203 protein-coding genes, 1 tRNA gene and 1 riboswitch (2 of these 205 cut by a window edge) are annotated in these 229,336 nt (G+C 65.1%); of the genes, 105 read left to right on the plus strand and 99 right to left on the minus strand.

Features of this window, described 5'->3' with window-relative positions:
• From HL666_RS14490 to HL666_RS14510, 5 genes are all read right to left on the minus strand, one after another.
• Positions 1 to 695, minus strand: the 5' portion of a protein-coding gene (locus HL666_RS14490) for an ABC transporter ATP-binding protein (RefSeq protein ID WP_172110464.1). 28 nt of this gene lie to the left of the window's left edge; only the first 695 of its 723 coding nucleotides appear in the window; its start codon is at positions 693 to 695; its stop codon lies beyond the left edge, outside the window.
• A complete protein-coding gene (locus HL666_RS14495; protein WP_172110463.1) occupies positions 692 to 1,456 on the minus strand; it encodes an ABC transporter ATP-binding protein in 765 nt (254 codons plus the stop codon). Before HL666_RS14495 ends, HL666_RS14490 begins: the two co-directional genes overlap by 4 nt.
• 63 nt (positions 1,457 to 1,519) lie before the next feature.
• Entirely contained in the window at positions 1,520 to 2,713 is a 1,194-nt protein-coding gene (locus HL666_RS14500; protein WP_172182077.1) for a substrate-binding domain-containing protein, read from the minus strand.
• 141 nt (positions 2,714 to 2,854) lie between these two features.
• The gene (locus HL666_RS14505; protein WP_172182078.1) at positions 2,855 to 4,633 is read right to left on the minus strand and encodes a putative bifunctional diguanylate cyclase/phosphodiesterase; all 1,779 of its coding nucleotides are present in this window, start codon (positions 4,631 to 4,633) and stop codon (positions 2,855 to 2,857) included.
• Between the two features lie 191 nt (positions 4,634 to 4,824).
• Positions 4,825 to 5,787, minus strand: a complete 963-nt coding sequence (locus tag HL666_RS14510; RefSeq protein ID WP_172182079.1) for a sensor histidine kinase — start codon at positions 5,785 to 5,787, stop codon at positions 4,825 to 4,827.
• Between the two features lie 199 nt (positions 5,788 to 5,986).
• Between HL666_RS14510 and HL666_RS14515 the strand changes: the two genes are divergently transcribed.
• A complete protein-coding gene (locus HL666_RS14515; RefSeq protein WP_172182081.1) occupies positions 5,987 to 6,829 on the plus strand; it encodes an SDR family NAD(P)-dependent oxidoreductase in 843 nt (280 codons plus the stop codon).
• Positions 6,830 to 7,052: 223 nt separating this feature from the next.
• Here HL666_RS14515 and HL666_RS14520 read toward each other — a convergent pair whose 3' ends face one another.
• From HL666_RS14520 to HL666_RS14530, 3 genes are all read right to left on the minus strand, one after another.
• Positions 7,053 to 8,429 (minus strand): cytochrome P450, encoded by a 1,377-nt coding sequence (locus HL666_RS14520; protein ID WP_172110458.1) that lies wholly within the window; start codon positions 8,427 to 8,429, stop codon positions 7,053 to 7,055.
• 413 nt (positions 8,430 to 8,842) lie between these two features.
• Complete coding sequence (locus tag HL666_RS14525) at positions 8,843 to 9,001, minus strand: hypothetical protein (RefSeq protein ID WP_011923716.1); 159 nt, start codon at positions 8,999 to 9,001, stop codon at positions 8,843 to 8,845.
• Positions 9,002 to 9,212: 211 nt separating this feature from the next.
• On the minus strand, positions 9,213 to 10,019 hold the full coding sequence (locus tag HL666_RS14530) for an outer membrane protein (protein WP_210261904.1): 807 nt from the start codon (positions 10,017 to 10,019) through the stop codon (positions 9,213 to 9,215).
• A 322-nt stretch (positions 10,020 to 10,341) separates the two neighbouring features.
• On the opposite strand from HL666_RS14530, the gene HL666_RS14535 reads away from it, so the two are divergent.
• The gene (locus HL666_RS14535) at positions 10,342 to 10,752 is read left to right on the plus strand and encodes a response regulator (RefSeq protein WP_172132441.1); all 411 of its coding nucleotides are present in this window, start codon (positions 10,342 to 10,344) and stop codon (positions 10,750 to 10,752) included.
• Positions 10,753 to 11,147: 395 nt separating this feature from the next.
• On the opposite strand, the gene HL666_RS14540 is transcribed toward HL666_RS14535, so the two are convergent.
• Complete coding sequence (locus tag HL666_RS14540; RefSeq protein WP_172132440.1) at positions 11,148 to 12,389, minus strand: LLM class flavin-dependent oxidoreductase; 1,242 nt, start codon at positions 12,387 to 12,389, stop codon at positions 11,148 to 11,150.
• A 460-nt stretch (positions 12,390 to 12,849) separates the two neighbouring features.
• On the opposite strand from HL666_RS14540, the gene HL666_RS14545 reads away from it, so the two are divergent.
• On the plus strand, positions 12,850 to 14,322 hold the full coding sequence (locus HL666_RS14545; RefSeq protein ID WP_172182082.1) for an extracellular catalytic domain type 1 short-chain-length polyhydroxyalkanoate depolymerase: 1,473 nt from the start codon (positions 12,850 to 12,852) through the stop codon (positions 14,320 to 14,322).
• A gap of 14 nt (positions 14,323 to 14,336) precedes the next feature.
• Here HL666_RS14545 and HL666_RS14550 read toward each other — a convergent pair whose 3' ends face one another.
• The 5 genes from HL666_RS14550 to HL666_RS14570 all read right to left on the minus strand — a co-directional run bounded on the left by HL666_RS14550 (position 14,337) and on the right by HL666_RS14570 (position 21,351).
• Positions 14,337 to 16,439 carry a S9 family peptidase gene (locus HL666_RS14550; RefSeq protein ID WP_172110453.1) on the minus strand — a complete coding sequence of 701 codons (2,103 nt, stop codon included), beginning with the start codon at positions 16,437 to 16,439 and terminating at the stop codon, positions 14,337 to 14,339.
• A gap of 8 nt (positions 16,440 to 16,447) precedes the next feature.
• Positions 16,448 to 17,635, minus strand: a complete 1,188-nt coding sequence (locus tag HL666_RS14555) for a pyridoxal-phosphate-dependent aminotransferase family protein (RefSeq protein ID WP_172182084.1) — start codon at positions 17,633 to 17,635, stop codon at positions 16,448 to 16,450.
• A 156-nt stretch (positions 17,636 to 17,791) separates the two neighbouring features.
• Positions 17,792 to 18,514, minus strand: a complete 723-nt coding sequence (locus HL666_RS14560) for a thermonuclease family protein (RefSeq protein ID WP_172182086.1) — start codon at positions 18,512 to 18,514, stop codon at positions 17,792 to 17,794.
• A 201-nt stretch (positions 18,515 to 18,715) separates the two neighbouring features.
• Positions 18,716 to 19,585: a hypothetical protein gene (locus tag HL666_RS14565; RefSeq protein ID WP_172182087.1), complete on the minus strand. Its 870-nt coding sequence runs from the start codon at positions 19,583 to 19,585 to the stop codon at positions 18,716 to 18,718.
• Positions 19,586 to 19,629: 44 nt separating this feature from the next.
• Positions 19,630 to 21,351 (minus strand): hypothetical protein, encoded by a 1,722-nt coding sequence (locus HL666_RS14570; protein ID WP_172182306.1) that lies wholly within the window; start codon positions 21,349 to 21,351, stop codon positions 19,630 to 19,632.
• A gap of 430 nt (positions 21,352 to 21,781) precedes the next feature.
• Between HL666_RS14570 and HL666_RS14575 the strand changes: the two genes are divergently transcribed.
• On the plus strand, positions 21,782 to 22,645 hold the full coding sequence (locus tag HL666_RS14575) for a caspase family protein (RefSeq protein ID WP_172110449.1): 864 nt from the start codon (positions 21,782 to 21,784) through the stop codon (positions 22,643 to 22,645).
• A 305-nt stretch (positions 22,646 to 22,950) separates the two neighbouring features.
• On the opposite strand, the gene HL666_RS14580 is transcribed toward HL666_RS14575, so the two are convergent.
• Complete coding sequence (locus tag HL666_RS14580) at positions 22,951 to 23,805, minus strand: efflux RND transporter periplasmic adaptor subunit (protein WP_246739910.1); 855 nt, start codon at positions 23,803 to 23,805, stop codon at positions 22,951 to 22,953.
• A 235-nt stretch (positions 23,806 to 24,040) separates the two neighbouring features.
• Between HL666_RS14580 and HL666_RS14585 the strand changes: the two genes are divergently transcribed.
• On the plus strand, positions 24,041 to 25,054 hold the full coding sequence (locus HL666_RS14585; protein WP_172182089.1) for a L,D-transpeptidase: 1,014 nt from the start codon (positions 24,041 to 24,043) through the stop codon (positions 25,052 to 25,054).
• A 1,251-nt stretch (positions 25,055 to 26,305) separates the two neighbouring features.
• Here HL666_RS14585 and HL666_RS14590 read toward each other — a convergent pair.
• Positions 26,306 to 27,112: an N-acyl homoserine lactonase family protein gene (locus HL666_RS14590; RefSeq protein WP_172182090.1), complete on the minus strand. Its 807-nt coding sequence runs from the start codon at positions 27,110 to 27,112 to the stop codon at positions 26,306 to 26,308.
• A 351-nt stretch (positions 27,113 to 27,463) separates the two neighbouring features.
• On the opposite strand from HL666_RS14590, the gene HL666_RS14595 reads away from it, so the two are divergent.
• The 4 genes from HL666_RS14595 to HL666_RS14610 all read left to right on the plus strand — a co-directional run bounded on the left by HL666_RS14595 (position 27,464) and on the right by HL666_RS14610 (position 34,066).
• On the plus strand, positions 27,464 to 29,008 hold the full coding sequence (locus HL666_RS14595) for a caspase family protein (RefSeq protein ID WP_172182308.1): 1,545 nt from the start codon (positions 27,464 to 27,466) through the stop codon (positions 29,006 to 29,008).
• Between the two features lie 144 nt (positions 29,009 to 29,152).
• Entirely contained in the window at positions 29,153 to 29,827 is a 675-nt protein-coding gene (locus tag HL666_RS14600; RefSeq protein ID WP_172110446.1) for an OmpA family protein, read from the plus strand.
• A gap of 169 nt (positions 29,828 to 29,996) precedes the next feature.
• Positions 29,997 to 30,923 carry an efflux RND transporter periplasmic adaptor subunit gene (locus HL666_RS14605; protein ID WP_172182092.1) on the plus strand — a complete coding sequence of 309 codons (927 nt, stop codon included), beginning with the start codon at positions 29,997 to 29,999 and terminating at the stop codon, positions 30,921 to 30,923.
• The gene (locus HL666_RS14610; RefSeq protein ID WP_172182093.1) at positions 30,923 to 34,066 is read left to right on the plus strand and encodes an efflux RND transporter permease subunit; all 3,144 of its coding nucleotides are present in this window, start codon (positions 30,923 to 30,925) and stop codon (positions 34,064 to 34,066) included. The genes HL666_RS14605 and HL666_RS14610 overlap by 1 nt, the downstream gene beginning before the upstream one ends.
• A 15-nt stretch (positions 34,067 to 34,081) precedes the next feature.
• On the opposite strand, the gene HL666_RS14615 is transcribed toward HL666_RS14610, so the two are convergent.
• Both HL666_RS14615 and HL666_RS14620 read right to left on the minus strand, forming a co-directional pair.
• The gene (locus tag HL666_RS14615) at positions 34,082 to 35,713 is read right to left on the minus strand and encodes a glycosyltransferase family 39 protein (protein ID WP_172182095.1); all 1,632 of its coding nucleotides are present in this window, start codon (positions 35,711 to 35,713) and stop codon (positions 34,082 to 34,084) included.
• A 359-nt stretch (positions 35,714 to 36,072) separates the two neighbouring features.
• The gene (locus HL666_RS14620) at positions 36,073 to 36,747 is read right to left on the minus strand and encodes a Crp/Fnr family transcriptional regulator (RefSeq protein ID WP_172110442.1); all 675 of its coding nucleotides are present in this window, start codon (positions 36,745 to 36,747) and stop codon (positions 36,073 to 36,075) included.
• 213 nt (positions 36,748 to 36,960) lie between these two features.
• Here HL666_RS14620 and HL666_RS14625 point away from each other — a divergent pair, with 213 nt between their 5' ends.
• Together HL666_RS14625 and HL666_RS14630 are read left to right on the plus strand one after the other, a co-directional pair.
• Positions 36,961 to 39,051: an AsmA family protein gene (locus HL666_RS14625; RefSeq protein ID WP_172182096.1), complete on the plus strand. Its 2,091-nt coding sequence runs from the start codon at positions 36,961 to 36,963 to the stop codon at positions 39,049 to 39,051.
• A 247-nt stretch (positions 39,052 to 39,298) separates the two neighbouring features.
• Positions 39,299 to 41,755: an adenylate/guanylate cyclase domain-containing protein gene (locus tag HL666_RS14630; protein ID WP_172182098.1), complete on the plus strand. Its 2,457-nt coding sequence runs from the start codon at positions 39,299 to 39,301 to the stop codon at positions 41,753 to 41,755.
• Positions 41,756 to 41,864: 109 nt separating this feature from the next.
• On the opposite strand, the gene HL666_RS14635 is transcribed toward HL666_RS14630, so the two are convergent.
• Positions 41,865 to 42,419: a MarR family winged helix-turn-helix transcriptional regulator gene (locus HL666_RS14635; protein WP_172110439.1), complete on the minus strand. Its 555-nt coding sequence runs from the start codon at positions 42,417 to 42,419 to the stop codon at positions 41,865 to 41,867.
• A 150-nt stretch (positions 42,420 to 42,569) separates the two neighbouring features.
• On the opposite strand from HL666_RS14635, the gene HL666_RS14640 reads away from it, so the two are divergent.
• The 5 genes from HL666_RS14640 to fahA all read left to right on the plus strand — a co-directional run bounded on the left by HL666_RS14640 (position 42,570) and on the right by fahA (position 48,240).
• Positions 42,570 to 44,201, plus strand: coding sequence for an FAD-dependent oxidoreductase (locus HL666_RS14640; protein WP_172182100.1), 1,632 nt, complete (start codon positions 42,570 to 42,572; stop codon positions 44,199 to 44,201).
• An 11-nt stretch (positions 44,202 to 44,212) separates the two neighbouring features.
• On the plus strand, positions 44,213 to 44,440 hold the full coding sequence (locus HL666_RS14645; RefSeq protein WP_172182102.1) for a DUF2783 domain-containing protein: 228 nt from the start codon (positions 44,213 to 44,215) through the stop codon (positions 44,438 to 44,440).
• Between the two features lie 23 nt (positions 44,441 to 44,463).
• Positions 44,464 to 45,420: an MBL fold metallo-hydrolase gene (locus tag HL666_RS14650; protein ID WP_172110436.1), complete on the plus strand. Its 957-nt coding sequence runs from the start codon at positions 44,464 to 44,466 to the stop codon at positions 45,418 to 45,420.
• A complete protein-coding gene (gene hmgA / locus HL666_RS14655; RefSeq protein ID WP_172110435.1) occupies positions 45,420 to 46,766 on the plus strand; it encodes a homogentisate 1,2-dioxygenase in 1,347 nt (448 codons plus the stop codon). The genes HL666_RS14650 and hmgA overlap by 1 nt, the downstream gene beginning before the upstream one ends.
• Before the next feature lie 199 nt (positions 46,767 to 46,965).
• Entirely contained in the window at positions 46,966 to 48,240 is a 1,275-nt protein-coding gene (gene fahA, locus HL666_RS14660) for a fumarylacetoacetase (RefSeq protein WP_172182104.1), read from the plus strand.
• Between the two features lie 177 nt (positions 48,241 to 48,417).
• Here fahA and HL666_RS14665 read toward each other — a convergent pair whose 3' ends face one another.
• Together HL666_RS14665 and HL666_RS14670 are read right to left on the minus strand one after the other, a co-directional pair.
• The gene (locus HL666_RS14665) at positions 48,418 to 48,729 is read right to left on the minus strand and encodes a DUF1272 domain-containing protein (protein WP_172182106.1); all 312 of its coding nucleotides are present in this window, start codon (positions 48,727 to 48,729) and stop codon (positions 48,418 to 48,420) included.
• Positions 48,730 to 48,818: 89 nt separating this feature from the next.
• The gene (locus HL666_RS14670; RefSeq protein ID WP_172110432.1) at positions 48,819 to 49,298 is read right to left on the minus strand and encodes an Lrp/AsnC family transcriptional regulator; all 480 of its coding nucleotides are present in this window, start codon (positions 49,296 to 49,298) and stop codon (positions 48,819 to 48,821) included.
• A 122-nt stretch (positions 49,299 to 49,420) separates the two neighbouring features.
• Between HL666_RS14670 and hppD the strand changes: the two genes are divergently transcribed.
• Entirely contained in the window at positions 49,421 to 50,539 is a 1,119-nt protein-coding gene (gene hppD / locus HL666_RS14675; RefSeq protein ID WP_172182108.1) for a 4-hydroxyphenylpyruvate dioxygenase, read from the plus strand.
• 18 nt (positions 50,540 to 50,557) lie between these two features.
• Here hppD and HL666_RS14680 read toward each other — a convergent pair whose 3' ends face one another.
• From HL666_RS14680 to HL666_RS14695, 4 genes are all read right to left on the minus strand, one after another.
• The gene (locus tag HL666_RS14680; RefSeq protein WP_172182110.1) at positions 50,558 to 51,670 is read right to left on the minus strand and encodes a CaiB/BaiF CoA transferase family protein; all 1,113 of its coding nucleotides are present in this window, start codon (positions 51,668 to 51,670) and stop codon (positions 50,558 to 50,560) included.
• Positions 51,671 to 51,847: 177 nt separating this feature from the next.
• A complete protein-coding gene (locus HL666_RS14685) occupies positions 51,848 to 52,648 on the minus strand; it encodes an FAD binding domain-containing protein (protein ID WP_172182112.1) in 801 nt (266 codons plus the stop codon).
• A 68-nt stretch (positions 52,649 to 52,716) separates the two neighbouring features.
• Positions 52,717 to 55,056, minus strand: coding sequence for a xanthine dehydrogenase family protein molybdopterin-binding subunit (locus HL666_RS14690; RefSeq protein WP_172110428.1), 2,340 nt, complete (start codon positions 55,054 to 55,056; stop codon positions 52,717 to 52,719).
• A 104-nt stretch (positions 55,057 to 55,160) separates the two neighbouring features.
• A complete protein-coding gene (locus tag HL666_RS14695) occupies positions 55,161 to 55,646 on the minus strand; it encodes a (2Fe-2S)-binding protein (RefSeq protein ID WP_172132422.1) in 486 nt (161 codons plus the stop codon).
• A gap of 286 nt (positions 55,647 to 55,932) precedes the next feature.
• Here HL666_RS14695 and HL666_RS14700 point away from each other — a divergent pair, with 286 nt between their 5' ends.
• From HL666_RS14700 to HL666_RS14715, 4 genes are all read left to right on the plus strand, one after another.
• On the plus strand, positions 55,933 to 57,972 hold the full coding sequence (locus HL666_RS14700; protein ID WP_172110426.1) for a methyl-accepting chemotaxis protein: 2,040 nt from the start codon (positions 55,933 to 55,935) through the stop codon (positions 57,970 to 57,972).
• Between the two features lie 403 nt (positions 57,973 to 58,375).
• Positions 58,376 to 59,881 (plus strand): MFS transporter, encoded by a 1,506-nt coding sequence (locus tag HL666_RS14705; RefSeq protein ID WP_172110425.1) that lies wholly within the window; start codon positions 58,376 to 58,378, stop codon positions 59,879 to 59,881.
• 3 nt (positions 59,882 to 59,884) lie between these two features.
• Positions 59,885 to 60,709: a trehalose-phosphatase gene (otsB, locus tag HL666_RS14710; protein WP_376698596.1), complete on the plus strand. Its 825-nt coding sequence runs from the start codon at positions 59,885 to 59,887 to the stop codon at positions 60,707 to 60,709.
• A gap of 210 nt (positions 60,710 to 60,919) precedes the next feature.
• A complete protein-coding gene (locus HL666_RS14715) occupies positions 60,920 to 62,383 on the plus strand; it encodes an alpha,alpha-trehalose-phosphate synthase (UDP-forming) (protein WP_172110424.1) in 1,464 nt (487 codons plus the stop codon).
• A 40-nt stretch (positions 62,384 to 62,423) separates the two neighbouring features.
• On the opposite strand, the gene HL666_RS14720 is transcribed toward HL666_RS14715, so the two are convergent.
• Positions 62,424 to 62,762, minus strand: a complete 339-nt coding sequence (locus tag HL666_RS14720) for a hypothetical protein (protein WP_172110423.1) — start codon at positions 62,760 to 62,762, stop codon at positions 62,424 to 62,426.
• Positions 62,763 to 62,986: 224 nt separating this feature from the next.
• Here HL666_RS14720 and HL666_RS14725 point away from each other — a divergent pair.
• Together HL666_RS14725 and HL666_RS14730 are read left to right on the plus strand one after the other, a co-directional pair.
• Positions 62,987 to 63,076, plus strand: a tRNA-Ser gene (locus HL666_RS14725).
• Positions 63,077 to 63,237: 161 nt separating this feature from the next.
• The gene (locus HL666_RS14730; RefSeq protein WP_172182114.1) at positions 63,238 to 64,473 is read left to right on the plus strand and encodes a tyrosine-type recombinase/integrase; all 1,236 of its coding nucleotides are present in this window, start codon (positions 63,238 to 63,240) and stop codon (positions 64,471 to 64,473) included.
• Positions 64,474 to 64,766: 293 nt separating this feature from the next.
• Here the strand turns inward: HL666_RS14730 and HL666_RS14735 are convergent, their stop codons facing one another.
• Positions 64,767 to 65,270 (minus strand): hypothetical protein, encoded by a 504-nt coding sequence (locus HL666_RS14735; RefSeq protein ID WP_172182116.1) that lies wholly within the window; start codon positions 65,268 to 65,270, stop codon positions 64,767 to 64,769.
• 231 nt (positions 65,271 to 65,501) lie between these two features.
• Here HL666_RS14735 and HL666_RS14740 point away from each other — a divergent pair, with 231 nt between their 5' ends.
• Together HL666_RS14740 and HL666_RS14745 are read left to right on the plus strand one after the other, a co-directional pair.
• Entirely contained in the window at positions 65,502 to 65,738 is a 237-nt protein-coding gene (locus tag HL666_RS14740; protein WP_172182118.1) for a helix-turn-helix domain-containing protein, read from the plus strand.
• A gap of 439 nt (positions 65,739 to 66,177) precedes the next feature.
• Positions 66,178 to 66,360 (plus strand): hypothetical protein, encoded by a 183-nt coding sequence (locus HL666_RS14745; RefSeq protein WP_172182120.1) that lies wholly within the window; start codon positions 66,178 to 66,180, stop codon positions 66,358 to 66,360.
• Positions 66,361 to 66,426: 66 nt separating this feature from the next.
• Here the strand turns inward: HL666_RS14745 and HL666_RS14750 are convergent, their stop codons facing one another.
• Positions 66,427 to 66,708: a hypothetical protein gene (locus HL666_RS14750; RefSeq protein WP_172182122.1), complete on the minus strand. Its 282-nt coding sequence runs from the start codon at positions 66,706 to 66,708 to the stop codon at positions 66,427 to 66,429.
• A 123-nt stretch (positions 66,709 to 66,831) separates the two neighbouring features.
• On the opposite strand from HL666_RS14750, the gene HL666_RS14755 reads away from it, so the two are divergent.
• Positions 66,832 to 67,263 (plus strand): hypothetical protein, encoded by a 432-nt coding sequence (locus HL666_RS14755; protein ID WP_172182124.1) that lies wholly within the window; start codon positions 66,832 to 66,834, stop codon positions 67,261 to 67,263.
• An 11-nt stretch (positions 67,264 to 67,274) separates the two neighbouring features.
• Entirely contained in the window at positions 67,275 to 68,042 is a 768-nt protein-coding gene (locus HL666_RS14760; RefSeq protein WP_172182126.1) for a hypothetical protein, read from the plus strand.
• Positions 68,043 to 68,061: 19 nt separating this feature from the next.
• On the opposite strand, the gene HL666_RS14765 is transcribed toward HL666_RS14760, so the two are convergent.
• Together HL666_RS14765 and HL666_RS14770 are read right to left on the minus strand one after the other, a co-directional pair.
• Entirely contained in the window at positions 68,062 to 68,691 is a 630-nt protein-coding gene (locus HL666_RS14765; RefSeq protein WP_172182128.1) for a hypothetical protein, read from the minus strand.
• Entirely contained in the window at positions 68,691 to 69,023 is a 333-nt protein-coding gene (locus HL666_RS14770) for a hypothetical protein (RefSeq protein WP_172182130.1), read from the minus strand. Before HL666_RS14770 ends, HL666_RS14765 begins: the two co-directional genes overlap by 1 nt.
• 97 nt (positions 69,024 to 69,120) lie before the next feature.
• Here HL666_RS14770 and HL666_RS14775 point away from each other — a divergent pair, with 97 nt between their 5' ends.
• From HL666_RS14775 to HL666_RS14815, 9 genes are all read left to right on the plus strand, one after another.
• A complete protein-coding gene (locus HL666_RS14775) occupies positions 69,121 to 69,330 on the plus strand; it encodes a hypothetical protein (RefSeq protein WP_172182132.1) in 210 nt (69 codons plus the stop codon).
• A 37-nt stretch (positions 69,331 to 69,367) separates the two neighbouring features.
• Positions 69,368 to 69,586: a hypothetical protein gene (locus HL666_RS14780; protein WP_172182134.1), complete on the plus strand. Its 219-nt coding sequence runs from the start codon at positions 69,368 to 69,370 to the stop codon at positions 69,584 to 69,586.
• Positions 69,587 to 69,597: 11 nt separating this feature from the next.
• Positions 69,598 to 69,990 carry a hypothetical protein gene (locus HL666_RS14785; RefSeq protein ID WP_172182136.1) on the plus strand — a complete coding sequence of 131 codons (393 nt, stop codon included), beginning with the start codon at positions 69,598 to 69,600 and terminating at the stop codon, positions 69,988 to 69,990.
• A gap of 3 nt (positions 69,991 to 69,993) precedes the next feature.
• On the plus strand, positions 69,994 to 70,341 hold the full coding sequence (locus HL666_RS14790; RefSeq protein WP_172182138.1) for a hypothetical protein: 348 nt from the start codon (positions 69,994 to 69,996) through the stop codon (positions 70,339 to 70,341).
• A 9-nt stretch (positions 70,342 to 70,350) separates the two neighbouring features.
• The gene (locus HL666_RS14795) at positions 70,351 to 70,569 is read left to right on the plus strand and encodes a hypothetical protein (RefSeq protein WP_172182140.1); all 219 of its coding nucleotides are present in this window, start codon (positions 70,351 to 70,353) and stop codon (positions 70,567 to 70,569) included.
• A 73-nt stretch (positions 70,570 to 70,642) separates the two neighbouring features.
• Entirely contained in the window at positions 70,643 to 71,368 is a 726-nt protein-coding gene (locus HL666_RS14800; protein WP_172182142.1) for a hypothetical protein, read from the plus strand.
• 184 nt (positions 71,369 to 71,552) lie between these two features.
• Positions 71,553 to 71,741 carry a hypothetical protein gene (locus HL666_RS14805; RefSeq protein ID WP_172182144.1) on the plus strand — a complete coding sequence of 63 codons (189 nt, stop codon included), beginning with the start codon at positions 71,553 to 71,555 and terminating at the stop codon, positions 71,739 to 71,741.
• Positions 71,725 to 72,102 carry a hypothetical protein gene (locus HL666_RS14810; protein ID WP_172182146.1) on the plus strand — a complete coding sequence of 126 codons (378 nt, stop codon included), beginning with the start codon at positions 71,725 to 71,727 and terminating at the stop codon, positions 72,100 to 72,102. The genes HL666_RS14805 and HL666_RS14810 overlap by 17 nt, the downstream gene beginning before the upstream one ends.
• Positions 72,103 to 72,798: 696 nt before the next feature.
• Entirely contained in the window at positions 72,799 to 73,887 is a 1,089-nt protein-coding gene (locus HL666_RS14815) for a hypothetical protein (protein ID WP_172182148.1), read from the plus strand.
• 207 nt (positions 73,888 to 74,094) lie between these two features.
• Here HL666_RS14815 and HL666_RS14820 read toward each other — a convergent pair whose 3' ends face one another.
• The 4 genes from HL666_RS14820 to HL666_RS14835 form a co-directional block, all read right to left on the minus strand.
• Positions 74,095 to 74,754: an SOS response-associated peptidase gene (locus HL666_RS14820; RefSeq protein ID WP_172182150.1), complete on the minus strand. Its 660-nt coding sequence runs from the start codon at positions 74,752 to 74,754 to the stop codon at positions 74,095 to 74,097.
• A 4-nt stretch (positions 74,755 to 74,758) separates the two neighbouring features.
• Positions 74,759 to 75,529 carry a hypothetical protein gene (locus HL666_RS14825; protein WP_172182152.1) on the minus strand — a complete coding sequence of 257 codons (771 nt, stop codon included), beginning with the start codon at positions 75,527 to 75,529 and terminating at the stop codon, positions 74,759 to 74,761.
• A 202-nt stretch (positions 75,530 to 75,731) separates the two neighbouring features.
• The gene (locus HL666_RS14830) at positions 75,732 to 76,376 is read right to left on the minus strand and encodes a hypothetical protein (RefSeq protein ID WP_172182154.1); all 645 of its coding nucleotides are present in this window, start codon (positions 76,374 to 76,376) and stop codon (positions 75,732 to 75,734) included.
• Between the two features lie 10 nt (positions 76,377 to 76,386).
• On the minus strand, positions 76,387 to 76,800 hold the full coding sequence (locus HL666_RS14835; RefSeq protein WP_172182156.1) for a hypothetical protein: 414 nt from the start codon (positions 76,798 to 76,800) through the stop codon (positions 76,387 to 76,389).
• A 518-nt stretch (positions 76,801 to 77,318) separates the two neighbouring features.
• Between HL666_RS14835 and HL666_RS33985 the strand changes: the two genes are divergently transcribed.
• Entirely contained in the window at positions 77,319 to 77,615 is a 297-nt protein-coding gene (locus HL666_RS33985; RefSeq protein ID WP_210261908.1) for a hypothetical protein, read from the plus strand.
• Between the two features lie 420 nt (positions 77,616 to 78,035).
• Here the strand turns inward: HL666_RS33985 and HL666_RS34200 are convergent, their stop codons facing one another.
• Positions 78,036 to 78,614, minus strand: a complete 579-nt coding sequence (locus tag HL666_RS34200; protein WP_246741545.1) for a hypothetical protein — start codon at positions 78,612 to 78,614, stop codon at positions 78,036 to 78,038.
• A 133-nt stretch (positions 78,615 to 78,747) separates the two neighbouring features.
• Here HL666_RS34200 and HL666_RS14845 point away from each other — a divergent pair, with 133 nt between their 5' ends.
• Entirely contained in the window at positions 78,748 to 78,996 is a 249-nt protein-coding gene (locus HL666_RS14845) for a DNA -binding domain-containing protein (RefSeq protein ID WP_172182158.1), read from the plus strand.
• A 477-nt stretch (positions 78,997 to 79,473) separates the two neighbouring features.
• On the opposite strand, the gene HL666_RS14850 is transcribed toward HL666_RS14845, so the two are convergent.
• Together HL666_RS14850 and traA are read right to left on the minus strand one after the other, a co-directional pair.
• Positions 79,474 to 79,677: a helix-turn-helix transcriptional regulator gene (locus HL666_RS14850; RefSeq protein ID WP_172182160.1), complete on the minus strand. Its 204-nt coding sequence runs from the start codon at positions 79,675 to 79,677 to the stop codon at positions 79,474 to 79,476.
• A 127-nt stretch (positions 79,678 to 79,804) separates the two neighbouring features.
• Positions 79,805 to 82,816, minus strand: a complete 3,012-nt coding sequence (gene traA / locus HL666_RS14855; RefSeq protein ID WP_172182162.1) for a Ti-type conjugative transfer relaxase TraA — start codon at positions 82,814 to 82,816, stop codon at positions 79,805 to 79,807.
• A gap of 170 nt (positions 82,817 to 82,986) precedes the next feature.
• Here traA and HL666_RS14860 point away from each other — a divergent pair, with 170 nt between their 5' ends.
• A complete protein-coding gene (locus HL666_RS14860; protein WP_172110600.1) occupies positions 82,987 to 83,313 on the plus strand; it encodes a conjugal transfer protein TraD in 327 nt (108 codons plus the stop codon).
• Position 83,314: 1 nt separating this feature from the next.
• Complete coding sequence (locus HL666_RS14865; RefSeq protein ID WP_172110413.1) at positions 83,315 to 83,551, plus strand: conjugal transfer protein TraD; 237 nt, start codon at positions 83,315 to 83,317, stop codon at positions 83,549 to 83,551.
• Positions 83,552 to 83,947: 396 nt separating this feature from the next.
• On the opposite strand, the gene HL666_RS14870 is transcribed toward HL666_RS14865, so the two are convergent.
• Both HL666_RS14870 and HL666_RS14875 read right to left on the minus strand, forming a co-directional pair.
• Entirely contained in the window at positions 83,948 to 85,234 is a 1,287-nt protein-coding gene (locus HL666_RS14870; protein WP_172182164.1) for a DUF4238 domain-containing protein, read from the minus strand.
• Positions 85,235 to 85,249: 15 nt separating this feature from the next.
• Complete coding sequence (locus HL666_RS14875; protein ID WP_246741546.1) at positions 85,250 to 86,968, minus strand: competence protein CoiA family protein; 1,719 nt, start codon at positions 86,966 to 86,968, stop codon at positions 85,250 to 85,252.
• A gap of 1,320 nt (positions 86,969 to 88,288) precedes the next feature.
• Between HL666_RS14875 and HL666_RS34415 the strand changes: the two genes are divergently transcribed.
• Entirely contained in the window at positions 88,289 to 88,519 is a 231-nt protein-coding gene (locus HL666_RS34415) for an HGGxSTG domain-containing protein (RefSeq protein WP_283814792.1), read from the plus strand.
• Here HL666_RS34415 and HL666_RS14880 read toward each other — a convergent pair.
• Positions 88,512 to 89,240, minus strand: coding sequence for a hypothetical protein (locus HL666_RS14880; RefSeq protein ID WP_172182168.1), 729 nt, complete (start codon positions 89,238 to 89,240; stop codon positions 88,512 to 88,514). The two genes, HL666_RS34415 and HL666_RS14880, sit on opposite strands and share 8 nt — an antisense overlap.
• 19 nt (positions 89,241 to 89,259) lie before the next feature.
• Here HL666_RS14880 and HL666_RS14885 point away from each other — a divergent pair, with 19 nt between their 5' ends.
• The gene (locus HL666_RS14885) at positions 89,260 to 89,487 is read left to right on the plus strand and encodes a hypothetical protein (protein WP_172110409.1); all 228 of its coding nucleotides are present in this window, start codon (positions 89,260 to 89,262) and stop codon (positions 89,485 to 89,487) included.
• A gap of 10 nt (positions 89,488 to 89,497) precedes the next feature.
• Here the strand turns inward: HL666_RS14885 and HL666_RS14890 are convergent, their stop codons facing one another.
• The gene (locus HL666_RS14890) at positions 89,498 to 89,671 is read right to left on the minus strand and encodes a YegP family protein (RefSeq protein WP_172110408.1); all 174 of its coding nucleotides are present in this window, start codon (positions 89,669 to 89,671) and stop codon (positions 89,498 to 89,500) included.
• On the opposite strand from HL666_RS14890, the gene HL666_RS14895 reads away from it, so the two are divergent.
• The gene (locus HL666_RS14895; protein WP_246741547.1) at positions 89,670 to 89,897 is read left to right on the plus strand and encodes a hypothetical protein; all 228 of its coding nucleotides are present in this window, start codon (positions 89,670 to 89,672) and stop codon (positions 89,895 to 89,897) included. The genes HL666_RS14890 and HL666_RS14895 overlap by 2 nt on opposite strands.
• A 273-nt stretch (positions 89,898 to 90,170) precedes the next feature.
• On the opposite strand, the gene HL666_RS14900 is transcribed toward HL666_RS14895, so the two are convergent.
• Positions 90,171 to 90,590: a hypothetical protein gene (locus HL666_RS14900; protein ID WP_172182170.1), complete on the minus strand. Its 420-nt coding sequence runs from the start codon at positions 90,588 to 90,590 to the stop codon at positions 90,171 to 90,173.
• 846 nt (positions 90,591 to 91,436) lie between these two features.
• Between HL666_RS14900 and HL666_RS14905 the strand changes: the two genes are divergently transcribed.
• The 3 genes from HL666_RS14905 (at position 91,437) to HL666_RS14915 (ending at position 96,304) form a co-directional block, all read left to right on the plus strand.
• A complete protein-coding gene (locus HL666_RS14905) occupies positions 91,437 to 92,210 on the plus strand; it encodes an EAL domain-containing protein (RefSeq protein WP_172110406.1) in 774 nt (257 codons plus the stop codon).
• Between the two features lie 352 nt (positions 92,211 to 92,562).
• On the plus strand, positions 92,563 to 93,768 hold the full coding sequence (locus HL666_RS14910; RefSeq protein ID WP_172182172.1) for an MFS transporter: 1,206 nt from the start codon (positions 92,563 to 92,565) through the stop codon (positions 93,766 to 93,768).
• 838 nt (positions 93,769 to 94,606) lie between these two features.
• Positions 94,607 to 96,304 (plus strand): methyl-accepting chemotaxis protein, encoded by a 1,698-nt coding sequence (locus HL666_RS14915; protein ID WP_172110404.1) that lies wholly within the window; start codon positions 94,607 to 94,609, stop codon positions 96,302 to 96,304.
• Between the two features lie 24 nt (positions 96,305 to 96,328).
• On the opposite strand, the gene HL666_RS14920 is transcribed toward HL666_RS14915, so the two are convergent.
• From HL666_RS14920 to HL666_RS14940, 5 genes are all read right to left on the minus strand, one after another.
• A complete protein-coding gene (locus HL666_RS14920) occupies positions 96,329 to 96,790 on the minus strand; it encodes an NUDIX hydrolase (protein WP_172132417.1) in 462 nt (153 codons plus the stop codon).
• Between the two features lie 4 nt (positions 96,791 to 96,794).
• Positions 96,795 to 98,036: a DUF763 domain-containing protein gene (locus HL666_RS14925; RefSeq protein WP_172182174.1), complete on the minus strand. Its 1,242-nt coding sequence runs from the start codon at positions 98,034 to 98,036 to the stop codon at positions 96,795 to 96,797.
• Between the two features lie 89 nt (positions 98,037 to 98,125).
• Positions 98,126 to 99,106 (minus strand): homoserine O-succinyltransferase MetA, encoded by a 981-nt coding sequence (gene metA / locus HL666_RS14930; protein WP_172182176.1) that lies wholly within the window; start codon positions 99,104 to 99,106, stop codon positions 98,126 to 98,128.
• Between the two features lie 12 nt (positions 99,107 to 99,118).
• A complete protein-coding gene (locus HL666_RS14935; RefSeq protein WP_172132414.1) occupies positions 99,119 to 100,423 on the minus strand; it encodes an O-acetylhomoserine aminocarboxypropyltransferase/cysteine synthase family protein in 1,305 nt (434 codons plus the stop codon).
• A 150-nt stretch (positions 100,424 to 100,573) separates the two neighbouring features.
• Positions 100,574 to 101,533, minus strand: a complete 960-nt coding sequence (locus HL666_RS14940; protein WP_172132413.1) for an alpha/beta hydrolase — start codon at positions 101,531 to 101,533, stop codon at positions 100,574 to 100,576.
• A 141-nt stretch (positions 101,534 to 101,674) separates the two neighbouring features.
• On the opposite strand from HL666_RS14940, the gene HL666_RS14945 reads away from it, so the two are divergent.
• Positions 101,675 to 102,565, plus strand: coding sequence for a branched-chain amino acid aminotransferase (locus HL666_RS14945; RefSeq protein WP_172110398.1), 891 nt, complete (start codon positions 101,675 to 101,677; stop codon positions 102,563 to 102,565).
• Position 102,566: 1 nt separating this feature from the next.
• Here the strand turns inward: HL666_RS14945 and HL666_RS14950 are convergent, their stop codons facing one another.
• The 3 genes from HL666_RS14950 to HL666_RS14960 are packed head-to-tail and all read right to left on the minus strand — an operon-like array spanning position 102,567 to position 105,716.
• Entirely contained in the window at positions 102,567 to 103,451 is an 885-nt protein-coding gene (locus HL666_RS14950) for an acyl-CoA acyltransferase (protein WP_172182178.1), read from the minus strand.
• Positions 103,452 to 103,487: 36 nt separating this feature from the next.
• Positions 103,488 to 104,450 (minus strand): amino acid--[acyl-carrier-protein] ligase, encoded by a 963-nt coding sequence (locus tag HL666_RS14955; RefSeq protein WP_172110396.1) that lies wholly within the window; start codon positions 104,448 to 104,450, stop codon positions 103,488 to 103,490.
• Between the two features lie 39 nt (positions 104,451 to 104,489).
• Positions 104,490 to 105,716: an acyl-CoA dehydrogenase family protein gene (locus tag HL666_RS14960; RefSeq protein WP_172182180.1), complete on the minus strand. Its 1,227-nt coding sequence runs from the start codon at positions 105,714 to 105,716 to the stop codon at positions 104,490 to 104,492.
• Between the two features lie 347 nt (positions 105,717 to 106,063).
• Between HL666_RS14960 and HL666_RS14965 the strand changes: the two genes are divergently transcribed.
• The 3 genes from HL666_RS14965 (at position 106,064) to mtnA (ending at position 108,422) form a co-directional block, all read left to right on the plus strand.
• Entirely contained in the window at positions 106,064 to 106,336 is a 273-nt protein-coding gene (locus HL666_RS14965) for a phosphopantetheine-binding protein (RefSeq protein WP_172110394.1), read from the plus strand.
• A 90-nt stretch (positions 106,337 to 106,426) separates the two neighbouring features.
• Positions 106,427 to 107,302, plus strand: coding sequence for an S-methyl-5'-thioadenosine phosphorylase (locus tag HL666_RS14970; RefSeq protein WP_172134304.1), 876 nt, complete (start codon positions 106,427 to 106,429; stop codon positions 107,300 to 107,302).
• Positions 107,303 to 107,315: 13 nt separating this feature from the next.
• Entirely contained in the window at positions 107,316 to 108,422 is a 1,107-nt protein-coding gene (gene mtnA / locus HL666_RS14975) for an S-methyl-5-thioribose-1-phosphate isomerase (RefSeq protein ID WP_172182182.1), read from the plus strand.
• Between the two features lie 29 nt (positions 108,423 to 108,451).
• On the opposite strand, the gene HL666_RS14980 is transcribed toward mtnA, so the two are convergent.
• Positions 108,452 to 109,087, minus strand: coding sequence for an HAD-IA family hydrolase (locus HL666_RS14980; protein WP_172110391.1), 636 nt, complete (start codon positions 109,085 to 109,087; stop codon positions 108,452 to 108,454).
• Between the two features lie 92 nt (positions 109,088 to 109,179).
• On the opposite strand from HL666_RS14980, the gene HL666_RS14985 reads away from it, so the two are divergent.
• Together HL666_RS14985 and HL666_RS14990 are read left to right on the plus strand one after the other, a co-directional pair.
• A complete protein-coding gene (locus HL666_RS14985) occupies positions 109,180 to 109,962 on the plus strand; it encodes a S1 family peptidase (RefSeq protein WP_172110390.1) in 783 nt (260 codons plus the stop codon).
• A 107-nt stretch (positions 109,963 to 110,069) separates the two neighbouring features.
• On the plus strand, positions 110,070 to 111,572 hold the full coding sequence (locus tag HL666_RS14990; RefSeq protein WP_172110389.1) for a flavin-containing monooxygenase: 1,503 nt from the start codon (positions 110,070 to 110,072) through the stop codon (positions 111,570 to 111,572).
• Positions 111,573 to 111,795: 223 nt separating this feature from the next.
• Here HL666_RS14990 and HL666_RS14995 read toward each other — a convergent pair whose 3' ends face one another.
• Both HL666_RS14995 and HL666_RS15000 read right to left on the minus strand, forming a co-directional pair.
• Positions 111,796 to 112,713: a response regulator transcription factor gene (locus tag HL666_RS14995; protein WP_172110388.1), complete on the minus strand. Its 918-nt coding sequence runs from the start codon at positions 112,711 to 112,713 to the stop codon at positions 111,796 to 111,798.
• Positions 112,703 to 116,077 carry a hybrid sensor histidine kinase/response regulator gene (locus tag HL666_RS15000; protein ID WP_172110387.1) on the minus strand — a complete coding sequence of 1,125 codons (3,375 nt, stop codon included), beginning with the start codon at positions 116,075 to 116,077 and terminating at the stop codon, positions 112,703 to 112,705. Before HL666_RS15000 ends, HL666_RS14995 begins: the two co-directional genes overlap by 11 nt.
• A 185-nt stretch (positions 116,078 to 116,262) precedes the next feature.
• On the opposite strand from HL666_RS15000, the gene urtA reads away from it, so the two are divergent.
• The 7 genes from urtA (at position 116,263) to HL666_RS15035 (ending at position 123,224) form a co-directional block, all read left to right on the plus strand.
• On the plus strand, positions 116,263 to 117,525 hold the full coding sequence (gene urtA, locus HL666_RS15005; protein WP_172182184.1) for an urea ABC transporter substrate-binding protein: 1,263 nt from the start codon (positions 116,263 to 116,265) through the stop codon (positions 117,523 to 117,525).
• A gap of 255 nt (positions 117,526 to 117,780) precedes the next feature.
• The gene (gene urtB / locus HL666_RS15010; protein ID WP_172182186.1) at positions 117,781 to 118,707 is read left to right on the plus strand and encodes an urea ABC transporter permease subunit UrtB; all 927 of its coding nucleotides are present in this window, start codon (positions 117,781 to 117,783) and stop codon (positions 118,705 to 118,707) included.
• A gap of 34 nt (positions 118,708 to 118,741) precedes the next feature.
• On the plus strand, positions 118,742 to 119,878 hold the full coding sequence (gene urtC / locus HL666_RS15015) for an urea ABC transporter permease subunit UrtC (protein ID WP_172110384.1): 1,137 nt from the start codon (positions 118,742 to 118,744) through the stop codon (positions 119,876 to 119,878).
• 10 nt (positions 119,879 to 119,888) lie between these two features.
• Entirely contained in the window at positions 119,889 to 120,644 is a 756-nt protein-coding gene (urtD, locus tag HL666_RS15020) for an urea ABC transporter ATP-binding protein UrtD (protein ID WP_172134297.1), read from the plus strand.
• A 183-nt stretch (positions 120,645 to 120,827) separates the two neighbouring features.
• Complete coding sequence (gene urtE, locus HL666_RS15025) at positions 120,828 to 121,517, plus strand: urea ABC transporter ATP-binding subunit UrtE (protein ID WP_172110383.1); 690 nt, start codon at positions 120,828 to 120,830, stop codon at positions 121,515 to 121,517.
• A 36-nt stretch (positions 121,518 to 121,553) separates the two neighbouring features.
• Positions 121,554 to 122,783, plus strand: coding sequence for a formamidase (fmdA, locus tag HL666_RS15030; protein WP_035648524.1), 1,230 nt, complete (start codon positions 121,554 to 121,556; stop codon positions 122,781 to 122,783).
• A 99-nt stretch (positions 122,784 to 122,882) separates the two neighbouring features.
• A complete protein-coding gene (locus HL666_RS15035) occupies positions 122,883 to 123,224 on the plus strand; it encodes an FmdB family zinc ribbon protein (RefSeq protein ID WP_172110382.1) in 342 nt (113 codons plus the stop codon).
• Positions 123,225 to 123,250: 26 nt separating this feature from the next.
• Here the strand turns inward: HL666_RS15035 and HL666_RS15040 are convergent, their stop codons facing one another.
• From HL666_RS15040 to HL666_RS15055, 4 genes are all read right to left on the minus strand, one after another.
• Positions 123,251 to 124,072 (minus strand): MlaD family protein, encoded by an 822-nt coding sequence (locus HL666_RS15040; protein WP_172110381.1) that lies wholly within the window; start codon positions 124,070 to 124,072, stop codon positions 123,251 to 123,253.
• 57 nt (positions 124,073 to 124,129) lie between these two features.
• Complete coding sequence (locus HL666_RS15045; protein WP_172182188.1) at positions 124,130 to 124,846, minus strand: DUF1614 domain-containing protein; 717 nt, start codon at positions 124,844 to 124,846, stop codon at positions 124,130 to 124,132.
• Between the two features lie 120 nt (positions 124,847 to 124,966).
• Positions 124,967 to 125,533 (minus strand): class GN sortase, encoded by a 567-nt coding sequence (locus HL666_RS15050; protein ID WP_172182190.1) that lies wholly within the window; start codon positions 125,531 to 125,533, stop codon positions 124,967 to 124,969.
• A 109-nt stretch (positions 125,534 to 125,642) separates the two neighbouring features.
• Entirely contained in the window at positions 125,643 to 127,913 is a 2,271-nt protein-coding gene (locus HL666_RS15055; protein ID WP_172182192.1) for a marine proteobacterial sortase target protein, read from the minus strand.
• A 200-nt stretch (positions 127,914 to 128,113) separates the two neighbouring features.
• On the opposite strand from HL666_RS15055, the gene HL666_RS15060 reads away from it, so the two are divergent.
• On the plus strand, positions 128,114 to 128,890 hold the full coding sequence (locus HL666_RS15060) for a helix-turn-helix domain-containing protein (RefSeq protein ID WP_172110377.1): 777 nt from the start codon (positions 128,114 to 128,116) through the stop codon (positions 128,888 to 128,890).
• A gap of 1,153 nt (positions 128,891 to 130,043) precedes the next feature.
• On the opposite strand, the gene HL666_RS15065 is transcribed toward HL666_RS15060, so the two are convergent.
• Both HL666_RS15065 and HL666_RS15070 read right to left on the minus strand, forming a co-directional pair.
• Entirely contained in the window at positions 130,044 to 131,276 is a 1,233-nt protein-coding gene (locus tag HL666_RS15065; protein WP_172182194.1) for an ABC transporter substrate-binding protein, read from the minus strand.
• A 73-nt stretch (positions 131,277 to 131,349) separates the two neighbouring features.
• Positions 131,350 to 132,900: an acyl-CoA synthetase gene (locus HL666_RS15070; RefSeq protein ID WP_172182195.1), complete on the minus strand. Its 1,551-nt coding sequence runs from the start codon at positions 132,898 to 132,900 to the stop codon at positions 131,350 to 131,352.
• Between the two features lie 273 nt (positions 132,901 to 133,173).
• Between HL666_RS15070 and HL666_RS15075 the strand changes: the two genes are divergently transcribed.
• The 4 genes from HL666_RS15075 to HL666_RS15090 all read left to right on the plus strand — a co-directional run bounded on the left by HL666_RS15075 (position 133,174) and on the right by HL666_RS15090 (position 137,313).
• Positions 133,174 to 134,313, plus strand: a complete 1,140-nt coding sequence (locus tag HL666_RS15075) for an acyl-CoA dehydrogenase family protein (protein ID WP_172182196.1) — start codon at positions 133,174 to 133,176, stop codon at positions 134,311 to 134,313.
• Positions 134,314 to 134,529: 216 nt separating this feature from the next.
• A complete protein-coding gene (locus HL666_RS15080) occupies positions 134,530 to 135,699 on the plus strand; it encodes an acyl-CoA dehydrogenase family protein (protein ID WP_172134291.1) in 1,170 nt (389 codons plus the stop codon).
• Entirely contained in the window at positions 135,699 to 136,355 is a 657-nt protein-coding gene (locus tag HL666_RS15085) for a glutathione S-transferase family protein (RefSeq protein ID WP_172110372.1), read from the plus strand. The genes HL666_RS15080 and HL666_RS15085 overlap by 1 nt, the downstream gene beginning before the upstream one ends.
• A gap of 166 nt (positions 136,356 to 136,521) precedes the next feature.
• Positions 136,522 to 137,313, plus strand: coding sequence for a helix-turn-helix domain-containing protein (locus HL666_RS15090; RefSeq protein ID WP_172182314.1), 792 nt, complete (start codon positions 136,522 to 136,524; stop codon positions 137,311 to 137,313).
• Here HL666_RS15090 and HL666_RS15095 read toward each other — a convergent pair.
• On the minus strand, positions 137,283 to 139,865 hold the full coding sequence (locus HL666_RS15095) for a cation-translocating P-type ATPase (RefSeq protein WP_172182198.1): 2,583 nt from the start codon (positions 139,863 to 139,865) through the stop codon (positions 137,283 to 137,285). The genes HL666_RS15090 and HL666_RS15095 overlap by 31 nt on opposite strands.
• A gap of 191 nt (positions 139,866 to 140,056) precedes the next feature.
• Here HL666_RS15095 and HL666_RS15100 point away from each other — a divergent pair, with 191 nt between their 5' ends.
• From HL666_RS15100 to HL666_RS15115, 4 genes are all read left to right on the plus strand, one after another.
• Positions 140,057 to 140,923 (plus strand): beta-keto acid cleavage family enzyme, encoded by an 867-nt coding sequence (locus tag HL666_RS15100; RefSeq protein WP_172182199.1) that lies wholly within the window; start codon positions 140,057 to 140,059, stop codon positions 140,921 to 140,923.
• Between the two features lie 119 nt (positions 140,924 to 141,042).
• Positions 141,043 to 142,641 carry an AMP-binding protein gene (locus HL666_RS15105; protein WP_172182200.1) on the plus strand — a complete coding sequence of 533 codons (1,599 nt, stop codon included), beginning with the start codon at positions 141,043 to 141,045 and terminating at the stop codon, positions 142,639 to 142,641.
• Positions 142,642 to 142,779: 138 nt separating this feature from the next.
• The gene (locus HL666_RS15110) at positions 142,780 to 144,396 is read left to right on the plus strand and encodes an acyl-CoA carboxylase subunit beta (RefSeq protein ID WP_172182202.1); all 1,617 of its coding nucleotides are present in this window, start codon (positions 142,780 to 142,782) and stop codon (positions 144,394 to 144,396) included.
• A gap of 17 nt (positions 144,397 to 144,413) precedes the next feature.
• On the plus strand, positions 144,414 to 146,381 hold the full coding sequence (locus HL666_RS15115) for an acetyl/propionyl/methylcrotonyl-CoA carboxylase subunit alpha (RefSeq protein WP_172110598.1): 1,968 nt from the start codon (positions 144,414 to 144,416) through the stop codon (positions 146,379 to 146,381).
• 119 nt (positions 146,382 to 146,500) lie between these two features.
• On the opposite strand, the gene HL666_RS15120 is transcribed toward HL666_RS15115, so the two are convergent.
• The 5 genes from HL666_RS15120 to HL666_RS15140 all read right to left on the minus strand — a co-directional run bounded on the left by HL666_RS15120 (position 146,501) and on the right by HL666_RS15140 (position 151,251).
• Positions 146,501 to 146,863, minus strand: a complete 363-nt coding sequence (locus HL666_RS15120; protein WP_172110367.1) for a response regulator — start codon at positions 146,861 to 146,863, stop codon at positions 146,501 to 146,503.
• Positions 146,850 to 148,232, minus strand: a complete 1,383-nt coding sequence (locus HL666_RS15125; RefSeq protein ID WP_172110366.1) for a sensor histidine kinase — start codon at positions 148,230 to 148,232, stop codon at positions 146,850 to 146,852. The genes HL666_RS15120 and HL666_RS15125 overlap by 14 nt, the downstream gene beginning before the upstream one ends.
• Positions 148,233 to 148,517: 285 nt before the next feature.
• Positions 148,518 to 148,823: a c-type cytochrome gene (locus HL666_RS15130; RefSeq protein ID WP_172182203.1), complete on the minus strand. Its 306-nt coding sequence runs from the start codon at positions 148,821 to 148,823 to the stop codon at positions 148,518 to 148,520.
• A gap of 12 nt (positions 148,824 to 148,835) precedes the next feature.
• Positions 148,836 to 149,585 (minus strand): CBS domain-containing protein, encoded by a 750-nt coding sequence (locus HL666_RS15135; protein ID WP_172182205.1) that lies wholly within the window; start codon positions 149,583 to 149,585, stop codon positions 148,836 to 148,838.
• A gap of 103 nt (positions 149,586 to 149,688) precedes the next feature.
• Entirely contained in the window at positions 149,689 to 151,251 is a 1,563-nt protein-coding gene (locus HL666_RS15140; protein WP_172182207.1) for an AMP-binding protein, read from the minus strand.
• A gap of 319 nt (positions 151,252 to 151,570) precedes the next feature.
• Between HL666_RS15140 and HL666_RS15145 the strand changes: the two genes are divergently transcribed.
• Positions 151,571 to 152,758: an ABC transporter substrate-binding protein gene (locus HL666_RS15145; RefSeq protein ID WP_172110362.1), complete on the plus strand. Its 1,188-nt coding sequence runs from the start codon at positions 151,571 to 151,573 to the stop codon at positions 152,756 to 152,758.
• A gap of 60 nt (positions 152,759 to 152,818) precedes the next feature.
• Here HL666_RS15145 and HL666_RS15150 read toward each other — a convergent pair whose 3' ends face one another.
• Genes HL666_RS15150 through HL666_RS15165 form a run of 4 tightly spaced genes read right to left on the minus strand, consistent with a single transcriptional unit; the run spans position 152,819 to position 157,428 of the window.
• Complete coding sequence (locus HL666_RS15150) at positions 152,819 to 153,211, minus strand: MAPEG family protein (protein WP_172182208.1); 393 nt, start codon at positions 153,209 to 153,211, stop codon at positions 152,819 to 152,821.
• Positions 153,212 to 153,237: 26 nt separating this feature from the next.
• Complete coding sequence (locus HL666_RS15155; protein ID WP_172182210.1) at positions 153,238 to 154,320, minus strand: lipocalin-like domain-containing protein; 1,083 nt, start codon at positions 154,318 to 154,320, stop codon at positions 153,238 to 153,240.
• Positions 154,310 to 156,772 carry an FtsX-like permease family protein gene (locus tag HL666_RS15160; protein WP_172182211.1) on the minus strand — a complete coding sequence of 821 codons (2,463 nt, stop codon included), beginning with the start codon at positions 156,770 to 156,772 and terminating at the stop codon, positions 154,310 to 154,312. The genes HL666_RS15155 and HL666_RS15160 overlap by 11 nt, the downstream gene beginning before the upstream one ends.
• Entirely contained in the window at positions 156,769 to 157,428 is a 660-nt protein-coding gene (locus tag HL666_RS15165) for an ABC transporter ATP-binding protein (protein ID WP_172182212.1), read from the minus strand. Before HL666_RS15165 ends, HL666_RS15160 begins: the two co-directional genes overlap by 4 nt.
• A 258-nt stretch (positions 157,429 to 157,686) precedes the next feature.
• Between HL666_RS15165 and HL666_RS15170 the strand changes: the two genes are divergently transcribed.
• A complete protein-coding gene (locus HL666_RS15170) occupies positions 157,687 to 158,997 on the plus strand; it encodes an MFS transporter (protein ID WP_172182214.1) in 1,311 nt (436 codons plus the stop codon).
• A gap of 241 nt (positions 158,998 to 159,238) precedes the next feature.
• Here HL666_RS15170 and HL666_RS15175 read toward each other — a convergent pair whose 3' ends face one another.
• From HL666_RS15175 to soxX, 8 genes are all read right to left on the minus strand, one after another.
• A complete protein-coding gene (locus tag HL666_RS15175; protein ID WP_172182215.1) occupies positions 159,239 to 160,957 on the minus strand; it encodes an N-acyl-D-amino-acid deacylase family protein in 1,719 nt (572 codons plus the stop codon).
• 357 nt (positions 160,958 to 161,314) lie between these two features.
• On the minus strand, positions 161,315 to 162,538 hold the full coding sequence (locus HL666_RS15180; protein ID WP_172182217.1) for an MFS transporter: 1,224 nt from the start codon (positions 162,536 to 162,538) through the stop codon (positions 161,315 to 161,317).
• Between the two features lie 349 nt (positions 162,539 to 162,887).
• Positions 162,888 to 164,636, minus strand: a complete 1,749-nt coding sequence (gene soxB, locus HL666_RS15185) for a thiosulfohydrolase SoxB (RefSeq protein WP_172182218.1) — start codon at positions 164,634 to 164,636, stop codon at positions 162,888 to 162,890.
• Between the two features lie 109 nt (positions 164,637 to 164,745).
• Positions 164,746 to 165,075: a hypothetical protein gene (locus HL666_RS15190; RefSeq protein ID WP_246739104.1), complete on the minus strand. Its 330-nt coding sequence runs from the start codon at positions 165,073 to 165,075 to the stop codon at positions 164,746 to 164,748.
• A complete protein-coding gene (gene soxA, locus HL666_RS15195) occupies positions 165,072 to 165,917 on the minus strand; it encodes a sulfur oxidation c-type cytochrome SoxA (RefSeq protein WP_172182219.1) in 846 nt (281 codons plus the stop codon). Before soxA ends, HL666_RS15190 begins: the two co-directional genes overlap by 4 nt.
• Complete coding sequence (gene soxZ / locus HL666_RS15200) at positions 165,914 to 166,225, minus strand: thiosulfate oxidation carrier complex protein SoxZ (RefSeq protein WP_172134275.1); 312 nt, start codon at positions 166,223 to 166,225, stop codon at positions 165,914 to 165,916. Before soxZ ends, soxA begins: the two co-directional genes overlap by 4 nt.
• A gap of 15 nt (positions 166,226 to 166,240) precedes the next feature.
• Positions 166,241 to 166,735, minus strand: a complete 495-nt coding sequence (soxY, locus tag HL666_RS15205) for a thiosulfate oxidation carrier protein SoxY (protein WP_172182221.1) — start codon at positions 166,733 to 166,735, stop codon at positions 166,241 to 166,243.
• A 19-nt stretch (positions 166,736 to 166,754) separates the two neighbouring features.
• The gene (gene soxX, locus HL666_RS15210) at positions 166,755 to 167,084 is read right to left on the minus strand and encodes a sulfur oxidation c-type cytochrome SoxX (RefSeq protein ID WP_172110350.1); all 330 of its coding nucleotides are present in this window, start codon (positions 167,082 to 167,084) and stop codon (positions 166,755 to 166,757) included.
• Positions 167,085 to 167,237: 153 nt separating this feature from the next.
• On the opposite strand from soxX, the gene HL666_RS15215 reads away from it, so the two are divergent.
• Complete coding sequence (locus tag HL666_RS15215) at positions 167,238 to 167,915, plus strand: DUF938 domain-containing protein (protein WP_172182316.1); 678 nt, start codon at positions 167,238 to 167,240, stop codon at positions 167,913 to 167,915.
• Between the two features lie 124 nt (positions 167,916 to 168,039).
• On the opposite strand, the gene HL666_RS15220 is transcribed toward HL666_RS15215, so the two are convergent.
• Positions 168,040 to 170,106, minus strand: coding sequence for a prolyl oligopeptidase family serine peptidase (locus HL666_RS15220; RefSeq protein ID WP_172182222.1), 2,067 nt, complete (start codon positions 170,104 to 170,106; stop codon positions 168,040 to 168,042).
• 196 nt (positions 170,107 to 170,302) lie between these two features.
• Between HL666_RS15220 and HL666_RS15225 the strand changes: the two genes are divergently transcribed.
• Positions 170,303 to 171,532, plus strand: coding sequence for an MFS transporter (locus tag HL666_RS15225; RefSeq protein ID WP_172110348.1), 1,230 nt, complete (start codon positions 170,303 to 170,305; stop codon positions 171,530 to 171,532).
• Between the two features lie 235 nt (positions 171,533 to 171,767).
• On the opposite strand, the gene HL666_RS15230 is transcribed toward HL666_RS15225, so the two are convergent.
• A complete protein-coding gene (locus HL666_RS15230; protein ID WP_172110347.1) occupies positions 171,768 to 172,313 on the minus strand; it encodes a carboxymuconolactone decarboxylase family protein in 546 nt (181 codons plus the stop codon).
• Positions 172,314 to 172,467: 154 nt separating this feature from the next.
• Between HL666_RS15230 and HL666_RS15235 the strand changes: the two genes are divergently transcribed.
• On the plus strand, positions 172,468 to 173,652 hold the full coding sequence (locus HL666_RS15235; protein ID WP_172182224.1) for an acyl-CoA dehydrogenase family protein: 1,185 nt from the start codon (positions 172,468 to 172,470) through the stop codon (positions 173,650 to 173,652).
• Between the two features lie 147 nt (positions 173,653 to 173,799).
• Complete coding sequence (locus HL666_RS15240) at positions 173,800 to 174,939, plus strand: acyl-CoA dehydrogenase family protein (RefSeq protein WP_172182226.1); 1,140 nt, start codon at positions 173,800 to 173,802, stop codon at positions 174,937 to 174,939.
• 369 nt (positions 174,940 to 175,308) lie between these two features.
• On the opposite strand, the gene HL666_RS15245 is transcribed toward HL666_RS15240, so the two are convergent.
• From HL666_RS15245 to HL666_RS15290, 10 genes are all read right to left on the minus strand, one after another.
• A complete protein-coding gene (locus tag HL666_RS15245) occupies positions 175,309 to 175,821 on the minus strand; it encodes a fasciclin domain-containing protein (protein ID WP_210261909.1) in 513 nt (170 codons plus the stop codon).
• A 998-nt stretch (positions 175,822 to 176,819) separates the two neighbouring features.
• On the minus strand, positions 176,820 to 177,857 hold the full coding sequence (locus HL666_RS15250) for an amino acid ABC transporter substrate-binding protein (RefSeq protein ID WP_172110344.1): 1,038 nt from the start codon (positions 177,855 to 177,857) through the stop codon (positions 176,820 to 176,822).
• A 66-nt stretch (positions 177,858 to 177,923) separates the two neighbouring features.
• A complete protein-coding gene (locus tag HL666_RS15255) occupies positions 177,924 to 178,517 on the minus strand; it encodes a L,D-transpeptidase (protein WP_172110343.1) in 594 nt (197 codons plus the stop codon).
• Positions 178,518 to 178,626: 109 nt separating this feature from the next.
• A complete protein-coding gene (locus tag HL666_RS15260) occupies positions 178,627 to 178,752 on the minus strand; it encodes a DUF2474 family protein (protein ID WP_172110342.1) in 126 nt (41 codons plus the stop codon).
• Complete coding sequence (cydB, locus tag HL666_RS15265; RefSeq protein WP_172182227.1) at positions 178,752 to 179,762, minus strand: cytochrome d ubiquinol oxidase subunit II; 1,011 nt, start codon at positions 179,760 to 179,762, stop codon at positions 178,752 to 178,754. The genes HL666_RS15260 and cydB overlap by 1 nt, the downstream gene beginning before the upstream one ends.
• Complete coding sequence (locus HL666_RS15270) at positions 179,759 to 181,162, minus strand: cytochrome ubiquinol oxidase subunit I (RefSeq protein ID WP_172110340.1); 1,404 nt, start codon at positions 181,160 to 181,162, stop codon at positions 179,759 to 179,761. Before HL666_RS15270 ends, cydB begins: the two co-directional genes overlap by 4 nt.
• Positions 181,163 to 181,511: 349 nt before the next feature.
• Positions 181,512 to 182,123 carry a sigma-70 family RNA polymerase sigma factor gene (locus HL666_RS15275; protein ID WP_015663786.1) on the minus strand — a complete coding sequence of 204 codons (612 nt, stop codon included), beginning with the start codon at positions 182,121 to 182,123 and terminating at the stop codon, positions 181,512 to 181,514.
• A gap of 240 nt (positions 182,124 to 182,363) precedes the next feature.
• Complete coding sequence (locus HL666_RS15280) at positions 182,364 to 183,110, minus strand: response regulator (protein ID WP_172110339.1); 747 nt, start codon at positions 183,108 to 183,110, stop codon at positions 182,364 to 182,366.
• Positions 183,107 to 184,852 (minus strand): ATP-binding response regulator, encoded by a 1,746-nt coding sequence (locus tag HL666_RS15285; protein WP_172182229.1) that lies wholly within the window; start codon positions 184,850 to 184,852, stop codon positions 183,107 to 183,109. The genes HL666_RS15280 and HL666_RS15285 overlap by 4 nt, the downstream gene beginning before the upstream one ends.
• Positions 184,822 to 186,813 (minus strand): sensor histidine kinase, encoded by a 1,992-nt coding sequence (locus tag HL666_RS15290; RefSeq protein ID WP_172182318.1) that lies wholly within the window; start codon positions 186,811 to 186,813, stop codon positions 184,822 to 184,824. The genes HL666_RS15285 and HL666_RS15290 overlap by 31 nt, the downstream gene beginning before the upstream one ends.
• 524 nt (positions 186,814 to 187,337) lie before the next feature.
• Between HL666_RS15290 and ugpB the strand changes: the two genes are divergently transcribed.
• Positions 187,338 to 188,663 (plus strand): sn-glycerol-3-phosphate ABC transporter substrate-binding protein UgpB, encoded by a 1,326-nt coding sequence (ugpB, locus tag HL666_RS15295; RefSeq protein ID WP_172110337.1) that lies wholly within the window; start codon positions 187,338 to 187,340, stop codon positions 188,661 to 188,663.
• Positions 188,663 to 189,616, plus strand: coding sequence for a phosphotransferase family protein (locus tag HL666_RS15300; protein WP_172182230.1), 954 nt, complete (start codon positions 188,663 to 188,665; stop codon positions 189,614 to 189,616). Before ugpB ends, HL666_RS15300 begins: the two co-directional genes overlap by 1 nt.
• 10 nt (positions 189,617 to 189,626) lie before the next feature.
• On the opposite strand, the gene HL666_RS15305 is transcribed toward HL666_RS15300, so the two are convergent.
• From HL666_RS15305 to HL666_RS15315, 3 genes are read right to left on the minus strand one after another with little or no spacing between them, the layout of a single operon-like run.
• Positions 189,627 to 190,103, minus strand: a complete 477-nt coding sequence (locus HL666_RS15305; protein ID WP_246740049.1) for a hypothetical protein — start codon at positions 190,101 to 190,103, stop codon at positions 189,627 to 189,629.
• A gap of 18 nt (positions 190,104 to 190,121) precedes the next feature.
• A complete protein-coding gene (locus tag HL666_RS15310; protein WP_246741548.1) occupies positions 190,122 to 190,607 on the minus strand; it encodes a hypothetical protein in 486 nt (161 codons plus the stop codon).
• Positions 190,608 to 190,626: 19 nt separating this feature from the next.
• Complete coding sequence (locus HL666_RS15315) at positions 190,627 to 191,166, minus strand: hypothetical protein (protein WP_172110335.1); 540 nt, start codon at positions 191,164 to 191,166, stop codon at positions 190,627 to 190,629.
• Between the two features lie 127 nt (positions 191,167 to 191,293).
• On the opposite strand from HL666_RS15315, the gene HL666_RS15320 reads away from it, so the two are divergent.
• From HL666_RS15320 to HL666_RS15360, 9 genes are all read left to right on the plus strand, one after another.
• Positions 191,294 to 192,715 (plus strand): caspase family protein, encoded by a 1,422-nt coding sequence (locus HL666_RS15320; protein ID WP_172182232.1) that lies wholly within the window; start codon positions 191,294 to 191,296, stop codon positions 192,713 to 192,715.
• 193 nt (positions 192,716 to 192,908) lie between these two features.
• A complete protein-coding gene (locus HL666_RS15325; RefSeq protein WP_172110333.1) occupies positions 192,909 to 194,531 on the plus strand; it encodes an ABC transporter substrate-binding protein in 1,623 nt (540 codons plus the stop codon).
• A 196-nt stretch (positions 194,532 to 194,727) separates the two neighbouring features.
• Complete coding sequence (locus HL666_RS15330) at positions 194,728 to 195,741, plus strand: ABC transporter permease (RefSeq protein ID WP_172110332.1); 1,014 nt, start codon at positions 194,728 to 194,730, stop codon at positions 195,739 to 195,741.
• Positions 195,738 to 196,637 (plus strand): ABC transporter permease, encoded by a 900-nt coding sequence (locus HL666_RS15335; RefSeq protein WP_172134262.1) that lies wholly within the window; start codon positions 195,738 to 195,740, stop codon positions 196,635 to 196,637. The genes HL666_RS15330 and HL666_RS15335 overlap by 4 nt, the downstream gene beginning before the upstream one ends.
• Positions 196,638 to 196,649: 12 nt before the next feature.
• Positions 196,650 to 198,464, plus strand: coding sequence for a dipeptide ABC transporter ATP-binding protein (locus HL666_RS15340; protein ID WP_172182234.1), 1,815 nt, complete (start codon positions 196,650 to 196,652; stop codon positions 198,462 to 198,464).
• Positions 198,465 to 198,477: 13 nt separating this feature from the next.
• A complete protein-coding gene (locus HL666_RS15345; protein WP_172182236.1) occupies positions 198,478 to 198,669 on the plus strand; it encodes a DUF4089 domain-containing protein in 192 nt (63 codons plus the stop codon).
• 7 nt (positions 198,670 to 198,676) lie between these two features.
• The gene (locus HL666_RS15350) at positions 198,677 to 200,077 is read left to right on the plus strand and encodes an AtzE family amidohydrolase (RefSeq protein WP_172182238.1); all 1,401 of its coding nucleotides are present in this window, start codon (positions 198,677 to 198,679) and stop codon (positions 200,075 to 200,077) included.
• Positions 200,058 to 200,450 carry an oxalurate catabolism protein HpxZ gene (gene hpxZ, locus HL666_RS15355; RefSeq protein ID WP_172110327.1) on the plus strand — a complete coding sequence of 131 codons (393 nt, stop codon included), beginning with the start codon at positions 200,058 to 200,060 and terminating at the stop codon, positions 200,448 to 200,450. Before HL666_RS15350 ends, hpxZ begins: the two co-directional genes overlap by 20 nt.
• 3 nt (positions 200,451 to 200,453) lie before the next feature.
• Entirely contained in the window at positions 200,454 to 201,185 is a 732-nt protein-coding gene (locus tag HL666_RS15360; RefSeq protein ID WP_172110326.1) for a GntR family transcriptional regulator, read from the plus strand.
• A 51-nt stretch (positions 201,186 to 201,236) separates the two neighbouring features.
• Here HL666_RS15360 and atzF read toward each other — a convergent pair whose 3' ends face one another.
• The 3 genes from atzF to HL666_RS15375 form a co-directional block, all read right to left on the minus strand.
• Positions 201,237 to 203,027, minus strand: coding sequence for an allophanate hydrolase (gene atzF, locus HL666_RS15365; RefSeq protein ID WP_172182240.1), 1,791 nt, complete (start codon positions 203,025 to 203,027; stop codon positions 201,237 to 201,239).
• Between the two features lie 249 nt (positions 203,028 to 203,276).
• Positions 203,277 to 203,819 (minus strand): DUF805 domain-containing protein, encoded by a 543-nt coding sequence (locus HL666_RS15370; RefSeq protein WP_311975760.1) that lies wholly within the window; start codon positions 203,817 to 203,819, stop codon positions 203,277 to 203,279.
• 347 nt (positions 203,820 to 204,166) lie between these two features.
• Positions 204,167 to 204,673 carry a MarR family winged helix-turn-helix transcriptional regulator gene (locus HL666_RS15375; RefSeq protein WP_172182242.1) on the minus strand — a complete coding sequence of 169 codons (507 nt, stop codon included), beginning with the start codon at positions 204,671 to 204,673 and terminating at the stop codon, positions 204,167 to 204,169.
• A 77-nt stretch (positions 204,674 to 204,750) separates the two neighbouring features.
• Between HL666_RS15375 and HL666_RS15380 the strand changes: the two genes are divergently transcribed.
• From HL666_RS15380 to HL666_RS15420, 9 genes are all read left to right on the plus strand, one after another.
• Complete coding sequence (locus HL666_RS15380; protein WP_172182244.1) at positions 204,751 to 205,974, plus strand: cytochrome P450; 1,224 nt, start codon at positions 204,751 to 204,753, stop codon at positions 205,972 to 205,974.
• Between the two features lie 22 nt (positions 205,975 to 205,996).
• The gene (locus HL666_RS15385; RefSeq protein WP_172110590.1) at positions 205,997 to 206,320 is read left to right on the plus strand and encodes a 2Fe-2S iron-sulfur cluster-binding protein; all 324 of its coding nucleotides are present in this window, start codon (positions 205,997 to 205,999) and stop codon (positions 206,318 to 206,320) included.
• A gap of 52 nt (positions 206,321 to 206,372) precedes the next feature.
• Entirely contained in the window at positions 206,373 to 207,593 is a 1,221-nt protein-coding gene (locus HL666_RS15390; RefSeq protein WP_172182246.1) for an ABC transporter substrate-binding protein, read from the plus strand.
• Between the two features lie 421 nt (positions 207,594 to 208,014).
• The gene (locus HL666_RS15395) at positions 208,015 to 209,184 is read left to right on the plus strand and encodes an ABC transporter substrate-binding protein (RefSeq protein WP_172110321.1); all 1,170 of its coding nucleotides are present in this window, start codon (positions 208,015 to 208,017) and stop codon (positions 209,182 to 209,184) included.
• A 146-nt stretch (positions 209,185 to 209,330) separates the two neighbouring features.
• Positions 209,331 to 210,248 carry a branched-chain amino acid ABC transporter permease gene (locus HL666_RS15400; protein WP_172110320.1) on the plus strand — a complete coding sequence of 306 codons (918 nt, stop codon included), beginning with the start codon at positions 209,331 to 209,333 and terminating at the stop codon, positions 210,246 to 210,248.
• Complete coding sequence (locus tag HL666_RS15405) at positions 210,245 to 211,192, plus strand: branched-chain amino acid ABC transporter permease (protein ID WP_172110319.1); 948 nt, start codon at positions 210,245 to 210,247, stop codon at positions 211,190 to 211,192. Before HL666_RS15400 ends, HL666_RS15405 begins: the two co-directional genes overlap by 4 nt.
• Positions 211,185 to 211,955: an ABC transporter ATP-binding protein gene (locus HL666_RS15410; RefSeq protein WP_172182248.1), complete on the plus strand. Its 771-nt coding sequence runs from the start codon at positions 211,185 to 211,187 to the stop codon at positions 211,953 to 211,955. The genes HL666_RS15405 and HL666_RS15410 overlap by 8 nt, the downstream gene beginning before the upstream one ends.
• Positions 211,956 to 211,971: 16 nt before the next feature.
• Positions 211,972 to 212,676 (plus strand): ABC transporter ATP-binding protein, encoded by a 705-nt coding sequence (locus HL666_RS15415; RefSeq protein ID WP_172110589.1) that lies wholly within the window; start codon positions 211,972 to 211,974, stop codon positions 212,674 to 212,676.
• A gap of 229 nt (positions 212,677 to 212,905) precedes the next feature.
• Positions 212,906 to 213,016 (plus strand): transporter, encoded by a 111-nt coding sequence (locus HL666_RS15420; protein ID WP_246739100.1) that lies wholly within the window; start codon positions 212,906 to 212,908, stop codon positions 213,014 to 213,016.
• A gap of 33 nt (positions 213,017 to 213,049) precedes the next feature.
• On the opposite strand, the gene HL666_RS15425 is transcribed toward HL666_RS15420, so the two are convergent.
• Entirely contained in the window at positions 213,050 to 213,418 is a 369-nt protein-coding gene (locus tag HL666_RS15425; protein WP_172110317.1) for a hypothetical protein, read from the minus strand.
• Between the two features lie 220 nt (positions 213,419 to 213,638).
• A riboswitch (guanidine-I (ykkC/yxkD leader) is annotated at positions 213,639 to 213,740 on the plus strand.
• A 75-nt stretch (positions 213,741 to 213,815) separates the two neighbouring features.
• Here HL666_RS15425 and HL666_RS15430 point away from each other — a divergent pair.
• The 6 genes from HL666_RS15430 to HL666_RS15455 all read left to right on the plus strand — a co-directional run bounded on the left by HL666_RS15430 (position 213,816) and on the right by HL666_RS15455 (position 218,956).
• Positions 213,816 to 214,886: a putative urea ABC transporter substrate-binding protein gene (locus HL666_RS15430; protein ID WP_172110316.1), complete on the plus strand. Its 1,071-nt coding sequence runs from the start codon at positions 213,816 to 213,818 to the stop codon at positions 214,884 to 214,886.
• Between the two features lie 205 nt (positions 214,887 to 215,091).
• The gene (locus HL666_RS15435) at positions 215,092 to 215,913 is read left to right on the plus strand and encodes an ABC transporter permease (RefSeq protein ID WP_172182250.1); all 822 of its coding nucleotides are present in this window, start codon (positions 215,092 to 215,094) and stop codon (positions 215,911 to 215,913) included.
• Positions 215,913 to 216,686, plus strand: coding sequence for an ABC transporter ATP-binding protein (locus HL666_RS15440; RefSeq protein WP_172182252.1), 774 nt, complete (start codon positions 215,913 to 215,915; stop codon positions 216,684 to 216,686). The genes HL666_RS15435 and HL666_RS15440 overlap by 1 nt, the downstream gene beginning before the upstream one ends.
• A 30-nt stretch (positions 216,687 to 216,716) precedes the next feature.
• Positions 216,717 to 217,922 carry an agmatinase family protein gene (locus HL666_RS15445; RefSeq protein WP_172182254.1) on the plus strand — a complete coding sequence of 402 codons (1,206 nt, stop codon included), beginning with the start codon at positions 216,717 to 216,719 and terminating at the stop codon, positions 217,920 to 217,922.
• 134 nt (positions 217,923 to 218,056) lie between these two features.
• Positions 218,057 to 218,434 carry a hypothetical protein gene (locus tag HL666_RS15450; protein ID WP_172182322.1) on the plus strand — a complete coding sequence of 126 codons (378 nt, stop codon included), beginning with the start codon at positions 218,057 to 218,059 and terminating at the stop codon, positions 218,432 to 218,434.
• 105 nt (positions 218,435 to 218,539) lie between these two features.
• Positions 218,540 to 218,956, plus strand: a complete 417-nt coding sequence (locus HL666_RS15455; protein ID WP_172182256.1) for a DUF4231 domain-containing protein — start codon at positions 218,540 to 218,542, stop codon at positions 218,954 to 218,956.
• Position 218,957: 1 nt separating this feature from the next.
• Here the strand turns inward: HL666_RS15455 and HL666_RS15460 are convergent, their stop codons facing one another.
• Positions 218,958 to 219,875 (minus strand): helix-turn-helix transcriptional regulator, encoded by a 918-nt coding sequence (locus tag HL666_RS15460; protein ID WP_172182258.1) that lies wholly within the window; start codon positions 219,873 to 219,875, stop codon positions 218,958 to 218,960.
• 128 nt (positions 219,876 to 220,003) lie between these two features.
• On the opposite strand from HL666_RS15460, the gene HL666_RS15465 reads away from it, so the two are divergent.
• From HL666_RS15465 to boxB, 4 genes are all read left to right on the plus strand, one after another.
• Positions 220,004 to 221,524, plus strand: coding sequence for a benzoate-CoA ligase family protein (locus tag HL666_RS15465; RefSeq protein WP_172110586.1), 1,521 nt, complete (start codon positions 220,004 to 220,006; stop codon positions 221,522 to 221,524).
• A 139-nt stretch (positions 221,525 to 221,663) separates the two neighbouring features.
• Complete coding sequence (locus HL666_RS15470) at positions 221,664 to 222,461, plus strand: alpha/beta fold hydrolase (RefSeq protein WP_172110310.1); 798 nt, start codon at positions 221,664 to 221,666, stop codon at positions 222,459 to 222,461.
• Between the two features lie 103 nt (positions 222,462 to 222,564).
• A complete protein-coding gene (gene boxC, locus HL666_RS15475) occupies positions 222,565 to 224,253 on the plus strand; it encodes a 2,3-epoxybenzoyl-CoA dihydrolase (RefSeq protein WP_172182260.1) in 1,689 nt (562 codons plus the stop codon).
• 76 nt (positions 224,254 to 224,329) lie between these two features.
• Positions 224,330 to 225,781 (plus strand): benzoyl-CoA 2,3-epoxidase subunit BoxB, encoded by a 1,452-nt coding sequence (boxB, locus tag HL666_RS15480; protein ID WP_172182262.1) that lies wholly within the window; start codon positions 224,330 to 224,332, stop codon positions 225,779 to 225,781.
• Positions 225,782 to 225,973: 192 nt separating this feature from the next.
• Here the strand turns inward: boxB and HL666_RS15485 are convergent, their stop codons facing one another.
• Together HL666_RS15485 and HL666_RS15490 are read right to left on the minus strand one after the other, a co-directional pair.
• Positions 225,974 to 226,783 (minus strand): SDR family oxidoreductase, encoded by an 810-nt coding sequence (locus HL666_RS15485; RefSeq protein WP_172182264.1) that lies wholly within the window; start codon positions 226,781 to 226,783, stop codon positions 225,974 to 225,976.
• A gap of 116 nt (positions 226,784 to 226,899) precedes the next feature.
• Complete coding sequence (locus tag HL666_RS15490; RefSeq protein ID WP_172134250.1) at positions 226,900 to 227,958, minus strand: polysaccharide deacetylase family protein; 1,059 nt, start codon at positions 227,956 to 227,958, stop codon at positions 226,900 to 226,902.
• A 164-nt stretch (positions 227,959 to 228,122) separates the two neighbouring features.
• Here HL666_RS15490 and HL666_RS15495 point away from each other — a divergent pair, with 164 nt between their 5' ends.
• A protein-coding gene (locus tag HL666_RS15495; RefSeq protein ID WP_172182266.1) for an OmpA family protein crosses the window boundary here: on the plus strand, positions 228,123 to 229,336 show its 5' portion. 181 nt of this gene lie beyond the right edge of the window; only the first 1,214 of its 1,395 coding nucleotides appear in the window; its start codon is at positions 228,123 to 228,125; the stop codon falls past the right edge of the window.

Genomic DNA, 229,336 nt, shown 5'->3' on the forward strand with positions numbered 1-229,336 from the left:
AGCAGGCGCTCCTGCAGCGGCACGTCGGCCGCGAGTGCGGCCATCTCGCCGCGATGGACGATGGTGCCGTTGTCCATCACCAGCACGTGGTCGCCGAGCTCGCGCGCGGCGTGGAAGTTCTGCTCGACCAGCAGGATCGTGGCGCCACGGCGCTTGATCTCCTTCAGGCACTCGATCAGCGACATCACGATCGCCGGCGCAAGCCCCTTGGTCGGCTCGTCGATCAGGAGCAGCTTGCGCGGCTCGACGATGGCGCGCGCGATCGACAGCATCTGCTTCTGGCCGCCGGACAGGCTGCCGGCCCGCGACAGCCAGAACTTCTTCAGCGCCGGGAAGAAGCCGAAGATCCAGGCGAGCTGGGCATCGTCCAGCGGGCCGTTGCGTGCCGCCAGCACGAGATTCTCCTTGACCGTGAGGTCGGAGAACACCGCCATGCTTTCGGGCACGTAGCCGACGCCGCGCTGGGCGATGTCGGGCGTCGCGAGCTTCTCGATCGGCTCGCCGGCGAGCGTGATGCTGCCGTTCTTCGGCTGCCACAGCCCCATGATGGTGCGCAAGGTCGTGGTCTTGCCGGCGCCGTTGCGCCCGAGCAGCATCGTGGTCCGGCCCTCCGGAACCTCGAAGTCGACGCCCTGCAGGATGTGATAGCGCCCGATATAGGTTTCGACGCCCGTGAGCTTCAGCAATGCGCTCATGCCGCGCTCCGCGGCGTGACGCCGAGATAGGCTTCCTGCACGATCGGCGAGGCGATCACCTCGGCAGGCTTGCCATCCGCGACGAGTTGCCCGTTGTGCAGGACGATGATGCGGTCGGCGAGCGACCGGACCACGTCCATCTTGTGCTCGACGAGCAGGATGATCTTGGTCTTGTCCTGCTTGAGCCTACCGATGAGGTCGAGCACGACCGGCACCTCGTCGATGCTCATGCCGGCGGTCGGCTCATCGAACATGAACACCTTCGGCTCGAGCGCCATCATCAGTGCGACCTCGAGCTTGCGCTGGTCGCCATGGGACAGCGTCGTGGCGCTGATCTCGCGGCGACTGCCGAGCGCAACCTGATCGAGGATCGCATCCGCGCGGGCAATCAGATCGCGTCGCGCCATCCACGGGCGGAGCAGATCGTAATGTACGCCGCTACGCGCCTGGACGGCGAGGCGTACATTCTCCTCGACGCTCAAGTTGGGAAACAGGTTGGTGAGCTGGAACGCGCGGCCCAATCCTGCGCGCGTGCGCAGCGGCGCCGAGAGGTTGGTGATGTCACGGCCATCGAACGAAATGGTGCCGGAGGAGGCGGAGAGCTGGCCGGAGATCAGGTTGAAGTAGGTGGTCTTTCCGGCGCCGTTGGGGCCGACGATTGCGGTCAGCTCACCGGGGCGGAAGCTGCAGCTGACGCTGTTGACTGCGACATGGCCGCCGAAGCGGATGGTGAGGTCGCGGGTTTCGAGGGTGAGGGTCATTGTCGCCAGCGTGGCTTCCAAAGTGGACGTGCCCGGCGCGAAGGCCGGGCACGGATTTCACCGTCAGCGCTTGTTGCGGATCGGGACGCTCATCTCGTCGATCTTGATCTCGCGCACCGGCTCGTTGACGGCCCAGGCGAGGTTCGGATCGACCTTGACGCGGAAGTGATACATGCTTTGCAGCGCCTGGTGATCCTCTTTCCGGAAGATCATCTTGCCCTTCGGCGTATCGAACTCCATGCCCTCCATCGCCGCGATCAGCTTCTCGGTGTCGGTCGACTTCGCCTTGGTGACGGCGGTGACGACGGCCATCGCGGCCGAGAAGCCGCCGGCGGTGAAGAAGTCCGGCGGCGCGTTGAAGCGCTTCTGATGCTCGGCCACCAGCCAGTCGTTCACGGGATTCTTGGGAATGTCATAGTAGTAGTAGGTGGCGCCCTCCATGCCGGGCAGCCGCTTGTAGGCCGCGAGCGCCGGCAGGATGTTGCCACCAGTCGACAGCTCGATGCCGTAGCGCTTCGGATCCATGTCCTGCAGTTTGGTGAGCGGGTCGCCGGCGCCGGCCCAGATCACCCAGATGATCTTCTTGCCCGGCTTGTCCTTCAGCGCATCGAACAGGCGCTGGCCGACGGCGGTGAAGTCGGTGGTGTTGGTGGGCACATATTCCTCGGCGCCGAGCGTGGCGCCGGTCTTGGCCAGTGCTTCCTTGAACGCGGCCACGCCGTCACGGCCGAAGGCGTAGTCCTGAGCCAGCGTAGCGACCGTGACGCCCGGCTTGCCGATCGCGACGGCGTTGGAGATCGCGTCCTGCGAGGAATTGCGGCCGGTGCGGAAGATGTAGCGATTCCACTTCTCGCCGGTGATCTGGTCGGCGACCGCCGGCTCGACGATCAGGATCTTCTTGTTCTCCTCGGCGACCGGCAGGTCGGCGAGCGCCGCGGCCGAGGACGTGGTGCCGATCGCGATGTCGGCGCCGTCATCCTGATACGCCTCGGACAGCGCGGCCTTCGACAGATCGGGCTTGCCCTGGTCGTCCTTGGTGATGATGACGATCTTGCGACCGTCGATCATGTTGGTGCCCTTGGTGGCATATTCGAAGCCAAGGCGCAGGCCGGCTTCGGTCTGCTTGGCGTAGGCCTCGAGCGGGCCGGTCTTGCCGTAGATGAGAGCGATTTTCAGATCGTCGGCCTGGGCGGCGGTGGCCAGCAGGGTTGCAGTCAGTGATGAAACAATGGCTTTGCAAATATGTGACGTTCTCACGAGCCTTCCTCCCAGCTACGGCGGCTGTTGTCTGCAACTGATAGTGTGCAGCCTGAGCCTGGGTCAAGGCGCTTTCGAAGGCAGCGCGGAATCGCACATACTTTGTGCCGGTCCAGGTGCCTCCCCTTGCTCTGTCAGCAATCAGCGCCGATAGCGGCTGCTGCGGGCGTAAGCCTGGCGATTTTCCTGCACAGGGCGACTGGCGAGGCTCATGCGCGCTTCGCTTGCAAGGGGGGTGGCAGGTTTCAATTCCTCGAGAAAGATCGGACGCGAGAAGTAGTAGCCCTGCGCATAGCGGATCTTGGTCGCGGCCTGCAGATAAGCGAGCTCCTCGAACGACTCGATGCCCTCCGCGATCACGGTCATGCCGAGGGCTTCGCTGAGGGATTCGATCGCGCGCAGGATGCCCTGGCTGCGCGGCCGCTTATGGATGTCGGTGATGAAGGAGCGGTCGATCTTGATCTCGTCGGCGGTGATGTCGGCGAGCGCCGACAGCGACGAATAGCCGATGCCGAAATCGTCGATGGAGATGCCGACGCCGATCTCGCGCAGCAGCGGCACGATCTCGTCCTGGAAATGGCTGCGGGTCACGAACGCATCCTCGGTGACCTCGATCATGAAGCGCTTGGGAAAGCCGGTCGCCGCGATGGCTCGCGCGAAGGGCTGCATGAAGTCCGGGTTCGACGCCTGCTTGGCCGCGACGTTGATGCTGATCGTCGCCTCGGGTCCGAATGTGTCGTTGATCAGGTCGATCGACTTGACGATCTCGTCCAGCACGAGATGGGCGAGCTCGTCGATGAGGCCGAGCTCGACGGCGAGGTTGATGAAGGAGCCGGGGGCCTGGATCACGCCTTCATTGTCGCGCAGGCGCACCAGCGCCTCGATGCCCTTGATCTCCTCGGTGCGGATGTCGACCTTGGCCTGGAAAGCGCAGCAGAAGCGCTTCTCGAGGATGGCGAGCCGCAGCGATTGCTCCACCTTCATGCGGGCGAGCGCCTCGTGCTCCATTGCGCTCGAGAAGAAGGCCAACGTGCCTTTGTCGCTGTTCTTGACGCGATACATCGCCAGATCGGCGTTCTGACGCAGGACGTCGTAGTTGGCGCCGTGCTCGGGAAACAGGCTGACGCCGACCGACGCGGAGGCGAACACCTCCGCACCGTCGATGAAGAACGGCGCGCTCAGGCGGTCCAGCAGAGTCTGGAGGAACTCCGCGACCTCCTCGGCGCGCTCGATCGGATTGAGCAGCAGCAGGAACTCGTCGCCGCTGATGCGCGACAGCAGGTCCGACTCGCGCAGGTCGCGGCTGATGCGCTTGGCGAATTCGACCAGCAGCGCGTCGCCGGTGGCGTGACCGTAATAGTCGTTGATGTATTTGAAGTTGTCGAGGTCGAGAAAGGCGAGCGCGAAGCGTCCGTCGACGCGGCCGCGGCGGACCAGATGGTCGGCGCGATGCTCGACCACGCGTCGCATTGGCAGGCCGGTCAGCTCATCATAGTAAGCGGCGCGGAACAGCTGATCCTCGAACTCCTTCTGCTCGGTGATGTCGGCCGAGCTCGAGATCAGCACGTTCTGATCGCCGATGCGGAGCGGCCGATGCGCCGTGAGCAGCGTCTGCGCGCCGCGCTCGCCGGCGACCTTTTCCTCGGCGACCACGGTACGACCCCGGCCGATGATCTCGCGGCAGGCCGAACGCCTGCCGTCGAGATGCGGCGCCGAGACGCCGTCGGCGCTGTTGGCGGCGGCGCCAAGCTGGACGGCGGCGGTATCGTTAACGAGGAGAAAGCGGCCGTGCTCGTCCTGAACCGTGACGCCCGACGGCAGCTGGCTGAGGATGCTGCGCAGGAAGCGCAGCTCGGCCTCGGTCGCGTCCAGCCCGCTGGGTGCATCGGGGGAAAAGTTGAAACGGTCGCTGTTATACATGCGCCGATTGTGCGAAGTTCCCGCTTCATTTTAGTTAAGCGCTACGTAGAAACACGGAACGCCTGAGCCAAGTCCCGGAAAAAACTCCGCTTTGTGCCGCAGCGTCATTAATGGATCCTCAATTTCACTCCGCGGACCGGCTGCGCGCATGCTGCGAAAGTCGTAGGCCGGATTGGCCGCCTGCGGGCATCTCAGCTCGGCGGGACGCGGCACTGCATGGTGCAATGAATACCCGTCGCCAGGAAGGTGGTCTCGGTCTTGCCGTCGAACGACGACAAGGCGGCCTTGAGCAGCTTGGTGCCGAAGCCGGGCTTGCCGACGTGGTTGATCGGCGGGCCCTCGGCCTCGTCCCAGGTCAGCTTGAGCCGGTCGTCCTGCATCGTCCACGACACCTGCAGGAAGCCGCGCGGCGAGGCGAAGGCGCCGTATTTGCCGGCATTGGTGGCGAGCTCGTGAAAGATCAGCGCAAGGCTGACCGCTAGTTTGGCAGGCAAAAACAACGGATCGCCGTTGAGCTCGAAGCGGACATGGCCATACGGCCCGAGCTCCGACATCAGGAGGTCCTTCAGGTCGCAGCCCTGAGCATCCGCCCGCGCGATCAGGTCGTCGGCGGTCGCCAGCGCACGGATGCGCTGGTCGATCCGGCCCCAGACCTGCGGCTGGTCGTGCAGCACCTGATGCAGCACGGCGTGAATGGTCGAGGTCTTGTTCTTGAGCCGGTGATGCAGCTCGTCGACCAGCAGCTTGCGATACTGCTCCTCCTCGGTCAGGCGCCGCGCAATCTCGCGCTGCTTGGCGGCGAGGCTGCGATAGTGGTTGACGCCCCAGATCACCAGCGCGGCAACGGTCAGGTACATCGCCATCAGGGCCAGCCGCGCCCCGTCGGCCGGGCCGCCGCCAAAGTCCAGCATGAGGCCAAGCCCCGCGCCGATGATCGCGGTGGCGAGGCCGACGCCCGATCCGCCCATGGCGGTCGCAAAGAATACCGCGGGCATGTAGGGCGTGAAGAACACGTCCGGCCGCAAATGCGCCATGCCGTAGCGGACCGCGGTGGCCGCGATCAGGCACACCGCTGCAAATAGGCAGCTCCATGTCAGCGATGGCTGCTGTTCGCCCCGCCAGACCCGCTTGATGTCGTCGATGAGTCGCGTCATGGACTTTCATGAGCCTCAAACGCGCAACGAAATTAAGGCCGACGTGGCGGTAATTTGTCCAGGCGATGGAGAGAGCTTTGCTTGTGTTGTAATTCCGGACACAAGATGATGGTTCCGTGACGGGAACGACCGTTCCCGGTTGCGGGATGGGATCTGCAAGCAATCAACATCTGCAAGCAATCAACAAGAGGAACACGGGATGGGACGACTGGATGGCAAGGTGGCGGTGATCACTGGCGCGACCAGTGGCATCGGCTTGCGCACCGCGGAGATCTTCGTCGCCGAAGGCGCGAAGGTGATCGCCGCGGGACGTCGCAGCGCCGAGGGTGAGGCGCTGGCAAGCCGGCTTGGTGCCAACTGCATTTTCCGCCAGACGGATGTCGCCGTCGACGCGCAGATGCGCGCGCTGATCGATGTCGCCGTCGAGCGCTTCGGCCGGCTCGACTGCCTGTTCAACAATGCCGGTGGTCCGGCGCAGACCGGCGGCATCGAAGGCCTCGATGCGGAACGCTTCGACCAGGCCATGGCGGTGCTGGTGCGCAGCGTGATGTTGGGAATGAAATACGCCGCGCCCCACATGAAGAAGCAGGGCGCCGGCAGCATCATCAACAACGGCTCGATCGCCGGCCGGCTCGCCGGCTTCTCCACCTCGCTGGTCTACAGCACGGCGAAGGCCGCGGTGATCCATCTCACCAAATGCGTGGCGATGGAGCTCGGCGAATCCGGGGTGCGCGTCAACTCGATCTCGCCGGGCCTGATCGCCACCGGGATCTTCGGCAAGGCGCTGGGCCTGTCGACCGAGGCCGCCGAGAAGACGCCCGAGACGATCCGCAACGCCTATGCGACCGCCCAGCCGATCCCGCGCGCCGGCCTGCCCGACGACATCGCTCATGCCGCGGTGTTTCTCGCCAGCGACGAGTCCAGCTTCATCAACGGCCACGACCTCGTCATCGACGGCGCCATCACTGGCGGCCGCAACTGGAGCCAGCAGCAGCAGGGCTACGCCGCCATGCGCAAGCTGCTGGGAGATGCGGTGGAGTAGGGCGCTGCCGCTTCGAGCATCGTCTGCTTGTTGACTGTAACGTCGCTCTCTCCACACCGTCATGGCCGGGCCTGTCCCGGCCATCCACGTCGTTCGGCATCCTGAGAAAGACGTGGATGCCCGGGCCAAGCCCGGGCATGACGAGTAACTAATTGACGGTCGTCGGCGTGGCGATGATCTGTCAGCCGCCTCATGTGGCCTCGCCGACCGCGCGACTTCCGGGTCACACCGCCTTCAACTGCACCTTCAGCCCGTCGCGCGGCTTCGGGATCGGCCAGACCTGCCAGTTCGGCTGATAGCCCGGCGCAAACGAGACCTCGATGTTCGACAGGAAATGCCGCGCGAAGCACTTCACCTGCATGTAGGCGAAGTGCAGGCCGAGGCACATGTGGGCGCCGCCGCCGAACGGCACCCAGGCGAAGCGGTGACGGCCGCGCTGCGCCTCGTCGGTGAAGCGCATCGGGTCGAACCGCTCCGGCTCCGGCCAGATTTCGGGCATGTGGTGGGTGTACATCGGGTTGATGCCGACCCCGGTGCCGGCGGGGATGGCAAACCCCTTGAAGGTGAAATCCCGGACCGGGCGGCGCGGCAGCGACGGCACCGGCGGCATCAGCCGCAACGTCTCCTGAAACGCCATCTCGGTCAGCTTCATCTTCTCCAGATGCTCCGAGCTCATCGGATCGCCATGGGCAAGGCCGAGGCTTGCGACCTCTTCGCGCAGCTGCTGCTGCCACTGCGGATGTGCGGCGAGCTGGGCGATGAAGGAGGTCAGCGACGAGGTCAGCGTGTCGTGTGCCGCCATCATCAGGAAGCTCATGTGATCGACGATGTCCTGCGTCGACAGCAGCGCGCCCTGGTCGTCGGTCGCGCGGCACAGATGCGAGAACAGATCGTCGCCGTCGCTCCGAGCGCGGCGCAGCGGGATCTGCTCCGAGAAATACGCGACGATACGCCGGCGGCCCTTGACGCCGCGCGCCATCTGCGTGCCGGGCAGCGGCTTTCGGATCGGCGCGACGGAGGCGGCGACCATGTCGACGAAGGCGCGGTTGATGGCATCGACCTCCGGTCCGATCTCCGTGCCCAGGAAGGACGTCGCGGCGAGGTCGAGCGTGAGCTGCTTGATCGCGGGATAGAACAGCATCTCGCCGGGGGACTGCTTCCACTGCGCGATGCGCGCGGCGATGCCGCGGTCGAGGCCGGCGAGATAGGACTTCATCGGCCCGGCCTTGAAGGCCACCGACAGCGCCTTGCGGTGCATGCGGTGCTCGTCGAAATCGAGCAGCATCAGGCCGCGCGGGAACAGCAGGTTGAGGATGTGGCCCCAGCCATGCGCTGATGAGAACAGCTTGGCCTGGTCGAACAGCACCAGCTCATTGGCTTCGGGGCCGAGCAGCACGACGTTGACGTTGCCGAACATGTGGGTGCGGTAGACCGGGCCATACTTCCTGGCGTTGCGCTCGACGTGACCCTTGGGGTCGGCGAGGGTCTCGAACGTCTTGCCGATGATTGGCCAGCCTTCGTCGCCCGGAATATGCGTCAGCGAGTTTCGCCGCGGCGATGTCAGGCGGAACGAGGGCGTGGCCACACTTTGCATCGACATGAGGGGGCTCCGGAAGCTGATCGGCAGCGGGGCGCGGCGACGCGCCGGCGCATCATTCAAGGGCGGTTGCGGCCGTCATGCAATACGCTGCGTTATTTCGTCTCGGTGTCCTTGTGCTGCATCGCACGCGTTCGCGATCTCGCGGCGCGGTCCTGCGTCCGAGGGATGGAACATGCCGCCCTCTTCCACAAAGCGGGCACGGGGAGGCTCGTTAGCCACCGTCATCAGCGGGATCATCATCACCCGCGATTTGGCGCCAGCGGTGGCGATTCCATTCCCGTTGTTGTCGGGGGCGAGCGACGCCGCGATGTCGGCGATCGATCGAAGCGGGGGTCAGCGGGTGATCTTTCGAGGCCGGCAAGTCTCGCCGCCGCCAGACGCCGCCATGCCTTCCGACGCGGACACCAGGACCATCAGCCGGCCGACTTGTTGATCTTCTTCACCTTGGCGTCGGTGGCTTCGATCGAGGCCGCGAGCTCCAGGATCGCTTTTGCCAGGAGGTCGGCAGCCTCCTTGGGGTCCTGCGACCGCTCGGCGCGCAACGCGTAGTTTTTGGCGGAGGAGAGTGACATTGGCGACCTTTCCACGGAAAAGCCCGCCGGGTCGAGACGGCGGGCTGCTGACGCACCACACAGCGAGCGTCCCTTGCAGGCCCTGCTCGATCTGAGGTCAGCCTAGCAGCCCAGAGTTAAGAAAAATCGGGGGGATGCCCGAACCTCGATGCCTGCCGCGCGGCCGCCAGCCGCCGTGCCTATGATAACTCGCCTCAGGACCAGCTGGGTCTCAGAACTTGTAGGCGAGGCCGACCGTTGCCGTGTGCGTTCGCGTCGTGACATGCGCAGTGAAGCGATCGTCGAAGCCGACGCCCACGCCGCCGGCGACGAAGAACGGCTGGGTCCAGGTGCCGAAATCGGCATAGCGATAGTCGGCACGCAGCAGCCAGTGGCCGCCGATCATGTGCTCGATGCCGCCGCCGGCGGTCCAGCCGACGCGGGTGGAGGCGAAGGTTTCGTTGTGCGGATTGCCGAAGCAGAAGCTATTGCCGGGAACGACGGCGCAGCTGGCGTTGAGCTCAACGCGCTGCCACGCGACGCCGCCGCTGCCATAGAGCAGCGTCGATGGCGTGACCAGATAGCCGAGCCGGGCGCGCACGCTGCCATCCCACGTGTCCTTCACCGAGCCGGCGGGAAGGCCGACCAGGGGACCGCCGAAGAACAGTCCGGTCGTTCCCGGCAAGGGACTGGCCGACTTCTTGTTGTCGGCCCAACCGAAGTCGCCTTCGATGCCTGCGATCCATGACGGAGCGAACTGCCAGTTGACGCCGAGGTAGCCGCCGATCCGGGCCGCCGCGCTGTCCATGGCCCCGCTTGTGCCTGCCGTCGGCACGAACACGCCGGGACCGAAGTTCGGGGAGACGTCGCTGGTTCGCCAATCATGATCGGCCCAGCGGGCGCCGACCGACACGCCGGCATAGAGTCCGGTCCAGGTCGGTGCGGCCACCGGTGCGGGCGCCTTGACGGGGAGGTCGGCCGCCAGCGCCGAGCCCGCAAGCAGGACGCCCGCCAGCGCAGACCCGATTCCCTTGATCATTGATTTTGCCATGCTCTGCCCAGCGCGTGACACCGATTCGACACAATCGGCACCATCGCCGGTTGCATTGAGCGCGGCAATTGCATCGCCCTGGGTCGGGCTAAAAAGTTCATGCTGTTGCCGAGACGACACTGCGGTATCGCGGGAGCCGGTTTCAACCGCCTCCATGTCCGCAGCCAGCCTGGCCGAGCCACGGATTCGAGCGAGGTTTGCTTGTTACGGCCGTAGATCTACGGACCCAAATCTTTACCTCGCGGCCATTGGCCGCGCCTAGGAACGCCCGGACCGGGACGTCTGGCCAACAGGCAGCGAGGGCAATGGCATGAGCAATCAGTTGCTGGTGATCGAGGATGCCGAGGTGCATCTGTCGATTCTGCGCAAGATCGCCGCGCAGTGCGGCTATGAGGCGACCTGCGTGAGCTCGGTCGAGGCCGCCGCCGAGGTGTTGCGCGAGAGGACGTTCGACTGCATCACGCTGGACCTGTCGCTCGGCGACCGCTGCGGCGCGGACGTCCTGCTGCTGCTCAACGAGCTGAAATCGCGCACGCCGGTGATTTTCATCAGCGGCGCCGAGGACGGCACCCGCGAGGAGCACGTCCGGCTCGCCACCGTGCTCGGGCTGGTCGTCTATCCGCAATTCCAGAAGCCCGTCGACCTGCCGGCGCTGCGTGAGACGCTGAAGCAGATCGCGACACTCGCTGATTGCGAGAGGCTGGTCGCCGCGGTGAGGTGAGGCGGTCGTAGGGCGGATTAGCGCAGCGTAAGCCGCCGTCAGGGTACGGCGTAGTGACCATCCTGCTTAGCATATACCATGCTCGATCGTGATACCGACGACGACCTGATGAAGTCTCTCGTGAGGGTTGGCGGATTACGCTGCGCCAATACTACTGCGTCAGAAAAGGGCTTTGCTCCCTCCACGTGTCGTTCCGGGGCGCCCGAAGGGCGAGCCCGGAACCCATACCCACAGGCAATAGTATAAGGCAGGCTGGTTGTAGGCACTTTGCCGCCAACCATCTGTCTGTGGCTATGGATTCCGGGCTCGCCCTTCGGGCGCCCCGGAATGACGACGGATAGCGGGCAGTGTTTCCGACGCAGTAGTACTAATCCGCCCTGCGCACCGATGTTGATTCACCCCCGCTGCTTCGCTGCCGCCTGCTGCAGGTCCGGCGCGTTGACCGCCGGAATCGCCACGCGGCCCGGGCCGGTCTGCGACAGGGCGGCGGCCGCCTTGTCGTTGTCCATGATCTTGGCCATCACGGCTTGCCCTGCGCGCTCGAAGATGGCGCGATTCTCGATGACGAATGTCTGCGAGCGGCGCAGGCCGTCGATGTAGCCGTTGATCTCTGGCACGACGTAGCGCGCGACCATGTCCCAGCTGCGCCGCGTGTTCTCCGGATTGGCCCAGTCGTGCACGAAGCCGATGATGTGGCCGACGCCGCCGGACACCTGCATCAGGTTCTTGATCGTCCTGACGAGATCGTCGGGCGTGCCGATCGTCGATGCCGCGCCTTCGACAAAGGCGGTCTTGTCGACGGCCTCATCGGGCGAGGAGAACGGCTTCAGGCCCGGCCGCATCAGGGTCCCGACGGTGTACTCGTTGTGCCAGCGCATCAGCCCGGGGCCGGCCTCGCGGCGCGCCTGCTCGCGCGTCTCGGCGATGTGCCACGACAGAAGCACGCGCCAATTGGCGCGGCTCACCGTGGTGCCGTGTGTCTTCGCCGCGTCTTCGGCGAACTCCCATTGCTGCGGCAGCGCCATCAGGCCCTGCGTCGACATCGAGCCGAGCGAGATGATGCCGATGCCGTATTTACCTGCGAGCGTCATGCCCGACGGCGAGATCTGCGACGCCACGACGAACGGCATCTCCTCCTGCAACGGCAGGATCTGCAGGGCCGCGTCGTTCATCGTGAACCAGTCGCTCTTCGCGGTCACGCGCTCGCCGTTGAACAGCCGTCGGATGACGCCGATCGCCTCGTCTTGGCGATCGCGCTGCGTCATCGGATCGATGCCGAGCGTGTGGGCATCGGAGGCGAGCGCGCCAGGGCCCGAACCGAAGATCGCGCGGCCGCCGGTCATGTGATCGAGCTGCACCATCCGCTGCGCGACGTTGAAGGGATGATGATAGGGCAGCGAGATCACGCCGGTGCCGAGCCGGATGCGCTTGGTGCGCTCGCCGGCGGCGGCGAGAAACATCTCGGGCGAGGCGATCGTCTCCCATCCGCTCGAATGATGCTCGCCGCACCAGAACTCGTCATAGCCGAGCTCGTCGAGCTGCGACACGAGATCGAGGTCGCGGCGGAATTGCAGCATCGGATGCTCGCCGATCGGATGATGCGGAGCGAGGAACGCGCCGAATTTGAGCCGCGCCATGTGTTTTTCTCCCGAATGGAATGTCGTTGTTGCTTGTGAGGCAGGCTAGTCGGCGCATCGTTGGCAGGCAATCATCTTGCTGCTCATACGAGAGCCGTGCATGCCTGCCATTTGTTGTTTACTGATCGGCGATCTCTCCGCACACTCCGACGCGAGATTGCGATTCGCGACGGACCGACAAGTGATGGCGCTTACTTGTGGCCACCGCTTGAAAGCAGTTGCGGGATCGTCCGCGTTCATCCTGTCCGCGATTTCGGCCGTGCCTGGTTCGCGTTTCGGTGATTGCAGCGTGAAGCGCCGCGGCGGCGTGGCATTTTGATCGCAGCAAGACCGAAATTCGCAATCAAATTGCTGACGTCCGCGTTCGCGCGGGCTTTTTCTTTTGCGCTGCAGCAACCATCTGGGTGATGGTGGGTTTGATCCGCGCCGACGTGAAGATGTGACTGCCAAGGAGCTGCCGTTGTCCCTCGCTGAAAATGTTGAGTATTTGCGACGGCTGCGCGAGCTGAATGGCATCACCGGATTCGGCGATCTTCATCGCCAGCTGCGGCCCGCGCCGGAATGCCCGCTGGTCGAGGTCGAGGGCTTCGGCAGCAATCCCGGCAAGCTGAAGATGTTCGCCTATGTGCCGGCGCAGCGGCAACCGCTGTTGCCGCTCGTCGTCGTGCTGCATGGCTGCGGGCAGGGTGCGGCCGAGTATGATCTCGGTGCCGGCTGGTCGACGCTCGCCAAGCATTTCGGCTTTGCGCTGTTGTTTCCGGAGCAGCAGCGCATCAACAATCCGCAGCGCTGCTTCAACTGGTTTCAATCCGAGGATATCACGCGTGGCCAAGGCGAGGTCGCCTCGATCCGCGAGATGATCGCGCGCATGGTCGCCGATTGCGCCATCGACGAGCGGCGCATCTTCGTCACGGGCCTCTCGGCGGGCGGCGCGATGACCATGGCGATGCTGTCGGCGCATCCGGAGCTGTTCGCCGCCGGCGCCGTCATCGCCGGGCTGCCGTTCGGCGCCGCGCGCAACATGCGCGATGCGATCCTGCAGATGCGGATGCCGCCGGCGCGGCCCGCCGGCGAGCTCGGCGATCTCGTCCGCCGTGCCTCTCAGCATCGCGGCAGATGGCCGAAGCTCTCGGTGTGGCACGGCACCGCCGACTACACCGTGCATCCGGACAATGCCGGCGAGATCGTCAAGCAATGGCTCGACCTGCATCATCTGCCGCTGGCGCCGATGGCCGCGGGAGAGGTCAACGGTTATCCGCATGAGCAATGGTGGAATGCCGACGGTGAGACGGTCGTCGAATCCTTCACGATCACCAACATGGCGCATGGCACACCGATCGGCGTCGCCGCCAACGACAAGCGCTATGGCAAAGCGGGGCCGTTCCTGCTCGAGGCCGGCATCTCCTCGTCCTATCTGATCGCAAAGTTCTTCGGCGTCACCGACTGGATTCGTCAGCCGAAGCCGGCGGTGACCTCGCCGAGCACGAAGCTCATTCCAGAGGTGTCGCCGATCTCGGCGCTGCCGACCTTGACGAAGATGCTGCGCCGTCCGGAGGTGTCGCCGGCCGTCGTCGAGCCGGCCGAGGCCAAGGCCCCAGCGGCCAAGGCATCGCCGTCTCGCGCCCCGGTGCGAGCCAAGCGGACGCGGCCAGCTGTCGCCGGAGCCGCAAGGCCGAAACCCGAGCCGCAGGCCGCGGCGCCGATGGTCCCGGTGGTCAAGGCCGCGACGCCGGCGGAGGCGCCGGTCGAGGTGAAGCCCTCCGTGGCGAAGCCGGTCGTGGGGAAGGCCGTCGACATGACGCCGGCGGATGCTTGGCCTCCGTCCGATCCGAAGCCGGACGCTGTCGTCCCGCCACCCCAGCCGAAGCGCCGACGGGTCATCGACGTCGCCGCCGTGATCGACCGCGCGCTGCAGGCCGCCGGACTGAAGTAGCGCGGAGTCGCGCCTCAGCCTGTCGCCTCGCCGGCCAGGCCCACCGCCCACAGCGCAAAGGCGTAGACGATCGCGATTTCGTCGAGCCGGTTGAAGCGCCCGGAGGCGCCGCCGTGACCCGCGCCCATGTTGGTGCGCAGCATCACCGGACCGCCTGACGTCATCGTCGCGCGCAGCCGCGCGATCCATTTCGCCGGCTCCCAATAGGTGACGCGCGGGTCGGTGAGGCCGGCCATCGCGAGGATCGCAGGATAGGGCTTGGCGGCGACGTTGTCGTAGGGCGAGTAGGACAGGATGGTGCGGAAGTCTTTCTCGCTCTCGATCGGGTTGCCCCATTCGGGCCATTCCGGCGGCGTCAGCGGCAGGGTGTCGTCGAGCATCGTATTCAGCACGTCGACGAACGGCACCTCGGCGACGATGCCGGCGAACAGCTCGCCCGAGCGGTTGGCCACCGCGCCCATCAGCATGCCCCCGGCGCTGCCGCCATGGCCGACGATGCGCTTGGCGCTGGTGTAGTTCGCCGCGATCAGCGCGCGGGCGCTTGCCGCGAAATCGTCGAAGCTGTTGGTCTTCTTCTCGCGCTTGCCGTCCAGGTACCAGCCCCAGCCCTTGTCGGTGCCGCCGCGGATATGCGCGATGGCATAGACAAAGCCGCGATCGACCAGCGACAGCCGGTTGGCGCTGAACGATGCCGGCATCGCATGGCCGTATGAGCCGTAGCCATAGAGCAGCAGCGGCGCGGAGCCGTCGGCCTTGAAGTCACGCCGGTGCAGCAGCGATACCGGCACCTCGGCGCCGTCATCCGCTTTCGCCATGATGCGCGTGGTGACGTAGTCGGCCGGATTATGACCTGACGGAATCTCCTGGCGCTTGCGCAAGGTTTTCGCGCGCGTCACCATGTCATAGTCATAGACCTCGGACGGTGTCGTCATCGACGAATAGGCAAAGCGCAGATTGGTCGTGTCGAATTCATACGACCCCATCGCATCGAGCGAATAGGCGCCCTCGTCGAAGGCAATCGCATGCTCCTGGCCCGATGTGAGATCGCGGATCACGATCGACGGCAGTGCGTTGGCGCGCTCCAGCCGCACCAGATGGCCGGCATAGAGGTCGTGGTCGAGCACATAGATGCCGGCGCGATGCGGGATGAGATCGCGCCAGTTGGCGCGCTCAGGCGAGGCGAGGGGTGCCGTGACGATCTTGAAGTCGATGGCGCCATCGACATTGGTGAGGATGTAGAGCTCGTCGCCGCGATCGGCGATCGAATATTGCACGCCGGTCTCGCGCGTCGCGACCAGGCGCGGCGGTGCCTCGGGCGCATCGAGATCGATCAGCCGCTGCTCGGAGGTCTCGTGATCGCCGCCGGCGATGACGCAGAACCGGCCGGAGGTCGATTCGTGCACATGCGTGAACCAGCCGGTGTCCTTTTCCTCATACACCAGCACGTCATCGGCCTGCTTGGTGCCGAGCCTGTGGCGCCACACCTGCATCGGGCGGTGATTGTCGTCGAGCTTGACGTAGAAGAAGCTCTTGCAGTCGCGCGACCACACCACGCCGCCGTCGGTCTCCTCGACGAGGTCGGCGAGGTCATTGCCGCCATCCCAGTCGCGGACGCGGATGGTGAAATATTCCGAGCCCTTGGTGTCGGCGCTCCACGCCACGAGCTTGTGGTCGTGCGAATGCCGGCTGCCGCCGAACTTGAAGTAGTCGTGGCCGCGCGCCAGCGCATCGCCGTCGAGCCCGATCGTCTCGGCGCCGCCGTGGCGCGGCGTCCGGCAGAACAGCTCGTGCTGGCCACCTTCGCGGTATTTGCGGAAGTAGGCATAGGGGCCGTCAGGCGACGGCACAGAGGAATCATCCTCCTTGATGCGGCCGCGCATCTCCGCGACGATTTTCTTCTGCAGCGGCGCAGTATGGCCGAGCACGTCCTCGGCATAGGCGTTCTCCGCCTCCAGATAGGCGCGGATATCCGCATCCAGCAGCGACGGATCGTGTAGCACCTCCTGCCAGCGCGCATCCTTCAGCCAGGCATAATCGTCCTGCACGGTGATGCCGTGACGGGTGAAGGTGTGAGGGCGGCGTGGCGCCGCCGGCGCCTTGGTGCTGCGATCGGTCATATCGTCCTTTACGGGGTCACGCTCTCGCCGAGCCATTGGATCGCGGCATCGAGGCCGCCGCGGCCGTGCGGAATCTTCAACGCCACCAGCGCCATTTCGATCACGCCGAGCGTGCCCAGCACCATCGGGGCGTTGACATGCCCCATATGGGCGATGCGGAACGCCTTGCCGCTGAGATCGCCGATGCCGGTGCCGAGCACGACGCCGCACTGCTCCTTGCAGTAATTCTGCAGCACGGCCGGATCATAGCCGCCGCCGATCAGCACGGTGGTCACGGTGTTGGAGCGCTCCGTGGGCTCTTCGATGTTGAGGCCGATCACCTGGCCCTCGCTCCATTTCGCCACCGCGCGGCGCACGGCCTCGCCGAGCAGCTGGTGGCGGCGGAACGCGTGCGGCAGCCCTTCGGCGAACAGCATGTCCATCGCCTGGCGTAGCGCGAACAGCAGATGCACCGGCGCGGTGCCGCCATATTTGCGGTAGTGCTCGGTACCCTCGCGCTCGCTCCAGTCCCAATACGGCGTGCGCATGTCGGCGCGCTTGTGCGCCTCGAGCGCGCGCGCATTGGCGGCGACGAAGCCGAGGCCGGGCGGCGTCATCAGGCCCTTCTGCGAGCCGGACATCGCGACGTCGATGCCCCAGGCGTCCATTTCGAACGGCATGCAGCCGAGCGAAGCGACCGTGTCGACCATGTAGAGCGCCGGATGGCCCGACGCCTTGACGGCGCGGCCGATCGCCTCGACGTCGTTGACGACGCCCGAGGCCGTGTCGATCTGCGCCACCACGATCGCCTTGATGGTGTGCTCCTTGTCGGCGCGCAGCCGCGCCTCGACCTCGGCCGGACGTACCGCGCGGCGCCAGTCGCCGCGGAGCACCTCGACCTCGGCGCCCATCGCTTTCGCCGCATGGCCCCAGCCAATCGCGAAGCGGCCGCTTTCGAGCACCAGCACCTTGTCGCCGCGCGCCAGCACGTTGGAGAGCACGGCCTCCCAGGCGCCGTGGCCGTTGGCGATGTAGATGTAGGTCTTGCCCTTGGTGGCGAAGAGACGGCCGAGATCGGACATGATGCCGTCGGTCAGTTCCACCATCTGCTTGGAGTAGATGTCGAGCGCCGGGCGGTGCATCGCCTGCAGCACCTCGTCGGGCATCGTGGTAGGTCCCGGGATGGCCAGAAACTCCCGGCCCGCGCGAACGGTCATTGCAATTGTCCTTGGCGATGTGGTCTTGCGATTGGTGTTGGGGTGATGGCGGGCCCTCGCACGCGATCGGGCCGGGGCCTTTTTTACGCGGCGCTGCCGCATAAGAAAAGCCGGAGAAGCCGGGGGGCTGGCATGCCCCGGCCGGCGTGTCCCGTCCTAGCGCCGGGTCTCGCGGCAGCCGGCGGCCTCGGCGTCCTCGACCGAGCAGAACCAGCGTGTGCCCTTGGCGACCCGCATCTTGATCTGGGCGTACCAGCGGCTCTGCGGCGTGTGATAGATGCACTCGCCGGCGCCGTTCACATTGCCCTTGATGGTGCAGTCCGGGGACGGCGCCACCGGGCCCGAGGCCGAGGCGAGCAGGATGGCGCGCGCACCCTCGGGCGGCTTGGTGGCGCCGAGAATGGCGGTCTTCTTGTTGCGCACCCGCCAGTCCCACGGGGCGATGAACGCGCCCTGCCACATGCCGGCCTTGGCGGCACGCGCCTCGGCCTCGTCGGGCTCGTAGTCGCGCGACAGGGTGCGATAGGCCAGCGCCCAGCCGCTGCGCACCAGCCATTTCTGGATGTCCTCGCCGTCGACGTTGCAGCGCGCCACCTGGCGGCCGCGGCGGTCGATCGAACGCGGATGACAAGTCCAGCTCCTGCCGTCGGCATGCTTGATCAGCTCGTCGCGCGCCGCCACGCCACAGGTCCAGCGCTCGCCGTTCTTGTTGAGGCACAACTGGTCGACCGACGGCGCGTCGATGCCGCCGAGCCGGACCCGCGTCGTGCCGATCACGACAGTATCGGCCTCGCGGATCTTGGCGGTGCCGGTGATGTCGGCGGCGGAGGCAAGGGTGGGCAGCAGCAGCAGCGCGAGCAGGGCGGATTTCATCGGCATGAACGGGTGCGGGTCGTCCTTGAGATGGGCAACGCCACCGATTGTGCGGCGGATCGTCCCGGGCTTCCAGCGCCGTGATGGCCTGAGCCGCTCAACTTCGCGCGATGAGGAGGGCAACAGCGCCTATTGGAGTCGAGCTTTCGCGGTGGGATTGGTGCGCCCTCCCCCCATTATCCGGGACTTGACTTGCGGGGAGTGGCGCTACTGTTGCGCGCGCTGCTTCCAATCTGGGCCGCAGTCCTCGTCGGCGCAGTTGTGGCGTTCACAAAAAGCCCCTTTTACGCGGATTGGCTGGCCGATTGGGAAGTTTGTGAAATCAATTGGGGGCACCAGTGCAGTAAAACAGTATTCCGTAAGATGCGGAGCTCCGAAAATATCTTGGTATTTGATGACCCCTATCCCGCCGACATGAGTTTGGCGCTTTTGAAGCGGCGTCAGATTCGTAGGCCCCAATATTAAAAGCCCAGTAGCAGTTTCAGATTTGGGGCCTATCAACCCGGTACCGAAGGGCAATTTGTAGGGATCTCTGCTTTCAAAAGTTTCGGCCGATACTGGTGCCGGACCCCAAACGAAATCGAACGAAGACCGCATATGTCTTGTCGGTGTGTTTCCGACGTTCTCAAGGACCGTGCTGATGACCCAGCGCGGGCTCTCGTTAGGATCATCAACCTTGGCGCCATAAGTGACGAATTGCATGCTATTGGCAAAGACAAAGGCGCTGGTCTGGGCACTATATCCCTCTCTGTTGAGCCGGTTGCTTTCGATCATCGCACCCCATTGGAAATAGGCGACTCCAACACCCACCGTAGCAGCGATGCCGCCAATAGCCGCGACGAAGGAAAACGCTCCGACCGCGTAATCAAGCCAATGTTTCTTGCCGCTCTCGGGCTTGCCTGCTTCTCGCTCGGCTTCTGGATGATGTATTGGCGTGCGCGATGGAGTAGCCTGCGATGCTGGTTGTACGGCGCCGCTCTCTGTATTTTTGGATACGCCCCCCGCGTTATTGGAGGCATTTGGTTGCTGATTGCTTTTCATTCTCCGACGTTGTCTCTTGCCCGTGCGCTTATTCATTCTGAGAGCGCCTCCGTTTCCTTCGGTCCTGCTTGCGGGCGCAATCACCGGCACCGTCTTGCAAGGGCGAGGCCCATCAGCACGAAGGCGGAGGTCACTTCGGGGCCGCCGACCAGGATGCGGGTTGGGGTCTTCATCTTGTTCCACTCATAGGCGCGGTACGGGTGCCGCCGGCCGCCTTCGCCGAACGCCGTCACGATGCAATGCACCGCCGGCGCGAAGCTTGCTTCATTGCCGCCGAGATGGCCGAGCGCGATCAGCGCCAGCGCGGCGTCGAACGGGTTCATCTCGCGGCCGACCAACTCGTCCTCGACATAGGCGAGAACACGCAGCCGGATCAGCTCGAACGCGCCGCCGGGATCGATCGCCTGCCGCGCCGCCTGCGGCAGCGCCATGAAGGCGTGATAGCAGCGGCCGAAATAGGCGCAGTACAGCTCCGGCAGATAATAGATGTGCGCGCGCGGATCGGCGAAGGCGCCGCTCAGGACCAGCCGCTGCTGGAAGCCCACGATCCGCCTGATGAAGGCGAGTCGCGCCTCGGTCTCCAGGATCTGCCAGCGCGTCAGATTCCGGAACGACACTTCGAGCACGTCGAGATTCAAGGTCGGATCGAGGTCGTTGCCGTAGGGCCGCTCGCCGGCCATGCTGTCGATCCAGGTGGCGACGCCGCCCTCGTAGTCGATGTTGTCGTTGATCGGCACCGTCACCCGCGGCTCGTTGCCGCCGGCGCGCACCTGATAGCCGGCATAGAAATCGACCAGCGGCTGGTCGAGGATCGGATCGTTGGAGCCGGCCTGGGTCGCCGCCGAGAACGAGCACGCCGTGGTGTCGCAATCCGGCACGTAGACGCCGAAGCCGAGGTCCTGCTTGATCTGGGTGAAGAAGCGCGAGAACCGCGGATGCGGCGGCGGCGCCAGCGCGGTGACGACATGATAGCTCTTGCCGTCGGCGCCGCGCACCTCCTCGCGGCTGGTCTCGAGGCAGAAGTCGACCATGGCGGCGATGGCGGCACGCGCCGCGCCGGTCTGCTCGGACGAGGCAAGGCCGGTCTCCAGATAGCTCAGCAGCGCCTCCGTGAAGAACGCATCGTAATAGGCCGAGCGGTGCCGGATCTGCACCGGCTCCCACATCGGCTCGGCGATGCCGCGCCACGGCGGATTGATCACGGCCGCTGCCGGCGAGCGGGCGATGAACACGCGGGCGAGGTTGAACATCAAGGTCGAGTTCTTGTAGCCGCGGGCGTCGAGGCCCTGCAGCGCCATCAGGACCTCGCGTCCCCTGATGTCGGGATCGCCGATCAGGTTGAAGGCGGCGTAGGTCGGGATGAAGCCGTTACGGCCATAGGAGCCGAGCAGATCGGCGCCACAGGCGCGGATCACGCGGTCGATCTCGGCTGCGGGCGGCATCGCCACGGCTCCGGTCCGGCGCGGCGGGGCCGGGTGCTGCAACGTGATGCCGTCGACCAGCTCGGCGATCGGGCCGCCCACGCTCTCCCAGTCCGGCGTCGGATTGTCGCGGGCGAGAACCAGCGCCTGGCGCAGCGCATTGAGCCGCGCGGGATCGTTCAGCTCGGGCAGCCCGGCGCGGCGCAGCAACGTGCGCAGCGCGGGGTTGCCGAGCGCGGTCCGGTAGAATTTCGACAGATGCGGGTCGCCGCCGCTGCCGGGCTGGCGCAGGATGGGATCGCAGACCTCGTACAGCGAGGGACCATCCTTCCGGGCCGTGAGCGTGCGACAGGCGGCTCCGGCGAAATATTGCAAACTCAACGTCGGGACTCGCGGGTTGTCGGGGGCGGGACGGTCGGCATGCACGGCAACGGCGCCCGGCCAACGGCTCGTCACGCGCATACATGGTTCAAACTGACACGCTGGACGGTCAAAGACAACGTGAGCGGGGTCACTGCGGAGGCTGGGGATTTGACCGCAATGTGGCTCTCCGGCGGTCCGCCTGGGGCCGTTTGGAGATCGGCGTCATGGTTAAATTCGCCTTAATTTCCAAGTGCTTGAAAAGTCAATGGTGTTCCGATGTTGCCTGATCGGCGGGTTCGGGTTAAGCCTTTCTTCGTTGCGGTGCCGCAATTTGCGCGCAAAGTGACGACACATCGTCTCGCAACCCCTCAAACCTCAGAGGCGCCAGCGCGACCAAAGGGTGCGACCCTTTGGAACGACTGGATCGGCTCGGACCAGGATTGACGTGATGACCGCAAGGCAGCCTTCTCTCTCTCGCCGGTCGGCCGTGATCGCCGCGGCGCTGCTGTGCACGGTGTCGCTCGCGCTCGGCGCGCATGCTGCCCTGAACAAGCGGTCGATCGACGGCGGCAAGGCGGACGCCGTCGAGCAGGGCGCCATGTCGGCCGGCACCGGCGCGCGTCTCGCGCTGGTCATCGGCAATGGTCACTACCCCGACGCCAACGCCCCGCTCGCCCAGCCGATCAACGATGCCCGCGCCCTCACCGGCGCGCTGCGCCGCGACGGTTTCGACGTCGACATCGTCGAGGATGCGCGCAAGGACGACATCAGCCGCGCGATCGAGCGCCTCAAGTCCAGGATCAAGCCGGATTCGGTGGTGATGCTGTTCTTCGGCGGCTTTGCCATCCAGTCGGGCCGCGAGAGCTACATGATTCCGGTCGACGCCAAGATCTGGCGGGAATCCGACGTGCGCCGCGAGGGCACCAGCGTCGAGCGCGTGCTCGATGCCGTGCGCGAGCAGGGCGCGCGCGCCAAGCTGGTCGTGATCGATGCCTCGCGCCGCAATCCCTATGAGCGCCGCTTCCGTTCCTATTCGCACGGCCTCGCGCCGATCACGGCGCCCGCGAACGCGCTGATCCTGTCGTCGGCGACGCCGGGCCAGGTGCTGGACGATCCGAAGGATCAGGCCAACAGCGTGCTGGTGTCGGAGCTGCTCAACCAGCTTGGCAAGAGCCCGAGCGCCGAGGCCGTCTTCAACAAGACCCGCAACGCCATCGCGCGCAGCTCCGACGGCGAGCAGGTGCCGTCGGTGTCGTCCTCGCTGGTCGAGGACATCCGCCTCAGCACGGACGTCGCCAACGCCGGCAGCTGAGGCCGCTCCCTCCAAGATGCTTCGCCATATCGGGTCTTCACCCTCCCCTGGAGGGGCAGGGCTATCGCATTCGAAGATCGCAATGATGCGTTCGTCTCTCTCCACGTCGTCATGGCCGGGCTTGTCCCGGCCATCCACGTCGTCCGGCTGCTGAGAACGGCGTGGATGCCCGGGACAAGCCCGGGCATGACGGATTAACCAACTGCCAGGATTGGTCGTCGCGAGAGACCAGTGTCTCCATATGCGACTGCCCTGCCCTCCAGGGGAGGGTGAACAGCGCGTTTGCCGCGCGGCTGTTTCGTCCCTCAATTGCTCGCCATCACCGGGCGCACCGGGTCGCCTTCGCGCAGCAAGGCGCCGGCGCGGGTGACGACGATTTCACCCTCGGCGAGGCCGTCCTTGATCTCGACCTGGCCGCCGGCCATCAGGCCGATCTCGACCCGCTTGGTCTCGATGCGCTGGGCGCGGACCACCTGCACGACGGTGCCGTCGGAATCGTAGAGGATCGCCGTCAGCGGCACCGCGACGCCGCAGCTCTGGCCGATCTTGATCACCGCGCGGCCGAACGCGTTCACCAGCAGTTTCGCATTGCCGGTGATGCCGATGAAGGCCTGGCCGAGCTGGCTGTTCGGCTCCACGGTCGGCGCGACGCGGCGGATCCTGCCGTCGACCTCGCCGGCGCCGACGATACGGATCCTGGCCGTCTGGTTGACCGCGAGCTTGGCGAGCTGGGCTGATGGCACCAGGCCGACGAGGTCGTATTCGTTGCGCGCCAGGATCGAGAACAGCGCCTCCCCGCGGCCCGAGGCGAGGGCGCCGATGGTGGCGCTGGACGACAGGACGGTGCCGGCAACCGGCGCCTGGATCGTGATCGTGCCGCCCTCGGGCGGCGTCAGCCGCGCCAGGGCCTGCCCGGCGGTGACGGTGTTGCCGGCATCGACCATCACCTCCGCCACCTTCAGCCCCGGGCGATCGGGTCTCACCGCGGTCTCGTCGCGGGCCAGCACCATGCCCGACACTTCGACCGTGTTGTCGAAGCAGGCCTTGGTGGCCTTGAGCACGCTGACCGCGGCGCCCTTCGGCGCGCCATCCTCGGCCGCCGCGGCCGCCTGAATCAGGGCCAGCAGGCCGACCGCTGCGAGCAGCGGCGTCCGGCGCATCGTGGCGGCAATTGCGGCATGTCCCATGCGAAACCGATCCTCGCGTACCCACATCATCGAACGGCTGTCGCCGGGGATAGCAGACGCGCCGCCGCCGGGCCAGCCGACCCGCGTCCCCAATAGTCGCGCCAGGAGGCCGGGACGTTCAGCCGGCGCCCCGATCGCGCCGAACTTCCCGGTCATCGCCACGTTGACGCTGCCGAACGTCAGCCGTCTGTCACCTGGGATCACGATCATGCTTCGGCTCTGGTTACCGCTTCTGCTCTGCGCCGCCCTCGTCACATCAGCGGTCTCCGCCGAGCTCACCGCCGACTCCGTCAACGGCGCCGAGCTGCGCAAGCGGCCGCCGGCCGAGGAGAAGATGGACCCGGTGGCGATCCGCGCCCAGGTGCTGCTCGACCGTGCCCATGTGTCGCCGGGCGAGATCGACGGCCGGTTCGGCGATAATGCGCGCAAGGCGCTGGCGGCGTTCGCCAAGGCCAAGGGGCTCGCCGGCGATAAGGGTGTTACGGGCGACAAGGGCCGCGCCGGCGATGCGAAGCTGACGCCCGAGCTGTGGGATGCGCTGCTGCGCGGCGATCCGGCGCCCGCCATCGTCAGCTACACCATCACCCGCGACGATGTGAAAGGGCCGTTCCTGAAGAAGCTGCCGCAGAAGATGGAGGACATGAAGGACCTGCCGGCAATCGGCTACACCTCGCCGCGCGAGGCCCTGGCCGAGAAATTTCACATGAGCGAGACGCTGCTCGCGGCGTTGAATCCAAAGGGCACCTTCGACAAGGAAGGCAGCGAGATCGTCGTCGCCAACGTGATCAGGCCGGACGAGAAGCTGCCGGAGATCACCAGGCTCGACATCGACAAGGATGCCGGTCACGTGCAGGCCTTCGCCAGGGACGGCAAGCTGGTCGCAGTGTTTCCCGCCACCGTCGGCAGCGAGGAGAAGCCGACGCCGGAGGGCACCTTCAAGGTCACCTCGCGCGATGCCGATCCCAACTACCGCTACAATCCCGACTACGCATTCGAGGGCGTCAAGGCGCGCAAGCCGTTCACCATCAAGCCCGGCCCGAACAGTCCGGTCGGCGCCTATTGGATCGGCCTCTCGGTCGGCAACGGCTACGGCATCCACGGCACCGCCGAGCCCTCCAAGGTCGGCAAGTCGGAATCCCACGGCTGCGTCCGCCTGACCAACTGGGACGTGCGCTTCCTCGGCGAGCACCTCGCGAAGAAGGTGTCGGTGGAGCTGCGGTGAGCGCAGCGAATGTTGCTGCGATGTCCACCGGTCTTCAATGAAGCCGAACCGCTTCAATGGAGCCAAGCCGCTTCGCCAACCTCCGCCGTCGTCCCGGCCTCGAGCCGGGACCCATCACCCCAGTGAGGAGTTTGAGGCAGGTACGTCGTTAGAGCCCGCTCACCACACCCGCCGCGGAGTATGGCCCCCGGTCGGCGCCACGCCGCGCTTTCGCACATCGTGGCCTGTCCGGGACGCCGGTGGTGGGTGAACTACTAACAGTGCCGCATACAGCGCAGTGCTCGTGACTGTGCCCTCGCCCCTTGGGGGAGAGGGCATGCACGTAGGACCGACAAACTCACTTGGGTGAGGGGCGTCTCTCCACAAGTGTCGTTCGCGGAGAGATACCCCTCACCCAACCGCGTGCGCGGACCGGCCGGAGATGCCCTCTCCCGCAAGGGGCGAGGGCGCTGCATTTGGCGGCGCGCTTGCTGCTCGCATTCGGTTTGTAGGGTGGGCAAAGGCGCACCGGCTCGCTCTTGAACGCCTTGGTCAGGGTCGCCGCTTCCAGCCGCTCGGCGAGTGCGCCCCGCCGCGCCGGGCGCTCGTCCTGGCCGGCGAGAAAGTCGAAATTGCTGGACGCCCCCATCGCGGCTCAATGAACTCGTCAGAAAAGCATCCGCAATCCTTGGTCGCATCCGGCGAATTTGTCTAGCGAATTCAAGCTGATTTGGGTTGTCCAGATCTTCGGCAAAAAAGAAATCTCTTGTGTCGTCGGGCAAATCAGGCGGACATTTGCGCCCGTCCCGCCTCATTGAAGAGGGGCGCCTCGCGAACGTCACGATGCGTTGGGGTGGGATGCGATGGCCACGGCGTGGCGCAGCGTGCTCAGAGCATGCCGACGTACGCCAGGCCGTGGACGGTGAAGTCGCAGGGTCCTGGCCTCCCGACGCTGAGGTCCGCGCAATGCGCGTGATGCGCGCGTTGTCGCTACGGTGGCAAACCAGCCGGTCACCGGGGAGACTGCGTATAATCCGTAAAGCCGTCGTGCAGGGAGGGCCGGGTCATCCGGCTGACCTGTGGTTCTGCCGCGTGCTTGTTTGCTGCACGCGGACCGCAGGCCTCAGCCGAGGCCTGGCCTTCCCTGCGCCCTCTGCCATGAAGAGGGTCTCACGACGATCACAGCTCGGACGCGAAACGCGCCGCGAGACCGCGGACCTGCAGCCGCGTGGGCTGTTTGACAATCACATCAGACGAACAGGTTCTTCGCCCCTATGTCGCGAACGACCGCGACGGCGCCACGTGCAGCGCATAGGCATCGGCCGCTTCGTTGACGCGCGGATACAGCTCGGTCACCAGCGGATCGTGGCCCGGAATGAAGCGGTCGGGATGTCCGGCGAGGCGCTCGATGGTCTCCCAGCCCTGCGCCATGTCGCCGACATTGTAGACGATCGGAAACGGGCTGCGGCGCTGCAGATTGGCGTAGTAATGCGCGGCGTCCGAGGCGAGCACGACGGGGCCGCGCGCGGTGTCGACGCGGACCACCTGCAGCCCGTCGGAATGGCCGCCGACGCGGTGCACGGTGACGCCGGGCGCGACATCGCCGTCGCCGTTGTGGAAGGTGACGCGGTCGCCATAGACGTGCCGCACCATGGTGGTGACGTGCTCGACCGTGAACGGGTAGCGCAGCATGCCCAGGCACATGCAGCGGCCCGTGGCATAGGCCATCTCGCGCTCCTGCAGATGGAAGCGCGCATTGGGAAAGCGGTCGAGATTGCCGGCGTGGTCGTAATGCAGATGTGTGACGATGATGTCGCGGATGTCGGCGGCATCGACGCCGAAGGAAGCGAGCGCATCGACCGGGTCGCGGGTCAGGGTGCGGTGGCGGATCTCGGCCTCCGCGGCGTTGAAGCCGGTGTCGACCAGGATGTCGCGGCCGCCGGTGCGAATCAGCCAGACGAAATAGTCGAGGTCCTGCGCCGTGGTGTCGTGCGGATCGGGCTGCAGGAAGTTCATGTGCAAGGTGCGCGGCGACATCGTCGCATAGCGCAGCGCATAGATCTCGGTGGCGTTCCCCATCAGGCCTTCTCGTTCTCGTTGTTGGGCGCGTCGGTGATCGCGCCTGCCGGCATCGAGCCACCGCCGACGCCGAAGGTCAATTGCCGTGGACGTCGAACCGGACCGCGGTCGGCCGAGACAAAGCGTGAGGCATCTCACATTGCATGACGCCGGTATCGCGGCATGGTCGGGCGGTGTCGTGGAAGCGCAGGCTCGCAAGAGCCCTTGCATCGGCGGCTGTCGCACTCGACGATTCCTCAATCGCTGCAAGCGGTTGACGTGTCGTCACGGCGATTTGATAATGCCTGACGCGTGGGATAAGGTCGCCGCGGCGCAAGCTGGACGGCGCCTGTTTGCTGGACCGCCATCGTGATGACGCTTCGCCTGCTGTTGCTGCTCGGTTTGATGTTCTCGATCATGTGGTCCGGACCCGCTGATGCGGCCGGCGATCGCTTCGCTCTCGTGATCGGCAACGCGAAATATCCGGATGCCGAAGCGCCGTTGAAGGAACCGCTCAACGATGCGCGCGATCTCACCGACGAGCTGAAGCGCGACGGCTTCGCCGTCGAGACGCTCGAGAACGCCACGGGCGATGCGATGCGCCGCGGGCTCGAGCGGCTCTATGGCAAGATCAAGCCGGGCTCGGTGGCGCTGGTGTTCTTCTCCGGCTTCGGCATCCAGTCGAGCCGCACCAGCTACATGATCCCGATCGACGCGCAGATCTGGCAGGAGGCCGATGTGCGGCGCGACGGCATCAGCCTCGAGCAGGTGCTGCAGGAGATCAACAGCCGCGGCGCCGGCGTGAAGATCGCGCTGCTCGATGCCTCCCGGCGCAATCCCTATGAGCGCCGGTTCCGCACGGCGTCGGCCGGCCTCGCGCCGGTGATCGCGCCGAGCGGTACCTTGGTGATGTACTCGGCCGCGCTGTCGTCCGTGGTGTCGGATACCGGCCGCGACCGCAGCCTGTTCGTGCAGGAGCTGCTGAAGGAGATCCGCGTTCCCGACCTCACCGCCGAGGAGACGCTGAACCGGACCCGCGTCGGCGTGACGCGGGCCTCGCGCAGCGAGCAGGTGCCGTGGATCTCGTCGTCGCTGGCGGAGGACTTCTCCTTCGTACCGGGAGCGGGCGGTGCCCGCCCCGCCCCGCCGGTCGAGAGCAGCGCGGCGCCCGCGCCGGTTCCGACGCCTGCGCCGACGCCGACCCAGGTGGTCGTGGCGCCACCCGTGCCGGCCCCGCTGCCGCCGGTTCCGCCGGTGCCGCAGCCTGCACCGGTTCAGAAGGTGGACACGCCGCCCCCGGCCCCGGTCGCGCCGGCTCCGCCTGCGCCGACACCGGCGCCCCTGCCGCCGGTCGCGAACGTCGCCCCCGCGGCTCCGGTCGCTCCCGCAGCCCCGGCTGCTCCCGCGCAAGATCCGTTCGCCGAGGACCCGACCATCAAGAGCCTGACCGCCAAGATCGCCGCCAATCCCGAGGACGCCAGCGCGCTGTACCGTCGCGGTCAGGTCTATGCCAGCAAGGGCGCCTATGCGCAGGCGATCCGCGATTTCGACGATACGATCCGGATCAATCCGAAGGACGTCGAGGCGCTCAACAACCGCTGCTGGGCCCGCACCGTCGTCGGCGAGCTGCAGGCCGCGCTGCGCGACTGCAACGAGGCGCTGCGGCTGCGGCCGAATTTCGTCGACGCGCTCGACAGCCGCGGCCTCGTCAATCTCAAGAGCGGCGCGGCCAAGAACGCGATCGCCGATTTCGATGCGGCGCTGAAGATCAATCCGCGGCTGACCTCGTCCTTGTACGGACGGGGTCTGGCCAAGCAGCGCAACGGCGCCGCGCAGGAGGGCGCGCTCGACATCGCCAACGCCAAGGCGATGGACCCCAACATCGCCCGCGAGTTCGAAGGCTACGGCGTGCGCTGAATTTTTGCGCGCGCCGACCGGCCGTCTCGAACCATGCGGCGCGCCGGACCGACATATCGAGCGAACAGCCGACATCGTGAGCGGGGCGTTCGCGATGAGGTGGGACATGAGTTCGCGTGAGTCGCGCGCGAGGAGGGATTGGCAATGACCGCACCGAAAACGAACCTGAGCAAAGCCGCCAGCCTGGCCGGTCTTCTGGTCGCCACGATGGTGAGCGCGGCTGCCGCGTTGAGCGTCACGCCGGCCTTCGCCGCCGAGGACGTGACGGAAGACCAGATCGTCCGCGCACTGGCCGGACCGAAGAAGCCGTTGACCCGCGGGCTGTCGATGTCGCCGCCGTCGGAGGCCGCGCCTGCCGTCACGCCGGAGCAGGACAAGTTCCTGCAGAGCATTCGCGGCCGCTCGACCCGCTCGCTGTCGATCGCCGAGCGCGAGGAGATCGCCGCCGTCGCCAAGACCAAGCCGAACATCGATCTCGAGATCACCTTCGACTACAATTCCGCCAACATCAGCCAGAAGTCGATGCCCTCGGTGCAGGCGCTCGGCCGGGCGCTGACCAGCCCCGACCTGAAGGGATCGACTTTCGTGGTCGCCGGTCACACCGATGCCGCCGGCGCCGACGGCTACAATCAGGATCTGTCGGAGCGTCGCGCCGATGCGATCAAGCGCTATCTGGTCGAGAAGTTCGGCATCGCCGGCGCCGACCTCGTCACCGTCGGCTACGGCAAGAGCAAGCTGAAGGATCCGAGCCGGCCGCTGGCCGAGGTGAACCGCCGCGTCCAGGTCGTCAACATGCAGAGCAAGACGGCGGCCAAGTAGCGCGTCTGCATAACGCCGTCGGGGGCCGCGTGGCAGCACATCGAGGTGACCGGATGCGTCTCGCAGCGTTGCGGGGCGCATCGTCTCGTCGGGCCGGCCTGCTCCACGCCGGCCGCAACAGCAGCCCCACCGTGAAACCGCATCTCGTGCCGACCGGATCTGCTCTGCGATGAAGCTGCCCAAATCCCTCAAGACCGCGGCCAGCGTGGTCGTCTTCGTGGCCCTGGTCGCGGGCTATTATTGGTACGAGCATCGTCCGCATCCCGCCGCCGAGGAGCCGCGGATGCAGGCCCAGGTGCTCGTCACCAAGGCCGGCAAGGCCTGCTTCTCCGATCTCGTGCGCGTCACCGGCTTCGTCGTGCCCCGCCGCGAGGCGGTGGCCGGCGCCGACCAGGAGGGATCGCGCGTCACGGACGTTCTCGTGAAGGAAGGCGACACGGTCACTGAGAATCAGGAACTCGCGCGCCTGACGCCGCCTCCGCCGCAACCGGGGGCGCCGGCCGCTGCGGCCGGCCGGCCCCTGTCGCTACGCGCGCCGGCCGCGGGACTCGTCACCGAGGTGCGCACGATTGCCGGGGCGCCGGCTTCGCCCCAGGCCGGGCCGATGTTCCGCATCGCCGTCAACAACGAGCTGGAGCTCGACGCCGAAGTGCCGAGCATTCATCTCCTGAAGCTCAGCGCCGGCGCGCCGGTGCGCATCACCCGCGACAATCTCCCCGACATCATCGGCCGCCTGCGCGTGGTGGCGCCGCAGGTCGACCGGACCACCCAGCTCGGCCATGTCCGCATCACGCTGACCAGCAATCCCTCGCTGAAGCCCGGAATGTTCGCGCGCGCCAACATCGACGCGCGGCGGTCCTGCGGCGTCGCCGTTCCCAACACGGCCATCGATCATCTCACCATCCAGGTCGTGAAGGGCGATACGATCGAGACCCGCAGGGTCCGTGTCGGCCTCGTCTCCGACACCTCGACCGAGATTCTCGAAGGTCTGACCGAGGGAGAGATCGTGGTGGCCGACGCCGGCAGCTCGCTGCATGACGGCGACCAGATCAAGACCATGTTCGCCGAAGACATCGATCGCACGCGGGTACGCTGATGGCACTGAATATCTCGGCATGGTCGATCCGGAACCCGCTGCCCTCGATCCTCTTCTCGATCATCCTGCTGGTGCTGGGATGGATGAGCTTCACCAAGCTCGCGGTCACCCGGCTGCCGAACGCCGACATCCCGGTGATCTCGGTCGCGGTCGCGCAGTTCGGCGCCGCGCCGTCGGAGCTTGAATCGCAGGTCACCAAGATCATCGAGGACGGCGTCTCCGGCGTCGAAGGCGCCCGCCACATCCAGTCGCTGATCACCGACGGCTTGTCGGTCACGACCATCACCTTCGCGCTGGAAACCAACACCGACCGGGCCATCAACGACGTCAAGGACGCCGTGACGCGGGTGCGCTCCGACCTGCCGCAGAACGTCACCGAGCCCCTGATCTCGCGCGTCGACAAGATCGGCCTGCCGATCGTCACCTACGCCGCGATCTCGCCGGGCAAGACGCCGGAGCAGCTCTCGTTCTTCGTCGACGACGTGGTGAAACGCGAGCTGCAGGGCGTGCGCGGCGTCAGCCAGGTCGAGCGCATCGGCGGTGTCGAGCGCGAGATCCTGGTGTCGCTCGATCCCGACCGGCTGCAGGCCATGGGCCTGACCGCGGTCAATGTCAGCCAGAGCCTGCGCGGCACCAATGTCGACGTCGCCGGCGGCCGCGCCGAGATCGGCAAGAACGACCAGGCCATCCGCACGCTCGCCGGCGCCAAGACGCTGAACGAGCTGTCGAACACGATGATCCCGCTGTTCGGCGGCGGCGAGGTCCGCTTGGCGGATCTCGGCACCGTCACCGACACCATCGCGGACCGTCGCACCTTCGCGCGCTTCAACGGCGAGCCGGTGGTGGCGCTGGGCATCAAGCGCGCCAAGGGCGCCAGCGACGTGGTGGTTGCCGCGGCGGTGCAGAAGCGCATCGACCAGGTCAAGGCGGCGCATCCCGATGTCGATCTCCGGCTGATCGATACCTCCGTCGAGTTCACCAAGGGCAACTACGATGCCGCGATCTCGACCCTGTTCGAGGGCGCGATCCTCGCCGTCATCATCGTGCTGCTGTTCTTGCGGGACTTCCGGGCCACCGTCATTGCGGCGATCTCGCTGCCGCTGTCGATCTTCCCGGCGTTCTGGGCGATGGACATCCTCGGCTTCTCGCTGAACATGGTCTCGTTCCTGGCGATCACGCTGTCGACCGGCATCCTCGTCGATGACGCCATCGTCGAGATCGAGAACATCGTGCGCCACATGCGGATGGGCAAGTCGCCCTATCGCGCGGCGCTCGACGCCGCCGACGAGATCGGGCTGGCGGTTATCGCGATCAGCCTGACGATCATCGCGATCTTCGCGCCGGCCAGCTTCATGTCCGGCATCGCCGGGCAGTTCTTCAAGCAGTTCGGCATCACCGTCTCGGTCCAGGTGTTCTTCTCGCTGCTGGCGGCGCGTTTCGTCACGCCGATGCTGGCGGCCTATTTCCTCAAGCACCACGACCATGACGATCCGCCGCCGGGCTTCATCCTGCGTGCCTATCAGCGCATCGTGACGTGGTCGGTGAAGCGCTATTTCGTCACGGTCCTCCTGGGCATCGGCATCTTCGCAGCCTCGATCTGGAGCACGACGCTGCTGTCGCAAGGATTCCTGCCGGCGCAGGACGCGGCGCGATCGCTGCTCGCGATCGAGCTGCCGCCCGGCGCGCAGCTCGCCTATACCGAGAAGGTGACCGAGGACATCGTGGCGCGGCTGCGCAAGCGGCCCGAGGTACGCAGCGTCTTCGTGGACGGTGGCCGGCTGCAGGGCGCCATGGAGGTGCGCCGCGCCGGTATGATCGTCAACTACACGCCGAAGACCGAGCGCAAGATCACCCAGAAGGAGCTCGAGCTCGAGATCACCAAGGATCTCGAGACCATCCCCGACATTCGCTTCTGGTTCACCGACGAGAACGGCCTGCGCCCGATCAAGCTGGTGCTGACGGGATCGGACCCCAAGCTGGTCGACAACGTCGCGAGCGAGCTCGCCTCGCAGATGAAGCGGATTCCGATCATCTCCAATGTGGTCTCGGACACCTCGCTCGACCGGCCGGAATTGCGGGTGCAGCCGCGCGCCGATCTTGCCGCGCGCCTCGGCGTGTCGACCGAAAGCCTGTCGCAGACGATCCGCGTCGCCACCATCGGCGACGTCGGCCCTGCGCTGGCGAAATATGACGTGGGCGGCCGCCTCGTTCCGATCCGGGTGCAGCTGGAGGATGCGGCGCGCAGCGACGTGAAGATCCTCGAGCAGCTCCGCGTGCCGCTCGGCCAATATGGCGAGAAGGGCGGCGTGCCGCTGGCGGTCGTCGCCGACATCAAGCTCGACCAGGGGCCGACCAGCATCAGCCGCTACGACCGCGGCCGGCAGGCCACGGTCTCCGCCGATCTCGTCGGACTGGCGGCGCTCGGCGACGCGACCAAGCTGATCGACGAGCTGCCGGTCAGAAAGACGATGCCGGCGAGCGTCAAGCTGATTCCGTCTGACGATGCCGAGAGCTTGAACGAGCTGGCCTCCGGCTTCATCACGGCGATCACGGCGGGCCTGATGATCGTCTATGCGGTGCTGGTGCTCCTGTTCGGCACCTTCCTGCAGCCGATCACGATCCTGTTCTCGCTGCCGCTGTCGATCGGCGGCGCGATCGGCGCGCTGATGCTGACCGGCAAGCAGCTCACGATCCCCGTCTATATCGGCATGATGATGCTGATGGGCATCGTCACGAAGAACGCGATCATGCTGGTCGAGTTCGCCGTCGAGGCGATCCATGCCGGCACTAGGCGCGACGAAGCGATCATCGATGCCGGCATGAAGCGGGCGCGTCCGATCGTGATGACCACGATCGCGATGGTCGCCGGCATGATGCCGAGCGCGCTCGCGGTCGGCGCGGGCGGCGAATTCCGCTCGCCGATGGCGCTCGCGGTGATCGGCGGCCTGGTGTTCTCGACCGTGTTGTCGCTGCTGTTCGTGCCGGCGATGTTCCTGGTGATGGACGACGTCGGCGCATTGTTCGCGCGTCTCGGCCGCAAGCTCATCGTGTCCGACGGCACCGAGGAGGCGCCGTCCGATCACGCGCCGGACGCCGGGCATCAGCACAAGCCGCCGCCGGCCATCACTCCGGCGGCGGAATGAGTTGGGGAGCCGGAGTCAGTTCGCCGTCCGCGGCAGGCGCCGGCGCGCGCTGAGATCGTGGGGACCTTGCGGAGGCGCCGTCGACGGCGCTGTCGCCGGCGGCACGATCAGTGCGACGAAGCCCTGGCTCGCGCCCTGCCAGCCGAACAGGTTGGTGCGGAGCGTGAAGCCGGCCTGCACCGAATGCTTGGCTCGCGCCGCCACTGCGCTCATTCCGGAGATGCAGGAGATGTCGGTGTCGTAGCACAGCGCGGCCCAGCCCCGTGCGGTCAGCGCTTCGCCCGGGAGCTGCAGCTCATGCGGATGCACGAGGCTCAACTCATAGCGAGGATGATCAGTGCCGTAGAAGGCCGCGGCGAAGGCCAGCCCGTCATCGCCCCCCACCGCGGGCAGCCCGGTGCTCGCCGCGGTCCGCCAGAGGCGATCGAGCTCGGCGACCGCGGGCACATAGAAGTTGCGGCCCTCGCTCAGCGGAACGTAGTTCCGATACAGCGCGTGCAGCGGCGCAACGACGGTGGCGGCGATGGCGGCGATGCCGATGGCGATTGCGGCAAGGTTGGCCGTCAGATCGCGGGGAGCCTGATAGCTGGCGCCGCAGACGATGACGATCACGAGCAGGAAGACGCCTTGCAGGCCCCACAGCGGCGGCATGTCGGTGCGGAAGATCACCGAGATCAGGGCGGGGAAGACCACGCTGCCGAGCCCGATCATCGCCAGCAGCCGGAGCCCGGAGCCGAGGCTGAGCGCATCGTTCAGCACCCGGCCCAAGCGAGGCCGTGTCATCGCGAGCCAGATCAGGCCGGGGATGCCGGCGATGCCCGCCATGGCCAGTAGGAAGCCGCTGCCCTCGAGCAGCGCGGCGGCGCTGGTCTTGCCGACATGATGCGCGATCGCATGCGAGAACGGCTGCGCACCGGTGGCGGCAAGCCAGACCAGATGCGGCGCCAGCGCGGCGAGGCCGGAAAACGCGGCGACCCAGGGCGCCGCCGAGCTGAAATAGGACCGCCGGTCTTGGTGGCATAGCGCGGCCACGACAAAGCCGGCGATCAGGAAGATCGAGTAGTATTTGCCGAGCATGGCGAGCGCGGCGGCCAGCCCGGCCGCGATGGCCCAGCCTGCCGCCCGCGTCTCGAACGACCGCAGGAAGCACAAGGTCGCCAACGGCCAGCTCGACAGCAGCACGGCATTGGCGTTGAAGCGCTGCGCATGGAATTGATAGATCGGCAGCAGCATCAGCAGCAGCAGCACGACGAGGCGCTTGTCGCCACGCGCGAAGCGCCGGGTAATCAGATCGACGGCCCACAATCCGAGCGCCGCGTTCGTCAGCGCCAGCAGGTTGAAGGACCAGTTCGTCAGCGGAAACACCAGCGTCCAGGCCCGCGCGGCCCAACCCATCAGCGGCGGATGCTTGGTCGAGCCCCACGCGAAGCTGCGCCCGAGCGACCAGGTCTCGATCACGTCCTGGTGGAGATCGCCGCCGACATAGGCGATGGAGAAATAGATCATCCAGGCCGCGACGAATCCCACGATCAGTGCGGGCACCGCCCAGCCATCCTCGACGGCGTCGATCCAGAGATTGAGCGCTCTGCGCCAGCGGGCAACCGAACCGTTCGCCTCGATCGCAATCGCCGGCAACGCAAGACTCATGACCGCACTTCCAACTCACCTGGTCCGACGCAACAACGCTTGCCGACGCGCTGATGCGCGCAGCTCAATGGAGCTCTCCGCCAGCGGATCGACCCCCGTCAAAATTGTTAAAAAGGGTTCATGTCGCAAATTGTGAGGTGCGGTGGCCCAATTGCGATCATGTTTGGCCAGGGGCGATACGAAACGATGCACGGCGGACGGTTCCCGCCATCGGCCCGGCCTGGAACGGACAGAATTGGTGCGTTCCCCCCGATGTCTGCGACGCGTCGGATGCGAAGAGGATCAGCCGATCATGATCCGGCTGATCCTCACGTGGCTGATCACGGTGGGCTTCGTGGATGGAGCGATGTGCTCCACCCTCATTCGTTGCGGGCGATCGTGTTGAGCTTGGTCAGATCGTGCAGCAGGATGCGGCCGCGTTGCAGGTCCAGGATGTTGTCCTTGCGCCAGGCCTGCAGCTGACGGTTGACGCTCTCGCGCGCCGCGCCGACGAAGACACCGAGTTGCTCCTGGGAGATATGAACCTCCGAGCCGAAATCCTCCGCCAGGGCGCAAAGCCGGCGCGCCAGCCGCACCGGCAGCGGCTGCAGGACGGACTCCTCCATGCGCTCGCTCTGCCAGCGGATGCGCTGGCACAGCAGCTGAATGATCCTGATCGCCACCTTCGGCTCGCGCTCCAGGAAGCTGAGGAAATCCTCGCGCCGGAGCACGAACAATTCGGTCGCTTCGCCGGCCGTGGCGTCGGCCGTGCGCTCCTGGCCGTCGAGAACCGCGACCTCGCCGAACAGATCGCCGGCCCCCATGAAGTTGAGGGTCAGCCGGCTGCCGTCGGTGGCGCCGGTCTCGATCCGGATCTGGCCGCGCCGCACCCCGAACAGGGCATTGCCTGGATCGCCCTTCTGGAACAAGACCTCGCCGGAGGAGAGATGCTGGGTATGACAGAGGTTCGAGATCCGCTGCAGCTCGTCGGCACCAAGGTCTGCGAACATCGGATTCATCTTGAGAATGACCGCAAATTCGGCCTGCTTGCTCATCACTATACCTTCGGCATTGGGTTTATCGCCTCAGTTACAGAATCCGCCCGGGCGGAAGTGTGTCATAAGTCACATAAGGGCGCAGGGGCTTGCGCCTAGTTTGGTCGCTCACGGGGCGGTTCTCGTTCTGAGAAAAATTCGAATTGAACCCGGTCGGCGTTGCCGCATGCTAACCGGTGGAGACCGCTCGCGCGTCGCGCTTGGGACATCGACATGAAAGCATTCAAAATCGCAGGCGGTTTGGTTGGCGTCGTCATCGTCGTGCTCGCCCTGGCGCTTGCCTTTGGACTTCCGGCGAGCTTCCTCACGGTCGCCATCCAGGACCGCGTCGAACGCGACACCGGCTACCGCTTGAGCATTGCCGGCTCCGCCCGCGTCAGCCTGTGGCCATCGTTGCATGCCACGCTGACCGACGTCACCCTGCAGGATCCCAAGGAGCGGGACGGCAACAATCGGCTGACGATCGGCAAGCTGCAGGCCGACATGGCGTTGTCGAGCCTGTGGTCCGGCCGGGCCGATATTGGCGAGGTCGTCATCGACAAGCCCACGCTGTACCTGCCGTTGCTGCGCGAACGGTTGCGCGACAACGCGCCGCGGAACCGTACGGCGGCGAAGCCGGACGCCGCACCTTCGGTCCAGGTCGAACGCGTTACGGTCAAGGACGGTGCCGTCATCCTCTCCAACGCCCGGGATCGTGTCGAGAACCGTATCGAGGGCATTGGTGCCACCGCCTCGCTGAGCGATGACGGCAAGATCAGGATTGCGGGTGCGGCGCGTGCCGGCGACCGTCCGGTGACGTTCGAGGTCACGTCGGCGGCGCCTTCCATGCCGATCGATCGGCAGACCTTGCCGGTCGAGTTCAAGATCGGAATAGAGAGCGCTTTCCGCGGTGTTCTCGCCGGCCGTGCCGATGTCCGCCTGAATGGTTCATTGGTCATGATCAACGGCCTCAGCGGCGCGCTCGGCGACGGTGATTTCAACGGCTGGGCCTCGGTCGATCTCGCCAGCAAGCCACTGGTGAAGGTCGACCTCGACGTGCGCCGCCTCGACATCGCAGGCCCGGCAGCATCTCGCGGCACGGCTGGGTGGAGCACCGCCGCGATCGACCTGCGCGGGCTGAACTACGTCGATGCCCGCGTGAAGCTGTCCGCGACGGACATCGGCATCGCCGGCGCGCGGCTCGGGCCGTTGGACGCGGAAGCGTCGCTGGCCGGCGGGGTGCTGAAGGCAACCGTCACCAATCTCGGCCTCTACACCGGCCAGGCCAGCGGCGAGGTCGTGATCGACGCATCCACGGGCAATCCGGCCTACGCGATGCATTGCGATCTCGTCGGCGTCAGGGCCCTCCCGCTGCTGCAAAACGTCGCTGATTTCGACAAGCTCGACGCGCGGATGCAGGGCAAGCTGGCGCTGCGCTCGAACGGCGCCAGCCAGCAGGCAATCATGAGCAATCTGAGCGGCTCGACGTTCCTGCTGTTCCAGGACGGCGCGATCCGCGGCATCAACGTCGCGCAGATGATCCGCTCGTTGACGACCAATCCGCTGTCGGGCTGGCAGGATGCCAAGGAGCTCACCACCGATCTCACGCAGCTTTCGGCCTCCTTCCAGATCGAGCGTGGCCAGGCGGCGACGGGGGATCTCAACCTGGTCGGACCGCTGGTGAAGGTCACCGGCGCAGGCACGATCGATCTCGGAAATCGCGCGCTGGCGATGCGCGTCGAGCCGAAGCTCGTGATGACGACGGAAGGGCAGGGCCGCGCCTCGGATCCGGTCGGTCTCGGCATTCCCGTGGTCATCGACGGCCCCTGGAGCCAGCCGCGCTTCTATCCCGACATGGCCGGCATCCTCGACAATCCCGACGCCGCCTATGCCAAGCTGAAGCAGATGGGGCAGGGGCTGTTCGGCAAGGACGGCGCCGGGCTCGACAATCTGATCAACGGCATCGGCGGCCTGATCGGCAACTCCACGTCCGGCGGCACGGTCCCCAATGCCGCGCCCTCGACCCCGAACGCGCAGGCGCCGGCAAATGGGCAGTCCGGTCTGCTCGGAGGCGAGCTTGGCGCCGCCATCGGCAATCTGATCCAGCAGGGATTACAGCAGGGCACTCAGCCGCCGGTGAGAAGCCGCGGCCGGACGCTCAATCCGACCGAAGGCGCAGCTCCGCTATTGCAGGCGCCCGTCAGCCCGCCGCCGACCGAACCCGGTTCGGGTGCCGCGGCCGCCGGAAGCCCGCCCGATACACTGGATGGCGCGCAGGACAGCCAGCCGATGAACGACGTCTTGAAGCGCATCTTCAATAGGTAAGATTAAACCATCGCGCGGCGAGCGGTCCGCTCCTCTGCATGGAGGACGCGACGGCGATGAACATGGATACCATAGGGGCTGCATCGGAAGCCGTCCTGCCTCTCATTCTGTGCTAAACGCATCCCGGCGACGGACCAGCTCGGCCCACGGGCGGTCCCGTCTTTGATGTGTCGCTGTCGCGATGATGGGCAGCGGACGCGCCGATCCGGGGTTTCAACCTCGGCCATGCCGCGCGCGAGGGGTCCGGATGAACGGGGTCGAGAACAGAGGCTGGTCGCTGCGGCAGGGCCTGTTCGCCAAATATGTCGTGTCGCTGGTCGGGCTCGTCGTGTTCGTGCTGGCCGTGAACGGCGCGACCGAAACCTGGATCAGCTACCAGTCGACCAAGGCGAGCCTGACCGCCGCGATGGCCGAGAAGGCCGATGTGAGCGCCCGGCGCATCGACCAGGCGGTTTCGGATCTGCAGCGCCAGATCAGCTGGGTGACGCGGGCCAGCGCCAATACGCTCGAGCTGCGCCGCGCCGATTACGTGCAGCTGCTGAGCCAGGCGCCGGCGGTGCGGCAGCTCTATCAGCTCGACGGCCAGGGCCGCGAGCAGCTCCGGGTCTCGCGCACCTCGATCTCGTTCTCCTCGGGCAATGATCTGTCGCGCGATCTGCGCTTCACCGACACCGTCACTCATGGCAGCCACTTCTCGACCGTGACCTTCAAGGGCGCGCAGCCGACGATGTCGATCTCGGTCGCGCATTCCGGCTTCAATGCGGGCGTGACCGTGGCCGACATCGATCTCGACTTTCTCGACGACTTCATGACCGAGGCGCAGGTCGGCAAGGTCGGGATCGCCTATGTCGTCGACCCCAAGGGCCAGGTGCTGGCGAGCTCGGCGAAGGGGCCAGCCGTCGGCCAGGACCTCGCCAAGCTGCCGCAGGTCGCGGCGATGCTCGCGCCCGATGGCCAGGCGCTGGCCGCCGGCACCGATAGCGAGGGGCACGCCGTGCTGTCGGCGGTCGCGACGCTGCCCAAGCTCGGCTGGGTCGTCTTCTTCGAGCAGTCGACCGCGCATGCGCTTGCCCCGATCCGCGATCAGCTGTTGCGCGGCGCGCTCCTGATCGCGCTCGGTCTCGCGGTTGCGATTCTCGCCGGCTCGCTGCTGGCGCGCCGCATGCTCGTTCCGATCACCGCGTTGCGCGCCGGCGCGCGCAAGCTTGGCGCCGGTGACTTCGCCCAGCGCATCGAGGTCAAGACGCATGACGAGCTGGAGGAGCTGGCCGATCAGTTCAACAGCATGGCCGGCCAGCTCGCGCAATCCTATGCCGTGCTGGAGGCGAAGGTCGAGGAGCGCACGCGCGATCTCGCGCAGTCGATCAACGAGCTGAAGGTGCTGGAGGAGGTCGGACGCGCGGTCTCGTCCTCGCTCGATCTCAATGCCGTGCTGCCGACGGTGGCGGCGCGGGCGCTCGAGATCACCCACGCGGACGCCGTCCTGATCTATTCCTACGAGGCTCCGATCCGCCGCTTCAGGCTGGTCGAAGCCAAGGGTGTGGAGCGCGCGCCGGACGCCGCATACAACATGCTCGACGAGGAAACGAGCCTGCTGGCCGATTCCGTTCGCAGCGGCGAGCCGATCGCGATCGCCGAGCTCGCTGCCGCGCCGGATCACCCGCTGCGCGACGTCGCCGTGGCGGCCGGCTTCCACGCCGTGCTGTTCACGCCCCTGGTCGATCAGCAGGGCGTGCTCGGCGCACTCGTGGTGCTCCGGCGCGCGGCAGGCGCGTTTCCGGCGAGCCTGATCGGTCTGATGCGCACCTTTGCCCACCAGGCGGTGCTGGCGATGCGCAATGCGCGGCTGTTCACCGAGGTCGATCAGAAGGGCCGCGAGCTGGCGCTGGCGCATGACACCGTGCAGCAGCAGGCGGCCAAGCTCACCGAGCAGACCGAGCAGCTGCGCGAATGGAACAGATCGCTGGAGGATCGCGTCGAGAAGCAGCTCGGCGAGATCGAGCGCATCCGCCGGCTCGAGCGCTTCCTTGCTCCGCAAGTGGCGCAGATCATCGCGTCGTCGGACGGGCACGATGCGCTGCTGGAGAGCCACCGCCGCGAGGTCACCGTCGTGTTCTGCGATTTGCGCGGTTTCACGTCGTTTACCGAGACGACCGAACCCGAAGAGGCGATGAACGTGCTGCGCGAATATCACGCCGCGCTGGGCAAGCTGATCTTCAAATATGAGGGCACGCTAGACCGCTACGCCGGCGACGGCGTGATGATCCTGTTCAATGCACCGATCCCGTTCGACGATCACACCACCCGCGCCGTGAAGATGGCGCTGGAGATGCGTGACGAGATCGGCCATTTGACGGAGCGCTGGAAGAATCGCGGCCACAGCCTGGGATTCGGCGTCGGCATCGCGCTCGGCTATGCCACGCTCGGCCAGGTCGGCTTCGAGCACCGGCTGGAATACGCCGCGATCGGCAGCGTCACCAATCTCGCCTCGCGGCTGTGCGACGAGGCCAAGGCAGGGCAGGTGATCGTGTCACGCCGGGTGTATGGCGTGGTCGAGGCGTCGGTCGATGCCCGGCCGATCGACGACCTGCATCTGAAGGGCTTCAACCATCCTGTGCTGGCGATGGAGATCCTGCGCTGGCGCGGCGAGGGCAGTGAAGGGCTCGACGTTCCGGAAGAGCGGCGGCGTTCGTCTGCGACCTGATCCGTAGGATAGGCAAGGGCGACTGCACTATGTCCTTTGTCGACTCGACGAAGAACGGCGGGCACGCGCCCGCCTGTGGCGGCGCTTTGCCCGCCCAGCACCTTCGCAACTAATAGGCCTGCTTGGCGTCGGCTTCCTCGCTGGTCTGGATCAGATCGAGGCTCGCCTCGATCTTGCCGATCAGCCGGTCGAAGGTCTTGCGCTCGTCGGCGGACAAACAGGCCATGATCTCGCGCTCGCGCTGCTGCAGGCGGGGGATAAGCTCCTCATAGAGCGTCTTGCCCTTTCGCGTGAGGCGCAGCCGGAATTCGCGGCGGTCGTCGGCGTTCTCGACCCGCTCGATCAGTCGCCGCTCCAGCAGAGACGTCACGGCGCGGCTGATCGTCGACTTGTGCGTGCGCGTGCACGCTGCGACATATTGCGCGCTGCACGCCTCGCGGCGGAAGCCCAGCGTCGCCAGCACGCGCCATTCCGGAATGTCGAGCCCGTGACGCTCGCGGTATTCGCTGGCGAGCGCTGCGCTGACCTCGGCGGCGAGGCGATTCAGCCGGAACGGCGCAAACTTGAACAGGTCGAGCCGCTCGTCGTCATGCGGCGCTGCGGCATTTCGACCCTCGACGGCCTTTGCCTGCCGCCGGGACGTCGCTGCTGGTGGATCGGCCACGATCGCGCTCCGATTTTTGAGTTGACGCGGCCGAGGCCGTCAGCTTTAGAATAGTTGCAGGTGAGACTATCTGGCAAGTCGGCTGGAAGTCTGACCCGAGGAAATGTCGGTCGCTTCGACAATTCAAGAAAACCACAAGGCGAGCAAGCCATGGTGCAGGCCAATCCGGGGCAGGGCGCGAGCCAGGCGAAGGTTCAGTTCGGCTATCATCGGCACGGAGACCAGGACCGGATCGCGCCGGCCGAGCATCCGGTCGTCGTCGTGGGCGCCGGTCCCGTGGGCCTGTCGTTTGCCATCGATCTCGCGCAGCGCGGCCATGCGGTCGTGGTGCTCGATGACGCCGACCGGATCGGCGAGGGCTCGCGGGCAATCTGCTTCTCCAAGCGCTCGCTGGATTACTGGGACAGGCTCGGCGTCGGCGACCGCATGGTCGACAAGGGCGTGGTGTGGAATGTCGGCCGCATCTTCCACGGGCCGTCCGAGCTGTATCAGTTCAATCTGCTGCCCGAGCCGGGGCACAAGCGACCGGCCTTCATCAACCTGCAGCAGTTCTACGCGGAGGCCTATCTGGTCGATCGCGTCACCCAATTGCCCGACATATCGCTGCGCTGGCGCAACAAGGTGATTGCGCTTGAACAGCGCAATGACCGGGCCGTTCTGACCATTGAGACGCCTGATGGTCCCTATCTTCTTTCCGCGCAATATGTGATTGCCTGCGACGGCGCGCGCTCGTCGCTGCGGCAGATGGTCGGCGCCGGCTTTTCCGGCAAGGTGTTCGAGGATCAGTTCCTGATCGCCGACGTCAAGATGACGGCAAAGTTTCCGACCGAGCGCTGGTTCTGGTTCGATCCGCCATTCCATGCCGGACGTTCGGCGCTGCTGCATCGCCAGCCTGACGACGTCTGGCGCATCGATCTGCAGCTGACGCCGGACTGCGATCCCCAGGTCGAGCGGAAGCCGGAAAATGTGCGCCCGCGCATCGCACGCATGCTCGGCCACGACGAGTTCGAGTTCGAATGGATCTCGCTCTACAAGTTCCAGTGCCGGCGCATGGAGCGCTTCATCCATGGCCGTGTGATCTTCGCCGGCGATTCGGCGCATCAGGTGTCGCCGTTCGGCGCCCGTGGCGCCAATTCCGGGCTGGAGGACGCCGAGAACCTGTCGTGGAAGCTCGACCGCGTGCTGCGCGGCACATCGCCGTCCGGTCTGCTCGAGACCTATCATATCGAGCGCAGCGCCGCGGCCGATGAGAACATCCGGGAGTCGACGCGCTCCACCGATTTCATGGCCCCGGTCAGCGCGCAGGAGGCGCGGCTGCGCAAGGCGGTGTTGTCGCTCGCCAAGGAGACCGAGTTCGGCAAGCGCATGGTCAATGGCGGCCGGCTGTCGGTGCCGTCGATCTATGAGACCCCGCTGTCGACGGCCGATACGGACACGTGGCGGGGCGGTCCATGTCCGGGCACCTCGATGCTCGATGCACCGCTGAAGGCCGCCGACGGACGGCACCTTCATCTCACTGACGCGTTCAATGCCCAAGGCCGGCGATTCACCCTGCTGTCGTTTGCCAATGGCGAGGCGATCGACGCACCTGACGATGTCAGTGTCATCAGTATCGGCGGCGACGGCTTTGCGGATGCAGAGGCCTTTGCCGGCAAACGCTATGACGCCGAGCCGGGCACCTCCTATCTGCTTCGCCCTGACGGTTACGTCGCCGCCCGCTTCAGGCATTCAAAGCGCGCCGACATCGCGGCCGCCGTAGCGCGCGCATCCGGCCGGAATTGAGGAAGCTGACGATGGCCCTCTCCACCGCCTCGAACTTCGCCAAGCCCGACGACGCCTTCCGCGCCGTCGTCGAGGCGCATCGCGGCCTCTCGGAAAAGGAAAGCGCCGATCTCGATGCGGCACTGGTCCTGATCCTCGCCAATCACATCGGCGACATCACCGTGTTGCGCGAGGCGATCACGCTCGCCAAGCGGCGCATGATCGACACCAGCCAGCAACAGCAACAACAGCAGCAATAGCTGCCGACACGAGGAATGAACTGATGGCGAAGGGTTTCGCGTCCACCACCGATATGGCCGAGAAGAAGGTCACCTTCTCCGAGATCGGCCCGGATCTCTATGCGTTCACGGCGGAGGGCGATCCGAACTCGGCCGTGATCGTCGGCGACGACGGCTGCATCGTGTTCGATGCCCAGGCGACGCCGGCAATGGCCAACAAGGTGATCGAGCGTGTCAAGACCGTCACCGACAAGCCGATCAAATATGTCGTGCTGTCGCATTATCACGCCGTGCGCGTGCTCGGCGCCTCGGCCTATCACGCGCAGGGCATCGTCGCTTCGCAGGAGACGCACCGGCTGATCGTCGAGCGCGGCCAGCAGGACTGGGATTCGGAATATGGCCGCTTCCCGCGGCTGTTCCAGGACGCGCAGAGCATTCCCGGCCTGACCTGGCCCACGCTGACCTTCGAGGGCGAGATGACGATCCATCTCGGCAAGCGCGAGGTGCAGCTGATCCAGCTTGGCGCCGGCCACACCTCGGGCGACATCGTCGCCTGGGTGCCGGATGCCGAGGTGATGTTCTCCGGCGATCTGATCGAATATCACTCGGCCTGCTATTGCGGCGACGCCTATTTGCGCGAATGGCCGTCGACCCTGAACGAGATCCGCGACTTCAATCCGAAGGCGATCGCGCCCGGCCGCGGCGACGCGCTGAAGGGCGAGTCCACCGTGCGCGAGGCGATCGCGATGACCCGCGACTTCGTCTCCTCGCTGTATGGCGCGGCCGAGATCTCGGTCGCCAAGGGGCGCAGCCTCAAGGAATCGATGGCGGCGACGCGCGAGGTCATGGACCCGAAATTCTCGAGCTTCGCCATCTACGAGCACTGCCTGCCGTTCAACGTGTCGCGCGCCTATGACGAAGCCAGCGGCATCGACGATCCCGTGATCTGGACCGCCGAGCGCGACCGCGAGATGTGGGCCCGCCTGCAAGGAGAGGGATGATGAACATCAACACATCGCCTGACCAGCTTCACCGCGCCTCGGGCCAGGTCACGCCGGGCTATATGTCCGGTTTCGGCAATTCGTTCGAGACCGAGGCGCTGCCCGGCGCGCTGCCGATCGGCCGCAACTCACCGCAGCGCTGCGCCTACGGCCTCTATGCCGAGCAGCTGTCCGGCTCGCCGTTCACGGCGCCGCGCGGCTCCAACGAGCGCTCCTGGCTGTATCGCATCCGTCCCTCGGTGAAACACTCGGGACGTTTCGCGAAGGTCGATGCCGGGCTGTGGCGCACGGCGCCCTGCCATGAGCAGGAGATCACGGTGCAGCAGCTGCGCTGGGATCCGACACCGATGCCCTCGGGCGAGGTGACGTTCCTGCAGGGCGTGCAGACGATGACGACCGCGGGGGACGCTGCGACCCAGGCCGGCATGGCAACGCATGTCTACGTCATCACCAAATCGATGGTCGACCAGCACTTCTACGATGCCGATGGCGAGCTGATGTTCGTGCTGCAGCACGGCCGCCTGCTGTTCGTCACCGAGTTCGGCCGCATCGACGCCGAGCCCGGCGAGATCGTCGTGATCCCGCGCGGCGTCAAGTTCCGCGTGGAGATTCCGGCGGGGCCGGCACGCGGCTATCTCTGCGAGAATTATGGCGGCGCTTTCACCTTGCCGGAGCGCGGCCCGATCGGCGCCAACTGCCTCGCCAATGCCCGCGACTTCCTGACGCCGGTGGCGTCCTACGAGGACAAGGACACGCCGACCGAGCTCTACGTCAAATGGGGCGGCGCGCTGTTCAAGACCGAGCTGAAGCACTCGCCGATCGACGTCGTCGCCTGGCACGGCAACTACGCGCCGTACAAGTACGATTTGCGCACCTTCTCGCCGGTCGGCGCCATCGGCTTCGATCATCCCGACCCGTCGATCTTCACCGTGCTGACCTCGCCGTCGGAGACGGCGGGCACCGCCAACATCGACTTCGTGATCTTCCCGGAGCGCTGGATGGTGGCCGACAACACCTTCCGCCCGCCATGGTATCACATGAACATCATGTCGGAGTTCATGGGCCTGATCTACGGCGTCTACGATGCGAAGCCGCAGGGCTTCGTGCCCGGCGGCATGAGCCTGCACAACTGCATGCTGCCGCACGGGCCGGATCGCGAGGCGTTCGACCACGCCAGCAATGGCGAGCTGAAGCCGGTCAAGCTGACGGGCACGATGGCCTTCATGTTCGAGACCCGCTTTCCGCAACGGATCACGAAGCATGCCGCGGAGTCCGGGACATTGCAGCCGGACTATGCCGATTGCTGGAATGGACTCGAGAAGCGCTTCGATCCGAACCGTCCGTAGATGCAACTCTCGCCGTCATTCCGGGGCGCCGCGCAGCGGCGAGCCCGGAATCCATAACCACGATCGGTCGTGTAGATGGAAAGCTGAGCCACAACCAACTCGCCTCACACATCGTCCTGTGGCTATGGATTCCGGGCTCGGCCCTGCGGGCCGCCCCGGAATGACAGCGGGAGGCGTGGCACGAATTCAGGAACACAACGTGAAGCACCCCAACGATCCCTCGCTCCGCTCCTTCATTCCGGTCGATCCGGCGTCCGACTTTCCGATCCAGAACCTGCCCTACGGCGTGTTCTCCGCAGGGGACTCACCGAAGCCCCGCGTCGGCGTCGCGATCGGCGACTTCGTGCTCGACCTCGCCGTGCTGGAGGACGAAGGACTGCTCGATCTGTCGCCGGCCTATGAGGTGTTCGCGCAGCCCTCGCTCAACGCCTTCATGGCGCTAGGTTCTGCCGTGTGGTCGAAGACCCGCGCGGCGATCAGCGCGCTGCTGCGCGATGACAATCCGCGCTTGCGCGACGACAAGCCGCTGCGCAGCCGGGCGCTGCTGCCGCGCCAAGACGTCACGCTGCACCTGCCGTTCCATGTCGCCGGCTATACCGACTTCTATTCCTCCAAGGAGCACGCCACCAATGTCGGCGTGATGTTCCGCGGCAAGGACAACGCCTTGCAGCCGAACTGGCTGCACATGCCGATCGGCTACAACGGCCGCGCCTCGACGGTGGTCGTGTCGGGCACGAAGGTGCGCCGGCCGCGCGGCCAGCTCAAGCCGCCGAGCGCCGAGGTGCCCAGCTTCGGGCCGTGCAAGCGGCTCGACTTCGAGCTGGAGATGGGCGTCGTCATCGGCCAGTCCTCACAGCTCGGCGAGATGCTGAGCGAGGCGCAGGCGGAGGCGATGATCTTCGGCTTCGTGCTGCTCAACGACTGGAGCGCGCGCGACATCCAGCAATGGGAATACGTCCCGCTCGGCCCGTTCCAGGCCAAGGCGTTCGCGACCTCGATCAGCCCGTGGGTCGTCACGCGGGAGGCGCTGGAGCCGTTCCGCGTCGCCGGCCCGGCGCAGGATCCGATGCCGCTGCCCTATCTGCAGCAGAAGGCCGCGCAGAACTACGACCTTGGGCTCGATGTGGCCCTGCGTCCGTCGGGCAGCAACAGCGCCGAGAACATCTGCCGGACCAACTTCAAATACATGTACTGGTCGAGCGTGCAGCAGCTGATGCACCATGCCTCGAGCGGCTGCGCCATGAGTGTCGGCGATCTTCTCGGCAGCGGCACCATCTCCGGCCCCGACAAGCACCAGCGCGGCAGTCTGCTCGAGATCAGCTGGAACGGCACCGAGCCGATCGAACTCGCCGGCGGCGCGAAGCGCACGTTCCTGGAAGACGGCGACTCGCTCGTCATGCGCGGATGGTGCCAAGGCCAGGGCTATCGTGTCGGCTTCGGCGAAGTGGAAGGCACTGTTGTCGCGGCCGAATAGCCACCCCGCCCACCGCCGTCATTCCGGGGCGCGCGCAGCGCGAGCCCGGAATCCATACTCACAGGCGGACCTGTCGTGCGAGCTGCTCGTGGCTATGCTTTCCATCGACACGTCGAGTCGTGATTATGGATTCCGGGCTCGGCCCTGCGGGCCGCCCCGGAATGACGAGGAGAGAGGTCAACGGTTCTCCGGTGCGACGTCCTTGACGCCAGCCACAAACACGGCGACGTCTTCGGTCGCGTACTTGAGATGCACGCGCTTGTCGGACGGCACCTGCTTCACCGTGCACACGCCCGGCCGCCACTCACGCGCCGGCCGGATCGGCCGTGGCGCAAAGCTGCCGCCGCAATTCGGGCAGACGTTGAACAGCTTCGTCTCCACGCAGTCGGCGCAGAAGGTGCACTCATAGGAGCAGATGCGCGCGTCGGTCGCCGACGGCGGCAGGTCCTTGTCGCAATACTCGCAGTTCGGCCGAAGCTGCAGCGCCATGGTCGTCTCGCAATGCTCTGAACCCGGCGATTGTTCCAGAAGGGATGCCGGAGGTGAATGCCGAAGTTCCCTCGATTTGCGCCATGCGGTCAGCCTGACGACAGCGATCCCAGCGGCAGCTTCGCGCTCTCCTTGAGCCGGTCGAGCACGATCGAGGAGCGCACATGGGCAACGCTCTGATGCGGCATCAGCACGTTGTTGACGATGTCGGATAGACTCTTGAGGTCGCGCAGCACGACCTTGAGCAGGTAGTCGGAGTCGCCCGTCAGCGCATAGGCGTCCTGGATGTCGTCGACGCGATTGACCAGCGCACGGAACCTCTCGGCGTTGTCGGGCGAATGCGTCGCCAGCGTGATCTGGATGAAGGCGATCAGCTCGAAGCCGAGCGCCTGGCTGGCGAGCTGGGCGCGGTAGCCGGCGATGACGCCGTCTTCCTCCAGCCGCATCCGCCGCCGCGAGCATTGCGAGGCGGACAGCCCGGCGAGATCGGCCAGCTCCTGGTTGGTCAGCCGGCCGTCGTCCTGGAGCGCGGCCAGGATCTTGATATCGAAGCTGTCGACCGAAATCATGCGCCATGTCCTTCGAGCATGCACGGATCGTGCATATCCAGGCGAAAATGACAATGGTTTGCACGCTCCATGCGCGAAATCCGGGCGATAATCTCCGGATCAAGCTGAAGGAGCTGCCGCCCATGGGTCCGTTTCCGCACGATGCGCCGCCTGCCACCATCTCCGCCGACAACCCGATGGGCACGGATGGCTTTGAGTTCGTTGAATATGCCCATCCCGACGCGGGCGAGCTGCATGCGCTGTTCAAGCTGATGGGCTTCGCACCGGTCGCGCGCCACAAGACCAAGGCGATCACGCTGTATCGCCAGGGCGACATCAACTATCTGGTCAACGAGGAGCCCGGCAGCCACGGCCACGATTTCGTCGCCGCGCACGGCCCGTGTGCGCCGTCGATGGCGTTCCGCGTGGTCGATGCGAAGAAGGCCTATGCCCGGGCAATCGCCCTCGGCGCCGAGCCCGCCGATCTGCCGGCGGCCCAGAAGACGCTCGACGTGCCCGCGCTCAAGGGCATCGGCGGCAGCCTGCTGTACCTGGTCGATCGCTACGGCGCCAAGGGTTCGGCCTATGATCTCGAGTTCGAGTGGACCGGCGCGCGCGACCCGCGTCCGGCGGGCTCGGGCCTCTATTACATCGATCACCTGACCCACAATGTGCATCGCGGCCGCATGAACGTGTGGGCGGGCTTCTATGAGAAGCTGTTCAACTTCCGCCAGATCCGCTTCTTCGACATCGAGGGCCGCGCCTCCGGCCTGTTTTCGCGCGCGCTGACCAGCCCGGATGGCAAGATCCGGATTCCGATCAACGAGGACGCCGGCGATTCCGGGCAGATCGAGGAATATCTGCAGACCTACCGCGGCGAGGGCATCCAGCACATCGCCTGCGGAGCCCGCGACATCTACGCCACCGTCGAGGGCCTGCGCGCGTCAGGCCTGCCGTTCATGCCGTCACCGCCGGAGACCTATTTCGAGCGCATCGACGCGCGCCTGCCCAAGCACGGCGAGGACGTCGCGCGGCTCAAGCGCAACGGCATCCTGATCGACGGCGAGGGCGTCGTTGCGGGCGGTCACACCAAGGTGCTGCTGCAGATCTTCTCCGCAAACGCAATCGGCCCGATCTTCTTCGAGTTCATCCAGCGCAAGGGCGACGACGGCTTCGGCGAAGGCAACTTCAAGGCGCTGTTCGAATCGATCGAGGAAGACCAGATCCGCCGCGGCGTCCTGAAGGTCGAGGCGGCGGAGTAGGGCGGTTCGATCGAGAACCTACCGCCCCGCCTTCCAGGTATTCACCAGCGCCCCGATCTCCGCGACCTCCGGCTCGCGGATGGTCGACGGCGTCCGCGAGAACCGCGGCGCTGGGGCGGGCTGCGTCACGCCGTGGCGCTCCACGAACACGCCGCGGGCGGCCATGTGGGCGTGCTTCGGCGCCTCCGACATCGTCAGCACCGGCGCGAAGCAGATGTCGGTGCCTTCCATGATCGCGCACCACTCCTCGCGCGTCTTGCTCTTGAACACCGCGACCAGCTTCTCCTTCAGCGCCGGCCAGGCGCGCGGGTCCATCTGCGCCTCGAAGGCCGGATCGGAGAGGTCGGCGTGCTGGCGCAGCAGCGCGTAGAACTGCGGCTCGATCGAGCCGATCGAGATGAAGTTGCCGCAGGCGCATTCATAGACGCCGTAGAAATGTGCGCCGCCGTCGAGGAAGTTGCGCTCGCGTCCCTCGGTCCAGCGGCCCATTGCGGTGAGATCGAAGAACATCGCGAGCAGCGACGCGGCGCCGTCGCACATCGCGGTGTCCACCACCTGACCCTTGCCGGACTTCGACGCTTCCAGCAGCGCGGCGAGCACGCCGACGACGAGATAGAGCGCACCGCCGCCGAAATCGCCGACCAGGTTGAGCGGCGGCACCGGCCGCTCCTTCGGCCCGATCGCGGCGAGCGCGCCGGTGATCGAGATGTAGTTGATGTCGTGACCGGCCGCGTGCGCGAGCGGGCCTTCCTGGCCCCAGCCGGTCATGCGGCCGTAGACCAGCTTCGGATTGCGCGCGAGCACGACATCGGGGCCAAGGCCGAGCCGCTCCATCACGCCGGGACGGAAGCCTTCGATCAGCGCGTCAGCGCCGGCGAGCAGCTCGAGCACTTCGGCAATGACCGCCTTGTCCTTGAGATCGAGCTCGATCACCTTGCGGCCGCGGCCGGCGACCGACTTCATGGTCTTGCGCGCGCCGACGCGATCCAGCGTCACCACTTCCGCGCCCATGTCCGCGAGCAGCATGCAGGCGAACGGTCCCGGCCCGATGCCGGCGAACTCGACGATGCGGAAGCCTGCGAGCGGGCCGGTGGCGCGGGTCTGGTTGTGAGGAGCGGTCTTGTCGAGCACGTCGTTGTGTCCTTGGCTTCGCGCGTCTTGTCGCTTTGCGTTTCCTGATCCGCAATTGTCCCGCGTGCCTCGAGGCAACGCAAGCGCGCCGTATGCCGCAAAGCAAAACGGCGCGCATTGCTGCGCGCCGCGTGGAATTTGACGTGCCGTTGCGCGGAATGATCCGCGTCGCGCACGCTAGCCTGCGGCTTGCACCGCACGCTGCGCCATCACCTTCACCAGATTGGCGCGGTAGTCGGCCGAGCCGTGGATGTCGCTGAGCAGGCCGCTCGCGGAGACGCTGACGCCGTCGAGCGCGGACGCCGACCAGTTGGACTTCAGCGCCGCCTCGATCGCGGAGACCCGCATCACGCCGCTCTGCGAGGCGCCGGTGGCGGCTACGCGCACATCGCCGCCCTTGGTCTTGGTGACGAACACGCCGGTCAGCGCGAAACGCGACGCTGGGTGGCGCATCTTGGCGTAGCCGGCCTTCTCCGGCACCGGGAACGACACTTCGGTGATGATCTCGCCGTCCTCCAGCGCCGTGGTGAACAGGCCCTTGAAGAAATCCTCCGCCGCGATCGACCGCTTGTTGGTCTTCACGGTGGCGCCGAGCGAGATCAGTGCCGCCGGGAAATCCGCCGCCGGGTCGTTGTTGGCGATCGAGCCGCCGATCGTGCCACGGGCGCGCACCGCGGGATCGCCGAGCACCGAGGTGAGATGAGCGATCGCGGGGACCGCCTTCTTCACATCGGCATTGGTCATGATGTCGTAATAGGTCGTCGCCGCCTTGATGACGAGCGTGTCGCCCGAGAGCTGCACGCCGATCAGGTCCTTGATCTTGCCGATGTCGATGACATCGGACGGGCTGGCGAGGCGCTGCTTCATCACCGGGATCAGGGTGTGACCACCGGCGAGGAACTTGGCATCGCTGCCCTTGGAGAACAGCGCCGCGGCTTCGTCGACCGAGGAGGCGCGATGATAGGTCGTCTCATACATGGGAAGCTCCCTGAATTTTTTATCGAGATCATTCCGGGGCCGCGCCTGCGCGCGCCCCGGAGCGATGATCAACCGTGGATCGCGTGCCAGACGCGGTCCGGCGTCGCCGGCATTTCCAGCTTGTTGTTGCCGATCGCATCCGTGATCGCGTTGATCACGGCGGCGGACGCACCGATCGCGCCGGCCTCGCCGCAGCCCTTCACGCCGAGCGGATTGCCCGGGCACAGGGTCGTGGTGTGGCTGAGCTTGAACGACGGCACGTCATCGGCGCGCGGCATCGCGTAGTCCATGAAGGACGCCGTGACCGGCTGGCCGTTGCTGTCGTAGATCGCGTGCTCGAGCAAGGCTTGGCCGATACCCTGGACGAGACCGCCATGGACCTGGCCTTCGACGATCATCGGGTTGATCAGCCGGCCGAAATCGTCGGCCGCGACGAAGTTGACGAACGACGTCTTGCCGGTGGCCTCGTCGACCTCGAGCTCGCAGATATAGGTGCCGGCCGGGAAGGTGAAGTTGGTCGGATCGTAGAAGGCGCTCTCCTTCAATCCGGGCTCCATGCCGTCAGGCAGATTGTGCGCGGTGTAGGCGGCGAGCGCGACCATCGGCAGGGCGATCGACTTGTCGGTGCCGGTCACCTTGAACTCGCCGTTCTCGATGACGATGTCGCCCTCGGACGCCTCGAGCGCATGCGCCGCGATCTTCTTGGCCTTGGCCTCGACCTTCTCCATCGCCTTCAGGATCGCAGTCAGACCAACGGCCGCCGACCGCGAGCCGTAGGTGCCCATCCCGAACTGCACCTTGTCGGTGTCGCCATGGACGATCGAGACCTGGCTGATCGGCACGCCGAGGCGTTCCGCGATCAGCTGGCAGAAGGTGGTCTCGTGGCCCTGGCCGTGGCTGTGCGATCCCGTGAGCACCTCGATCGTGCCGACCGGATTGACGCGGATCTCAGCCGATTCCCACAGGCCGACGCCGGCGCCGAGGCTGCCGACCGCCTTCGACGGCGCGATGCCGCAGGCCTCGATGTAGCAGGACAGGCCGATGCCGCGCAGCTTGCCCTGCGCCTTGGCCGCGGCCTTGCGGGCCGGGAAGCCGGCATAGTCGATCGCCTTCATCGCCGCGTCGAGCGAGGCGTTGAAGTCGCCGGTGTCGTAGGCCATGATCACAGGGGTCTGGTGCGGGAACTGGGTGATGAAGTTCTTCCGCCGCAGCTCGGCCGGGTCCATCTTGAATTGCCGTGCGGCGGTCTCGACCAGCCGCTCCAGCAAATAGCTCGCCTCGGGACGTCCGGCGCCTCTGTAGGCGTCGACCGGCGTGGTGTTGGTGTAGACGCCCATCACCTCGGCATAGATCGCCGGGATGTTGTACTGGCCAGACAGCAGCGTGGCGTACAGATAGGTCGGCACCGACGACGAGAACAGCGACATGTAGGCGCCGAAATTGGCGTGGGTCTTGACCCGCAGACCGAGCATCTTGTGGTCGGCGTCGAACGCCATCTCGGCCTTGGAGATGTGGTCGCGGCCATGGGCGTCGGTCAGGAACGCCTCGGTGCGGTCGCCGGTCCACTTCACCGGACGGCCGACCTTCTTGGAGGCCCACAGCGCCACCATCTCTTCCGGATAGATGAAGATCTTGGAGCCGAAGCCGCCGCCGACGTCCGGCGCGATCACGCGCAGCTTGTGCTCGGGCGCGATGTTGTAGAACGCCGACAGCACGAGGCGGGCGACGTGCGGGTTCTGGGACGTCGTATAGAGCGTGAAATGCTCCTCGGCGGCGTCGTAGTCGGCGATCGCCGCGCGCGGCTCCATCGCGTTGGGCGCCAGGCGGTTGTTGGTCAGCTCGAGGCTGACGACGTGAGCGGCCTTGGAGAAGGCAGCGCCGACCGCGGCCTCATCGCCGATATGCCAGTCATAGACGACGTTGCCGGGTGCCTCGGGGTGAAGCTGCGGTGCGCCGGGCTTCAGCGCGGAGGGCATGTCGGCGACAGCCGGCAGCTCCTCGTATTCGACGACGACGGCCTCGGCCGCGTCGCGCGCGAGATTCTTGCTGTCGGCGATGACGACCGCGACGGCCTGGCCGACGAAGCGAACGGTCTCCGGCGCCATCGCCGGCCATGCACCCATCTTCATCGGCGAGCCGTCCTTGGAGGTGATGGCCCAGCCGCAGATCAGGTTGCCGACCTTGTCGTCGACGATCTGCTTGCCGGTCAGCACCGCGACCACGCCGGGCATCGCCTCGGCGGCGGAGGAGTCGATGCTCTTGACCTTGGCGTGGGCGTGCGGGCTGCGGATGAAATGGGCATAGGTCATGCCCACCATCTTGATGTCGTCGACGTAACGGCCCTTGCCGGTGATGAAACGCTTGTCCTCCTTGCGGACGACGCTTGCGCCAATGCCTTCCATACCCATGCGAATCTCTCCCCTACCGGAGTTTGTTGTCCCGCCGCGGCCATCGCGCGCAGCGGTCGTGGTCTCGGTATTGCTTGAAAGACGTCGAAAGCCGACGGCAGCCCTTATTCGGCGGCCTGGGCGACCTTCATCCGGCCCGCGGCGTCGAGCACGGCCTTGACGATGTTGTGATAGCCGGTGCAGCGGCAGATGTTGCCTTCCAGCTCCTCACGCACCGTGGCCTCGTCGAGCTCGCCTCCGTGGCGGTGCACAATATCGATGGCCGACATGATCATGCCCGGGGTGCAATAGCCGCATTGCAGGCCGTGATTGTCGCGGAAGGCGGCCTGCATCGGGTGCAGCTCGTCGCCCCTGGCGATGCCTTCGATGGTGGTGACGTTGGCGCCGGCGGCCTGGCCGGCCAGCACGGTGCAGGACTTCACGGCCCGGCCGTCGATATGGACGACGCAGGCGCCGCATTGGCTGGTGTCACAGCCGACATGGGTGCCGGTGAGGTTGAGATGATCCCGCAACAGGTGCACCAGCAGGGTGCGATCCTCGACCTCAGCCGAGACCGCTTTGCCGTTCACTGTCAATTTGACTGTCGACACGAGTAACCTCCCGATGAATTGTTCTTATTCTGATTAGAAACAGCGCCCTCAGGACTTTGCAACTCGAATTTTCATCGGCGCTGTCATTGCGACGTCTTGCGCAGCCCTCCGGCGATTCGGTCGCATCTGTGTGGTGGCCGCCCGCAGGCCGGAGGCAGGGCAGTATGCCGATGCTGCTCATTTACTGACCCTTAGCCATTGTGACGTAGTTTTGATCACGCTGGGGTGCTCTGCATCCACGCGGGATGGCTCTGGCCATATTAAGAATGGACTCTCGGGGGTGGGAATGTCTGCGCATTTGGCGCCGCAGTCGCGGCGTGGCAATTTTCTGACCCTGCGCTTTCGCGCCAAGATATTTCTCGGCTTTGCGGTCGTGCTGGCGATCTCCGCCGCCAGCATCGGCTTCGCCTATGTCGGGTTCGAGCAGGTCGCGGCGGCCGTCGCATCCTATCGGGCAAGCGTCGCCGAGGCCGATGTGGCCAGAACGATCGACCGCGAGCTCATCTCCTATCAGGCCCTCGCGCGCTATTTTGCGCTGACCGGAAAGCCCGAGGACGAGGCGGCGGCCACGGCAGCCCAACAATCATTGCAGGCCGCGATCGACAAGTCGATGGCGGCGACCAGCACGGCGGAGCGCCGGGCGCAGCTCGGCAAGCTGCAGACGCAGTTTCAGACCTTCGCCAAGATCTTCTCCGACATCGTCGGCCTGACCCGCGACAACGCCAAGCTGGCGACCGATCAGATCGGGATCGTCGGCAACAAGATCCGCTTCAAATTCGATGATCTTGCCGATACGGCCGCGCTGGCGGGCCTGCCCACCGTGCAGACCACAGCCAAGGACCTGACCGGGCAATATCTGACCGCCTCCGCCCTGGTCGGCACCTTCCTGGCCAAGCCGGATCAGAAGACGGCCGACGGCGCCATTGCCAGGACACGCTTCCTGGAAACGTCGCTGGTCACGATCTATGCCAATGACGAGAAGATCACGCAGCGCGTCACCGAGCTCGGCGAGCTCATCAAGCAATACCGCGCCGCCTTCATCAAGTTCTCGGACAATTCCAAGGCCCTGGCGAAGCTGGTGCAGGACATGGGCGGCGCGGCCACCGAGATCCTCGCACTCTCCAACGGGCTGAGGTCCGGACTCGCGGCCGACCAGCAGCGCATCGAGGCGTCAACCAACAACACCATCACGGAGATCGAACGGCTGATCGCGATCCTGGCGGTCGGCGGCCTGGCGCTCGGTGCGGCGCTGGCCCTGATGCTCGGCAACGGCATTTCCAAGCCGATGATCACGATGTGCAAGGCGATGCGCGAGCTCGCCTCCGGCAATTTCGACGTTAGGCTGCCCGGCCTCGGGCGTGTCGACGAGATCGGCGAGATGGCGTCCGCGGTCGAGGAGTTCAAGCTTCAGGCTGTGGCGAAGGCCGAGCGCGACGCGGCAACGCAGGACGCCCAGAACAAGGCCGCCGGCGCCGCCCGCCGGGCGGAGCTGATCCGCTTCGCCAACGAATTCGAGACGGCGGTCGGCTCGATCGTCTCCAACGTCTCGACCTCGGCCGCGCAGTTGGAGCACGCCGCCTCGACCCTGACCCGCACCGCCGAGACGACGCAGTCGCTGGCGGGCCGCGTCAGCGGCACCTCTGATCAGGCGACCGGCCGGATTCATTCGGTGGCCAGCGCGACCGACGAACTGTCCGCCTCGGTCAACGAGATCGGCCGGCAGGTGCGCGAGTCCAGCCGAATTGCCGAATCCGCGGTGATGCAGGCCGAGGAGACCGACGGCCGCATCGGCAAGCTGTCGCGCGCGGCGCAGGAGATCGGCGACGTCGTCAAGCTGATCACCGCGATCGCCGAGCAGACCAACCTGCTCGCGCTCAACGCCACCATCGAGGCGGCGCGCGCCGGCGACGCCGGCCGCGGCTTCGCCGTCGTGGCCTCCGAGGTGAAGTCGCTGGCCGAGCAGACCGCCAAGGCGACCGACGACATCTCCAACCACATCTCCGGCATGCAGGCCGCGACCCAGGAATCGGTTGCCGCGATCAAGCAGATCGGCGGCACCATCCGCCAGATCTCCACCATCGCCTCCTCGATCGCCACCGCCGTCGAGCAGCAGGGCGGAGCGACCCAGGAGATTGCCAGGAACGTGCAGAGCGTCGCGGCCGGCACGCAGGCCGCGGCCACCGACATCAGCCAGGTCAATCGCGGTGCGACTCAGACCGGCGAAGCCTCGGAGGAGGTGCTGCGCTCGGCGCAGTCGCTGTCCTCGGAGAGCGCGCGCCTACGCGAGGAGCTCAACCGATTCATGGCGAATATTCGCGCGGCGTAGGGGCGCTGGACTGGGATTCTCGGCAGTGCATGTGCACGGCTGCCCCAAGCTGGCCGCCCAATTCTCCGGGGTCATCCCCGCGAACTTGGCGGATCCATACGCCGCGGCGGCCATGTGCCGGGTGGTATCAATCGCCCGCCCGCATCCTGCATCACGCGGTATGGATCCCGGGTCGCGCTCGCTTCGCTCGCTCGTCCGGGACGACAGTTGAGGAGAACGCGGCATAGAGCCCTGGGATTGGTGCCCTCGGACCCGCGGTGGCGCTCAGAGTTCCCGCAGCCGGCAAGGGGAACCTCGCCCCCGGCGAGACGTTGGGTCGCAGCGGCAGGAGATAGCTGCCGCATTTGCTCCACCCTCTCCGGTCAAGCATGCGGTGCGACCCGCGCCGTCGCAGTGTGATCCCATGGCACCCCGACAGGCCTCCGCACCCGATCTCCGCCTCGTCACCCCAGCGCCGCAACCCGGCGGCGCCGCGCCGGGCCGCGAGCGCATCATCGAAACCAATATCCCGGCACGTCTCGACGACCTGCGCTGGAGCCCGTTCCACACCCGGGTCGTGCTGGCGCTCGGCATCACCTGGGTGCTCGACGGGCTCGAGGTCACGCTCGCCGGCGCACTGTCGGGGGCGCTCAAGCAGAGCCCGGCGCTGCACTTCTCCAATCTCGACATCGGTCTCGCCAACAGCGCCTATCTCGCCGGCGCCGTCATCGGGGCGCTCGGCTTCGGCTGGCTGACCGATCGCATCGGGCGCCGCAAATTGTTCTTCATCACGCTGGCGCTCTATCTGTCCGCCACCGCTGCGACCGCCTTGTCGTGGAATGTCGCGACCTACGCGCTGTTTCGCTTCCTGACCGGCGCCGGCATCGGCGGCGAGTACACCGCGATCAACTCGACGATCCAGGAGCTGGTGCCGGCCCGCTACCGCGGCTGGACCGACCTCATGATCAACGGCAGCTTCTGGCTGGGTGCCGCGCTTGGCGCGGTCGGCGCCATCGTGCTGCTCGATCCGGCCTTCGCCGGCCCTGATGTCGGCTGGCGGCTGGCCTACGGCATCGGCGCCTGCCTCGGCCTGCTCGTGCTGATCATGCGGATGTGGATCCCGGAAAGCCCACGCTGGCTGATGATCCATGGCCATCCCGAGCAGGCGCATGACATCGTCGCCGCGATCGAGCGCGACGTCACCGGCCACGACCGCGAGGAGCGCGCTAAATCCCTGCCGAAGATGCGTTTGCGGATGCGCGATCACACGCCGCTGCGCGAGGTCGCGCACACGCTGTTCTCGGTCTACCGCCAGCGCTCGCTCGTCGGGCTGACGCTGATGATCGCGCAGGCCTTCTTCTATAATGCGATCTTCTTCACCTTCGCGCTGGTGCTGACCGACTTCTACGGCATCAAGTCCGATCACGTCGGCTGGTATATCCTCCCCTTTGCGGCCGGTAACGTGCTCGGCCCGCTGCTGCTCGGCCGTCTGTTCGACACGCTCGGCCGGCGTGCCATGATCACCTTCACCTATGGCATCTCCGGACTGCTGCTGGCGCTCACCGGCTATCTGTTCTCGATCGGCGTGTTGAGCGCGCAGACGCAGACCGCCGCCTGGATGGTGATCTTCTTCTTCGCATCGCCCGCGGCAAGTGCCGCCTATCTCACGGTGTCGGAGAATTTTCCCCTCGAGGTGCGGGCGCTCGCGATTGCGCTGTTCTACGCGATCGGCACCGGGATCGGCGGCGTCGCCGGCCCCGCCTTGTTCGGCGCGCTGCTTGATTCGGGCGCGCGCGGCGCCGTGTTTGCCGGCTATCTGTTCGGCGCGGCGCTGATGGGGGTGGCGGCGCTGGTCGCCTGGCGATATGCGATCGCCGCGGAGCGCAAATCGCTCGAGCAGGTCGCGCGCCCGCTTGCCGTGATGGAGTAGTTGATGATGTCCGAGAATACCGACCTCACCGTGCCTGCCACGTCCGAGCCGCCCGAGATCGTCCCGGCGCCTGCGAGCCTGGTGCCGCATCTGCACGAGGTCGCGATCCTGCTCGACATCGACGGCACCCTGCTCGATCTCGCGCCGACGCCGCGCGAGGTGTGGGTGCCGCCGGGGCTGGCCGAGACGTTGAACCTCCTGCTGCAGCGAACCTCCGGCGCACTGGCGCTGGTCTCCGGCCGCTCGCTCAACGACATCGATCTGATCTTTGCGCCCGAGGTCTATCCCGCCGTTGGAGGCCATGGCGCGGAGATGCGCCTCGCCGGCGGCAGTGAGGCCGATGCCGTCAAGGCGCCGCCTCTGGACAAGGAACTCAAGCGCCGGCTGGCTGCGATCGCCAGGCTCAGCCCCGGAATTCTGCTCGAGGACAAGGGCTATTCGCTGGCGCTGCATTATCGTCTCGCGCCGCAGGCGGAGAAGGTGATCTACGAGGAGGTGTCGCGCATTCGCGCCGAGCTGCCCGGTGCGCCGATCGAGGTGCTGCCCGGCAAATGCGTCTGCGAGATCAAGCATGCCGGGTTCACCAAGGCGAGCGGCGTGCGCGAATTGATGCGGCACGCGCCATTCGCCGGACGCAGGCCGTTCTTCATCGGTGACGATGTCACCGATGAAACCGTGTTTGCAATCATGCCCGATTTCGCCGGCCTGTCGTTCTCGGTCGGCCGCCGCGCGCTCGGCGTCGACGGACATTTCGACGCGCCGGACGACGTGCGCGCCTTTCTCGCCCAGCTCGCAGGGAGTGGAACTAATTCCATCGCGTCGCGGTGACCGCCAGGCGCGTTGTTAGTTCCTCAAGGAGTTCCACATGCATGGCGTTCGCGTCTGCATGCATCGTCATTGATTAGAAATGTTCTGACTTGCTCCCCGCTGTGATTACACCGCGGGCTTGCCTGAATTTGGTTTCAATTGGTTGAAAGGGTGGCCTGGAACCATATTGATGAACGGTTGTTAACCGACATGACCAACAGGAGGGGAGCTGTGAACCTCGTCGTGGTTTCGAATCGGGTGGCCCGTGGCAAAGCCAACGAGCCAATGACCGGCGGACTTGCGGCAGCTCTGCTGCCCGTTGTTGAAAATTCTGGGGCAGTGTGGGTCGGTTCCTCGGGTCGTGTGCGCGATGGTGCGCAGATGGAACCGATTGCGCAGGTCGAGCAGCTCGGCCAGGGCGCGCTGGCGCTGCTGGATCTGCCGGCGGCGCATTATGCCGGCTACTACGAAGGTTTCGCCAATTCGGCGCTGTGGCCGGCGCTCCACTCCCGTAGCGATCTGATCCGCGTCTCGCAGGAAGACTATCATTCCTATCGTGAGGTCAATTCGTTCGTCGCGCGCGCGCTGCTGCGGTTCCAGAAGCCAGACACGCTGTTCTGGATTCAGGATTATCACTTCCTGTCGCTCGGTGCGGAGCTGCGCGCACTCGGAGTGAAGAGCCGGATCGGCTTCTTCCTGCACACGCCCTGGCCGGCACGCAGCGTCATCGACAGCGTGCCGAATCACCGTGAGCTCGTCACCGCGATGCTCGCCTATGACCTCATCGGTTTTCAGACCGAGGACGATCGCGACAATTTCACCGCCTGCATCCGCGCCGATCTCGGCGTGCTCGTGCGCGATGGGGTGGTCAGGTCGCGGCACGGCCACACGCGGCTGGCGGTGTTTCCGATCGGCATCGATGCCGACAAGTTCGCTGCATCCGCCGCCAAGGCGGCGTCGCATCCCGACGTGTCGCGGCTGCGCCGCAGCCTGCATGGCGAGAAGCTGGCGATCGGCGTCGACCGGCTCGATTATTCGAAGGGGCTCGTCAACCGCATCAACGCGTTCGATCGGATGTGGACGATGCATCCGGCCCTGCTGCGCGCCGTGTCGCTGCTGCAGATCGCGACGCCGTCCCGCGAATCGATCGAGGCCTATGGCAATCTGCAGAGCGAGGTCGCGCGCCTCGTCAGCGAGGTCAATGGCCGCCATGGCGAGGTCGACTGGACGCCGATCCGCTATCTCAACAAGGGCTATGGCCAGGGCGTGCTGGCCGGCCTCTATCGCAGCGCGCAGGTCGGTGTCGTCACACCGCTGCATGACGGCATGAATCTCGTCGCCAAGGAATATGTCGCCGCCCAGAGTCCGGTCGATCCCGGCGTGCTCGTGCTGTCGAAGTTCGCCGGCGCTGCCAACGAGCTCGATGCCGCGCTGCTGGTCAATCCGCACGACATCGACGGCATGGCCCGCACCATTGCGATGGCGCTCGCGATGCCGCTCAACGAGCGCCGGATGCGCTACGAGATTCTGATGACCAAGCTGCGCCGCCATTCGATTCAGCAATGGTTCGCGGACTTTATCGAGTCATTGCAGGACAGCGAGGCCGCGGAGTCGGTCGAGATCGGACCTCTGCCGGAGGCGCCGGCGAGCTTTCTCACGAGCCGCCTCGCATCGTCGAGCGCCCGTTACCACTAGCACGGTCGCAGCAATGAGGGCGCTCCTGCGCCCCAGGCCGTCAATGGCAGTACGCGACGCCCTCCAGGACGGCGCAGCGCAGCTTGTTCGGTGAGCTCGGATTGTCCATCGGCACCATGCCGCTGCCCTGGCCGACGAACACACCCGGCCCGACCACCACCGAGGCCTTGTTGCCCACGATCACCGACGGATGCGGCTTCAGGCTGGACTTGGTCCCGTCCGGCCACAGGATCGCGTCGCCCTGCCAGATCCCCTTGCGGCCGTCGTCGCAGGTCACGTCGACGCCCTGCTTGGTGCATTGATCGGCATGCGCGTCTCCGGCTGCGGCAACACTGAGCACCGCGGTCAGCAGGACGGCGAGACGGGGGAGTGACGGCATGGCGGCGGATCCATTTTGGCGGTGCAGCGCTGCGGACGGCAAATCAGTGGTCGTGGCATCGCGCGGGTCGGTTCACCAGCCCGCGCCTGCAGCCCAAACGCCCCCCGAATCGGTCCCCCGCCGCAGCAGATTGGTGATTTTCATCAGTGATTTGGAGGAAATTTGGCCCGAAAGGTCCCTCCCGGCTTGCAAAACGCCTCCGACCCCGCCAAGAGAGGGCCGCCGGAGAGATGGCCGAGTGGCTTAAGGCGCACGCTTGGAAAGCGTGTGTGCGGGAAACCGTACCGTGGGTTCGAATCCCACTCTCTCCGCCAGCCCAGTGTTCGCATCTGTTCGCTGTCGTCCGCCAACCCCCTGAAAAATAGCCGCAATTTTAGCGTTTGATGCCCTCAAGCGTCCGCGCGAGTTCGCCCCAGAACGTGGGTAAACGCGTTTAGGATGTGGGTAGCATCGTGGGTAAGGCTGCGAGGCAGAGATGGCGCATCTGGTGGGCCGCCTGACGGCACTGAAGGTAATCAAAGTCAAGAAGCCTGGCATGTACGCAGATGGCGCCGGCCTCTATCTGCAGGTCACGGGCGACGGCCAAAGCACCCCTGCCAAGTCCTGGATCTTCCGCTTCACCCTTCGCGGCCGCTCCCGCGAAATGGGCCTCGGTTCATTCTCGATCTTTGGGCTGGCCGAAGCGCGGGCAAAGGCAGCTGAATATCGACGGCAGGTCTACGAAGGTATCGATCCGATCGAGGCGCGCCGAGCGCACCGCGCTCAGGCCGCTCTGGAGGCCGCCGCCGCGCTGACCTTCAAGGAATGCACCAAGCAGTATCTGGCGGCCCACAGCGCCGGCTGGCGCAACGCCAAGCACGCGGCGCAATGGAGCTCGACGCTGAAGACGTATGCCGAGCCGGTGATCGGTTCGCTCTCGGTGCACAGCATCGACACCGCGCTGGTGATGAAAATCATCGAGCCGTTGTGGTCGAAGAAGCCGGAAACCGCCTCGCGGCTGCGTGGTCGAATCGAAGCTGTGCTTGATTGGGCGACCGTGCGGGGCTTTCGCCAGGGTGAGAATCCAGCTCGGTGGCGGGGCCATCTCGACAAGCTGCTGCCGGCACGTGCCAAGGTGCGCATGGTCAAGCACCACGCGGCGTTGCCCTATGATGAGCTACCCGCATTCATGACCGCCTTGGGCGCGCAAGAGGGCGTCGCAGCGCGCGCACTCGAGTTTTTGATCCTCACCGCCGCCCGCACCGGCGAGGTGATTGGTGCGCGACCAGAAGAAATCAAGGACAAGGTCTGGACGGTGCCGGCCGGGCGCATGAAGGCCTCGAAGGAGCACCGCGTTCCGTTGTCGGAAGCTGCGCTCGCCATCATCGATACGGTGCGGGAGGTGCAGGGTCGGGCATATCTGTTTCCGGGTGGCAAGCGCGACAGGCCGCTCAGCAATATGGCCATGCTGGCCTTGCTGGATCGTATGGGACGGATGGACCTAACTGCGCACGGTTTCCGCTCGACCTTCCGGGATTGGGCCGCCGAGTCCACGAATTATCCAAATGAAGTGGTCGAGATGGCGCTCGCCCACACGATTGGTAGCAAGGTTGAGGCCGCTTACCGCCGAGGCGACCTGTTCGAGAAGCGGAAATCGCTGATGTCCGATTGGGCAACGTTCTGTGCGTCGAGCGGAGGCGCGGATCAAAAGATCATTTCGATGCGCGCCTGAAATGCCCGCTCGCATACTTGGCTGCGCATTCGCCCTCGACGGCCTCCCGAGAAGGTGCTCGCAGGGCAAATCTCTAGTGTTAGTAGTCCAATACGCTAGGCCAACGCTGGCCGGCACATTGCGCATAGCGACCCGATGAAGCTCGCCATCGGGAGCCCGAACAAGTACTCAGCATGAGAACCTACATCCGCCGATATCGCATTCACGGGGATCAGTTTAGTGGATGCTTACGGTCTTGATCGTTGCTGATGCGCGTAGATTACGGGCGACGGATCGCTTTCGCGCGACTGAGGTCACAAGTTTGGAGTTCGCTGACATGCAAGAGAGGCGCCGTCCGCGTCGTTCGGAAACGGCAACCGCACGTCGGCTATTTTGCAAATCGCTTCAATCAGGAGCCGAACCACTCGGGTATCCCATTCCATTTGCTCAATAGGCGCGTCCCAATGTTCTGACACAACGTGCGCTGCATGGCGAGCTTTTATGCCCAGGCCTACGATCGTCCGCGCCGGCGTAGCCATGATTGCCAGCTCGATGGGCGCCAGACGAGCCAGCACCGATTCGATTTTCTGCGTTTGGCTGGCGTCGTCCGAGCGGACGTTCTCTGCATCTGGGGGCTCTCGCTCATCAACGCGATGGGACTCTAACGCAGAAATCTCCGACAACAGCGTGATAAAGGTCGTGTCTAATTGGACAAGCGCAAAATCGGGATCAAGCTGCCCAGCTGCAGGCGTCCGATCCAGTGAAAGCTCATTCCGAGCATTCGACTCTTCCGCTCTCAGAGAGGTAGTGGGATTCATCGCCTCGCCCTTACGGTACGTTGTCCATTTGCCCCTCGACACTCATTCCAGGGGAAATTGCATGTATTGGTCATGGTGTGCGCCAGCGCCCGGGCCTGCAGCCACGCTGCATGAGACGGAGCGGCATTCCCATTGAAGCCCCCGCGAAGCGAATAGCGTGGCCCGTAGAATACCGAATTTATCGGTATCTGAAAAGTCGTTTTATGTCTCTGGCCCCCTCGTGAGGCCGAGATGCCGAAAACGGTCACATCACCCCTGCAGAAGAAGCTTGCCGCCATGCTGGTCGAGCACAGGAAGGCTGCAGGGTTGAGACAGGTCGACCTGGCTGAAAAGATGGGTGTCTACCAGTCCTGGGTCACCCACATGGAATCTGGTCAACGCCGGATTGATGTCGTCGAGCTTATTGAGCTGGGGAAGATCCTGGGGTTCGACCCGGTCGACGTGGTTAGGAAGTTGAGTCGTAAGTAGACCTTGCGATTCAAGTCGCGCTTCGAGAAAAGGGCCCGTAGCGTCGCCTTCACGCGCACATCACGAGGGACTGCGCCGGGCGTAGGGGACCGCCTGGAGCGGGCGTGACCTATCAAGCAACAGGATCGCGTGGCTCGGAACGGGATCACGTCGGAGGTCGGGATAGTCGATGCGCGGGGAGTGAACGCGCTGGGACTCGAACCCAGGACTCCGTGATTGAAATCATGACGTTCTCATTCCTTCGGGAAACGGGACACCGGACGACCGATCGATGCCGATGGTGTTGCCGCCGCGCCACGGCAGGCCGCCCAACCCCGCCGCCCCGCCCCCCGGGGGAGGGGAGAGGGACCCATGGGGGTACCCCCTGGGTGGAAAACACCTCCTGGTGAAAATCTGTTCCCCCCTCTCCGCCGCCACACCGTGTCCGGGGACCCACCTCATGATCAAGCTGCTGACGTTTTCGTACCTGCTACCGACATGGTCGTTGATGGAGCTGCACATCCTTACAGTCGGACTTTTGCGTATTATTGCGCGTTGGCTGGGTCGCGTCGGGCTGTTTTTGGAGTCTGCAGCTGTCTACGAGGCTGTCATACGCCTCATGGACAAGAGTCCGTTCCGATAGCCACCACACCCGTATCCAGGGGGACCCGTTTTTGGGACTCCGCGTCCGCGCAGATGGGACCCGTTTTCAGGTGTTCGGAGTCCCAGCTTGGGTGTCGACAGCGGCATCGTCTGTCTTGCGGGCCATGAGCGATGCGGGCATGTTGGCTGCCGATGCAACGCCGAGCGAGCGAATGACGAGCGCGAGCGCCCACACCATGGGCCAGTGCGAGGGTCCGGAGCGCTGAGGGCAGAGCATCATTTCTGAGGCATAGTTCGGGGCCGCCGGGTTGATCAACTCGGCGGCCTTTGTCTCTTCAACCGTAAACGCGCCCCGTGTTGTTATTGTTGCTGTCGCTACTCTGGCCATGCAACGCTGCCTCGTTTCGACCGCACAGAATCGCTGCACTATTAACGGTCGTCCCATCGCATGCCGCTGCAACGGGGTAGAATTGTTGCCACCGATGTTCTTGTCGACGGGGAAGGGCGGAGCATGACGCTCAATGACGCTCAGGAATGGGCCAAGCTCGCGCCGCTCGTCACCGCGCTCGTTGCGGTGGTTGCCGTTGCGATCGCGTGGCGGCAATTTCATCTCAACCGGCAGAACCAACGTGAGACTACGGCGAATGCAACATTTCGCGAGTTCTTGAAGCTGTGTGTCCAGTATCCCGATCTGGCTGACGGGAAGCCCTCTATCAACAAGGAGAAGTACGAATGGTTTGTCGCCCACTTTCTTTGGGCCGCCGAGGAGTTGCTGGAATTCGACCGAGATGAATGGGAAAAGAACCTTAAGCTGCACCTGTCGTATCACTCCGAATTTCTGCGGACCGACCTGCGATTCCGAGAAGAAGACCTTCCAACATACAGTTCTGACCTGCGGCAATTCATCAGGAATGGTATCGAGAATTTTGATAAACCCTTTTGAGGAGGGACGCGATGAATCAGAAGCGCGGCAAGCGCAACGGGCGCATCTCGGAGACCAACACAAGACCTGCTCCGGCGCGCCTCGATGCGGGCAAGGGCGATCGTCGGACGAATGACGCCCTTCCACTCGACGGACGCATCATCCAGCCTGACCGAAAGCACTGGCTCGATTATATAACCGCTCTGCTAGGGTTCATTGCTGCGATAACTGGCTTCGGCGCAGCGGGATTTTCGGGTTGGCAAGCCTGGATTGCGTACCAGGGCACGATCGTTGCGAACCGAGCTTTTGTTCTATCAAACTCGTTCCAATATATCACATATCAAGAGCCAACAGAGTCGAACCGCATATGGATAGCGTCTCCGCTTATCGAGAACTCCGGAAATACACAGACCCGAAGGATGACGACATTCACTCAAGGATATGTCGGTCTGCCCGGTGGCTTCCCGTGGGACGACTCAACGAAACAGCAGCCAAGAGCAAACAGATTAATAGGACCAAAAGGGAGCTCTGTGGCGCAGACGGTAGGGGCTACCCCAGAGTCATTCAACCAGATGCAGTCTGGCCCGAAGCTGGGCGCTGCAGGTATTATTAGATATCAAGACATATTTGGCGGGTGGCATCTCACCGAGTACTGCTATTTTGCCCGACCCATGACCCATTTTGACTTCAAGGCGTTCCCGTCGAACCAACCAGTGAGAGCCGAAGGGCAGCTTTGCGATCAGCATAATTGTGCAGACGAAGAATGCGGCCCAGATTGGCTAAAGCGTGCCATGGAGTAGCTGGGTTATCCGGTTGCGCCTATGCAACGTGGGAGATGCCGATCTTACCCTGACCTCGATTGCCGCGACATCCGTGTTTCGGAAGCAACTCGATCACATCAATCTCAGTGCGGAACGCCGCCTGGAGCGCAACGCGAGCAAGAACGAAGACGTCGTTGGACCATTCCTCGCGCATGGCGAGGGCGGCGCGCCGGATCATCTCGCCAGGAATGCCGATCGGAGCCCCCTTGGCCTTCCACGCCGCGCGCGGCCTCTGGACGGTGTTCCGTAGCTTTGGCGATGGGCATTGCAAGCTCCTCTGCCAACCGCTGACGATCCCATGGGGCGTCGTGAATCGGCAGCGCTTGGCGTCGGGCAGGGCGTCCCGCCATGCCGCGATCGCCTCGGCGTTGTCGGCCATCTGCACCGACCAGAACTGATCCATGCGGCTGATGTCGCCGAGGCCATGCTCGGCAAGCCACCCGTTCATGCGGAGGCTGTATGCCGTCCCCTTCGGCGAATTGACCTTAGCCAAGGTCATCGCCTCGCGGCGTCCGATGCGACAGGCGCAGCCGACTGCGCACCAGTCCTGAAAGGACAGCTTCTCGCCTTCACGGATACGGGCCAGAGCCTTGCGTCCCTCGGAGATGACGTTGTCGTCGCCAACCATCACCCGATGCCCGCTTGCAGAGCGGTGGCCGTCACCACCCCTGCAGTCGACGTGTTGTTGATCCGCCATGCCGCGATCGGCTGCGTGATCACGCCGGCCTGGTTCATGGAGCTAGTGACGATAGCGCTCACTGCAGACGCGCTGAAGACGGTCGGTCCGGCAGACGATGGATAGACATTTGTCGGATCGTCGAAGGTGACCTGCAGTGTGTATTGGCTGGAGAGACCGGAAACGAGAATGCCGAAGCCAATGTTGATTGGCGTCGTGTGCCAGTTGACGAGCCTCCAGGGCGAGATGTTGCCCGACGCAGCCGTGACGTAATTTGGCATCATGTTGGCGCTCCGTTGTATAACTAACAACTTTCTGTTTGTAACGGAACATTCTCATAAACTGAACGCGTCAATGCCGTTTGCCTAGAAGGCTTCTGTTATGGCCAACCTCGAACGATACGCCGCTCAGATCGCTGCTGCTGAGGACGATGTCCGCAAAGCAATGGAGGACTACCGGCGCGGCGGCACCCCCAACAAGCTGAACAAGGCCAACGATCGGCTCGCGGATGCGTTGGCCGATTTCCGCGATTGCAGCGGTGGCGCTGTGCCGCGTCAATGGCGCGACACTGTACGGACGCGGCCGGCATGAGCGCTGGCTCGCTGGATGCAAGTGACAGGATGCTGTAATGGCAAAACAACCGCGCTTTCCGATCAAGTTGGAGTTCTGGACCACGCCAGAGCAATTCGACGCGCTGCAGGTGCTCGCCGAGGCATCGTTGATGGACAGATCGGACCATCTGCGGCAGGCGCTCAACGTGCATCTGATGCAGCATGGTGCGCTCGCAGCGCTGCGACAGCCGCATTCCAACGGCGCCAGTCGCGGCGCATCTGCAGACCCAATCTGATGGAGGACCCCATGGCGTACAGTTACGAAGACATCATGACCGCGCAGGCCGAGCGCATCGCAGCCGAACGGGCCGAGCTGAATGCCGAGCTTGAAGCCGGTCGCATGAACGAGGACCCCAGTAGGGTGAACTACGCTGCGCACCGCATCCTGGAATTGGACGCGCAGGAGGTATCGCTCATGCAGCGCGCCAACACGCACTACACGCAGACGCAGGCGGCGGCCCGGAAGCAGAACCCGTATGGCCTGAGCGACGAAGAAATGCAGGTCGCCGGCAACTTCAGCCAGAACCCTAACCTGTCGCGCGATCAGAAGATCGAAATGTATGCGCGCCAGAAATCGAAGTACCAGCAGATGCGCCGCGACGGCAGCTACCGCGACGATCAGGGCACGGTCCGGAGGTGAGCCATGGTTCTGACCTTGAAGAGTAGCCGAGTTGCAGAGGTCTACATCGTCGAGCTTGAGGCCGATGGCGCCAAGCGGATTGCCCGCGCCACGCAGATGAACAACAACCCGAAACAGTGGTCAGCGCAGATCGAGCACCCCGCAGGAACGCGGCCATGTTCGAACATCTATGGCACGCGCGGCGATGTCGCCGTTGCCCTCGCCGAATATCTCAACCGCACGCGTAGCTCATATCTGCAGGAGGCCGCGCGCGGTCATCGGCCAGAGCAACAGATGCGCGATGCCAACGTCCGGGTCGACGAGTTTGGGCAACCGATGGAAGTCACGACCTTCCAGACCCGCAGCCGATAGGAGAGACCGATGTCACGACTGGAAAGGCTCCGCGAATACAAACGGCAGGCTGGCCCGTCCGGCGAGAGCCGGGACCGGTCGACGCTGGACTATTGGGCCAACCGCGCGAGCGAGAATTCGTACCATCGCGGTCAGAAGAAGCCCAAGGCAGGCGGACCCGGCCGGACCGACAAGAACCATGTCGGCGAGGACGACTACATGCCGGACGTCCACCGCGTCAGCACCTGACCTCAAGCCCCTCGGTGACCAGATGGTGACCCGTCGGAAGTATCGTAAGCCACTGGCTTTCAAGGACGGTGGCGTGGTGCCGGTCGTCGACCATGTGCCGCCGCCAGGTACACCGTCCGAACCATCGGCAGATGCTGCGACCGATGGCTTACCGGAAGACCCAATCAAGCAAGCGCTAGAGGCGCAGCGCCGCGCCGAGGAGCTGGCGAAACAGCCGCCGCCGCGCCTGCCGACTATCGAGGAGCAGATTGACCGCATCGCCGGCATCTCCGAGTTCAAGCGCGAGACGTTGAAGCAGTACCCGAGGCTCATGGACCCGTCCATCGCGCCGCTGGCATCTCGGCATTACGCGGCGGCCTTGGCGGACGGCGTCGCCGATGACACGGAGCAGATGAAGCGGCGCATTGTCGGGGGTGTCACAGCCGACCTTGAGTTGATCGAGCGGACCCGAACAGGGGCTATGCGGACCGATGCGGCATCCGCCACCGTCCCGGCCCAGCAAGTTCAAATCGAGGCCTCCCCGACATCGGCGGCACCGCTGCCGCGACGCCCCGGTCCGGCTCCGGCTCGCCGTGTGCCTGTCTCGGCGCCGGTCTCGCGCGGCGTCCCCACTGGATCGGGAAGGCAGGAGAGCGGTCCGATCACGTTGACCGCCGAGGAGCGGGCCATTGCTCGGAATTCCTTCGGTGCGGTCAGCGGGCTGCACATGTCGGATGACGACAAAGAGCGCCTCTATGCCTCGAATAAACGGCGCTACTTGGCGATGCTAGCGTCCGGCCAATATGGGGGGCAGGGGTGACATACAGCGATGATCCGGCCGTTCATGCCGCCGTTGACCTTTGGATGCATGACCGTATGCCCCATCCCTGGTGTCCGTCCGGCGTCGAGGCACCGCGTCCGTTGACTCGCGCCGATGTCGTTGCCGCGGTTCTGGATCGGTTCGGCCCCGATGCTGCCGGGTCAATCCGGGTCAGGGTGCACTGATGTCGATCCCGACCCGCCAAGATTATGCCTTGCGCGATGTCGAGAACCTTGCCGCGAATGTCGTCGTCCGGCTTACGACCATGCGCTACGCCCCCAAGAACACCAACCGCGACGTGGCAGGGCTCCGCGAGGTGTTGCAGCAGTATGTCAACGCAGTGATGGCGCTCGCCCATGAAGCCGAAGGATAAGGCGCACTACATCCCGATGGGCGTGGCCGAGAAGAAGAGCCGCTTGGAGCGGTTCGCCGATCTCAATCGGTGGGTGACGGCACGCGGAGGTTGGATCGTGTCGCTGCCGGGGGCCGACCCGGTCGTCGTTGAATGCCTGCCCGAAATGTCCCTGGCCAGCGAGCTGAGAGACGCAGGATACGAGTTGACACCGGCCGGAGAGGGCGAGCGCATCATTCCGAGCCGGATCGTCCAGAAGCTCGCGATGAGGTCGGACGGCACTTACGAGCAACTGGCGGCCGGCTCGACCCGCCCCGTAGCGCTGACGGCGATCCACTCGGGCATAACGGCCGTGCTGCGGTATTCGTTTTCGGTGCGTTGAGGAAATTCGCTCCGCCTGCTCCGAGAACGGCAATGGTTCGCGGAGGGCGATTGACCGCTCGATTAGAATGTACCAAAGCAACCCTACAACCTTTTTTTGAGTCTCTATTTCAGACCATGCGAGGTGGCGCTGGTGACTGCCCAATCGCCAGACAGCATATTCCTAAACATTGTCGGCCCCGCCATATCCAGCGGGGTGGTTGCTGCGCTTTTTTGGCTATCCGGAGAATCAGGCCAGCTGTCTCCAGTTCTGACTGCTGTGCTCACTGCTTTCGGCGGATTAAGCGGTCTCGTGTTCTCGTTGATGTACAAAAGGTATCTTGGGGTTCTCGCCGCCGGTGGCGCTCGAAAGGGGAGTCCGGCACGCGCGGCTTACGACCGGCTTCGTGATAGTCTTTCTGGGGGGAATGTTGCAGCACGCATCTACAGCAGGGGCCTGAGCACATTCCTTGATGGAATCGAGCGGCTCCTCGGTGATGCTAACATGGCGGATCGAACGTTGTTTCCCCGCGCCTTCGGATTGAAGACACCGTCTCCGCTATGGACCGCGCCTGCGTTCGATTGTTGCTTGCTGCTGGCTCTAGTCTATCCCGTTGCGACTATCCTACTAATCTGGACGATCTCTGGCCATGTCGGGTCTGCTGGGAACGCATTGGGTCTCCAGGAGGGCATCTCTTGGTGGCGACGACTCGCTGGGGTGCTCCTGATCATTGTTAGCTCTGTACCCCTGTCGCGGGCTTACCGTTCCGAAAATTGGTTCAAGACTTTGGTTTTTCTAGCTGTTGGCGTGGTTCTCGCCGGCTACGGCGCTAGAGTCACTGGCGCTAGTCTTGTGTTTATGGGTATCGCTCTCGCCTTCGCTAGCGTTTACGCTAGCTTGAGTGGTGGCGTTTCAAGTGGTGCCCGCACTCTGGCTGCCGTGGTCTCTGTAATTGCGACGTTCGCCGCAATTCAGACCAGCGCGCTCATCGAGACGCTTGCTGGCGTTTTCGTTCTCGCAAGTGTTTTCAAGTTCCTTAGCGACGTCGCGCTTGCGAAACTGCGGTACGGGCTATTTCTAGCGGTCTTTGTCGCCACCATGATCGTTTTGTGCATCAGTTTCCCCTTAGCTGTAGCATCAGGTCCAGATTGGAAGGACGTAGGCGCCCTTTTGCTATTCATCGTTTTGCTGACGCTCATAAACGCCCCCTTTGATTGGGCATCGCTGGGTCTAACAAGGGCTCTGCTTCGCCGTGGTCAAGAATGTGGAGGCTGGTTTCCGTACGCTTTTGCCTTATTGGACGCCGCGCTGGCCGCATTCATCATTGCGCTTTTGGCGGTGGCCATGGTGATCGGAGTCCAGGCTTTCGAAACGGTCGCGGTTCATAGCGGCGGCAAACCGATTCTACCTCTGAGAGAGTTTTTCGATGGCCTTGTCGTCCGTCCAAGCGATCCGGAGCATTGGTGGCTCTACGCCCTGCTTATTTCCTCAATGATCCCGAGCTTCGCAAACTTGGCGATCGGCGGCATTGCGTTTGTGCGAGGCGTTCCTGGACTGCCTTCGGTTTTGCTACGATTTCTGCCCGACGGCAAAGCAGTCCCGACTTTTGATCGCGCCTGGATCGCGCTAGTCCTCACCGCTCAGGCCTTCCTCGGTGTGAGTCTTGGCGTGGCCGCTCAGGGGGTCCTTGCTGTAGGCGTTATCGGATATGTGCTTCCGTGGTTCGGCTTTCGCATCCTTGAGTTTGCCCGTCAGATTGCTGAGTTCAACCTGCCAGAGCGGATATGGTCGCTACTGATCGGCTGAACACAACGGGTTTAGAGCTGTCCCTGAGGGGCGCCTTTGTGGCGCCGCTGGCAGGGTCGTTTTTGCCACGTTCCGGTCTTTCCTGGCTTAGATGCCTTTGAGTGTCGATGATCTTGCGCTCCAACCACCCGGCGTGTTCGCGCAACTCTGAGGTCAATTCGTCTCGTCATTGTCTCCCCCCGGTGCGCAGCCTTGGTGACCCCGAGTTCAGAGAGCAGGGTCTTCTTTGTCGCCCCCGCGTGTCACGATTTTCAGCGCATCGTCCGGCAAGGGTCGCTGCAGCGCCTTGGCCTCCTCCCACGGCGCGCGCAACCAGACCTCGCGCTCCTCGGCCGAGGTCAGGATCACCGGCATAGCCTTCGGATGGATCGGCGCGACAACGGCGTTGGGCTCGGTCGTCAAGAACCCATAGACCAGATGCGGGCCGGGGACCGGCTTGGACTTGGTGCCGCGATCGCCCTCGAACTCGGTCCAGATGCCAGCAAAGCAGGTGAGGGGCCGATCGTCGGACATGGCGAACCAGACAATGTCCTTCTTCTTAGTCTCCGGATTCGGCTCCGGCGCGTATTCGGCGAAGCTGTTGAACGGCACCAGACAGCGGTTCTCCGGCTTCAGCCAGCCTCGCCAATGCGGGGACGATGTATTGCGGATGTTGGTGACCGGCGGCCCGCTGGTTCGCAGCGGCGGCGGCATGCCCCATCGCATCAGGACCATCTCCCGATCATCGCCGTTGCCGCGCACGACCGGTGCCGGATAGTCCGGGAACAGGCCAGGCATGGGTGGCAGGTTGCCCTCATAGCGCCGCACGATCCGGAACAACTCGGCGATTGCTGCTTGGTTGGTGGTGATGCTGTAGAGATTGCACATCGAGCTAGATCACGGGAAGTTTGCTTACGACATCCTCAGCGAAGAGATGGCATGCAAACGCCACCTCTTGAAACTCCGTGGCATCGAGTTCAATTTTGTCGTTGATTTGATAGATGCGCTCTCGATTTACACGTCTGAGTGAGATCGCAGCGCCGCCTTCGCCTGCAACGAAACCTGGGCCGACTTCAACTTCGTTTCCATCGACAATTGTGAAGGCCTGCAATCGAGGTAGCGTCAAGGACAGTTGTCCATTAGCATCGGCGTCTTTTGAGCTAACGATGCCATGGCGATGCTCCAAGCAGTTGCGCACGGCTACGAGAGACAATATCTCCTTCTCGAATGACATAGCTGATGTGAGTTGGCTTTGGACGGCAGTGATCAGTTGGGGGAAGTTTGCATTGTTCGCTCGGCGCTTTATTTCGCCGATGCGCTTCTCCAACTCATCCGCCGTAGTCCTGCCCGGCAACTCTTTCAGGCCGTATGAGAATAGATATGCTTCTTCTAGCGTCTGTCTCAATCCACGGACCAGCTCTCCGATTCCCTTCGCTACAATCCACGTCCTGAATGCGTTGCGCCGCTGCTCGGCTGTATATGCCGCGGTAAGTCGATAGTTCATGAAATTCTGCGGAGGCGCCGGGGATTGAGAGAGGTCCGCTGTTTCCAGCGAGCTCAAGAAGAGCGACACGGCTTCGTTGCTTTCAGCAGCCGCCAACTGAGCAGCCGATTTGACCGCATTGGGGTTAAGCGTTACTTGGACCGTCGGAACGTCGCTCATCACTGAATCCATGCTCGGACAACAAAACCAATATAAGCGTTCGCGCTGCGACGACGCTGACGTCAGATCAGCCTGCTGAAATCCGGCTTTCACGCAACGATGTTCGAATGTCCTCGGCTGGGGACGGTATGAAATAGCGCGGCCGTTGCGGCTCGATTAGTCGGGATCGGATACAATTGAACTTGGGACTTGCAAAGTTTGGCTATTTAGTATTGACGATCCCCTCAACATCTGCAAGTGCGGCCAACTCGTCTAGCCAGGGCATTGCAGTGTAGTACACGTCGCTGAGAGCGCTCAGTTGAATGAGTAGCCCAGTGCGGCAGACGGCCGTGCAAAGAGAGTTGATCTCGTCTCGACTGTATCTTCCTGCAGTCATCTCGGAGGTCAACTGCTGCCAAAAATCGTTCGGCGCACCAATCCCAGCAGCGGTAATCTTCCGCCTGATGGCGATAGCTTTACCAATGAGCATCAGCTCGTCGCGCGTCAGCTGTTCAAGAATGTTGGCCCATTTTCGGAATTTGTCGGGGTCTAACGCCTTGTTCCTTTTCAATCCCGCGATCACCTGAGCAAGAAGTCTGAGATTCTCCTTTGCCGCTCCATCGGCGACAGCCTTTGCGAACCGATAGGTGATCTCAATCATAGGATCGACATCGCTCTCAGCGAAATTGATCGGCTCAGACGAGCCTTTGCTGAGTTCCTCAATCAATATCTTGGCTGCCTCCGCTCTCCTTTGCTCTAGGTACCGATCACCAAGCTTACCCAGAACGCTGCCCCCGGGTACTTGTGCCAAGCTCAGGAGGTCACTGACGATTGCTGTGCCCCAAGGAGCCATTTCCTTTCCGCTCATATCGTTCTCCTCATCGCTCTCCAGGCCACCAGACCGAAGCCGGATGTGCCGCCGAAATCCTGCTCTCGCGCAACGCGACCAGCGCGCTCCGCTTGTATGGATGGCCGCGCAGCTGCGAGCAGTCTTTGCAGCGCATGTACCGCTCCAGCTCGTGTATCGGCGTAGTCTTCGGACGCCGGACGATGTCGAGCGCGACGGTCTGGTTGGTGTCGCAGCCGAGGCATCGGACCTCAAGATAGCCGAAGCCTGCGTTCAAGGCGTCGCCAAGGGTAGGGGATGGCTGCGCCGGTCCGCCAGCCTCAAGCATGAGCTTGTTCCAGGCGATGCAGGCGAGGCGGTCCGCCTTCTGGCGCGCGCGAACGGCTTGCTCCGCTGCAATGCGAATGGCCGTCCCGTAGAGGCGTTCGCGCGATTTGGTACTCATCGCTCATGATCGCGCCGATCGCAGTTTTCTGGAAGCCGCTAGGTCTTGCGGTGGAAAACGGCCGAACCACAATTGCGGCAGAGCTGCCTTGATCTCCCGCCCAAGTTGAGGTTGAGTGCCGCCGGGGAGGCGGGGTAATGCGATACTTGCTGTTGGTTCTTCTGGCCGGGCCATTGCTGACCGGCTGCTTTAGGTCGTCCGAAGAGATAAGGGCCGAACTCGCGGCCAAGGACGACCAAGAATGCAGGAGCTACGGTGCTCAGCCGGGCTCGCCGGCTTATGTTCAATGCCGTGCAACCCGAGCGTCGGCTCATGAGACGGCCGACGCCGTATTGGCTGCAGCACCTCCACCACCGCAAGCGGCCGCTGCGACATCGACTGCATCAGTGCCAGCGCTCGCGCCGCTGCCGCCTCCGCCTCAGCGCTGCACAACGACGCATTTGGGCGTGGGCCAATACCGGACGAACTGCATGTAGGCAACTCGCGAGCGCGAGGCAGGGATCACTCGGGAGGCGACAATGTGGGTGCAGACCGCCTGCGAAGCTCTGTCCAAAGGGCTCGTTTTAGAGCTGCGCTACGACGGGTTCTCTCGTTGCGTTGAAGTGCACGCAGTGGGTTTCACTCGCGACGGAAACGCCGTGATGCGGGTTTGGCAAACCAGTGGCGGGAGCACCAGCAACGAGCCGTTTGGTTGGAAGCTCCTTCGGCTCGACGAAGCCACTGGGGCTATCGTGAGCACGGTCAAATCTGCTGCACCTCGCAACGGGTATGTCAGGAACGACAAGGTTATGCAGAGGATTGCCTGTCAACTATGAGGCGCGCGACCGGACCGCGGCAATATGCCGAGTGGTCTCCAAGATGAGCGGTTGCTCGCGCGTCTCCTTCTCGACGAGGAGCTCAGTACCGTGGCGTGCGGTGGCCGACTGCGCCGGTATAGGGATTGTAGTTGCCGCTGGTGCCGTAGTTGTCGCGCTGCGTGTTGTTCGGATTGGTCGCGACGTATGGAGCGACGTAGGTGCCGTTACTCCGCGTGTATCCAGAAGAGCTGTGAGTGCTAGGGTTTGAGCCTGTCCCATAGCCGTAAGACTGAGCATGAACTGCGCCAGCGGACAGAGTCGTCAAGGCGAACACCAAAGCGAGCTTTAACATAGATTATCTCCCATTAGTTTCATTAATGATGAGAGACAACCATGGCAGTCGTCGAGCAGCAACCTCAGTGCGATACCGATTCATGCTCACTGACTGGCCCGAGTCGCTTGGCGACGATAAGCATCAATCATCTCGGGTGTGACATCTGCGGGATAGCAAAGGGGCGAAGCGCCGCCGGGCCTTGAATGAGCGCTGCGTGCGCCGCACGCTCTGCCGTTTCTCATCAGATCGTCCGGACAAGCGCACGGGTGGCCTGTGGCGTAGTACTGCTCTCGGCTCGCCTTGATGAGGATCGCGACGATGGCGGCGGTCGTAAGCGCGGTTTCCACCTTGCGTTTGGTATCGGCTGCGGTCGGCTTCTCTGGCGGCGCGAGCTTGGCCTGCGTTGGAGCGGGCTGGCGATCGCTTTCCGGTTTGGTTGGCGGCGCCAGAGTGGTCGGTGCCTGACCAACTCGGCGATCGGGCGCCGTTGTGACGGTGGGCGGGCTCATCGGTTCGGCCGTGACCGGTGCAAACGCTACCGGGTTGGTCGGGGCGATTTGCGCGGCTGGGGCGGGGACAGGTGCAGGAGTCGACGTGTCGTTGCCGGGCGCGCCTTGCCGCCCAACCGAATACGATACCAGGGCGGTCAGCCCCAGCAGAACAATGACGGCCCCCGCTTTCATCGGGCCATTCAACCCCAAGAGGTAAGCCCGTCAAGCTCACGTGATATGACCTGCGAGATTCCGGCTTGCCTTGGTAAAGGCGTCGATGGACGGAATCCTCGCCGTCAAGATCGTTAGTCCTCCCGGAGCGCCGATGCAGAAGCCGCCGCTTGATCCAGATGTCGCCGACCTGGCGCCCGCCGATGAGGTCCTGACCGAGTACGACGAGGACCATCTCGTCACTTACCTCCGGCTTCTCGATGCCGCCGACGCTGGAGCCGACTGGCGCGAGGTGGCGCGGATCGTGCTGCATCGCGACCCGGACGCGGAGCCAGATCGGACGCGGCGCGCATATCACAGCCACTTTGAGCGGGTGCGGTGGCTGTCAGAGGAGGGCTATTAGGGGTTTTTGCGGTCGCCAAGTTGATCGGGGTTGCCTGATTGCTGCGACGGCTTTGGATCATCGGAGCAGGCGGGGCGCTAACTCCAGCGACACGTTGAGAGAACCAATCATAGCATGGTCTGTAGCAATTCTTCGGTCTGAGCAATCGAACGCCCGCGAGCCATGCAGGGCAGCGATTGGCATCCGTAAGCATTTTGGGCACAAATTGGCCACACGGACCGGGTTGATCACGTGTGGCCTTTTCTGCGATGCGGTAAGTCTCTGATAACGCGGTGAGTTTGGTGAGCGCGCCGGGACTCGAACCCGGGACCCCATGATTAAAAGTCACATGGTCAATCTGCTTGGACCATGTCTGCGCGATACGTTGCATCGACACGCCAACCGTCTCTCGGGTTAGCGAAATCGCGTCCATCGTTGCCGGTGCCGGCAGCTCTTTCGTTCCATAAAAACGGCGCGCTTCCACTTGTCGCTGTATATTCATTGTTCTCTGTCTGGGCGCCATCCAGCTGGATCTGCAATCCAGCGGTCGATATCGGATTCATGCCAGCCCGAGCCGTGGGTGCTGATTTTGAGCTGGGCCGGGAACGTGCCCTCGGCGATCTTGCGGTAGATCGTGGACCGGGACAGGCCGGTTCTGGCGAGGACAGTTTTCATCCGGATGATACGGTCTGGTTCGCGCACGGTGGCGATGCCTCTTGCCGGCTGTTTCTGAAAACTTCTGAGGCCAGACAGGCACACATTTGCGGATAGACAAGAGGATCTCGCAGGTCGCCGGGTGTGGCGTAGGAACGGCGGCAAACGGGATGAATCAGATCCCGAGGCCCCGGCCACGGCCGAGGTCGATGCCATGGGTGAACGCCAATTCCTGACCGAGCCGGCGGCCCGATTCGAAGGCGATGCCAAGATCCTGCTTGCGGCTCGCGAGCATCGATTCCAGCTGTGGATCGCGTTCGAGGCTTTTGGCCATATCGCCCATGGCTGTGCGCGTGGCCTTGTAGCCGGTCATGTCGCCCGCTTGATACAGGCTCCGACTGATCTGTTCGAGCTTCTGCCAGCGCTCGACAAAGCGGTCGGCGCGGCGGCTCGGATCGATGCGCAATTCGGTCTCGAGCTGCAGCGCGCGCACAGCGCGGCCGACCTGGCCAATAGCCGCCTCACGGGCCAGTTCCGGGTTCTGCTTGTAGGCGGCTTCGGCGTCGTGCGAGCCATAGGGCCGCACCGCCTCGAAGGCTTGGCGGGCCGTCTGCAGCTCTTTCAACTGCTCGGGGTTTGCCCTGGCACCCGTGTCCTGGGTCGCGAAGATCGCGTTCACGGCGCGGGCGTGGCGCACCAGGGCCCGAGTCCGCACGCGGCGCGCTTCCGCTTCCGGTTCTTCCGCGACTGTCCTTTCCGGCGCTTCGATTTCTCGACGCTCGGCGGGCGTACTGCTCCTTTCCCGTTCCGGCGCTTGCCGCTCCGACCTCAGCTCGCCGTCCTGACGAGGCACATCTCCAGGCGAGCGAATGCCGTCGAACATGTCTCGCAGCTTCTCCGGCACCACCTTGCGCAAGATCTCGACCACGCGCTCGCGAAAGCTGATCCCGCGCCGCTCGGCGTAGCTCCGAACCGGATCGGCATGCTCGTAATCCGAGGCCATGTCCTTGGCGCGATGGCGCGACAGGGCGCGAACCAGCCGATCGTCATCGGCAAAATCATCGCGGCCATGGTGCAGGTCCACGCCATCGCGGTGCCGCGATAGCGCAACATAGCTGCTGTGGGCATCCATCCCTGGCGTCGCCAGCACATGGACGCGGTCGACAGTCATACCCTGCGCCTTGTGGATCGTCGCCGCATAGCCATGGTCGATCCGGTCGTAATCCTTGAGGTCGAAGCGCACAGATCGGCCATCGTCAGTCTGCACTGTCATGGATTGCGCACTGACTTGCTCCATGGTTCCGAGCGTGCCGTTCTTCACGCCAAGACCGCGTTCGTTCTGCAGGAACATGACTCGGTCTCCGCGGGCAAAAGTTCTTGCGCCGCGATCGACCGTCACACGCACCTCGTCGCCCAGATCGCCAGCGGCCCGCATCCGTTCGCGTGCTGCCTCGTTCAGCGCACGGACTTCGTCATTGGTGTGGGTGAGAATGATCCGGCTCAGGTCCGGCGATGTCTTCCGGTCGCGATCCCAGCGCTCGATCAGATCGCCGCGCGCCTGCTCTCGGCTCGGGGCCTCGTGCACCATGCCGTGGGCGCGGTAGACCTCAAGCGCATGGCCCACTTTGCCGGTCGCGAGGTCGCGCGTGGCGTCACGCTGCCAGTGCTCCCGTTGGCGGCGCACCTCTCCAATCTCCGCGCCGCTGTGACGCTCATGGATCGACCGGAACGCCGCGCCGGCCTCGATCGCTTGCAACTGTTGCGGATCGCCGACCAGTACCACTTTTGCGCCAGCATCGGCCGCATGGGACAACACGCGCTCGAGCTGGCGCGTGCCCACCATGCCGGCCTCGTCGATGACAAGCACATCACGGTTCGTGAGCCCGTCGCGCCCCTGTTCCCAGCCATGCTCCAGACTGGCAATGGTGCGCGACGCAATGCCAGATCCGCCTTCGAGGTTTTCCGCGGCAATGCCGGACAGCGCTACGCCCCGGACCCCAAAGCCTGCCGCTTCCCAGGCCTCCCGCGCCACCCCCAACAACGCGCTCTTTCCCGTCCCGGCATGGCCGATGACGACGCTCAGATCGCGCCCGTGCGTGACATTCGCTAGTGCCTCTGCCTGTTCAGCCGAAAGCACCAGGCCTCGCGCTTCCGCGCGCGTCAAGGCGGCTCGCCGGTCCACGTTGCGAACCGCATGGCGCTCCCGTTTCGCCATCCGTTCAGCAGCTCGGTGCAGCCGCTGTTCGACCTCGATCATTCCGCGCGTGGTGAACCGATCCTCGCCGCGGGTGTCCTTGCCGAGTTCGACCAGATTGGGCGCTCCCCGCATCACGCCCATCACCTCGTTGAACTGGTCGAGTCCGTCACTGTGTCGGTGCGCGAACTTGGCGAGGTCGCGGCGTGTGAAGGTCGATTGCTGCTGGGTGATGGCGTCCAACCCAAGCGAGGGATCGGCGATGATCCTCGCGCCATTGTTCCGTGCGATCTCGCGGTGCATCTCGGCGCGGTCGGCCTTACCGCCTTCGCCTCCGATGCCCTGCACCTCGATCCGCTTGGCTGGCGCACCAATCTGGCTCTGTGGCTCCAGCGCGATGCCCTGGGCTTCCAGACTGCGATTGTCGATCCGCGCGTCAATGTCGCGCTCGGCCAGCCGCTCATTGGCAAGCTCGGCCCAGCGCTTCCGCCAGCGCTCAACCACTTCGGTGCGATTCCAGCCTCGTACCTTTTGGCCGAATCCGTTCTCGTCGACTGCGCGCATGGTCAGCATGACATGGGCATGAGGCTTGGGCATACCGTCCTCGGCCCTGTCCCAATGCACATTGAGGTCGGCGATCATGCCGAGACCGACAAACTCGCTCCGGACAAAGTCCCTGGCGAGCTCGATGCCCTGCGCTTCACTCAGCTCGCGCGGAAGGGCAAACTCCACCTCGCGGGCCAGCTGAGAATCTTTACGGACTTCGGACGCCTCGACAGCATTCCAAAGCCGCTCGCGATCGCCCCATCGGGCCGGCGCGTTCTCCGGCAGCATCACCTCGGAATGGACGACGCCGCGCTTTCCGGAAAAATCCTGCTCACGGCCGAGCCGCTCGTCACGCAGCCGCGAGGCAGAGCGGTAGGCCGCCGACGCCACCGCGCTGCTCCCGGCCTTCCGGCCAATGACCTTGACGTGAAGATGATAGATCGCCATCGCGACCCAATCACTGACACAGCGAAGCGTACGTCGGAACGACGTATAAGCGCGCCCTCCCTCGAAAAAATCTCGGGAGGGACTACGCCGTCTCAAGCCATCCTAACGACCTTACAGCATTGTGCAGGATGTCGAGCTATCCTTTCGCCATCCAACTCGCGGAGACTAGGATGCGCAAACCAAGGGACTTTGATGCGGACCTGAAGGCACTCGAAGACAAAGCGCGCGGGCTGAAAAATCGCAAGGTGCGCCAGCTCGGCGAACTCGTTATCGCCACAGGAGCTGATGCTCTCAGCGCCGATGAATTGGCCGGCGCGCTGATCGTGCTGGCCGAGACGAAGGAGGCCGGAAGGAGGGAGGCGTGGGCCCGGCGAGGGGCCGCGTTTTTTCAAGGCCGCGCGCGACGAGCTGCGCCAGCAATTGATCGCAATGTGGAAAGCGCACCGACGCCACCTAGTGGCACGCAGCCGTTATCAAGCCGAAAGGGCGCGACATGACATGCGCACGTGGCAGGTCGAACGCCGCAAGCGTACGCGGCATCTCATCGAGCTTGGCGGTCTCGTCGTCAAAGCCGGGATAGTTGATCTGACCGGCGACAATCGCGCCACGATTCTCGGCGCGCTGATTTGGATTGCCGAAAAACTCAACGGCGATCAGGGCGAACGAGCCCGCGCGCTCTGGGCTGCAAAGGGAAAGAAGGCACTCGACCAGGACACTTTAGCCCGGGACGGCTAAACCTGAGCTAAGTGATTGTAGGGCACGTTGGTCCCACCGCTGGTACGCCCATCCCGACCTAGATGGGCGACCGCAATAACTTCTTACATTTTGCGAACTCGCAACATTACAGCGGCCCCTGGCCTGCGCCGCCCGGGTGTAGGGGGGAGCCGCAACTGCACGTGCAGTGTACGCACCATCCAGTTCGTTGAGGCTGCCGTAGTGCATTGCCGAGGGAACGCAAGTCGAGAGCAGAAAGTCGGCCGTGGAAGCAGTCCTTGTGCGATATTCCTACGCCAGCCCGCCGGCGAAAGCCTCATGTCGAAGAAGAGACATACCTCCCTGCGTAAAGTTTGCGATTTGTGCTGCGAACTGCTCCACGTTCGACATTGGGGCCTGCGGTCAAAAAAGGGACGGCTAAAGGCCGTTGCGATCGAGACGCTTGCCTAATTCTCTCATGCTGGCACCGCGGTGAACCACGCGGAACCAGCCATCGGCGGTGTTTCCAAAGGGCTCGATCATAGCAGCGCCTATCGCGCGCATGGGGCGTCCATCCGTATAGAGTTCGGCACGGAGCATGCCTCGATCCAATGCCATTTGGGCCAACAATGAGACTTGGTCGGTGCGAGCGGTGATACCTTCTCCGTAAGGATCGATCTCCTCGATTGTGAGCATCCCGTGGTCGGCGGGACCTTGGACGACAAGGTACGTTCCTGACGGCATCCCTGACCGTCGTTTAGGCGGCCGTCCCATGTCGCCTAACGTCAGGTGTGCCTTGACGGAACGAAGGTGGGGTTGCCGTTCCAATGCTTCGCGCGTGCGATCGAATGTGTCGGCGGCCGCGTAGAGGTATCGCGCGCTGTGAACCGTTTGCTGATGGTTAAGGGACAGGACCGCCTCTTCATCAATATCGATCGGGTTGCCAGACCTGAGTCCGTCTCGGTATCGGAGCACTCGCTCCTTCTGATCTGCCGCCAGACCTGCCTGCTCAGCGAGCTCATAGCGCTTCACAATGGTCGGGCAGTGCAAAGCTATTGCGATTTCTGGTGAAATGGGTAGGACGACCAGTATGCCGTGCGAAGTAAGTCCGAGCTCCCCATAGGGAAAGGCATTAATCAGCGCGATGGGATGATCAGAGATTATGAATTGGTGGCTTCCATTCGCTCGGTACAAGGCGGGGTGCAGGCGCAGAAGCGCGACGCCTTGTTCGCTGCGATGAAGGAATGTCCGTACTGCGCCGAGGCGCAGCGATGTATCTGATGGTGCCACCATGGTCGGATCCTGATCAGGATCGTAGCCGAGCTGTCGTGCGATATCCCGAAGCCGATCAGCGAGGTGCGCCGGCGTGGTCCGACTGAAATGCGTGCGAAGCATCTGCGTGGCGAACAAGTCGGCCAAAGCATGCCGGTCATTTTCGGATAGCCAAGCCACCGACTTGCGCGACAGGATCTCCGCGATAAGCCAAGCGGACCGGGTATCGACTTTCTGGAATAGATCTTCGAAGTTCCACTTCCTGGCGCCGACACTGACGGTGTTGAAGTCGTTCTCTGAGCCAGCGTTCAGGATGGAGGTTCGGAACGAGCGATCGGTTTGTTTGTCGAGCACGTAGAGAAAACGTTGCTCCGGATCCGCGGAGAAATTCCGAAGCTGCGCCTGAGGTACGAAGTGGTGCTTTTTGGAAGGTCGATTCATTGCTGTGGCCATATAAGATCCGAGCGCCTATCGACGCGAACGTTTCGTGGGTAGCAGCTCAACACACCTTTGTTTGGTGACGTCATCAATCGTGAACTCTTCTGGTGATTTTCCGCCGAGTTCCCGCCTCCTGCCTCGCATCCATAAGACAGCTCGCGCCTCGTCATAATACCGAGACTGTGCGAGGACGGCCAGCTCGGCCACGGCTTTTGCCTTCCGCTTGCTCGCTCGGTGCTGAATCTCAATCTCTCGTGCTCGGGAATGGAGCGCCCGGAGCGCATCGTCGCGACCAGCCTCGCTATCTGAAGCGACCTCGATGGGAGGACGCCCTCCAGTGATTGAGTTTAACGTCACAAGCCAGATTTCCGCTTCCCCGCCGAGCTGTCGAAGCGCGCGATTTCGAAAATCGTCGATCCGCGTAGCTTGGTCTGCAGCGATTCTCGCTTGATTGTCGCTTTGACGTTTCGCTTCTTCTGCATGCTTGCGCTCGAGTGCACGCGCCAGGGCGCCATGGTAGGGAAGCCCAATCAGATCCAGGCGTTCTCGCGGCGAGAACCGGATTCGGGTCGCGACATTGTCAAGGTCGTTCGTAAACGATCGCCACAGGGTTTCATCGAAGTCGACTGCTTCACGAGGTGAATGGCCGCGTTCCAGGAGCATTGAATTGCACCATTGTTCAAATGCGAAAGCAGCGGTCTCGTCTGCTGGAAGAGTGGCGATAAGCTTCTCAACTAACTGACGGAGCTCGCGCGTACGTTTGACCGGTCGCGCGCGGAGCTCGCGCGCCTTATCGACCCGCGCCAGTAGGGTATGCGAGGGCCGCCAAATCTCAGTCGGGCCGGAATGAACGAAGCCAAGGCGTTCGAGTCGAGTTAGATATGCTTCGACGGCCCCGAATGGGGAATTGAACGGAATCCCAGACGCTCGCACGTCGCATGCGATTTCACCAGAAATGTCAGCAAACGATGTGTCGAGCCATCGTCTGCTTCGGAGTGCCGCGAGTCCATTCCGAGCTCGGAAAGGCGCTTTCCTTGAAGCGAGCAATGCTTCTAGAACAGCCGCTTGCCATTCCGCAACGGCCACTGTGAAGCAACCGGCCCCATTTACCGGCAGATTGATGAGGTCGGCGAGGCCATTTTTCCGGGCCGCGACCTCGGAGGTCCCGCTTCCCGGGACCTTTGACGGTGAACGATGGCAATAAGAGATGCGATAATGTTCGATTTGCGCACGGTTTTCCTCCGCTCGCCGCAGCGCCCGCGCTTCGAGGCGTGCGCGGGCTTCACGTTCCCGCGGATTGTGCAGCCATTTACGCGGTGCGTCGTATAGTATCTTGTCGCCGATCTCTCTGAGATTGTGGTCGCGGTATTGCGAAAGGTCGATCTCAATTGCGCCCACATCCATCGCTCGGATCCGTGCGATCTTTTCCGCCTCGCAGGGATGTGTCACTTTGAATTCTACAATGAGCCGGCGGTCGCGTAATACTAACACGACGTCAGGAATGATCTGCCCATCTTTGGTTTCCAGGATTGCTCGATCGAAAGCACGCTTCGCCGCCCGGACGACAACTTCGCGGTTTCTCTGCTGCTCCACGACCTGCGCTGGCAGAGTGATTTCCAGGCGATCGTTCAAAATACTTTTCGCGAATTTGTGGAGGGCTGTCTCGCCGGCAGAGATGCACGATGTGCCATTTGTCTGCGTATGATGCGCAAAATGGTGCGCCTGCACATCTCCCTTTTTCGCAACCATCGGTCTTCCGCAACCGGGGCACACGCAGTGGCAGCCAAGCCCAGAGACGACCTCGTCTATATGCAGCAGCCGACCGTCAGCGGCCTCGGCAACGAAAGCGCCGCCGTGTTCAGTACAGGCGAACAGTTCTCGCAAGCGAATACACATTACCGGAACGAATCAGTGGGCTTAGGTCCAACTATAGCGGGGATAAGGCGCATCACTTAACCCATCATGCATAGGCCACCAAGTCCCGAACGGGCCGCGCCCGTGTCCTCCGGAGACCCAGCGTAGAACCTTTGCTTCGGGGCAAGGCGTGCCCCGGCCGCAGCAGAAAAGCTAGCAGGTCGCCGCGCCGTGCAGATGTTTCCGCCGGGAACGCCGAAGTTTCCTCTCCCGACTGGCTACGATAGGCATGTCAGCGCTCGCGGCGTCTTCCACTATCGACCGGAGCGAATACCAAGCTCTCTAATTGAGAGTTCGAGCCGCGTCGACCCCGAGAACGAGTTCTTAAACCTGGGACCATTTCTAGGGGCAACGTCGTCGACCGGGTGAATGCAGGCGAGCAGCGTCTGTGCCTGACCGAGCGTGCAGCCAAGCGAAGGGGAATTCGCAGCGCTGCGGCAACCGCCAGTGCAATCCCCGTTCAGCGGCAATATTTCGAGACAACGAAGGAGCCGAACAGCTCAATTGAGATCCGCGGACTCGTGGATGTCTTGGCTCAACGATTGGACAGCTTACTAGGTTACTGTGGCACGTAAGGGCCAAGAAGAGCGCCTCTCCTGTCGAGCAGGTCCCGGCGCCGTCGACACCGGAAGTCAAGGCGAACGTTGCGTATTGCCCGCCTCCCGACGAACTCGACACCTGCGTGCCCGAGTTGAAGCGCCTAGGCGGCTCAACGTCGGATCAGTGGAATCTGATGCGCTGCATTTAGGTGATCAGTGCTGCCTGGTGCGGTCGCAACCCGCAACCCGGCAAGGATCTCGACGACAAGACGACAGCCATTCTCGTCGTCATGGCCGGGGTGACTCCGAAGGATACGATTTAGGGCATGATGGCTGCCCAGCTCTTCGCTTCTCAGGCTGCTGCCATGGAGTGCTATCGCCGGGCGATGCTTCCTGACCAAAGCGTCGAGGGCAAGCAGATGGACCTGACGCTGGCCGCCAAGCTAACAACGGCCAACGCCGAGCAGGTTGCGGTTCTTTCAAAGTACGGCGGCAAGGGTCAGCAGAGGGTCGTCGTTGACCACGTGCACGTCTACCTGGACGGCCAAGCCATCGTCGGACAGGATCCCAGGGACGTCTATGAAAAATCCAGAGGCTCGACCCCATGCTATGGGATATGCAAAATGCTCCCCGTTGCGGGGCGAGAACGAAGAGCAGGCACGGGAAACCCTGCCAGTCGCCGGCAATGCCTAACGGTCGCTGTCGGATGCACGGGGGCCTTTCGCCAGGAGCCCCGAAGGGCAACCAGAATGCCTTCAAGCACGGAGGCTATTTGGCGCGGTCGGTCGATGAGAGGAGGCCCATCGCGGCGCTACTGCGCGAAATGCGAGGTGCCGTGCTCAGATGATGGCGCCCTTCGGCGGCGGGATGTTCGGCCATCTCTCGGAAATTGTCTGGCAAGCTGCCTTCATGTTCTCGAATATCGTGACAGAGTTTCCCGGCGCGGGATAAAGCTCGCCGCTGAAGGCGTCGAGAGTGACGCAAATGGACCGGTCAGCTTCAGTGCCTTCCTCCTTGAGATGGTTCTTGAGAAGACCAAATACCGCCGCGGACTGATATCCACCGACGTTCGGGTCGAGCGGCTTGCCTTTGGCATAGCGCAACATGAAGGCTCCGGTCCGTTGAACGTTCTTCTTGTCTATGCGGGCGAGCAAAAGGTGCGGCTTGAGCTTCACCTTCACCCCGTGGACCTTAACAGAGGGGAATTTCTTGCCGGGCAAAATCTCCGCATTGGGCAATTTGATGCTGGCCACCACCTCGCTGAAACGCTCCAGGTAATCAGCGTTCGCCTCATTGGTCAGAGCATCAAAATCATCTGTGGCAAGTTTGTTTCGGATGTAATCAGCCTTTGTTTCCAAGGTCTTAGGATCCGCTGTCCCGCTCTGGATCGCGCTCGAGATCGTGATCTGCGCCTCTTTGTGCTGAAGCAACCTAGCGAGGGGCCGATACTTGCATCCTTCGATGATGGAACGTCGCCGGCGTTCGGAAGCCGCCATGTAGTCCGCCAAATAGCGGACCGTGATCTCGGCTTCTGGAACCACAACATGTGTCTTTTCAGGCTTAGTCATGTGAGCCTCGGAGAATGAGATGTCCAACTACTACTTCAGCGCAAAAGTGGATGATGACACCACGTTGTGCATTGCGCCGATCACGGCTCGCCGCATCGAGCTTTCCGGACAAGAAATTGCCGATGACAGCGGATACTTTCTCTTCCAGACCAAGGGAGGCGCAGAACCGAGCGAGGTCGAAATTCTCGCTCGTCTAACCTCCGAGGAGGCGGTCCTGCGTCTCAGCCAAATGCTCGATCTCAAATGAGAGGCGCCGATCAGCGTTCGTGGACCGGCGTCGTGCTGTTGGTGCTCATCACAAGACCAATTCCGTGAAGTGCGTCATTCTTATTCCAGTAGCTCTCGCCTGAATCCGCGATCTTGCGGTTATTGGCGGCATAGAGGGTCCAGCGCCATTGATTGGCGTGGTCGCGATAGAGGACGAAGTACATGATGACCTCCAGTGAGGGTAATTTTCAGCGGTACTTGTTCGAGTACAAATTCGACAACTCAGAATGGGCGATAGAAATCGTTGCTGCGGACCCGGCCGAAGCGCGCGAACGCCTGAAAGCGATCAGCTGGGCGCAATACAAAGGGGAGATCTTTGCAAAAATCCCCGTCACCCCAGGCCCGCTAACTCGAGCTCTTTCCAGAATCCGGTCTGCCTTGAGCATCTAACTTGGTTGAAGAAAGATAATCCGCAATGGATGCGGGCCTGATTCGCCGTGAAATAAAACTGAGAGTATGTCGCAATTTTTGCTTGCGGGAGGTCGAATCGGCCCCTGGTGACTGCGCCGACTCGATGTTGCTGATCTGTCGCCGCTTAGCTTGGCACGCGGGGCCGACCGGCTCGATTGTCCTTCTTGTCTAGTCCATCGCGTTGCTCATCCCGATCTGCTTATACGTGAGAAAACCGAGGGAAGCCGCAAGACGATTGCAGCAACTATTGATTTAAGCGTCGGTCGCGCCAAGGTTGGCTACCATGTTTGTTTGTGAGCGAACGCAGCCAGACATGAAGGACTGCGCGATATCGGCGCGGGCTTCACCGTTATTGACGTCTGGACGAGAGGAGAAATACTCCCCGTAAACCTTCAGAGATGCCACTACCGAGGTCGTAATGAAGAAGAAGATCAGGGCGCCTTTGCCTGCACTCGCGCTCGATGGGCGCAGCTCAGCGCCTTTCACTCCATTCCGGGTCGCTGCGATTACCACAAACAACAGGGAGGCAAACGACAGCTGTCCGAATAGATGCGCCCAGCAATCGGCGGCCGGCGTATGAGCATAACTGGCTAGTTTGTAACCGTCCCTGGAGAGGGCACCCCGTTCCTCGAAGAGAGCGAACCAGGCGTCCGGCGATACATATTCATTCAACGTCAGGCACCCTTTCCGACCGACGTAGAGGCGTTGCTATCCGTGTCGCGAAAGGCGAAGCTCCGCTAGAGGCGGCCTCGCTGGTGCGGCTCGCTCAGGTCATGGAGGACAGATCTGTCGGTGTTACCGCGCTCGATGTTGTTTTCATCGACCCGGGCATAGGTCTCCGAGCGCCTAAGTCCCAGCGCACCTGCGCGGCTTCCGCGGTCTTGCCATCGATGACTTCCGCGCGGGATCTCACGATGGAGATCGCGGATCATATCGGCATCTTGTAATCGCCCGATTTGATGCTTGCGAGATTGGCGAATTCCGTGAGGATGACCGCGAGGGCGGCTCAGACGCCGATCGAGCGAACGGTTCTGGCGGAAGCCCCTGTGTGTCCGGAGCGGCTCCGGCGGCCGGCACGGCTCGCCCCTAAAAGCTCAGCAATGAAACGCCCGCGATAGGTTTCGTCCAATCAGTGTTCAACTTCGAGAGTTGTCCCATGTGTATCAACCCGACACCAATAGCGGCGTGACGACAATCCGCGGAGGGCTTCCAGTGTCCGGCATCCAAGCAGAATTCGGCTCCAATGTTCCGCGCCACATATGCGCTATTCGCCGGCAAAATTGGCCGCAATCGTTCGTCTTTCTCCGCTCCAATCCGCCGCGATGACGAGGGTCCCGCCGTGGGAACGCAAGCGCCTAACTAAGCGAACTATTTGTAATATATGGAATATTTGGCCTATCAATGCGGACACTCTCTCCGCCAGCCGGTCCATACCTTCTGATGTCGGTATGGCCACAATCCTTCCGCCTTTGTTAAGGCCGCATCCGTACTCTCCCGGAGACAACCGGGGAGAAGATCATGGCTGGCGCTTGCGCAGGCTGCGCGGACGGGGCCGAGCTGCCGTTTGCGTTCAAGATGGCGTTCCAGCCGATCGTCGACGTCGGGGCGCACCGGGTCTGGGGCTATGAGGCGCTGGTGCGCGGGCCCAATGGCGAGGGCGCTCAAAGCGTGCTCTCGCAACTCACGGAAGCGCAGCTCTATCGCTTCGATCAGTCGGCGCGGGTGCTGGCGATCGAGACCGCCGGCCGCCTTTTCGATGACGCCAGCGCCCGGCTGTCGATCAACTTCATGCCCAACGCGGTCTACGAGCCGCGCGCCTGCATCCAGAAATCGCTGGCCGCGGCGAAGCGGGCCAGCTTCCCGGCGCAGAACCTGATGTTCGAGTTCACCGAGAACGAGCGCATGGCGAGCCCCGACCATGTCGAGCGCATCGTCAAGAGCTACAAGGAGCTCGGCTTCTGGACCGCGCTCGACGATTTCGGCGCCGGCTATGCCGGCCTCAACCTGCTGGCGCGGCTGCAGCCGAACCTGATCAAGATCGACATGGAGCTGCTGCGCGACATCCACCGCCATCCCGCCAAGCAGGTGATCGTGTCGGGCGTCGCTGCCATGGCGCGCCAGCTCGACATCGCCGTGCTGGCCGAGGGCGTCGAGAGCGAGGCCGAGTTCGCCGTGCTGCGCTCCGCCGGCATCAACCTGTTCCAGGGCTACTACTTCGCCAAGCCCGCGCTGATGGCGCTGCCGGGGGTGGCGTGGCTGGCCGAGCCTGCGCGCGACGTGGCGGTGGGTTGACGCGTGCCGATCGCATCCAGCGATCCAGACGGGTGCAGCATCTCGGATGCGAGATTCTTGTGATGCTGGGGTCGCGGGCGGTCGCCATGATCCGGCAGTGCCGCCGCGGACCGAGCCTCTCATGCCTGGCGCACGGTCATTCCGCGACAGTCGTCGTTGAGGGCGGCGAAGGCTGCTGTCGTCGTCCGATCCTGAACTCCTTCGAGATGCGGCGTCCCGCAGCACCCCCTTCACGTCGGGGCGGCATTCCGAAACAGCGGGGCTGCCCGGACCGGAATGCTTTACAAGCATCGTTGTGCCGCGCGACGCGTCCTGGTGCCGCCCTCCCTGGAAGTCCCTCGCTCCTCCGAAGATGCCGCCCGTCATCGCCGACCCCTCCATTCTGCGCGTCCTGATCGTGCTCGCCGTCACCCAGCTGATCGCCTGGGGCACGCTCAGCCTGCCGGCCGTGATCGGGCGGGCCATGGCGGCGGATCTGGAGATGGACCTGACGGCGATCTTCGCCAGCACCACGGTGCTGTACATGTCGATGGGGCTGTGCTCGCCGCTGCTGGCGCGGCCGTTCGTCAAGCAGGGCGGCCGCCGCGTCATGATCGCCGGCACGGTGCTCGCCGCACCCGGCTATGCGCTGCTTGCGGCGGCGCAGGGGCCGCTGACCTATTACGCGGCGTGGCTGCTGCTCGGCATCGCCGGCAGCGCGACGCTGTCGACCGCCTCCTACATCGTGCTCAACGAGGTCGCGGGCCTGCGCGCGCGCAGCGCCATCGGGGCGCTGATGCTGGTGACGGGGCTGTCGAGCAGCATCTTCTGGCCGGTGACCTCGACGCTGTCGGGGCTGATCGGCTGGCGCAGCACCTGCCTCGTCTATGCCGGGCTGCTGCTGCTGGTGTCGCTGCCGCTGTTCGTGTTCCTGCTGCCGCGGCGCGTCCATGATCATCTGCCGCCCGCATCCGACGTGACGGCTTCGCCGCCGGCGGCAAAGCCCGCGCGCAGCACGTTCTATCTGCTGGTCGGGGCCTCCGGCCTCAACGCCTTCGTCGCCTTCGGCATGGGCGCCGTGCTGATCGAGCTGCTCAAATCCGAGGGCCTGTCGGCGGCGGAGGCGATCGGCTTCGGCTCCCTGCTGGGCGTGATCCAGATCAGCGCCCGCGCGATCGACTTCATGGGCGGCGGCCGCTGGGACGGCATCACCACCGCCATCGTGGCCGGGCTGGCGCTGCCGGTGGCCATGCTGCTGCTGATGCTGAGCCACGGCTCGCATGTCGCCATCGCGACGTTCATGCTGATCTATGGTCTCGGCACCGGTGCGCTGGCGGTGGCGCGCGCGACCATGCCGCTGGTGTTCTACGACAAGGCGGCATTCGCCCGCGCCTCGGCGCAGATCGGTCTGCCGATGAACGTGCTGTCGGCCGTCTCGGCCCCGATCCTGGTCGAGCTCCTGACCCGCTACGGCAGCAACGCGCCGCTCGCGCTGAGCCTGGTGTGCTCCTGTGCTGCCGTGGCCATGCTGTTGCTGCTGCGGCAGCGCCGGCCGTCCGGCGCGACGGCGTCCTCATAGCAGCCGCCCGTCGGGCTCCGCGGGAGCAGGACCTACGCACCGCGCGGCGTCGGGAGGCCGCAACAGGCCGTATCGGCCATGCGCCAAGCAACGAAGTTCATTCGCGAGTTCAAGCCCATCGGCGCGGTCACGCCCCGCTGCATAAATTTTGGGCTTTCGTTTTATCGGAAGTCATGGTTCTCTCTTGCTGTCCCGCCTCATCGACGAGGGGCGCTGCGCATCGTCAGGAGCGTTGTGGCGGGATGTGATGGACGTGCTGATGCCGACTGACGAGTGGCACCGGCATGGACGGCGAAGTCGCGTGGTCCTGATACCCCGACGCTGGTATCGAGCGAGATGGGCGCAAGCGCATTGTCGCGACACGGTGGCCAACAAGCCCGGTGCACCGAGGAGAGCGCGTATAAGCCGTAACACCATTGCGCAGGGAAGGCCGGGCAAACCCGGCTGAACCTGTGGTTCCTGCCCCGTGCATTCCTTTCCGCACGGGGGCCGCAGGAATCAGCCGATGCCTGGTCTTCCCTGCGCCCTCGATCCGATGAGGGCCATCGCTGCACAAAGCTCGGGCGCTGGCGCGTCGCGAGGACGTGGGGACGCGGCCGCCGTGCTGATCCCCCCTGCGGATCTCAAGCTCCGGGATCCGACCGTCACGGAAATGTCACATGTTAATTTGCAGGACCGTCGAGGAGTCGCGCTGGTTGTTGTTTGGCCAAGGCTCGCGCAAACGGGCCGGTGCTCATTCCAAAGACTAATTAGTTCGCAGCGCGGCTGCGAGCAGGGATAGCAAACAATTAATGTGCGCTTGGTATCGTGCATACAGTCCATGCAAGAGAATCAGAAAATGCGACACCTGACTGTCTATCAGCGTCTGGCGGCGATCATCGCCGTGATGTCGATCGCACTGTTCGCCGTCTCCGCCATGCAGATCCTGATGCTGCGTGGAACCGTGATCGAGGAGCGGCAGACCATGGTCCGCAACCTCGTGGAAGCAGCCGTCAAGGTGCTCAGCTCCTATGACGCCGCCGCGGCCGCTGGAAAGCTGCCGGCGGATCAGGCGCGTCAGCAGGCCTTCGCCGCGATCGGCGCGATGCGCTGGGGACCCTACAACGACTATCTTGGCGTGTACGGAACCGGATCCTCGGATGCAGGCGTCACCTATGTCCACGCCAACCCGAAATACATCAACGTCAACCGCTGGGACTTCAAGGATTCCAGCGGCAAGCTGCTGATCCAGGATATCGTCCGCGCCGCGCGCGGCGGCGGCGGCTTCGTCGAATATAAGGTGCCGCGGGCCGGCGGAAGCACCGAGCTGCCGAAGATGTCCTATGTCGGCGCCTATGGCAGCGGCGACAAGATGCTGGCGATCCAGGCTGGCGCCTATGTCGACGACATCGATGCTGTCGTCTATCAGCGCGCGCTGTGGGCCGGCCTCGGCGCCCTCGCGGGGCTGCTCGTGGCCGCGATCGTCGCCTTCTTGCTCGGACGCAGCGTCGTGGTGCCGCTGGACCAGACCTGTGCCGTGATGGACGAGCTGACCAAGGGCAATCTGGACTTCGAGGTGCCGTTCACCGACCGCCGCAACGAGATCGGGCGCATGGCGCGCAGCCTGCAGATTTTCAAGGACCATCTCGCCGAGAGCGAGCGCATCAGGGCCGAGCAGGAGGAGTCGAAGCAGCAGGCGGCCGACGAGCGCCGCACGGTGCTGGCGCGGATCGCCGACGAGTTCGAACGCTCGATCGGCGGCGTCATCCAGACCACTGCGAGCGCGGCCGGCGAGTTGCAGACCTCGGCGCAATCGATGTCGAGCATCGTCTCCGGCACCAGCGACCAGAGCGCGAAGGTCGCCGCGGCCGCGGAGCAGACCGCCAAGAACGTGCAGACGGTGTCGGCCTCGGCCGAGCAGCTGTCGTCCTCGATCCAGGAGATCGCCAAGCAGGTGACGCAGTCGTCCTCGATCGCGCAGAACGCGGTCGGGCAGGCGACCCGGACGGAGGCGATGGTCGACCGGCTGGTCCACGCGTCGCAGAAGATCGGCGAGGTCATGGCGCTGATCCAGACCATCGCCGGCCAGACCAATTTGCTGGCGCTGAACGCCACCATCGAATCGGCGCGTGCCGGCGAGGCCGGCAAGGGCTTTGCGGTCGTCGCCAACGAGGTCAAGGCGCTGTCGGCCCAGACCGCCAAGGCGACCGAGGAGATCACCAGCCAGATCGAGGCCATCCGCGACGCCACCGGCTCGACGGTCAACGCCATCCGCGAGATCGGCGCGACCATCGGCCAGATGAACGAGATCACCGACGCGATCGCAGCCGCGGTCGAGGAGCAGGGCGCCGCGACCAAGGAAATCGCCCGCAGCGTGCAGCAGGCGGCGCAGGGCACCCAGGGCGTCATGCAGCACATCGTCGGCGTCCGCGAAGCCTCGGGGCAGGTCGGGGCCGCGGCGGCGCAGGTGCTGAGCGCGGCGTCTCAGCTCGGCAGCCAGTCGGATCAGCTCAAGACTCAGACCGGGCGATTCCTCGGCAACGTCCGCGCGGCGTGAGGCAATCGGGCGGATGGTGATGGCTCACCCTCCGCCGATCTCCGCGAGCCGGTCGAGCAGCGGGATCTGTGCAGAATTGATCCGCGTGCGCGCCTCGGCAAGGTCGAACCAAGCGGCGCGGTCCACTTCTGGAAAGCGCTGCATGCGGCCGCTGCGCGGCGGCCATTCGAGCTCGAATTCGTTGCTGGCGATGGCATCGGCGTCGAGGTCGGTCTCGGCGGCGAAGGCTTCGACGATCTTGCCGCCGCGCTGCCTGACCTCGCCGAGTGGCCGCAGCGGCATGGTCAGCGCGGTGCCGAGCTCCTCGGCGAATTCGCGCCGCGCCACCGCCTCGGCCTGCTCGCCTGGACCGAACTCGCCCTTCGGAATCGACCAGGCGCCGAGATCCTTGTTGCGCCAGAACGGTCCGCCCGGATGCACCAGGAGCACCTCGAGTCCACGCGCGGTGCGGCGAAAGGCGAGCACGCCCGCGCTGCGCGCCGGCATGCCGCTACGCCTCGCCGGTGCGCTGGATGAGATCGCGTTCCCAGCCGAACACCGAGCGGCCGTCGAGCTCGGGCGAGGCGGCGCGCTCGGTGGCGATGAAGGCGTCGAGCGTCGGACCGGTCGCGCTGCGCTCCAGCCGCCGCGCCTGATCGTCGAGCCGCTTCAGCGCCGACAGCGTCTCGTCACGACCGAGCTTCGCGTTGCCGACGGCCGATTTGAGCACGCGGATGGTCTCGTCATAGACCTTGATCGGCACCGGATAGGGATGACGATCCTTGCCGCCATGCGCCAGCGAGAACCGCGCCGGATCCGTGAAGCGAAACGGCGCGCCGTGCACGACCTCGGCGACCATCGCCAGCGAGCGCACGGTGCGGGCGCCGACGCCCGGCGTCAGCAGCAGCTCGGGGAAATCGACCGGGCCGCGCTCGGCCGCAGCCGCCAGGGTGCCGTGCAGCCGGCGCGCGAACACGTCCTTCGGGCGGACGTCGTGATGATCCGGCATGACCAGATGCGGCAGCAGACCCTGCGCCGGCTCCGGCGTGCTCAGCCGCTCGAACTCGGTGACGACGCGGTCGGGGCCGAGTTCGGTCAAGAGCTCGAGCTGGGCATTGCGCGACGGCGCGGCCCGCCGGTCGGTGAGGTTGACGATCTCGCCCTGAGTCGGACCATCGATCGCGCTGTGCGGGGCGTCGACGAAGCTGGCGAGATCGCGCGAGTGCCAGTGGTAGCGCCGCGCCTGCCGCGCCTCGCCGTTCATGCCCTGCTGCACGACGGTCCACTTGCCATCGGCGGTGACGAAGAAGCCGTGCAGATAGAGGTCGAAGCCATCCTGCACGGCGGCGCTGTCGACCTTGGCCACCAGCTTGCTGGTGCGTACCAGATCCTCGCCGTCGAGACCAAGCCGGTCGCTGAGCAGGCGCAGCTCGTCGGGCGTCTTGCGCGAATGCTCGCCGCGGCCGCCGCAGACGTAGATTCCGAGCTCGCCCGACAGCGGCTTCAGCCCGCGCTTCAGCGCTCCGATCACGCTGGTGGTGATCCCCGACGAGTGCCAGTCCATCCCCATCACGGCGCCGAACGACTGGAACCAGAACGGATGCGACATGCGCGCGAGGAATTCGTCGCGGCCGTAATGATGCACGATCGCCTGGGTGATGATGGCGCCGAGCGAGGCCATGCGTGTGCCGAGCCAGGTCGGGACGCGCCCGGAATGGAGCGGAAGATCGGCGCTGCCGGTGCGTCGGGCCATCGGAACCTGAAGCGAAGGATGTCTCGCGCCAAACTAGCAGATGGCGGACCGATGCGCGAACCATCCGGTAAAGAATGGCGGCCGTGACCTCATTCGACCTGCCCGAGATAGCCGATCCAGTTCCGGAACAGCGCCTGCGCCGCGCAGCCGGAGGCGAGATCGGTGCGAAGCGTCAGGCCGGGAAGCTCGGCGGCCAGCGTCGGGTCGCGCCTGACCTTGGCGCGCGCCTCGAACGCGTTCAGGACCGCCTCGGTCTCGGCGCTGAAATAGGACTTCGGCAGCCGCGGATAATCGTCGCGCTGACCGGCGAGGAAGCGCGCAATGTCGCGCATGTATTCGCGCTGCAGGGACAGCGCGTCATACTCCGGATGGCCCTGGAAGAACACGAAGCGGCTCGGCATCGAGCGCGCGAAGATGTCGACACCGACCTCGTCGGACCGGGTCAGGATGTCGTAGCCGCGCGCTGCCAGCAGCGGCTCGTTGACGGCGTTGAGCCGGGAGTGCGGCACCTTGAGCGGCGTCTCGATGCCGTCGGTGAGCCAGTCGTCCCGCACCTTGACGCACTCGTAGACGCCCGAACATTTGCCGGCGAGGCGCTGGCGCTCGATGTCGTCGAGATGCAGCACCGCGGCGTGGGCGGCGAGGCAGGACCAGATCGTGCTGCGTGTGTTCGTCCTGGCCCAGTCGACGATGGAGCTGAGATCCGACCAGTATGGCTCCTCGCGCAGTCGCGCCGCGATCGGCTCCGCGCCTGTGACGATCAGTCCATCAATGCCAAGTCCATCGATGCGGTCGATGTCGGTGTAGGCCTGGGCGAGGTGGCTCCTGGCCGCGTGGGAGCGCGGGATCGATGGCAGCGAGAAGCAGTGCAGGCGGAGGCGCACGTGCCGTGACGCCGATTGCTGCAGCAGGCGGGCGATCTGGACATCCGTCGCCTTCAGCGCGCTGTCCGGCATGTTGTTGACGAGCCCGATCGTGAGCTCGATCGGACGCCGCGCGCGGCCGTCGAAATCGGCAGGCGCCAATGCAGGGCTCGTGATCCTGCGATGTCTGTCGAACAGCAGGGTCATGGGTGGACGTCGCTACTCCGCTGCGTCCAGCCGGCGGGACTGAGGGCAGGCCTGCGCGAGCGCCTGATCGAGATCCGCGATGATGTCGCTGATGTGCTCGATGCCGATCGACAGGCGGATCGTCTCCGGCAGCACGCCGGCCTTGCGCTGGTCGTCGGGCGGCATCTGCCGATGCGTCGTCGAGGCCGGGTGGCAGGCCAGCGACTTGGCGTCGCCGATATTGACCAGCCGCGTGACGAGCTTCAGGGCATCGTAGAACGCCTTGCCGGCCTCCATGCCGCCGTTGATGCCGAACGTGAACAGCGACGACGCGCGGCCGTCGAGATATTTCTGAACGAGCGGATAATAGGGGCTGTCGGCGAAGCCGGCGTAGTTGACCCACGCCACGCGCGGGTCGTTGCGGAGGAATTCGGCGACCTTGCGTGCATTCTCGACATGGCGCTCCATGCGCAGCGCCACCGTCTCGATGCCCTGCAGCAGCAGGAATGCATTGAACGGCGACAGCACGGCGCCCATCGTGCGCTGGTAGACGCTACGGGCGCGCTGGATATAGGCACTACGGCCGAAATGCTCGGTGTAGATCATCCCATGATAGGATGCGTCGGGCTGGGTGAAGGCCGGAAAGCGATCGGCGTGATCCTTCCAGGGAAAGTTGCCGCTGTCGACCAGCATGCCGCCGAGCGTGGTGCCGTGGCCGCCGAGGAATTTGGTCAGCGAATGCACGGCGATGTCAGCGCCGTAGTCGAACGGCCGCAACAGGATCGGCGTTGCGACGGTGTTGTCGACGATCAGCGGCACGCCATTGCGATGCGCGACCTTCGCCAGTGCCTCGATGTCGCAGACATTGCCGGCCGGATTGCCGATGGTCTCGGCGAACACCGCCTTGGTATTCTCGTCGATGAGACGCTCTATCGCATCGGGCTGGTCGCTCTCGGCGAAGCGTCCGGTGATGCCTTGGCGCGGCAGGATGTGGCCGAGCAGCGTGTGCGTGGTGCCGTAGAGCTGCGGCACCGAGACGATGTTGCCACCGCCATCGGCCAGATTGACGAATGCGAAATGCAGCGCGGCCTGGCCGGTGCCGACCGCAAGCCCGCCGACCCCGCCTTCGAGCTCGGTGACGCGCTTCTCGAGCACGGCCGTCGTCGGGTTCGAGATGCGGCTGTAGCGGTAGCCCTCGGCTTCGAGGTTGAACAGCGCGGCGCCGTGATCGGCGCTGTCGAATGCATAGGCGGCGGTCTGATAGATCGGAACCGCAACGGCCTTGGTGGTCGCCTCCGGCTCGTAGCCGGCGTGGATTGCAATCGTCTCGTTGCGCATCGGCGATCTCCACGCCCGCATCGTTGGGCGATGCAGGCTGCACGTATTCCGCGAGTGGTGCAGTTGTAGGAGTGCAGGCGTAAAGCGGTCCATAATTCGCGACAAGAACGACGAAATAACCCTAACGATGTGTAGTCGATAAACTTCGAATTAACCTGGAGCCGCAGCTGCGAGGAGAGAGCGAATTTGTTGCCCGATCATGCCGAGAGCGGACTTGGCCTGCGGCAGGACCGCGCCGAGCGCTTGGAAATTATGAACCATGCCGTCGTGACAGACATGGGTGACCGCGACGCCGGCGTTCGCGAGCCGCGCGGCATAGGCATTGCCTTCGTCGCGCATCGGATCGAACTCCGCCGTGTGGATGATGGCGGGTGGCAATCCGGCGAGATCGGGGCCGCACAACGGCGAAATGAGCGGATTCCGGACGTCGATCCCTTCGGGCACGTAGTCGGCGAGGTCGGCCTCCCACGTCGTCCTGTCGATCAGAAATCCGGCTCCGAATTGCTCGCGCGATGGCCACGGCCGGGAGAAATCGAGCACGGGGCAGATCAGGCATTGAAGCGCGATCGTGAGCGTCGTCGCGCTCTTGGCATGCTGGCAGACGGCTGCTGCCAGCGTCGCGCCGGCAGAATCGCCGCCGACCACGATCCGGTTCGTATCGATGCCGAGGGCAGCAGCTTGATTGGAAACGAAATCAGTCGCAGCGATCGCATCCTCGATCGCTGCCGGGAACTTGTGTTCTGGCGCGAGACGATAATCGATCGAGAGCAGCCGGCATCCGGCGGCCGCAGACAGCGCGGCGGCGACCTTGTCGTGCGTGTCGATGCTGCCGGCGACAAGACCGCCGCCATGGAAATAGATGAAGCCGGGGAGGCGGAGGGCCGGGTCTCTGGTGTCCGCCGCAGGCGCGTACGAGCGGTAGCGCATCGGGCCCGCAGGGCCCGAAAGGTGACCGTCCCGCGTGATGACGGCGCCGAGATCGTTGCGCGACAACTGCATCAACTTCGTGAGCGACTGCCGACGCTGCTCAGGACTCGGACGTTCTCGGCTCGAAGGCGCGGCGGCGGCGACCATCGAAAGCAGGCGCTGCGCGCGCGGGTCGAGCGGCATGACGGGTTCCAGTTAACCAAGCGTCCGTCATTGTGCCCGACAGGCATGAATCGATCATGAGTGGCAGGGCGCCACGGGGAAATCCTTAAAATATTCACGCCAGAAGTGCAGAGATCATCGATGCCGAACGGGAGTGTCGCCATGACCCACATCGTCAAGCCTGTCAGCTACTCGCAGACCTGGACCTTCTTCGAGGGTGAATGGCGGGAGGGCAATGCGCCGATCATGGGCGTGCGAACGCACGCGACATGGCTCGCATCTACCGTGTTCGACGGTGCGCGCGCCTTCGAAGGCGTGACGCCCGATCTCGACCGTCACTGCGAGCGGGTCAACCGGTCGGCGAGCAATTTCCGGCTCAAGCCGGTGGTCGACGTGGAGACCTGGCTGGGGCTGGCGCGGGAGGGCATCGCCCGGTTCGGCGCGAGGGCCGAGCTCTACATCCGCCCGATGTACTGGGCGCAGCACGGCGCCGGTGGCGGGGTCTTGTTCGATCCCGAGACCACCAATTGGTGCCTGTGCATCTACGAGGCGCCGATGCCGCAGCCCACGGGCAATGCCATCACGCTGTCGCCCTACCGCAGGCCGACTGCAGAATGCGCACCGGTCGACGCCAAGGCTGCCTGTCTCTATCCGAACAATTCGCGCGCGCTGATCGAGGCGGCCTCGCGCGGCTTCAACAACTGCCTGATGCTGGATCTGCTGGGCAACGTCGCCGAGTTCGGCAATGCCAACGTGTTCATGGTCAGGGACGGCGTCGTCTTCACCCCGGTGCCGAACGGCACCTTCCTCAACGGGATCACGCGCCAGCGCGTCATCGAGCTGCTGCGGAGCGACGGCGTCAGCGTGGTCGAGACCACGCTGCGCTACGAGGATTTCCTGTCCGCCGACGAGATCTTCTCGTCCGGCAATTTCGCCAAGGTCGCGCCGGTCATCCGTATCGAAGACCGGACATTGCCGATCGGCCCGGTGTTCAGCCGGGCGCGCCGGCTATATTGGGACTACGCGCATGCAGCCAGGGCGGCCGCCGCCTAGTTCAGGCCCCGTAGATTGGCAGCTCGGTATCGCTGAGATCCCCGAGCCGCGGCGGCTGCGGGCCCTTTATGTATTTGAGGCCGCGCCGCTCGGTGTAGATGCCGATGAGGCCGTCGATCGGTCCATTGGCATCGGTCATGACGGAGACGCAGCCGCGGCGCAGCAGCAGAAGCCGACCGATGGCACCGGCGCAGCCGACGTAGTCGGAGATGTCGCGGCAGTAGATCAGCTGCATCGCAGGCAACGCGAAGCGTCCTTGCCGGATGCGGACCTTCTGGAGGACCAGGGGAACCGGGCCCTTCTTCGATCGAACGACAACGCTGAGGCAGCCATAGCGGGCGTGACGGATGAGCAATGCGGCTTCATCCGGCGGAAGGCCGTCCACAGCCTCGGCATCTGCATCGATCCGGTCGACCGGGGACCCCAGGCCGGCGGTCGAGAGCAGCGGCAGCGAGAAAAACAGGCCGCGGCAATAGGCGCGGAAGCCTTGCGCCTCGACGATCGGCCAGGTCGGCCTCGCCGCGCTGATATTGACGTAGGTTACCTCTGGCCGCCGCTGCGCGATTCGCGTCAGCATTGTCGCGTAGTTGCGAAAGGCGGGCTCGACGTACCAGCTCGACAGATTGCACCAGATCTGCGGCTCTCCGGGCGTGCCACGATCGCTGTAGATTAGGAGCAGAACGCCGACAGCGACGCCGTTGTGGTCCAGCAGGTAACCGTAACGCGGATAGCCGTCAGGTACGGCGCGGCCCGCTTGCCGCCGCAACCCGCTCGACCAATAGTCGCGCGAGCGTCGTGGGAAGCCGCGAGTCAAGAGATCGGCGACCGCATCGAGATCGGTCTCTCCGATCTCGCGGCACCGGATCACTGGCTTGAGCGCGGTCATGAACTGTCTTGCCGATCTCCGACGACGAGCGCTGCGCTAGCCGACGGGGTCGGCCTGACGCTCCAGCTGCAGCGCCTCGCGCACGCGCGACGGCCAGCGTCCGAGGTCGATGCCGTGGGTGTGGAACAGGGCGACGGCGAGGCGGTCCATGCCGAAGGCCACGCAGCCGGTGTGGGCCGGTGCGCCGTCGGTGTCGGAAATGCCCCAGGTGGTGCCGAAATGCTCGCGGTGATAGTTGAAGCTCATGCAGGCGGTCGGCTGATCCTCCGAGCGTAGCGGCACCAGCAGCTCGAACTTCAGCGACTGCTGCTTCTGGCTGACGGCCTTGATCTGGCCGACGCGGCCGAAGAACGGATCGCTGGCGTGGTCGACGCGGAATGACAGGCCGAGATCCCTGGCGATCGCCTGCGCCTTGACCATCCAGCGGTCGCGGAATTCCGAGACGTCGTCGGGCGTGCCGATGCAGACATATTCCCGCATCCGGAACGATTGCAGGCGGTCGAGATGCCGCGACGGCTCGCGACGGAAGCAGTCGGCCGCGACGTCGAAGCGCAGGCCGCCGACGGGCAAAGCGCCGCGGCTCGCTGCGATCGGATAGACCGGATAGCAAGCTGCCGGCGACAGCACGAGATCAGCAGGCGATAGCGACGTGGTCCAGTCGCCGCCTCTGTCGAAGCGCGCAACAGCGTCGTGAATGTCGCGCTCGGTGCCATGCAGGCCGCAGACGCAGCCGAGCAGGTTGGGAAAGCTCTTGAGATAGCCGGATTTCTCCAGCTGCGCACGGCTCATCACCGGTGGGAAGCGCATCACCTCGGTGCCCGGTTCGCGATGCCGGCTGATCAGCGCAGCCAGCCGATCGACCACGCCTTCATACAGCGCGGTGCGGGCATAGACGCCATCGGCGCCCATGCGATGGAACAGGGCGTCGGTGAGGTGATCCAGAGCGTCGGCCGCCTGGGGAGCAATTTCGGGCGACTGCGGGAGAACGGGAATCGTCATTCTGCAAAATCCTGGATGGAGGCAATGGCCGAGACGCGATCATTCGTAGAGTGAGGAGGGCACCGCGCTCATGAGGTTCGCCGTGGCGATGTTGGTGAGAATGCGATCATTGTTGATCATGATGGGCGCCGACAGCACGTCGCGGAGGTGACGGCCGATCGAGAAGTCGCCGTCGTTGCGATAGCCCGACAGGCCACAGGCGCGCATCGCATGCATCACCGTCTCGACCGCGAGCTCGGACGCCTGCACCTTCAGCAGCGTGATCGAAGACTGGAAGTCGAGCGATGATAGCGCGCGCTCGTCAAATTCGTGGGCGGCGAAGGCATCCATGTTCGTAACGATCATCGCGCGCAGCCGGGCCAGCGCCATCTTCGCCGCGGTGTAGTGGGCCGCAGCAGGCGGCATCTGTCCGCCGGCGCCGCGTGCCGCCTTGCGAAGGAAGCGCTGCGCCCGTTGCACCGCTGCGGCGGCGATCCCGGCCCAGGCCGACGACCAGCAGAGATGTGCGAAGGGCGTCATGGTCTGGCCGTGAATGCGGTCATACGACTCGGCGAACATCCGGTCCGACGGGCAGCTGACCTTGAGCTCGAAGCCCGTCGAGCAGGTGCCGCGCATGCCGAGTGTTTCCCAGCCCTGGGTGCGCTTGATCGTGTAGTCGTGCTTCGTCAGCGCCAGCAGCACTTGATCCGACGCCGCTGCGCCGTCGGCGCGCCGCGCGATCGTGACGAGACCATCGGCTTCGGCGCCGTAGGAGATCACGGTCGCGTCGCGCAGCAGCGTGATGCCGTCGCCGTCTTGGCCGACGGCCGCAGCGCTGGCGCGGATGTTGCCGCCGTTCTGGCCCTCGGTGGTGGACGAGGCCATCAGCAGCTGCTCGGACGCGATCCGGCGCATCAGGGATTCCATGTAGGGGCTGCCGCGCCCGTGGCGCACGAGGCAGGCGACCTTGGTCTGATGCATGGCAAAGATCATGGCGCTGGAAGCGCAGGCGCTGCCAAGTGCGTAGCAAACATCGGCAATGTCGTGAATCGACGCGCCGAAGCCGCCGAACTCGACCGGAATCTGCATGCCGAGCAGCTTGTGCTCGCGGGCCGCTTCAATCGCAGCCTTGGGGAATCGGCCGTCCCGGTCGACCTCCTCGGCCTCCGCGGCAGCCAGCGCGGCAACGGCGCTGGTGCGCTGTACAAAGAGCGAGCTGCGATCGAGCAGGAGGCTATCGCTGTCGTCGGCGGTCGGGTTGCGAAGCGCGGTTCCCTGGAGATTCATGACCGATCAATGCTCCGGATTTTGCCTTGTTTGAGAGATCGGCAACGCGCATCCCGTCACGTTGCAGCGATGCCCTGCGCCTTCCCTGGGCTACAACGCAGGGTATGGATTTGATTCAAATACGTCGACGAAATTCAGGGTAAACGCTGCGCAATCGACGGGTGGGGGTTAATTCCTGGTTTTCTTGACTGCGAGAATCCTCACCACCGCGTTAGCGTTAAAGCAAATTCATTCTAACAGTAGGGTTTGGGCGTAACGCTTTCGGGGGCAGGCATGCGTTATCTCAGGCCGACGGTCTGCGGAGAGGTCGCAGGTCCTCGCGCGTTGCAAAAAAAAAGAGAGTGAGCATGCCAAGCTTCGAAGCCGATGTGAGCAGCCGGATCGTCACGCTGGTGCGCGACATCCTCGCGCAGAATGCGATATCCGCCGACGTGGCGGCCGATGCGAAGCTCGTCGATGTCGGGTTGACTTCGATGGACATGGTCAACCTGATGCTCGGGATCGAAGCGGAGTTCGACTTCACCATTCCGCAGGAGCTGATCACGCCGGAAAATTTCCAGTCGGTCGCGACCCTGGTGCGTCTGGTGAGCGGTCATCTGGCGGCGGCCAAGGCTGCCTGATCCGTCCGCAACGCGGGGCCGTCTTCAGGCCGGCTGTTTTCAATCCGGCGCAAAGCTGGCATTCTCGTCTCCCTTGGAGATGGGGACGTCATGACGAAGGCTGTGCTTGGCATTATCGGCGGTTCGGGCATCTATGATCTGCCGGGATTGGAAGACGCCCGCGAAGAGGCGATCGCGAGCCCCTGGGGTGAGCCGTCGGCGCCGCTGCGCCGCGGAACCATTGCCGGCCTGCCGATCGTGTTCCTGCCGCGCCACGACAGGGGACACCGGCTGTCGCCGTCGGACATCAACTACCGCGCCAACATCGATGTGCTGAAGCGCGCCGGGGTCACCGATCTGGTGTCGCTGTCGGCCTGCGGCTCGTTCAAGGAGGAGCTGCCGCCGGGCACGTTCGTGCTGGTAGACCAGTTCGTCGATCGCACCTACAAGCGCGAGAGTTCGTTCTTCGGCAAGGGATGCGTCGCGCATGTGTCGATGGCCCATCCGGTGTCGCCGCGGCTGCGCATCCATCTGGCTGCGGCGGCCGAGGCGGAAGACATCGCGATCGCCCGCGGCGGCACCTATGTCTGCATGGAGGGACCGCAATTCTCCACCTATGCCGAGAGCATGACCTACAAGAGTGCAGGCTATTCGGTGATCGGCATGACCAACATGCCCGAGGCCAAGCTCGCCCGCGAGGCCGAGATCTGCTACGCGACTGTCGCCATGGTGACAGACTTCGATTGCTGGCATCCGGATCATGACGCGGTCACGGTGCAGGACATCATTCGCGTGCTCACCACCAATGCCGACAAGGCGAAGGCGCTGGTGGCGCGTCTCGCCCGCGAGTTTCCGCGCGAGCACGAGCCGTGTCCGATCGGCTCCGACCGTGCGCTCGATACCGCCTTGATCACCGCGCCCGAGGCGCGCGACCCCGAACTCCTGAACAAGCTCGACGCGGTCGCCGGCCGCATCCTGCGCGGCTGAGGGAGGGACGGACATGATGGTCGACGGCAAGCACTATCGCAGCATCTGGCTCGATGCGGACGGCTGGTCGGTCTGTGCGATCGATCAGCGGCGGCTGCCGCACGAGTTCGTTCTGGCGAAGATCACCACCTGCGAGGAGGCGGCGGATGCGATCCGCAACATGCTGGTCCGCGGCGCGCCCCTGATTGGCGCCACGGCTGCGTTCGGCATGGCGCTGGCGATGCGTGACGACCGCTCCGATCCCGGCATCGACCGGGCCTATGATATGCTGATCGCGACGCGGCCGACCGCGATCAACCTGAAATGGGCGCTCGATACGATGAGCGCGATGCTGCGTCGTCTGGCGCCGTCGGAGCGGCGCGATGCGGCCTATGCGCGCGCCGTGGACATCGCCGGCGAGGACGTCACCATCAACCAGGGCATTGCCGCGCATGGCCTCGCGTTGATCGAGGCGGCGGCGGCGCAGAAGAAGCCGGGCGAGGTGGTCAACGTGCTCACGCATTGCAATGCCGGCTGGCTTGCGACCGTCGACTGGGGGACCGCGACCGCGCCGATTTATCTGGCGCATGATCGCGGCATTCCGATCCACGTCTGGGTCGACGAGACGCGGCCGCGCAACCAGGGCGCCTCGCTCACCGCCTGGGAGCTCGGTCATCACGGCGTGTCGCACACCGTCATTCCGGACAACACCGGCGGTCATCTGATGCAGCACGGCATGGTCGATCTCGCCATCGTCGGCACCGACCGGGTCGCCGCCAATGGCGACGTCTGCAACAAGATCGGCACCTATCTCAAGGCGCTGGCGGCGCACGACAACGGCGTGCCGTTCTACGTCGCGCTGCCGTCGCCGACCATCGACTTCGCCGTCGCCGACGGGCGGCAAATTCCGATCGAGCAGCGCAGCGCGCAGGAGGTCACGGAGATGACGGGCCGCACCGCCGATGGCCGCATCGAGACCGTGCGCGTCGTGCCGCCGGGATCGCCCGTGGCGAACTATGGATTCGACGTGACGCCGGCGCGGCTGGTGAGCGGACTGATTACCGAACGCGGCGTGCTACAGGCCGATGGTGCGGCATTGTTGGCCGCGTTTCCCGAGCGGGCGAAACAGACCAACAATTAGCCGTTGTCGCGAAGCCCGCGTCACGACAATCAGCGCAAGGTAAGCCCGGTCGCTGCTTCCAACTCGGCAATCGCCTGCGATGCGCTGACCACCTTGATCGTGGTCATGCCCAGCTCGCGAGCGGGCTTCAGGTTGACGCCGAGATCGTCGAGATAGACGCAGTCCGCGGGGCTGACGCCGAGCGCGTCGGTCATCATCCGATAGATGCGCGGATCGGGCTTGCGCAGGCCGATCTTGGCCGATTCGATCACGTGATCGAACAAGGCCATCACCTCTGCGACGTAGAACGATCGTCCGCCCTGGCTGCCGATTGCGTTGGCCGGCAGGTTGTTGGTGATGCAGCCGGTCTTGCACTCCGACTTGATGCGGCGGAGCGCCTCGACCAAGTCGGGGCGGAGATCTCCGGCGAGCAGCGGCAGCACTTCGCGGCCGCTGACCGCGGCGCCGGCGAGCGCCAGCGACTCCTCCGCGAACAGACGGTCGAACGTATCGAGGTCGATCTCGGCACGCTCGAATTTCGCCCAGGCGTTCTCGAGATGGTTGGCGGCATTGGTGTTACGGATGATGTCGACGGGATAGCCGCGCTCCTGCTCGAACCGCGCGAACGCCTCGAACGGCGAAGTGGTCATCACGCCCCCGAAGTCAAAGATCACTGCCTCGACCATCACTGTCCCGTCCCTCGCTCGATACCCTCGATGATCGCTAACACGGGACGCCGCACTTGGCGATATCGCCGGCAACAGCTATTGCTGCGCCAATGAAGCTTCCCGCGATCACCGCCGCCCTGTTGCTGCTTTCGTCGCCGGCCCTTGCCATCGTCGGCAATGCGCCCGCGCTGAATGACGGCATCGGGCGCTCGGTGGTCACCATCGTCGGCTCGCGCGGCAATTTCTGCAGCGGTGCGTTGATCGCCCCCAGGCTGGTGCTGACCGCGGGACACTGCGTGCAGCCGGGCGTCGATTACCGCATCGTGGAATACGATCGCGAACGAAAGCCGGTGCTGAAGACGGTCCGGCGCGTCGCCGTGCATCCGAGCTTCAGCGCCCAATCGATCCAGGCCCATCGCGCCACGGCTGATGTCGCGCTGTTGGAGTTGGAGGCGCCGGCAACGGAGCGCGTTCCTGCTTCGCTCGGAGTGCCGCAGCCGCCATTGGCGGCCGGCAACGCCTTCACCGTCGCAGGCATCGGTGTCGCGCTGCCGGGTGACGGCAAGAGCGGCGGCGTGGTGCGCGCCGCGTCGCTGGTCGCCACGGGCAAGCCAGGAACTTTGCAGATCCGGCTGGTCGATCCCAAGACGCAAGGTGCCAAGCCGGGACTCGGCGGCTGCACCGGCGATTCCGGCGGGCCCGCCTTCGAGACACAGCCGCAAGCGCAAGCGCAAGCCCAAGTGCAGGTGCTGATCGGTGTCATCTCATGGTCGACCGGGCCCAATCTGGCGGACGGCTGCGGCGGAATGACCGGAGTCACGCCGCTCACCCTGTACCGCGGCTGGGTCGTGCAGACCGCGCGGCAATGGGGCATGCCGCTCGGCGGAAATTGAGATCGTTCAGGGCCGGGTTGCGGCCGCGCGTCGCGGGTTGACCATCCTCGTGTTCGGGTTCAGCCTGTCGGGCGAGGAAACAACAAATCAAAAGCCCAAGGACTGCCATGAACGTCATCGCGCCCATCCGGGAGGCCGCGTCCTCTCACGCGACCGAACATTTCGACGTGCTCATCGTCGGTGCCGGCATCTCCGGCATCGGCAGCGCCTATCAGTTGACGAAGCAGTTGCCGGACACGCGCTTCGTCGTCCTGGAGAGCCAGGAGAGCTTTGGCGGCACATGGCGCACGCATCGCTACCCCGGCATCCGCTCGGACAGCGACCTGCACACCTTCGGCTACAGCTTCAAGCCGTGGGTCGGGCCGCCGATCGCGACCGCCGACGAGATTCTCAAATACATGGGCGACGTGATCGAGGAGAACGATCTCGGCCGTCACATCCGCTATGGCCATCGCATCCTCTCTGCGAACTGGTCGAGCGTGACCAATCTCTGGACCGTTCATGCCGTCAAGGGCAGGGCGGAGGAGCCGGTTACGATCACGGCGAACTTTCTCTGGATGTGCCAGGGCTATTATCGCCACTCGAAAGGCTACACGCCAGAGTGGCGGGACATGGCGACCTTCAAGGGCCGTATCGTCCATCCGCAAGTGTGGCCTGAGGATCTCGATCTCACCGGCAAGCAGGTCGTCGTCATCGGCTCCGGTGCGACCGCGGCCACGATCCTGCCGTCGATCGCCGGCAAGTGCGCGCATGTCACGATGCTGCAGCGCTCGCCGACCTACTTCCGCATCGGCCGCAACGCCATCGAACTCGCCGAGGAGCTGCGCCGGCTGCAGGTCAAGGAAGAATGGATCCACGAGATCGTCCGGCGCAAGATCCTGTTCGAGCAGGACTGGTTCACCAAGCGCTGCTTGACGGAGCCGGAGCAGGTCAAGAAGGAGTTGATCGGCCAGATCAGCGCCATCATCGGCCCGGAACAGGCAGCCAGGCATTTCACTCCGAGCTATCGCCCGTGGCGGCAGCGCATTGCCTTCGTGCCTGATGCCGATCTGTTCGAGGGCATCAAGAGCGGCAAGGCCTCGGTCGTGACCGACGAGATCGAGCGCTTTACGGAAAACGGCATCGAGCTGAAGTCGGGGGATGAGCTCAAGGCCGACATCATCATCACCGCCACCGGATTCGACCTCTGCGTGCTCGGCGACATCGCATTCTCGATCGACGGCAAGCCGCTCGACTTCGCCGATACCGTGACCTATCGGGGCATGATGTTCTCGGGTGTACCGAACCTCGCCTGGGTGTTCGGCTATTTCCGCGCCAGCTGGACGTTGCGCACGGATCTGGTCGCGGAGTTCGTCTGCCGGCTGCTTGCGCACATGAAGGCGAAGGGCGTGCAGAAGGTGATGCCGGCGCTGCGTCCGGAAGATCACAATATGCCGTTGTTGCCCTGGATCGATCCGGAGAACTTCAATCCCGGCTACATGATGCGCAACATGCATCTGTTGCCGAAGCGCGGCGACAAGCCGGAATGGCAGCACAGCCAGGATTACTGGGCCGAAAAGGACGAGATTCCCGCGATCGATCTCGATGATCCGGCGTTTGTTTATGGGTGAGTGCTGACGGCGCCCCGCCGAGCCGCTGCTCCAAAGACGGTGTCATCCCCGCGAAGGCGGGGATCCATAACCGCAGGCGGACGTGTTGGGCACGAGGCTCAACGTGCGGCCTGCCTCAAGAGGGATCACGCGGTATGGGTCCCGGGTCGGCGCCCACTGCCGCTTTGCGTCAGTGGGCTTGCCCGGGACGACAGCTTGGTCGGGGCGCGCGCGTTGGCCCGCCTCAACTTTCTCTCCGCGCCACCCCGGTGGCAATCGCCGCGGCCGCCGTTCGGTTCTCGACGCCGAGCTTGGCGTAGATCTGCTCGAGGTGCTTGTCGACGGTGCGCGGACTGAGTCCGAGGATCTGCGCGATGTCGCGATTGGTCTTGCCTTTGGATAGCCAGGACAGCACCTCGCCTTCGCGCGTGGTGAGGCCGAACTCGCTGGAGAACTGCTTGGGCAGTTCGCCCGACGTCTCCTTGGCCAGCCGCAGCAGCACCTCATTCGGTCCCGCGCCTCCTAGGTAATACAGGCGTAGCTCGGGATGATCCGGAATCGAAGCTGCGGATTTGGCCGCAGCCTTGCCCTTCTGCGCCTGATCCAGCCATTGTCGCAGCGCGTCAGGAAGCACGAGCTCCTCGGCGTTGCCGAAACTGTCGGACAAAAGTCTCTGCGCCTGCGGCGTCGCCCACATCAGCCGGCCCTCGCGGTTGACGGCGAGCAGGAAGCGGCCGGAGACGTCGAGCGCGGCGCGCGCGCTCTGCGTCATCCTGGCATTGGCGAGATGCACGCGGATGCGCGCCAGCATCTCCGAGACGGCGATAGGCTTGGTGACGTAGTCGACGCCGCCGGCCTCCAGTCCCTGCACGATGTGCTCGGTGTCGGCCAGACCGGTCATGAAGATCACCGGCACGTTGGAAAGACCAGCCTCGCGCTTGAGCTTGCGGCAGGTCTCGAAGCCGTCCATGCCCGGCATGACCGCGTCGAGCAGGATGATGTCCGGTGTGATCTGGTCGACGATGCGCATGGCAGCTGCGCCGTCGAGCGCGACCATCACGGTCATCCCGGCGCCATCCAGCGCGTCGGTGAGCAGCCGAAGTGTCTCGGGAGAGTCGTCTACGACCAGCGCGACATCGCGCTTCTTGCTGTCAATGCTCATAGGCGTGCAGGGTCTTCAGAGTGGCCATGTACTGATCGAGATCGAAGCGGTCGATCAGCGCGCGCATCTGGGCGACGAACTCGGCATGCTCGGGATGCGCGCTGCCGATCTCGTCGAGCTTGAGCTGGATAGCCCGGATATAGCCGATCTGGCCGAGGCCCATCAGCTCCTCGATATATTTCAGCGGTGGTCGTGATCCGGTATCCGGCCGCCAGTGCGTCTGAGCCACGGGCATGTCGGTCTGGTAGCTCCATTCGAGCTTCAGCAATTGGCGGATCGCCTCCAGCAGCCGCGGAATGTCGATCGGCTTCATCAGATAGCTGTCGTGGAAGGGCTGGGCCAGCGGCCGTCCATGCGCTTCGAGCGCGCTTGCCGACGTCATCAGGATGCGCGCCTGATGATGGCCGGTGCTGCGCAGGGTCTCGGCGACGGTCCAACCGTCCATGCCCGGCATCGAGATGTCCAGAATGAAGAGATCCGGCTGGCAGTGCTGCGCCAGGCCGAGGCAGGCCGGCCCATCCGGCGCGCTCAACAGGATAAAACCGAGCGGCGTCAGCACCTCGCGCAGCAGGTCGCGGTGCACCGGATCGTCATCGGTGATCAGGATCGTCTTGCGCGGGCCGAGATAGCCCGCGACCGGCGCCTTCACCGGTGGATGCCGCGTCGGGTTGGTGACCTCCGACAGCAGGATCTTGACCTTGAACGTGCTGCCCGCGCCGACCTTGCTCACGACCTTGATGTCCCCGCCCATGACGCCGGCGAGCAGACGGCTGATCGTCAGGCCGAGCCCCGTGCCTGTCTGCGGCTGCGCGACACCGAGCGCGCCGCGCTCGAATGGGGCAAAAATCCGCTCGAGATCATCGGGCTGAATCCCCGGGCCGGTGTCGATCACCTCGAACTCCGCCACCGGGCTGCGGTAGTGCACGACGAACTGCACGCTGCCGCCCTGGGTGAACTTGATCGCGTTCGATAGCAGGTTGATCAGGATCTGGCGCAGCCGCTTCTCGTCGGCATAGACGACCAGCGGCAGCACGGCCGGCCGCTTGAACACGAAGTCGACGCCCTTCGCTGCCGCCTGCAGCCGGAACATTCCGACGAGCTGATCGAGGAATTCGCTGAGGCGGACCTCGTCGCGCGACAGATACAGCCGCCCGGCTTCGATCTTCGAGATGTCGAGAATGCCGTCGATCAGGCCGGACAGATGATCGGCGCTGCGGCGGACGACGCGAACCTGATCACGCGGTTTGGGCGTCAGGCTCGTATCCTGCTCGAGCAACTGGGCATAGCCGGAGATCGCGTTCAGCGGCGAGCGCAGCTCATGGCTGAGGCCGACCACGTAGCGGCTCTTGGCAAGATTGGCCGACTCCGCCACCTCCTTGGCTCGCTGCAACTCGGCATCCGTGCGCTTGTGCGCCTCGATCTCCTGGATCAGCAACTGGGTCTGCCGCCGCGTCTCGGCCTCGGCGGCACGGCGGCTCTGCTGCGCGAGAACGAACAGCCAGGTCACCACGCCGATAATGATGGACAGGGCGAAGAACACCTTCCACAGCACATCCGAGATGATGCCCTTGAAGCCCGGTAGGGCCGCCGACGTTTCCAGATAGATCATGCCGAGCGTCAGCGCGACCAATCCTGCCGAAGTCAGGAACACGCCAACGTAATGCCCGAACTGCGAGTTGATCTTCGCCAGCACGGATTGCGGCAGCATGCCGCTGAGGGCTGCAGAGACCTGGGCCTGCGCCCGCGCATGCGGCTTGCACAGATCGTGGCAGCGTGCGTCGAGCGAGCAGCACAGCGAGCAGATCGGACCCGCATAGGCCGGGCAGGAGGCGGTGTCTTCCGGCTCGAAATGATGCTCACAGATGCAGCATTGGATCTGCTCGATGTTCTGCCAGCTCCGCTTGGGCTTGCGCGCCAGATAGTACTTTCCGTCGGTGAGATAGGCGATGGCCGGCGCGGTAACGAGCGCGACGCCGAGTGCGACGAAGGTCGACAGCGCCTTGCCGGTCGGGCCGAACAGGCCGTAGAAAGCGCTGATCGACACGATCGTCGCGATCGTCATCGCGCCGACGCCGACCGGATTGATGTCGTAGAGATGGGCGCGCTTGAACTCCATCTGCTGCGGCCGCAGGCCGAGCGGGCGGTTGATCACGAGGTCCGCGACCAGCGCGCCGACCCAGGAGATCGCGATGTTAGAGTACAGCGCCAGCGTCTGCTCCAGCGCCTTGTAGACGCCGATCTCCATCAGCAGCAGCGCGACCACGACGTTGAATACCAGCCAGACGACCCGTCCCGGATGGCTGTGCGTCAAACGGGAGAAGAAGTTCGACCAGGCGATCGACCCGGCATATGCATTGGTGACGTTGATCTTGATCTGAGAGACGATCACGAAGGTGCCGGTCAATGCAAGCGCCAGGTCAGGCCGCGCCAACACGTAACGGAACGCCTCCAGATACATGTGCGCGGGCTCGGCGGCGTGATCGGCGGACACTCCGTGGCTCAGCGCGAAGAAGGCGAGGAATGATCCGGCCAGCAGCTTCAGGGCTCCAAGCACGATCCAGCCCGGTCCGGCCGACAGCAGCGCGATCCACCACGAGCGCTTCGATGTGCGGCGGTCGCGCGGTAGGAAGCGCAGGAAGTCGACCTGCTCGCCGATCTGGGCGACCAGCGAGAACACGACCGCCGCGGCAGTTCCGAACAGCGCCAGATCGAGATGGCCCATGGGATCGCCGTGCTCGCCGGGAAACTGCTGCCATTCGACAAAGGAGTGCGGGCTCGCATAGGCGATTGCGGCAAAGGGCAGGATGTGCAGCACGACCCACAGCGGCTGCGTCCATAGCTGGAAGCGACTGATCAGGGTGATGCCGTAGGTGACGAGCGGGATGATGACGACGGCGCTGATCAGATAGCCGATCGGGCGTGGAATGCCGAAGCACATCTCCAGCGCGGATGCCAGGATGACGGCCTCGATCGCGAAGAAGATGAAGGTGAACGACGCGTAGATCAGCGATGTGACGGTCGAGCCGATATAGCCGAAACCCGCGCCGCGCGTCAGCAGGTCGATATCGATGCCGCATTTGGCGGCGTGATAGGCAATCGGCAGGCCGCAGCAGAAGATGATGACACTGGCGACCAAGATCGCTGCGGTGGCGTTGGTGACGCCGTAGTTCAGCGTGATGGTGCCGCCGATCGCCTCCAGCGCCAGGAACGAGATCGCGCCCAGCGCGGTGTTGGCGACACGGGCGGCGGACCAGCGCCGGGCGCTCTTGGCCGTGAAACGGAGCGCATAGTCCTCCAACGTCTGGTTGGCGACCCACTGGTTGTACTGGCGCCTGACGCGGTCGATCCGCTGCCGCCCTGCCACTCTTCAACTCCTTACCCGCAGCGGTTGGTCCGCACGCCTCGCCCTGCCCTCGCACGACCTGCGTAGAGCCTACGTCGCGCTTTTGCGGTGCAGTATACGCAATCTTGCGTATCCGTGCGTTGCACAAAGCGCGCCATCCTTCGCCTGACCCAACGCGTGTCCTCGAACCAATGAATGGGGTGCTCATGTCAGACGAAACCAAAAAAGGCCTGAAGTCGCCACTTCGGCGCCAATTGATGATGGGAATGGCCGCCATCCCGGCGCTGGCCATGATGCCGCGCCCGTCCTTCGGCGCCGGTCCCGCAACCTCCGCTGTCAACACCACCGGACTTGCAGTCACCGATAGCGAAGTGACGGTCGGCATTCTGCATTCGGTCACCGGCACGATGGCGATCTCGGAGACGGGCTCGGTGCAGGCGGAAAAGCTCGCGATCGAGCAGATCAACGCCACCGGCGGCGTGCTCGGCCGCAAGATCAAGTTCATCCAGGAGGATGGTGCCTCCGACTGGCCGACCTTCGCCGAGAAGGCCAAGAAGCTGCTCGTCAACGACAAATGCGCCGCCGTGATGGGCTGCTGGACCTCGGCCTCACGCAAGGCGGTGTTGCCGGTGTTCGAGCAGTACAACGGCATGCTGTATTATCCGACCTTCTATGAAGGCCTCGAGCAGTCGAAGAACGTCATCTACACCGGCCAGGAAGCCACGCAGCAGATCATCGCCGGCCTCGACTGGGTCAACAAGACCAAGGGCGCGAAGACCTTCTATCTGCTCGGCTCCGACTACATCTGGCCGCGCACCTCGAACAAGATTGCCCGCAAGCACATCGAGGGCCATCTGCAGGGCTGTAAGGTCGTCGGCGAGGAGTACTTCCCGCTCGGCCACACCCAGTTCAACTCGGTCATCAACAAGATCAAGCTGACCAAGCCGGACGTGATCTACGCGATCATCGTCGGCGGTTCCAACGTCGCCTTCTACAAGCAGCTCAAGGCGGCCGGCATCGACATGTCGAAGCAGACGCTGCTGACCATCTCCGTGACCGAGGACGAGATCGACGGCATCGGCGGTGAGAATATCGCGGGCGCCTATGCCTGCATGAAGTACTTCCAGTCGCTCGACAACGCCAACAACAAGGCCTTCGTCTCCGCCTTCAAGAAGATGTGGGGCGAGAAGACCGTGATCGGCGACGTGACGCAAGCAGCGTATCTCGGTCCGTGGCTGTGGAAGTTGACGGTCGAGAAGGCCGGCAGCTTCGACATCGACAAGGTCGCGGCCGCCTCGCCCGGCATCGAGTTCAAGGGTGCGCCGGAAGGCTACGTCCGGATCCACGAGAACCACCATCTCTGGTCCAAGACCCGCGTCGGCCGCGCCAAGGCAGACGGTCAGTACGAGCTGATCTACGAGACCGCCGATCTCGTCGAGCCCGATCCGTTCCCGAAGGGCTATCAGTAAGTGTCTCACGCTTTGTCGCTATAGGCCGATGAAGCGACGCTGTTGCTACACGACAAGTGTGCTCCCTCCCCCCTTGTGGGGGAGGGTTGGGGAGGGGGGTACCCACCCACAACTCGTCGTGTGGCCCCCCTCCCTAGCCCTCCCCCACAAGGGGGGAGGGAACGACCTCGCCCGGGGCGATGACATGCGAGCCAATGCGCATCGAAGTCGGGTGCGCATCGAGAACGAATTCCACGCATCACAAGAGGACGGATCATGTTCGGCGACTATTCCATCGGCGACCTCGGGGCCATCTTCGCGATGCAGGGCTTCGCGGGCCTCATCCTGTTTTCGGTCTACGTGCTGATGGCGCTGGGGCTTGCCATCATCTTCGGCCAGATGGGCGTCATCAACATGGCGCATGGCGAGTTCATGATCCTCGGCGCCTACGTCACCTGGATGACGTCGAACGCCTTCCAGAGCTTTCTTCCCGCACTCTTTCCCGGCTACTTCTTCGTCGCGATGGCGCTGGCCTTCATCGCGTCCGGCTCCCTCGGGATGCTGGTCGAGTGGGCGATGATCAGCCGGCTCTACAAGCGGCCGCTCGATACGCTGCTCGCCACCTGGGGGCTCAGCCTGATCCTGCAGCAGGCGTATCGCTCGGTGTTCGGCGCCCGCGAGGTCGGCGTCGAGCTCCCCGAATGGATGATGGGCTCCTGGCAGGCGACTGACGCGATCCAGATTCCGATCAACGGCATGTTCGTGATGTGCCTGACCATCCTGATCACGATCGTCGTCGCCTACGTGCTGTTCCTGTCGCGCTGGGGCCGCCAGGTCCGCGCCGTCGTGCAGAATCGCGTCATGGCCGGCGCCGTCGGCATCAACACCGAGAAGGTCGACCGCTACACCTTCGGCCTCGGCTGCGGCATCGCCGGCGTCGCCGGCTCGGCCTTCACCATGATCGGCTCGACCGGTCCGACCGCCGGCCAGCTCTACATCGTCGATACCTTCCTGGTCGTCGTGTTCGGCGGCGCCGCCAGCTTGATCGGCACCATCGCGTCGGCCTTCACCATCTCCCAGGCGCAGTCGACGATGGAGTTCTTCATGTCCGGCTCGATGGCCAAGGTGCTCACGCTGCTCGCGATCGTCGCCATCCTGATGCTGCGGCCGCAGGGCCTGTTTGCCCTCAAGGTCCGCAAATGAGCCAGCTCCGACAGTCCAACAAGAAAGCACGGCCATGATCAACTCGCGCTTCTTCAACCGTTCGGAGCTCATCGGCTTCGTCTCCCTGCTGCTGCTGCTCGTCGTCATCCTTCCGCTGGCGCTCGACATCTTCCGCCTCAACCTCGTCGCGAAATATCTGACGTACTCCTTCGTCGCGATCGGCCTGGTGCTGTGCTGGGGCTATGGCGGCATTCTCAGCCTGGGGCAGGGCGTGTTCTTCGGCCTCGGCGGCTACTGCATGGCAATGTTCCTGAAGCTGGAAGCCTCCAGCGTCGCGAACACCAAGATCCAGTCGACGCCCGGCATTCCGGACTTCATGGACTGGAATCAGCTGACGGCGCTGCCGTTCTTCTGGAAGCCGTTTCAAAGCTTCCCGTTCGCGCTGGCGGCGATCATCCTGGTGCCTGCGATCTTCTCCTTCATCATCGGCGCCGCGATGTTCAAGCGACGTGTCGGCGGCGTCTACTTCGCGATCATCACCCAGGCCATCGCCGCCATCATGACCATCCTGATCGTGGGTCAGCAGGGCTACACCGGCGGCATCAATGGGATCACCGACCTGCGCACCCTGCACGGCTGGGACATCCGTACCGACCATGCGAAATACATCCTCTACTTCGTCGAGGTGTTCTTTCTGTTCGCCGCTATCGTGGTGGCGCAGTTCATCCGCCTGACCAAGCTCGGCCGCATCCTGGTGGCAATGCGGGAGCAGGAGGACCGCGTCCGCTTCTCCGGCTACAGCGTCGCCAACTTCAAGATCTTCGCCTTTTGCGCGGCTGCGGTGTTCGCGGCCGTCGGTGGCGCGCTGTTCACGCTCGAGGTCGGCTTCATGTCGCCGTCCTTCGTCGGCATCGTGCCGTCGATCGAGATGGTGATCTACACCGCGGTCGGCGGCCGGCTCTCGATCTTCGGCGCGGTCTACGGCTCGCTCCTCGTCAACTTCGCCAAGACCAGCCTGTCGGAGACCTTCCCGCAACTCTGGCTGTTCGGCCTGGGTGCGCTCTTCATCGCCGTCGTTCTCGCCTTCCCGAACGGACTGGCCGGCATCTGGGGCGACTACGTGCAGCCGCGCATCGACCGCCTGCTGGCCTCCCGCACCAAGAAATCCGGTAATGGCGGCCTGGTCGCCAACGGCGCCCCCGCAGAGTGAGGATTTAGCGATGCTCATCGGTCATCAGCCCAAGGAATTCCTGCTCGCGGTCGAAGCGCTTACCGTCTCCTTCGACGGCTTCAAGGCGGTCAACGACCTCTCCTTCTACGTCGAGGAGAACGAGATCCGCGTCATCATCGGCCCCAACGGCGCCGGCAAGACCACGGTGCTCGACCTGATCTGCGGCAAGACCAAAGCGACGTCCGGCTCGATCCAGTTCCGCGGCAAGGAGCTGACCAAGCTGCGTGAGAACGAGATCGTCAAGGCGGGTGTGGGGCGCAAGTTCCAGACGCCGTCGGTGTTCGAGGACCTCAGCGTGTTCGAGAATCTCGAGATCTCGTTCCCGCGCGGCCGCACGGTTTTCGGCTCGCTCGCCTTCAAGCGCGACGCCGTCGTGAAGGACCGCGTCGAGGAGGTCGCCGAGATGATCTTCCTCAAGGATCGCCTCAAGACCTCGGCGGCCGAGCTCAGCCACGGCCAGAAGCAGTGGCTCGAAATCGGCATGCTCCTGATCCAGAACCCGGACCTATTGATGCTCGATGAGCCCGTCGCCGGGATGAGCGTCAGCGAGCGCGCCAAGACCGCCGAACTGCTGAACCGCATCATCAGGGACCGCTCGGTGCTGGTGATCGAGCACGACATGAAGTTCGTCGAGGACATCGCCCACAAGGTCACCGTGCTGCATCAGGGGCAGATCCTGTCCGAAGGCACGATGGAGCGGGTCAAGAACGATCCCAAGGTCGTCGAAGTGTATCTGGGGCACTGAGCCGATGTTCGGGAAATCACTCCATCCACGCCCCCGCTGCGCCCCCCTCCCCCTTGCGGGGAGGGGTCGGGGGTGGGGGTCCACACGGGCAGTCTTTGCTGAGACCCCCACCCCCAACCCCTCCCCGCAAGGGGGAGGGGAGAACAGACAGCTCGTCGAACTCACGAACAAGGAGCAGGCGTGATGCTCGCAATCTCCGATCTCCATGTCGCCTACGGCCAGAGCGAGGTGCTGCATGGACTGAACGTCAAGGTCGCGCCCAACGAGATCGTTGCGATCATGGGGCGCAACGGCATGGGCAAGACCACGCTGATGAAGTCGCTGATGGGCATCCTGCCCGCGAAGAGCGGCTCGATCGCGATGGACGGCTCTGAACTCTCCGGCATGAAGAGCTACGAGCGCGTCGCCAAGGGGCTCGCTTACGTACCGCAGGGCCGCATGATCTTCTCGACCATGACGGTCAAGGAGAACATCGAGACCGGCCTTGTCGTGTCCGGCGAGTCCGAGGTGCCGGGCGACATCTACGAGCTGTTCCCGGTGCTGCTGGAGATGAAGGGCCGCCGCGGCGGCAATCTCTCCGGCGGCCAGCAGCAGCAGCTCGCGATCGCTCGCGCGCTCGCCACCAAGCCGAAGGTGCTGCTGCTCGATGAGCCGACCGAAGGCATCCAGCCGTCGATCATCAAGGAGATGGCGCGCACCCTGAAGCGCATCCGCGACGAGAAGGGGCTGTCGATCGTCGTCTCCGAGCAGGTGCTGAGCTTCGCGCTCGATATCGCCGACCGCGTGCTGGTGATCGAGAACGGCGAGATCGTCCGCGACGACCCGCGCGACTCCGTCGATGCCGCGCAGGTGTCGAAATATCTGTCCGTCTAACCACTCCGTCCAAGCAAAGGTAAAGGGGAGCTCTTGATGCCTGACACACTGATCAAGGTCGATCTGACCAAGTCGGCCTACGAGAACGACAAGGTCCACAATCGCTGGCACCCGGACATTCCGATGGTGGAGTGGGTCAACCCCGGTGACGACTTCATCATCGAGACCTATGACTGGACCGGCGGCTTCATCAAGAACAACGACTCGGCCGACGACGTGCGCGACATCGACCTGTCGATCGTGCACTTCCTGTCCGGCCCGATCGGTGTCAAGGGCGCGGAGCCCGGCGACCTCCTGGTCGTCGACCTGCTCGACGTCGGTCCGCTGAAGGAGAGCCTGTGGGGCTTCAACGGCTTCTTCTCCAAGCAGAATGGCGGCGGCTTCCTGACCGACCATTTCCCGCTGGCGCAGAAATCGATCTGGGACATCAAGGGCCTCTACACCTCGTCGCGCCATGTGCCCGGCGTGAACTTCGCCGGCCTGATCCATCCCGGCCTGATCGGCTGTCTGCCCGATCCGAAACTGCTCGCGACCTGGAACGAGCGTGAGACGGCGCTGATCGCGACCAACCCGACCCGCGTGCCGGGCCTGGCCAACCCGCCGTTCGCGCCGACCGCCCACGCCGGCCAGGCCAAGGGCGACGTCAAGGCCAAGATCGGTGCCGAGGGTGCCCGCACCGTGCCGCCGCGCGAGCATGGCGGCAATTGCGACATCAAGGATCTGTCGCGCGGCTCGAAGATCTACTTCCCCGTTTACGTGCCCGGCGGCGGTCTCTCGATGGGCGATTTGCATTTCAGCCAGGGTGACGGCGAGATCACCTTCTGCGGCGCCATCGAGATGGCCGGCTGGCTGCACATCAAGGTCGACGTCATCAAGGACGGCGTGGCGAAGTACGGCATCAAGAACCCGATCTTCAAGCCGTCGCCGATCACGCCGAACTATCGCGATTACCTGATCTTCGAGGGCATCTCGGTCGACGAGGCGGGCAAGCAGCACTACCTCGACGTCCACATCGCCTATCGCCAGGCCTGTCTCAACGCCATCGAGTATCTGAAGAAGTTTGGCTACTCCGGCGCCCAGGCCTATTCGATCCTCGGCACTGCGCCGGTGCAGGGCCACATCTCCGGCGTGGTCGACGTGCCCAATGCCTGCGCCACCCTGTGGCTTCCGACCGAGATCTTCGACTTCGACGTGATGCCGTCGGCGGCGGGGCCGATCAAGCACATCACGGGCGACATCCAGATGCCGATCTCGCCGGACAAGTAATTCTCCTCCCTGCGCGATGGGTGCGGGACGGTAGCGTCTTTCGCCGCCCCGCACCCGCCGCGCGGACTTTGGAGACGCTGTTGCGCAGGAGACGAGACAATGCCGGTCTATGAATATCTCTGTGATGAATGCGGGCCGTTCACGGACATGCGCCCGATGTCGGAATGCGATGATCCGCAGGTCTGCCCGCAATGCCGGGACATGGCGCCGCGGGTGATCCTCACCGCGCCCGCCTTCGCCTGCATGCCGGCGGAGCGGCGCACCGCGCATGCCACCAACGAGCGCAGCCGCCACGCGCCGCAGACGCTCGCGGAATACAAGGCCAAGCACGGGCCGGGCTGCGGCTGCTGTTCGCCGAAGAAGTCGCCGCGGCTGATGACAAAGACCAAGAGCGGCGCCAAGGGCTTTCCGACGGCGCGCCCCTGGATGATCAGCCACTAAAGCGCGAGGGGCGGCGCGCCCGCCCCTCAGCGTGACGCAGGCACGCGGCGCGGTCCCGGACCCGGCTGGCCGCCGAACTTGACGGTCATCGCGTTGGCACTGTCGCTGATGTCGACCAGCGTCTTGCGGCTCTCGTCGATCACCTTGGCGGACTTGCGCTTGAATCCGTCGACGAGTTCGCGCATCGACTTGATCTGATCGAACAGCTGCCCGGGATTGCCGTCCGCAAAGCCGGGAATGGCGCCGTCGATCTTGGTGACGAGCGTATCGAAGCCTTTGAAGACGTCCTCGGCCTTGTCGACGGCAGAGTCGAATGCCGCGGTCTTGGCCTGGAGCGAGGCGGTCTCGGTCTCGAAGGTCTGCAGCGCGTCCTTGATCGCAGGCGCATTGCTGACGATGTACTTGTCGATGTTGTGCACCGTCTCGACCATCGTCTCCTGGTCCTTGAGATCGGCCGACAGCACCGGCACGCCGTCGTGATCCAGCGGCACCGGCGGGGCCGTCGGCGCGCCGCCGACCAGCGAGATCGCGGCAATGCCGGTCAGGCCCTGGAACTCGATGCCGGCGGTGGTGTCCTTGCGGATCGGCGCCGACTTGTCGAGCGTGATCATGGCGACGATCTTGCGCGGGCTCTCCAGGTTGATCGACAGGATCTGCCCGGCCTGGACGCCGTCGAAATTCACGGGCCCGCCCTTGCGCAGGCCTGCCGCCGAGCCGCCGTCGAACACCACGCGCAGGGTGCTGCGCTGCTCGGCAATGCGGCGCTTCTGCTTGATCAGCACGCCGCTGATCCCGGCCGCGACCACCGCGATCGTCAGGGTTCCGACAATGAGATTGATCGCGCGCATTCGGTGTCCGCTGCTGCCTTGGCCTGATTTTAGCCGCTAACCCGCTGAGTGGGAAGCTCAGCGCGCGAGGCCTGGGCGAGAAGGGGCCGCAAGGCCGGCCAGCAGCACCGCAAGAATGCCGGTCAGAAAGACGCCGTCGAACGTTCCGGCGCCGCCGATCGAGGCCACGGGGGCGCCGAGGCTGCCGATCTTGTCGAGGTTCATCAGGTCGGCGCCGACCAAGGTCCCCATCGAGCCGCCGATATAGGCCAGCGGCGCGGCGTATTCGCGCGACAGCAGGAAGGCCAGGATCGCGGTGACGACCACCGGTGCGAACACCGGCACCGCGATTCCGACACCCTGCACCGGCGTCGCCATCGCGTGGATGATGACCGCGATCACCAGCACCGCGATCGCAGCGCGCAGCCACAGCTGGTAGCGCAGCACGAGATAGCTCGACATGATCGTCGGGATCACGGCGCCGCCGACGTTCACGGCCAGCACGGTGCCCGGCCATTGATGCACCAGCGGCACGACATATTGCATGCCGAAGAAGTCGATGATCTCGCCGGAGCGCGCCACCTGTCCCGGCAGCATCGTGATCGGAATGTTGAAATAGCTGCCGACCAGCGAGCCGAGCAGCAGCAGCATCGCGGTGCCGGAGCTGACGCCGAGCTTCATATAGGCATAGCGCAGGATGCCGAGCTGGATCAGGACGATCAGGACGCCGAACGCCAGCACCAGGAGGGCGAAGAAGGCGGGCGTGATCGGCAGATATTGGACCTGGGAATGCATGTCGGAAGCGCTTCGCAATTGAGCCTTGCTGGCCCGGCGGGATCATCCCCAGAGGGGCGGCACGTGACAAATGGGCATTCGGCGCTTGGTTCCCAAGAGTGGCGATGGCTGGCATTCCGTTCATCGGTCGGCGATCAGGGTGGCGTGCAGCACGTAGCGCTCCGGCCCTTGCGTCAGCGCGTCGAACGGCCAGCACGTGGAGAGCACGAGCTCAGGCCGTTCGGCGGCTGGGTCGATGCCGGACGCATCGAAGTGCACGATGCGGGCCGCGTCGGCGCGATAGCGGAAGGTCTTGCCGTCGCGCCTGACGATGTCGATCTCGTCGCCGATCCTGACGTCGCGCAGGAAGCGGAAATGCGTGTCGCGATGGGCGGAATAGACGGCGATTCCTGCGGCGCCCGGCTCGGCGGTCCCCTCGACATGCCCGGCGCCGAAGGCGAGCGCTTGGCCGCTGGAGCCAGCGAGTGCGATGGTGGAGACGCCGAGCCGGTTCACCTCGATGCGCGCGACCGGGACTGTGTCGGCCCAGGACCACGGCTTGACCGGCCGGCCGGTGGCGATGGTCTGGCTGAACGCGCGATCGAGCAGCACCTGCGCGACGATGGCCTTGGCGTGGATGAAGGCGCCGTGGCCGAACAGGGCGAGGCCAATTGCGGCGATCGCGAGCGGGATGACGAAGCGGGGCATTCTCTCTCCTCCCGTCATGGCGAGGAGCGAAGCGACGAAGCAATCCAGAGTCGTCGTGCCGCCCCTGGATTGCTTCGTCGCCTGCGGCTCCTCGCAATGACGCCGATAGTTAGTTGGCGGCAGCTCGCCGCCTGATCGCGACGAGCCAGATCAGTTCCAGCATCAGCAGCCCAAGCCCGAGCAGCATGCTGAGTTCGGCATCGGTTGCCGTCTTCGGCAACGTGACCGTTGCGGGCCCAGCCGGCACCACCGGCCGCTTCAGCGCGGCGAACTGCACGTCGCCATCGGCTTCGGCGCGGCGGTCCTTCTGCATCGCGGGCATCCGGCCGCGCTCGCCGAACACCTTCTCGAAGTCCCAGCCCGCTGGCAGGTTGATCGGCAGCTCGGCCAACCTCAGCGGCTCGCCATCTGGACGGCGCGGCGTCTTGTCGACGGCCACCAGGCTGGTCAGGCGGGTCACCAGCTGGTGTTCCAGCGCGAGCTTCAGGATCGCGCCGTCGGCTTCCTCCGGCGTCATCTGCCGCATCGTCTTCGCCACCTCGGCATCGCCGATCTTGCGGCGCGCCCACAGCTTCGACAGACCCTTGCCTTCCGCGGCGCCTGACAGCGGCAGCGTGATCGTCCAGGGCTGATCGCCGATGCGGCCCTTGAGCTGCAGCGAGCCGGCGAGGCGATCGATTTTGGCGGCCAGCACCAGCGGCTCGTTGCGATAGACATCGGGCAGCACGGCCGGCGTGAGATCGGCGGAGGCTTCCGAGAACGTCGCGGTCAGTCCGGTCACCACCGGGTTCTCCAGCTTGGCGAACAGATCGCGCATGCGCTCCTCGACCTGCTCGACCGAGCCGATATGGGTGAAGGCGCCGCGGCCGAGCTCGGCGGCGCGGCTCATCAGATAGGTGTTCGGCGCCGAGCCGATGCCGACCATGAAGATGCGGGAGCGGCCGCGCATCGCGGTGATGGTCTCGAACAGCTGCTGCTCGTTGCCGATGGCGCCGTCGGTCAGGAACACCACCTGGCGGACGCGGTCGCTGTCGCTGCCGTCGTCGGTCAGCGCCGCGCGCATCGCCGGCACCATTTCGGTGCCGCCGCGCGCCTCCAGTGCGCTGACGAAGTTGGTGGCGCTGCCGACATGCTCGGCATCGGCCGGCACCGAGGACGGAAACAGCACCGTCATCGTGTCGTCGAAGCGGATGACGTTGAAGCGGTCGCCCGGTTGCAGCCGTCCCAGCGCGTAGAGCAGGCTGGCCTTGGCCTGGCGGATCGAGGTGCCGCCCATCGAGCCGGAATTGTCGATCACGAAGATGACGTCGCGCGGCTGCGGACGCTGCGTAGTCGCGGCGACAGCGGGCGGCGTGACGAAGGCGAGCAGATAGTCGGCGTCGCCGACCTGCTCGTGAAACAGGCCGACCGACGGCATCGCGGCGGAGGCGGGTTTCCAGGTCAGTTCGAAATCGCGATCGGCGGGCACCACGCCCTCGGCCAGGGTGACCACGCGCGTCCTGGCATCGGGGCTCTCGACCGTCACGGGGTGATGATGGCTCTTGACCTCGCCGAGCGCGAAGCCCGCCTGCAGCCGCACCGTGATCTTCGTCGGGTTGACCGGATCATTCTTTGCGGGATCGAGCACCTCGGGCGAGATGCGATCGCGATCCGGCACCGGGTCGTTGCTCGCTGCGCCCCAGCCATCGCTGCCGGGCCGAAGATCGACGCTCTGCACGATCGGCTTGGGATTGTAGCGCGGTGCGACCACGAGCGGCACCCGCAGCGAGAATTCGCCGGCGACCTGCGCCACCGGCTGCTGATATTCGATCTGCACCAGCACGGTCTCGCCAGGGCCGATATTGGCAAGCGAGTTGGTGAAGATGTTCGGGCGCTCCTGCTCGGTCAACGCCGCGGTCTTGCCCTCGCGCTTGGCCTGCTCATAGATCACCTTGGCTTCCTGGCGCGGCTTGATGTCGCCGACCACGACGCGATCGCCGACGATCATCTTCAACGTATCCACCGCGCTGTCCGGCGGCAGCGGATAGACGTAGACCGCCTCCAGCCATTGCGAGCTGGTGTTCCTGAACAGCTGCGTGACACGTGCCCGCGCGGTCGGGCCGGAGACGACGATGTCGACGTCTATGCCGAGCCGCGGCGCCTCGGCATAGCCGGCATCGGACTTGAACAGCAGCGCGCCGGAGCGGGCGTTGCCCGGCCTGGTCAGCGGCGCCCGCGGGCCCTCGGCCGACAAACCGGGCGTCACGCTGACAAATAATGCGGTGAAGGCGACCAGCGCCACGGCGGCGGTTTGCAGCAGCAGGAACAGCAGCATGGTCACGATCCAGGATCGGACCGGATGGGCGCTGCTGCGGATATCATAGTCGATCGTGTCGCTCATCAGAGGCTCCGCAACGAACAGGAAGGTGCAGGCGGAGATTGGGCGGGAGTCGCTCGGGTCGCGAGCGGAATGGTCGGTCTTGTTCGGCCGCTGCCCGCCCGGCCTGGTCCGGTGGCGAGCGAGGAGGCGGCTGATCTGTCCGGGTTTGTGCTGTTTTGTCCGTCTGCTACAACGGGCCGCGCGACGTGGCAGGGACCAGGATGTCGATACCGGACAACAGTGAGCTATCCGATGAGCAGAGCCGGCAGGTGGCGGAGGCCGTCCGCGAGGAGATCGCGCGGCGGCGAATGTCGCGGCAGACGCTGGCGGAGCAGGCCAGACTGAGCCTGTCGACCTTGGAGAAGGCGCTCGGCGGTCGCCGCCCGTTCACGCTCGCCACCATCGTGCGGCTGGAGCAGGCGCTCGGGATATCCTTGCGCAAGCCAACGGCGGCACCTTCGGTTGCCGCACCGGTGGTCAGCGGCGGGATCGCGCCCGACAGCCTCGGCTCCTATTCACGGCGCGCGGTGGAATGGATCGAGGGCACCTATGTGACCCTGCGGCCATCGTTCGGCGACAAGGACGCGATCTACGCCTATCGCACCGACATCGTGTGGGACGATGCGGCCTCGTCACTGGTGTTTCGCGAGGGCGCGCGGCTCGATGCGGCGTTCTCGCAGTTCGGCGAGGTCGCCGTGCCCAACCAGTCCGGCTTCGTCTACCTCGTCACCAACCGCCACGGCCAGCACCGCCTGATCACGGTGTCGAGGCCGACCATCACCGGCGAGATGTACGGCATCATCACGACCTTGCTGGCCGGCCGCGGCTCGCTGCTGACCCCGATCGCGGCGCCGATCGCGCTGCTGCCGTTGCAGAGCGTGGCGGAGCCGAGCTTCGGGAGGCTCGGGGCTGATGATCGGCACTATCAGTTGTATCGCGAGCACCTGCGCAAGACGGTCGAGGAGCCGTTCGCGCTGTTCGTCCAGGGCGTGGCGTAAGTTGGTAGTGCGTTGTCTGTAGGGTGGGCAAAGGCGCGCTCGCGATGCCCGTCGCATGTCGTGCTCCATCGCGCGCCGTGCCCACCATTTGCTCGGAGCGTGTGGATCGATGGTGGGCACGCGACCGCCCCGCGGTCGGTCGCTTTGCCCACCCTACGACACTGCCTCGGCAAACACCGATGTCGTCCCGGCCTTGAGCCGGGACCCATAGCCACGGGGCGTAGTTTGGGGCAGTCGCGTCGTTGGCTGCTCGCGCATCATTCCCGCCGCGGCGTATGGATCCCGGATCGGCGCCGCGACGCGCTATCGCGCGTCACGGCTTGTCCGGGACGACAGCGGAGCCAAAGGACGGATTCACGGTTCAAACAGCTGAGGCGGGTCAGGGACATGTGAGCGTGTTCCCGCGGCATAGAATGCCCGAGGTCTGCGGTCTCGTGTCCCTCGCAAACAATGCAGAGGGCGCAGGGAATGCCGGGTGAAGGCCTCACCCATGGCCCGCCTGCGAAAAAAATGCAGGCGGCAGGTACCACAGGCAAAGCCGAGCACGCCGGCATTCCCTGCGCGATGGGTTTAACGCTTATACGCAGTCTCCCTGGTGCGCCGGGCTTGTTGGCCACCATGATCCGCGCGGCGCCTCAAGCGCCGTCGCGGACGTGACACCAGCTTCGGGGTGTCAGGACGCTGCGACTTCACGTCCGCGCCTTGCCGTTCGTCGGCGCATCCGTGAGGACACGCTGCGGCAAAACGCGGCCACCGCTCCCCGCCTCGCGTGTCGTGACGATCGCGCGCAACGCCCCTCCGCAGTGAGGCGGGATCGGCGGAGATAATCATGAATTCGGAAAAATAGCAATATGAATTTTTTATCGAATGTCGGGCCGCGGTGCAGGTGAGCCCCCCTCCCCCTTGCGGGGAGGGGTCGGGGGTGGGGGTCCACGAGTCGTGTCCGGAGTGATGGGGGAATATCGAGGGCGTCCCAGTGTGGTCGAAATAGTCTGGCGCGATCCACCCCGTTCGGAGTGCGGAGACCCCCACCCCCAACCCCTCCCCGCAAGGGGGAGGGGAGTCGACCGCAATCGTCGCGAGAGTTGGGGCTTCAACGATCGGCGTGGCCATGTCGCATGCGAAGCCTGACGCGCAGGGCTATCGCCTTTAGCTACCCCCCGACATCCGCGCTGATGATGTCGCCGAACAGGTCCCATTTGCCGCCCTTGAACTGCATCATCTTGAGCTGCTCGATCGGGGCGAAGTCGTTGGGGCCGGTGTTGACCTTGATACCGGGGATCAGGGTATCCGGCGCGAAATCCTTCAGGCTGGCGGCCTGCTTCATGACGTTCTCGCGGGTGAGATTGTCGCCGCACTGCTTCAGGGTCTGGACCATGGTCTGCGCCGCGGCGTAGCCATAGGCGAGGTTGGCGTCGGAGATGTTGGCGCCGGGCATGTACTTGTCGATGAAGGCCATGAACTTCTTCATGCCCTCGTCGTCCTTCCACTGCGGATCCGACGGGTCCTTGAGATAGCCGGCGGACAGCACGCCTTCGGACGCGTCGAGGCCGGCCGGCTTCATCACGGCGCCGATCGAGATCGAGACGTCGGTCATCAGATGCATCGGCTTCCATTCCAGCTCGGCGATCTTCTTGATCGCCTGCGCGGCGAATTTCGGTGTCGAGATGTTGACGAACACGTCGGCGCCGGTGCCCTTGAGCTTGACGATGTGGGAGTCGATCGACGGCTCGGTGGTCTCGTAGCTCTCTTCGGCGACGATCATGGTCTTGGCCTTGTCGCCGAGCACGTCCTTGATGCCGATGACGTAGTCCTTGCCGAAATCGTCGTTGGCATAGAAGATCGCGATCTTCGCGTTCGGCTTCTCCTTCAGAATGTACTTGGCAAAGATCCGCGCCTCGACGCGGTAGCTGGGCTGGAAGCCCATGGTCCACGGGAATTCCTTCGGATCGTTCCACTTGCTGGCGCCGGTGGCGAGGAACAGCTGCGGCACCTTCTTGGCGTTGTGGTACTTCTGCACGGCGGTCTGGGTGGGCGTGCCCAGCGCGTTGAACACCAGGAATACCTCGTCGCTCTCGATCAGCTTGCGCACCTGCTCGACCGTCTTGGGCGGGCTGTAGCCGTCGTCATAGGAGATGAAGTTGATCTTGCGGCCGTTCACGCCGCCCTGGTCATTGATCATCTTGAAATAGGCCTCCTCGGTCTTGCCGATGATGCCGTAGGCCGAGGCGGGGCCGCTATAGGCCTCGACATTGCCGATCTTGATCTCGGTGTCGGTGACGCCGGTGTCGTATTTTTTCTGGGCAAGCGCGCTCTGGCTCGCCAAAACGGATAATGCGGCGGCGGCCGCGAAAGACAGCAGAGTCCTGGTCGTCATCGGCAACATTCCCTGGGCTTCCTCTGGTTGGTCTTGTGGTTCCCGGTGGTCGAGATGCGCAGCTTCCGCGGCGCATGAGACATCACGACGCCTGCTGGACGAGATCGACCGCCGAGGCCGTCGCAAAGCTCTTGCGCAGGGTCGGCTTGTGGATCTTGCCGGTGGCATTGCGCGGCAGCGCGTCGACGAAGCGGACGGTGCGCGGACATTTGAAGCGAGCGAGATTGGCCTGGCAGTGCGCGAAGATATCGGTCTCGTTCAGGCTGTGGCCGGGCTTGACCGCGACGATGGCCATGCCGGTCTCGCCCCATTGCGGATCGGCGATGCCGATCACCGCGGCCTCGGCCACGGCGCTCAGCTGATGCAACACGCTCTCGACCTCGGCAGGATAGACGTTCTCGCCGCCGGAGATGTACATGTCCTTCCAGCGGTCGACGATGTAGTAGAAGCCCTCGTCGTCGACGCGGGTGGCGTCGCCGGTGTGCAGCCAGCCGTCGGTGAAGGAGGAGCGGTTGGCGTCCGGCCGGTTCCAATAGCCGGGTGTCACGTTGGGGCCGCGGACCCACAATTCGCCGAGCTCGCCGACATCGGCATCGCTGCCGTCGGGGCGGACGATGCGGACCTCGGTATGCAGCACCGGTTTGCCGGCGGAGCCGGCCTTGCGCGCTGCATCCCCGCGGTCGAGCGCGAGCACGGCCGGCGAGGTCTCTGTCATGCCGTAGCCCTGCTGCAGCGCGACGCCGCGCTTTTCCCAGGTGTCGAGCAGCGGCACCGGCATCGGCGCGCCGCCGACCCCGCCGATCGTCAGGCGGCTGAAATCGGCGGTCGCGAACATTGGGTGCTGGGCCATGAACTGATAGATCGCGGGCACGCCGAAGAATACGTTGATGCCGTGCGCGGGATCGCCGATGAGCTGCAGCGCCTCTCCGGGATCAAAGGCGCGCATGATCAGCACGGTGCCGCCGACATGCATCACCGGATTGGTGTAGCAGTTGAGTCCGCCGGTGTGGAACAGCGGCAGCACGGTGAGCAGCACCGAGGACGGCGTGATGTAGGCGGGGCCGCCGAGATTGACGCAATTGTAGAATGTCATGCCGTGGGTGATCATCGCCCCTTTCGGCTGTCCCGTCGTGCCCGACGTGTACATGATGGTCGAGACGTCATCGAGCGTCACCGGCTCGATTGCGGTCAGCGACTTGGCCGTCGCGATCGCCTGCTCGTAGCTGCCGCCGGGGCCGTAACGCAGCGCCGTGGCGACGCCGCACAGCCGGCTCACGGCGAGCGCGGTGTCGGCGAGATCGTCGTCATGGATCATGAGTTTCGGCGCGCAGTCGCCGACGATGAATTGCAGCTCGGGGACGGTGAGGCGGGTGTTGAGCGGCACGAAGATCGCGCCGACGCGGAAGCAGGCGAATTGCACCTCCAGCGTATCGGTGGCGTTCAGCGCGAGCACGGTGACGCGGTCGCCCCTGCCGAGGCCGCAGGCGTCGCGGAGATGGCCGGCGAGGCGGGCGACGCGGGCATCGAACTCGGCATAGGTGAAACGCCTGTTGCTGCCGAGATCGACCATGGCGGTCTTGGCCGGCGTCCTCCGCGCATGATGCGCAATCCAGTCGTAATACCGTACTGGCACGCGTTCCCTCCTCGTGTCAGGCGATCTGATGCCGCCTTGATCGCGATCGTGTCTGGCCGCCGCGTCCCGACTTCCCGGAGGCCGGCGGGACGCGCGGCGTTTTTGGCCGCGAGTGGGCCGGTGAGTGCATTGCACTGTCTTGCGTCCAGGCGCTGATGGACCGTCACGAATGTGCGCCGCGTTGCACGCGATTTCGGCAGTCAGCGCCTCGACGCAAGGCGATACCGCGGCTTCTCGTCATCCTGGCGACACAGCAACCAGAGCCTGGCGCCGATGACGAAAAGCCCGTTCTATACGGCCGAGCACGAGGCCTTCCGCGACGTCGTGAGGCGTTTCGTCGACAAGGAGATCGCGCCGTTCGCGAGCGCCTGGGACGAGGCCGGCGAATTTCCGCGCGCGCTCTATGCGAAGGCGGCCGACATCGGCCTGCTCGGGCTGGGTTTTCCCGAAGAGTTCGGTGGAGTGGCGGCCGATCAGTTCATGAAGATCGTATCCTCGCAGGAGCTGGCGCGGGCCGGTGCCGGCGGCGTCAGCGCCAGCCTGATGAGCCACAGCATCGGCGCGCCGCCGATCGCGCGCGCGGCGCGGCCGGAGGTGAAGGCGCGGGTGTTGCCGGAGATCCTTTCAGGGAGAAAGATCTCCGCGCTCGCCATCACCGAGCCGAGCGGTGGCTCCGATGTCGCAAATCTCCGGACCAAGGCTTTCCGCGACGGCGACCACTATGTCGTCAGCGGCGAGAAGACCTTCATCACCTCGGGCGTGCGCGCCGACTACATCACCGTCGCCGTGCGCACGGGGGGACCCGGGCCGGCAGGTGTGAGCCTGCTGCTCATTCCCGGCGACACGCCGGGGCTGACGCGCACCAAGCTCAACAAGATGGGCTGGTGGGCATCGGATACTGCGACCCTGCATTTCGACAACTGCCGTGTGCCGGTCGAGAACCTGATCGGCGAGGAGGGGCAGGGCTTCAAGCTGATCATGCATAATTTCAACAGCGAGCGCATGGGCATGGCGGCGAGCTGCACGGCGTTCGCCCGGGTCTGCCTCGACGATGCCATCGCCTATGCCAGGGAGCGCCAGACCTTCGGCAAGCCCTTGGCGCAGCACCAGGTCATCCGGCACAAGCTGGTCGACATGGCGCAGCGCGTCGCAGCCTCCCAGGCGATGCTGGAGATGCTGGCGTGGCGGCTCGAACAGGGCGATAATCCCGTGGCCGAGATCTGCATGATGAAGAACCAGGCGACGCAGACCATGGCGTATTGTGCCTCCGAGGCGGTGCAGATCTTTGGCGGTGCAGGCTTCATGCGCGGGGTACGCGTGGAACGCATCTATCGCGAGGTCAAGGTCAATGCCATCGGCGGCGGCACCGAGGAGATCATGAAGGATCTGGCCAGCCGGCAGATGGGATTGTGATGGGCGCTCTCAAGCGCACGTCATTCCGGGGCAGGGCCGCAGGGCTGAACCCGGAATCTCGAGGTTGTGGGATACGAGCGCCAGACAAGCTCGGGATTCCGGGTTCAAGGCCTGCGGCCTTGCCCCGGAATGACGATCGTGCCGCAATCAACAAGCATCAGCGAACGTCCGGGTCGGATGCTCAAGCGACCGCTCTGGAATGACAGGGAATGAAAGATGCTCTTCACCGCCGACCATGACGAACCGCGCCGCATCCTGCAGAAGTTCATCGCCGCCGAGATCAACCCCCATGTCGACGAGTGGGAGGAGGCCGGCATCTTTCCGGCGCATGAGCTGTTCAAGAAGCTCGGCGACCTCGGCTTTCTCGGCCTCAACAAGCCGGTCGAGTTCGGCGGCCAGGGCCTGGACTATTCCTATGCGCTGATGATGGCGGAGGAGCTCGGCGCCATCAATTGCGGCGCCATTCCGATGGCGATCGGCGTGCAGACCGACATGGCGACGCCGGCGCTGGCGCGCTTCGGCTCGGACACGGTGCGCAAGGAATTTTTGGCGCCGGCGATCTCCGGCGACTATGTCGCCTGCATCGGCGTCTCCGAGCCCGGCGCCGGCTCCGACGTCGCCTCGATCAAGACCCAGGCGCGCGGCGATGGCGACGACTACGTCATCAATGGCGGCAAGATGTGGATCACCAACGGCACCCAGGCGGATTTCATCTGCCTGCTCGCCAACACAAGCGACGGCCCGGTTCATCGCAACAAGTCGCTGATCTGCGTGCCGATGAAGAGCAAGGGCGTGCAGGTCGCGCGCAAGCTCGACAAGATGGGTATGCGCTCGTCCGACACCGCGCAGATCTTCTTCGACAATGTCCGGGTGCCGAAGCGCAACCGCGTCGGCGAGGAGGGGATGGGCTTCACCTACCAGATGATGCAATTCCAGGAGGAGCGGCTGTGGGCCGGCGCGGCCTGCCTGAAGGCGCATGAGGCGATCATCAACGCGACCATCGAGTACACCCGAAATCGCAAGGCGTTCGGTCGCTCGATCCTCGACAACCAGGTCGTCCACTTCAAGCTCGCGGAGATGCAGACCGAGGTCGAGCTGCTGCGCGCGCTGACCTATCAGGCGGCCGAGGCGCTGATCGCCGGCGAGGACGTGACGCGGCTCGCGACCATGGTGAAATTGAAGACCGGCCGGTTGGGGCGCGAGCTCACCGATGCCTGCCTGCAATATTGGGGCGGCATGGGCTTCATGAACGAGACGCCGGTCAGCCGCGCCTATCGTGATTCGCGCCTGAGCTCGATCGGCGGCGGCGCCGACGAGGTGATGCTGACGATCCTGTGCAAGATGATGGGCACCTTGCCGGGCATGACCAAAGCGGGGAACGCCTGATGATCACACTGTATCATTGCGAGGGCGCCCGCTCGTTCCGCCCGCTGTGGATGCTGGAGGAGCTTGGAGCCGACTACGAATTGAAGATGTTGCCGTTCCCGCCGCGGGTGCTGGCGAAGGAATATCTTGCGATCAATCCGCTCGGGACCATCCCGTTCATGGTCGATGGCGAGACGAAGATGACGGAGTCCTCGGGCATCTGTCACTATCTGGGCATCAAGCATGGCCCGACGCCGCTGATGGTCGGGCCCGAGGAGAAAGATTACGGCGCGTTCCTGAACTGGATGTACTTCTCGGACGCGACGCTGACGTTCCCGCAGACGCTGGTATTGAGGTATACCCAGCTCGAACCGGAGGAGCGGCGCTCAGCCCAGGTCGCGACCGACTATGCCAAATGGTTTCTGGGCCGGCTGCGTGCGGTCGAGGCAGCGACTGGGAATGCCGAATTCCTGAGCGCCAGCCGCTTCACGGCGGCGGATATCGTGATCGGTTATGCGCTGCGGCTGGCCGACACGCTCGGTCTCGCCAAGGATTTCGGGCCGAATGTGGCTGCGTACTGGGCGCGCCTGCAGCAGCGCGATGGCTACCAGCGGGCCCGCGCCGCCGAGCAGCGCGCCGGTGTCGAGCAGGGCATCAAGCCGCGCGTCAGGCCGTGAGTTGCGCACGTCATTCCCGGGCGATGCCCATTTGCGCGTGGAGTTAACCGCGACAAAAATCGGCAGTCGTCGCCGATGACAGCGGCGCGAATTGCGCTATGGTTCTCCTTCAAAGAAGCGACCGTCAGAGTCGCGTCTCAGGAGGAAGACCATGGATGCGAAGACCATGGACGTGACACGCCGGGATTCCGGCCATCTCATGCTGATCACGCCCGAGCGCGTCTTCTACGCCGGGCTGCTCGGCCGGCCGCGCCAGCGCTGCTCGGGCGCGTTCCATATCTATGTCGCGCTGACCGGCAGCCTCAGGCTATTGCCCGAGGGCGGCGAGGCGCGCTGCGGCGAACTGCTGGTGGTGCCGCCGAACAAGCAGCACACCATCGAGAGCGATTACCGCACCGTCATCGTCGTCACCATGGAGCCGGAGAGCGTGCCGATCGGCACGCTCGATCGTTTCGCGGCCAAGGTCGCGCGCGAGGCGGAGGCCTATGCCTGCCGCATCCGCGCCGCCTATGAGGAGCTGGAGCAGCGGCCGCTCAGCGGCGACGTCACCAGCGCCGTGTTCGACCGGCTATGCTTCGGCGAGGTGCTGCCGCAGCGGACGCTCGATCCGCGCGTGGTCAAGGCGATCGGCCTGATCAGCCGGTTCTCCGGCGAGCCCGCGACAGCGGAGAGCTGCGCCGCCGCGGTGGGCCTGTCGACGTCGCGCTTCCTGCATCTGTTCAAGGAGGAGACCGACATCTCCTTCCGCTCGTTCCGCGCCTGGAAGCGCGCGCGGCACCTGCTGAACTACGCCAACCAGGATCTCAACCTGGCGCATCTCGCGCAGGACATCGGCTATCCCGATTCCACGCATTTCAGCCACTCGATCCGCCGCTTCTACGGCCTGAAGCCGCGCGCGATCTTTTCCGGTTCGCGCGATCTGGCGATCTATCGCGCCGGCGAGGCGGCGTTGACCTGAGTCCCTCCGGCTGGGCGCCGTGTCAGCGCGGCGCGCAGCGGGAATTTGGACAGCTCCAGCACGATCAGCGTGCTGATCGCGGCCGCCGCGGTCAGCGCGAGGTCGTCGGCGTGCAGCGGCCCGAACTTGAACAGCGCGGCGACCGGCGGCGCGGTCAGGCTGGTCGCGAGCACCGCGATCACGATCGCGATCACCAGCAGCAGCACGCGGTTCGGCCGCAACAGGGCGTCGCGCAGCGAGCTCGAGAACGAGCGGTTGACGAAGATCAGGCTGACGATCACCGAGACCAGGGTGAAGAACACCAGCGCGCGCAGCTCGTCGTCGGGCATGCCGTTGCGATGCGCCAGCAGCAGCACGCCGCCGGTGGTGAGGATCGCGAGGAAGCCCTGCAACGCGCCCCACAACACCAGCGGTCGCGGCAGCAGCGGCTCCTGCGGATCGCGCGGCGGCCGCCGCATGACGTCGTCTTCCTCGGTCTCCGCCTCGAACACCAGCGAGCAGACGGGATCGATGATCATCTCCAGGAATGCGATGTGCACCGGGCCCAGCAGCAGCGGCAGGCCGGTGACGAGCGGCAGCAAAGCGAGGCCGGCGATCGGGAAATGCACGGCGAGGATGAAGCTCATCGCCTTGCGCAGGTTGTCGTAGATGCGCCGACCCAGCCGGACCGCCTTGACGATCGAGCCGAAATCATCGTCGAGCAGCACGATCGCGGCGGCCTCGCGCGCGACGTCGGTACCGCGGCCGCCCATCGCGATGCCGATATGCGCGGCCTTCAAGGACGGCGCGTCATTGACGCCGTCGCCGGTCATGGCGACGATCTCGCCGTCGGCCTTGAGCGCGGAGACGATGCGCAGTTTCTGCTCCGGCATGATGCGCGCGAACGCAGTCGGCGTGCGCGCGGCCTGCGCCAGGGCGTCGTCGTCGAGCTCCGCAAGTTCGGGGCCGGTGATGATGCGTTCGGGATCGAGCCCGGCCTGCCGCGCGATCGCCGCCGCGGTCGCCGGATAATCGCCGGTGATCATGATGATGCGGATGCCGGCGGAGCGGCATTCGGCAACGGCGCTCGGCACCTCCGCCCTCAGCGGATCGGCGAAGCCGACGAGACCGCAGAAGGTGAAGGCCAAGTCCTGCTGCGTCTCAGGAAGCGCGCCGCCGCCCCAGCGCGCCCTGGCGACGCCGAGCACGCGCAGCCCCTCGGCGGCGAGCGTTTCGATACCCGCCTGTAGCTCGATCAGCTCGGTGCCGCCGAGGCCACACAGCGTTGCAATCGCTTCCGGCGCGCCCTTGGCTGCGGCCATGAGGACGCCGTTGCGCGACCAGACATTGGTCATCGCGAGCAGATCTGGCCGCAGCCCGTAGCGTCGCTGCAAGGCGGCGTCTCCGGTCGCGTCCGTGTCGAGGGCTTGCAGCGCCTTTTCCATCGGGTCGTGCGACTGCGGGTCGCAGGCCAGCACCGCGGCCGCGACGAGGTCGCGGAACTCAGCCGTCACGGCATCGGACGAGGCCGTCGCAGGCCGCAGCATCGCGCCATCGGGACGCACCAGCCGCGCCACCATCATGCGGTTCTGCGTCAGGGTGCCGGTCTTGTCGGTGCACAGCACGGTGGCGGCGCCGAGCGATTCGATCGCCGCAGCCCGCCGCGTCAGCACGCGCGCCTGCGAGATGCGCCAGGCGCCCATTGCCAGGAACACCGTCAGCACGACCGGGAATTCCTCGGGCAGCATCGACATGCCCAGCGCAATGCCGGCCAGCAACCCTTCCAGCCAGCCGCCGCGATACAGCGCGTAGAGCACGACCGTGATCGCCACCACGACGGCGCCGCCGATCGCGAACGCCATGACGAGACGCCGCGTCTGCTGCCGGAGGCGGGGCGTCTCCGTCTCCAGCGCGCTCACCGACTGGCCGATCCTGCCGATGGCGGTGCGCGGCCCCGTCGCCGTCACCTCGGCGATGCCGCCGCCGCGCACCACGAGGCTGCCGGAGAACACGAAGGGCAGGTCGTCGCCGCCGGCCACGGCCGTCGCGTCCATGGCTTCGCCTGCGGCCGGCCGCTTGCGCACGGGCACGGATTCTCCCGTCAGCAAGGATTCATCCGTCAGCAGATCGTCGCATTGCCGCAGCATTGCGTCGGCGGCGACGCGGTCGCCCTCGGCCAGCACGATCAGGTCGCCGCGCACCACCTCGCGACCGGCGATGCGGACGCGCTCGCCGTCGCGGATCACCAGCGCGCGCGGGCTGGACAGATCGCGCAGCGATTCCAGCACGCGCTCGGTGCGCGCCTCCTGCACGATGGTGATGAGCACCGAGGCGGAAGCGAAAACCCCGAGCAGAACCGCCTCGGCCGTGTCGCCGAGCGCGAGATAGATGCCCGCGCCGGTCAGCAGCAAAAGCAGCATCGGTTCCTTCAGCACGTCGGCGATCAGGCGCAGGATCGACCGTGTGCCGGTCTGTGGCAGTTCGTTGAATCCCTCCGCCTGGAGACGCCGGGCCGCTTCTGCTGCGTTCAGCCCGTCTGGAATGATCGGCGCCGGTTGTGTGTCGATTGGCATTGCACGCTCGGTGAGGAGGGCGGACAGGAACCGCTTAGCGTCGATCGCCGATCTCGGGCTTGACGCAAAGCAATAAGGGGAGTGCGCCGGTTCGACCAGCGAGTCAACGCAAGCAGATTGTGCCGTGACGTCATCATAGTGACGCAGATCTGCACAGCGCGCGCCTGCGCGAGCCCTACCGAACGAGTGCCATGAGCGACAAAGCCGTCATCACCTGCGCGCTGAACGGCGTGCTCACCGATCCCAGGCAGCACCACGTGCCGGTCACGCCGGAGGAGATGGCGCGCGAGGCGCGCCGCGCCTACGACGCCGGCGCTGCCATCATGCACATCCATCTGCGCCAGCAGGCGCCGGGCAAGGGGCACCTGCCATCCTGGGACGTGAACGTCTCACGCGAGATCCAGCAGGCCATCCGCGAGGCCTGCCCCGGCGTCGTGATCAATCACACTTCGGGCGTCTCGGGTCCGAACTATCAAGGTGCGCTGGATTGCATCCGGGAGACGCGGCCGGAAATCGCGGCCTGCAATGCCGGCTCGCTGAACTACCTGAAGGTCAAGGCCGACAACAGCTGGGCCTGGCCGCCGATGATGTTCGACAACTCGGTCGAGAAGATCGGGGATTATCTCGCCGTCATGAAGGACGTGAACACAATCCCGGAGTTCGAGTGCTTCGACGTCGGCATCGTGCGCTGCGTCGGCATGTACCGGCAGACCGGGATGTATTCAGGTCCGCTCGAATACAATTTCGTGATGGGCGTGGCGTCTGGCATGCCGGCCGATCCGGAGCTGCTGCCGATCCTGCTCAAGCTGAAGCTGCCCGAGGCGCATTGGCAGGTGACCGCGATCGGCCGCGCAGAGATCTGGCCGCTGCACCAGCGCTGCGCCGAGCTCGGCGGTCATCTGCGCACGGGTCTCGAGGATACGTTCTATCTCGGCGACGGCACCAAGGTGACCTCGAACGGCCAGCTGATCGAGGCCATCGCCGCCTGCGCCCGGCGCGCGGGCCGCGAGATCGCGAGCCCCGCCGAGGCGCGGCAGATGTTCGGCACGGTGAACTGAATTCAGCTGTCGTTATTCCGGGGCGCGCGTCAGCGCGAACCCGGAATCTCGCTTCGCAATGTCTGGATTCCGGGTTCGCGACTGCGTCGCGCCCCGGAATGACGAACAAGAGGATGGATATGACCAATCTCGACGCCACTGGCGGCGTGTCGGGCCCTGGCCGGATCGGCCGCGTGGCCATCGGCGATCTCCTGAAGCGCGCAGCGCAACGCTTTCCGGATCGTGTCGCGATCACCGACGGCGGCCGCCAGGTCACCTTCACCGAGCTGGAGCGCGATGCCAACCGCTTCGCGAACTGGCTGGTCGCCAAGGGCTTGAAGCCGGGCGAGACGATCTCGACGGTCTGCAACAACTCGGTCGAGTTCGTCAAAGCACTGTTCGGCATCCATCGCGCTGGTCTGGTCTGGGTGCCGATCAACACCATGCTCGGGCCGGCTGACATGGACTACATCCTCGGTCACGCCGAGGTGCGCTTCGCTGTTATCGACGACAATCTGCACGCCCAGCCGGAGCGCCGTGCCGCGCTGGAGAAACGCGGCGTCGAGCTGGTCGCGGTCGACCTCACCGGCACGGCCAGGGACGCCGGGCTTGCCAGCTTCAACGACCTCATCCAGGGCCAGTCGGACGTCGAGCCGGACATCGAAATCAACGATCGCGATCTCGCGATGATCATCTACACTTCCGGCACCACGTCGCGGCCCAAGGGCGCGATGCATTGCCATCTCGCGGTCGTCATGGCCGTCATGAGCAACTGCATAGAGATGCAGCTGTCGCGCGACGACGGCATCACCGGGCAGTTCCCGCTGTTCCATTGCGCCGGCCATGTGCTGCTCTTGAGTTATCTCTCGGTCGGTGGCCGCATGGCGCTGATGCGCGGCTTTGATCCGGTCGCCTGCATGGAAGCAATCGTGCGCGACCGCCTCACCGTGTTCGTCGGTCTGCCCTTGATGTACCAGGCGATCCTCGACCACCCCCGCCGCAATGAGTTCGATCTCTCGCATCTGCGCACGTGCCTGTACACGATGGCGCCGATGAGCCGGCCGCTGCTGGAGCGCGCCATCAACGAGTTGTGTCCGAACTTCGTGCTGACCAGCGGCCAGACCGAGATGTATCCGGCGACGACGATGTCGCGCCCTGAGGTCCAGCTCAACCGGTTCGGCAATTACTGGGGCGAGTCGCTGTTCGTCAACGAGACCGCGATCATGGACGATTCCGGCAATCTGCTGCCACCAGGCGAGATCGGCGAGCTGGTGCATCGCGGACCCAACGTGATGATGGGCTACTACAAGGACCCGAAATCGACCGAGGACGCCCGGAAATTCGGCTGGCACCATACCGGAGACCTCGCGGTCATCGACAACGGCGAGGTGCTGTTCCTCGACCGCAAGAAGGATATGATCAAGTCCGGCGGCGAGAACGTCGCCTCGGTCAAGATCGAGGAGACCCTGCTGGCGCATCCGGCGGTGCAGAACGTCGCCGTCGTCGGCCTGCCGCACCCGCAATGGGGCGAGGCGGTCTCGGCCTTCGTCAAGCTCAAGCCTGGCGCGCAGGCGAGCGAGAGCGAGCTGCTGGAGCATTGTCGGAAATCGCTCGGCGGCTTCCAGGTGCCGAAGCTGGTGCGCGTGCTCGAGGAGATGCCGATGACCGCCACCGGCAAGCTGCGCAAGGTCGAGCTGCGCCAGGCCTATGGCGAGCATTTTGCGGCGAAGAGCGCGTGAGGCCTGCCACAAACTCCATCGTCATTCCGGGATGGCCCGAAGGGCCAGGCCGGAATCCATACGCCCGATCGTGGTTATGGATTCCGGGCCCGCGCTTCACGCGCCCCGGAATGACGAGCAATAACGAGATCGTTGCTCATGGCTACCATCGAAAACACCATCTCTTCCACCGGCGCCGCCTTCCAGGCCAACCGTGACGGCATGCTTGGACTGATCGCGCGGATGCGCGATCTCGAGTCGCGGACGCGCAATGCCTCGGCGGCCGCCAAGGATCGCTTCCATCAGCGCGGCCAGCTGCTGCCGCGCGAGCGCGTGGCGCTGGTGCTCGATCCCGGCGCGCCGTTCCTGGAGCTGTCGACCCTTGCAGGCTACATGTTCGACACGCCCGATGCGGCCAAGAGCGTGCCCGGCGGCGGCGTGATTGCCGGCATCGGCTTCGTCTCCGACGTGCGCTGCATGGTCTCGGCCAATGATTCCGGCATCGATGCCGGCGCGCTGCAGCCCTATGGCCTGGACAAGACCCTGCGCGTGCAGGAACTGGCGTTGGAGAACAGGCTGCCTTACGTACAGCTGGTCGAGAGCGCCGGTGCCAATCTCCTGCGATATCGCGTCGAGGATTTCGTTCGCGGCGGCAACATCTTCCGCAACCTGGCGCGGCTGTCGGCGGCGGGGCTTCCGGTGGTCACCGTGACGCACGGCTCGTCGACCGCGGGCGGCGCGTATCAGACCGGCCTGTCCGACTACATCGTCATGGTGCGCGGCCGGACCCGCGCGTTCCTGGCCGGACCGCCGCTGCTCAAGGCCGCGACCGGCGAGATCGCGACCGAGGAGGAACTTGGCGGCGCCGAGATGCACACCGCGATCTCCGGACTTGGCGACTACCTCGCCGAGGACGATCGCGATGCGCTGCGCATCGCGCGTGAGATCATGGGCAAGCTGAATTGGGACCGGCCGTCGCATGACGCGTTACAGGCCAAGCCGCCGCGCTACGACCAGGACGAGCTGCTCGGCATCATGCCGCTCGACCACAAGCGTCCCGTCGACATGCGCCAGATCATTGCGCGTATCGTCGACGACAGCGACTTCGTCGAGATGTCACCGAACTACGGGCCCGCCACTGTGTGCGGCCACGCCCGCATCGAGGGGCAGGCGATCGGCATCGTCACCAACAACGGCCCGCTCGATCCGGCCGGCGCCAACAAGGCGACGCATTTCATCCAGGCCTGCTGCCAGAGCCGCACGCCGATCCTCTATCTCAACAACACCACCGGCTACATGGTCGGCCGCGCCTATGAGGAGGCCGGCATGATCAAGCACGGCTCCAAGATGATCCAGGCGGTGACCTCGGCGACGGTACCGCAGATCACGATCTATTGCGGCGCCTCGTTCGGCGCCGGCAATTACGGCATGTGCGGCCGCGGCTTCCATCCGCGTTTCTGCTTCTCCTGGCCCAATGCCAAGACGGCGGTCATGGGCGGCGAGCAGGCGGCGGAGACGATGGCGATCGTGACGGAAGCGGCCGCCGCACGCCGCGGCAAGCCGGTCGAGCGCGACAAGCTCGATGCCATGAAGGCGCAGATCATTGGGGTGTTCGACAGCCAGATGGATGTGTTCGCGACCTCGGCGCGCGTGCTCGACGACGGCGTGATCGATCCGCGCGACACCCGCGCCGTGCTCACTGAGGTGCTGGCGATCTGCCGCGAGGCGGAGGCGCGTGAACCGCAACGGATGCAGTTCTCGGTGGCCAGGCCATGAGCGGAGAGATGACGAGGATGCAGCGCAGGCCGTTCCACAAGGTGCTGATCGCCAACCGCGGTGAGATCGCGTTGCGCGTCATGCGCACCGCGCGCCGGCTGGGCTACGGCGTGGTGGCGGTCTATTCCGACGCCGATGCTGACGCTCCGCATGTGCGGCTTGCCGATCAGGCGGTCCGCCTTGGTGCGCCGCCGCCTGCACAGTCCTATCTCAACATCGCGGCGATCATCGCGGCCGCCAAGGCGACCGGTGCTGACGCCGTGCATCCCGGCTACGGCTTCCTCGCCGAGAACGAAGACTTCGCGCAGGCCTGCAAGGAGGCCGGGCTGGTCTTCATCGGTCCGTCGCCCGAGGCGATCAAGGCGATGGGCAACAAGGCCGGCGCCAAGGTGATCATGAGTTGCGCCGGCGTGCCCTGCGTACCCGGCTATCAAGGCGAGGATCAGGGTGACGAGGCGATGTTGCGCGAGGCGCGGCGCATCGGCTTTCCGGTCATGATCAAGGCGGTGGCCGGTGGCGGCGGCCGCGGCATGCGGCTGGTGACGGATGCGGCTGCGTTCCCGGACATGCTGCGCAGTGCGCGTTCGGAGGCCGCTGCGGCATTCGGTGACGGCACAGTGATCCTGGAGAAGGCGATCGCCAACCCGCGTCACATCGAGATCCAGGTGTTCGGCGATGGCCATGGCAATGCCGTCCATCTCGGCGAGCGCGACTGCTCGGTGCAGCGGCGGCATCAGAAGCTGATCGAGGAGGCGCCGTCCCCGGCGGTGACACCAGAGCTGCGCGCGCGCATGGGCGCCGTGGCGGTGCAGGCGGTGAAGGCACTCAACTACGAGGGCGCCGGCACCCTGGAGTTCCTGCTCGACGGCGACGGCCAGTTCTACTTCATGGAGATGAACACCAGGCTGCAGGTCGAGCATCCCGTCACCGAGGCGCTCACCGGTCTCGACCTCGTCGAGTGGCAATTGCGCGTAGCTGCCGGCGAGCCGCTGCCGCTGCGCCAGGAGGAGATCGGCTTCGTCGGGCATGCCATCGAAGTCCGACTGTGCTCCGAGGATGCCGACCACGATTTCATGCCGCAATCGGGACGAATGGCGCTGTGGCAGATGCCGGAAGCGCTCCGCGTTGAGCATGCGCTGGAATCCGGCGCAGAGATTCCTCCGGACTACGATTCGATGATCGCCAAGCTCATCAGCCATGGCAGGACCCGCGAAGAGTCCCGCGCAAGGCTGATCGCGGGACTGGAGCAGGCAATCGCGTTGGGTGTGACGACCAACCGGTCTTTCCTCACGTGCTGTCTGCGCCATCCGGCCTTCGCTGCCGGGAAGGCGACCACCGCCTTCATCGCCGCGCATCGCGACGAGCTGCGCGCGCCGGACGTCGAATCGTCGACCGTGGCGCTCGCTGCTTTGCTGCTTTCCGTAAGCCATCCGCTCGCTCACCCGGTCCGCAGCGGCCGCTCGCTGGCGGCCGCCTTTGCAACGCCGCTCCGTTTCGAGATCGGCGGCGAGGTCCGGGAGTGCGAGCTCCTGCGCGAGCGCGACGGAACCTTTCGTGTGACGCAGGACGGCGCGGAGCATCGCTGCGAGGTCGTTTCGCTCGCGGCGGACACCGCTCGCGTTCGTCTGGCCGGCATCCTGGAGAGCGCGCGCTTCGCTCGCGACGGCGATCGGCTGTTCGTGCAGCATCGCGGCCAGACGCTGCAAATCCATGACCTGACGCTGGCCCGGCCGCAGTCCACGGCGGCGGCCGGAGGCGACGGCAAGGTACGCGCGGCGTTGAACGGTCGCGTGGTCGCGGTGCTGGTCAAGCCGGGCGATGAGGTCGCGGCGGGACAGCCGGTGCTGACGCTCGAAGCGATGAAGATGGAGCACGTTCATACGGCCGGGATTGCCGGGACGGTAGCCGCGATCGAGGTCGCCGAGGGCGACCAGGTCACGACCGGACGGATCGTGGTGGAAATCGCGGGGGCGATTGCGAGCTGAGAGTTGCAGCGGGATCTGCAGCAAAATTGATCTGGCCCTTCGCGACGCCTGTGAGCGCCACATCCTTCGGCCTGCACCTCGTCCCGACCCTCTCAGCTCCGCTCACGGCATCGCCTGTCTCACCGCGGCAATTGCCGCTTCAACGCCGCCACCAGCCGCGAGGTCTGGAACGGCTTCGACAGCAGCGGAGCGGCGGCGAATTCTTCCGGGCATTGATCGACGGAATAGCCGGTGACGGCGACGAAGGGCACGTCGGCGGCGATGAGGGCGCGGGCGATCGGCGCCGATGTCTCCTGGCCGAGATTGACGTCGAGCACGGCCAGGTCGCAATGGTGCCGTTCCAACAGATAGAGCGCCTTGTCGACCGTCGGCGCCACGCCGATGACGACGAAGCCTGCGGCTTCCAGCTCGACCGCGAGATCGAATCCGATCAGGGGATCGTCCTCGACGATCAGGACATGGGTCTGTTCAGCGGCGCGCATAGGCACGATCGCGGCTGAGGCGTTTCAGGGGGCACCTCAGGTGCCAGCAAAGTCCGGTGGGCAGAAACTGGACCTCGACCGTTCCATCCAGGCCGGAGCGGACCATGTCGGCGATGACACGGCTGCCGAATCCGATGTGCTCGGGGGGCGAGACCTCCGGTCCGCCGTGTTCGCTCCAGGTCATGTCGAAGCTGTCGTCGATGCGTGTCCAGCGGACGGTGATCCGCCCGTCGTCGTTCGACAGCGCGCCATATTTGGCAGCGTTGGTGGCGAGCTCGTGCACCGCCATGCCGATGGATTGCGCCGCCTCGGGCGTCAGCTCGATCTGTGGACCATCGACCGCGATGCGGTTGCCGATCAGGTCGCTGAACGCGCCGAGCTGCGAGCGGACGAGGCCATCGAGCGGAATGAAGCGCCAGTCGTTCTGGATCAGCAGATCCTGATTGCTCGCGATCGCCTGCAGGCGCTCCAGGAAGCGGCTGAGGTCGAGCGGCCGGCCATGCCTGGTCATTTGCCGCGCGATCGCCTGCACCAGCGACAGCAGGTTCTTGCTGCGGTGGTTCACCTCGGCCAGCAGGGTGCGCAACTGCTCCCTCGTCTGGCGCTTGTCGGTGATGTCACGCACGATCTTGGAGGCGCCGATGATGCGGCCGGTGGAATCGCGGACCGGCGAGACCGTCACCGACACGTCGATCAGCGCGCCATCCTTGCGCAGGCGAACGGTCTCGAAATTGTCGATGATCTCGCCGGAGACCACGGTCGCGAGGATCCGGTCCTCCTCGACCTGACGCTCCGGCGGAATGATGGTGCGGATCGACCGGCCGATCATCTCGTCTTCAGAAAAGCCGAAGATGCGCTGGGCGCTCTTGTTCCAGCTGGTGATCGTGCCGTCCAGCGTCTTGCTGACGACGCCGTCGGACGAGGAGGCGACGATGGCGGCGAGCATTGCGGCGCCACGCTCGGCCTGCTTGGTGACGGTGACGTCGCGGATGATGGCCGAGATTCCGATGATCGCATCCCGTGCATCGCGAATCGGCGAGAACGTGATGGAAACCTCGATCGGCCGGCCCTGCTTGGTCAGCCGGACCGTTTCGAAGCTTTCGAGCGAGTCCCCCGTGCCGATCCGGGCGCGAATGGCGCGGGCATCCTCCGCCAATTCCGGCGGAATGATGTCGTAGATCGGCCGGCCGATCATTTCGGCTGCGGTAAAACCCAGCATCCGTTCGCAGGCTGCATTCCAGCTGCGGATCACGCCGTCGGGGGTCGTGCTCAGGATCGCGTCGGCCGCGGACGCGACGATCGCGGCCAGATAGGCCGTGTCGTCATCGGCCGGGCGTGGGGCGGGGGAGGCGCCGGGCATTCCGTGCACGTCGCAGGCTCCTTGCTAACAGGTCGGCAGAGAAGACGCCGCGCACCCGATTACCAACTTGTTTGTGTACGAATGCAAGGGCTATCTCGATCGCTGCTTGTTGTTGGTTTTCCCGGCAACGAGGACAGGGGGCCCTGCCGTCGGCGGACCATGCGTGGCCACCCGACGTGCTCCAGCCTACGGCGGCGAGTACACATAACGCGAACCTGACAGTTTTGTTCCAACGGATCCGGCTGAATTGGCGGTGAGGTCCCGGCCTGATCCGACGCCCGGTGCTCCGCGCACCTACTTCCTCAGGCTGAGGATATAGAAAGCAATGTCGGCCGCATCGGTTGCGCTGAGCGGGTTGTTCGCCATCGTCGCGTGGGGAAGCTGGAGGAACTGGACCAGCATGTCCCTCGTCACGCTCTCCCTGGCGGCAATGGCGGCGAACGGACGGGCGCGGCGGAACTTGCTCGGCTCGGCGGCCACTATGTGGCAGGCGGCGCACCAGCGCTCAGCGAGCTGGCGCCCGTGGGCGAGATCCTCCGCCGCCGCCGGCGCGGCGATCAGGATCGGCAGCAACATCGTGAATGCGATCGCGCGGCGCAAAGGCTGCACTCCTCACAGCGGCTGGTCGTCCTCGGTCGACGGCTGGTCCTGCAGCGAGACGATGTCGCCGCCGCCGAACTCCTCCTCTGGCGGCGGGTAGACCCACATGTGGTCGCGGACGTCCCTGACGCCCTGCACACTCTTGGCGGCCACGATCGCCGTAGCCCGCTCCTTCTCATTGCGCACCGCGCCGGTCAGGTGCGCGATACCGTTGCGGACGACGACGTTGAAGCGGCAATGCTTGCAGGCGGCCTGATCGAGCGAATCGAGGATGGCGCTGCGCAGCCCGTCATCGTCGGGGGTGGGGCCGGGCACGGCGGCCGACAGATCGGCGATCGTCTGAACGAAATCCGTGTGCGTCACCATGCCGGCCAAGTGATCGCCGCTCACGACCGGCAGACGCTTGATGTTGTGCTTCTCCATGATCCCGGCGATTTCCGTCAGGCTGGCATCGGCGCCGACGGTGACCGGTGGCCGGCTCATGATGTCGCCGACGGTGCGGCCGTGGGAATGGACGAAGTCGGCAGCGATGCGGCCGCGGCCGACCAGGAGGTCGAGCCAGCGGCCTTGCCTGCGCTCGGTGCCGAGCTCGGCCCGGCGCAGGAAATCGCCGTCGGTGACCATGCCGACGAGCCGACCGGAGGCGTCGACCACCGGCAGTCCGCCGATGTGGTTGCGCAGCATGATCCGCGCCGCCTCGGCCACAGGGGTTCCGGGCGTCACGGTGATCACCGATCGTGTCATGATTTGATGAGCGCGCATGGCGTGGTCTCGCGAAATCGCTGCGGTCGCAATCGACGAAGGATAGCTCTGCCGCTCGCCCCGGGATTGACCAGGATCAACGCTTTGCGCCTGCGCCCGGCGCCTACACGATCCGCGACGTCTTGTTGCCCCAGTAGCGGTCGCGCAGCAGGCGCTTGTAGAGCTTCCCGGTCGGCAGCCGCGGCAGCTCCTTCTCGAAGTCGATCGAGCGCGGCACCTTCTGCCGCGACAGCGACTGGCGGCAGAACGCGATCAGCTCCTCCTCCAGCTCAGGGCCCGGCATGATGCCCGACATCGGCTGGATCACCGCCTTCACCTCCTCGCCGAGATCCGGATTGGGCACGCCGAACACGGCGGCATCGGCAACCTTGGGATGGGTGATCAGCAGGTTCTCGCATTCCTGCGGATAGATGTTCACGCCGCCGGAGATGATCATGAAGGTGGCGCGGTCGGTGAGGTAGAGATAGCCGTCGGCATCGACATAGCCGACGTCGCCCACGGTGCTCATGCTGCCGTCGGCGGAGCGCGCCTCCCTGGTGCGCTCGGGATCGTTGAAGTACTCGAATGGCGAACCGGTCTTGAACCACACCGTGCCGGCGGTGCCGGTTGGACAGGGCTGCATGTTCTCATCGAGGATGTGCAGGTCGCCGAACAGCACCTTGCCGACGGTGCCGCGATGCGCGAGCCATTGCTCGCTGTCGCAGGCGGTGAAGCCGAGCCCTTCGGTGGCGCCGTAATACTCGTGGATGATCGGGCCCCACCAGCGGATCATGTCCTCCTTGACCTGCGCCGGACAGGGCGCGGCCGCATGGATCGCGACCTCCAGCGAGGAGAGGTCGTAGCGGGAGCGAACGTCGTCCGGCAGCTTCAGCATGCGCGAGAACATCGTCGGCACCAGCTGGGTGTGAGTGATGCCCCATTGCTCGACGAGCTGGAGATAGCGCTCGGGATCGAACGTCTCCATGATGATGGCCGTGCCGCCCGTCCGGATGGTGAGGTTGACGGCGGCCTGCGGCGCGGAGTGATAGAGCGGCGCCGGCGACAGATAGATCATGCCCTCGCGATAGCGCCACAGCTTCTCGAGGAAGTCGAAGATAGGCAGTTGCTGCACCGGCGGCTGCTCGGGCAGTGGCCGCAGGATGCCCTTCGGCCGGCCCGTGGTGCCGGAGGAGTACAGCATCGCGGTGCCGACGCTCTCATCAGCGATCGGCGTCGCCGGCAGTCCGGCGGTGGCCTCCTGCAGTCCGACGATGCGCGCGCTCTCGCCAAGCTCGCTGCCATGCCCATCGGCGACGATGCACAGCTCGATGCCGGGCGCTTGCTTCAGCGCCTCGCGCGCGACGTCGAGCTTGGCGAGCGAGGTGATCAGGAGCCGCGACTGGCTGTTGTTGAGGATGTAGGCGAGCTCGCCCGGCGTGAGATAGGAGTTCACGCAGGTGAAATAGAGCCCGGAGCGCTCGCCGGCGCCGCACGTCTCGAGATAGCGGCTGTTGTTCTCCATGAAGATCGAATAGTGGTCGAGCCGCTTCAGGCCGTGCCGGCGGAACAGATGCGCCAGCCGGTTCGAGCGCGCCTCCAGCTCGCGATAGGTCACGGCCTCGCCGGTCGAGGCCATGATGAAGGCGGGCTGTAGTGGGCGCAGCCTTGCGTGCTTGCCGGTGTACATGTGTCCTCCCACTCGAGCGCCGGCTGCAGGGCACGCGATGGCGGAGCGGCGCCGACGATGGCGCCTCGACACGACGACGCGCCGCGGGTGCTGCCGCGTCACGCCCTCAGGCTGCTTCCTGCCATGCACGCCATCCCCGCGGGACGGCTCTTTGTTGCTTGACCGCGAATGTAGCGGAGGAACCCGGTGCTCTCAACACGGCTCTCAGCCCATTGGCCGAGGCGGGAAGGGATGGGCGCGGCCGGGGTTCTGGCATAACATGACCCCGGCATTCCAACCGAATGACGCGTCACAACGAAGAAACTCTGGGAGAGACCACATGAAATCGGGCTTGCTGGCTTTTGCTGCTGCTGGTGCGCTGCTCACGGCGGCGCCGGCGTCGGCACAGGTCAAGATCGGCATCCTCAACGACCAGTCCGGCGTCTATGCGGACTATGGCGGCAAATATTCGGTCGAGGCCGCCAAGATGGCGGTAGAGGATTTCGGCGGTGAGGTGCTCGGCCAGAAGGTCGAGCTGGTCACGGCCGACCACCAGAACAAACCGGACCTCGCCTCCACGATCGCGCGGCGCTGGTACGACACCGAGGGCGTCGACATGATCACGGAGCTGACGACCTCGTCGGTCGCGCTCGCGATCCAGGAGCTGTCGAAGGAAAAGAAGAAGATCGACATCGTCGTCGGTGCGGCGACCTCGCGCATCACCGGCGATGCCTGCACGCCCTACGGGTTCCACTGGGCCTACGACACCCGCGCGCTGGCGGTCGGCACCGGCGGCGCGCTGGTGGAATCCGGCGGCGACACCTGGTTCTTCATGACCGCCGACTACGCCTTCGGCTACGCGCTGGAAAAGGACACCAGCGACATCGTGACATCCAAGGGCGGCAAGGTGCTGGGCTCGGTGCGCATTCCGCTCAACTCGTCGGACTTCTCCTCCTTCCTGCTGCAGGCGCAGAGCTCGAAGGCCAAGATCATCGGGCTCGCCAATGCCGGTCTCGACACCACCAACTCGATCAAGCAGGCGGCGGAGTTCGGCATCGTCAAGGGCGGGCAGAAGCTCGCCGGTCTTCTCATGACCCTGTCGGAGGTGCACGGCCTCGGGCTCGAGGCGGCCCAGGGGCTGGTGCTGACCGAGGGATTCTACTGGGATCACGACGACAAGACCCGCGCCTTCAGCGAGCGCTTCATGAAGCGCACGGGGCGCATGCCCAGCATGATCCACGCCGGCACCTATTCGGCGACGCTGTCCTATCTGAAGGCGGTCAAGGCTGCCGGGACCAAGGACTCCGATGCCGTCGCGGCGAAGCTGAAGGAGCTGCCGGTCGACGACGCCTTCGCCCAGGGCAAGGTGCTCGCCAACGGCCGCATGGTTCACGACATGTATCTGTTCGAGGTCAAGAAGCCGTCGGAATCGAAGAAGCCGTGGGACTACTACAAGCAGCTCGCCACGGTGCCGGGCGACAAGGCCTTCTTCTCCGCCAAGGACAGCGGCTGTCCGCTGACGAAGTGACAGCCACGATAGCGGTGTCGTCCCGGCGAAAGCCCGGGACGACCGCGAAGGGCGGGGCCATCAGCCGTGCAGCATCCGCCACAGGATCGCGATCAGCGCGCCGGCCAGCAGAACGGACGCCGCCAGCGCCTGCACGCCGAAGCCGGGGCCGCGCTTCTCCGCGGCCTTGGCGTAGGACACCATGTACATCGCGCGGCCGGCGATCCAGACCAGGCCGATCAGCGCCGCGATGCCGTCGCTGACATAGACCGCGAACAGCCACATCGCCGGCAGGAAGATCGGCAGCCATTCCAGCGTGTTCGCCTGCACCCGATAGGTGCGCTCGAAATCGAGGTTGCCGGTGACGGCCGGCGCCTTGACGCCGAACCTCGCGCGCGCCTGCGCGACGCGGACGCCCATGTAGAAATAGAGCGTGAGCGCGAGCACGCTGACGAGTGCGGTGAAGTGATACATGCGCAATTCCCCCTGATGACGGCTTCTCAATATCCCGTCAGCTCGAGATAGCCTACCCCCGTGTGGCTGCCCTTGAAGCTGATCGGCCCTTCCCAATAGGGCACGCGAGTGCCCATCCAGGCGTTCGGATTGAGCGGCGCCGTGTCGATAGCGATGCCGAGCGAGGCGATCTCGACCCGCCAGCCGACCGGCAGCTTGCGCTCGCCGACCGCCACCGTCTCCTTGGGCATCATCATGACGCCCTCGGGGCCGAGCGGGCGCGAGACGCCATCCGCCGTGATCCAGGTGCCGGACGTGTAGTCGCCCTGGCCCTGCCGCATCCGGTACAGCATCAGCTTCTCGCCGCCGGAGAAATGCAGCGCGAACCAGTCCCAGCCGCTCTGGTCTGAGGCCAGCGGCTGGCTGCTCCATTCGCGGTCGAGCCAGGCCTGGCCTGTGACCTCGACCGGCTTGTCGTCGAAGCTGATGCGGCCGCGGACGCGGTAGAACGGCTGGCTGTAGTAGTAGGACGCTTGGCCGCGCTCCGATTTGCGGCTGTAGCCGCCGATGCCCTGCAGCACCACCGGACGGTCCGCCTCCAGATGCAGCGCATAGGAAAAGTCGGCCGCGCTCGCGGTCATCTCAAGCGGTGCCAGCGACTGATCATCGGTCTTGTCAGTGCCGCGCAACTGCCAGTCGTCAATCCAGGCCTGGAACGGCTTGGCCTCGACGCCGGCCTGCCCGACGCCGCCGCGCGCAAATTTTTCCGTCGAGCGATGGCTGCCGGCGCGGGTGACCGCCGCATGCGCCATCCATAGCTGCTGATTGTCGAAGCCCTCGCCCTGCGGCCCCGGCCGCGCCGCCGAGCGGAACAGGGTCCATTGCAGGCCGTAAGCCTTGCCGCCGCCGTCGCTGAGATTGGCGGTCACGTACCACCATTCGATGCGGAAATCGTCATGCAGCCCGTGATCGGCCGGGAAGGAAAACGCTCGGCCCGGGGTCACCGGCGCAAAGCCGTCGGCGCTGTCGCTGAGGCCCGCAAAGCCCTGCGCATAGGCAAGCCGCGGCAGCGCCAGCAGGCCAAGGCCGCCGATCAGGCCGCGGCGCGTGATGGTCGTTCTAGCGCTCAATGGTGAAGGTCCTCACCAATTGTGCCGGCTGCATCCGCGCCAGCCGCAGCACCGGCAGCAGCGAGGCGATCAGCGCCGCGACGAGCGTGACGGCGAGCAACCGGATCAGCTGCAGCGGAAACACGTCGAACGGCAGCCGCCAGCCGAACGCCTTCACGTTGACGATCGCGATCAGACACCACGCCACGACGAGCCCGAGCGGCAGCGCCAGCAGCGCGGTGAGCCCGGCCAGCGACAGCGTCTTCAACAGCTCCACTTGCGCCAGCCGCCGCCGCGTCAGCCCGATCGCCCAGAGTGGCGCGAGCTGCGGCAGCCGTGAATTGGCCAGCGTCAGCAGGCTCGTCAGCAGCGCGATCGCGGCGACACCGAGCGTGAAGGTGTTGAGCGCCCCGGTCACCGCGAAGGTGCGGTTGAAGATCTGCTTCGACTCCTGCTTCACCGTCGCCTGGTCGACGACGTTGCGGCCGTCGAGCCCGAACTTGTCGCTGAGCGCCGCGATCAGCCCCGCCACGTCGGCGGGCGCCGCGCGCACCGCCATCCGGGTGATGGGCGTGGCCGGGAAGCGGCGCGTCAGCGCCGCAACGTTGACGGTGACCTGTCCCTTCGGATTGCCGTAGTCGGCATAGATGCCGGCGACGGTGATGCGCCAGTCGCCGGTGGGCGCGGGAATATCCAGGCTATCGCCGACCGCGAGATCGAGCCGCCGCGCCAGCTGCTCGCTGACGAAGCCGGCATCGCCGCGCACCAGCTGCTTCCACGCGGCGCCGCCTGCCTGCAGCAGGGGCCAGTGATCGCGATAGGTCTCGTGATCGGGAAGGCCGAGCACGTCGATCGGCGCGCCGGCCAGCTGCGCCTCGGCGCGGCCGCCGGGCAGCACCGCCTGCGCGTCGGGCCGCGTCCGCAGCCAGGCCTGGATGTCGCGTGTCTGCGCCTCATCGGCCGCGCTGATGTAGATGTCGGCGGCGAGGCGTCCGTCGAGCCAGACCAGGAAGGTGCGGTTGAAGGTCTCCACCATGGTCGCGACGCCGACATTGACGGCGAGCGCCAGCAGCAGCGCCATGAGCGCCAGCGACAAGCCCGAGATCTGCTGCCGGCTGTCCGCCCAGAACCATTGCGCCAGCGCCGCGCGCGCGCCGCGCTCGCCGAGCCGCAGCACCAGCTCCAGGATGGCCGGCAGCAGCAGCGCAGCGCCGAGCATCATGGCTGCCAGTACGCCGAAACCGGCGAGCAGCGATTGCCCGAGCCAAAGCAGCAGCCCCGCCGCAACGAAGAAGGCAAACGCGACGGCGCTCTGCAGCCGCAGCCAGCGCCGCTGCGCCTCCTGCCAGGCGTAGGGCTGCGCCGTGGCGAGGATCGGCAGCCGCATCGACTTGATCAGGCTCGTCGTCGCCGCGGCGAGGGCGCCGGCGATGCTGATGGCGAGGCCGGCGAGCCACCATTCCAGCTGCAGGCTCAATTCGCCCGGCACCTGCGCGCCATACAGGCCGCGCAGTGACGCGGCCACGTTCGGCAGCAGCGCGGCTGCGATGAAATAGCCGCACACCAGCCCGACGAGGCCTGCCACCAATGCGAAGGCAATGAGCTCGCCGATCAGCACGGCATTGAGCTGGCGCGCCGACACGCCGCAGGCGCGCAGGGTGCGCAGCACCGGCAGGCGCTGCTCGAAGGCCAGCCCGATCGCGGAGTTGACGATGAACAGGCCGACGACGAAGGACAGCAGGCCAAACGCGGTGAGGTTGAGATGGAAGCTGTCGGTCAGCCGCTCCAGGTCGGTCTCGGCTTCGGGCTGCACCAGTTGCAGCCGGCCGCCGCCGAAGTTCTGCAACGGCGGCAGCTTGGCTGATGTCTTGCCGACCAGCAGGCGCGAGATCTGGCCGGACCTGCCGAGCAGCCTCTGCGCGTCGCCGATGTCGACCACGAGGATGCCGGGTGCGAGCTGCTGCTGCGCCATCAGTGGCGGCAGCAGGGCGTCGTTGCTCAGCCGCGGCGCCGCGCCGTCTTTCAGTCCGAGATCGGTCAGCGTCTCCGGCGAAATCAACGTCCGATGCGGCGGGGTCAGAAACGCCTCGAGCTCGCTGCGTCCGACGGTCGGCGCGTCGCCGACCTCGCGGGGGATGCTGAACGGCTCGATGCCGAGCAGCCGGATCGAGCGGCCGTCGATCTGCACGCGGCCTTCGATCACCGGCGACACCGGCCAGCCGGCACGGCGCAATTCGGCGAACACGCCTTGCGGCAGCATCTTGCCGTCGGTCGCGACCAGCATCGGCGTGCGCGCGCCGCCGAAGATCGCGGCGGCGCGATCATAGGAGCTGCGCGCCTGCTGGTTCAGCGCCTGCACGCCGCTCCACAATGCGGTGGCCGAGATCAGTCCGATCAGCAAGGTCGCGAACTGCATCGGATGCCGCCGCCAGTGACTGAGCAGCACGGCGAGAATCCACAGCGCGCGCGTCATGCGACGCGCCCGGCATGCAGATGGACGTGGCGGTCGAGCATCGCCGCGAGCCGCGCGCTGTGCGTCACCATCAGGAAGCCGCAGCCGGTGCGCGTGACGAGGTCGCGCGTCAACGCCATCACCTCGTCGGCGGTGTCCTCGTCGAGATTGCCGGTCGGTTCGTCCGCGAGCAGCAGGGCCGGCTTGATGGCCAATGCGCGGCCGATCGCGACGCGTTGCTGCTGGCCGCCCGACAGCTGCTCCGGATAGCGCTTGAGCAATGTCGTCAGTCCCAGTCGCGCGACCAGCTCGGTGTGCCATGCCGGGTCATGCCGTCCGGCCAGCCGCGCCTGAAAGCTGAGATTGTCGGCCACCGACAGGCTCGGCACCAGGTTGAACTGCTGAAACACCAGGCCGAGCCGCTCGCGCCGGATTGCCGCGCGGCCGGCATCGTCGAGCGCGCCGACCGATGCTCCCTCGAGCACGATCTCGCCGCCGTCAGCCGCATCGAGCCCGGCGATGAGATGCAGCAGCGTGCTCTTGCCCGAGCCGGATTCACCGGTCAGCGCGACACGCTCGCCGGAGGCGACAGTGAGATCCACGCCACGCAGGACGTTGATCGGCTCGCCGCCGGATCGATAGGACTTGGTGAGATGACGGACGTTGAGCACGAGCATGATCGAGGTTGTTGCGTCACAACATAACAAGGGCCAACGCGAACATCACGTGCTCGTTCGCCGTCACGGCCGTGATGTGATCGGTCGCGTGCTCGTCAGCAGGTTGCGGATCCGCCCTTGTGCAGCCTCGAAGGGCGAATTCCCGCGTTGCAGCAACAACTTAGCTCGCGATCTGGTTGCCTGCGAAGCCGCTTCGTGGGTAGCATCGTCGAAACGCCCGGACGACAGGGGCGGATCATAACAAAGAGGGGAAGGAACATGGCTGCGCCAACGACGCTCACGGGCACATCCCGCGCAAGCTCGACACCCACGCCGAAGGGCGCCTGGAAGATCACCTTCCTGCTGTTCCTGTTCATGCTGGTGAACTTCGCCGACAAGATCGTGGTCGGGCTCGCCGGCGTGCCGATCATGTCCGAGCTCAATCTGAGCGCCGAGCAGTTCGGCCTGCTCGGCTCCTCCTTCTTCTTCCTGTTCTCGATCGCCGCCATCGTGGTCGGCTTCGTCGTCAACAAGGTGCCGACGCGCTGGGTGCTGCTGGTGCTGGCGCTGATCTGGGCGGTGGCGCAATTCCCGATGGTCGGCACCGTCGGCTTCACCACCTTGCTGATCTGCCGCATCATTCTCGGCGCGGGTGAAGGGCCGGCCGCGTCCGTCGCCATTCACGCCGTCTACAAATGGTTTCCCGACGAAAAGCGTGCGCTGCCAACGGCTATCCTGTCCCAGGGCTCCGCCTTCGGTGTGATCCTCGCCGTGCCGGCGCTGAACTGGATCATCGTGAATCATGGCTGGCACTATGCGTTCGGTGCGCTCGGCATCGTCGGCCTGATGTGGAGCGCAGCGTGGCTGTGGCTGGGCCGGGAAGGCCCGCTGGCCGATATCGAGTCGGCCGACATGCGCGAGCAGCGGGTGCCCTATCTGCAATTGCTGACGTCCCGCACCTTCGTCGGCTGCGTTGCCGCCACCTTCGGCGCCTATTGGGCGCTGTCGCTCGGGCTGACCTGGTTCACGCCGTTCCTGGTCAAGGGTCTCGGCTTCTCGCAAGCGCAGGCCGGATTCATCTCGATCCTCCCCTGGGTGTTCGGTGCGTGCGTCGTGCTGACCACTGGCTTTGCGTCGCAAATGCTGATGGCGCGCGGGGTGTCCACGCGCATGGCTCGCGGCGTGCTCGGCGCAACGCCGCTCGTGATCGGCGGCATCCTGATGGCGTGCATGGCGCATGTCGACGGCGCTTCGGCCAAGATCGCGCTGCTCGTGGTCGGATCGGGGTTGTGCGGCTCGATCTACGTCGTCTGCCCGCCGATGATCGGCGAATTCACGCCGGTTGCCCAGCGCGGCGCGGCCATGGCGATCTACGGCGCGCTGTATACGCTCGCCGGCATCGTTGCGCCCGTCGTGATGGGCAAGATGATCCAGGCCTCGGGCAGTCTGCTGGACGGCTACATGTCGGGCTTCACCATCAACGCCGTGATCATGGTGATCTCCGGCCTGCTCGGCCTCGCGCTGCTGTGGCCGAACACCGAGCGCGCCCGCCTGCAGTCACATCAGGCTGCCGCGCCGGAATTTGCGTGAGCCGAGGTGCGCAACGCGCGGCCAATCCCCGGTGTCATCCCGGACAAGCGCGCGGCACGCGCGCGCCGATCCGGGATCCATAACCCCAGGGAGACGTTCGAGGCACGAACGTCGACCATACCGCCAAAGCTACAACCGCCGCGGCGTATGGATCCCGGGTCGGCGTCCGCCAAAGCGCGTTGCCGGACACGACTCCGAACATGAGGCGGCTCTGCGGCAAGCCGAAGCTGATGGCTGGCCGTTATTGCACCCCGGCTCTCGCCCCCCTGACCAGCCGCCCCGGCCGCGCGCCGGTGGCCTCGCCGTGCCGGCGCGTCACCACACCAGACACGATGGTCGCCTCGTAGCCGTCGACCTCCTGCATCAGGCGGCGGCCGCCGACCGGCAGGTCGTAATGCACCTTGGGCGGATGCAAGTGGAGCCGATCATAGTCGATGACGTTCAGGTCGGCCTTGTAGCCGGGCGCAATTAGGCCGCGATCGTCCAGGCCGACGGAGAGCGCGGTCTTGCGCGACTGCGCGGCGACGACGAACGGGATCGACAGTCTGTCGCCGCGCTTGCGGTCGCGCGTCCAGTGCGTCAGCAGATAGGTCGGGAAGCTGGCGTCGCAGATGATGCCGCAATGTGCGCCGCCGTCGCTGAGGCCTGGGACGCTTCTGGGATCGCGCAGCATCTCATAGGTCGCATCGAGATTGCCGTCGGAATAGTTGAGGAACGGCACGTAGAGCATGCCGCGTCCGCCATCCGTCAGCATCGCGTCGTAGGCCAGTTCCTCCGGCCGGCAGCCCCTGGCGCGCGCTTGTGAACCGAGCGACCGCTCCGGCGGCTGTTCGTAGTCCGGCGGATCGCCGAGCAGGTACATCTTGTCGTAGTTCGGCTTGAAGAACAGCGGATCGTCGGTCGCGCTGGCCTGCTCGCTCAGGATCGCTGCGCGGAGCTGGGGGTCGCGCATCCGCGTGACGCGCTCGGCAAGCGGCAGGTGCGCGATAGCCTGGTAGCTCGGATGCGTCTGCAACGGGTTGCGCGACAGCTCCAGCCCGAGCAGCAGCCCGACCGGGCGCGCCGCGATCTGCGCCGTCACCGACAGGCCGCGCGCAGCGGCGGCATTGATCTCGGCGAGCGTCTGCCGCCAGCGCTGCGGCGCGCGGTCGTTTTGCGTCACCGAGAACGAGATCGGGCATTTGGTCTGATCGGCAATGCGCAGCATCATCGGCAGGTCTTCATGGATGGTCGAGATGTCCAGCACAAACTGCAGCACGCTGCGGCCGGCGCCGTGCATGGCGCCCGCGATGGTCGTCAGCTCGTCCTCGCCGGCCTTGAGCGTCGGCGTGTAGTCGCCGGTCGAGGTGCGGTGATTGAGCGTGCGCGAGGTCGAGAAGCCAAGCGCGCCGGCCTTGACCGCATCGCGCGCCAATGCGGCCATGGCACGGTTGTCGTCGGCGGTGGCGGGATCGCGGCGCGCGCCACGCTCGCCCATCACATAGACGCGCAGCGCCGCGTGCGGCAGCTGGGCGCCGATGTCGAGATCGAAATTGCGCTTGGCCAGCCATTCCATGTAGTCGGGAAAGCTTTCCCATTCCCAGGGAATGCCGGCCTCGAGCACCGGCTCGGGAATATCCTCGACGCCCTCCATCAACTGGATCAGCCGCTGATGATCCGCCGGCCGGCACGGCGCGAAGCCGACGCCGCAATTTCCCATGATCGCCGTGGTGACGCCGTTCTGCGACGACGGCGAGATGTCGTGGCTCCAGGTGACCTGGCCGTCGTAATGGGTGTGGACGTCGACGAAGCCGGGCGTGACGAGCTTGCCGCGCGCATCGATCTCCTCGCGGCCGGATGCCGCGATCTTGCCGACCCCGACGATACGGCCGTCCGCGATCGCGACGTCGGCGTCATAAAGCTCGCCGCCCGAACCGTCGGCAACGGTCCCGCCGCGGATCACGAGATCTGGCTGCGTCATGGCGTGTCTTCCCCGGATGTTGTTGTTTGCCCGTATCATCGGCCGGTGGACGATGATGTCAACATGCGGGAGGTGAGGACAGCGTTGCGCGAAAAAGCTGCCGCCATCGCGGTGCCCAATACAGCGCCCTCGCCCCTTGTGGGAGAGGGCATCGCCGGCCCATCCACTCGCTCGGTTGGGTGAGGGGTCTCTCTCCACGCGTGCAACTCGCGGAGAGAGACCCCTCACCCGACCAAGCTTGCCGCTCTGTCCTACATGCCCTCTCCCACAAGGGGCGAGGGCGCAGTCACGGGCACTGCGCTCATCTCCGCATGTCAATCTTGCGTTGATGGGCTGACGGGTTGCTGACGATGCCAGCTACGCCTTCGCCTTCTTCGGCTCCGTAAAGAACGCCAGCACGATGGTCAGCAGCATGAACACGACGGAGGTGCCGAACACCCAGCGCGGCGCGTTCATGTCCATGATCCAGCCGAACAGCAGCGGGCTGACGACGCCGGCGAAGTTGAAGCCGGTGGAGACGATGCCGAAGGCGCGGCCGGCAGCGCCCGCGGGAGCGGCATTGCGCACCAGCATGTCGCGCGAGGGCGCGATCACGCCGCTCATGAAGCCCGCGGTCAGCATGATCGCGACCAGCAGCACGGTGGGCAGGCTGACGAAGGTGATGATCAGCACCAGCACCGCATTGATCGCGTAGGCAACGGCGGCGACCAGATTGTGATGGCGGATGCGGTCGGCGAGTTGGCCGCCGGCGAGCACGCCGACCGCGCTGGCGCCGAGGAAGGCGGTCAGTGCGATGTTGGCCGTCGAGAACGAGATGCCATAGCCGTTCATGAAAGCGACCACGCCGAAGCTGGAGATGCCGGCGTTGGACAGGCTGAGCAGCATGAAGAACACGGTCAGCAGCATCAGCATCGGCGTGAGCAGGCTGGGCTGCTTGATCTTGGTGCCGTCCGCCTTGGTGTGATGCGGATGCGGCGGCACCTCAGGCACGTTGCCGACGAGCAGCAGCAGCGCGGCGAGCGGACCGACCAGGCCGGCGGCGATCAGCGCGCCGGAGCCGCCGACCGTGGTGACCAGCGCCGCCATGACCGCCGGCGCCACCGCGCCGCCGAGATAGCCGGCGAAGGTGTGCACGCCGAAGGCACGGCCCATCCGGCTCTCTTCCATATGCGCCGACAGCAGCGCGTAGTCGGAAGGATGATACACGGCGTTGGCGAGGCCGAGCAGCACCGCCGAGACGATGAGGCTGGTGTAGGTCAGGTAGACGCCGAGGATCGCCAGCGACAGGCCGCCGAGCGTCAGGCCCAGCAGCAGAATGCGGCGGGCGCCAGCACGGTCCACGAGATAGCCCACCGGCGCCTGGGTCAGCGCCGAGACCACGGCGAACACCGTGAGCGGAAAGCCGAGCTCGACATAGCCGACGCCGAGCTTCTCCTTCAGGTAGGGAAACAGCATCGGCAGCACCAGCATGTGCAGGTGGCTGACCCAATGCGCCAGGGAGATCAGCGCCAGCGTGCGCAGCGAGGAGGCGGTCCGGACCGGTGCCGTGGTGTGTTGCGATGCGGCGAGAACGTCAGCCATGCTCGATCCGTTGGGCTCCCGACGTCAGTGATGAAACTGGAGGGCGCGTTGCCGGCAAACCGCCGAGACTCCCGCAATGAGGGCGCGCGACACAACGCCACACTATCGGAATGCGGTTCATTGTCCATGAACGCGGGCGCATGGCACCTGCGCGCGCTGGCCGACGGGGTAGGGCGCGGTGATGCTTTGGTCAGGCATTCGGCCGTTGTGCATGGCGAGGCATGGTGGTGCCTCACCCATCAGTGTCGTCCCCGCGGACGCGGGGACGACAGCGGAGTATGACGTGCCGAGCCGGGACTGTAACGGAGTATGACGTGCCGTCTGTGTCACGCCGGCCGGGTGCCCCCGCTCACGACTGCGACGCAAACCCCGGATTGCCGTCGACGCCTGATAGCGTGACCTTGTTGGTCCCCGTCAGCACCAGCTGGCCATCGCGCAGATGGCTGGCGACCACGTCCCACACCGGCCTGCCGTCCTGGGCGTTCATCGACGCCCAACCCGCGACCTTGTAGCTCTTGCTGGCGTGCAGCGGATGGCCATTGTCGAGCGCAAGATCAGAGATGCGGCGGCCGATCGGCTCGGACGGCGAGCAGCGGTAGGAGAACCCGCCGGTCCTCACCATGTCGCCGCCCTGCTGCAGATACGGATCGGCATTGAAGAGATTGTCGCAGACGTCCTCGAGCACGTCCTTGATCTGAGCGCCGGTCATCCGCTGCACGTAGGTTTCGGGATAGCTGATCGCGGTCTGCGCCAGCACGTCCTCCAGCATGATGGACTGGCCCGCGAGCACGGTCGGGCCCCAGCGGAACCCCGGCGACAGCGCGATCTCGGCATCGAGCTCGCGGCGCAGCGCCGCACAGATCAAATCGTCGGTCGCGCCTTCGAAATTGCCGCGCCGATACAGCAGCCGGTCCGACGTCGCGAGCTTCTCGCTCCAGGCCGCGACCTGCGGCTGCTGCGTCTGGTCGATCAGCGCCTGCATCGCAGGGTCCGGCTTGAGCAGCTCCGAATAGATCGGCAGCAGGCGATAGCGCGCGTCGGCGACATGGCCCTTGGCGATGTCGAGATCGAGCACGGCCAGGAATTTCCCGTTCGAGCCGGCATTGGTCACCAAGGTCGCGCCCTTGGCGTTCTTGACGGCCACGGGTTGCGGCACGGCGTCATGGGTGTGGCCGCCGAGGATGACGTCGATCCCGGTGACGCGGCTCGCGAGCTTGAGGTCGACATCCATGCCGTTGTGCGACAGCAGGATCACGGCATCGACCTTGTCGGCGCCGCGCAGGGCGTCGACGAGCTTCTGCAGCTCCTCCTCGCGGATGCCGAAGCTCCAGTCCGGCGTGAAGCGCCGCGGATGGGCGATCGGCACGTAGGGAAACGCCTGCCCGATCACGGCGATGCGAGCGCCGCCGATCTCCTTGATGGTGGCCGGCTTGAACACGCGGCCGGAGCCGCGGTCGAACGCCTTGGCATCGTTGAACGCGGCCTCCTCGGTCAGGAACACGTTCTGCGCCAGGAACTCGCCCTTGAAGCGCGCCAGATTGGCACGCAGCGCCTCCTCGCCATAGGTGAATTCCCAATGCCCGGTCATGGCGTCGATGCCGAGCAGGTTGGCGGCGCTCACCATGTCGGCGCCGTGCATGGCGTTGGCGAGCCCGGTGCCCTGCCAGAGATCGCCGCCGTCGAGCAGCAGCGAGCGATGATCGCCGGCGTCGGTGCGCAGCTTGTCGATCAGGGTCTTCAGATGCGCGAAGCCGCCCATCCTGCCGAAGCGCACGGCATATTTCTCGAACTCGAACGAGGTGAAGGCATAGGCCTCGGCGCTGTCGGGACGGATGCCGTAGCGGTCGAGAAAGGCGCGCTCGACCAGATGCGGCGGCTTTCCCCACATCTCGCCGATGCCGAGATTGACGCTGGGCTCGCGGAAGAACACCGGCCGCAGCTGCGCATGCGTGTCCGTGATGTGCAGGATGCGCGCATTGCCGAATTTCTCGACGTCGTACAGGCTCACCGTGTCGGCAGCGGACGCGCTGCGCAGCAGCGCCGGCGCGGCGAGCGCGGCGGCACCTGATGCTTTGAGAAAATCCCGGCGCCGAATCATCGTTCGCGTCCTAGATCATGATGAGATTCCACGGAATCGCATCATGATCTTATCCCCTTCTTCGACCATGACCCGTCGGAAAACCGGTCTCCACTTTGCGGATCGCGCGCTAGCGGATCTCCATCTCCTTCCAGCGCTGCTTCTCGCTGGTGGCCTGGACGATCGAGGCCTTGGCGAGCGCCTCGGCCTCCTGCGCCGATTTCAGCGCCTGGTCGAGATTGCCCGACTCCGCCGCCTTCTTCGCAGCATTGATTGCGGCCTGGGTCACGGTCCATTGGTTGCGCAGACGTCCGGCTTCCTTGTTGGCGCTCTCGGCCGCCGCGACCGCCGCGAGATAGTCGGCTTCCGACGCGGCCCGCGCGGAGCCGGCGCAGACCGCCGACACCATCATGGCGAACACGATCTTTTTCATGACGCTTGGTGTCGAGATATATCTCATGGCCGCGCTCCCGGACCTGAAACCGGCAGGCCGTTCGACACGTAGGAGAGATAATATTCGAGGTTGCGATACTCGTCCGACTGCGGCTCCAGCGGCACGGCGCGGGTCTGGCTGTTGCATGTGACGATGCGCCGGCTGATCGTGCCCATGCCGCTCCATTCCGAGCGGTAGATTGGCATTGCGTTCAGGATGCCCAGCGCCGGCGCCAGGATCTCGGCGCGGATGCGCTCGCCCGGGCTCTGCACGTGGCAGCTGGCGCAGGAGAAGTTCAGCTGGCCGCGGCGGGTGTAGAAATATTCCTTGCCCCTCTCGAACGCTTCGAGCGCGCGCGGATCGTCGGGGATCTTGATGTCGAAGCGTTTGCCGCGCGACGTGTAGGCCATGTAGGCGGTCAGCGAGGCCATCTCGTCCTTGACGTAGGAGTAAGGCTGCTCGCCATTGGCTTCGCGGCAGCGGTTCAGCGCCAGCTCGAGGGTGATGACCTTGCCTTCCTTGTCGTCGAAATACGGATAGTTCTGGCGGATGCCGATGCCGCCGTTCGCGAAACAGTCGGCATAGGTCTTGCCGTTCTTGAACGGCTTGGCGAACATCTCCTTGCCGGAGTCGAGCGCGAACTCGTAGGGCGGAAACTGCTCCTTCTCCTCCCACTGCTTGCGCATGTCGGCGTTCATCGAATACGGACCGTTGACGAAATCGTCGAACGCCACCTTCGGGAACTTCTTGACGAAGTAGTCCTGGAGCGCCTTGGCGTCGGCCGCCGGGTCGGGCTTGTCCGCCGCCATGGCCGATGCGCTCAGACCGAGCGTCGTCGCGAGAGCGAGCAGCAGGCGCAGCGCGCTCATTGGATCGTCGCCGTCAGGCTGTCGGTCGCGCCCTTGTTGTCGACCCAACTCACCTTGAGCTCGTCGCCCTTGGCCGCGCCCTTGAAGGCGAACTTGACGTAGGGATCCTTGGAGACCGCGGTGCCCCAATCGGCCAGGAACACGGTTCTCTCCTTGTGCGTGAAGGTGAGCTGCTGGATGTAGTGCGCCGGGATCACCTCGCCCTTGGCGTCCTTGACCAGGCCCGTGTCCATCGGATGCTGGATCAGGGTCTGGACCTCGGCGACCTCGCCGTTCAGGACCGCGCGGACGCGAATGCTTGCTGCCATGATCGCTCTCCTCCCCTAGCCGCCGCAACCGCCGACGGTGACCTTCACTTCCTTCGTCGCGCTGTAGAGCTTGCCGCCGGATTCGACGAGCGCGATCACGCTGGAGGTCTTGGCCATCTTCAGCCGGTTCGCCACCGCGGGCACCGTGCCCTCGGGGATGTGGTAGGACGCCGCCAGTGCGAACGGGTTCTCGCTGACGATGAACGAGATCGAGGTGACGTTCGGCAGCGACGTCGTCACCGCGATCGGCACCACGCCGCCATTCTCGGCGATCTCCGGGGCATCGAGCTTGATCTTGTCGGAGGCCTCGTGGTCGCGGCCATACAGCGCCTTGATCGCCTCGCCCGCGTTCTTCTGCTTGAACGCGTCCTCCGGATATTTGTTGTCGTTGGTCGCGGCAAACACCGGCGTGGCGTGCAGCACGGCATTGCCGAGGCCGATCAGCGCGACGAGGCCGGCGCCCTTCAGGAACAGGCGGCGGTGGGCCAACGGGCCGAACGAGGCAGTCATGGGTGTCTCCAAACGAAAATCACAGCGTTTGCAGGAAATCGACGATGGCGCTGATTTCCTGCTCGGTCAGGATGCGGTTGCGGCCGAACGGCGGCATCACCGTCAGCGGATTGCGCTTGGTCTCGTCGTTGAGGATCGCGATCAGCTCGGTACGGTCGTATTTGCTCTTGAGATTTTCCAGCTTCGGCCCGATCGAGCCCGGCAGGTCGCCGCCCTTGATCTCGTGGCAGGTCAGGCAGTTGCCCTTGCCGCGGTCGAAGGCGAGCTTCTGGCCCTCGGCGGCGCCGGACTGGGCGTGGGCGGCTGCGGACGCGGCGAGCAGGAGCCCCAGCGCCAGGGCGGTACGCATGACGGATGTGATCAAGATGAAGTTCCGACGTCTCGGTGATCCCGGCAATATAGGCGCTGCAAAGCATAAAGGCCATCGGCTGACAATGCGGCTATGGTGGCCGTCGCAACGCGGTTAACGGTGGCTGCTCAGCTTGCGGCCGGGAGTATGGCAATGGCGGAATACGTCGTGGAGTTCGGCCGGGACGGCCGGCCGGTGGAACCGGATGGACGGCTGGATGCCGCCGCCTTCCACCGCAACCACCAGCCGATCGGGGCGGTGCTGGCGCGGCTGCTGGAGGGGCTGACGGGCGATGTGCTGGAGGCCGGCAGCGGCACCGGCCAGCATGTCGTGCATTTCGCCTCCCAGCATCCCGATCTGACGTGGTGGCCGAGCGACCTCAACGATGCTCACCTCGCCAGCATCGCCGCATGGTGCAGGCATATGGGCCTGCCCAACATCCGCGAAGCCCAGCGCATCGACCTGTCGGAGGCCGGCTGGGCCGCCGCGTTCCGTGCCGCCGGTGGGCCTTCGCAGCTGACGGGGATCTTCTGCGCCAACGTCGTTCACATCGCGCCCTGGTCGGTGGCGGAAGGATTGTTCGCGGGGGCCGGGAAGGTGCTCTCCCCGGATGGCTTGCTGATGCTCTACGGCCCGTTCAAACGCGACGGCAGGCACACCGCGGTCAGCAACGCCGTGTTCGACACCTCGCTGCGCGAGGGCAATCCGGAGTGGGGCGTGCGCGATATCACCGACCTCGAAGCGCTGGCGGCGCGAAACGGCCTTGCCTTGCGCGAGACAGTGGAGATGCCGGCCAACAACATGATCCTGGTGTTCGCGCGGAATTCATAACTCTTGCGACGGCATTTCCCCGACCTCCGTCATTGCGAGCGCAGCGAAGCAATCCAGGCGCCGAGGAGGCGACTCTGGATTGCTTCGTCGCTTGGCTCCTCGCAATGACGGCGGAGAGGTCCGCTCACTCCATCTCCAGCCCCACATGCCGCGCCAGAAACCGCGTGCCGAGCGTGATGAAGCTGGCGCGCTCGCGGTTGTCGGTGCCGTAGCCATGGCCGCCGGCGGCGGGCTCGTAGAAATAGCTGTCGTAGCCCATCGCCTGCAGCTTGGCCGTCATCTTGCGCGCGTGGCCGGGATGCACGCGATCGTCGCGCCGCGTCGTGGCGATCAGGATCGGCGGATAGGGCTGGCCCGGTCTGGCGGTGTGATAGGCCGAGTAGGTCTGCAGCCAGCCCCAATCCTCGTCCTTGTCCGGATCGCCATATTCGGCGATCCAGCTGGCGCCGGCGAGCAGCTTGGTGTAGCGGCGCATGTCGATCAGCGGGATGGTGCAGAACAGCGCGCCGAACCGCTCGGGATAGCGCACCAGCATGTTGGTGATCAGGATGCCGCCATTGGAGCCGCCTTGGGCGGCGATGCGCTTCGGCACCGTGACGCCGCGGCGGACGAGATCGGCGGCGACGGCGGCGAAATCATCATGCGCGAGCCGCTTGCCGGCGTGGCGTCCGGCATCGTGCCAGGCGGTGCCGAACTCGCCGCCGCCGCGGATGTTGGCCTCGACCAGCGTGCCGCCGCGCTCCAGCCACAGCTTGCCGAGCGCCGCATTGTAGGCGGGCCGGACGGTGTGGCCGAACCCGCCATAGGCGCTCATGTACACCGGCGCATCGCCGGTCGGCTCGGCCGGACCGGTCTGGGTGTAGGGAATGCGCGCGCCGTCCACCGAGATCGCCTCATGGCGCGTGACGACGTATCCTTCGGCGGTGAAGGTGCGCGGCGCCTGTTTCAGCACGGCCGGCGCGCCGAAGGCCTCGATCAGCTGCAGCGTCGGCGGTGTCAGAGGGTCCTGGACATTGGCGAGCAGGTCGCCATCGCCTTCCGTCTCCTCGATGTCGAGCCGCCAGACGTCGACGGTTGCGATCGCGGGCAATCCAGGGAGCAGCCGAGAGCGCCAGCCCTCCGCTGATGGCGTCAACACCTCGAACTGCGGCTTGAGCTCGTCGAGGATCGAGAGCACCAGCCGGCTGCCGGCCCAATACAGCCCCTGCAGCGCCCGCCGCGGGCCGGGCTCGAACAGCCGAACGAACGCGCGCGAGCCGGCAAGAAATTCCGACAGCGGGATGCCCAGCACCAGATCGGCAGCATGAGTGGTCTTGCCGACGCTCCATGGCTGCCGCAGCTTCACCGCCATCCAGTCGGCATCCGCCGTCATCCAGCAGTCGGTCGGCAGGTCGAGCCTGATGCGGGCGCCGCTCGCGTCGCCGAGCCACAGATGGTGGTTGAAGAAGTCGAGCCCCTCGGAGAACCACACCCGCGCCGGCGTGACGCTGCGATCGATGCCGGCCCGCACCCAGACCGACTGGCTGTTCCCCGCGGCGAAGATCACCTTCGCCGCCTCGACCGGCTCGCCGCGCCGCCACAGCCGGACCGTGCGCGCATAGCCCGACGATGTCGCCATGCCCTCGCCGAATGCGCTCGACAGCAGCAGCGTGTCCTGGTCGAGCCAGTCGACGCTGCCCTTGGCCTCGGCCAGCGTGAAACCGTCGGCGACGAAGCGCTTCGTTGCCAGATCGAACTCGCGCAGCACCACGGCGTCGCTGCCGCCGCGCGACAGCGCCAGGATCGCGCGCTCATGCGCCGGCGGCAGGCTCGAGACCCAGTTCAGCGCCCAGTCCTCACCTTCGTCGGCGGCGAGCCGGTCGATGTCGAGCAGGAGCTCCCATTGCGGCTCCGCCTTGCGAAACTCGGCCAGGGTGGTTCGTCGCCACAGCCCGCGCGGATGCACCGCGTCCTTCCATTGATTGTAGAGCAACCCGCCGCGCCGGCTGACCATCGGGATGTTGTCGGGGCGATCGAAGATCGCGGCCAGCAAGTCGCGATCTCGTTCGAAGCCGGCATCGCCGTAGGCGGCGAGCGTGCGCCGGTTCTGCGCCGCGACGAAGGCCAGCGCACGCTCGCTTTCGATGTCCTCGAGCCACAGATACGGATCATCGTCTGGCGCCGCGAGAGTCGGACGGTCGTCGATTGACATGGCTCAAGCTCCGCTGCGTCGTCGACGCGAGAATACCGCCGGCCTGATTAGCCGGGTGGACCGGAGCTGTCGAATCAACCGCGATGCATGGCTTGTTCCCGATCGCGCCCGTTGCCTCGGGCCCGCCCATCCCGCAATAGTGCGGCCGCACCGAGAGAGCAGCAGGGGCGCATTGCGCGCATCCGGACACATTGAGATGATCGACCTGACCGTGACCGAAGATACCTCCGATGATGCCCGCGCGCGCCGCAATGTCGCCCGCCTCGCCGCTGCGCAGGCGCTGACGGGCGCCAACTCGGCCGTGATCTTCGCCACCGGCGCGATCGTCGGCGTCACCATTGCGCCGAGCATCGGGCTCGCGACCGTGCCGATCTCGATGTACGTCGTCGGCCTCGCCGCCGGCACCCTGCCGACCGGCGCGATCTCGCGCCGCTACGGCCGCCGTGCCGCGTTTCTGATCGGCACCGGCTGCGGCGCGGTCACGGGCGTGCTCGGCTGCCTTGCCATTCTCCGTGGCTCGTTCGCGCTGTTCTGCCTGGCGACCTTTCTCGGCGGCCTCTACGGCGCCGTCGCCCAGTCCTACCGCTTCGCAGCGGCTGACGGCGCCAGTGCCGCGTTCCGGCCCAAGGCGGTGTCATGGGTGATGGCCGGCGGCATCTTCGCCGGCCTGCTCGGTCCGCAACTCGTGCAATGGACCATGGACGTCTGGCAGCCTTATCTGTTCGCGTTCAGTTATCTCATTCAGGCCGCCGTCGCGCTGATCGCGATGGGCATCGTCGCCGGCGTCGATCTTCCAAAGCCTGAAGCCGCCGATCTGCATGGCGGCCGGCCGCTGCTCGCGATCGTGCGCCAGCCGCGCTTCATCGCGGCCGCGCTGTGCGGCACCATCGCCTATCCCGTGATGAATCTGGTGATGACTTCGGCGCCGCTGGCGATGCAGATGTGCGGCCTCACCGTGTCGGATTCCAATTTCGGTCTGCAATGGCACATCGTCGCGATGTACGGCCCGAGCTTCTTCACGGGGTCGCTGATCGCCCGCTTCGGTGCGCCCGTCATCGTCGCGCTGGGCCTGGGCCTCGAAGCGGTCGCGGCCGTCATCGGCCTGTCGGGCCTGACCGCGATGCATTTCTGGGCCACGCTGGTGATGCTCGGTGTCGGCTGGAATTTCGGCTTCGTCGGCGCCTCCGCACTGGTGCTGGAGACGCATACGTCGGCCGAGCGCAACAAGGTGCAGGCCTTCAACGATTTCCTGATCTTCGGCCTGATGGCGCTGGGCTCGTTCTCATCGGGGCAACTGCTCGCGAATTTCGGCTGGTCGGCCGTGAACCTCGTGGTGTTTCCGCCGGTGCTGCTCGGACTGTGCGTGCTGGCCCTGGTGTGGTCGTCGAAGCGGCGGCTTGCCACCGCCGATGCAGAGAACCTTTAGCGGATTCGTCTGCAAGAGTACCAGCGACGCGGGCGGTGCACCCTCTCCCCTTGTGGGAGAGGGTGGTTTCGATGCAAAGCATCGAAACCGGGTGAGGGGTTGCCACGAGCTCCGAGCTGAATTTGCGGCGCGAACCCCTCACCCCAGCGAGTTCGTAGCTATCAGTCGCGTAGCCCTCTCCCACAAGGGGAGAGGGCGCAGTCATGAGCACCGTAGCAGCACCGGCTGCGCGCGCTCACTTCAGCTCCGACACCTCGCCCTCCGGCAGATCGAACTCGAACGCGTTCAGCGTCATCGAGACCATCGTGTAGTAGCCGCACAGGCCGATGATCTCGACCAGGCCACGCTCGCCGAGCAGGGCGATGGCCTCCGCATACAGTGAATTCGTCAGCCCATGGCCCTCATGCAGCGACTTGGCGACGTCGTAGATCATCTGCGCCTTGGGGTCGGCAAAGTCCGGCGTGCGGCGGTCGCGGATGTCCTCGATGATCTTGATGTCCAGCCCGCCGGCCAGCGCGAGACGCTTGTGGGCGTACCATTCGTAATGCGCGGTCCAGTGCCGCGCCGTCACCAGGATCGCGATCTCCGACAGCGCGGCCGGAAACACCGTGTCGTAGCGCAGGAAGGCGCCGAGCCGGGTGGCGTGCCGCGCCATCTCCGGGCTGTTCAGCCAGGCCATCATCGGCGGTGGCGGCGAGCCGCGCTTGCTGGCGATCGACTCGTCATAGGTCTGGCGCTGGTCGGCGCTCATTTCGCCAGGCGAAAGAAGTTTCAGGCGCATGGTCGTTTCCTCGTATTTTCACGCGACGGCATCATGACCATAGATCGCCGGACAAGGCGAGGGCGCCCGCGGCGACATCGATGTTGAATTCCCTGACGCGCTGAGGTTAGGTCGTTCCAACGACAGCAAACATGGAAACGCGCGAGGATCAGACATGGCCGATCTCGACACATTCCGCCGCGAAACGAGGGCTTGGCTGGAGGCGAATTGTCCGCCGGAGATGCGCCGGCCGATGACCTCCGACGAGGACACGTTCTGGGGCGGCCGCAACGCCAAGTTCTCCTCCGAGCCGCAGCGCGTCTGGTTCGAGCGCATGCGCGACAAGGGCTGGACCGTGCCGCATTGGCCGAGGGAATATGGCGGCGGTGGCCTCGACGGCGAGGAGGCCAAGATCGTGCGCCAGGAGATGGCCGCGATCGGGGCGCGCGCGCCGATCACCTCGTTCGGCATCTCGATGCTCGGACCGGCGCTGTTGAAATACGGCACCGACGCACAGAAGCGCGAGCACCTGCCGAAGATCACCGCCGGCCTCATCCGCTGGTGCCAGGGCTATTCCGAGCCGAACGCCGGCTCCGATCTCGCCTCGCTGCAGACCCGCGCCGAGAGCGACGGCGACGACTACATCATCAACGGTCAGAAGATCTGGACGTCCTACGCCAACTACGCCGACTGGATCTTCTGCCTTGTGCGCACCGATCCCGCCGCGAAGAAGCATGACGGCATCAGCTTCATCCTGTTCGACATGACGTCCGAAGGCGTGTCGACCAAGCCGATCCTGCTGATCTCCGGCCGCTCGCCGTTCTGCGAGACCTTCTTCGACAACGTCCGCGTGCCCAAGGCGAATGTGCTCGGCACCGTGAATCGCGGTTGGGATGTCGCAAAATATCTCTTGCAGCACGAGCGCGCGATGATCTCGGGCATGGGCGAGCGCGGCGGCAGTCGGCCGCTCGGCCAGGTCGCCGCCGACTCCGTCGGCAGCGATGCGCAAGGCAAGCTCGACGACGCGCTGCTGCGCGCCGAGATCGCGACCTTCGACGTCGACGAGGCTGCGCTTGCGGCCGCTGCGGAGCGGATGGTCGATCTCGCCAAGGCGGGCCAGGGCCATCCGGCGTTCTCGTCGGCGATGAAGTATTACGGCACCGAGCTCAACAAGCGCCGCCACGAGCTGCTGATGTCATCAGGCGGCATCGACGCGCTGGAATGGGAAAGCGAGCGCTCGCACGAAGGCGCCCGCCCGCGCGCCTGGCTGCGCACGAAAGCGAATTCCATCGAGGGCGGCACCTCCGAGGTCATGCTCGGCATCGTCGCCAAGCGCATCCTCGATCTGCCGGGGGCGTAGTTCACCCCACACTCCGTCATGCCCGGGCTTGACCCGGGCATCCACGTCCATCCGCACGAGGAGAGACGTGGATGGCCGGGACAAGCCCGGCCATGACGAGCCGAAAGAGCTTCGCTTCCAAGCAACACTGAATCCTGGACATCCGCCATGCCTCTCCTCCTCACCGAAGAACAATCCATGCTGCGCGACAGCGCGCGCGGCCTGATCTCCGATCACGCGCCGGTCGCGCATCTGCGCAAGCTGCGCGATTCGCGCGACGAGACCGGCTTCTCCAGGGAGCTCTGGGCTACTTTTGCCGAGATGGGTTTTGCCGGTCTGCTAGTTCCCGAGGAGCACGGCGGCTCCGGTCTCGGCGCGGTGGAGGTTGGGGTCGTGATGGAGGAGATCGGCCGCACCTTGATGCCGTCGCCATTCCTGGCGACCTCGGTGCTATCAGCGTCCGCGCTCACCCGTGCGGGTTCGGCGGCGCAGAAATCCGACTACCTGCCGAAGATCGCAAGCGGCGAGCTGCTCGCCGCGCTCGCGCTCGATGAAGGCGCCAAGCATCGGCCGCTGCATACGGCGCTGCAGGCCGTGCGCTCGGGCAACGGCTTCAGGCTCAACGGCGCCAAGGCGATGGTGGTCGACGGCCACGTCGCTGATCTCCTGCTCGTCGTGGCGCGCAGCGCCGGCGCGCCGGGCGAGCGCGACGGCCTGACGCTGTTCCTGGTCGACCCCAAGGCGAAGGGCGTCGCGATCGAGCGCACCATCATGGTCGATGCGCACAACGCCGCGCGCGTCACTTTCGACAATGTCGAGGTCAACGCGGATCACGTGCTGGGCGAGGTCGACGGCGGCGCGGCCGTGCTTAGCTGCGTGCTCGATCTCGGCCGTGGCGCGGTCGCCTCCGAGATGGTGGGCCTGAGCGAGGAGGTGTTCGGCCGCACCGTCGCCTACCTCAAGGAACGCAAGCAGTTCGGCAAGGCGATCGGCGAATTCCAGGCGCTGCAGCATCGCGCCGCGCATCTCTACATCGAGATCGAGATCACCCGCGCCGCCGTGCTGAAGGCCTTGCAGGCGCTCGATGCTGATCCTTCGGGGGCGGCGGCCGCCGTTGCCGTGGCCAAAGCCCGCGCGGGTGCCACCGCGACGCGTGCGGTGCAGGAGGGTGTGCAGATGCATGGCGGCATGGGCATGACCGACCAGTTCGACATCGGCTTCTTCATGAAGCGCGCACGGGTGTGCGAGGAACTGCTCGGGGATGCGAACTATCACGCGGCGCAGCTGGCGCAGATGAGGGGATATTGATTTGAATTGCCGAATTGAGCCGGACGGTCGCCTGCAAGATGCAGTCGCCTAACCCTACGGCTGAGGGCCGATCTAGGCCTACAAAAATGGTGTCGTCCCGGCCTTGAGCCGGGACCCATAGCCACCGTCCGGAGTTTGGCGAAGGCCGGAGCTGTCACCGCGGGTCACCACGTCCTCCTGTGGTTATGGATCCCGGCGTTCGCCGGGACGACGGCGGCGGGTGTGGCTCGAGCCGGGCCACGACTTGCCGCCAACACGGCAATGAGCCCTCGGAGGTCCAACTTGATAGCTGAAGACAAAGAGCGCGCCGTCATCGACGGCGCGCTCTCGTCTGATCAATGCTCTCGTCTGATCAATGCTCTCGCTTGATCAATGATGCATCGCGGTCTTCGCCGGCGGCAGCAGCACCTTGTCGATGACGTGGATGACGCCGTTCGAGGCGACGATGTCGGCCTGCACGACATGCGCGTCGTTGACCTGCACGCCGAAGAAGGTGCCGTCGACGGCCACCGGCTGGCCCTGCGCGGTCTTTACACTGAGCTTCTTGCCGGCGACGTCGCCAGCCTTCACCGCACCCGGAATGACGTGATACTTGAGGATCGCGGCGAGCTTGCCCTTGTTCTTCGGCTTGAGCAGGTCCTCGACGGTGCCCGGCGGGAGTGCTGCGAACGCCGCATCGGTCGGCGCGAACACGGTGAAGGGGCCCTTGCTCTTCAGCACCGGCACGACGCCCGCGGCCTTGGCGGCGGCGACCAGCGTCTTGAACTGGCCAGCACCGACGGCGGTGTCGACGATGTCGGCGGCGCGAGCGGCCGTGGCGGAGATGGAGAGCGCGCCGAGCATCAACGCGCCGGCCACGAACGAACGGAATCCCAGCGTCATTCGAGTGTTTCCCTGTCAACTGAACTGATGAGTTGGCTGATGCGCAAAAGGGATTTGCAGCCCCGTTCGCCCTGTCCTCCAGGTCGCACCACCCTGACCGGATTGGTCGAGTTCGTTACGACCGATGCGATTGGATGGATTTGAGGGCGCGTTCACGAACTCGTGAGTATGTTGCGGCCCTCGGTAGCGGAGTGCGCAACACGCATGATTTCGTAGGACTACTTGCGCCATATCAGCAGGCGCTTTGCCCGTCGTGCCATTTTGTCGCAATCCGACGGGCGTTGTGTCGTCGGGCAAATCAGCTGCACAGTCTGCCGGTCTTGGCCCACAAGAGGGACGCTTCGCGGTCGTCACGAGTGTCGGGCTGATGATGCGATGGACGCATCGGGTCGCAGTGCGCGTGAGCGCGCCGACGAACGATTCCGATGCGGACGTGAAAGTGTGTGGTCCTGGCGCCCCGAGGCTGGCGTCAAGCTCGCGACGATGCTGGCGCATCGCGCAGGCGACGGTGGCTAACAAGCCGGACACCGGGGAGAGCGCGCCATAAGCGTTAACACCATCGCGCAGGGAAGGCCGGGTTGTCCCGGCTGAGCCTGTGGTTCCTGCCGCCTGCATTTTTTTCGCAGGCGGGCCGCAGGTGCCAGTCGGCACCTGGCCTTCCCTGCGCCCTCGATTTTCGAGAGGGCGGAGAACTTGGCAAAGCTCGGGCGCGAGGCGCGTCGCGAGGATGCCAATGGCTGCCCTACTTCAAATGCCGCAGGTTCAGCAGGCGCGGTGCCCATGAATGTGCCCTCTCCCCCTGTGGGAGAGGGCTACACGCAAGGCAACTACAAGCTCACTCGGATGAGGGGTTCGTGCCACATACTGAGTTCCGAGTTCGTGGCAACCCCTCACCCGGTTTCGATGCTGCGCATCGAAACCACCCTCTCCCACAAGGGGAGAGGGTGCACCGTTCGAGAATTGCCGAGGCGGAGAGCTAGGCGATCGAAACTCTAACCCTACCTGATCGGCGGTGCGTACTGAATCCCACCCGCGTTCCACAGCTGGTTCATGCCGCGCGGGATCTTCAGCTTGGACTCGCTGCCGACGTTGCGCTCATAGACCTCGCCGTAATTGCCGACATGGCGGATGATGCGCGCCGCCCAGTCCTTCGACAGCCCGAGATCCTGGCCGTAGGTGCCCTCGTTGCCGACCAGCCGCATCACGTCCGGCTTCTTCGACTTCAGCGCTTCGTCGATGTTCTTGGAGGTGACGCCGAGCTCCTCGGCATTGATCATCGCATACAGCGTCCACTTCACGATCATCATCCAGTCGTCGTCGCGCTGGCGCACCACGGGCGCGAGCGGCTCCTTCGAGATCAGGTCGGGCAGGATATCGTGATCGGCAGGCTTCGACAGGATCAGCCGCAGCGCGTAGAGCTGCGAGACGTCGGCAGTGAAGGTGTCGCACTTGCCGCTGTCATAGGCCTTGATGACGTCGTCGAGCTTCGGAAACTTCACCTCTTCATACTTCATGTTGTTGGCGCGGAAATAGTCGCCGAGATTGAGCGCGTTGGTCGTCGAATCCTGTACGCAGACCTTGCTGCCGTTGAGGTCCAGCGCGGTCTCGAGCTTGCGCGAGCGCGGCACCATGAAGCCCTGGCCGTCGTAATAGGCCACCGCCGGGAAATACAAATCATAGTTCTGCTCGCGTGCCATCGACCAGGTGGTGTTGCGCGAGAGGATGTCGACCTTGCGGCTCTGCAGCTCCTTGAAGCGCTCATTGGCGTCGAGCGGCATGAACTTCGCCTTCTTCGGATCGTCGAAGATCGCCGCCGCCACCGCGCGGCAGAAGTCGACGTCGAAGCCAGTCCAATTGCCCTTGTCGTCGGGAATCGAGAAGCCGGGCAGGCCGGCGTTGACGCCGCACAGCACCTCGCCACGGCGGACTGTGCGCTTCAGGGTGCGGGTGTCGTACATCTCATAGGTGACGGCGAGCGCCGCGACGAGGACGGCGACGGCGAGCCCGATCAGCAGGCCGCCTCGGAAAGTGCGCATGGTCAATCTCTTTCGGAAAATGTCAGGACAAAGCGATGGCTGAATATCCGGCGGCAGAGGCCGCCGTCACAGTTCCGGCTTCTGCCGCACCACGACCTTGGTGCCGACGGGCACGCGGTCGTAGAGATCGGCGACGTCGGCATTCACCAGGCGGAAGCAGCCGGAGGAAATCTTGCTGCCGATGGTCCAGGGCTGGTTGGTGCCGTGGATCCGGTACACGGTGGTGCCCAGATACATCGCGCGCGCGCCGAGCGGATTGCCGGGACCGCCGGCCATGAAGCGCGGCAGATAAGGCTGGCGCTGGATCATCTCCGGCGGCGGTGTCCAGTCCGGCCATTCGGCCTTCTTGGTGATCGACAGCAGGCCCTGCCACTGGAAGCCGTCGCGGCCGACGCCGATGCCGTAGCGGATGGCGCGGCCGCCCGGCTGCACCAGGTAGAGGTGACGCTCGGCGGTGGAGACGATGATGGTGCCCGGCGGCTCGTTGGTGCGGAAATAGACGACCTGCTTGCGCCATTCCGGATCGAGTTCGTAGCCGTCGTCGGCGACGAGACCGGGCTGATCGCCGGGGTCCTCGGATTGGGCAAAGCTATGCGATGTGGACAGCGCCAGCGCGATGATGGCGCTGCCGGCACACAGCAGGCGACGGAAACTCGGCATTCAAAGCTCTCCTCGACGGACCCCTGCGAAGCTTGCCCTATCAAAACCACCCGCCAAATTTCAGGGGCATATTCGCAGCAAAGTCAAGCTGAGCGCGGGTCGCCCGCGGTCATCCGAGCTTCATCCAGAACCGCAGCAGGAAGGCGACGGTCGCGACCGCCGCGACGCCGGCCAACCATAGCGCGACGAACCAGGCGAGGCGTTTGGCGAGCGGCGTCGGCGGTTCAGAGGGCATCAATGATAGCCGGCGTCGTGGCCGACCTTGCCGCGAAACACCCAATACGCCCAGCCGGTGTAGCCGAGAATCAGCGGCACCAGCACCAGCACGCCGGGCAGCATGATCAACTGGCTGCGCTCGGGCGCCGCCGCCCGCCAGATCGTGACGCTCTGCGGCACGATATAGGGATACATGCTGATGCCGAGGCCGGCATAGGACAGGAAGAACAGCGCCAACGCGAGGAAGAACGGCCAGCCATCGTGCTTCTGCGCGAGGTTCTTCATCAGCAGCACGGTGACGCCGATGACCGCGAGCGGCACCGGCGCAGTGAGGACGATCGCGGGCCAGCTGAACCAGCGCTGCGCGTATTGGATGGTCAGCAGCGGCGTCGCCAGGCTGACCGCGGCGATGGCAAGCAGCATCAGGACCAGCAGAACCCAGCTGATGCGGTAGGCCTTGTCGCGCAGGTCGCCCTCCGTCTTCAGGATCAGCCAGGTCGCGCCGAGCAGCGCGTAGCCGACCACCAGCGAGATGCCGGTGAGGATGGAAAACGGCGTCAGCCAGTCCCACCAGCCGCCGGCATAGTGCCGGCCTTCGACGTGCACGCCCTGCAGGATGGCGCCGAGCGCGATGCCCTGCGCCAGTGCTGCGACCCAGGAGCCGCCGGCAAAGGCGATGTCCCAGAGATTGCGTGTGGCACGGGTGCGCCAGCGGAATTCGAAGGCGACGCCGCGAAAGATCAGCCCGACCAGCATCGCGATCAGCGGCGCATACAGTGCCGGCAGCAGGATGGAATAGGCGAGCGGAAACGCTGCCATCAGCCCGCCGCCGCCGAGCACCAGCCAGGTCTCGTTGCCGTCCCATACCGGCGCGACGGTGTTGGTGATGACGTCGCGGTCCTGCTTGCCCGGAAACAGCGGGAAGAGAATGCCGAGGCCGAGGTCGAAACCGTCCATCACGACGTAGATGAAGACGGCAAGCGCGATGATGAACGCCCAGAGCGTGGCGAGATCGACGGCGACGTTCATGATCCGGCTCCCTGCACGACGCCGGCGGCCGGTGTGATGCCGGCTGATCGAACCGGCTCCGTGCTGCTCGGGCCGGGTTCACCGGGATGCGGCGGCTCGGCCATCAGCCGCAGGATGTAAAGCACGCCGGCAGCAAAGATGATGAAATAGACGATGATGAAGGCGAGGAGCGAGGCGCCGACGGCGGGCGCCGCCAGCGGCGACACCGAATCGGCGGTGCGCAGCAGCCCGTACACGGTGAAGGGCTGGCGGCCGGTCTCGGTGGTCACCCAGCCGGCGATCACGGCGACGAAGCCGGCCGGGCCCATCGCGATCGCGAAGCGGTGCAGGCCGCGGTTGATGTACAGCCGGCCACGCCAGCGCTCCCAGAGGCTGAACAGGCCGAGCCCGAGCATCAGGAGGCCGAGACCCACCATGATGCGGAACGACCAGAAGGTGATCGGGACCGGCGGCCAGTCCTGCCGCGGCACGGTGTCGAGCCCGGCCATCGGCGCGTCGATCTGGTGCTTGAGGATCAGCGAGCCGAATTTGGGGATGCCGAGCGCCCATTTCAGCTCGCCCTTCTCCTGGTCGGGCCAGCCGAACAGATACAGCGGCGCACCGTCCTTGTGGCTCTCGAAATGGCCCTCCATGGCCATGATCTTCACCGGCTGATGCTCGAGGGTGTTGAGGCCATGCTGATCGCCGACGAGGATCTGCAGCGGCGCCACCAGCGCGGCCATCCACATCGCCATCGAGAACATCACGCGCGGGCCCGGCAGATGCGGGTTGCGCAGCAGATGCCACGCGCCGACCGCGCCGACCACGAGCGAGGTGGTGAGATAGGCCGCCAGCACCATGTGCACGAGGCGATAGGGGAAGGATGGGTTGAAGATCACCTTGAGCCAGTCGACCGAGACGAACTGGCCTTCGGCATTCACGGCGTAGCCGGCGGGCGTCTGCATCCAGGAGTTGGCGGAGAGGATCCAGAACGCGGAAATCAGGGTGCCGATCGCGACCATCAGTGTGGCGAGGAAATGCAGCTTCGGTCCGACGCGCTTCAGCCCGAACAGCATCACGCCGAGAAAGCCGGCCTCGAGGAAGAACGCGGTCAGCACCTCATAGGCCATCAAGGGGCCGATCACCGGTCCAACCTTGTCGGAGTAGACCGACCAGTTGGTCCCGAACTGGTAGGACATCACGATGCCGGACACGACGCCCATCGCAAACGCGATGGCGAAGATCTTGAGCCAGTAATTGAAGACGTTGAGATAGACGTCGCGCCCGGTCCACAGCCACAGCGCTTCGAGCACGGCGAGGTAGGAAGCGAGCCCGATCGAGAAGGCGGGGAAGATGATGTGGAAGGTGACCGTGAAGGCGAATTGCGCGCGCGCGAGCTCCACCGCATCCAAACCGAACATTCGCACCGTCCGTCATTGCGGGGCTTGGGCCCCTCTCGCGCGGACAATTGCACCGGGATGAGGCGATATCAAATGGTCAAATCGCCCTATGGGCTGCCTTGCGGGTCCACAGACGACGAAGGCCCGGCGGGGGCATCCGCCGGGCCTTCGGAGCAACGTTGGAGGTCGAATTTGCTCGCTCAAGACCGAGATCAGCTGGGGGACTGACGCTCCGTCGATGGATAACGTTCTAGCGGCCAAAATTTTCCAGGTGATTTCGCCGAATGTTTCAATTGTTTCGTTCGGCGATTTTCTCTGTGTCGTCACGGGAACCCGCCGGCACGCCGGCCCCGATGAGAGTGAAGCGGGATCAGGCCGCCAGGCTGTGAACGCCGGCACCGCGCAGCAGTTCCGCGAGATGCTTGCGGGCGTAGAACATGCGGGTCTTCACCGTGCTCTGCGGGATGCCGATGATCTGGCCGACCTCCTCCACGGACTTCTCATGGTAGTAGATCAGGGTGATGATCTCGCGATGGGCCGGCGACAGCTTGGCGACGCAGGCGCGCAGGATGGCGCTGGTGGTCGAGCGCTCGAGCGAGGTCTCCGGCGTGTCGCTATCGTCGGCGATCTCGCGTACCTCGTCCTGGTCGATGTCCTCGAAGCGGCGCTGGCGCAGCGCGGTCAGCGCCTTGAAGCGGGCGATCGAGAGCAGCCAGGTCGAGACCTGCGAGCGGCCCTCAAACTGCTTGGCGGTGCGCCAGACGTCCAGGAACACCTGGCTGACCAGGTCCTCGGCGATGGTGGTGTCGCGGACGATGCGCAGGATGAAGCGATAGACCCGCACATTGTGACGCGCATACAGCGTGTGCATCGCGGTTCGATCGCCATCGGAAATGCTCTCCAGGAGCATGTCGTCCGTGGTCGCCTGGGCCGCGATGATGCCCTGGCTGGCTGCGGAATTGATGGCAACGACGTTCTGCATGACACTCTCCCGTTCCACCGCCCCCTTGCGGCGTTTCGACGGGATGGATTGTTAATGAGCGCCCGTTTCGGGACGTCTGCACGAAAACAGGAAAATGGTTTCGTGCGACTGCAGAATTGTTTCGTCGCGCCGCACATCGCGAAACAGTCATGGCGGAATTGTGCCGTATTCCAGAATGCGGAACCGAATCAGGCCCGAAAGCCGCTGCTGCGCTCGTGCGAACCACGCCGAGAGGCTGATTCAGGCCTTCTCGCCGGACGGCGAAAACAGGTAGCCGCCGCCGCGAATGGTGCGGATCACGGCCGGTTTCGTCGGGTCAGGCTCGATCTTCCGGCGGATGCGCATGATGCGGAGGTCCACGGCACGGTCGAACGCTTCGGCATCCCTGGCATTGGCGAGCTCCAGCAGCCGCTCGCGCGACAGCACCCGCTTCGGGTTGGCGGCGAAGACTTTCAGCAGGCCGAATTCGGAGGCCGTCAGCGGGTGCTCGTTGCCTTCGTCGTCCCGCAGCGCCTGGGCATCGAGGTCGAGCCATTTCGTGCCGAACCGGACCAGCTGGGGGTCCGGAGCCTTGGCGGGAGCTGGCTCCGGGGCGGCCGCAACGGCAGCCTTGGCCGGCGCGCTGCGGCGCAGCACGGAGCGGATCCGGGCCATCAATTCGCGCAGCTCGCAGGGCTTGGCGACATAATCGTCGGCACCGAGCTCCAGCCCGACCACCCGGTCGATGGGACTGGCGGTGGCGGTGAGCATGATGACGGGGATGTTGGTGCGGCCCTTGAGGTCACGGATGATCGACAATCCGTCCTCCTCGGGCATGTTGAGGTCCAGCACCACGAGATCGGCGGGGCCGGTCTCGATGGCGCTGCGCAGGCTCTTGCCGCCATCACACAAGGTCACCGTGAAGCCGTGCATCTTGAGGTAATCGCCCACCATCTCGCGGGCAGGGGCCTCATCGTCGACGATGATGATGTGCTGGCTCTGACTCATGACAACTCGGCCGCAGGCAGTGTGATGGTGAAGGTTGACCCCGATCCCGGCCCATCGCTCTTGGCCGTCACCTCGCCACCATGCATGTCGACGATGCGTTTGACAATCGACAGGCCGAGCCCGGTCGAGCTCTCGCCGGCGGTCGGCTTGGCCGACAGCCGCTGGAACCGGCCGAACAGCCGGCCGAGGTCCTCCGGGGACAGCCCGGCGCCCTGGTCGGTGATGCCGATGATCGTGTTGTCACCGTCGCCATCGACCTTCACGCTGATGCGGCCGCCGATCGGACTGTATTTGATCGCGTTGCTCAGCAGATTGTCGATCGCTTCGCGAATGCGATCGATGTCGCACATGGTCGACAGCACCGGCGGCGCAGACACCGCGATGACCTGCTGTTTGTTGAGCGCCAACGGTTGATTGGCTTCGACGACTTCATGGACCAGCGCTGAGATGTCCACCGGCTCACGACGAATGGTGATGTCGAAGGCGTCGGCCATCGCATCCGAGATCAGATGGTCGACCATCGAGGTCAGCCGCTTGGCGGCGTCGCGGATGTGGCCGATCTGGCTGGTGATGCCCTCAGCCGAAGCGCCCGTCGCGATCAGCTCGGTGAGCATCTCGGTGCGGCCGAGGATCACTCCGAGCGGGTTCTTGAGGTCGTGGGCGACGGTGCCCAGAATCTCGTTCTTGAAGCCGTTGGCGCGCTGCAGCCGCAGCCATTGCGCCGACAGCCGCCGGTTGGCCTGCATCAGTGCGCGGGTGCGCTGGGCGACGCGGTCCTCGAGCTGGGTGTTGGCCTCGTGCAGCTGCTGATAGAGGATCACATTGTCGAAGGCGATCGACAGCCGGCTCGAGAAGATCTCCACCAGCGAGCGGTCGGTCTCGGACAGCGGCCGCTCGGCCTGCAACAGTACCACGACCTCGCGGCCGGAGCCGGTCCGCAGATAGAGCACGGTCTTGTGGTCGGCGAATTCGTTCGCGCGCTGCCGGAAGGCGGCCTCGACCATGTCGCGCAGATCCGGATCGAGCGATCGCGAGGTGGCGGCGCCGGAGAAGCGGCTGTAGCAGCCGGAGCCGGCCAGCACGGAGAAATCCTCGCTCGGGCTGCCGTCGTCGCGCAGCACCAGGATCCCGGCGCAATCGACGTTGAGCAGCGAGGCGATCTGGGTCAGCACGCCCTCGGCCAGCCGCTGCATCGATTTGAAATCGTACAGCGTCGAGGCGGCATCGATGATGATCTCGAGGCCGCGCCGGGTCTGCACCATGCGCTCGAGCTGCTGATAGCTGCGCAGCGCCGCGGTCAGCGAGGTGAACAGCTTGTCGGCGGTGAGCTCGGTCTTGGCCTTGTAGTCGTTGATGTCGTACTGGACGATCACCCGCCGCTCCGGCGCCTGGCCCGGCTGGCCGGTGCGCAGGATGATGCGGACGGTCTCGTTCTTGATCTCGTTGCGGATGTATTCGACGAGCTCGAGACCCGCGACGTCGGTCTCCATGATGACGTCGAGCAGCACCGCCGCGATGTCGGTGTGCTTCCGCATCAGCGTGCGGCCTTCGGCGGCCGAATAGGCGGAGAGGATTTCGAGCCCCTGGCCGTTCAGGCTGTAGTCCGACAGCGCAAAGCGCGTTCCATCGTGCACGGCATGGTCGTCGTCGATGACGGCGATCTTCCATTTCCGGGCCGGTTGGGCGTCCTCGTCGAAGCCGGTATCGTCGATCAGGTGGAGGACATCGTCCTGTTCGGCCATTGCGTCGTTCCGTCACCTATTGCTGTCTCGGCGCCGCCCTTGGCGACCCGGGGCATGATAATCCGAAAAGTCGTGCCTTGTCCCTCGCGGGATTCCAGCATCATGCGGCCGCCGAGCTGCTGCGTCACGAGATTGTAGACGATATGCAGCCCCAATCCCGTCCCGCCCTCGTTGCGGCGCGTCGTGAAGAACGGATCGAAGGCCTGGCGCTGCACGTCGGGGGTCATGCCGGCACCGTTATCGGCGAAAATGATCTCGATGTCATCCGCGCCGCGCGGCCGCGCCATGATCGAGATCGTCCCCGCGCGGCCGTCGGCGAAGGCATGGTTGACGGCGTTGAGGAACAGGTTGGTGAGGATCTGGCCGTAGAACCCGGGATAGCCATCGATGAAGAGGCCCTCCGGCACGTCGACGGCGAGCGTGATCGGCGCGCGCTTGAGCACCGGCTTCAGGCTGGTGATGATCTGGTCGGTCGCCTCGCTCAGCACGAACGTCCGCCGCTCCGCATGCGAGCGGTCGACGGCGACCTGCTTGAACGACTGGATCAGCTCGCCGGCGCGCTGCAGATTGGCGACCAGCTGCTCGGACGCATCGCGCGAGGAACGCACGAACTCCTCCAGCTGCGACCGGCGCAGGCCGCCTTCGGGCGAGCGCAGGGCCGCCTCGAACATCTCGACGCGGCGCGCGAAGCTCGACGCCACCGTCAGGCTGATGCCGATCGGATTGTTGACCTCATGCGCGACGCCGGCGACGAGCCCGCCCAGCGCAGCCAGCCGCTCTGCATCGATCAAATTGCGCTGCGCGGCATTGAGCTCGAGCAGCGCGCTCTCGGCCTTCTCCTTGGAGGTCCGCAGCTCGTCCTCGGTCTCGCGCTTGGCGATCGCATTCTCGCGGAAGATCTCGACGGCGCGCGCCATCGCGCCGACTTCGTCGCGGGCGTCGGTGCCCTGGACCTTGCGATCGTAGTCGCCCAGCGTGATCGCGCGCATCGACGCCATGATCTGCTGCAGAGGAAGGCGGATGGAGAGCGCGATCAGGACGCCGGCGGACAGGATGATGCCGAGGAAGACCACCGCGATCGACAGCACGCGGCGGGAGATGTCGCGCAGCGTCTTGTCGAAGGTCGCCTGCGCCTTCTGCTCGTGCTGGCGCATCTTCACCGAGAGGCCGTCGATGGCGGCGATGGTCTCGGCCTGGCTCGCATCGATGGTGTTGCGCAGGAGCTCGGTGCGATTGCTCAGTTGGTCGGTCAGCTTGGAAAACCCGGCGCGCAGCGCCGCGGTCCGCGCCGACAGCCGCTGCAGAGCGAGGCGCTGCAGGTCATTGTCGGCAAGGCCCGACATGACGGGAATGGTCTTCTCGATCGTCTCGATGTTGCGGCGGGCATCATCGGCGGAAGCGGGGGCGAGCGACAGATAATAGGAGTTCGCGGCCACCAGCATCGCGGTGAACGCTTCGCGCGACTTGCCGAGCGAGGGCCAGATCTGTGCGTCGCGGTGGCCGGTCGCGCCTTCGATCACCGAATAAAGTCCGGCGATGTCGCGGGCGGGACCGAGCACCTCGTCCTCATAGGTCTTGGAGATCGTGGCCTGCAGGCCGCGCAGCTCGCCGAAGCCGTCCAGGAAGCGAACCGTGACGCGCTCCAGCTCCTCGACAGATCCCGACAGCATCGGGTCCGTCGAAGCACGGGTCGTCAGCGTGCCCAGCACGGCTTCGCGCAGCAGCAGGATTTCGGCGAACAGCTCCGGGCTCGGCTGATTGATGTAACGATGGATCAGGTTCTGCAGCCGGCTGGTCTCGCTTTCCAGCAGCGCCAGCACCTTGTCGGACTCCCGCACCTGGCGGACGTCGTCCCAGGCGGTTCCCAACACCTGCGCGCCGTTCCAGATCAGCGCCGCGAGTACGATCACGACCGCCGAGTTGAGGGCCGCGATGGACAGGATGCGCCAGCGGATCGGCACCGCCCGCAGCACGCGGACTATCCGCGCACGGCCGAGTACCGCCAGGCTGAGCGGTCGCTCGACGGATCCCCGCTGCTTGAAGCGTGCCACGATCGCTACCTCGGGCTTGCCGGGAACCGGCTTGCGCGGGATCCCTCTTGCGCAGCGAGGCTCTCCTGTTGCGACGCAACCGGCCTTGTCCCAGGCCGCACGGCAAGGCACGGGAACTCCGGAGGCGGCAAGCAGCGCCGCGCGCCCGCCACAGCCTGCGTCAGCACCGGCGAGGCGTCCACTCTCGAGATCAACGAAAGACGGGCGCGGTACACAGGCAACACTTTCCCCTTGATGATGAGGTCGGCCTGAAAACGAAAAGGTTCAATGTCGGTCCTTGGCAGGTGCTATAAGGCCATTCTGACGCCAAAGCGCTACGCGTCAATGGTTTGCCTGAAACTTGTTGCAGCCGTCGGTTGCCGAACTTTAAACTTGGTCCGATTGCGACTTTCGATTCACGCGAGTTCATTCATCGAATTTGGAGCTGGCCTCTGGTGACGGTCTTCTTTCGCTCTGTTTCCATTGCAATTCTTTTCTGCACGACGTTCTGCGCCGCCACGGCCCATGCCGCCACCGAGATCATGTGGTGGCACGCGATGTCGGGAGAGCTCGGCCGGCAGGTCGACAGGCTGGCGGACGGTTTCAATGTCTCCCAGTCCGAATACCGGATCGTGCCGAGCTACAAGGGGAGCTACACCGAAACGGTGACGGCCGCGATCTTCGCGTTCCGCTCGCGCACTCAGCCTGCCATCGTGCAGGTCAACGAGATCGCGACCGCCACCATGACGGCGGCCAAGGGCGCGATCTATCCCGTGTTCGATCTGATGCGCGACGAGCAGGAGAGCTTCTCGCCATCGGCCTATCTGCCGGCTGTCGCCGGCTACTACTCCGATGCCGACGGCAACATGCTGTCCTTCCCGTTCAATGCATCGACACCAATTCTCTACTACAACAAGGATCAGTTTCGTGCAGCCGGTCTCGATCCTGCGGTGCCGCCAAGAACGTGGCCTGAGCTCGGACAAGCCGCCAAGCGGCTGCGTCAGCACGGCATGGCCTGCGGCTTCACGACCTCCTGGCCGGCCTGGATCAACATCGAGAATTTTTCTGCTTTCCACAATCTGCCGATCGCGACGCGAGCCAATGGCTTTGCCGGGCTCGACGCCGTCCTGACCTTCAACAATCCGCAGGTCAGCCGTCACATCGCGCAGCTCGCCGAATGGCAGAAGAGCAAGGTCTTCGACTATGCCGGACGTGGTCAGGCTGCGGAGCCGCGCTTCCAGAAAGGCGAGTGCGGTATCTTCATCGGCTCTTCCGCCACCCGCGCCGACATCAAGGCCAACTCGAAGTTCGAGGTCGGCTACGGCATGATGCCGTACTGGCCCGACATTGCGGGCGCGCCGCAAAATTCGATCATCGGCGGTGCGACCTTGTGGGTGCTGCGCGATCGTCCCGGCGCCGAATACAAGGGCGTCGCCAAATTCTTCGCCTATCTGTCGCGCCCTGACATCCAGGCGGCCTGGCACCAGAACACGGGTTATCTGCCGATCACGCGGGCCGCGTTCGATCTGACTCGCGCACAGGGCTTCTACGACCGCAATCCCGGGACGGCGATCTCCATCGAGCAGGTGACGCTGCATCCGCCGACAGAAAATTCCAGAGGGCTGCGGCTCGGCTCCTTCGTGCTGATCCGCGATGCGATCGAGGACGAGATGGAGCAGGCCTTCGGCGGCCGCAAGCCGGCGCAGGCCGCGCTCGATGCGGCCGTTGAGCGCGGCAACCGGCTGCTGCGGCAATTCGAGCGCGCCAGTCCGGATCGCTGATGACGGCGTTGCCACGGGTGGCCGATGCGGCCGAGCTGAGGCGCCTGCGTGCCGATGGAGGGCAGTGGCTGCCGGCCGCGAGGGACATTGTCAACGGCCATGGGTATGGCGGCGCGCGCCTCGTGTCCTTCACGGCAGGCACCAATCTCGTCGCAGCACTCGGCGGCGATGCAATTCTGAAGATCTTCCCATCCATCTGTCGCAGGCAATTCCTGTCAGAGCGGGCCACGCTGCGGGTGGTCTTCAAGCGCCTCGCCGCCGTTGCGACGCCCGAACTGCTGCATGAGGGAGAGCGCGACGGCTGGTCCTACCTGATCATGACGCGGCTCCACGGCATCGCGGCCGCAGAGGTCTGGCCGCAGCTGGCAGAGGCCGATAAGCAATATCTGCTTCGGCAACTCGGTCGTCTGATCGCAGACGTGCAGCGTATCCCGCCCGGCGAGCTGCTTGCGCTCGAACCGCGCTGGCCGGATGTCCTGCAAACGCAAATGGCCGGATGCCGTGCGCGCCACACGCGGCTGGGCTTGCCGGAACGGCTTCTCGACGGACTTGATGTTCTGCTGCAGCAGGCGGCCGCCCTGTTGCCGCGAGATCCGCCGTCAGTCATTCTGACCGGCGAATACATCCCGGAGAATTTTCTCATCGCGCGCGACGGTGACGGCTGGCGCGTGAGCGGCCTGTTCGATTTCGGCGATGTCTTCACCGGGTTCGGTGAATACGACCTGCTCGGGCCGAGCGCGTTCATGGCGGCCGGACATGCGGGGCGCGTGCGCGCGTTGTTCGAGGGCTATGGTCTCACGCAGGCGGACATCACCTCGACGCTGAAGCGCCGGCTGCTCGCCCTGATGCTGCTGCATCAGGCCAGCGATCCCGTCCGGCACATCTGCATACCGGACTGGCCGGCCAAGGTCCAAAGCTTCGATGAGCTGCAGGAACTGGTCTGGCCGGACTGACACGCATGGCTCAGCCTTTGGTCTGTATCAGTTTCGCCGCGCGCGCGAGCACATCGGCGACCGCGGCCAGCCCCGAACCCCCTCCGGCGCCGCCGCCCCAGCCGGCGACATAGCCGCCGCCCAGCGCGCGTACCTTCGCGAGCGCCCCTGAAATCAGCGCCCGGCACTGCGTGACGGCGGACAAGGCCTGCGCCTTGGTCGTGGCGGCCCGCAGTTTCGCTGCCGCATTGCTGAGCGCCCGGCGCGTCTCCGGGACGCCCGGCGCCGTGATGTCGCTGCTCAGCCTGTCCAGGACATTGGCGACGCAATCATACAGCGCCTTGCCCGTATTGGCGGAGCAGGCCGCGAGACCTCCATTCGCTGACACCGCTGCCGCGGCCATGCCGGCATCCGCGCGCGCGGGCGTGCCGGCGAGGAGGCTGAACCCAAGCAAGGCCAGGATCGGCGTCAAGAGACGCAGGGCGGACATTCGTCGCTGAGCGGGCATGTTCATCTCCCCGGTGTGTCAGCCCTTGCTCTGGATCAACTGGATCGCGCGTGACAGCACGCTGGAGATGGAGGTCAGGCCGGTGTCGCCCCATCCCGGGACGTAGCGACCGCCGGCCGCGCGCACCTGTTTGAGCGCTCCCGAGATCACCGACTGGCAGCGCGCGATCGCCGAGATCGCCTGGGACTTGGAGGTGGCGGCGCGCAATCCGGCCGCCGCGGTCTGCAACGCTCGCTGCGTTTCCGGGACATTGGCGGCGCCGATGCTGGAGGCCATGCGGTCGAGCACATCGGCGACGCAATTGTAGAGGTCCTTGCCCTGCTTGCTGCTGCAGATGCCGAGCCCGCCGACGGCGGTGGTGGCTGCCGCGTTCAGAATGGCCGCCGCCATCGCCGGTCTTGTCGGCAGCGATCCGAGCAGTGTGATCAGCGCCAGCACCGCCACCAGCAGCCAATGTCGAGAACCCCGCGCGAGCGGCGCGCTGCGAACGCCAACATCCCTCATATCGTCCCCCTCGTTGTCCTCACGGAGCCGCTGACGGCGTGATCGCGTTGCCCACCAGGAATTCGCACGGCACCGTTGTCATCTTCGGATCTCCCTTGAGCGCAAACAGCTTCTCCCACTGTGATTTGCGGCACACAACGCCGCCTGGTGCGTCCTCGACGATGACGACGGCATAGAGCCGGTCGCGCTTCTCGAACGCCTTGAGGCTGGTGTCGTCGGGAAAGGTCTGCAGCAGTGTCAGGATGCCGTGGCCGCTGTCACTGTCGGCGGCGATCCCGGCAATGCCGCTGATCATGCGCGGCTTGCCGTTCTCGATCGATGCGCTGACGAACACGCCCTCGGCGACGGTGCTGCGCAGGATCTTCTGCCTGATGAAATCGGGACCCAGTTCGGGGCTCGCCCGCAGTCTGTTCTTCAAGGTGGGGGAGAAGAACAATTTGTCCGTGCCGCCGCGAAAGACGATCGTGGTCCCCTCCGGCCCGCCGGCCAGCAGGTTCTGGAATTCGCGGCCGCTCAGCACCTCGGCAGCAGCCGAGGCGCTCCACAGACAGCAGCTCATCAGCAATATGAATGAAAATCGCGGCATAGAGGCGCTGCGGAATGGAAAGGCAAAGCGGATCATAGGCGCTGTCTGACGTCAATTCGATGATGGTGGCCGGCTGCCGGCGCTTCGATATACTACGGACATGCGAACAACATTTTTCCGGCACTCGGTCTGGCCTCTGGTGTCTCTGACGCTGTTGCTCGTCTTTCAAGGTCTGGCGGCCGGTCTTGCTGCCGAAGCCCCGCGGAAGACAGTACCGGCCTCAGCGCCGCGCGTAGCGCTCGTCATCGGCAATGCCGCGTATGCCCGGCTGAGGCCGCTGGAGAATCCCGGCAAGGACGCCGACCTGATCGCGGACAGGCTGCGCAAGCTCGGCTTCGAGGTGACGCTGAAGGCCAACCGCGAGCTCAAAGCCATGGGCGAGGATGTCGAGGCGTTCGTGCAGGCGATCAAGCAGCGCGGGCCCGACGTCGTGTCGGTGCTCTACTATGCCGGTCACGGCCTGGAGAGCGACGGGATCAACTATCTCGTGCCGGTCGACGCGGAGATCAAGCGCAAGGCCGACATCGCCGGCCATGCCGTCAGCGTCAAGCGCATCGCGGACCGGCTGTCCTCGGCCGGTAACCGGGTGAACATTCTGATCCTCGATGCGTGCCGGGACAATCCATTTCCGGAAGGATCCCCGACGGCCAATGCTCTGCTCGGGCTGGCGCCGATGGGCGCGGTCTACGGCGCCTTCATCGCGTCGGCCACCGGCTCCGGCAAAGCGGCTTTCGACGGCGACAATGGTCACAGCCCCTACACGCTTGCGCTCGCGCAGGCGATCGGTGCGCCCGGCGAGAAGCTCGAAGACGTCTTCAAGAGCGTCCGGCGCCAGGTTCGTCTGGCGACTGCCGAGCAGCAGATCCCCTGGGAGTCGACCTCGATCGAAGCCGACTTCTACTTCGTCCAGCCGGCCCCGCCGCCGAGCCCTTCAGCTCAACTGCTCGCGGCAGCGACCGAAACCGACAACCTCGCTCTGTTCGAGTTGCTCGTCGACCGCTTTCCGGGCAGCGAGGAGGCCGCACGAGCGCGCAGCGTTCTGCAGCAGCGCAGGGCAGCGTCCGCCGATCGCGCGCCCGCCAATGTCTCGACCGCGGCCGAGGTGCTGACGAGGGCCCGCAAGGTCCGCACCCCCGATGCGTTCGATCTCGTGGCGTCGCTATTCCCGGACTCGCCTGAGGCAGCCGAGGCGCGCGCCGCAGCGTCGCGGCTCCGTGAGGCGGCGGTGCTCGACAGCGCCGGACCGACCTTTGAAGGGCGCGAGCTGATTTCCCGGCTTCAGGACGAACTGGCTCGGCTCGCCTGCTTCGGCGGACAGCCCAGCGGGATGTTCGATGCGCCGACGGTTGGCGGCCTCCGGCGTGCCTCGCAGCTCACCGATGAGCACTATCTCTGGTACCGCCCGACAATGGCCGCGCTGCGGGCGCTGAAGAAGATCGACGCCAGAGACGGCTGTTCGCGCCAGAAGGTCGCGGCGAGTCCGCGCTGCCTGCGCATCAACAACGAGGACTTTTGCCAATAGGGCGCGGTGATCGATCAGCAGAGGAATCTGCATATATTCTAGTCAATTTTGGCCGCCTGTATGCAACGGGGCGGCGGCAGCATTGAGCCTTTTTTGAAAATGGTCGCTTCTTCAATTAGTTGGCCGTTCGGCCGACTTGGCACGAAGCTTGCGATCCCGTTCCCTGCCGGTCGTATTCTGGTGGGAGCATTTGATGAAGCGTCGTGATTTTCTGAAGTCCGTTTCTGGCCTGGCTGCTGGGGCTGCGCTGCCGATGGCGCCGGCAGTCATGTCTTCCGCCAAAGCGGACGCGCGGTCCGAGACGCTGCTGATCGTATCCGAGGGAGGTCCGAACAACCTCGACATTCACGGCATCGGCACCAACGTGCCGGGCTATGAAGTCTCCTGGAATTGCTACGACCGCCTCATTAGCCACGAGATGAAGAGCGGCCCGGGCGGCGTGCCCTACTACGACCGCGACAAGTTCAAGCCCGAGCTCGCCGAGGACATGACCATCGGCGACATGTCCGCCACCTTCAAGCTGCGCAAGAACGCCAAATTCCACGACGGCACGCCGGTCACGGCCAAGGACGTGAAATGGTCGCTCGACCGCGCCGTCAGCGTCGGTGGCTTCCCGACCTTCCAGATGAGCGCGGGCTCGCTGACCAAGACCGAGCAGTTCGTCATCGTCGATGATCACACCGTGCGCGTCGATTTCCTCAAGAAGGACCGGCTGACGATCCCCGATCTTGCGGTCATCGTGCCCTGCGTGGTCAATTCCGAGCTGGTGAAGAAGAACGCCACCGAAAAGGATCCGTGGGGCCTCGAATACACCAAGCAGCAGACCGCGGGCTCCGGCGCCTACAAGGTGACGAAGTGGACCGCCGGCACCGAGGTCATCATGGAGCGCAATGATGACTGGGTGTGCGGACCGCTGCCGAAGATCAAGCGCGTGATCTGGCGCATGGTGCCTCAGGCCGGCAACCGCCGCGCGTTGCTCGAGCGGGGCGATGCCGACATTTCCTATGAGCTGCCGAACAAGGACTTCCAGGAGATGAAGTCGAACGGCAAGCACACGGTGATCTCGCTGCCGATCTCGAACGGCATCCAGTATATCGGCATGAACGTGACCAAGCCGCCGTTCGACAATCCCAAGGTGCGGCAGGCGCTGGCCTATGCCATGCCCTATCAGAAGATCATCGATGCCGTCATGTTCGGCCTTGCCAATCCGATGTTCGGTGCGCCGGCCGACAAGGCGACCGAGGTGGCGTGGCCGCAGCCGACGAAGTACGCGACCGACATGGAGAAGGCGAAGGCGCTGCTGGCCGAGGCCGGCTACGCCCAGGGCTTCGAGACCACGATCTCGTTCGATCTCAACTTCGCGCAGGTCAACGAACCGCTCTGCGTGCTGGTGCAGGAGAGCCTCGCCCAGCTCGGCATCAAGACCACGATCAACAAGGTGCCCGGCGCAAACTGGCGCACCGAGCTGAACAAGAAGGAGATGCCGCTCTTCACCAACATCTTCTCGGGCTGGCTCGATTACCCCGAGTACTTCTTCTACTGGTGCTATCACGGCAACAATTCCGTGTTCAACACGATGAGCTACAAGTCGCCGGAGATGGACAAGCTCATCAACGGCGCCCGCGACGCCGCCGCGACCGGCGACAAGGCGACGTACGATGCCGACGTGAAGGGCTTCGTCGATCTCGCTTTCGCCGAGGTGCCGCGCATCCCGTTGTATCAGCCGTTCGTCAACGTCGCGATGCAGAAGAACATCTCCGGCTATCAGTACTGGTTCCACCGCCGGCTCGACTATCGCGCGCTGGTGAAGGGGTGAGGATCGTGATTGGGGCGAGTGAGGCGGCCCGATCTCTCTCATTCCCTCCCCCCTTGTGGGGGAGGGGCAGGGAGGGGGGTAGCCACGGGCACTGCCTTTGCGGCTCACCCCCCTCCCCAGCCCTCCCCCACAAGGGGGGAGGGAGCGCACTGCGCCGTGGGGCGACGTCGAGCGCAGATATGGGGAGTGTTTGCCCATGCTGAGCCTCATCGCCAAGCGTCTCGCCTTCGCAATCCCCTCGCTGATCGGCGTCGTGATCGTCACCTTCTTGCTCACCCGTGCTCTGCCCGGCGATCCTGCCGCGTACTTCGCCGGACCCGCTGCGACCAAGGAAGCGGTCGAGCAGATCCGCAAGAAGCTCGGCTTCGACAAGCCGCTGGTCGAACAGTTCTTCCGCTACACCGTCGATCTCGCCCATGGCGATCTCGGCAGCTCGCTGACGACGGGACAGCCGGTCGCCACCGAGATCCGCAACCGCCTGCCCGCATCGGCGGAGCTCACGCTGCTCGGCCTGCTGGTCTCCGTCGCGATCGCGCTGCCGCTCGGCGTGCTCGCCGCGACGCGGCCGGGATCGTGGATCGATCACACCTGCCGCGTCGTCACCACGGCCGGCGTCTCGCTGCCGGTGTTCTTCACCGGCCTCGTGCTGGTCTACGTGTTCTACTTCCGGCTCGGCTGGTCGCCGGCGCCGCTCGGCCGGCTCGACGTGTTCTACAGCGCGCCGAACAACGTGACCGGGTTCTATCTCATCGACACATTGATCGCGCGCGACGGCGAGGCGTTTCGTTCGGCGCTGAGCCAGCTGATCCTGCCCGCGGCCACGCTCGCGATCTTCTCGCTGGCGCCGATCGCCCGCATGACGCGCGCGTCGATGCTGGCGGTGCTGTCGTCGGAGTTCGTACGCACGGCGCGCGCCTCGGGCCTGTCGCCCTCGACCGTCACGGTGACCTATGCGTTCCGCAACGCGATGTTGCCGGTGATCACCACGCTGTCGATGGTGTTCTCCTTCCTGCTCGGCGCCAACGTGCTGGTGGAGAAGGTGTTCGCCTGGCCGGGCATCGGCTCCTACGCGGTCGAGGCGTTGATCGCCTCCGACTTCGCCCCGGTGCAGGGCTTCGTGCTGACGATGGCGGTCATGTACGTGATCCTCAACCTCGTCATCGACATTCTCTATGGCGTCATCGATCCCCGTGTGAGGCTGGAAGGATGAGCACTGTCGCGCCGACCCTCGAACCTGCCGTCTCCACCCGGACATCCGGCCTCGTCGCCCTGATCGGGCATGCGCGCTATGTGCTCGCCGAGAACAAGGTCACCGGCTTTGCCTTCGGGCTCCTGGTCGTGATCCTGTTCGCGGCGATCTTCGGGCCCTGGATCGTGCCGTATGATCCGCTGGCCAGCGACACCGCCTCCGCATTGAAGCCGCCGTCGGCGGCGCATTGGTTCGGCACCGATCAGCTCGGCCGCGACATCTTCAGCCGCGTCGTGGTCGCGACCCGGCTCGACACCTTCATCGCGGTGGCCTCCGTCGCGCTGGTGTTCTTCTTGGGCGGCCTCGCCGGCGTCGCCGCCGGCTTCTTCGGCGGCTGGACCGACCGCATCGTCGGCCGCATTGCCGATACGATCATGGCGTTTCCGCTGTTCGTGCTGGCCATGGGCATCGTCGCCGCGCTCGGAAACACCGTGCAGAACATCATCATCGCGACCGCGATCGTGAACTTCCCGCTCTATGCCCGCGTCGCGCGTGCGGAAGCCAATGTCCGCCGCAACGCCGGCTTCGTGCAGGCCGCACGTCTGTCGGGCAACAGCGAGATGCGCATCCTGCTCGGTCATATCCTGCCCAACATCATGCCGATCATGATCGTGCAGATGTCGCTGACCATGGGCTACGCCATTCTCAATGCCGCCGGCCTGTCCTTCATCGGCCTCGGCGTCCGGCCGCCGACGGCGGAGTGGGGCATCATGGTCGCCGAGGGCGCCTCCTTCATGGTGTCGGGTGAATGGTGGATCGCGCTGTTCCCCGGCCTTGCGCTGATGATCGCCGTGTTCTGCTTCAACCTGCTCGGCGACGGCCTGCGCGACATCGTCGATCCGCAGCGGCGCACGTAACTGGAGCCCCTCATGACCGCCCAGCCGCTGCTCGACGTTCGTGATCTTACGGTCGAATTCTCCACCCGCCGCGGCATCGTCAAGGCGGTACAGCATGTCGACATTTCCGTTGCCAAGGGCGAGACGCTGGCGATCGTCGGCGAGTCCGGCTCGGGCAAGTCGGTGACGTCCTACGCCGTCATGCGCATCCTCGACCGCGCCGGGCGGATCGCCGAGGGCTCGGTGATGTTCTCCGGCGTCGACGTCAAGGCGGCCGACGAGAGTGCGATGCGCGACCTGCGCGGGCGCGAGATCTCGATGATCTTCCAGAACCCGCGCGCCGCGCTCAACCCGATCCGGAAAGTGGGCCAGCAGATCGAGGACGTGCTGAAGCAGCACGCGCAGGCGGCCGCAAGCGACCGCGCCGAAAAGGCGATCGCCGCGCTCGAGCAGGTCAAGATCGCTCGTCCGCGCGAGCGCTATCACGCCTATCCGTTCGAATTGTCCGGCGGCATGTGCCAGCGCGTGGTCATCGCGCTGGCGCTCGCCTGCAACCCGCAGCTCCTGATCGCCGACGAGCCGACCACGGGCCTCGATGTCACCACGCAGAAGGCGGTGATGGATCTCGTCGTCGAGCTGACCAGAAGCAGGGGCATGTCGACGATCCTGATCACACACGATCTGGGTCTGGCCGCCGCCTATTGCGACCGCGTCGTGGTGATGGAGAAGGGCCGGGTGGTCGAGACGGCCAAGGCCGCCGACATCTTCGGAAACCCTCAGCATCCCTATACGCGCAAGCTGATGCGCGCGACGCCGCGTTTGGGTGTGTCGCTGCGGGAGCTGTTGCCGGAGGATGAGGCGTCTTCGTCGCTCCAAGCACAATCCGTCATCGCCGGGCTTGACCCGGCGATCCATCCCACTTCGCAAGAGTCGGTCGAGGTGATGCACCCCCGGGTCAAGCCCGGGGGTGACGAGGGGAGTGCGGAGGGCCATCGGAGTGCGGGTAGCCTGAGGCCGCTCCTCCTGGTCGACAAACTGGTCAAGGAATATCCCCGCCAGGGCGCGTCGGCGACATTGTCAAAACTGTTCGGCCGCAAGCCGGCGGTCGAGCCGGAGGTGTTCCGCGCGGTCGACGGCATCAGCTTCACCGTCGGTCATGGCGAGAGCGTCGGCCTCGTTGGCGAATCCGGCTGCGGCAAATCGACCACGTCGATGATGGTGATGCGGCTGCTCGACCAGACCTCCGGTCGTATCAGCTTCGACGGCGAGGAGATCGGCAACATCCTGCCGCAGGCCTTTGCCCGGCTGCCGCTGCGTAGCCGAATCCAGATGGTGTTCCAGGATCCGACCGACAGCCTCAATCCGCGCTTCACCGCAGCGCGCGCCATCGCCGATCCCATCCTGCAACTCGGTGACGTCAAGGGGCGCGACGCGCTCCGTGCGCGCTGCGAGGAGCTCGCGACCATGGTCGGCCTGCCGCACAATCTGCTCGACCGTTTTCCGCACCAATTGTCGGGAGGCCAAAAGGCCCGCGTCGGCATTGCCCGCGCGATTGCACTGCACCCGAAGCTGGTCATCCTCGACGAGCCGACGGCGGCGCTCGACGTCTCCGTGCAGGCCGTGGTGCTCAACCTGCTGCAGGATCTCAAGCAGCAATTGGGCATGAGCTATCTGTTCGTCTCCCATGATTTGAATGTTGTGCGGCTGTTGTGCGATCGTGTGATCGTGATGCGGTCGGGTCGAATCGTCGAGCAGGGCAGCGCCGAACGTGTGCTAGGTGATCCGCAGGATGCCTACACGCGTGAGCTACTGACGGCGATTCCTCACCCGCCGTTGCCGGCACATTGAGAGGAGAGACGGCATGGCCGAACCTTTGGACAAGTCTTGGGACGACTACATCGACGCGGTCGGGCGTGCCCTGGGGCTCCCGATCGAGGACGCGTGGCGTCCGGCGATCCGCGCCAATCTCGAGGTCTCGCTGAAGATGGCGAAGCTGGTCGACGAGTTCTCCCTGCCAGACGAAGCCGAGCCTGCCAGTGTCTTCACCGTTTGATCCAGACATGACCGCCGGTGCCATCGCCGCTGCGGTCGCCGCCCGCAAGCTTTCCGCCGTGGAAGCCACCGAAGCCGTGTTGGCGAGGATTGCCGTGCGCGACGGCGTGCTGAACGCCTTCACCGATGTAACGGCGGAGCGCGCACGCGCGAAGGCGCGCGCCGTGGATGCCGATATCGCCGCGGGCAAGCCCGCTGGTCCGCTCGCGGGCGTGCCCTTCGCGGTGAAGAACCTGTTCGATGTGGAGGGCCTGCCGACCCGCGCCGGCTCCAAGATCAATCGCGATCGTGCGCCGGCCACGCGCGATGCGACGCTGATCGCGCGCATGGAGGCTGCCGGCGCGGTGCTCGTCGGCGCGCTCAACATGGGTGAATACGCCTACGACTTCACCGGCGAGAATATCCACGACGGCCCGTCGCGTAATCCGCATGATCCGACGCGGATGAGCGGCGGCTCGTCGGGCGGCTCGGGCAGCGCCGTCGGCGGCGGCCTGGTGCCGATCGCGCTCGGCTCGGATACCAACGGCTCGATCCGCGTGCCCTCGTCGTTCTGCGGCATCTTCGGCTTGAAGCCCACCTACGGCCGGCTGTCGCGCGCACGCTCGTTTCCGTTCGTGATGAGCCTCGATCACCTCGGCCCCTTCGCGCGCTCGGTGGAGGATCTCGCGCTCGCTTACGACGTGATGCAGGGGGCAGATTCCGAGGATGCCGCGTGCACGACGCGCGGGCCGGAGCCCGTCTCCGCTCTGCTCTCGCAAGGAGTCGACGGTCTGCGCATCGCGCTTGCTGGAGGCCACTTCCAGAAGAACCTGTTTCCTGAAGCCGCGGAAGCCGTCGCGCGTGTGGCCGCAGCGTTGAAGGTGACCGACGTTGTCGATGTGCCTGAGGCGTCCCGCGCTCGTGCGGCAGCCTATGTCATCAGCACGACGGAAGGCGCCTCGCTGCATCTCGATCGCCTGCGCACGCGCCCCGGCGATTTCGATCCGGCGGTGCGCGACCGTCTGATCGCCGGCGCGATGATCCCGGCGCCGATGGTCGATCGCGCGCAGAAGTTTCGCCGCTGGTATCGCGCCCGCGTGCTGGAGCTGTTCAAGTCGGTCGACGTGCTGATCGCGCCGGCGACGCCATGCATCGCGCCGAAGCTCGGGCAGGCGACCTTCGTGCTCGATGGCGTCGAGCTGCCGGTGCGCGCGAATATCGGCATTCATACACAGCCGATCTCGTTCATCGGACTTCCCGTCGTTGCTGTGCCGATTCCGCTCGAGCCGATGCCCATCGGCGTGCAGATCATCGCCGCGCCCTGGTGCGAACATGTCGCATTGCGTGTGGCCCACGCCTTGCAACAGCTTGGCGTCGCCGCTGCGCCGGCCCCGAGAGGAGTTCTGGAGAATGGAAGTCGATCTGCCTGACGTCGTCGCAGAGGTGACCGCGCAGTTCCAACGCTACGAGCAGGCGCTGGTCAGCAACGATGTCGCCGTGCTCGACGAGCTGTTCCGCCAGGACTCGCGCACGCTGCGCTACGGCATCGGCGAGAATCTCTACGGCTATGGCGAGATCGCGGCGTTCCGTTCCGCGCGCTCGCCGGTCGGATTGATGCGGCGGACCGCGCGCACAGTGATCACCACCTACGGCCGCGACAGCGCGGTGGCCTCGACCCTGTTCTATCGCGACAGCGCGCCCGGCAAGGTCGGGCGGCAGATGCAGACCTGGATCCGGTTTCCGGAGGGCTGGAGAATCGTTGCCGCCCATGTCAGCATCATCGACGAAGCAGAAGGCGGCTGAGGCATGAGTCTGGACGATCTCCCGCCGCGGACGCGTCAGCGGCTCGTTCGTGACTCCGGTCTGCCACGCAGCGAACGTGCGCCGCCCGCCGTCGCGAAGATCACGCGCGCCGAGGAGCTGCGTCTGCAGCTCGCCGACGATATCGTGCGCGGTGCACTGGCGCCCGGCGCGCCGCTCGACGAGACCGAGATTGCCAAGCGCTTCAATGTATCACGTACGCCGGTGCGCGAGGCGTTGCGGCAGCTCGCCGCCTCCGGCCTGATCGAGGCCCGCGCACATCGCGGCGCCGTCGTGGCGCGGCCGTCTGTCGACCGCCTGACCGGCATGTTCGAGGCAATGGCCGAGCTCGAAGGCCTCTGCGCCGGACTCGCCGCGCAGCGCATGACACCGGTCGAGCGGCAGCGGCTCGAAGCCATTCACGAGGAGCTGCGCAATCTCAGCCACGCCGGCAATCCCGAGCGCTTCCACGAGGTCAACGAGCGCTTCCACAACGCGATCTATGCCGGTGCGCACAATGCCTACATCGCCGAGATCACGTTGGCGACGCGGGTGCGCGTACAGCCGTTCCGCCGCGCCCAGTTCCGCAATCTCGGCCGCCTCGCCAAGTCGCATGCCGAGCACGACCGCGTCGTCATCGCCATCCTGCGCGGTGACAAGGCTGGTGCGGCGAGCGCCATGAAAGCGCATATCGAGCTGGTGCGAGGCGAGTACGAGATCTATGCGGTGTCGGTGTAGGTGAGTTGCACTGACACAGCCAATTGGGTTTCCGTCCAATGACGTTGACGATCAATCCCTTTGCGCCATGTATGCGCGCCAGCCGCCGAACTCCGAGATGTCATCGGCGCCGCCGAGGGCCGCGGGCTCGACCAGGAAGCCTTTCGCGGTCTGGCCGTCAGCAAGCCTGATGGTGCCGATCGACAGGGGCGGCGGGATGAGATTGACGAACGTGCCGAAGCTCGCCGCCGACAGCGCCCAGATCTCCACGTCCATCGCGCGACCCTGACCCTGTTCGATCCGCAGCATGCCGGGCTTGGGGGGGGTCGTGGGCAGCGCATAGAGCCTGTAATCAGGCGCAGTCTTCGTCGCTTCTAGCAGCCGGCCCCCGAGACCCGTCAGTTCGTGATTGAGCGCCATGCCGGAAAGGTGCGCGCCGACGACCACGACCGCGATCTCGTCGCCGTGCAGCGGCGGAGGCAGGGGCGCCAGCGGCGGCTGCGGGATCGACCTTGCGCCGACCGGCAGCGCCGTGTCGGCGTGGAAGGCGCGGCCCAGGCTGGCGAGCGCGGCGTCGCGCCCGGCGGGGGCGAGCAGCGTGATTCCGAACGGAATGCCGTCACCGCGCATTGCGGCCGGCACGGCCAGGCCGCACATGTCGAGCAGGTTGACGAAGTTGGTGTAGGTGCCAAGCCGGCTGTTGAGCAGGATCGGATCGGCCAGCACGTCCGCGGTCGTGTAGGCGGTCGGCGCCGTCGGCAGCAGCAGCGCGTCGAGGCCTGCGAAGGTGCGCTCGGCGACCTTGCGCAGCGCCTGCAGCCGATACAGCGCCGCAAACGTGTCGGCCGCGCTGACGCGCGTGCCGGCGATGGTGATCTCGCGCGTCACCGGATGGATCGCGTCGGGATCGGACGCGAGGAGATCGCGGATCACGAGATAGCGCTCGGCGACCCACGGGCCTTCATAGAGCAGGCGCGCCGTCTCGTAGAATGGTTCGAGGTCGAACTCGACGAGCTCGGCGCCGAGCTTGACGAAGCGCGCGGCTGCAGCGCCGTAGGCGGCCTCGGCTGCCTTGTCGCCGAAGAAGATCAACTGTCCTGGGCGGGGGATGCCGAGCTTCACGCCGTTCGGAAATGCGGTCACGGCAGCCAGCGGCCGGTCGCGCGAGAACGGATCGAGCGGATCGGGCGCTGCCATCACCGAAAGCGCCGTCACGGCATCGTCGACCGTCAGGGAGAACACCGAGATGCAGTCGAGCGTCCGGCAGGCCGGCACCAGTCCCGCCGTCGAGATCATGCCGAGGCTCGGCTTCAGCCCGACGATGTTGTTGAGCATCGCGGGCACGCGGCCCGAGCCTGCGGTGTCCGTGCCGAGCGACAGTGGCACGAGGCCGGCCGAGACGGCGACCGCGGAGCCGGAGCTCGATCCGCCCGGCACCAGATCGGCTCGAACCGGATTCTTCGGAATGCCATAGGGCGAGCGGACGCCGACGAGGCCGGTCGCGAACTGGTCGAGATTGGTCTTGCCGATGATGATGGCGCCGGCCGCGCGCAGCCGCGCCACGGCAGTGGAATCGCGCGCGGGCGTATAGGCAAAGGCCGGGCAGGCTGCCGTGGTCGGCAGTCCGGCGACATCGATGTTGTCCTTCACGGCGACAGGCACGCCGTAGAGCGGCAGCGCCGCGGCGTCCCTGCCCTCGAGGGCCGCGGCCTCGGCGAGCGCATCCGTCTCGTCGCGAAGGCTGATGAAGATCGCGGCATCATCGTGCGATCGGATCCGCGCGTAGCAGCGCTCAACCGTCTCCCGGGGGAGCTTCAGGCCGGCGCGGTGAGCGGCGACGATCTCGGCTACGGTTTCGGTCACGCGACGCTCCGCGTCCCGTCTGAATCCGATCGATGACCTGCCATGTCGTGCACTCCGCTTCGCGATCCTGCCGCGAACGTAGCAAGCCATGTGCCATTGTGTACATGAGGGTAACAGCGCGTCTTCCGATGAAAAACGCGTGCTGTCAGTAGGTTGGTCCGCAGCTCGCGAGGTCTTGCTGGCCTTGCGCCTTGGATATCGGGGCGATGCGCCTAATTTGTAGGCAGTTGAGCGCTGCGGTGCGACTGATTACCCGCGGCGACCGGCGTCACCGCCGGTGATGCGCGCCAGCCTTGCCTCTGAGGTGGAGCCCGTGCTGCGGGCGCTGCGGAACGAGGGCGACGGCGTTCGGCTGACCATGGTCCCGCCCGAGACGCCGGCGTCGTCAGCGCCGCTCGGAAAGAACAGTAGCGCGACGCTCAGGCCGAGATTGATCAGCCCGCCGACCCAAGTGCCGTGGTGCGACGATGTCACCGCATACTCGGGAAAGCGCGTGGCGACGACGTAGTCCAGCACCATGACAGCAATCCAGGCCGGGATCACGCAGACCGGGTCCCAGCCGATGTCACGGATGCGCATCGCCTGCAGCACCAGGCTCGCCAGCACGACCAGCCCGATCGCCGCCATGATCGGCCAGCTCAACGTCGGCGCCGATCCGTGCGGAGCCACGGCAGCCAGCGCAACCGCGAGAACCACGATCAGGATGATGGACACGACGATGAGGCCGAGCGTGGCCAGAAAGTACTGCAGCCGGCCAAGGCGCGCATTGAACCCGAAGATGAACCCCAACATCCGCTTCTCCCGCCGGCCGCGGCGCAGCGACGGCGCCGTCCTGGGATTGCATATCAGGGCGAAATTGCCGCGCGCCTTCGCCGATGCGTAAAATTGGAAGGATCGCGCCTGGGTCCATTGTGCCGAGTTGCGGCAAATCGGCCGGCCAAGATTTTATGGTTGCCAAAGCAACTAATCCGTGGAACTATCGACGCCGTGAACGAACGAGGCGAGAGATCACTCCCGCCTCGAAAAGGGATGGAAACGCCATGCGCAGCCTGCTCCAGGCAGGCGCGGCCGCTTGCGCGCGCGCCAGACGAGGGTCCAGCAGCAATCGTCAGACGCTCCATGGATGGGAGCGGAGCGGTTCAGCTCGCGCCGGTGACGGCGTCGAGATTGTCGTGGATGCGGCGCAGCAGGTTGATCAGGACTTCCTGCTCGTTCTCGTCGAGACACGCCAGCAGGCGCTGTTCCCGCTCCAGCGCGGCGACGATCACCTTGTCATGGGTCGCGCGGCCCTTGGCGGTCAACGAGATGGAATGGCTGCGGCCGTCCTGCGGATCATTGCGGATCGCGATCAGTCCGCGGCTCTTCATCAGCGCGAGCGTGCGGCTGACAGGCCCCTTGTCGAAGCCGATCACGCTGCAGATGCGCGAGGCCGGGATGCCCGGCTCGATCGCCAGCAGCGACATGATCCGCCATTCCGTGACGTTGACGCCGAAATTGCGCTGGTAGAACGCGGTGGCGCTGTTCGACAGCTTGTTGGCGATGAAGGTGATGAAGGCCGGCACATAGCGGTCGAGATCGAGCGTGAGGCCTTGCCCCTCAGGCTCGCGCGGCTGCGCCTTGCGCGGCGTCCCGGATTTCTCGCTCATGACCCCCAGCATCCATGCATCGCCCGACATAGGGACACCAAAAGCCGCATGACAAGATCAAACTTCGGGAGGAACGCATGAACCCAACAGGTCTTTCCCGGGACGCCAGCGTGGCGCCGGACATCCCGCATCTCGCGATTGATCCGTTCTCATACGGCTTTTTCGACGATCCCTATCCGGCGCATCAGGAGATGCGCGAGGCCGGGCCCGTCGTCTATCTCGACGCCTGGAACGTCTATGGCGTGGCGCGCTACGCCGAGGTGTACGCCGTCTTCAACGATCCCCTGACCTTCTGCTCCAGCCGCGGCGTGGGCCTCAGCGACTTCGCCAAGGAGAAGCCATGGCGGCCTCCGAGCCTGATCCTCGAGGCCGATCCGCCGGCGCATACGCGCACCCGCGCGGTGCTGAGCAAGGTGCTGTCGCCCGCGGTGATGAAGCGGCTGCGCGACGGCTTCATGGCGGCGTCAGAGGCCAAGATCGATGAGCTCCTGGCGCGCGGCTCGTTCGACGCCATTCCCGATCTCGCGGAAGCCTATCCGCTGTCGGTATTCCCCGATGCGCTCGGCCTCAAGGCGAAAGGCCGTGACCACCTCATTCCCTATGCGAGCCTCGTTTTCAACGCCTTCGGCCCGCCGAACGAGCTGCGCCAGCAGGCGATCGAGCGCTCCGCGCCGCACCAGGCCTATGTCACCGAACAGTGCCAGCGCGACAACCTCGCGCCCGGTGGCTTCGGAGCCTGCATCCATGCCTTCAGCGATGCCGGCGAGATCACGCCGGCCGAGGCGCCCTTGCTGGTGCGCTCGCTACTGTCGGCCGGGCTCGACACCACGGTCTATGGCATCGGCGCCGCAATCTATTGCCTCGCGCGTTTCCCCGATCAATGGCAGCGGCTGCGCGCGGATCCCTCGTTGGCCCGCAATGCCTTCGAGGAGGCGGTGCGCTTCGAGAGTCCGGTGCAGACCTTCTTCCGCACCACCACACGTGATGTCGAGCTCGGCGGTGTGACCATCCCCCAAGGCGAGAAGGTGCTGATGTTCTTGGGCAGTGCCAATCGCGATCCGCGCCGCTGGGAGCAGCCGGATGCGTACGACATCACCCGCAAAGTCTCCGGCCATGTCGGCTTCGGCTCGGGCATTCACATGTGCGTCGGCCAGCTCGTCGCCCGCCTCGAAGGCGAGGCGGTGCTGACCGCGCTCGCGCGCAAGGTGGGGAGCATCACGATGAGCGCTGAGCCGGTGCGACGCTACAACAACACGCTGCGCGGGCTTGCCAGCCTGCCGGTCACCTTCACTCCAGCCTGAGCCAAGAGACTGAGCCATGGCCATGACGACGATCACCTTCATCCATGCCGACAACCGCAGCGAGACCGTGGAGGCCGCGGACGGTGACAGCCTCATGATGGCCGCGCTGTCCCATGGCGTCGACGGGATCGTCGCCGAGTGCGGCGGCAATGCCGTCTGCGCGACGTGTCACGTCTATGTCGACGAAGCCTGGGCGTCGAAGCTCGATCCCGTGACGGACGACGAGGATGCGCTGCTCGACGGCACGGCCGCCGAGCGACGGCCGAACAGCCGGCTGTCTTGCCAGATCAAGATCCAGCCGGCGCTCGCCGGGCTCGTCATCCGAATTCCGGACCGGCAGAGCTGAATAATCCGCCGACGACAACAATCAGAACAAGCAACACACGGGGAGGAACTCCATGAAGCAGCTGAATATTTCCACGCTGGCGCTGGTCGCAGCACTAGGCCTGGGCACCACGGCGTCAGCCGGAGAGATATCGGACAACGTCGTGCGCGTCGGCGTGCTCAACGACATTTCTGGCATCTTCCAGGACACCAACGGCATGGGCTCGGTCGAGGCCGCACGTATGGCCGCGGAGGATTTCAACGGCGGCGGCAAAGGCATCAAGGTCGAGATCGTCTACGCCGATCATCAAAACAAGGCCGATATCGGCTCGGCGATCACTCGCAAATGGCTCGACGTCGACAAGGTCGACGCCGTCGTCGACGTGCCCAATTCGGCCGTCGGCCTCACGATCAACGAGCTCTTGCGCAACAGCCGCATGACCTTCCTGGCCTCGTCGACCGCCAGCTCCGATCTCACCGGCAAGGCCTGCTCGCCCAACACCATCCAATGGGTCAACGACGCCTGGGCGACCGGCAACACCACCGCGGCCGCGATGATGGGCCGCGGCGGCAAGGACTGGTACTTCATCACGGTCAACTACGCGCTCGGACAGGGCATCGAGGCGGAAGCGACCAATTATATCGAGAAGCATGGTGGCAAGGTGCTGGGCTCGGCCAAGCATCCGCTCGGCACGACGGATTTCGCCTCGTTCCTGCTGCAGGCGCAGGGCTCGAAGGCCAAGGTGATCGGGCTTGCGAACGCCGGCGGAGATACCATCAACGCGGTCAAGCAGGCGTCCGAGTTCGGCATCCAGCAAAGCGGGCAGTCGCTGGTCGCCTTCCTGCTGTTCATCAACGACATCCACGGCATGGGCCTGAAGGCTGCACAGGGCCTGCAACTGCTGGAGGCGTTCTATTGGGACATGGATGACGACACCCGCGCCTTCGCCAAGCGCTTCGCGGCGCGTCCCGGCATGAATGGTAAGATGCCGAGCGGCAACCAGGCCGGCGTCTATGCGTCGACGCTCGCTTATCTCAATGCGGTCGCCGCCACCGGCAGCGACGATGCCAAGGACGTCGTCCCGCAGATGAAGACGGTGAAAGGCAAGGACAAGTTGTTCGGTGACACCACAATCCGCGCCGATGGCCGCGTCGTGCATCCGATGTATCTGTTCGAGGTCAAGAAGCCGGAAGAGTCGAAATATCCGTACGACTACTATCGTCTGGTCTCGACGATCCCGGCCGAACAGGCGTTCCGGCCGATGTCTGATGGCGGATGTGTGCTGGTGAAGTGATGCGTTCGTAGGTTAGGGAGCAAGTGATATCTACATGTGACATCTAGAAGTAGATCCTCGCGAGAGCCGCTGCTCTTCAGTTGCTTCGTCGTGCCCGGGCTTGTCCCGGGCATCCACGTCGAGCGGCGACCGTCGAGCCGCTTGGATGGCCGGAACAAGCCCGGGCACGACGGCGTAGGGAAGGCGACTTCCTCTCTCATGACCTTCTTCCCGCCTCTGCCTTCTGCCGTGCTGCAGTATCCTTAACAAGCACTATAGTTCTTGCCTTTGCCCGTTTCCGGGAATTATGGTGCATGGATCGATCGCGGCAGGACGAACACCGCGCGACGGATGCTGCGGCGAAACGCCGCCGCTCGACGTGCTGCTGCGTGGCGGTGACGAAACAACGATAAGAACGATTTGTTCGAGGGGAGGGAAGACCATGAAAAGCTTCTGGCTGGCGGGCGCCGCGGCGCTGCTGTTTTCGAGCTCGGCCTTTGCCGGCGACACCATCAAGATCGGCTTCGTCTCGACCTTCAGCGGTCCGACCGCCGTGATCGGCAACGACATGCGCAACTCGTTCGAGCTTGCGCTCGATCATCTCGGCCGCAAGATGGACGGCAAGCCGGTCGAGGTGATCTATGAGGACGACCAGCAGAAGCCTGACGTCGGCAAGCAGAAGACCGAGAAACTGGTGCAGTCCGACAAGGTCGATTTCATCGTCGGCTACATCTGGTCGAACGTGCTCTTGGCCTCGCTCAAGACCGCCGTGGATTCCCAGACCTTCCTGATCTCGGCCAATGCCGGCCCGTCGCAGCTCGCCGGCGAGCTGTGCTCGCCTTACGTGTTCTCGACCTCCTGGCAGAACGATCAGACGCCCGCGGCGATGGGCCTCTACATGAACCAGAAGGGCGTCAAGTCGGTGTTCCTGATCGGCCCGAACTACGCGGCCGGCAAGGACATGCTGGCGGGCGTGAAGAGCACCTTCAAGGGCCAGGTCGTCGGCGAGGAATATACGGTGTGGCCGAGCCAGCTCGACTTCTCTGCCGAACTGTCCAAGGCGCGCGCCTCGGGTGCCGAATCGATCTTCGTGTTCTATCCTGGCGCGGCCGGCGTGCAGTTCCTCAATCAATACGCGCAGGCCGGCCTCAAGGAGAAGATGCCGCTCTACACCGCCTTCACGGTCGACGAATTGTCGCTGCCGCTGCAGAAGGACAATGCGCTCGGCGTGCCCGGCGCCCAGGAGTGGGTCAACGACCTGCCCAACGAGCAGAACAAGAGATTCGTCGCCGACTACCGCAAGAAGTACACCGGCCTGCGTCCGACCTATTACGGCGCTCAGGCCTATGACGCGGCGCAGCTGGTCAACAGCGCGGTGGTCGCGGTCAAGGGCGACACGTCCAAGAAGGACGCGATGAAGGCCGAGATGGAAAAGGCCAACTTCAAGTCGCTGCGCGGCGCCTTCAAGTTCGGCAACAACCACATCCCGATCCAGAGCTTCTATCTCCAGGACGTGGTCAAGGACGCCGACGGCCAGCTCTCGTTGAAGACCGTGGCGACCATCGTCGAGAACGATCAGGACCGCTTCCACGACAAGTGCCCGATGAAATAGCGATCAAGGAAATTCCGCGGCCGGTCCCAACCGGCCTGGAATTTGCTTGAAGCTTAAAACATCTTCGTCCTAAGATCGAAGGACGGACATGGCGGCAGCGCCTGTAACGGTTCTGCCGCCGTCTTTTTGAGCGTGAAGTGAGGGGCATGCTTCTCGTCGTCGAACAATTTTTGAACGGGCTGCAGTTCGGACTGCTGCTGTTCCTGCTGGCTGCCGGCCTGACGCTGGTGTTCGGCATCATGGACCTCGTCAACCTCGCCCACGGCTCGCTCTACATGATGGGCGCCTATTTCGCGGCGACCTTCGTGGCCTGGACCGGCAGCTTCGTGCTCGGCGGCGTCATGGCGCTCGGTGCCACGCTTCTGCTCGGCATCGTGCTCGAATTCACGGCACTGCGCCATCTCTATGGGCGCGACCACCTCGACCACGTGCTCGCGACCTTCGGCCTGATCCTGTTCTTCAACGAGGCGGTCCGGCTGATCTGGGGCCCGGCGGGCCTCGCTCTGCCGCTGCCGTCCTGGCTCGCCTTTCCCGTCACGATCCTGCCCGGCATCCAATATCCGGCCTATCGCCTGGCCATCATCGTCGTGGCGCTGCTGGTCGCGCTGCTGCTCTATCTCGGCGTCATGCGCACGCGGATCGGAATGCTGATCCGCGCCGGCGCCTCCAACCGCGAGATGATCGGCGCGCTCGGCATCAACATCAAGCTGCTCTATACGCTGGTGTTCGGGCTCGGTGCCGCGCTGGCCGGCCTTGCCGGGCTGATGCAGGCGCCGATCCTCACCGTGCAGATTGGCATGGGCGAGAACATCCTGATCCTGGCCTTCGTCGTGATCGTGATCGGCGGCATCGGCTCGATCCGCGGCGCCTTCATCGCCGCGATCATGATCGGCCTGATCGACACGATGGGACGCGCCTTCCTGCCCAATCTGCTGCGCCAAGTGCTGAACTCGGCCTCGGCGTCCACAGCGGCGCCGGCGCTGTCCTCGATGCTGATCTATCTCCTGATGGCGATCGTGCTGGTGGCGCGGCCTGAAGGTCTGTTTCCGGCCAACCGCAGATGAAATCACAGCTCAACGTCTCATCCGTCGTCGCCGCCCTCGTGGTGGCCGGCCTGGTGCTGCTGCCGGTGTATTCGAACCTGACCGGCAACATCTTCATCCTCACGCTGTTCACCCGAATCGTGATCCTGGCCCTGTCGGCCGTCAGCCTGAACCTGATCATGGGCTATGGCGGCATGATGAGCTTCGGTCATGCCGCCTATCTCGGCATCGGCGGCTATGCCGTCGGCATCCTGGCACAGGAGGGCATCGGCTCCGGCTGGGCCCAGTTCGCGGTCGCCATCGCGGTATCTGCGCTGTATGCGCTGGTGATCGGCGCGCTCAGTCTGCGCACCCGCGGCGTCTATTTCATCATGATCACGCTGGCCTTTGCGCAGATGGCCTATTACGTCGCCTCGGGCCTCGCGCGCTATGGCGGCGATGACGGGCTGACCGTCTACAAGCGCAGCGATTTCGGCGGCCCGATCAATCTCGGCAACCGCGTGCAGTTCTATTATCTCTGCCTGTTCTGCCTGCTCGCCGTGGTGGCGCTGGTCTGGCGCATCGTCAATTCGCGCTTTGGGCTCGTGCTGCAGGGCCTGCGCTCCAACGAGCAGCGCATGCAGGCGATCGGCTTCCCGTCCAAGCGCTACAAGCTCGCCTGCTTCGTCATCGCCGGCATGCTGTGCGGGCTGTCCGGCGCGCTGCTGGCCAACAACACCGATTTCGTCAGCCCGGCCGTGATGTACTGGACACGCTCCGGCGACCTGATGGTGATGGTGATCCTGGGCGGCATGGGCACCCTGATGGGGCCGGTCGTCGGCTCCGTCGTGTTCCTTGTGCTGGAGGAGGTGCTGTCGCAGCTCACCGAATATTGGGCGCTGATCATGGGGCCGCTGCTGCTGCTGATCGTGCTGTTCGGCCGCGGCGGCATCATGGGCATGCTCGGGAGGTTGAACCGTGGCTGAGCCGCTGCTTCGCGTCGACAATCTGGTACGCCGCTTCGGCGGCATCATCGCCACCGACCACGTCTGCCTGGACGTGTCCAAGGGCGAGATCCACGCCATCATCGGGCCGAACGGCGCCGGCAAGACCACGCTGATCAGCCAGCTCACCGGCCACCTCGCGCCGCATGCCGGCCGCATCTTCCTCGGTGGCCGGGACATTTCCTCCTTCCCGGCCTACAAGCGCAGTGCCCTCGGCCTTGCGCGTTCGTTCCAGATCACCTCGCTGCTGACCGATTTCACCGCGGCCGACAATGCCGCGCTGGCCGCGCAGGCCCATGACGGCAGGCATTCGTTCCGCTTCTTCGCCAATGCGCGCAAGGAGAAGCCGCTGCGCGATGCGGCGCGCGCCGCGCTGGAGCGCGTCGGCCTCGGCCATCGCGCCGATGTGCTGGTCTCGAAGCTCAGCCATGGCGAGCAGCGCGAGCTGGAGCTCGCGGTCGCGCTCGCGACCAAGCCGCAACTGCTGCTGCTCGACGAGCCGATGGCCGGCCTCGGTGTCACCGAGTCGCAGCGGATGGTGAAGCTGCTGGCAGAGCTCCGCAATGAGGTCTCGATCGTGCTGGTGGAGCACGACATGGAAGCGGTGTTCGCGCTGGCCGACCGCATCTCGGTCCTGGTCTACGGCCGCATCATCGCCTCGGGCAAGCCGGACGAGATTCGCCAGAACGAGGAGGTCAAGCGCGCCTATCTCGGCGATCAGCATGTGGTGGTTGGCCATGGTTGATCAGAAAGAAAACGCCATGCTGCTCGAGGTCGACGGCATCGAGACCTGCTATGGCCTCAGCCAGGTCCTGTTCGGCCTGTCGCTCTCGATCCGTCCGGGCGAGTTGGTCTCGCTGATGGGCCGCAATGGCATGGGCAAGACCACCACGATCCGCTCGATCATGGGACTGACCCAGGCGCGCGCCGGCCTGATCCGCTTCAGCGGCCAGGAGACGCGCAAGCTGCCGTCCTATCGGATCGCGCAGCTCGGCATTGGGCTCGTGCCTGAGGGGCGGCAGATTTTTCCGAACCTCACCGTGACAGAGAATCTGGTGGCGGCCTCGACCAACCGGCTCGGCGCCGCCGATCCGTGGACGCTCGATAAGATCCACGCGCTGTTTCCGCGGCTCGCCGAGCGCGGCGGCAACATGGGTAACCAGCTCTCCGGCGGCGAGCAGCAGATGCTGGCCATCGGCCGCGCGCTGATGACCAATCCGAAGCTGCTGATCCTCGATGAGGCGACCGAAGGGCTGGCGCCGCTGATTCGTGAGGAGATCTGGAGCTGCCTGTCGCTGCTCAAGTCACGCGGACAGTCGATCCTGGTGATCGACAAGAATGTCGAGCATCTCACCCGCATCTGCGACCGCCACTACATCATCGAGCGCGGCCGAACGGTGTGGAGCGGGACGTCGGAGCAGCTGATGGCCGAGCCCGAGCTGCAGCACCGTTATCTCGGGATTTGACTGCGGCGCGCTGCCAGCCGAGATGACATGGGAGCGGATTGACCCACATCAAGCTCATATCGCATGCGGGTGCGTAGATTTCGACAGCTGTGCTGACATGCGCTGATTTTTCGCATTGAGGCGCCGCTTGGACGGGACTATTCTTCCAGGTAGTGGTTTGTTTTGCCTTTTATCAAAGGTTGAGCAAATGCGTGCGCTTCATCTTCGATTGGAAGCACCGAGAAAAGCCGTGGCCGGTCTGCGCGGCTTCTGGTCCGATCACGCCGACCTTGAAACGGCGCTATGCATCGCCTTCATGCTGATCGTCGGGATCATCGTCAAGCTGACGCCGCCGGGCTAGACGCTGGGTGAACAGCGATCTCGCGAACCGCTCTTAGCGGTCGAACGGGATGTACTTCTGGTACTCCTTCGGCACCCGGCTTCGGTAGCGCGAGGGCACCGTGCCGCTGCGCAGGGAGTCCTCGACCTCCTTCCGGGTGGTCTTCGTCCGCTTCTTCGTCCTTGTCTTCGTCCCGGCCGCGTCGGCGGCGGGCTTTGTTTCGGCCGGCCTGGTCTCGGCCGGTTTGTCGCTCGCGGCCGCGGGGGCCGGGGCGGGTGCTGCTGCCGCGGGAGAGGGATTCGGTGTCGGCGAGGGAGTTGCGGCTGGTGCGTCCGCGGCGGGGGCGCTCTGCGCACGCGCCGTTGCAGACATCAAGCCCAGAGCCAGCAGGCTTGCCACGGCGATCCCAGACAACTTGAACATGACGAAGAGACTCCAAACCACGGTCGCGGATGTGCCGGCCTGATGAGGTCGCCTGCGTGAGCCCATCGGTTCATGCTCTCCTTGCATGGCCGCTGCCCCGCCATCAGCCTCATCGCCCAAGATGAATCCGGGCTGCCAGCTTTTTAAGCACAGGCTGCCGTGCGCTCTGTTGAATCGCAAGCGTTTTCCTCTGGCACGCGGCTTGCTGACCTCGATCGTCAGAGTTGGCAGCTAGGGTTCCGGTTCTCGATCGAGAACGCTGGTCCGAGAGCAGCCGCCAGGGGAGAGCCCTGGTGCACGGCGGGATAAAAACCCGGGAGACCTCAGTGGCCGCGCTTGGCAGGCTCGAGGTTGTGTTTGCCAGTCCGCAGGTCACAAAACCGATGAGGGACTGGACATGTTCAAAGCGCAGAAACTGTTTGTTGCACTGCTCGCGGCTTCGACGCTGGCGACCGCATCGCTGTCACCCGCTTACGCCGAGAAGAAAAAAGAATTCAACATCGCCTGGACGATCTATGTCGGCTGGATGCCGTGGCCCTATGCGGCGGAGTCCGGGATCGTCAAGAAATGGGCCGACAAATACGGCATCTCGATCAAGGTCACCCAGATCAACGACTACGTCGAGTCGATCAACCAGTACACCGCCGGCAAGTTCGACGGCGTGACCGTCACCAACATGGATGCGTTGACGATCCCGGCCGCCGGCGGCGTCGATACGTCGGCCATCATCATGGGCGATTACTCCAACGGCAATGACGGCGTCGTGCTGAAGAAGGGCAAGACCATGGCCGACATCAAGGGCCAGAAGGTCAATCTCGTCGAGCTCTCGGTGTCGCATTATCTGCTGGCGCGCGGTCTCGAAACCGTCAAGCTGTCCGAGAAGAACATCAAGACGGTCAACACGTCGGACGCAGATATCGTCGCCGCCGCGAAGTCGCCGGACACCACGGCCGTGGTCACCTGGAACCCGCAGCTTCTGGAAGTGAAGGCCGAGCCCGGCGCCACGCTGGTGTTCGACTCCAGCAAGATCCCCGGCGAGATCGAGGACCTCCTGGTCGTCAACACGCAGACACTCAAGGACAATCCGGAGCTCGGCAAGGCGCTGACCGGCATCTGGTACGAGACCATCGCGCTGATGAAGGACCAGAGCGAGAAGGGCAAGGCCGCACGCGAGGCGATGGCAAAACTCTCGGGCACCGATCTCGCGGGCTTCGAGACCCAGCTCAAGACCACCTTCATGTATTACGAGCCGAAGGATGCGCTCGCCTTCATGACCGGTCCGGAGTTGCCGAAGATCATGGATCACGTCCGCACCTTCTGCTTCGACCACAATCTGCTCGGCGAGAACGTGAAGTCGAAGGATGCGGTGGGCATATCGACGCCGTCGAAGGCGCTTGGCTCCACGACCAACGTCAAGCTGCGCTTCGATCCGACCTTCATGAAGATGGCGGCGGACGGGAAGCTCTAACCGGTCAATCGCCGCGCCACCAGCATCTACCCTCACCCTGAGGAGCCCGCCGCAGGCGGGCGTCTCGAAGGGCGAGGCCCGTGACGTGGCCTCATGGTTCGAGACGGCGCTACGCGCCTCCTCACCATGAGGAGGTACACCGGAGGTCGGCGCTGCACATTGACCTTGAGCAGCGTGCTCATTGGAGGATTGAGGGAGTCGTCTGATGCCGCGTGCGATGAATGTCGTTCCGAACCGCGGAAGTCGGCTGCTGCTGGCGTTGCTGCCGTTCCTGCTGATCGCGCTGATCTACGTCGTCGGCTCGGCGCAGCGGCGGGCCGACAATCCCGATGACAAGCTGCTGCCGCCGGTCTCGGAAATGGTCGCGACCTCGAAGCGGCTCGCGACCGAGCCCGACCGTCGCTCCGGCGATTACGTGCTGTGGTCGGACACGGCGGCGAGCCTGCAGCGCCTTGCGCTCGGCCTCGGCATCTCCGCGATCATCGGGCTCACGCTCGGGCTTGCGATTGGCCTGCTGCCGATCGCCGGCGCCGGCTTCGGCACCTTGGTCGCGGTGCTGTCGATGATCCCGCCGATGGCGGTGCTGCCGGTGTTGTTCATCGTGTTCGGCCTCGGTGAGCTCTCCAAGGTGGTACTGATCATCATCGGCGTCACGCCGACCTTGGTGCGTGACCTCTCGCTCGAGGTGCAGAACATGCCGCGCGAGCAGCTGATCAAGGCGCAGACGTTGGGTGCCTCCACCTGGCAGGTCGCGATCCGCGTGGTGCTGCCGCAGATCATGCCCCGTCTGATCCAGGGCCTGCGGCTGATGATCGGGCCGGCCTTCCTGTTCCTGATCTCGGCCGAGGCGATCGCCTCCGATGTCGGCCTCGGTTATCGCATCTTCCTGGTCCGTCGCTATCTGTCGATGGACGTGATCCTGCCTTACGTCGTCTGGATCACCTTGCTCGCCTACGTCTTCGACTACGCCCTGGTCTGGTTCGGCCGGCGCGTCTTTCCTTGGGCTTATGCGCAGGGGAGCCGCTGATGAGCACGCTGTCCTTCCGCAACGTCTGGGTCGAGTATGGCAATCAGGTCGTGCTCGAGCGCATCAATCTCGAGATCGCCTCTGGCACCTTTCTCTCGATCGTCGGTCCCTCCGGCGCCGGCAAAAGCACCTTTCTCCGCCTGATCCTCGGCCAGGAAAAGCCGAGCCAGGGCGCGGTGCTGCTCGACGGCCAGCCGTTTCCCGCCGAGCCCGGACCCGATCGCGGCATCGTGTTCCAGCGCTACTCGGTGTTCCCGCATCTGACCGTGCTCGGCAACGTCCTGCTCGGCTATGAGCTCGCTGCAAGCCCGTTCACGGCGCGGCTGTTCGGCTCGGCGCGCAAGGACGCGGTCGAGAAGAGCCGCGCGCTGATCGAGGCGGTCGGTCTCGGTTCTCACGCCGACAAATATCCCAGCGCGCTGTCCGGCGGCATGCAGCAGCGGCTCGCGATCGCGCAGGCGCTCGCCAAGCAGCCGCGCGTATTGCTGCTCGACGAGCCCTTCGGCGCGCTCGACCCCGGCACCCGCGCGCAGATGCATGCGCTGATCAAGCCGCTATGGCACGAGCACAAGACGACCATCGTCATGGTCACCCACGACATCAAGGAGGCGTTCGGCCTGGCGACGCGGCTGATCGCGCTCGACCGTCCGCGCAAGGATCCGCAGGCCCCTGAACGCTTCGGCGCGCGCATCACCTACGACCTCGATCTCACCCGCGACAGCGCGGTCCCCGTGCTCGGCTTCATCCGCGCCAGCGTGCACGTGGCACAATAACGACACCCAGAAGAAACGAAGGAGAACTCCATGTCATTCCCCGCCATGCGGCGCACCCGCCGTGCCGGTTTGCATCCGCAGCGCCAGAGCCTGCGCCGGCATCATCCGGACTTCGACAAGATGGCCACGCAGGGCTGGCAGGCGCTGGAGGCCGAGGGCAAGCTGCCGAGCAACGGTTGGCGCAAGGAGCGGCAATGGGCGCTCGACATGGGTCTGCCCGGCTCCGACAGCCTGACCGATCGCGACATCCCGACCTTCGCGCGCGGTGAGCTGCCGCATTTTGCCGGGATCAACACCTTCATGAAGGCGCCCTATGTCGAGAACGTCCGCGACGTCGGCAAGTACGACGCCGCCGTGATCGGCATCCCCTTCGATTCAGGCACCACCTATCGCCCTGGCACCCGCTTCGGGCCGCAGGGCATCCGCCGCATCTCCGCGCTCTACACGCCCTACAACTACGAGCTTGGTGTCGACCTGCGCGAGCAGATGACCCTGTGCGATGCCGGCGACGTCTTCACCATTCCCGCCAATCTCGAAAAGAGCTTCGACCAGATCAGCCGCGGCGTCGCGCATGTGTTCTCGTCGGGCGCGCTGCCGATCATGCTCGGCGGCGACCATTCGATCGGCTTTCCTTGCGTGCGTGGCATCGCGCAGTGCACCGACAAGAAGATCGGCATCATCCATTTCGACCGCCACATCGACATCCAGGAGAAGGATCTCGACGAGCGCATGCACACCACGCCCTGGTACTGGGCGACCAATTTGCCGAACGTGTCGCCGACCAACCTGGTGCAGCTCGGCATCGGCGGCTGGCAGGTGCCGCGCGAGGGCGTCGAGGTCGCGCGCAAGCGCAACACCAACGTGCTGACCATCGCCGACATCGAGAAGATCGGCCTGGAGAAGACTGCCGAGATCGCGCTGGAGCTGGCTTGGAAGGATGCCGACGCCGTCTACATCTCGTTCGACGTCGACTCCATCGATTGCGGCTTCGTGCCCGGCACCGGCTGGCCCGAGCCCGGCGGCTTCCTGCCGCGCGAGGCGTTGAAGCTGCTCGGCCTCGTCGCCGCCGAAGGCCTGTGCGGCCTCGAAGTGGTCGAGGTCTCGCCGCCCTACGACACCTCCGACATCACCGCCTTGATCGGCGTCCGCGTCGTCGTCGAGGCGCTCGGCTCGATGGTCGCGCACGGCAAGCTCGGCAGCCACAAGTCCATCATCAACAAGCCGGTCAGCTTCTGAGGTCCGCGATGCGCCATCATCACCACCATCACGGCCATCATCATGATCATGATCATGGTCATGACCATGATCACGACCACGATCATCCGCCGCATGGTCCCGGCCACAACCATCCGCATGGTCACCGCTCCCCGGTGCAGTGGCAGACGCCGCATCAGCCGGAAGGCGCCAAGCCCGCGCCGGTGGTCGAGCCCGATCTGGACAAGGTCGAAGCCGCCTTCGTCGACGGCTTCATCGCAGCTCCCGATCCGACCAGCTTCCTGCGGCTGGCGCGGGTGCCGTTCGAGATCCTGCGCGAGGGCGAGAGCCTGAAGCTGCTGCGCGTCGAGATCGACGCACTCACCGACGTCGGCAGCCTGACCCCGCATCTCGGCGGCAGCACCTTCCGCTACGATCCGCTGCCGTCGAACTTCATCTCGCGCCGCCGCCGCCTGCGCTTCGTCTATTTCGACGGAGCCGGCCTGACGCCGCTGACCTACGCGGAGCTGCGGGAGATCGAGACGCAGGGCTGATTCTCTCACATCGTTCTCCTCTTCGGCCGGTCTTGCTTGCGCGAGACCGGCCGTTGTCGTTGGATCGTCTCGCAATCCATGGGCGAACGGCTGGGGGAGCAAACGATGGCAAACGGGCATGGGCAGGAGAGCGGCGCGGATTTCGTCGCGCACACGCTGAACGACGCGCTGCGCTGGAGCGGCCGGGGGCAGAAGCTATGGAGCTTTGCCAACCACGGCTCGACGGTGTGCATCGTGGTGTTCAGCGCGATCGCCGCGGTGCTGTCGCAGACCAGCAGCGCCATCGTCGGCTTTGACCCGAAGACCGTCGCGACGGTGCTGTCGTTGTGCGTCACGATCATCTCGACGGTGCAGTCCAAGCTCGGCTTCGAGCGCAAATGGGTCGCCAACCGGCTGACCCACAGCGCGCTCAGTCGCCTGCTGCTCGACGAGAGGACCGGCGCCGACGTGCAGGACACCAAGGAGAAGCTGAAGACGATTCTCGAAGCCCACGATCGCGCGATCGCCGCGACCGGCGGGTAGCTCACCCCCGCGCGAACATCCGGGCTTCGTTGGCAATGACCGGCTTCACCGCCTCGCCGAGCCGCGCAGCCGCCGCATCCACCGACAGTCCGGCCGTATCCACCACCGCATTCGCCCGCGCATACAGCGGCTCGCGGCTGGCGAGAATGTTGCGCAGCTCGGCCATGGCGGAGCGGTCGTCGGCCATCGGCCGCAGGTCGCCTTGCTTGCGCACGCGCCCCATGTGCTCCTCGGGCTCGGCCTTGAGCCAGATCGTGTAGAACGCGTTGAGAATGAGATCGAAGGTGACGGGCTCGGAAACGATGCCGCCGCCGGTCGCCAGCACCATCAGCTCCTTCCGCGCGAGCAGCTGCACCAGTGCCGCCTGCTCCATGCGGCGAAAGCCTTCCTGTCCGTAGAGTGCGATGATCTCCGCGACAGACAAGCCATTCTGCCGCTCGATCTCCTTGTTGAGCTCGACGAAGCTCCAGCCGATCCGTTCGGCCAGCATCTTGCCGAGCGTCGACTTGCCGGCGCCGCGCAGGCCGATCAGGGCGATGCCGGAGAACGTGCGCCGCAGCGGGGCTGAGGCGCCGCCGGCGAGCAGGTCCTTCACCTGCGCGATCTGGCTCGGGCTCGCCTTCTTCAGGAGATCGCGGATGACCGGCCAGTCCGGCGACGGCTCGCCGCCGGGAATGATGTCGTCGAGCGGTGCGTTGATGGCGTTGGCGATGCGGCGCAGCAGCACGATCGAGACGTTGCCCTTGCCGCTTTCGAGCTGGGCAATGTAGCGCTCGGAAATGCCGGAGACCTCGGCCAGCACCTTGCGCGACATGCCGGCGAGGCCGCGCATCCGCCGCACCCGCTGGCCCAGCTGGTCGAGGAAATCGGTCTCGGCTGCGGATTGGCCGTCGCGCGGGGCGTCGCTGTCTGGCGTCATATCCCTGAGGTACTCTTTTGACTAGGAAACATAATGCCGGAGAGGATTGACAGCAAGCGATGTTGGTGGCCTTCTATGAATTATAATTCAAAAATCGGGGGAGGAACGCCGTGAAGTCGTACAATGCGGTGTCGTGGTTGCTCGACCGCAATGTCGAGGCGGGACGTGGCGAGAAGCTCGCCTATACGGACACGGTCTCCGAGCTGACCTATCGCGGCCTGCGAGAGCAGACCTGCCGCGTCGCCAACCTGCTGCGCCGCCTCGGCGTCCGCCGCGAGGAACGCGTGGCGATGATCATGCTCGACACGGTGGATTTTCCCGCGGTGTTCCTCGGCGCGATGCGCGCCGGCATCGTCCCGGTGCCGCTCAACACGCTGCTGACCTCGGAGCAGTACGCCTATGTGCTGGCCGACTGCCGCGCCCGCGTCCTGTTCGTCTCCGAGGCGCTGTATCCGGTGGTCAAAGACATCGTCGGGCGGATGCCGGATCTCGACTGCGTCGTGGTGTCCGGCGCGAACGCGTTCGGCCACAAGCTGCTGTCGGAAGAGCTCGCGCGCGAGAGCGATCAGTTCGACACCGTCGCCACCCACGAGGACGAGCCGGCGTTCTGGCTGTATTCGTCCGGCTCGACCGGCATGCCCAAGGGCGTGCGCCATCTCCATGGCAATCTCGCCGCAACGGCAGAGACCTACGCCAGCCAGGTGCTCGGCATCCGCGAGAGCGACGTCTGCCTTTCCGCCGCCAAGCTGTTCTTCGCCTATGGCCTCGGCAACGCGCTGACATTCCCGCTGTCGGTCGGCGCCACCACGATCCTCAACTCCGAGCGCCCGACGCCGGCCTTGATGTTCAAGCTGCTCAACCGCTACAACCCGACCATCTTCTACGGCGTGCCCACCCTGTTCGCGGCGATGCTGCACGATGAATCGCTGCGCCACGAAAAGGCAGGCAGCGCCTTGCGCATCTGCACCTCGGCCGGCGAGGCGCTGCCGGAATCCGTCGGCAATGCCTGGAAGGCGCGCTTCGGCGTCGACATTCTCGATGGCGTCGGCTCCACCGAGCTGCTGCACATCTTCCTGTCGAACGCGCCGGGCGATATCAAATACGGCTCTTCGGGGCGTCCCGTCCCGGGCTATCAGGTCCGCCTCGTCAACGAGGCCGGCGAGGGCGTGCCGGACGGCGAGGTCGGCGAGATGCTGGTGCATGCGCCGTCGGCCGGCGAGGGCTATTGGAATCAGCGCCACAAGACCCGTTCGACCTTCGAGGGCTACTGGACGCGCACCGGCGACAAATATGTCCGCGACGCCGAGGGGCGCTACACCTTCTGTGGCCGCTCCGACGACATGTTCAAGGTCTCCGGCATCTGGGTGTCGCCGTTCGAGGTCGAGAGCGCGCTGATCACGCATCCCTCGGTGCTGGAAGCCGCGGTCGTGCCGGAAGCCGATCCGGAAGGGCTGCTGAAGCCGAAGGCCTATGTGGTGCTGCGCCCGAGCGTCGATCGCGCGACGCTGCACGAGGCGCTGAAGGATCACGTCAAGCAGAAGATCGGCCCATGGAAGTACCCGCGCTGGATCGAGGTGGTGGACTCCTTACCGAAAACCGCCACCGGCAAGATCCAGCGCTTCAAGCTGCGCGAGGGAGCGAGTCAGTAGTTGGTCTTCCTGCCCGTGAGTTGGCCCTGCTGTTAGTTGTCGTCATGGCCGGGCTTGACCCGGCCATCCATCTCTCTGCGAGAAGGAAAGACGTGGATGCCCGGGTCAAGCCCGGGCATGACGAAGGAGAGAATAGCGCATGACGCTCGAAGCTAACGGCTTCCTCGCCATCGACGGCGCCTCACTCGAATATCGCTTGATCGGTCCGCAGCCATCCGGCGCCCCGTGCATCGTGCTGCTGCATGAAGGCCTCGGCTCCGTCGGCCTGTGGGGCGATTTTCCCGACAAGCTGCAATCCGCCACCGGCGCCTCCGTGTTCGCCTATTCCCGTGCCGGCTACGGCGCCTCCACCCCGGTGACCCTGCCGCGCCCGCTCGACTACATGCAGCGCGAGGCGCACGATGTGCTGCCGAAACTGCTCGACCTCATTGGCTTCCAGCGCGGTTTGCTCGTCGGCCATTCCGATGGCGCGTCGATCGCCGCGATCTATGCCGGCAGCCAAGCCGACCATCGCCTCGACGGCATCGTGCTGATCGCCCCCCATGTCGTCGTCGAGGACGTCTCGGTGGCGTCCATCGCCGCGATCAAGACGGCCTACGAAACCACCGAGCTGCGCGCCAAGCTCGCGCGCTGGCACAAGGACGTCGACAACGCGTTCCATGGCTGGAACGGCGCCTGGCTCGATCCGGCGTTCCGCGCCTGGGACATCACCGGCGATCTCGCCTACATCCGCGTCCCCGTGGCCGTGATCCAGGGTGTCGACGATCAGTACGGCACCGTCCGCCAGGTCGAGATCATCCAGGAGGAATGCTACTGCCCGGTCGAAGTGACCATGCTGCCGGAGACCGGCCATTCCCCGCATCGCGAGGCGCCCGAGGCCACCTTGCGGGTTATCGCCGAGTTCGCGGTCGCCACCTTGCCCGCGCCGGGCTCATGAACATGAAATAAAATGCATGTTTCGCCATTTTTACGTAGACGTCCGAAAGAACATGCATTATTTTACATCTCAACGATAAAGCACTCCAACGTAAGGGTGACTCATGGCCGGGGAAGACCGCGTGCTCGCGGGAGGCAAGACGTTCATCGATTTCCAGACCGATCCCTCCCGCTACAAGCATTGGAAGCTCTCGATCGACGGCGAGGTGGCGACGCTCGCGATGGACGTCGACGAGAATGGCGGCCTGTTCGAGGGTTACCAGCTCAAGCTGAATTCCTATGATCTCGGCGTCGACATCGAATTGGCGGATGCCGTGCAGCGGCTGCGTTTCGAGCACCCAGAGGTCAAGGTCGTGGTGCTGCGCTCGGCCAAGCCGCGCGTGTTCTGCGCCGGCGCCAATATCCGCATGCTCGCGGGCGCCACCCATGCCCACAAGGTCAACTTCTGCAAGTTCACCAACGAGACCCGCAACGGCTTCGAGGATTCATCCGAGAATTCCGGCCAGCGCTTCATCACCGTCGTGAACGGCACGGCCGCCGGCGGCGGCTATGAGCTCGCGCTCGCCACCGACCACATCATCCTCGCCGATGACGGCTCGTCCTCCGTGTCGCTGCCGGAGGTGCCGCTGCTCGCCGTGCTGCCCGGCACCGGCGGCCTCACCCGCGTCGTCGACAAGCGCAAGGTCCGCCGTGACCGTGCGGACGCGTTTTGCACCACGGAGGAGGGCGTCAAGGGCAAGCGCGCCGTGCAGTGGCGCCTGGTCGACGAGATCGCGCCGAATTCCAAGGTCGATGCCAAGGTCGCCGAGCGCGCCAAGGAGTTCGCGGCCACGTCCAAGCGCAACGCCAGCGGAAAGGGCGTTCAGTTGACGCCGCTCAAGCGAGTGATCGACGCGTCGAGCGTGCGCTACGGCTTCGTCAATGTCGACATCGACCGTGCCGCCCGCATCGCCACGATCACCATCTCGGCTCCCGAGGCCGCGCCCCCGACCGACATCGACGGCATGATCGGGCAGGGCGCCGCGTTCTGGCCGCTGCAGGTCGCGCGCGAGCTCGATGACGCCATCCTGCATCTGCGCATCAACGAGCTCGGCATCGCCATGCTCGTGTTCAAGTCGCATGGCGACCGCGCCCAGGTGCTGGCGCACGACGCCTTCCTGGAGGCCAACAAGGCGCACTGGCTGGTCAACGAGATCAGGCACTATTGGAAGCGCGTGCTCAAGCGCATCGACGTGACGTCGCGCACGCTGGTGACCCTGGTCGAGCCCGGCTCCTGCTTCGCCGGCACCTTGGCCGAGCTCGTGTTCGCCTCGGACCGTTCCTACATGCTGATCGGCACCATCCAGGGCGACAACCGCCCAGCGCCGGCGATCGAATTGTCGGCGGTGAATTTCGGTCCCTATCCGATGAGCCATGGCCTGACGCGGCTGGAATCGCGCTTCCTCGCCGATCCCGCTGATCTCGATCGTGTGCGCGAGAATGTCGGCAAACCGCTGGAGGCCGAGGAGGCCGAAGAGCTCGGCCTCGTCACCTTCGCGCTCGACGACATCGACTGGGAGGACGAGATCCGCGTCTTCTTCGAGGAGCGCGCCAGCTTCTCGCCGGACAGCCTCACCGGTCTCGAAGCCAATCTGCGCTTCGCCGGTCCCGAGACGATGGAATCGAAGATCTTCGCCCGCCTCACCGCCTGGCAGAACTGGATCTTCCAGCGTCCCAACGCGGTCGGTGAGGAAGGCGCACTCCGGCGCTACGGCACCGGCGAGCGGCCGCAATACGACATGACGCGCGTATAGTTCTCATCAGTCATGGCCGGGCGTGACCCGGCCATCCACGAGCGACGCAGCTCGAACGAATTCAGGGAGGCACGCCATGAACATGAACATCATGAACGTCGACTACTCGACCAAGATTCCGAACAACGTGAATCTCGCCGAGGACCGCCAGGTCCTCAAGGCGCTGGAAGGCTGGCATCCCGGCTACGTCGACTGGTGGAACGACATGGGCCCGGAGGGCTTTCAGCAGTCGCTGGTCTACCTGCGCACGGCCTATTCCGTCGATCCGCGCGGCTGGGCCAAGTTCGACTACGTCAAGATGCCCGACTACCGCTGGGGTATTCTGCTGGCTCCCCAGGAAGAGGACCGCAAGATTCCGTTCGGCGAGCACTATGGCGAGCCCGCGTGGCAGGAGGTCCCCGGCGAATATCGCGCGCTGATGCGCCGCCTGATCGTGATCCAGGGCGACACCGAGCCGGCCTCCGTCGAGCAGCAGCGCCATCTCGGCAAGACCGCTCCGTCGCTCTACGACATGCGCAACCTGTTCCAGGTCAACGTCGAGGAGGGCCGTCACCTCTGGGCGATGGTCTACCTGCTGCAGAAATATTTCGGCCGCGACGGCCGCGAGGAAGCCGACGAGCTCTTGCGCCGCCGCTCGGGCGATGCGGACAGCCCACGCATGCTCGGCGCCTTCAACGAGAAGACGCCGGACTGGCTGTCCTTCTTCATGTTCACCTACTTCACCGACCGCGACGGCAAGATGCAGCTGCACTCACTCGCGCAGTCCGGCTTCGATCCGCTGTCGCGCACCTGCCGCTTCATGCTGACCGAAGAGGCGCACCACATGTTCGTCGGCGAGACCGGCGTCGGCCGCGTCATCCAGCGCACCGTCGATGCGATGCGCTCCGCCGGCATCGATGATCCCACCGATATCGCCAAGGTGCGCGCGCTCGGCGTCATCGACCTGCCGACGATCCAGAAGAAGCTGAATCTGCACTACACGCTGTCGCTCGATCTGTTCGGCTCGGAGGTCTCGACCAACGCGGCGAACGCCTTCAACGCCGGCATCAAGGGCCGCTACCACGAGACCCAGATCCAGGACGACCACCAGCTCAAGAACTCGACCTATCCGGTGCTCAAACTGGTCGATGGCGAGATCAAGCGGGTCGACGAGCCGGCCTTGACCGCACTCAACATGCGCCTGCGCGACGACTACTCGCAGGACTGCATCAAGGGTCTGTTGCGCTGGAACAAGATCATCACCACGGCCGGCTACGACTTCGAGCTGAAGCTGCCGCATACCGCTTTCCACCGCGCGATCGGCGAGTTCAAGGACGTCCATGCGACGCCCGACGGCATCCTGATCGACGCGGGCACCTGGCAGAAGCGCAAGGGCGACTGGCTGCCCTCGGCCGACGACGGCGCCTACATCTCCTCGCTGATGAAGCCGGTGACGGAAATCGGCGAATACGCCTCCTGGATCGCCCCGCCCAAGGTCGGCATCGACAACAAGCCGGGCGATTTCGAGTACGTGAAGATCGAGACCTGATCCTCGACCCAGGTGTCGTCCCGGGCAAGCCTGACGCCGCGCCAGCAGCGTCAGGCGCCGACCCGGGACCCATACCGCGTGATGTCGCGGTATGAGCACGGTGGCAATGCCCTACGCCTACCACTGCCGGCGGTGGCTATGGGTCCCTGCGTTCGCAGGGACGACACCGTTGGTGGAGCGACGGCTTCGGCCTCAGCTATCCCAGCCCGCGCCCGGAATGCCCGGGTTGGCGTACACGATGCCTCCGTCGACGGCGATCGTATTCCCCACCACGTAGTCCCCTGCGCGCGACGCGAGGAAGATGGCCGTCCCCGCCATGTCCTCGTCAGTGCCGATGCGGCCCGCGGGAACGCGCGCGGCGACCTCGTCGGCATTGTCGCGCGCCGCCTTGTTCATGTCGGACTTGAACGGGCCCGGTGCGATCGCCGTCACCACGATGTGGTCCTTGATCAGCTTCGCCGCCATGCGCCGCGTCAGATGGATCAGGCCGGACTTGCTCGCCGCATAGGAATAGGTCTCCAGCGGATTGACGAAGATGCCGTCGATCGAGGCGATATTGATCACCTTGGCCGGCCGCTCGGCGCTCGCCGCCGCGCGTAAGGGAGCCGCCAGCGCCTTGGTCAGGAAGAACGGCGTCTTCAGGTTCAGATTCATCACCTTGTCCCAGCCGCTCTCCGGGAATTCGTCGAAGTCGGCGCCCCACGCCGCGCCGGCATTGTTGACGAGGATGTCGAGCTTGGGCTCGCGCTTCGTGATCTCGGCGGCCAGCATGTCGATGCCGGTCATGGTCGAGATGTCGATCGGCAGCGCGATGCATTCGCCGCCAAATTCGGCCGTCAGCGCCTTCGCGGTCTCCTCGCACGGACCGGCCTTGCGCGCGGTGATGTAGACCCGCGCCGCGCCATGCGCGAGCAGGCCGGAGGCGATCATCCTGCCGATGCCGCGCGAGCCGCCGGTGACGAGCGCGATGCGTCCTTCGAGCGAGAACAGATTGTTGAGCATGGTGCCTCCCTTTCCTTATGTCGTGCGCTTGTGGGCAGGACGCGCCGGCACTGTCAAGTGAGACGCAGTCGCGCGAATGAGCCGAAATTCGGCCGGAGGAGGGCGTGAAGGCGGCCTTACGCCGCGTCGATGCGGCGGAAGCCGTTCCACATCGCGGTCGCCGCGCCGGAGGTCAGCACCGGCAGCACGCGGGCATCCTGGTAGTGCCCGTTCAACGAGACACGCGATAGAGCGGTGAGATGATCGGCGCTCTCTGCGAAGATCATGCCGGGCCGCGTCGTCACCGCAGTCTTGTAGCCGCTCGCCGCGGCCAGCACGAATTCCCGCTGCGCCGCGGCGGCGCGATCGCCGTAGGGATAGGCCATGTGCAGCACGGATCGCTGCAACTCGGTCTCGATCCGCGTCCGGCTTTCGGCAATCTCGATCCTCGCCGTCTCCTCGCTCTGCTTGGCGAGATTGCAGTGGCTGATCGAATGCGCGCCGATCGAGACGAGCGGCTCGGCCGACAGCGCCTTCAACTCGTCCCAGGACATGCAGAGTTCGCGGCAGATCGAGGCTTCGTCGATGCCGTTCCTGGCGCAGAGCGCGCCGATCTCGCGTTGGATGTCGTGGTCCCCGGGCAACGACCGCAGCCAGTCGTGCAGGCGCTGGAACGTCACGCATTTGGCTGCCGGCGTCGATGCATCGAGCCGCAGCGCAAGGCCGCCGATCTCGATCTCGATCGTCTCGGCCTTCGCGACGACGAGCTCGAGCGCCACCCACCACAGCCGTCCGCGGCCTTCTGCGAAGTCGCTCGTCACATAGATCGTGAACGGCGCCGCGAATTCGCGCATCACAGGCAGGGCGTAGTCGCGGTTGTCGCGATAGCCGTCGTCGAAGGTGAAGCAGGCAAAGCGGCGCGCGAAATTGCGCTCCACCAGCCGGTGGTGCAACTCGTCGAGCGTGATGATCTCGATGTCGTGGTCGCGCAGATGCGACAGCATCTCGCGGAGGAATTCGGGGGTGACTTCCAGATGACAATTGGGCTGGAAATCGTCGTCGCGCCGCGGCCGCACGTGATGCAGCGTATAGATCGCGCCGACGCCTGAGAAAATTGGTCGCAGCCAGACATGCGCGCCGCTGAGATACAGCGCTTCCAGGCCGGCGCGGATAAAGGTTTTGCGAAATCGCCTCATCTGAAATAAGCGGCCCGGTGGATGTCGGGACAAGGTTACCGACGAATGATTGAACAAACCCTTAGCCTCCGGTCGAAACGTACCGGAGGGCCGCGATGATTTCCGGTTTGACAGGCCCGCAAGGGTTTGTTTTCTCTCTGCTTCCTCGATGCGACGGATGACGAATGCGCGGACTTTTCAGGTGGAGCGGCAAATGGTGGCCCGGCGTCATCCCGCTGATCGTGCTTTGGGGCTTTGCCGCCTGGACCAGCACCGTTCCGCTGGAAAATGATCTCGCGGGCCGCAGTTCGGCCGCACTCAAGGGAGCCGTTCTCGACAAGACCAGCATCGCCGTCGACGGCCGCGACGTCTCGCTGCGCGCCGACGCGTTTTCCGAGGCCGGACGTCGTGATGCGGTGTCTGCGGTCGATGCCGTGGCCGGCGTGCGGCTCGTCAACGACCAGACCCGGCTGGTGCCCGAGGCCAAGCCGTTCGTGTGGTCGGCCGAGCGCGACGTCGTGCGCGTGACCCTGGCCGGCAGCGCGCCGCTGCCGGCGCTCAAGGGGAGGCTGATGGAGGCGACGCGTGCGGCGCTTCCGGGCGTCGAGGTCGCGGACCAGATGGGTCTGGCCCGCGGCGCGCCGCCGCGCTTCGAGGATGCGGCGCTGCTGCTGATCGGCCAGATCGGCAAGCTGAAGGACGGCCGGTTCACGATCTCGGACGGCGACGTCACGCTGACCGGCATGGCCCGCGAGCTCGGCGGCCGCGAAGCGCTCGCCGCCGCGCTCGGCAAGCTGCCGGACGGCTTCAAGGTCGCCAATAACGAGGTCAAGGCGCCGCCCTACATCTTCCAGGCCTACAAGGATCCGGTCGCGGTCACCGTGACGCTCGCCGGCAACGTGCCCGACGAGAACATCCATGCCGTCGTGGTCGGCTCGTCCTCGCGCAAGTTCTTCAACGAGAAGGTCGTCGACAATCTCAAGAACAGCGTCGGTGCGCCGACGAATTTCGTGAACGCGGTGGTGCCGGCGCTCGGCGCGCTGTCGCGGCTGTCGACCGGCACGCTGGTGGTCTCGGATCGCGACATCAAGATTTCCGGCGATGCGCTCTACGACGCCGCCGCCGCCCAGATCCGGACGGGGCTCGCCAAGGAGGTCCCGCAGGGCTGGCAGGTCAAGGCGGAGATCACGGTCAAGCCGGCCGCAGCCCCGGTCGACCCGACGGTGTGCCAGCAGCTGTTCACGAACGTGCTCGGCAAGGCCAAGATCCGCTTCGAGACCGGCCGCAGCGACCTCGACCGGGATTCCACCGGCTTGCTGGACCGCATGGTCGAGATCGCCTTCCGCTGCCCCGCCGCCAATGTCGAGATCATCGGCCACACCGACGGCGAGGGCGATGC

The sequence above is a fragment of the Bradyrhizobium aeschynomenes genome, from assembly GCF_013178945.1.
Lineage (GTDB): Bacteria > Pseudomonadota > Alphaproteobacteria > Rhizobiales > Xanthobacteraceae > Bradyrhizobium > Bradyrhizobium aeschynomenes.

Coding starts and splice junctions, on each gene's coding strand:
- HL666_RS14495 (WP_172110463.1), bottom strand. CDS start 1,456: ATGACCCTCACCCTCGAAACCCGCGACCTCACCATCCGCTTCGGCGGC.
- HL666_RS14505 (WP_172182078.1), bottom strand. CDS start 4,633: ATGTATAACAGCGACCGTTTCAACTTTTCCCCCGATGCACCCAGCGGG.
- HL666_RS14510 (WP_172182079.1), bottom strand. CDS start 5,787: ATGACGCGACTCATCGACGACATCAAGCGGGTCTGGCGGGGCGAACAG.
- HL666_RS14515 (WP_172182081.1), top strand. CDS start 5,987: ATGGGACGACTGGATGGCAAGGTGGCGGTGATCACTGGCGCGACCAGT.
- HL666_RS14520 (WP_172110458.1), bottom strand. CDS start 8,429: ATGTCGATGCAAAGTGTGGCCACGCCCTCGTTCCGCCTGACATCGCCG.
- HL666_RS14525 (WP_011923716.1), bottom strand. CDS start 9,001: ATGTCACTCTCCTCCGCCAAAAACTACGCGTTGCGCGCCGAGCGGTCG.
- HL666_RS14530 (WP_210261904.1), bottom strand. CDS start 10,019: ATGATCAAGGGAATCGGGTCTGCGCTGGCGGGCGTCCTGCTTGCGGGC.
- HL666_RS14535 (WP_172132441.1), top strand. CDS start 10,342: ATGAGCAATCAGTTGCTGGTGATCGAGGATGCCGAGGTGCATCTGTCG.
- HL666_RS14540 (WP_172132440.1), bottom strand. CDS start 12,389: ATGGCGCGGCTCAAATTCGGCGCGTTCCTCGCTCCGCATCATCCGATC.
- HL666_RS14550 (WP_172110453.1), bottom strand. CDS start 16,439: ATGACCGATCGCAGCACCAAGGCGCCGGCGGCGCCACGCCGCCCTCAC.
- HL666_RS14555 (WP_172182084.1), bottom strand. CDS start 17,635: ATGACCGTTCGCGCGGGCCGGGAGTTTCTGGCCATCCCGGGACCTACC.
- HL666_RS14560 (WP_172182086.1), bottom strand. CDS start 18,514: ATGCCGATGAAATCCGCCCTGCTCGCGCTGCTGCTGCTGCCCACCCTT.
- HL666_RS14565 (WP_172182087.1), bottom strand. CDS start 19,585: ATGAATAAGCGCACGGGCAAGAGACAACGTCGGAGAATGAAAAGCAAT.
- HL666_RS14575 (WP_172110449.1), top strand. CDS start 21,782: ATGACCGCAAGGCAGCCTTCTCTCTCTCGCCGGTCGGCCGTGATCGCC.
- HL666_RS14580 (WP_246739910.1), bottom strand. CDS start 23,805: ATGCGCCGGACGCCGCTGCTCGCAGCGGTCGGCCTGCTGGCCCTGATT.
- HL666_RS14585 (WP_172182089.1), top strand. CDS start 24,041: ATGCTTCGGCTCTGGTTACCGCTTCTGCTCTGCGCCGCCCTCGTCACA.
- HL666_RS14590 (WP_172182090.1), bottom strand. CDS start 27,112: ATGGGGAACGCCACCGAGATCTATGCGCTGCGCTATGCGACGATGTCG.
- HL666_RS14595 (WP_172182308.1), top strand. CDS start 27,464: ATGACGCTTCGCCTGCTGTTGCTGCTCGGTTTGATGTTCTCGATCATG.
- HL666_RS14600 (WP_172110446.1), top strand. CDS start 29,153: ATGACCGCACCGAAAACGAACCTGAGCAAAGCCGCCAGCCTGGCCGGT.
- HL666_RS14605 (WP_172182092.1), top strand. CDS start 29,997: ATGAAGCTGCCCAAATCCCTCAAGACCGCGGCCAGCGTGGTCGTCTTC.
- HL666_RS14610 (WP_172182093.1), top strand. CDS start 30,923: ATGGCACTGAATATCTCGGCATGGTCGATCCGGAACCCGCTGCCCTCG.
- HL666_RS14615 (WP_172182095.1), bottom strand. CDS start 35,713: ATGAGTCTTGCGTTGCCGGCGATTGCGATCGAGGCGAACGGTTCGGTT.
- HL666_RS14620 (WP_172110442.1), bottom strand. CDS start 36,747: ATGAGCAAGCAGGCCGAATTTGCGGTCATTCTCAAGATGAATCCGATG.
- HL666_RS14625 (WP_172182096.1), top strand. CDS start 36,961: ATGAAAGCATTCAAAATCGCAGGCGGTTTGGTTGGCGTCGTCATCGTC.
- HL666_RS14630 (WP_172182098.1), top strand. CDS start 39,299: ATGAACGGGGTCGAGAACAGAGGCTGGTCGCTGCGGCAGGGCCTGTTC.
- HL666_RS14640 (WP_172182100.1), top strand. CDS start 42,570: ATGGTGCAGGCCAATCCGGGGCAGGGCGCGAGCCAGGCGAAGGTTCAG.
- HL666_RS14645 (WP_172182102.1), top strand. CDS start 44,213: ATGGCCCTCTCCACCGCCTCGAACTTCGCCAAGCCCGACGACGCCTTC.
- HL666_RS14650 (WP_172110436.1), top strand. CDS start 44,464: ATGGCGAAGGGTTTCGCGTCCACCACCGATATGGCCGAGAAGAAGGTC.
- hmgA (WP_172110435.1), top strand. CDS start 45,420: ATGAACATCAACACATCGCCTGACCAGCTTCACCGCGCCTCGGGCCAG.
- HL666_RS14665 (WP_172182106.1), bottom strand. CDS start 48,729: ATGGCGCTGCAGCTTCGGCCGAACTGCGAGTATTGCGACAAGGACCTG.
- HL666_RS14670 (WP_172110432.1), bottom strand. CDS start 49,298: ATGATTTCGGTCGACAGCTTCGATATCAAGATCCTGGCCGCGCTCCAG.
- hppD (WP_172182108.1), top strand. CDS start 49,421: ATGGGTCCGTTTCCGCACGATGCGCCGCCTGCCACCATCTCCGCCGAC.
- HL666_RS14685 (WP_172182112.1), bottom strand. CDS start 52,648: ATGTATGAGACGACCTATCATCGCGCCTCCTCGGTCGACGAAGCCGCG.
- HL666_RS14690 (WP_172110428.1), bottom strand. CDS start 55,056: ATGGGTATGGAAGGCATTGGCGCAAGCGTCGTCCGCAAGGAGGACAAG.
- HL666_RS14700 (WP_172110426.1), top strand. CDS start 55,933: ATGTCTGCGCATTTGGCGCCGCAGTCGCGGCGTGGCAATTTTCTGACC.
- HL666_RS14705 (WP_172110425.1), top strand. CDS start 58,376: ATGGCACCCCGACAGGCCTCCGCACCCGATCTCCGCCTCGTCACCCCA.
- otsB (WP_376698596.1), top strand. CDS start 59,885: ATGATGTCCGAGAATACCGACCTCACCGTGCCTGCCACGTCCGAGCCG.
- HL666_RS14720 (WP_172110423.1), bottom strand. CDS start 62,762: ATGCCGTCACTCCCCCGTCTCGCCGTCCTGCTGACCGCGGTGCTCAGT.
- HL666_RS14730 (WP_172182114.1), top strand. CDS start 63,238: ATGGCGCATCTGGTGGGCCGCCTGACGGCACTGAAGGTAATCAAAGTC.
- HL666_RS14735 (WP_172182116.1), bottom strand. CDS start 65,270: ATGAATCCCACTACCTCTCTGAGAGCGGAAGAGTCGAATGCTCGGAAT.
- HL666_RS14740 (WP_172182118.1), top strand. CDS start 65,502: ATGCCGAAAACGGTCACATCACCCCTGCAGAAGAAGCTTGCCGCCATG.
- HL666_RS14745 (WP_172182120.1), top strand. CDS start 66,178: ATGATCAAGCTGCTGACGTTTTCGTACCTGCTACCGACATGGTCGTTG.
- HL666_RS14750 (WP_172182122.1), bottom strand. CDS start 66,708: ATGGCCAGAGTAGCGACAGCAACAATAACAACACGGGGCGCGTTTACG.
- HL666_RS14755 (WP_172182124.1), top strand. CDS start 66,832: ATGACGCTCAATGACGCTCAGGAATGGGCCAAGCTCGCGCCGCTCGTC.
- HL666_RS14760 (WP_172182126.1), top strand. CDS start 67,275: ATGAATCAGAAGCGCGGCAAGCGCAACGGGCGCATCTCGGAGACCAAC.
- HL666_RS14765 (WP_172182128.1), bottom strand. CDS start 68,691: ATGGTTGGCGACGACAACGTCATCTCCGAGGGACGCAAGGCTCTGGCC.
- HL666_RS14770 (WP_172182130.1), bottom strand. CDS start 69,023: ATGATGCCAAATTACGTCACGGCTGCGTCGGGCAACATCTCGCCCTGG.
- HL666_RS14775 (WP_172182132.1), top strand. CDS start 69,121: ATGGCCAACCTCGAACGATACGCCGCTCAGATCGCTGCTGCTGAGGAC.
- HL666_RS14780 (WP_172182134.1), top strand. CDS start 69,368: ATGGCAAAACAACCGCGCTTTCCGATCAAGTTGGAGTTCTGGACCACG.
- HL666_RS14785 (WP_172182136.1), top strand. CDS start 69,598: ATGGCGTACAGTTACGAAGACATCATGACCGCGCAGGCCGAGCGCATC.
- HL666_RS14790 (WP_172182138.1), top strand. CDS start 69,994: ATGGTTCTGACCTTGAAGAGTAGCCGAGTTGCAGAGGTCTACATCGTC.
- HL666_RS14795 (WP_172182140.1), top strand. CDS start 70,351: ATGTCACGACTGGAAAGGCTCCGCGAATACAAACGGCAGGCTGGCCCG.
- HL666_RS14805 (WP_172182144.1), top strand. CDS start 71,553: ATGTCGATCCCGACCCGCCAAGATTATGCCTTGCGCGATGTCGAGAAC.
- HL666_RS14810 (WP_172182146.1), top strand. CDS start 71,725: ATGAAGCCGAAGGATAAGGCGCACTACATCCCGATGGGCGTGGCCGAG.
- HL666_RS14820 (WP_172182150.1), bottom strand. CDS start 74,754: ATGTGCAATCTCTACAGCATCACCACCAACCAAGCAGCAATCGCCGAG.
- HL666_RS14825 (WP_172182152.1), bottom strand. CDS start 75,529: ATGAGCGACGTTCCGACGGTCCAAGTAACGCTTAACCCCAATGCGGTC.
- HL666_RS14830 (WP_172182154.1), bottom strand. CDS start 76,376: ATGAGCGGAAAGGAAATGGCTCCTTGGGGCACAGCAATCGTCAGTGAC.
- HL666_RS14835 (WP_172182156.1), bottom strand. CDS start 76,800: ATGAGTACCAAATCGCGCGAACGCCTCTACGGGACGGCCATTCGCATT.
- HL666_RS33985 (WP_210261908.1), top strand. CDS start 77,319: ATGTGGGTGCAGACCGCCTGCGAAGCTCTGTCCAAAGGGCTCGTTTTA.
- HL666_RS34200 (WP_246741545.1), bottom strand. CDS start 78,614: ATGAAAGCGGGGGCCGTCATTGTTCTGCTGGGGCTGACCGCCCTGGTA.
- HL666_RS14845 (WP_172182158.1), top strand. CDS start 78,748: ATGCAGAAGCCGCCGCTTGATCCAGATGTCGCCGACCTGGCGCCCGCC.
- traA (WP_172182162.1), bottom strand. CDS start 82,816: ATGGCGATCTATCATCTTCACGTCAAGGTCATTGGCCGGAAGGCCGGG.
- HL666_RS14860 (WP_172110600.1), top strand. CDS start 82,987: ATGCGCAAACCAAGGGACTTTGATGCGGACCTGAAGGCACTCGAAGAC.
- HL666_RS14865 (WP_172110413.1), top strand. CDS start 83,315: ATGCGCACGTGGCAGGTCGAACGCCGCAAGCGTACGCGGCATCTCATC.
- HL666_RS14870 (WP_172182164.1), bottom strand. CDS start 85,234: ATGGCCACAGCAATGAATCGACCTTCCAAAAAGCACCACTTCGTACCT.
- HL666_RS14875 (WP_246741546.1), bottom strand. CDS start 86,968: ATGGTTGCGAAAAAGGGAGATGTGCAGGCGCACCATTTTGCGCATCAT.
- HL666_RS34415 (WP_283814792.1), top strand. CDS start 88,289: ATGCAAAATGCTCCCCGTTGCGGGGCGAGAACGAAGAGCAGGCACGGG.
- HL666_RS14880 (WP_172182168.1), bottom strand. CDS start 89,240: ATGACTAAGCCTGAAAAGACACATGTTGTGGTTCCAGAAGCCGAGATC.
- HL666_RS14885 (WP_172110409.1), top strand. CDS start 89,260: ATGTCCAACTACTACTTCAGCGCAAAAGTGGATGATGACACCACGTTG.
- HL666_RS14895 (WP_246741547.1), top strand. CDS start 89,670: ATGATGACCTCCAGTGAGGGTAATTTTCAGCGGTACTTGTTCGAGTAC.
- HL666_RS14890 (WP_172110408.1), bottom strand. CDS start 89,671: ATGTACTTCGTCCTCTATCGCGACCACGCCAATCAATGGCGCTGGACC.
- HL666_RS14905 (WP_172110406.1), top strand. CDS start 91,437: ATGGCTGGCGCTTGCGCAGGCTGCGCGGACGGGGCCGAGCTGCCGTTT.
- HL666_RS14910 (WP_172182172.1), top strand. CDS start 92,563: ATGCCGCCCGTCATCGCCGACCCCTCCATTCTGCGCGTCCTGATCGTG.
- HL666_RS14915 (WP_172110404.1), top strand. CDS start 94,607: ATGCGACACCTGACTGTCTATCAGCGTCTGGCGGCGATCATCGCCGTG.
- HL666_RS14920 (WP_172132417.1), bottom strand. CDS start 96,790: ATGCCGGCGCGCAGCGCGGGCGTGCTCGCCTTTCGCCGCACCGCGCGT.
- HL666_RS14925 (WP_172182174.1), bottom strand. CDS start 98,036: ATGGCCCGACGCACCGGCAGCGCCGATCTTCCGCTCCATTCCGGGCGC.
- metA (WP_172182176.1), bottom strand. CDS start 99,106: ATGACCCTGCTGTTCGACAGACATCGCAGGATCACGAGCCCTGCATTG.
- HL666_RS14935 (WP_172132414.1), bottom strand. CDS start 100,423: ATGCGCAACGAGACGATTGCAATCCACGCCGGCTACGAGCCGGAGGCG.
- HL666_RS14940 (WP_172132413.1), bottom strand. CDS start 101,533: ATGCCGCTCGACCCGCGCGCGCAGCGCCTGCTTTCGATGGTCGCCGCC.
- HL666_RS14945 (WP_172110398.1), top strand. CDS start 101,675: ATGACCCACATCGTCAAGCCTGTCAGCTACTCGCAGACCTGGACCTTC.
- HL666_RS14950 (WP_172182178.1), bottom strand. CDS start 103,451: ATGACCGCGCTCAAGCCAGTGATCCGGTGCCGCGAGATCGGAGAGACC.
- HL666_RS14955 (WP_172110396.1), bottom strand. CDS start 104,450: ATGACGATTCCCGTTCTCCCGCAGTCGCCCGAAATTGCTCCCCAGGCG.
- HL666_RS14960 (WP_172182180.1), bottom strand. CDS start 105,716: ATGAATCTCCAGGGAACCGCGCTTCGCAACCCGACCGCCGACGACAGC.
- HL666_RS14965 (WP_172110394.1), top strand. CDS start 106,064: ATGCCAAGCTTCGAAGCCGATGTGAGCAGCCGGATCGTCACGCTGGTG.
- HL666_RS14970 (WP_172134304.1), top strand. CDS start 106,427: ATGACGAAGGCTGTGCTTGGCATTATCGGCGGTTCGGGCATCTATGAT.
- mtnA (WP_172182182.1), top strand. CDS start 107,316: ATGATGGTCGACGGCAAGCACTATCGCAGCATCTGGCTCGATGCGGAC.
- HL666_RS14980 (WP_172110391.1), bottom strand. CDS start 109,087: ATGGTCGAGGCAGTGATCTTTGACTTCGGGGGCGTGATGACCACTTCG.
- HL666_RS14985 (WP_172110390.1), top strand. CDS start 109,180: ATGAAGCTTCCCGCGATCACCGCCGCCCTGTTGCTGCTTTCGTCGCCG.
- HL666_RS14990 (WP_172110389.1), top strand. CDS start 110,070: ATGAACGTCATCGCGCCCATCCGGGAGGCCGCGTCCTCTCACGCGACC.
- HL666_RS14995 (WP_172110388.1), bottom strand. CDS start 112,713: ATGAGCATTGACAGCAAGAAGCGCGATGTCGCGCTGGTCGTAGACGAC.
- urtA (WP_172182184.1), top strand. CDS start 116,263: ATGTCAGACGAAACCAAAAAAGGCCTGAAGTCGCCACTTCGGCGCCAA.
- urtB (WP_172182186.1), top strand. CDS start 117,781: ATGTTCGGCGACTATTCCATCGGCGACCTCGGGGCCATCTTCGCGATG.
- urtC (WP_172110384.1), top strand. CDS start 118,742: ATGATCAACTCGCGCTTCTTCAACCGTTCGGAGCTCATCGGCTTCGTC.
- urtD (WP_172134297.1), top strand. CDS start 119,889: ATGCTCATCGGTCATCAGCCCAAGGAATTCCTGCTCGCGGTCGAAGCG.
- urtE (WP_172110383.1), top strand. CDS start 120,828: ATGCTCGCAATCTCCGATCTCCATGTCGCCTACGGCCAGAGCGAGGTG.
- fmdA (WP_035648524.1), top strand. CDS start 121,554: ATGCCTGACACACTGATCAAGGTCGATCTGACCAAGTCGGCCTACGAG.
- HL666_RS15035 (WP_172110382.1), top strand. CDS start 122,883: ATGCCGGTCTATGAATATCTCTGTGATGAATGCGGGCCGTTCACGGAC.
- HL666_RS15040 (WP_172110381.1), bottom strand. CDS start 124,072: ATGCGCGCGATCAATCTCATTGTCGGAACCCTGACGATCGCGGTGGTC.
- HL666_RS15045 (WP_172182188.1), bottom strand. CDS start 124,846: ATGCATTCCCAGGTCCAATATCTGCCGATCACGCCCGCCTTCTTCGCC.
- HL666_RS15050 (WP_172182190.1), bottom strand. CDS start 125,533: ATGCCCCGCTTCGTCATCCCGCTCGCGATCGCCGCAATTGGCCTCGCC.
- HL666_RS15055 (WP_172182192.1), bottom strand. CDS start 127,913: ATGAGCGACACGATCGACTATGATATCCGCAGCAGCGCCCATCCGGTC.
- HL666_RS15060 (WP_172110377.1), top strand. CDS start 128,114: ATGTCGATACCGGACAACAGTGAGCTATCCGATGAGCAGAGCCGGCAG.
- HL666_RS15065 (WP_172182194.1), bottom strand. CDS start 131,276: ATGTTGCCGATGACGACCAGGACTCTGCTGTCTTTCGCGGCCGCCGCC.
- HL666_RS15075 (WP_172182196.1), top strand. CDS start 133,174: ATGACGAAAAGCCCGTTCTATACGGCCGAGCACGAGGCCTTCCGCGAC.
- HL666_RS15080 (WP_172134291.1), top strand. CDS start 134,530: ATGCTCTTCACCGCCGACCATGACGAACCGCGCCGCATCCTGCAGAAG.
- HL666_RS15085 (WP_172110372.1), top strand. CDS start 135,699: ATGATCACACTGTATCATTGCGAGGGCGCCCGCTCGTTCCGCCCGCTG.
- HL666_RS15090 (WP_172182314.1), top strand. CDS start 136,522: ATGGACGTGACACGCCGGGATTCCGGCCATCTCATGCTGATCACGCCC.
- HL666_RS15095 (WP_172182198.1), bottom strand. CDS start 139,865: ATGCCAATCGACACACAACCGGCGCCGATCATTCCAGACGGGCTGAAC.
- HL666_RS15100 (WP_172182199.1), top strand. CDS start 140,057: ATGAGCGACAAAGCCGTCATCACCTGCGCGCTGAACGGCGTGCTCACC.
- HL666_RS15105 (WP_172182200.1), top strand. CDS start 141,043: ATGACCAATCTCGACGCCACTGGCGGCGTGTCGGGCCCTGGCCGGATC.
- HL666_RS15110 (WP_172182202.1), top strand. CDS start 142,780: ATGGCTACCATCGAAAACACCATCTCTTCCACCGGCGCCGCCTTCCAG.
- HL666_RS15115 (WP_172110598.1), top strand. CDS start 144,414: ATGCAGCGCAGGCCGTTCCACAAGGTGCTGATCGCCAACCGCGGTGAG.
- HL666_RS15120 (WP_172110367.1), bottom strand. CDS start 146,863: ATGCGCGCCGCTGAACAGACCCATGTCCTGATCGTCGAGGACGATCCC.
- HL666_RS15135 (WP_172182205.1), bottom strand. CDS start 149,585: ATGCGCGCTCATCAAATCATGACACGATCGGTGATCACCGTGACGCCC.
- HL666_RS15140 (WP_172182207.1), bottom strand. CDS start 151,251: ATGTACACCGGCAAGCACGCAAGGCTGCGCCCACTACAGCCCGCCTTC.
- HL666_RS15145 (WP_172110362.1), top strand. CDS start 151,571: ATGAAATCGGGCTTGCTGGCTTTTGCTGCTGCTGGTGCGCTGCTCACG.
- HL666_RS15150 (WP_172182208.1), bottom strand. CDS start 153,211: ATGTATCACTTCACCGCACTCGTCAGCGTGCTCGCGCTCACGCTCTAT.
- HL666_RS15160 (WP_172182211.1), bottom strand. CDS start 156,772: ATGACGCGCGCGCTGTGGATTCTCGCCGTGCTGCTCAGTCACTGGCGG.
- HL666_RS15165 (WP_172182212.1), bottom strand. CDS start 157,428: ATGCTCGTGCTCAACGTCCGTCATCTCACCAAGTCCTATCGATCCGGC.
- HL666_RS15170 (WP_172182214.1), top strand. CDS start 157,687: ATGGCTGCGCCAACGACGCTCACGGGCACATCCCGCGCAAGCTCGACA.
- HL666_RS15175 (WP_172182215.1), bottom strand. CDS start 160,957: ATGACGCAGCCAGATCTCGTGATCCGCGGCGGGACCGTTGCCGACGGT.
- HL666_RS15180 (WP_172182217.1), bottom strand. CDS start 162,538: ATGGCTGACGTTCTCGCCGCATCGCAACACACCACGGCACCGGTCCGG.
- soxB (WP_172182218.1), bottom strand. CDS start 164,636: ATGATTCGGCGCCGGGATTTTCTCAAAGCATCAGGTGCCGCCGCGCTC.
- HL666_RS15190 (WP_246739104.1), bottom strand. CDS start 165,075: ATGAGATATATCTCGACACCAAGCGTCATGAAAAAGATCGTGTTCGCC.
- soxA (WP_172182219.1), bottom strand. CDS start 165,917: ATGAGCGCGCTGCGCCTGCTGCTCGCTCTCGCGACGACGCTCGGTCTG.
- soxZ (WP_172134275.1), bottom strand. CDS start 166,225: ATGGCAGCAAGCATTCGCGTCCGCGCGGTCCTGAACGGCGAGGTCGCC.
- soxY (WP_172182221.1), bottom strand. CDS start 166,735: ATGACTGCCTCGTTCGGCCCGTTGGCCCACCGCCGCCTGTTCCTGAAG.
- soxX (WP_172110350.1), bottom strand. CDS start 167,084: ATGCGTACCGCCCTGGCGCTGGGGCTCCTGCTCGCCGCGTCCGCAGCC.
- HL666_RS15215 (WP_172182316.1), top strand. CDS start 167,238: ATGGCGGAATACGTCGTGGAGTTCGGCCGGGACGGCCGGCCGGTGGAA.
- HL666_RS15220 (WP_172182222.1), bottom strand. CDS start 170,106: ATGTCAATCGACGACCGTCCGACTCTCGCGGCGCCAGACGATGATCCG.
- HL666_RS15225 (WP_172110348.1), top strand. CDS start 170,303: ATGATCGACCTGACCGTGACCGAAGATACCTCCGATGATGCCCGCGCG.
- HL666_RS15230 (WP_172110347.1), bottom strand. CDS start 172,313: ATGCGCCTGAAACTTCTTTCGCCTGGCGAAATGAGCGCCGACCAGCGC.
- HL666_RS15235 (WP_172182224.1), top strand. CDS start 172,468: ATGGCCGATCTCGACACATTCCGCCGCGAAACGAGGGCTTGGCTGGAG.
- HL666_RS15240 (WP_172182226.1), top strand. CDS start 173,800: ATGCCTCTCCTCCTCACCGAAGAACAATCCATGCTGCGCGACAGCGCG.
- HL666_RS15245 (WP_210261909.1), bottom strand. CDS start 175,821: ATGACGCTGGGATTCCGTTCGTTCGTGGCCGGCGCGTTGATGCTCGGC.
- HL666_RS15250 (WP_172110344.1), bottom strand. CDS start 177,857: ATGCGCACTTTCCGAGGCGGCCTGCTGATCGGGCTCGCCGTCGCCGTC.
- HL666_RS15255 (WP_172110343.1), bottom strand. CDS start 178,517: ATGCCGAGTTTCCGTCGCCTGCTGTGTGCCGGCAGCGCCATCATCGCG.
- HL666_RS15260 (WP_172110342.1), bottom strand. CDS start 178,752: ATGCCCTCTGAACCGCCGACGCCGCTCGCCAAACGCCTCGCCTGGTTC.
- cydB (WP_172182227.1), bottom strand. CDS start 179,762: ATGAACGTCGCCGTCGATCTCGCCACGCTCTGGGCGTTCATCATCGCG.
- HL666_RS15270 (WP_172110340.1), bottom strand. CDS start 181,162: ATGTTCGGTTTGGATGCGGTGGAGCTCGCGCGCGCGCAATTCGCCTTC.
- HL666_RS15275 (WP_015663786.1), bottom strand. CDS start 182,123: ATGCAGAACGTCGTTGCCATCAATTCCGCAGCCAGCCAGGGCATCATC.
- HL666_RS15280 (WP_172110339.1), bottom strand. CDS start 183,110: ATGAGTCAGAGCCAGCACATCATCATCGTCGACGATGAGGCCCCTGCC.
- HL666_RS15285 (WP_172182229.1), bottom strand. CDS start 184,852: ATGGCCGAACAGGACGATGTCCTCCACCTGATCGACGATACCGGCTTC.
- HL666_RS15300 (WP_172182230.1), top strand. CDS start 188,663: ATGACGGCGTTGCCACGGGTGGCCGATGCGGCCGAGCTGAGGCGCCTG.
- HL666_RS15305 (WP_246740049.1), bottom strand. CDS start 190,103: ATGCCCGCTCAGCGACGAATGTCCGCCCTGCGTCTCTTGACGCCGATC.
- HL666_RS15310 (WP_246741548.1), bottom strand. CDS start 190,607: ATGAGGGATGTTGGCGTTCGCAGCGCGCCGCTCGCGCGGGGTTCTCGA.
- HL666_RS15315 (WP_172110335.1), bottom strand. CDS start 191,166: ATGAGCTGCTGTCTGTGGAGCGCCTCGGCTGCTGCCGAGGTGCTGAGC.
- HL666_RS15320 (WP_172182232.1), top strand. CDS start 191,294: ATGCGAACAACATTTTTCCGGCACTCGGTCTGGCCTCTGGTGTCTCTG.
- HL666_RS15325 (WP_172110333.1), top strand. CDS start 192,909: ATGAAGCGTCGTGATTTTCTGAAGTCCGTTTCTGGCCTGGCTGCTGGG.
- HL666_RS15330 (WP_172110332.1), top strand. CDS start 194,728: ATGCTGAGCCTCATCGCCAAGCGTCTCGCCTTCGCAATCCCCTCGCTG.
- HL666_RS15335 (WP_172134262.1), top strand. CDS start 195,738: ATGAGCACTGTCGCGCCGACCCTCGAACCTGCCGTCTCCACCCGGACA.
- HL666_RS15340 (WP_172182234.1), top strand. CDS start 196,650: ATGACCGCCCAGCCGCTGCTCGACGTTCGTGATCTTACGGTCGAATTC.
- HL666_RS15345 (WP_172182236.1), top strand. CDS start 198,478: ATGGCCGAACCTTTGGACAAGTCTTGGGACGACTACATCGACGCGGTC.
- HL666_RS15350 (WP_172182238.1), top strand. CDS start 198,677: ATGACCGCCGGTGCCATCGCCGCTGCGGTCGCCGCCCGCAAGCTTTCC.
- hpxZ (WP_172110327.1), top strand. CDS start 200,058: ATGGAAGTCGATCTGCCTGACGTCGTCGCAGAGGTGACCGCGCAGTTC.
- HL666_RS15360 (WP_172110326.1), top strand. CDS start 200,454: ATGAGTCTGGACGATCTCCCGCCGCGGACGCGTCAGCGGCTCGTTCGT.
- HL666_RS15370 (WP_311975760.1), bottom strand. CDS start 203,819: ATGTTGGGGTTCATCTTCGGGTTCAATGCGCGCCTTGGCCGGCTGCAG.
- HL666_RS15375 (WP_172182242.1), bottom strand. CDS start 204,673: ATGAGCGAGAAATCCGGGACGCCGCGCAAGGCGCAGCCGCGCGAGCCT.
- HL666_RS15380 (WP_172182244.1), top strand. CDS start 204,751: ATGAACCCAACAGGTCTTTCCCGGGACGCCAGCGTGGCGCCGGACATC.
- HL666_RS15385 (WP_172110590.1), top strand. CDS start 205,997: ATGACGACGATCACCTTCATCCATGCCGACAACCGCAGCGAGACCGTG.
- HL666_RS15390 (WP_172182246.1), top strand. CDS start 206,373: ATGAAGCAGCTGAATATTTCCACGCTGGCGCTGGTCGCAGCACTAGGC.
- HL666_RS15395 (WP_172110321.1), top strand. CDS start 208,015: ATGAAAAGCTTCTGGCTGGCGGGCGCCGCGGCGCTGCTGTTTTCGAGC.
- HL666_RS15400 (WP_172110320.1), top strand. CDS start 209,331: ATGCTTCTCGTCGTCGAACAATTTTTGAACGGGCTGCAGTTCGGACTG.
- HL666_RS15405 (WP_172110319.1), top strand. CDS start 210,245: ATGAAATCACAGCTCAACGTCTCATCCGTCGTCGCCGCCCTCGTGGTG.
- HL666_RS15415 (WP_172110589.1), top strand. CDS start 211,972: ATGCTGCTCGAGGTCGACGGCATCGAGACCTGCTATGGCCTCAGCCAG.
- HL666_RS15425 (WP_172110317.1), bottom strand. CDS start 213,418: ATGTTCAAGTTGTCTGGGATCGCCGTGGCAAGCCTGCTGGCTCTGGGC.
- HL666_RS15430 (WP_172110316.1), top strand. CDS start 213,816: ATGTTCAAAGCGCAGAAACTGTTTGTTGCACTGCTCGCGGCTTCGACG.
- HL666_RS15435 (WP_172182250.1), top strand. CDS start 215,092: ATGCCGCGTGCGATGAATGTCGTTCCGAACCGCGGAAGTCGGCTGCTG.
- HL666_RS15440 (WP_172182252.1), top strand. CDS start 215,913: ATGAGCACGCTGTCCTTCCGCAACGTCTGGGTCGAGTATGGCAATCAG.
- HL666_RS15445 (WP_172182254.1), top strand. CDS start 216,717: ATGTCATTCCCCGCCATGCGGCGCACCCGCCGTGCCGGTTTGCATCCG.
- HL666_RS15455 (WP_172182256.1), top strand. CDS start 218,540: ATGGCAAACGGGCATGGGCAGGAGAGCGGCGCGGATTTCGTCGCGCAC.
- HL666_RS15460 (WP_172182258.1), bottom strand. CDS start 219,875: ATGACGCCAGACAGCGACGCCCCGCGCGACGGCCAATCCGCAGCCGAG.
- HL666_RS15470 (WP_172110310.1), top strand. CDS start 221,664: ATGACGCTCGAAGCTAACGGCTTCCTCGCCATCGACGGCGCCTCACTC.
- boxC (WP_172182260.1), top strand. CDS start 222,565: ATGGCCGGGGAAGACCGCGTGCTCGCGGGAGGCAAGACGTTCATCGAT.
- boxB (WP_172182262.1), top strand. CDS start 224,330: ATGAACATGAACATCATGAACGTCGACTACTCGACCAAGATTCCGAAC.
- HL666_RS15485 (WP_172182264.1), bottom strand. CDS start 226,783: ATGCTCAACAATCTGTTCTCGCTCGAAGGACGCATCGCGCTCGTCACC.
- HL666_RS15490 (WP_172134250.1), bottom strand. CDS start 227,958: ATGAGGCGATTTCGCAAAACCTTTATCCGCGCCGGCCTGGAAGCGCTG.